The organism is Streptosporangium amethystogenes subsp. fukuiense (assembly GCF_042665875.1).
Classification (GTDB): domain Bacteria; phylum Actinomycetota; class Actinomycetes; order Streptosporangiales; family Streptosporangiaceae; genus Streptosporangium; species Streptosporangium fukuiense.
In genome coordinates this window covers 8,097,236-8,326,439 of the sequence record NZ_JBHTEE010000001.1, presented here as the reverse complement: position 1 = coordinate 8,326,439, position 229,204 = coordinate 8,097,236, and the positions used below count along the sequence as shown (strand labels likewise).

General features: G+C 68.1%; 212 protein-coding genes, 1 tRNA gene and 2 pseudogenes (1 of these 215 only partly in view). 104 read left to right on the top strand and 111 right to left on the bottom strand.

All coding sequences use genetic code 11. The features are described 5' to 3' along the window. The first annotated feature begins 847 nt into the window (after positions 1-847). Positions 848-920: transfer RNA gene (locus tag ACFQVD_RS37090), tRNA-Arg, on the top strand. A gap of 241 nt (positions 921-1,161) precedes the next feature. Here ACFQVD_RS37090 and ACFQVD_RS37085 read toward each other — a convergent pair. From ACFQVD_RS37085 to ACFQVD_RS37065, 5 genes are read right to left on the bottom strand one after another with little or no spacing between them, the layout of a single operon-like run. Next, on the bottom strand, positions 1,162-1,929 hold the full coding sequence (locus ACFQVD_RS37085) for a hypothetical protein (protein ID WP_343964737.1): 768 nt from the start codon (positions 1,927-1,929) through the stop codon (positions 1,162-1,164). Between the two features lie 40 nt (positions 1,930-1,969). Next, on the bottom strand, positions 1,970-2,953 hold the full coding sequence (locus ACFQVD_RS37080) for a tyrosine-type recombinase/integrase (RefSeq protein WP_343964739.1): 984 nt from the start codon (positions 2,951-2,953) through the stop codon (positions 1,970-1,972). A 22-nt stretch (positions 2,954-2,975) separates the two neighbouring features. Further along, on the bottom strand, positions 2,976-3,239 hold the full coding sequence (locus tag ACFQVD_RS37075; RefSeq protein ID WP_343964741.1) for a hypothetical protein: 264 nt from the start codon (positions 3,237-3,239) through the stop codon (positions 2,976-2,978). Further along, a complete protein-coding gene (locus ACFQVD_RS37070) occupies positions 3,236-3,412 on the bottom strand; it encodes a hypothetical protein (protein ID WP_343964743.1) in 177 nt (58 codons plus the stop codon). The genes ACFQVD_RS37075 and ACFQVD_RS37070 overlap by 4 nt, the downstream gene beginning before the upstream one ends. Further along, on the bottom strand, positions 3,409-3,624 hold the full coding sequence (locus ACFQVD_RS37065) for a hypothetical protein (RefSeq protein WP_343964745.1): 216 nt from the start codon (positions 3,622-3,624) through the stop codon (positions 3,409-3,411). Before ACFQVD_RS37065 ends, ACFQVD_RS37070 begins: the two co-directional genes overlap by 4 nt. A 154-nt stretch (positions 3,625-3,778) precedes the next feature. Between ACFQVD_RS37065 and ACFQVD_RS37060 the strand changes: the two genes are divergently transcribed. Then, positions 3,779-4,519: a DUF5919 domain-containing protein gene (locus tag ACFQVD_RS37060; protein ID WP_343964747.1), complete on the top strand. Its 741-nt coding sequence runs from the start codon at positions 3,779-3,781 to the stop codon at positions 4,517-4,519. A 3-nt stretch (positions 4,520-4,522) separates the two neighbouring features. After that, entirely contained in the window at positions 4,523-4,999 is a 477-nt protein-coding gene (locus ACFQVD_RS37055; protein ID WP_343964749.1) for an NUDIX hydrolase, read from the top strand. Here ACFQVD_RS37055 and ACFQVD_RS37050 read toward each other — a convergent pair. The 3 genes from ACFQVD_RS37050 to ACFQVD_RS37040 all read right to left on the bottom strand — a co-directional run bounded on the left by ACFQVD_RS37050 (position 4,967) and on the right by ACFQVD_RS37040 (position 6,423). After that, positions 4,967-5,533 carry an HD domain-containing protein gene (locus tag ACFQVD_RS37050; protein WP_343964751.1) on the bottom strand — a complete coding sequence of 189 codons (567 nt, stop codon included), beginning with the start codon at positions 5,531-5,533 and terminating at the stop codon, positions 4,967-4,969. The genes ACFQVD_RS37055 and ACFQVD_RS37050 overlap by 33 nt on opposite strands. A 67-nt stretch (positions 5,534-5,600) precedes the next feature. Next, on the bottom strand, positions 5,601-6,074 hold the full coding sequence (locus tag ACFQVD_RS37045; protein WP_343964753.1) for a GntR family transcriptional regulator: 474 nt from the start codon (positions 6,072-6,074) through the stop codon (positions 5,601-5,603). Positions 6,075-6,078: 4 nt separating this feature from the next. Continuing rightward, entirely contained in the window at positions 6,079-6,423 is a 345-nt protein-coding gene (locus ACFQVD_RS37040; RefSeq protein ID WP_343964755.1) for a hypothetical protein, read from the bottom strand. A gap of 164 nt (positions 6,424-6,587) precedes the next feature. Here ACFQVD_RS37040 and ACFQVD_RS37035 point away from each other — a divergent pair, with 164 nt between their 5' ends. Further along, positions 6,588-7,322, top strand: coding sequence for a helix-turn-helix transcriptional regulator (locus tag ACFQVD_RS37035; protein WP_343964757.1), 735 nt, complete (start codon positions 6,588-6,590; stop codon positions 7,320-7,322). Positions 7,323-7,809: 487 nt separating this feature from the next. Here the strand turns inward: ACFQVD_RS37035 and ACFQVD_RS37030 are convergent, their stop codons facing one another. From ACFQVD_RS37030 to ACFQVD_RS37005, 6 genes are all read right to left on the bottom strand, one after another. After that, the gene (locus ACFQVD_RS37030; RefSeq protein WP_343964759.1) at positions 7,810-9,948 is read right to left on the bottom strand and encodes an AIPR family protein; all 2,139 of its coding nucleotides are present in this window, start codon (positions 9,946-9,948) and stop codon (positions 7,810-7,812) included. A gap of 318 nt (positions 9,949-10,266) precedes the next feature. Continuing rightward, positions 10,267-10,914: a hypothetical protein gene (locus ACFQVD_RS37025; protein WP_343964761.1), complete on the bottom strand. Its 648-nt coding sequence runs from the start codon at positions 10,912-10,914 to the stop codon at positions 10,267-10,269. Further along, the gene (locus tag ACFQVD_RS37020; RefSeq protein ID WP_386273338.1) at positions 10,911-12,350 is read right to left on the bottom strand and encodes an HsdM family class I SAM-dependent methyltransferase; all 1,440 of its coding nucleotides are present in this window, start codon (positions 12,348-12,350) and stop codon (positions 10,911-10,913) included. The genes ACFQVD_RS37025 and ACFQVD_RS37020 overlap by 4 nt, the downstream gene beginning before the upstream one ends. 54 nt (positions 12,351-12,404) lie before the next feature. Next, positions 12,405-13,892 (bottom strand): class I SAM-dependent DNA methyltransferase, encoded by a 1,488-nt coding sequence (locus ACFQVD_RS37015; RefSeq protein ID WP_386273336.1) that lies wholly within the window; start codon positions 13,890-13,892, stop codon positions 12,405-12,407. After that, entirely contained in the window at positions 13,889-15,346 is a 1,458-nt protein-coding gene (locus ACFQVD_RS37010; protein ID WP_343983822.1) for a restriction endonuclease subunit S, read from the bottom strand. Before ACFQVD_RS37010 ends, ACFQVD_RS37015 begins: the two co-directional genes overlap by 4 nt. Next, positions 15,343-18,876, bottom strand: coding sequence for a type I restriction endonuclease subunit R (locus tag ACFQVD_RS37005; protein ID WP_386273334.1), 3,534 nt, complete (start codon positions 18,874-18,876; stop codon positions 15,343-15,345). Before ACFQVD_RS37005 ends, ACFQVD_RS37010 begins: the two co-directional genes overlap by 4 nt. 811 nt (positions 18,877-19,687) lie before the next feature. Between ACFQVD_RS37005 and ACFQVD_RS37000 the strand changes: the two genes are divergently transcribed. Then, positions 19,688-20,542 carry an ankyrin repeat domain-containing protein gene (locus ACFQVD_RS37000; protein ID WP_343965902.1) on the top strand — a complete coding sequence of 285 codons (855 nt, stop codon included), beginning with the start codon at positions 19,688-19,690 and terminating at the stop codon, positions 20,540-20,542. 75 nt (positions 20,543-20,617) lie between these two features. Here ACFQVD_RS37000 and ACFQVD_RS36995 read toward each other — a convergent pair whose 3' ends face one another. The 3 genes from ACFQVD_RS36995 to ACFQVD_RS36985 all read right to left on the bottom strand — a co-directional run bounded on the left by ACFQVD_RS36995 (position 20,618) and on the right by ACFQVD_RS36985 (position 23,247). Continuing rightward, complete coding sequence (locus tag ACFQVD_RS36995) at positions 20,618-20,749, bottom strand: LuxR C-terminal-related transcriptional regulator (RefSeq protein ID WP_343965899.1); 132 nt, start codon at positions 20,747-20,749, stop codon at positions 20,618-20,620. Then, positions 20,746-20,883, bottom strand: a complete 138-nt coding sequence (locus ACFQVD_RS36990; protein ID WP_343965896.1) for a hypothetical protein — start codon at positions 20,881-20,883, stop codon at positions 20,746-20,748. The genes ACFQVD_RS36995 and ACFQVD_RS36990 overlap by 4 nt, the downstream gene beginning before the upstream one ends. A 75-nt stretch (positions 20,884-20,958) precedes the next feature. Then, positions 20,959-23,247, bottom strand: coding sequence for a polysaccharide lyase 8 family protein (locus ACFQVD_RS36985; RefSeq protein WP_343965894.1), 2,289 nt, complete (start codon positions 23,245-23,247; stop codon positions 20,959-20,961). Between the two features lie 347 nt (positions 23,248-23,594). On the opposite strand from ACFQVD_RS36985, the gene ACFQVD_RS36980 reads away from it, so the two are divergent. The 3 genes from ACFQVD_RS36980 to ACFQVD_RS36970 are packed head-to-tail and all read left to right on the top strand — an operon-like array spanning position 23,595 to position 27,321. Then, the gene (locus ACFQVD_RS36980; RefSeq protein ID WP_343965892.1) at positions 23,595-25,058 is read left to right on the top strand and encodes a serine hydrolase domain-containing protein; all 1,464 of its coding nucleotides are present in this window, start codon (positions 23,595-23,597) and stop codon (positions 25,056-25,058) included. Positions 25,059-25,097: 39 nt separating this feature from the next. Then, entirely contained in the window at positions 25,098-25,787 is a 690-nt protein-coding gene (locus ACFQVD_RS36975; protein WP_343965890.1) for a response regulator transcription factor, read from the top strand. 4 nt (positions 25,788-25,791) lie between these two features. After that, positions 25,792-27,321: a sensor histidine kinase gene (locus ACFQVD_RS36970; RefSeq protein ID WP_343965887.1), complete on the top strand. Its 1,530-nt coding sequence runs from the start codon at positions 25,792-25,794 to the stop codon at positions 27,319-27,321. 134 nt (positions 27,322-27,455) lie between these two features. On the opposite strand, the gene ACFQVD_RS36965 is transcribed toward ACFQVD_RS36970, so the two are convergent. After that, positions 27,456-27,929 carry a helix-turn-helix transcriptional regulator gene (locus ACFQVD_RS36965; protein WP_343965885.1) on the bottom strand — a complete coding sequence of 158 codons (474 nt, stop codon included), beginning with the start codon at positions 27,927-27,929 and terminating at the stop codon, positions 27,456-27,458. 112 nt (positions 27,930-28,041) lie between these two features. Further along, positions 28,042-28,452 (bottom strand): VOC family protein, encoded by a 411-nt coding sequence (locus ACFQVD_RS36960; protein WP_343965882.1) that lies wholly within the window; start codon positions 28,450-28,452, stop codon positions 28,042-28,044. A 628-nt stretch (positions 28,453-29,080) separates the two neighbouring features. On the opposite strand from ACFQVD_RS36960, the gene ACFQVD_RS36955 reads away from it, so the two are divergent. Continuing rightward, the gene (locus ACFQVD_RS36955; protein ID WP_343965880.1) at positions 29,081-29,956 is read left to right on the top strand and encodes a hypothetical protein; all 876 of its coding nucleotides are present in this window, start codon (positions 29,081-29,083) and stop codon (positions 29,954-29,956) included. Positions 29,957-30,089: 133 nt separating this feature from the next. Here the strand turns inward: ACFQVD_RS36955 and ACFQVD_RS36950 are convergent, their stop codons facing one another. From ACFQVD_RS36950 to ACFQVD_RS36940, 3 genes are all read right to left on the bottom strand, one after another. Continuing rightward, on the bottom strand, positions 30,090-30,917 hold the full coding sequence (locus ACFQVD_RS36950; RefSeq protein WP_343965878.1) for a hypothetical protein: 828 nt from the start codon (positions 30,915-30,917) through the stop codon (positions 30,090-30,092). Positions 30,918-31,488: 571 nt separating this feature from the next. Next, positions 31,489-32,460 (bottom strand): hypothetical protein, encoded by a 972-nt coding sequence (locus tag ACFQVD_RS36945; RefSeq protein WP_343965876.1) that lies wholly within the window; start codon positions 32,458-32,460, stop codon positions 31,489-31,491. A gap of 161 nt (positions 32,461-32,621) precedes the next feature. After that, complete coding sequence (locus ACFQVD_RS36940) at positions 32,622-33,521, bottom strand: helix-turn-helix domain-containing protein (protein ID WP_343965873.1); 900 nt, start codon at positions 33,519-33,521, stop codon at positions 32,622-32,624. A 93-nt stretch (positions 33,522-33,614) separates the two neighbouring features. On the opposite strand from ACFQVD_RS36940, the gene ACFQVD_RS36935 reads away from it, so the two are divergent. From ACFQVD_RS36935 to ACFQVD_RS36910, 6 genes are all read left to right on the top strand, one after another. Beyond that, positions 33,615-33,854 (top strand): hypothetical protein, encoded by a 240-nt coding sequence (locus ACFQVD_RS36935; RefSeq protein ID WP_343965871.1) that lies wholly within the window; start codon positions 33,615-33,617, stop codon positions 33,852-33,854. 141 nt (positions 33,855-33,995) lie between these two features. Next, positions 33,996-34,520 carry an ArsR/SmtB family transcription factor gene (locus ACFQVD_RS36930; protein WP_343965869.1) on the top strand — a complete coding sequence of 175 codons (525 nt, stop codon included), beginning with the start codon at positions 33,996-33,998 and terminating at the stop codon, positions 34,518-34,520. Continuing rightward, the gene (locus ACFQVD_RS36925; RefSeq protein WP_343965866.1) at positions 34,517-35,674 is read left to right on the top strand and encodes an MFS transporter; all 1,158 of its coding nucleotides are present in this window, start codon (positions 34,517-34,519) and stop codon (positions 35,672-35,674) included. Before ACFQVD_RS36930 ends, ACFQVD_RS36925 begins: the two co-directional genes overlap by 4 nt. Further along, on the top strand, positions 35,655-36,872 hold the full coding sequence (locus tag ACFQVD_RS36920) for an aminopeptidase (RefSeq protein WP_343965864.1): 1,218 nt from the start codon (positions 35,655-35,657) through the stop codon (positions 36,870-36,872). Before ACFQVD_RS36925 ends, ACFQVD_RS36920 begins: the two co-directional genes overlap by 20 nt. A 32-nt stretch (positions 36,873-36,904) precedes the next feature. Then, positions 36,905-37,906, top strand: a complete 1,002-nt coding sequence (locus ACFQVD_RS36915) for a sigma-70 family RNA polymerase sigma factor (RefSeq protein WP_343965862.1) — start codon at positions 36,905-36,907, stop codon at positions 37,904-37,906. 62 nt (positions 37,907-37,968) lie between these two features. Continuing rightward, entirely contained in the window at positions 37,969-38,343 is a 375-nt protein-coding gene (locus ACFQVD_RS36910; RefSeq protein ID WP_343965860.1) for a VOC family protein, read from the top strand. A gap of 245 nt (positions 38,344-38,588) precedes the next feature. Here the strand turns inward: ACFQVD_RS36910 and ACFQVD_RS36905 are convergent, their stop codons facing one another. The 4 genes from ACFQVD_RS36905 to ACFQVD_RS36890 all read right to left on the bottom strand — a co-directional run bounded on the left by ACFQVD_RS36905 (position 38,589) and on the right by ACFQVD_RS36890 (position 43,040). Then, entirely contained in the window at positions 38,589-39,311 is a 723-nt protein-coding gene (locus ACFQVD_RS36905) for a GntR family transcriptional regulator (protein ID WP_343965858.1), read from the bottom strand. 127 nt (positions 39,312-39,438) lie between these two features. Continuing rightward, complete coding sequence (locus ACFQVD_RS36900; protein WP_343965856.1) at positions 39,439-41,133, bottom strand: dihydroxy-acid dehydratase; 1,695 nt, start codon at positions 41,131-41,133, stop codon at positions 39,439-39,441. A 50-nt stretch (positions 41,134-41,183) separates the two neighbouring features. Further along, positions 41,184-42,158, bottom strand: a complete 975-nt coding sequence (locus ACFQVD_RS36895; RefSeq protein WP_343965854.1) for a cyclase family protein — start codon at positions 42,156-42,158, stop codon at positions 41,184-41,186. Between the two features lie 18 nt (positions 42,159-42,176). Beyond that, complete coding sequence (locus tag ACFQVD_RS36890; protein WP_343965852.1) at positions 42,177-43,040, bottom strand: carbon-nitrogen hydrolase family protein; 864 nt, start codon at positions 43,038-43,040, stop codon at positions 42,177-42,179. Between the two features lie 153 nt (positions 43,041-43,193). Between ACFQVD_RS36890 and ACFQVD_RS36885 the strand changes: the two genes are divergently transcribed. From ACFQVD_RS36885 to ACFQVD_RS36870, 4 genes are all read left to right on the top strand, one after another. After that, the gene (locus tag ACFQVD_RS36885; protein WP_343965850.1) at positions 43,194-43,949 is read left to right on the top strand and encodes an SDR family NAD(P)-dependent oxidoreductase; all 756 of its coding nucleotides are present in this window, start codon (positions 43,194-43,196) and stop codon (positions 43,947-43,949) included. Between the two features lie 28 nt (positions 43,950-43,977). Beyond that, the gene (locus ACFQVD_RS36880) at positions 43,978-45,024 is read left to right on the top strand and encodes an ABC transporter permease (protein WP_343965847.1); all 1,047 of its coding nucleotides are present in this window, start codon (positions 43,978-43,980) and stop codon (positions 45,022-45,024) included. Positions 45,025-45,049: 25 nt separating this feature from the next. After that, a complete protein-coding gene (locus ACFQVD_RS36875; protein WP_343965845.1) occupies positions 45,050-46,219 on the top strand; it encodes a substrate-binding domain-containing protein in 1,170 nt (389 codons plus the stop codon). 71 nt (positions 46,220-46,290) lie between these two features. After that, the gene (locus tag ACFQVD_RS36870; RefSeq protein ID WP_343965843.1) at positions 46,291-48,783 is read left to right on the top strand and encodes an ATP-binding cassette domain-containing protein; all 2,493 of its coding nucleotides are present in this window, start codon (positions 46,291-46,293) and stop codon (positions 48,781-48,783) included. Between the two features lie 97 nt (positions 48,784-48,880). Here the strand turns inward: ACFQVD_RS36870 and ACFQVD_RS36865 are convergent, their stop codons facing one another. Continuing rightward, the gene (locus ACFQVD_RS36865) at positions 48,881-49,921 is read right to left on the bottom strand and encodes a metallophosphoesterase family protein (RefSeq protein ID WP_343965841.1); all 1,041 of its coding nucleotides are present in this window, start codon (positions 49,919-49,921) and stop codon (positions 48,881-48,883) included. 199 nt (positions 49,922-50,120) lie between these two features. On the opposite strand from ACFQVD_RS36865, the gene ACFQVD_RS36860 reads away from it, so the two are divergent. Next, positions 50,121-51,131, top strand: a complete 1,011-nt coding sequence (locus ACFQVD_RS36860) for a lytic transglycosylase domain-containing protein (protein WP_343965839.1) — start codon at positions 50,121-50,123, stop codon at positions 51,129-51,131. Positions 51,132-51,309: 178 nt separating this feature from the next. On the opposite strand, the gene ACFQVD_RS36855 is transcribed toward ACFQVD_RS36860, so the two are convergent. The 4 genes from ACFQVD_RS36855 to ACFQVD_RS36840 all read right to left on the bottom strand — a co-directional run bounded on the left by ACFQVD_RS36855 (position 51,310) and on the right by ACFQVD_RS36840 (position 55,772). After that, positions 51,310-51,942, bottom strand: coding sequence for a hypothetical protein (locus tag ACFQVD_RS36855; protein ID WP_343965838.1), 633 nt, complete (start codon positions 51,940-51,942; stop codon positions 51,310-51,312). A 517-nt stretch (positions 51,943-52,459) separates the two neighbouring features. Further along, complete coding sequence (locus ACFQVD_RS36850) at positions 52,460-54,025, bottom strand: GMC oxidoreductase (RefSeq protein WP_343965835.1); 1,566 nt, start codon at positions 54,023-54,025, stop codon at positions 52,460-52,462. Between the two features lie 164 nt (positions 54,026-54,189). Then, positions 54,190-54,684, bottom strand: coding sequence for a carboxymuconolactone decarboxylase family protein (locus ACFQVD_RS36845; protein ID WP_343965832.1), 495 nt, complete (start codon positions 54,682-54,684; stop codon positions 54,190-54,192). Continuing rightward, complete coding sequence (locus ACFQVD_RS36840) at positions 54,681-55,772, bottom strand: NAD(P)H-dependent amine dehydrogenase family protein (RefSeq protein WP_343965829.1); 1,092 nt, start codon at positions 55,770-55,772, stop codon at positions 54,681-54,683. The genes ACFQVD_RS36845 and ACFQVD_RS36840 overlap by 4 nt, the downstream gene beginning before the upstream one ends. 378 nt (positions 55,773-56,150) lie before the next feature. On the opposite strand from ACFQVD_RS36840, the gene ACFQVD_RS36835 reads away from it, so the two are divergent. Continuing rightward, positions 56,151-59,798 carry a CARDB domain-containing protein gene (locus tag ACFQVD_RS36835; RefSeq protein ID WP_343965827.1) on the top strand — a complete coding sequence of 1,216 codons (3,648 nt, stop codon included), beginning with the start codon at positions 56,151-56,153 and terminating at the stop codon, positions 59,796-59,798. Positions 59,799-59,898: 100 nt separating this feature from the next. On the opposite strand, the gene ACFQVD_RS36830 is transcribed toward ACFQVD_RS36835, so the two are convergent. The 6 genes from ACFQVD_RS36830 to ACFQVD_RS36805 all read right to left on the bottom strand — a co-directional run bounded on the left by ACFQVD_RS36830 (position 59,899) and on the right by ACFQVD_RS36805 (position 67,065). Then, complete coding sequence (locus tag ACFQVD_RS36830) at positions 59,899-60,576, bottom strand: response regulator transcription factor (RefSeq protein WP_343965912.1); 678 nt, start codon at positions 60,574-60,576, stop codon at positions 59,899-59,901. 2 nt (positions 60,577-60,578) lie between these two features. Beyond that, entirely contained in the window at positions 60,579-61,784 is a 1,206-nt protein-coding gene (locus tag ACFQVD_RS36825) for a sensor histidine kinase (protein ID WP_343965825.1), read from the bottom strand. 301 nt (positions 61,785-62,085) lie between these two features. Beyond that, positions 62,086-62,667, bottom strand: coding sequence for a sarcosine oxidase subunit gamma (locus tag ACFQVD_RS36820; RefSeq protein WP_343965823.1), 582 nt, complete (start codon positions 62,665-62,667; stop codon positions 62,086-62,088). Further along, positions 62,657-65,551, bottom strand: coding sequence for a sarcosine oxidase subunit alpha family protein (locus ACFQVD_RS36815; RefSeq protein WP_343965821.1), 2,895 nt, complete (start codon positions 65,549-65,551; stop codon positions 62,657-62,659). The genes ACFQVD_RS36820 and ACFQVD_RS36815 overlap by 11 nt, the downstream gene beginning before the upstream one ends. After that, positions 65,548-65,829, bottom strand: a complete 282-nt coding sequence (locus ACFQVD_RS36810; protein ID WP_343965819.1) for a sarcosine oxidase subunit delta — start codon at positions 65,827-65,829, stop codon at positions 65,548-65,550. The genes ACFQVD_RS36815 and ACFQVD_RS36810 overlap by 4 nt, the downstream gene beginning before the upstream one ends. Positions 65,830-65,844: 15 nt before the next feature. Next, entirely contained in the window at positions 65,845-67,065 is a 1,221-nt protein-coding gene (locus ACFQVD_RS36805; protein WP_343965817.1) for a sarcosine oxidase subunit beta family protein, read from the bottom strand. 73 nt (positions 67,066-67,138) lie between these two features. On the opposite strand from ACFQVD_RS36805, the gene ACFQVD_RS36800 reads away from it, so the two are divergent. Beyond that, a complete protein-coding gene (locus ACFQVD_RS36800; RefSeq protein ID WP_343965815.1) occupies positions 67,139-67,807 on the top strand; it encodes a GntR family transcriptional regulator in 669 nt (222 codons plus the stop codon). 279 nt (positions 67,808-68,086) lie between these two features. Here ACFQVD_RS36800 and ACFQVD_RS36795 read toward each other — a convergent pair whose 3' ends face one another. Further along, a complete protein-coding gene (locus ACFQVD_RS36795; protein WP_343965813.1) occupies positions 68,087-70,762 on the bottom strand; it encodes a hypothetical protein in 2,676 nt (891 codons plus the stop codon). 186 nt (positions 70,763-70,948) lie between these two features. Here ACFQVD_RS36795 and ACFQVD_RS36790 point away from each other — a divergent pair, with 186 nt between their 5' ends. Continuing rightward, positions 70,949-71,077 carry a hypothetical protein gene (locus ACFQVD_RS36790; RefSeq protein ID WP_343965811.1) on the top strand — a complete coding sequence of 43 codons (129 nt, stop codon included), beginning with the start codon at positions 70,949-70,951 and terminating at the stop codon, positions 71,075-71,077. 66 nt (positions 71,078-71,143) lie between these two features. On the opposite strand, the gene ACFQVD_RS36785 is transcribed toward ACFQVD_RS36790, so the two are convergent. The 7 genes from ACFQVD_RS36785 to ACFQVD_RS36755 all read right to left on the bottom strand — a co-directional run bounded on the left by ACFQVD_RS36785 (position 71,144) and on the right by ACFQVD_RS36755 (position 78,265). Then, on the bottom strand, positions 71,144-72,199 hold the full coding sequence (locus tag ACFQVD_RS36785; protein WP_343965809.1) for a TRM11 family SAM-dependent methyltransferase: 1,056 nt from the start codon (positions 72,197-72,199) through the stop codon (positions 71,144-71,146). Between the two features lie 388 nt (positions 72,200-72,587). Continuing rightward, positions 72,588-73,181 (bottom strand): GNAT family N-acetyltransferase, encoded by a 594-nt coding sequence (locus tag ACFQVD_RS36780; RefSeq protein WP_343965808.1) that lies wholly within the window; start codon positions 73,179-73,181, stop codon positions 72,588-72,590. Further along, the gene (locus ACFQVD_RS36775) at positions 73,178-74,650 is read right to left on the bottom strand and encodes an APC family permease (protein WP_343965806.1); all 1,473 of its coding nucleotides are present in this window, start codon (positions 74,648-74,650) and stop codon (positions 73,178-73,180) included. The genes ACFQVD_RS36780 and ACFQVD_RS36775 overlap by 4 nt, the downstream gene beginning before the upstream one ends. A gap of 28 nt (positions 74,651-74,678) precedes the next feature. Beyond that, positions 74,679-75,314, bottom strand: a complete 636-nt coding sequence (locus tag ACFQVD_RS36770) for a GOLPH3/VPS74 family protein (RefSeq protein ID WP_343965804.1) — start codon at positions 75,312-75,314, stop codon at positions 74,679-74,681. Positions 75,315-75,741: 427 nt separating this feature from the next. Beyond that, complete coding sequence (locus tag ACFQVD_RS36765) at positions 75,742-75,873, bottom strand: hypothetical protein (RefSeq protein ID WP_343965802.1); 132 nt, start codon at positions 75,871-75,873, stop codon at positions 75,742-75,744. An 82-nt stretch (positions 75,874-75,955) separates the two neighbouring features. Further along, entirely contained in the window at positions 75,956-76,729 is a 774-nt protein-coding gene (locus tag ACFQVD_RS36760; protein WP_343965800.1) for a MerR family transcriptional regulator, read from the bottom strand. Between the two features lie 342 nt (positions 76,730-77,071). After that, a complete protein-coding gene (locus ACFQVD_RS36755; protein WP_343965797.1) occupies positions 77,072-78,265 on the bottom strand; it encodes an esterase-like activity of phytase family protein in 1,194 nt (397 codons plus the stop codon). Between the two features lie 329 nt (positions 78,266-78,594). Between ACFQVD_RS36755 and ACFQVD_RS36750 the strand changes: the two genes are divergently transcribed. The 4 genes from ACFQVD_RS36750 to ACFQVD_RS36735 all read left to right on the top strand — a co-directional run bounded on the left by ACFQVD_RS36750 (position 78,595) and on the right by ACFQVD_RS36735 (position 82,751). Continuing rightward, positions 78,595-78,846, top strand: a complete 252-nt coding sequence (locus ACFQVD_RS36750; protein WP_343965794.1) for a hypothetical protein — start codon at positions 78,595-78,597, stop codon at positions 78,844-78,846. 407 nt (positions 78,847-79,253) lie between these two features. Continuing rightward, a complete protein-coding gene (locus ACFQVD_RS36745) occupies positions 79,254-79,811 on the top strand; it encodes a helix-turn-helix domain-containing protein (protein WP_343965792.1) in 558 nt (185 codons plus the stop codon). Next, entirely contained in the window at positions 79,804-80,685 is an 882-nt protein-coding gene (locus ACFQVD_RS36740; protein ID WP_343965790.1) for an SRPBCC family protein, read from the top strand. Before ACFQVD_RS36745 ends, ACFQVD_RS36740 begins: the two co-directional genes overlap by 8 nt. 98 nt (positions 80,686-80,783) lie before the next feature. After that, complete coding sequence (locus ACFQVD_RS36735; protein WP_343965788.1) at positions 80,784-82,751, top strand: LuxR C-terminal-related transcriptional regulator; 1,968 nt, start codon at positions 80,784-80,786, stop codon at positions 82,749-82,751. A gap of 19 nt (positions 82,752-82,770) precedes the next feature. Here the strand turns inward: ACFQVD_RS36735 and ACFQVD_RS36730 are convergent, their stop codons facing one another. Then, complete coding sequence (locus tag ACFQVD_RS36730; RefSeq protein ID WP_364150200.1) at positions 82,771-85,398, bottom strand: CHAT domain-containing protein; 2,628 nt, start codon at positions 85,396-85,398, stop codon at positions 82,771-82,773. A gap of 136 nt (positions 85,399-85,534) precedes the next feature. Between ACFQVD_RS36730 and ACFQVD_RS36725 the strand changes: the two genes are divergently transcribed. The 4 genes from ACFQVD_RS36725 to ACFQVD_RS36710 all read left to right on the top strand — a co-directional run bounded on the left by ACFQVD_RS36725 (position 85,535) and on the right by ACFQVD_RS36710 (position 88,755). Beyond that, positions 85,535-86,983 carry a S8/S53 family peptidase gene (locus tag ACFQVD_RS36725; protein WP_343965781.1) on the top strand — a complete coding sequence of 483 codons (1,449 nt, stop codon included), beginning with the start codon at positions 85,535-85,537 and terminating at the stop codon, positions 86,981-86,983. 66 nt (positions 86,984-87,049) lie between these two features. Continuing rightward, positions 87,050-87,625, top strand: coding sequence for an RNA polymerase sigma factor (locus ACFQVD_RS36720; RefSeq protein WP_343965779.1), 576 nt, complete (start codon positions 87,050-87,052; stop codon positions 87,623-87,625). Continuing rightward, complete coding sequence (locus ACFQVD_RS36715) at positions 87,622-88,053, top strand: hypothetical protein (protein WP_343965777.1); 432 nt, start codon at positions 87,622-87,624, stop codon at positions 88,051-88,053. Before ACFQVD_RS36720 ends, ACFQVD_RS36715 begins: the two co-directional genes overlap by 4 nt. A 117-nt stretch (positions 88,054-88,170) precedes the next feature. Next, positions 88,171-88,755 (top strand): hemerythrin domain-containing protein, encoded by a 585-nt coding sequence (locus ACFQVD_RS36710; RefSeq protein ID WP_343965775.1) that lies wholly within the window; start codon positions 88,171-88,173, stop codon positions 88,753-88,755. Between the two features lie 46 nt (positions 88,756-88,801). Here the strand turns inward: ACFQVD_RS36710 and ACFQVD_RS36705 are convergent, their stop codons facing one another. After that, positions 88,802-90,160 (bottom strand): iron-containing redox enzyme family protein, encoded by a 1,359-nt coding sequence (locus ACFQVD_RS36705; protein WP_343965772.1) that lies wholly within the window; start codon positions 90,158-90,160, stop codon positions 88,802-88,804. Positions 90,161-90,442: 282 nt separating this feature from the next. Between ACFQVD_RS36705 and ACFQVD_RS36700 the strand changes: the two genes are divergently transcribed. The 3 genes from ACFQVD_RS36700 to ACFQVD_RS36690 all read left to right on the top strand — a co-directional run bounded on the left by ACFQVD_RS36700 (position 90,443) and on the right by ACFQVD_RS36690 (position 92,567). Beyond that, positions 90,443-90,898 (top strand): hypothetical protein, encoded by a 456-nt coding sequence (locus tag ACFQVD_RS36700; protein ID WP_343965768.1) that lies wholly within the window; start codon positions 90,443-90,445, stop codon positions 90,896-90,898. Positions 90,899-91,071: 173 nt separating this feature from the next. Then, positions 91,072-91,542, top strand: coding sequence for a MarR family winged helix-turn-helix transcriptional regulator (locus tag ACFQVD_RS36695; protein ID WP_343965766.1), 471 nt, complete (start codon positions 91,072-91,074; stop codon positions 91,540-91,542). A gap of 50 nt (positions 91,543-91,592) precedes the next feature. After that, the gene (locus ACFQVD_RS36690) at positions 91,593-92,567 is read left to right on the top strand and encodes an NAD-dependent epimerase/dehydratase family protein (RefSeq protein WP_343965764.1); all 975 of its coding nucleotides are present in this window, start codon (positions 91,593-91,595) and stop codon (positions 92,565-92,567) included. A 2-nt stretch (positions 92,568-92,569) separates the two neighbouring features. On the opposite strand, the gene ACFQVD_RS36685 is transcribed toward ACFQVD_RS36690, so the two are convergent. After that, positions 92,570-92,923 carry a DUF3140 domain-containing protein gene (locus ACFQVD_RS36685; protein ID WP_343965761.1) on the bottom strand — a complete coding sequence of 118 codons (354 nt, stop codon included), beginning with the start codon at positions 92,921-92,923 and terminating at the stop codon, positions 92,570-92,572. 186 nt (positions 92,924-93,109) lie between these two features. Beyond that, a complete protein-coding gene (locus ACFQVD_RS36680) occupies positions 93,110-94,447 on the bottom strand; it encodes a serine hydroxymethyltransferase (protein ID WP_343965759.1) in 1,338 nt (445 codons plus the stop codon). A gap of 620 nt (positions 94,448-95,067) precedes the next feature. Between ACFQVD_RS36680 and ACFQVD_RS36675 the strand changes: the two genes are divergently transcribed. Together ACFQVD_RS36675 and ACFQVD_RS36670 are read left to right on the top strand one after the other, a co-directional pair. Beyond that, complete coding sequence (locus tag ACFQVD_RS36675) at positions 95,068-96,801, top strand: ABC transporter ATP-binding protein (protein ID WP_343965757.1); 1,734 nt, start codon at positions 95,068-95,070, stop codon at positions 96,799-96,801. Continuing rightward, positions 96,798-98,813 carry an ABC transporter ATP-binding protein gene (locus ACFQVD_RS36670; RefSeq protein ID WP_343965755.1) on the top strand — a complete coding sequence of 672 codons (2,016 nt, stop codon included), beginning with the start codon at positions 96,798-96,800 and terminating at the stop codon, positions 98,811-98,813. The genes ACFQVD_RS36675 and ACFQVD_RS36670 overlap by 4 nt, the downstream gene beginning before the upstream one ends. 139 nt (positions 98,814-98,952) lie before the next feature. Here ACFQVD_RS36670 and ACFQVD_RS36665 read toward each other — a convergent pair whose 3' ends face one another. Further along, entirely contained in the window at positions 98,953-100,011 is a 1,059-nt protein-coding gene (locus ACFQVD_RS36665; RefSeq protein WP_343965753.1) for an endonuclease/exonuclease/phosphatase family protein, read from the bottom strand. A gap of 79 nt (positions 100,012-100,090) precedes the next feature. Here ACFQVD_RS36665 and ACFQVD_RS36660 point away from each other — a divergent pair, with 79 nt between their 5' ends. Beyond that, positions 100,091-100,939: an NAD(P)H-binding protein gene (locus ACFQVD_RS36660; protein ID WP_343965751.1), complete on the top strand. Its 849-nt coding sequence runs from the start codon at positions 100,091-100,093 to the stop codon at positions 100,937-100,939. Between the two features lie 69 nt (positions 100,940-101,008). Further along, the gene (locus ACFQVD_RS36655) at positions 101,009-101,845 is read left to right on the top strand and encodes an NAD-dependent protein deacetylase (protein ID WP_343965749.1); all 837 of its coding nucleotides are present in this window, start codon (positions 101,009-101,011) and stop codon (positions 101,843-101,845) included. A gap of 33 nt (positions 101,846-101,878) precedes the next feature. On the opposite strand, the gene ACFQVD_RS36650 is transcribed toward ACFQVD_RS36655, so the two are convergent. The 4 genes from ACFQVD_RS36650 to ACFQVD_RS36635 all read right to left on the bottom strand — a co-directional run bounded on the left by ACFQVD_RS36650 (position 101,879) and on the right by ACFQVD_RS36635 (position 105,197). Further along, positions 101,879-102,589: an HAD family hydrolase gene (locus ACFQVD_RS36650; protein WP_343965747.1), complete on the bottom strand. Its 711-nt coding sequence runs from the start codon at positions 102,587-102,589 to the stop codon at positions 101,879-101,881. A gap of 82 nt (positions 102,590-102,671) precedes the next feature. Continuing rightward, positions 102,672-103,352 (bottom strand): SDR family NAD(P)-dependent oxidoreductase, encoded by a 681-nt coding sequence (locus tag ACFQVD_RS36645; protein ID WP_343965744.1) that lies wholly within the window; start codon positions 103,350-103,352, stop codon positions 102,672-102,674. Between the two features lie 12 nt (positions 103,353-103,364). Then, positions 103,365-104,150 (bottom strand): sugar phosphate isomerase/epimerase family protein, encoded by a 786-nt coding sequence (locus tag ACFQVD_RS36640; protein WP_343965742.1) that lies wholly within the window; start codon positions 104,148-104,150, stop codon positions 103,365-103,367. A gap of 102 nt (positions 104,151-104,252) precedes the next feature. Continuing rightward, a complete protein-coding gene (locus ACFQVD_RS36635) occupies positions 104,253-105,197 on the bottom strand; it encodes a ketopantoate reductase family protein (RefSeq protein ID WP_343965740.1) in 945 nt (314 codons plus the stop codon). Positions 105,198-105,373: 176 nt separating this feature from the next. Between ACFQVD_RS36635 and ACFQVD_RS36630 the strand changes: the two genes are divergently transcribed. From ACFQVD_RS36630 to ACFQVD_RS36590, 9 genes are all read left to right on the top strand, one after another. Beyond that, positions 105,374-106,132 (top strand): class II aldolase/adducin family protein, encoded by a 759-nt coding sequence (locus ACFQVD_RS36630; RefSeq protein ID WP_343965737.1) that lies wholly within the window; start codon positions 105,374-105,376, stop codon positions 106,130-106,132. Between the two features lie 81 nt (positions 106,133-106,213). Next, the gene (locus ACFQVD_RS36625; RefSeq protein ID WP_343965735.1) at positions 106,214-107,401 is read left to right on the top strand and encodes an alpha-hydroxy acid oxidase; all 1,188 of its coding nucleotides are present in this window, start codon (positions 106,214-106,216) and stop codon (positions 107,399-107,401) included. Positions 107,402-107,542: 141 nt separating this feature from the next. Continuing rightward, positions 107,543-108,739: an ABC transporter substrate-binding protein gene (locus tag ACFQVD_RS36620; protein ID WP_343965733.1), complete on the top strand. Its 1,197-nt coding sequence runs from the start codon at positions 107,543-107,545 to the stop codon at positions 108,737-108,739. Positions 108,740-108,813: 74 nt separating this feature from the next. Beyond that, positions 108,814-109,674 (top strand): branched-chain amino acid ABC transporter permease, encoded by an 861-nt coding sequence (locus tag ACFQVD_RS36615; RefSeq protein ID WP_343965731.1) that lies wholly within the window; start codon positions 108,814-108,816, stop codon positions 109,672-109,674. 46 nt (positions 109,675-109,720) lie between these two features. After that, positions 109,721-110,740: a branched-chain amino acid ABC transporter permease gene (locus ACFQVD_RS36610; protein ID WP_343965728.1), complete on the top strand. Its 1,020-nt coding sequence runs from the start codon at positions 109,721-109,723 to the stop codon at positions 110,738-110,740. A gap of 2 nt (positions 110,741-110,742) precedes the next feature. Next, positions 110,743-111,567, top strand: a complete 825-nt coding sequence (locus ACFQVD_RS36605) for an ABC transporter ATP-binding protein (RefSeq protein WP_343965725.1) — start codon at positions 110,743-110,745, stop codon at positions 111,565-111,567. After that, on the top strand, positions 111,551-112,255 hold the full coding sequence (locus tag ACFQVD_RS36600) for an ABC transporter ATP-binding protein (RefSeq protein WP_343965723.1): 705 nt from the start codon (positions 111,551-111,553) through the stop codon (positions 112,253-112,255). The genes ACFQVD_RS36605 and ACFQVD_RS36600 overlap by 17 nt, the downstream gene beginning before the upstream one ends. A gap of 12 nt (positions 112,256-112,267) precedes the next feature. After that, a complete protein-coding gene (locus ACFQVD_RS36595; RefSeq protein WP_343965721.1) occupies positions 112,268-112,843 on the top strand; it encodes a hypothetical protein in 576 nt (191 codons plus the stop codon). Positions 112,844-112,893: 50 nt separating this feature from the next. Further along, a complete protein-coding gene (locus ACFQVD_RS36590; RefSeq protein WP_343965719.1) occupies positions 112,894-114,039 on the top strand; it encodes an MFS transporter in 1,146 nt (381 codons plus the stop codon). Positions 114,040-114,438: 399 nt separating this feature from the next. On the opposite strand, the gene ACFQVD_RS36585 is transcribed toward ACFQVD_RS36590, so the two are convergent. Next, positions 114,439-115,464, bottom strand: a complete 1,026-nt coding sequence (locus tag ACFQVD_RS36585) for an amidohydrolase family protein (protein ID WP_343965717.1) — start codon at positions 115,462-115,464, stop codon at positions 114,439-114,441. A gap of 397 nt (positions 115,465-115,861) precedes the next feature. Here ACFQVD_RS36585 and ACFQVD_RS36580 point away from each other — a divergent pair, with 397 nt between their 5' ends. The 4 genes from ACFQVD_RS36580 (at position 115,862) to ACFQVD_RS36565 (ending at position 119,633) form a co-directional block, all read left to right on the top strand. Beyond that, on the top strand, positions 115,862-116,629 hold the full coding sequence (locus tag ACFQVD_RS36580) for an SDR family NAD(P)-dependent oxidoreductase (protein WP_343965715.1): 768 nt from the start codon (positions 115,862-115,864) through the stop codon (positions 116,627-116,629). Then, positions 116,629-117,390 carry an SDR family NAD(P)-dependent oxidoreductase gene (locus tag ACFQVD_RS36575; protein ID WP_343965713.1) on the top strand — a complete coding sequence of 254 codons (762 nt, stop codon included), beginning with the start codon at positions 116,629-116,631 and terminating at the stop codon, positions 117,388-117,390. The genes ACFQVD_RS36580 and ACFQVD_RS36575 overlap by 1 nt, the downstream gene beginning before the upstream one ends. 16 nt (positions 117,391-117,406) lie before the next feature. Continuing rightward, on the top strand, positions 117,407-117,871 hold the full coding sequence (locus tag ACFQVD_RS36570) for a VOC family protein (RefSeq protein WP_343965711.1): 465 nt from the start codon (positions 117,407-117,409) through the stop codon (positions 117,869-117,871). Between the two features lie 283 nt (positions 117,872-118,154). Further along, positions 118,155-119,633 carry an FAD-dependent oxidoreductase gene (locus ACFQVD_RS36565; RefSeq protein ID WP_343965709.1) on the top strand — a complete coding sequence of 493 codons (1,479 nt, stop codon included), beginning with the start codon at positions 118,155-118,157 and terminating at the stop codon, positions 119,631-119,633. A gap of 4 nt (positions 119,634-119,637) precedes the next feature. Here ACFQVD_RS36565 and ACFQVD_RS36560 read toward each other — a convergent pair whose 3' ends face one another. After that, on the bottom strand, positions 119,638-120,342 hold the full coding sequence (locus ACFQVD_RS36560; protein ID WP_343965707.1) for a ThuA domain-containing protein: 705 nt from the start codon (positions 120,340-120,342) through the stop codon (positions 119,638-119,640). A 147-nt stretch (positions 120,343-120,489) separates the two neighbouring features. Between ACFQVD_RS36560 and ACFQVD_RS36555 the strand changes: the two genes are divergently transcribed. From ACFQVD_RS36555 to ACFQVD_RS36535, 5 genes are all read left to right on the top strand, one after another. Beyond that, a complete protein-coding gene (locus ACFQVD_RS36555) occupies positions 120,490-121,713 on the top strand; it encodes an NAD(P)/FAD-dependent oxidoreductase (protein ID WP_343965705.1) in 1,224 nt (407 codons plus the stop codon). Next, positions 121,698-122,444 carry an SDR family oxidoreductase gene (locus ACFQVD_RS36550; RefSeq protein ID WP_343965703.1) on the top strand — a complete coding sequence of 249 codons (747 nt, stop codon included), beginning with the start codon at positions 121,698-121,700 and terminating at the stop codon, positions 122,442-122,444. The genes ACFQVD_RS36555 and ACFQVD_RS36550 overlap by 16 nt, the downstream gene beginning before the upstream one ends. A 28-nt stretch (positions 122,445-122,472) precedes the next feature. Then, positions 122,473-123,690 (top strand): cytochrome P450, encoded by a 1,218-nt coding sequence (locus ACFQVD_RS36545; RefSeq protein ID WP_343965700.1) that lies wholly within the window; start codon positions 122,473-122,475, stop codon positions 123,688-123,690. Positions 123,691-123,858: 168 nt separating this feature from the next. Then, on the top strand, positions 123,859-125,259 hold the full coding sequence (locus ACFQVD_RS36540) for an amidohydrolase family protein (RefSeq protein ID WP_343965698.1): 1,401 nt from the start codon (positions 123,859-123,861) through the stop codon (positions 125,257-125,259). A 154-nt stretch (positions 125,260-125,413) separates the two neighbouring features. Next, positions 125,414-126,340 (top strand): TrmB family transcriptional regulator, encoded by a 927-nt coding sequence (locus tag ACFQVD_RS36535; protein WP_343965696.1) that lies wholly within the window; start codon positions 125,414-125,416, stop codon positions 126,338-126,340. A 164-nt stretch (positions 126,341-126,504) separates the two neighbouring features. Here the strand turns inward: ACFQVD_RS36535 and ACFQVD_RS36530 are convergent, their stop codons facing one another. Both ACFQVD_RS36530 and ACFQVD_RS36525 read right to left on the bottom strand, forming a co-directional pair. Then, positions 126,505-126,735 carry a ferredoxin gene (locus tag ACFQVD_RS36530; RefSeq protein ID WP_343965694.1) on the bottom strand — a complete coding sequence of 77 codons (231 nt, stop codon included), beginning with the start codon at positions 126,733-126,735 and terminating at the stop codon, positions 126,505-126,507. A gap of 25 nt (positions 126,736-126,760) precedes the next feature. Further along, on the bottom strand, positions 126,761-127,981 hold the full coding sequence (locus tag ACFQVD_RS36525) for a cytochrome P450 (RefSeq protein ID WP_343965692.1): 1,221 nt from the start codon (positions 127,979-127,981) through the stop codon (positions 126,761-126,763). 575 nt (positions 127,982-128,556) lie between these two features. Between ACFQVD_RS36525 and ACFQVD_RS36520 the strand changes: the two genes are divergently transcribed. After that, positions 128,557-129,576, top strand: a complete 1,020-nt coding sequence (locus ACFQVD_RS36520) for a peptidase (protein WP_343965690.1) — start codon at positions 128,557-128,559, stop codon at positions 129,574-129,576. 128 nt (positions 129,577-129,704) lie between these two features. On the opposite strand, the gene ACFQVD_RS36515 is transcribed toward ACFQVD_RS36520, so the two are convergent. Further along, on the bottom strand, positions 129,705-133,181 hold the full coding sequence (locus tag ACFQVD_RS36515; RefSeq protein WP_343965688.1) for an indolepyruvate ferredoxin oxidoreductase family protein: 3,477 nt from the start codon (positions 133,179-133,181) through the stop codon (positions 129,705-129,707). 135 nt (positions 133,182-133,316) lie between these two features. On the opposite strand from ACFQVD_RS36515, the gene ACFQVD_RS36510 reads away from it, so the two are divergent. Further along, positions 133,317-133,820: an Lrp/AsnC family transcriptional regulator gene (locus ACFQVD_RS36510; RefSeq protein WP_343965685.1), complete on the top strand. Its 504-nt coding sequence runs from the start codon at positions 133,317-133,319 to the stop codon at positions 133,818-133,820. 87 nt (positions 133,821-133,907) lie between these two features. Here ACFQVD_RS36510 and ACFQVD_RS36505 read toward each other — a convergent pair whose 3' ends face one another. Together ACFQVD_RS36505 and ACFQVD_RS36500 are read right to left on the bottom strand one after the other, a co-directional pair. Further along, on the bottom strand, positions 133,908-134,528 hold the full coding sequence (locus ACFQVD_RS36505) for a DinB family protein (protein ID WP_343965683.1): 621 nt from the start codon (positions 134,526-134,528) through the stop codon (positions 133,908-133,910). A gap of 32 nt (positions 134,529-134,560) precedes the next feature. Next, positions 134,561-134,914, bottom strand: a complete 354-nt coding sequence (locus ACFQVD_RS36500) for a VOC family protein (protein ID WP_343965681.1) — start codon at positions 134,912-134,914, stop codon at positions 134,561-134,563. A 62-nt stretch (positions 134,915-134,976) separates the two neighbouring features. Here ACFQVD_RS36500 and ACFQVD_RS36495 point away from each other — a divergent pair, with 62 nt between their 5' ends. Further along, positions 134,977-136,026, top strand: a complete 1,050-nt coding sequence (locus ACFQVD_RS36495; RefSeq protein WP_343965679.1) for a sigma-70 family RNA polymerase sigma factor — start codon at positions 134,977-134,979, stop codon at positions 136,024-136,026. Here the strand turns inward: ACFQVD_RS36495 and ACFQVD_RS36490 are convergent. After that, positions 136,007-136,495: a GNAT family N-acetyltransferase gene (locus tag ACFQVD_RS36490; RefSeq protein WP_343965677.1), complete on the bottom strand. Its 489-nt coding sequence runs from the start codon at positions 136,493-136,495 to the stop codon at positions 136,007-136,009. The genes ACFQVD_RS36495 and ACFQVD_RS36490 overlap by 20 nt on opposite strands. A 141-nt stretch (positions 136,496-136,636) precedes the next feature. Here ACFQVD_RS36490 and ACFQVD_RS36485 point away from each other — a divergent pair, with 141 nt between their 5' ends. Together ACFQVD_RS36485 and ACFQVD_RS36480 are read left to right on the top strand one after the other, a co-directional pair. Then, positions 136,637-137,182 carry an RNA polymerase sigma factor gene (locus ACFQVD_RS36485; protein ID WP_343965675.1) on the top strand — a complete coding sequence of 182 codons (546 nt, stop codon included), beginning with the start codon at positions 136,637-136,639 and terminating at the stop codon, positions 137,180-137,182. After that, positions 137,179-137,856, top strand: a complete 678-nt coding sequence (locus tag ACFQVD_RS36480; protein ID WP_343965673.1) for a hypothetical protein — start codon at positions 137,179-137,181, stop codon at positions 137,854-137,856. Before ACFQVD_RS36485 ends, ACFQVD_RS36480 begins: the two co-directional genes overlap by 4 nt. Before the next feature lie 111 nt (positions 137,857-137,967). On the opposite strand, the gene ACFQVD_RS36475 is transcribed toward ACFQVD_RS36480, so the two are convergent. Further along, complete coding sequence (locus tag ACFQVD_RS36475) at positions 137,968-139,116, bottom strand: epoxide hydrolase family protein (RefSeq protein WP_343965671.1); 1,149 nt, start codon at positions 139,114-139,116, stop codon at positions 137,968-137,970. 62 nt (positions 139,117-139,178) lie between these two features. On the opposite strand from ACFQVD_RS36475, the gene ACFQVD_RS36470 reads away from it, so the two are divergent. Beyond that, entirely contained in the window at positions 139,179-140,117 is a 939-nt protein-coding gene (locus ACFQVD_RS36470) for a helix-turn-helix transcriptional regulator (RefSeq protein ID WP_343965669.1), read from the top strand. Positions 140,118-140,143: 26 nt separating this feature from the next. On the opposite strand, the gene ACFQVD_RS36465 is transcribed toward ACFQVD_RS36470, so the two are convergent. Both ACFQVD_RS36465 and ACFQVD_RS36460 read right to left on the bottom strand, forming a co-directional pair. Further along, entirely contained in the window at positions 140,144-140,911 is a 768-nt protein-coding gene (locus ACFQVD_RS36465; RefSeq protein WP_343965667.1) for a hypothetical protein, read from the bottom strand. Then, positions 140,908-141,297: a hypothetical protein gene (locus tag ACFQVD_RS36460; RefSeq protein ID WP_343965665.1), complete on the bottom strand. Its 390-nt coding sequence runs from the start codon at positions 141,295-141,297 to the stop codon at positions 140,908-140,910. The genes ACFQVD_RS36465 and ACFQVD_RS36460 overlap by 4 nt, the downstream gene beginning before the upstream one ends. Positions 141,298-141,462: 165 nt before the next feature. Here ACFQVD_RS36460 and ACFQVD_RS36455 point away from each other — a divergent pair, with 165 nt between their 5' ends. Together ACFQVD_RS36455 and ACFQVD_RS36450 are read left to right on the top strand one after the other, a co-directional pair. Beyond that, a complete protein-coding gene (locus ACFQVD_RS36455; RefSeq protein ID WP_343965663.1) occupies positions 141,463-142,239 on the top strand; it encodes a CAP domain-containing protein in 777 nt (258 codons plus the stop codon). Positions 142,240-142,417: 178 nt separating this feature from the next. After that, positions 142,418-142,921: a DinB family protein gene (locus ACFQVD_RS36450; protein ID WP_343965661.1), complete on the top strand. Its 504-nt coding sequence runs from the start codon at positions 142,418-142,420 to the stop codon at positions 142,919-142,921. A gap of 176 nt (positions 142,922-143,097) precedes the next feature. Here ACFQVD_RS36450 and ACFQVD_RS36445 read toward each other — a convergent pair whose 3' ends face one another. From ACFQVD_RS36445 to ACFQVD_RS36425, 5 genes are all read right to left on the bottom strand, one after another. After that, positions 143,098-144,789, bottom strand: a complete 1,692-nt coding sequence (locus tag ACFQVD_RS36445) for a serine/threonine-protein kinase (RefSeq protein ID WP_343965659.1) — start codon at positions 144,787-144,789, stop codon at positions 143,098-143,100. Between the two features lie 310 nt (positions 144,790-145,099). Continuing rightward, entirely contained in the window at positions 145,100-145,828 is a 729-nt protein-coding gene (locus ACFQVD_RS36440) for a glyoxalase (protein ID WP_343965657.1), read from the bottom strand. 236 nt (positions 145,829-146,064) lie between these two features. Next, positions 146,065-146,736: a hypothetical protein gene (locus ACFQVD_RS36435; RefSeq protein WP_343965655.1), complete on the bottom strand. Its 672-nt coding sequence runs from the start codon at positions 146,734-146,736 to the stop codon at positions 146,065-146,067. A gap of 191 nt (positions 146,737-146,927) precedes the next feature. Further along, positions 146,928-148,772 carry a caspase, EACC1-associated type gene (locus ACFQVD_RS36430; protein ID WP_343965653.1) on the bottom strand — a complete coding sequence of 615 codons (1,845 nt, stop codon included), beginning with the start codon at positions 148,770-148,772 and terminating at the stop codon, positions 146,928-146,930. A 2-nt stretch (positions 148,773-148,774) separates the two neighbouring features. Beyond that, positions 148,775-149,134 carry an effector-associated constant component EACC1 gene (locus ACFQVD_RS36425; protein ID WP_343965651.1) on the bottom strand — a complete coding sequence of 120 codons (360 nt, stop codon included), beginning with the start codon at positions 149,132-149,134 and terminating at the stop codon, positions 148,775-148,777. A 467-nt stretch (positions 149,135-149,601) separates the two neighbouring features. Here ACFQVD_RS36425 and ACFQVD_RS36420 point away from each other — a divergent pair, with 467 nt between their 5' ends. Together ACFQVD_RS36420 and ACFQVD_RS36415 are read left to right on the top strand one after the other, a co-directional pair. Further along, positions 149,602-150,450 carry a hypothetical protein gene (locus ACFQVD_RS36420; RefSeq protein WP_343965649.1) on the top strand — a complete coding sequence of 283 codons (849 nt, stop codon included), beginning with the start codon at positions 149,602-149,604 and terminating at the stop codon, positions 150,448-150,450. 8 nt (positions 150,451-150,458) lie between these two features. Continuing rightward, positions 150,459-151,151, top strand: a complete 693-nt coding sequence (locus ACFQVD_RS36415; RefSeq protein WP_343965647.1) for a hypothetical protein — start codon at positions 150,459-150,461, stop codon at positions 151,149-151,151. A gap of 423 nt (positions 151,152-151,574) precedes the next feature. On the opposite strand, the gene ACFQVD_RS36410 is transcribed toward ACFQVD_RS36415, so the two are convergent. Beyond that, positions 151,575-152,276, bottom strand: coding sequence for a dihydrofolate reductase family protein (locus ACFQVD_RS36410; protein ID WP_343965645.1), 702 nt, complete (start codon positions 152,274-152,276; stop codon positions 151,575-151,577). 217 nt (positions 152,277-152,493) lie between these two features. Here ACFQVD_RS36410 and ACFQVD_RS36405 point away from each other — a divergent pair, with 217 nt between their 5' ends. The 5 genes from ACFQVD_RS36405 to ACFQVD_RS36385 all read left to right on the top strand — a co-directional run bounded on the left by ACFQVD_RS36405 (position 152,494) and on the right by ACFQVD_RS36385 (position 157,682). After that, on the top strand, positions 152,494-154,665 hold the full coding sequence (locus tag ACFQVD_RS36405) for a peptidase domain-containing ABC transporter (protein WP_343965643.1): 2,172 nt from the start codon (positions 152,494-152,496) through the stop codon (positions 154,663-154,665). A 114-nt stretch (positions 154,666-154,779) separates the two neighbouring features. Next, complete coding sequence (locus ACFQVD_RS36400; protein ID WP_343965641.1) at positions 154,780-154,935, top strand: hypothetical protein; 156 nt, start codon at positions 154,780-154,782, stop codon at positions 154,933-154,935. Positions 154,936-155,367: 432 nt separating this feature from the next. After that, positions 155,368-155,520: a hypothetical protein gene (locus ACFQVD_RS36395; RefSeq protein WP_343965638.1), complete on the top strand. Its 153-nt coding sequence runs from the start codon at positions 155,368-155,370 to the stop codon at positions 155,518-155,520. Between the two features lie 118 nt (positions 155,521-155,638). After that, entirely contained in the window at positions 155,639-156,625 is a 987-nt protein-coding gene (locus ACFQVD_RS36390) for an MvdC/MvdD family ATP grasp protein (protein WP_343965636.1), read from the top strand. Between the two features lie 10 nt (positions 156,626-156,635). Beyond that, the gene (locus ACFQVD_RS36385; protein WP_343965910.1) at positions 156,636-157,682 is read left to right on the top strand and encodes a TIGR04500 family putative peptide maturation system protein; all 1,047 of its coding nucleotides are present in this window, start codon (positions 156,636-156,638) and stop codon (positions 157,680-157,682) included. Between the two features lie 178 nt (positions 157,683-157,860). Here the strand turns inward: ACFQVD_RS36385 and ACFQVD_RS36380 are convergent, their stop codons facing one another. Together ACFQVD_RS36380 and ACFQVD_RS36375 are read right to left on the bottom strand one after the other, a co-directional pair. Further along, positions 157,861-158,016, bottom strand: a complete 156-nt coding sequence (locus tag ACFQVD_RS36380; RefSeq protein ID WP_343965634.1) for a hypothetical protein — start codon at positions 158,014-158,016, stop codon at positions 157,861-157,863. Between the two features lie 156 nt (positions 158,017-158,172). Further along, positions 158,173-159,018, bottom strand: coding sequence for a DUF6596 domain-containing protein (locus tag ACFQVD_RS36375; RefSeq protein ID WP_343965632.1), 846 nt, complete (start codon positions 159,016-159,018; stop codon positions 158,173-158,175). A 650-nt stretch (positions 159,019-159,668) separates the two neighbouring features. Here ACFQVD_RS36375 and ACFQVD_RS36370 point away from each other — a divergent pair. From ACFQVD_RS36370 to ACFQVD_RS36340, 7 genes are all read left to right on the top strand, one after another. Then, positions 159,669-160,625, top strand: coding sequence for an AraC-like ligand-binding domain-containing protein (locus ACFQVD_RS36370; protein ID WP_364150058.1), 957 nt, complete (start codon positions 159,669-159,671; stop codon positions 160,623-160,625). 327 nt (positions 160,626-160,952) lie between these two features. Further along, positions 160,953-161,339: a hypothetical protein gene (locus ACFQVD_RS36365; RefSeq protein ID WP_343965628.1), complete on the top strand. Its 387-nt coding sequence runs from the start codon at positions 160,953-160,955 to the stop codon at positions 161,337-161,339. Between the two features lie 986 nt (positions 161,340-162,325). Continuing rightward, the gene (locus ACFQVD_RS36360; protein WP_343965626.1) at positions 162,326-164,116 is read left to right on the top strand and encodes an asparagine synthase-related protein; all 1,791 of its coding nucleotides are present in this window, start codon (positions 162,326-162,328) and stop codon (positions 164,114-164,116) included. A gap of 12 nt (positions 164,117-164,128) precedes the next feature. Continuing rightward, complete coding sequence (locus ACFQVD_RS36355) at positions 164,129-164,623, top strand: hypothetical protein (RefSeq protein ID WP_343965623.1); 495 nt, start codon at positions 164,129-164,131, stop codon at positions 164,621-164,623. A gap of 48 nt (positions 164,624-164,671) precedes the next feature. Next, positions 164,672-166,429: an ABC transporter ATP-binding protein gene (locus ACFQVD_RS36350; protein WP_343965621.1), complete on the top strand. Its 1,758-nt coding sequence runs from the start codon at positions 164,672-164,674 to the stop codon at positions 166,427-166,429. Next, positions 166,426-166,845, top strand: coding sequence for a S26 family signal peptidase (locus tag ACFQVD_RS36345; protein WP_343965619.1), 420 nt, complete (start codon positions 166,426-166,428; stop codon positions 166,843-166,845). Before ACFQVD_RS36350 ends, ACFQVD_RS36345 begins: the two co-directional genes overlap by 4 nt. Continuing rightward, positions 166,845-167,360: a MauE/DoxX family redox-associated membrane protein gene (locus ACFQVD_RS36340; protein WP_343965617.1), complete on the top strand. Its 516-nt coding sequence runs from the start codon at positions 166,845-166,847 to the stop codon at positions 167,358-167,360. Before ACFQVD_RS36345 ends, ACFQVD_RS36340 begins: the two co-directional genes overlap by 1 nt. A 26-nt stretch (positions 167,361-167,386) precedes the next feature. Here ACFQVD_RS36340 and ACFQVD_RS36335 read toward each other — a convergent pair whose 3' ends face one another. After that, positions 167,387-168,301 carry a hypothetical protein gene (locus ACFQVD_RS36335; protein ID WP_343965615.1) on the bottom strand — a complete coding sequence of 305 codons (915 nt, stop codon included), beginning with the start codon at positions 168,299-168,301 and terminating at the stop codon, positions 167,387-167,389. A gap of 183 nt (positions 168,302-168,484) precedes the next feature. Then, positions 168,485-169,000 carry a DoxX family protein gene (locus ACFQVD_RS44865; RefSeq protein ID WP_343965613.1) on the bottom strand — a complete coding sequence of 172 codons (516 nt, stop codon included), beginning with the start codon at positions 168,998-169,000 and terminating at the stop codon, positions 168,485-168,487. A gap of 176 nt (positions 169,001-169,176) precedes the next feature. Between ACFQVD_RS44865 and ACFQVD_RS36325 the strand changes: the two genes are divergently transcribed. After that, complete coding sequence (locus ACFQVD_RS36325) at positions 169,177-169,746, top strand: TetR/AcrR family transcriptional regulator (protein ID WP_343965611.1); 570 nt, start codon at positions 169,177-169,179, stop codon at positions 169,744-169,746. A gap of 11 nt (positions 169,747-169,757) precedes the next feature. On the opposite strand, the gene ACFQVD_RS36320 is transcribed toward ACFQVD_RS36325, so the two are convergent. Further along, positions 169,758-170,276, bottom strand: a complete 519-nt coding sequence (locus tag ACFQVD_RS36320) for a hypothetical protein (RefSeq protein WP_343965609.1) — start codon at positions 170,274-170,276, stop codon at positions 169,758-169,760. A gap of 223 nt (positions 170,277-170,499) precedes the next feature. On the opposite strand from ACFQVD_RS36320, the gene ACFQVD_RS36315 reads away from it, so the two are divergent. Next, positions 170,500-171,015, top strand: coding sequence for an SRPBCC domain-containing protein (locus ACFQVD_RS36315; RefSeq protein WP_343965607.1), 516 nt, complete (start codon positions 170,500-170,502; stop codon positions 171,013-171,015). A 128-nt stretch (positions 171,016-171,143) separates the two neighbouring features. Here the strand turns inward: ACFQVD_RS36315 and ACFQVD_RS36310 are convergent, their stop codons facing one another. Continuing rightward, positions 171,144-172,127, bottom strand: a complete 984-nt coding sequence (locus ACFQVD_RS36310; protein ID WP_343965605.1) for an LCP family protein — start codon at positions 172,125-172,127, stop codon at positions 171,144-171,146. 2 nt (positions 172,128-172,129) lie between these two features. After that, complete coding sequence (locus tag ACFQVD_RS36305; protein ID WP_343965603.1) at positions 172,130-172,711, bottom strand: RNA polymerase sigma factor; 582 nt, start codon at positions 172,709-172,711, stop codon at positions 172,130-172,132. Between the two features lie 359 nt (positions 172,712-173,070). Here ACFQVD_RS36305 and ACFQVD_RS36300 point away from each other — a divergent pair, with 359 nt between their 5' ends. From ACFQVD_RS36300 to ACFQVD_RS36280, 5 genes and pseudogenes are all read left to right on the top strand, one after another. Continuing rightward, positions 173,071-173,889 (top strand): sugar nucleotide-binding protein, encoded by an 819-nt coding sequence (locus tag ACFQVD_RS36300; RefSeq protein WP_343965601.1) that lies wholly within the window; start codon positions 173,071-173,073, stop codon positions 173,887-173,889. A gap of 166 nt (positions 173,890-174,055) precedes the next feature. Continuing rightward, the gene (locus tag ACFQVD_RS36295; RefSeq protein ID WP_343965599.1) at positions 174,056-174,499 is read left to right on the top strand and encodes a GNAT family N-acetyltransferase; all 444 of its coding nucleotides are present in this window, start codon (positions 174,056-174,058) and stop codon (positions 174,497-174,499) included. Between the two features lie 237 nt (positions 174,500-174,736). Beyond that, entirely contained in the window at positions 174,737-175,210 is a 474-nt protein-coding gene (locus ACFQVD_RS36290) for a hypothetical protein (RefSeq protein ID WP_343965596.1), read from the top strand. Positions 175,211-175,694: 484 nt separating this feature from the next. Then, positions 175,695-176,246, top strand: coding sequence for a hypothetical protein (locus ACFQVD_RS36285; protein WP_343965594.1), 552 nt, complete (start codon positions 175,695-175,697; stop codon positions 176,244-176,246). 206 nt (positions 176,247-176,452) lie between these two features. Beyond that, positions 176,453-176,770: pseudogene (locus ACFQVD_RS36280) on the top strand (class I SAM-dependent methyltransferase); the annotation flags it as partial. On the opposite strand, the gene ACFQVD_RS36275 reads toward ACFQVD_RS36280, so the two are convergent. The 6 genes and pseudogenes from ACFQVD_RS36275 to ACFQVD_RS36250 all read right to left on the bottom strand — a co-directional run bounded on the left by ACFQVD_RS36275 (position 176,675) and on the right by ACFQVD_RS36250 (position 180,058). Then, positions 176,675-177,028: a hypothetical protein gene (locus ACFQVD_RS36275; RefSeq protein ID WP_343965592.1), complete on the bottom strand. Its 354-nt coding sequence runs from the start codon at positions 177,026-177,028 to the stop codon at positions 176,675-176,677. The pseudogene ACFQVD_RS36280 and the gene ACFQVD_RS36275 overlap by 96 nt on opposite strands. A gap of 114 nt (positions 177,029-177,142) precedes the next feature. Then, positions 177,143-177,331: pseudogene (locus ACFQVD_RS36270) on the bottom strand (DUF6879 family protein); the annotation flags it as partial. A 27-nt stretch (positions 177,332-177,358) separates the two neighbouring features. Next, positions 177,359-178,087: a class I SAM-dependent methyltransferase gene (locus tag ACFQVD_RS36265; RefSeq protein ID WP_343965590.1), complete on the bottom strand. Its 729-nt coding sequence runs from the start codon at positions 178,085-178,087 to the stop codon at positions 177,359-177,361. A gap of 175 nt (positions 178,088-178,262) precedes the next feature. Continuing rightward, entirely contained in the window at positions 178,263-178,658 is a 396-nt protein-coding gene (locus tag ACFQVD_RS36260; protein ID WP_364150326.1) for a DUF429 domain-containing protein, read from the bottom strand. A gap of 55 nt (positions 178,659-178,713) precedes the next feature. Next, the gene (locus ACFQVD_RS36255) at positions 178,714-179,718 is read right to left on the bottom strand and encodes a hypothetical protein (protein ID WP_343965588.1); all 1,005 of its coding nucleotides are present in this window, start codon (positions 179,716-179,718) and stop codon (positions 178,714-178,716) included. Between the two features lie 169 nt (positions 179,719-179,887). Beyond that, the gene (locus ACFQVD_RS36250; protein WP_343965586.1) at positions 179,888-180,058 is read right to left on the bottom strand and encodes a hypothetical protein; all 171 of its coding nucleotides are present in this window, start codon (positions 180,056-180,058) and stop codon (positions 179,888-179,890) included. A 246-nt stretch (positions 180,059-180,304) separates the two neighbouring features. Between ACFQVD_RS36250 and ACFQVD_RS36245 the strand changes: the two genes are divergently transcribed. From ACFQVD_RS36245 to ACFQVD_RS36215, 7 genes are read left to right on the top strand one after another with little or no spacing between them, the layout of a single operon-like run. Further along, the gene (locus ACFQVD_RS36245; RefSeq protein WP_343965583.1) at positions 180,305-181,162 is read left to right on the top strand and encodes a sugar phosphate isomerase/epimerase family protein; all 858 of its coding nucleotides are present in this window, start codon (positions 180,305-180,307) and stop codon (positions 181,160-181,162) included. Beyond that, a complete protein-coding gene (locus tag ACFQVD_RS36240; RefSeq protein ID WP_343965580.1) occupies positions 181,159-182,091 on the top strand; it encodes a Gfo/Idh/MocA family protein in 933 nt (310 codons plus the stop codon). The genes ACFQVD_RS36245 and ACFQVD_RS36240 overlap by 4 nt, the downstream gene beginning before the upstream one ends. Then, positions 182,048-183,265 carry a methionine adenosyltransferase gene (locus ACFQVD_RS36235; RefSeq protein WP_343965578.1) on the top strand — a complete coding sequence of 406 codons (1,218 nt, stop codon included), beginning with the start codon at positions 182,048-182,050 and terminating at the stop codon, positions 183,263-183,265. Before ACFQVD_RS36240 ends, ACFQVD_RS36235 begins: the two co-directional genes overlap by 44 nt. A gap of 12 nt (positions 183,266-183,277) precedes the next feature. Then, the gene (locus tag ACFQVD_RS36230; RefSeq protein ID WP_343965576.1) at positions 183,278-183,817 is read left to right on the top strand and encodes a hypothetical protein; all 540 of its coding nucleotides are present in this window, start codon (positions 183,278-183,280) and stop codon (positions 183,815-183,817) included. Next, the gene (locus ACFQVD_RS36225; protein WP_343965574.1) at positions 183,814-184,863 is read left to right on the top strand and encodes a hypothetical protein; all 1,050 of its coding nucleotides are present in this window, start codon (positions 183,814-183,816) and stop codon (positions 184,861-184,863) included. The genes ACFQVD_RS36230 and ACFQVD_RS36225 overlap by 4 nt, the downstream gene beginning before the upstream one ends. Further along, positions 184,860-185,582, top strand: coding sequence for a coenzyme F420-0:L-glutamate ligase (locus tag ACFQVD_RS36220; RefSeq protein WP_386273258.1), 723 nt, complete (start codon positions 184,860-184,862; stop codon positions 185,580-185,582). The genes ACFQVD_RS36225 and ACFQVD_RS36220 overlap by 4 nt, the downstream gene beginning before the upstream one ends. Beyond that, entirely contained in the window at positions 185,579-186,346 is a 768-nt protein-coding gene (locus tag ACFQVD_RS36215) for an NAD-dependent epimerase/dehydratase family protein (protein WP_343965570.1), read from the top strand. The genes ACFQVD_RS36220 and ACFQVD_RS36215 overlap by 4 nt, the downstream gene beginning before the upstream one ends. Positions 186,347-186,545: 199 nt before the next feature. Here the strand turns inward: ACFQVD_RS36215 and ACFQVD_RS36210 are convergent, their stop codons facing one another. From ACFQVD_RS36210 to ACFQVD_RS36140, 15 genes are all read right to left on the bottom strand, one after another. Continuing rightward, on the bottom strand, positions 186,546-187,262 hold the full coding sequence (locus ACFQVD_RS36210; protein WP_343965568.1) for a DUF6882 domain-containing protein: 717 nt from the start codon (positions 187,260-187,262) through the stop codon (positions 186,546-186,548). A gap of 139 nt (positions 187,263-187,401) precedes the next feature. Next, complete coding sequence (locus tag ACFQVD_RS36205) at positions 187,402-187,665, bottom strand: hypothetical protein (RefSeq protein WP_343965566.1); 264 nt, start codon at positions 187,663-187,665, stop codon at positions 187,402-187,404. Then, positions 187,662-188,036, bottom strand: coding sequence for a hypothetical protein (locus ACFQVD_RS36200; protein WP_343965564.1), 375 nt, complete (start codon positions 188,034-188,036; stop codon positions 187,662-187,664). Before ACFQVD_RS36200 ends, ACFQVD_RS36205 begins: the two co-directional genes overlap by 4 nt. Further along, a complete protein-coding gene (locus tag ACFQVD_RS36195) occupies positions 188,020-188,559 on the bottom strand; it encodes a hypothetical protein (protein WP_343965562.1) in 540 nt (179 codons plus the stop codon). Before ACFQVD_RS36195 ends, ACFQVD_RS36200 begins: the two co-directional genes overlap by 17 nt. Positions 188,560-188,631: 72 nt before the next feature. Further along, the gene (locus ACFQVD_RS36190; RefSeq protein ID WP_343965560.1) at positions 188,632-189,507 is read right to left on the bottom strand and encodes a phosphotransferase family protein; all 876 of its coding nucleotides are present in this window, start codon (positions 189,505-189,507) and stop codon (positions 188,632-188,634) included. 2 nt (positions 189,508-189,509) lie between these two features. Further along, positions 189,510-189,968 (bottom strand): glycine-rich domain-containing protein, encoded by a 459-nt coding sequence (locus tag ACFQVD_RS36185; protein ID WP_343965559.1) that lies wholly within the window; start codon positions 189,966-189,968, stop codon positions 189,510-189,512. An 88-nt stretch (positions 189,969-190,056) separates the two neighbouring features. After that, positions 190,057-190,908: a helix-turn-helix domain-containing protein gene (locus tag ACFQVD_RS36180; protein ID WP_343965557.1), complete on the bottom strand. Its 852-nt coding sequence runs from the start codon at positions 190,906-190,908 to the stop codon at positions 190,057-190,059. A gap of 15 nt (positions 190,909-190,923) precedes the next feature. Continuing rightward, positions 190,924-191,424 carry a DUF6879 family protein gene (locus ACFQVD_RS36175; RefSeq protein WP_343965555.1) on the bottom strand — a complete coding sequence of 167 codons (501 nt, stop codon included), beginning with the start codon at positions 191,422-191,424 and terminating at the stop codon, positions 190,924-190,926. Next, positions 191,414-191,635 carry a hypothetical protein gene (locus ACFQVD_RS36170; RefSeq protein ID WP_343965553.1) on the bottom strand — a complete coding sequence of 74 codons (222 nt, stop codon included), beginning with the start codon at positions 191,633-191,635 and terminating at the stop codon, positions 191,414-191,416. Before ACFQVD_RS36170 ends, ACFQVD_RS36175 begins: the two co-directional genes overlap by 11 nt. 139 nt (positions 191,636-191,774) lie before the next feature. Then, positions 191,775-192,233, bottom strand: coding sequence for a very short patch repair endonuclease (locus ACFQVD_RS36165; protein WP_386273255.1), 459 nt, complete (start codon positions 192,231-192,233; stop codon positions 191,775-191,777). A gap of 8 nt (positions 192,234-192,241) precedes the next feature. After that, on the bottom strand, positions 192,242-194,122 hold the full coding sequence (locus ACFQVD_RS36160) for a DUF1998 domain-containing protein (protein ID WP_343965551.1): 1,881 nt from the start codon (positions 194,120-194,122) through the stop codon (positions 192,242-192,244). A gap of 1 nt (position 194,123) precedes the next feature. Beyond that, positions 194,124-197,324 (bottom strand): helicase-related protein, encoded by a 3,201-nt coding sequence (locus ACFQVD_RS36155; RefSeq protein ID WP_343965549.1) that lies wholly within the window; start codon positions 197,322-197,324, stop codon positions 194,124-194,126. Beyond that, entirely contained in the window at positions 197,317-199,209 is a 1,893-nt protein-coding gene (locus ACFQVD_RS36150; protein WP_343965547.1) for an ATP-dependent helicase, read from the bottom strand. The genes ACFQVD_RS36155 and ACFQVD_RS36150 overlap by 8 nt, the downstream gene beginning before the upstream one ends. Further along, the gene (locus ACFQVD_RS36145) at positions 199,202-203,845 is read right to left on the bottom strand and encodes a DEAD/DEAH box helicase (RefSeq protein ID WP_386273251.1); all 4,644 of its coding nucleotides are present in this window, start codon (positions 203,843-203,845) and stop codon (positions 199,202-199,204) included. The genes ACFQVD_RS36150 and ACFQVD_RS36145 overlap by 8 nt, the downstream gene beginning before the upstream one ends. A 225-nt stretch (positions 203,846-204,070) precedes the next feature. Continuing rightward, positions 204,071-204,352: a hypothetical protein gene (locus ACFQVD_RS36140; RefSeq protein WP_343983768.1), complete on the bottom strand. Its 282-nt coding sequence runs from the start codon at positions 204,350-204,352 to the stop codon at positions 204,071-204,073. Between the two features lie 754 nt (positions 204,353-205,106). On the opposite strand from ACFQVD_RS36140, the gene ACFQVD_RS36135 reads away from it, so the two are divergent. The 3 genes from ACFQVD_RS36135 (at position 205,107) to ACFQVD_RS36125 (ending at position 209,019) form a co-directional block, all read left to right on the top strand. Then, complete coding sequence (locus tag ACFQVD_RS36135; RefSeq protein ID WP_343983766.1) at positions 205,107-207,191, top strand: helix-turn-helix domain-containing protein; 2,085 nt, start codon at positions 205,107-205,109, stop codon at positions 207,189-207,191. Continuing rightward, entirely contained in the window at positions 207,188-208,168 is a 981-nt protein-coding gene (locus ACFQVD_RS36130; protein WP_343983763.1) for a hypothetical protein, read from the top strand. Before ACFQVD_RS36135 ends, ACFQVD_RS36130 begins: the two co-directional genes overlap by 4 nt. Positions 208,169-208,287: 119 nt before the next feature. Continuing rightward, a complete protein-coding gene (locus ACFQVD_RS36125; protein ID WP_386273248.1) occupies positions 208,288-209,019 on the top strand; it encodes a DUF6339 family protein in 732 nt (243 codons plus the stop codon). 7 nt (positions 209,020-209,026) lie between these two features. Here ACFQVD_RS36125 and ACFQVD_RS36120 read toward each other — a convergent pair whose 3' ends face one another. Together ACFQVD_RS36120 and ACFQVD_RS36115 are read right to left on the bottom strand one after the other, a co-directional pair. Further along, the gene (locus tag ACFQVD_RS36120; protein ID WP_343983882.1) at positions 209,027-210,196 is read right to left on the bottom strand and encodes a DNA cytosine methyltransferase; all 1,170 of its coding nucleotides are present in this window, start codon (positions 210,194-210,196) and stop codon (positions 209,027-209,029) included. Between the two features lie 34 nt (positions 210,197-210,230). Beyond that, a complete protein-coding gene (locus ACFQVD_RS36115) occupies positions 210,231-211,244 on the bottom strand; it encodes a DNA cytosine methyltransferase (protein WP_343983879.1) in 1,014 nt (337 codons plus the stop codon). A gap of 315 nt (positions 211,245-211,559) precedes the next feature. Here ACFQVD_RS36115 and ACFQVD_RS36110 point away from each other — a divergent pair, with 315 nt between their 5' ends. Then, positions 211,560-212,552, top strand: coding sequence for a protein NO VEIN domain-containing protein (locus tag ACFQVD_RS36110; RefSeq protein WP_343983875.1), 993 nt, complete (start codon positions 211,560-211,562; stop codon positions 212,550-212,552). A 30-nt stretch (positions 212,553-212,582) separates the two neighbouring features. On the opposite strand, the gene ACFQVD_RS36105 is transcribed toward ACFQVD_RS36110, so the two are convergent. From ACFQVD_RS36105 to ACFQVD_RS36085, 5 genes are all read right to left on the bottom strand, one after another. Then, positions 212,583-212,795, bottom strand: a complete 213-nt coding sequence (locus tag ACFQVD_RS36105) for a DUF397 domain-containing protein (protein WP_343983873.1) — start codon at positions 212,793-212,795, stop codon at positions 212,583-212,585. 44 nt (positions 212,796-212,839) lie between these two features. Then, positions 212,840-213,022 carry a hypothetical protein gene (locus tag ACFQVD_RS36100; protein WP_343983871.1) on the bottom strand — a complete coding sequence of 61 codons (183 nt, stop codon included), beginning with the start codon at positions 213,020-213,022 and terminating at the stop codon, positions 212,840-212,842. A 24-nt stretch (positions 213,023-213,046) separates the two neighbouring features. Further along, on the bottom strand, positions 213,047-214,129 hold the full coding sequence (locus tag ACFQVD_RS36095) for an SIS domain-containing protein (protein ID WP_343983868.1): 1,083 nt from the start codon (positions 214,127-214,129) through the stop codon (positions 213,047-213,049). A 75-nt stretch (positions 214,130-214,204) separates the two neighbouring features. Next, positions 214,205-215,029 carry a BtpA/SgcQ family protein gene (locus tag ACFQVD_RS36090; RefSeq protein WP_343983865.1) on the bottom strand — a complete coding sequence of 275 codons (825 nt, stop codon included), beginning with the start codon at positions 215,027-215,029 and terminating at the stop codon, positions 214,205-214,207. 143 nt (positions 215,030-215,172) lie between these two features. After that, complete coding sequence (locus ACFQVD_RS36085) at positions 215,173-216,396, bottom strand: helix-turn-helix domain-containing protein (RefSeq protein ID WP_343983862.1); 1,224 nt, start codon at positions 216,394-216,396, stop codon at positions 215,173-215,175. Between the two features lie 570 nt (positions 216,397-216,966). Between ACFQVD_RS36085 and ACFQVD_RS36080 the strand changes: the two genes are divergently transcribed. From ACFQVD_RS36080 to ACFQVD_RS36070, 3 genes are read left to right on the top strand one after another with little or no spacing between them, the layout of a single operon-like run. After that, a complete protein-coding gene (locus ACFQVD_RS36080; RefSeq protein ID WP_386273243.1) occupies positions 216,967-217,359 on the top strand; it encodes a hypothetical protein in 393 nt (130 codons plus the stop codon). Further along, positions 217,356-217,709 (top strand): hypothetical protein, encoded by a 354-nt coding sequence (locus ACFQVD_RS36075; protein ID WP_343969079.1) that lies wholly within the window; start codon positions 217,356-217,358, stop codon positions 217,707-217,709. Before ACFQVD_RS36080 ends, ACFQVD_RS36075 begins: the two co-directional genes overlap by 4 nt. After that, complete coding sequence (locus tag ACFQVD_RS36070) at positions 217,666-218,283, top strand: ATP-binding protein (RefSeq protein WP_343969081.1); 618 nt, start codon at positions 217,666-217,668, stop codon at positions 218,281-218,283. Before ACFQVD_RS36075 ends, ACFQVD_RS36070 begins: the two co-directional genes overlap by 44 nt. Before the next feature lie 68 nt (positions 218,284-218,351). Here the strand turns inward: ACFQVD_RS36070 and ACFQVD_RS36065 are convergent, their stop codons facing one another. Continuing rightward, the gene (locus ACFQVD_RS36065) at positions 218,352-218,975 is read right to left on the bottom strand and encodes a DUF4352 domain-containing protein (protein WP_343969083.1); all 624 of its coding nucleotides are present in this window, start codon (positions 218,973-218,975) and stop codon (positions 218,352-218,354) included. 211 nt (positions 218,976-219,186) lie between these two features. On the opposite strand from ACFQVD_RS36065, the gene ACFQVD_RS36060 reads away from it, so the two are divergent. The 3 genes from ACFQVD_RS36060 (at position 219,187) to ACFQVD_RS36050 (ending at position 222,958) form a co-directional block, all read left to right on the top strand. Further along, on the top strand, positions 219,187-219,333 hold the full coding sequence (locus ACFQVD_RS36060) for a hypothetical protein (protein WP_343969085.1): 147 nt from the start codon (positions 219,187-219,189) through the stop codon (positions 219,331-219,333). A gap of 101 nt (positions 219,334-219,434) precedes the next feature. Then, positions 219,435-222,071 carry a hypothetical protein gene (locus tag ACFQVD_RS36055; RefSeq protein WP_343969087.1) on the top strand — a complete coding sequence of 879 codons (2,637 nt, stop codon included), beginning with the start codon at positions 219,435-219,437 and terminating at the stop codon, positions 222,069-222,071. Next, positions 222,068-222,958 (top strand): phosphotransferase enzyme family protein, encoded by an 891-nt coding sequence (locus ACFQVD_RS36050; protein ID WP_343969089.1) that lies wholly within the window; start codon positions 222,068-222,070, stop codon positions 222,956-222,958. Before ACFQVD_RS36055 ends, ACFQVD_RS36050 begins: the two co-directional genes overlap by 4 nt. Here the strand turns inward: ACFQVD_RS36050 and ACFQVD_RS36045 are convergent, their stop codons facing one another. After that, complete coding sequence (locus tag ACFQVD_RS36045) at positions 222,959-224,662, bottom strand: S9 family peptidase (RefSeq protein ID WP_343969091.1); 1,704 nt, start codon at positions 224,660-224,662, stop codon at positions 222,959-222,961. It lies immediately after the preceding gene. A 38-nt stretch (positions 224,663-224,700) separates the two neighbouring features. Next, a complete protein-coding gene (locus ACFQVD_RS36040) occupies positions 224,701-225,978 on the bottom strand; it encodes a helix-turn-helix domain-containing protein (RefSeq protein WP_343969093.1) in 1,278 nt (425 codons plus the stop codon). A 370-nt stretch (positions 225,979-226,348) separates the two neighbouring features. Here ACFQVD_RS36040 and ACFQVD_RS36035 point away from each other — a divergent pair, with 370 nt between their 5' ends. Further along, complete coding sequence (locus ACFQVD_RS36035; RefSeq protein ID WP_343969095.1) at positions 226,349-226,732, top strand: hypothetical protein; 384 nt, start codon at positions 226,349-226,351, stop codon at positions 226,730-226,732. Then, positions 226,729-227,577: an ATP-binding protein gene (locus ACFQVD_RS36030; protein ID WP_386368773.1), complete on the top strand. Its 849-nt coding sequence runs from the start codon at positions 226,729-226,731 to the stop codon at positions 227,575-227,577. The genes ACFQVD_RS36035 and ACFQVD_RS36030 overlap by 4 nt, the downstream gene beginning before the upstream one ends. Positions 227,578-227,728: 151 nt before the next feature. Here the strand turns inward: ACFQVD_RS36030 and ACFQVD_RS36025 are convergent, their stop codons facing one another. Both ACFQVD_RS36025 and ACFQVD_RS36020 read right to left on the bottom strand, forming a co-directional pair. Continuing rightward, positions 227,729-228,520: a MerR family transcriptional regulator gene (locus ACFQVD_RS36025; RefSeq protein WP_343969101.1), complete on the bottom strand. Its 792-nt coding sequence runs from the start codon at positions 228,518-228,520 to the stop codon at positions 227,729-227,731. Continuing rightward, positions 228,517-229,204: the 3' portion of an alpha/beta fold hydrolase gene (locus tag ACFQVD_RS36020; RefSeq protein ID WP_343969103.1), read on the bottom strand. The gene runs 104 nt beyond the window's last position; the window shows 688 of its 792 coding nt (coding positions 105-792); its start codon lies off the right edge, out of view; its stop codon occupies positions 228,517-228,519. The genes ACFQVD_RS36025 and ACFQVD_RS36020 overlap by 4 nt, the downstream gene beginning before the upstream one ends.

Below are 229,204 nucleotides of genomic sequence, written 5' to 3'. Positions count from 1 at the left end.
CGCGACCGGCACCACGGCCACCGCATCCCCCGTCGCCCCCTCATCCCGCAGCCCCGTCCTCTCCCTCACCACTCCCGCCCCCGGTTCCCCTCCGCCCAGAAGCCCAGCGCCTTCCCTCACCGCTCCCGCATCCAGCAGCCCCGCTCCCCGCACTTCGCTGTCCGACAGCTCCGCTCCCCCACCCAGCGGTCCCGCCCCCTCTCCCGCCACTCCCACGCCTAACAGCTCCGCATCCTCTCCCGCCGCTCCCCCAGCCAACAGCCCCGCATCCGCCTCCAAGGCTCCCTCGTTCAGTAGCCCCGCGTCCGCCTCAGAGACTTCCCCGTTCAGTGACCCCGCGTCCTCCCCCGTCCGGAGCCCCGAATCATCCCCAGTCCTCATCCGAGGCTCCGTACCGCTTCCCGCTCCCACCCGAGACGCCCCAGCACCACCGTCTCCCACCCGGGACATCGCGCCGTTCCAGGCACCCTCCCGGGGTCCCTGCCGCCCCCCGCGCCCCTCCCCGCCTCCCGCTTCCCCGTCCGCCCCGGGCCCCGTACCGGCGTCGGCCATCCGGATGGCCGCCTCGTAGCCGGTGAGTTCGGCCACCAGCAACCCCCCGGCCAGAAGCGCGGGCGCCAGCATCGCGCCACACAGCACCGCCGGCCGCAGCGCCCGGCGCCCACGGATACGCTTCCGTCTCCTGTCAATCACGGAGCGTGACGCTAACCCCGCCCAACCTCGCACACCCGCCCACTTGCCGCCCTTTTACTCCAGCTCAGCGAACCGATAACCCGCTGTCCGCCCCGAACTCCCCCTCCAAGCGCGCAACCACTCGCCACTTTCGCTACTCTTACTAGGAGCCCCTGCCTCCGTAGCTCAGGGGATAGAGCACCGCTCTCCTAAAGCGGGTGTCGCATGTTCGAATCATGCCGGGGGCACTCTTTTGACCTTGTCATCTACTGCTTGACCTGGGAATTCTCCTCGGTACGGCGTGCGCCCCTGTGCAGCCGTAGGCCACCGCGAGCGGCCCTGAGTCGCCATTCACGGAATATGCACGAGATGATCTTGGAGCCGTTCTGTCCGGTTCAGCGACTGATCCGGCGGTCCGCCCCCTCTCCCCTTCCTGACATTCGCCCCGACGATGAAGCATCACTTAGCTGTCACAGGCACACCAACGGCTCAGGAAGCGCAGTCACTGATCGACTCCTCGACGGTCCCTATCTTCGAGAATCTGATCTCTTCTCTCCCATCCTTCGTCGACGCCCCATAGGTCTGGAAGAGAAAGTCCTGCGACGCAGGTGTCGGATCAGACCCAGGAGTCCAGTCCAGGCCGCCCTTACGGACAACCACGGACCATACTTTGGAGGGCAACATGAGGAAGACGCCCTCGCTGCAAGGTGCAACGAGCACCTCAGCGTTCTGCATTGCGTCCTTATCAGCTACGCGAGACAGAACAAGGACGCTGGCGGCAGCCGGATTAGCGTTGCGAATCTTCATCTTCATCCCTGCGGGATCGGGATACGCCAGCACAGCAACACGCCTGACGAAAGAAGCATGCTCACGCATCCGCTCCTCTTCCTGCTGCTCCTTCTCCCGCTGTGCTCGCTGCTCCTCCCGCTGCGCCTCCTCACGTGACTGTTGCTCCTGCTGTTGCACCTCCTGCTCCCACTGCGTTCGCCCCATCCATGTGCTCACGACGAGGGCGAGTGCCGCGACGATAACGCCCGCGACTTGCCCACGCCCTCCCAGCAGACTCCCACGTGCAGCTATCTCGGCATGGTCATGCTTGCGACTGCCTGCTTTGCCGTCCACCGACTCCTTCGACATCGCCCCGAGAACTACGACTACGCCAGAGACCACCATGAAGAGCAGGAACCAGAACGGCAGCGAGCCCCATCCGAACGGTAGGGGGATGGGAGTGGTCAAAAACTCGCCAAAGTCAGGCACTGAGCGCCCCCGCCGAGATGCATGTTTCTTATAAGGATCTTTAAGCGTAACGGTCCGATACGCCCCCTAGTTCCGGCGCTAAGGCACCCATCATGAGTTCTGGGACATCACCCGACCATGTGTCCAGCGCCCTGGAGATTTGACCGTTGGCGTGAGCTCGTTGTCCTTCGATGCACTTGGCGTGGACGCGGAGGAGCACGTCCATCCCGTGGCCAGCTCGTTGTGCTACCTCAGTCGGTGGAACTCCTGCATTGAGCCACAAGGAGACCGCCGCATGCCGAAGGTCGTAAGGCAGGGCCGCCAGCGGAGAGGCGATCTGTTCGACGGTGAACGCCAGCCGCCGGGTTTCCTGCCAGACGGTGGAGTAGGCCGAGGAGGAGAAAGTCCTGCCTTTGCTCGTGCGGAAGAGCCTGCCGCCCCTTTCGGCACCGTGCTTCTCGATGTGCTCACGGAGGATCGTGACGAGGATGGGAGGGATCGGAATCTCCCTCGTGTTGTCCCTGGCCCGGTGCTTGAGACCGCGTTCGTCGTGGGTCTCCCTTGAGTTCGTCCACCGCTTGTTCACCTGCGGACGTGCCTTCTCCAAAGTGAGCCGTCCCCACCCCTGCTCGGGCAGCTCACAGTTCTGACGGCAGATTGCCGGGGCTTTCTCAGGCCGGAGCTCGGCGTAGTACATGCAGGCGAACATGGCCGCCGTCCAAGGGCCACGCGTCCATCCGATGGACGACAGAACCGCCAACAGCGTTCGGGCTTGTGCCGAATTGACCACTGTTCGAGGGTCGACCGCGTCTGTTGCCTTGGGCGGCTTCCACTTGATCGTGTCCAACAGGTTGGAGGGCAGTTCCCTCAGCTCAACCGCGGTTTCGATCAGGTGATGCAGGACGGAACGCTTACGCCGTACCGAGTTGACCGACGCCACCTTGCCATCGAAGGTGAGCGTCACTGCGTCGAGGGCCGTCCTAACGATGCGGGGCTCTTGCAGAGCAGCCAGAGACAGTGAAGCTGCCTCCATCCAGCGCAGCACGGGCAGACGATCCGCCGCCAGGTCACACACGCCGCCCCTCAGGAAGGAGCGCGTAATCCCGGAGGACGGCCCGCAGCTCCTCGTTAGTGGGCTTGCCGGGCAGATCCTTGGCAAGGGCGGGAATCAGGGAGAGAAGGGCATAGGTGTCGGTCTCTCGTGTCCGCGCCGCCGAGTGGAGCCACCGGCCTCCGATGACCTCACCGAGATTCGCGCCACGATCCGGGACCTGTCGGAGCGGCTCGCACGAGTCGAGTCGACGCTGGCCGACCGTCAGTAGCGGGATCATCCCCGAACGTGGCAGCCGGTCACCCGCCGAGCCAGACCCGCGGCGCAGCTCGGCGGGGCATCGCCCAGGTGCATCCTCCGATCCTCCTGGCGCATCCCGATCAGGACGAACACGTAGCCGACGAACACGGCCACGCCGAGCACGAGGCCGATGATCAGCGGGATCGTGGTCACGTCCAGCTCACCCCCGCCCGGGTGATGTCGCGCGGACGGTTGGCCGGACGCCGGGTTTCCTCGCGCCGCTTGGTCGTCGTGCGCCTGGCTCCCTGACGCCGGATCCAACACTCTCGCGCCCGGCACTTGCGGCACAGGAACTGTCCCTCCTCCAAGAGTGCGCCGCACCCGCAGGTGGGGGTCTCGTCGATCGGCCGGGTGTAGTTGATCACTGTCGTCTCTCCTCTCGGTCGCTGTCGGTGGTGCTGTGCGATACCGAGAGTGCGACAGAGAGTCAGGACGAGATCACTATAGGATGGGACATGTTCAGGACGTCCGGTCTACGATTGCCGGGTCCCTGAACGTCCCCTCCTACGGGCAGGTGAGATGGCGAACGAGCGGTTACGGGTGGCCCTTCTCGAACACGGCACCACGGTCGACGCGCTGGCCGAGGCCGTCGGAGTCGACGCCAAAACAGTGGAACGGTGGATCACCCAGGGCCGCGTACCGTACCGAAAGCATCGATTCGCGGTCGCCAAACTCCTCGGCCTGGAGGAGGCGTACCTGTGGCCGGGCGCACTGACCTCCCAGCAGACCGCAGCGGTGTCCGAGAGCGAGATTGTCACCGTCTATCCGCACCGCTGGGCCGTTCCCAAGGACACTTGGGGACGTCTGTTCTCGGCGGCCGAACGGGAGATCGGTGTGCTGGTCTACAGCGGCATCTTCATCGCCCAGGACACCGGCCTCATGCGCCTGTTCGCCGAGAAAGCGGAGGCCGGCGTACGGGTGCGAATCCTGCTCGGAGATCCTGCTTGCCAGGAGGTCGCACAGCGCGGTGCGGACGAAGGTCTCAACGACGGCATGGCCGCTCAGATCAGGACCGCTCTCCTCCTCTACCGGTCACTGCGGCAGCGCGACGGGGTGGAGATCCGGCTGCACGACACCATCTTGTACAACTCCATCTACCGCGGCGACGACCAGCTTCTGGTCAACACCCACGTCTACGGCAGGTTCGCCGCGGACGCGCCGGTCATGCACCTACGGAAGGTCACCGGCGGCGACATGGTCTCGACCTACCTCGACAGTTTCGAAGCCGTCTGGAACCGGGCCGCCCCGGTAGAGTCCTGAGCCATGGCCCGCCGGCTGGACTTCTACGACGACCCCTCAGCGCCCGCGCCCAACAGCCTGGTTCCCTCGGTGAACGTCGTGGTCGTCAACGACGCCGGGGACATCCTGATGATCCACCGCACCGACAACGACAACTGGGCCGTCCCCGGCGGAGCGATCGACCTGGGCGAGTCCCTGCCTCAGGCGGCGATCCGGGAGACGCTGGAGGAGACCGGCATCCGGTGTGAGATCACCGGTCTGGTCGGTACCTACACCGACCCCAGGCACGTCATCCTCTACACCTCCAACGGCGAAGCCCGCCAGGAGTTCTCTATCGTGCTGTGTGGCCGGCCGATCAGCGGCGAGCCCACCCCGAGCGACGAGTCCCGCGAAGTGCGGTGGGTGCCCCGCGACCAGGTCGAGTCACTGACCATGGATCGGTCGATGCGGCTGCGCCTCAGCCACTATCTAGCCGGCGCCGCCGGACCGTACATCGGTTAGCGCGGCCTGGATCGCTCGCACGGCCGAGGTGATGCACGGGGTCGCGTTGGTGATGGACCGGCTGACCAGGTGCTCGGGGCCGTACCGGGAGTGGATCTCCGCCAGGCGAGCATCGACGTCCAGGACGAGGCCGTCCGGGCTGGTGGTCATGTCGCAGTAGGTCAGCGCCTCCACCAGCTCCGGACGTTCCCGATCGAACTCGGTGTTCAGCACATCCAGCAGGCCGCGCTCGGTCGCCTCGTAGACCGCGCACGAGTGATGCGCGACCAGCCGGGCCAGCTGGTCATCGGCCTGATGCACATCGCGTAGGTAGCGGGCACCATCCAGCGGATGAAAGCCGGTGTCGACCAGCTCGGGCGCATATCCGATGTCGTGCAGCCAGGCCGAGGCGGTCAGCAGATCGGCTTCCTCACCCAGGATCGGTGCCAGCGTCTCAGCCCGCGCGGCCACTCCCTGGGTGTGTGCCCACCGGCGCGGCAACGGCTTCTCCAGCAGTTGCCTGGCCAAGTCACGCGCCCACTCAGCTTGTCCCATGCGGCCCACGATAGACGCCGGTCCCCGAGGTGAATCCAGAGCGCGCAACGAGACGTCCCAAGACGTCTCAATCCCGCACGGCCTGGACGAAATGGCCTTTGCCGTGCCGGGTCACGATCAGTCCCTCGCATTTCAGCTCGTCAAGAGCCTGACGGACGGTGTTGCGCGACGCCCCGTGCTGCTTGCACAGTGCCAGCTCGCTCGGCAGCTTGGCGCCGGCCGCGAGCGTCCCTGTCCCGATCTGCGCACGCAGCTCGTTGGCGATCATTTGATACCGGTAGGCCGCACCGGTCTCCCCCTCGGGGCCGTTGACCACGCGGCCCTTACCGGGCAACGTGATGATCAGCTCCTCGTCCGCCAGGATGGCCAAGCCCCGGCGGACGGTGGAGCGGGCCAGCCGGTAGTAGTCGGCCAGCGCGGACTCAGAGGGCAGCGCGCTGCCCGGCGGGTACTCACCCGCACTGATCTGGGCGCGGATGCGATCGGCGAGTCGGCGATGAACCCGCCCGCCGGTCAGCCAGTTGCTCGTCTCAGGAGTCATCGGATCAGCAGCGGTACGCGTCTGCGATCTTGCTCAGGTCAACGCTGAGCGTTCCCTGCTCTCCCTCACGCCAGCCCTCGCCCGCGGCCTCAACGATCCGCTCGGTGGCCTTCAGCAGATGCAGCGACGAGATCCGCTCGTCGTGCTGGTCGCCCCAGTAGAACCAGCGGAATGCCGTCTGCACGTACACACGCCGCGTACGGAAGTGCAGGTCGAGGACCTCCAGGCAGGGGTGCCCGTTGCCGTCCACGATCAGGACGGTGGTGATCTCGCGCGCTCTGAGTTCGCCGTCCAGGGCGGTGAGAAGGTCTTGCTGATATGCGCGCTGTCGCTCTCGTGCGGTGGTCATGAACTCAAGCTCCCATCGACGTGAAAGGGCAGAGCCTGGGTGCCTGGCTCTGTGCGGATGAGCTTCGTCTCCGAGGGTTCTTCTTCAACACCGCAACTCGGGGACGTCTAGGGACGTCTCGTGTTAGCGTCGCAGGCAGTGACCGTGTCACGGAAGGGAACCCCATGAACGAGAACCTCCGCCATGCCCTCATCCGGGCACGACTGCAACCCCTCGACGTCGCCACCCACCTGACCGTCGACCCCAAAACCGTCGGCCGCTGGCTGAACGGCCGCATCCCCCACCCCCGTCACCGCCTGGCGGTCGCCGACCTCCTCCACGTCAACGAAGACGACCTGTGGCCCGAAAACATGCGCCAGCGCCGAGGACTCTCCAACGAGATCAAAGCCGTCTACCCGCACCGGTGGAGCGTGCTGGCCGACACCTGGCGCGCCTTCTTCGAGTCCGCCCGCACGGAGATCGGCATCCTCGTCTACAGCGGACTCTTCCTCGCCGAGGACGCCGGACTGCTCCGCATCCTCACCGAGCGGGCCACCGCCGGGGTGAGGGTACGCATCCTGCTCGGCGACCCCAACAGCCCTCATGTGACAGCTCGCGGAGACGAGGAAGGCACCGGCGGCGACGTCATGGCCGCCCGCGTCAAGAACGCACTCACCCTCTACCAGCCACTGCAAGGCATCGACGGAGTCGAGATCCGACTCCATCGCACCGTCCTCTACAACTCCATCTACCAAGCAGACGACGAGCTGCTGGTCAACCTGCACGCCTACGGCACCCGAGCCCCCGAGGCACCCGTCATCTACCTGACACACACCGAGACAGACAGCACCGCGACGACCTACCTCGACAGCTTCGAACGCGTCTGGATCAGCGCCGAACCCGCAGCTCAGATGACCTGATGATCAGCCTTGTTCAAGATCGAACGTAACTTATCTGTTCGTCTTTAAAGGCGAGCCGCCTGCGGCGTCTCGCCGCGCGTCGGGCGGTCGCTGGCCGCGCTGCGGCTCTTCGGCCGGTCGCAGCCAGCGCCGCCCACGCGCTAACGGTTACCGAGGCAGACGTACCGCGGAGGGGAGAAGGGCACTTGCGATATATAACGCTTGGCGTGTGAAGCTATACCGCTGCGAAACACTGCCCCGTAACCCTAGAGATCTGGGTACGGGCGATAGGCACCCGCAGGGACAAACTCTGTACCGCCATGAATGGGTGGCGGCCTTAGGAGTTGCGTCCTCAGCCTCGCTCCGGCGAGCACCGATCGGAGTGCTAGCCAGCTTTTTACGAGGAAGTTGACAGCTAGCCTAGAGTCGCGGAGTTCATGCAGTCTGCACCAAGGAGAGCTCTCGATGGCTCACCTGAAGCAGGCAACTAAAAACAAATAGGACTGAGTTAACCTTGTTCAATCTTGTCATCGAACAGTTGGAGTGCCAGGTCCCAAAGCGAATGCTTGCCATCTAGCATCCAGCGGCCTGGACCCTGCACAGAGACGGGGGAGTCGTCGTAACCTGCGAGCTCCCAGATCCGGGTGACGAGGCCGCTGGCCGAGTACCTCTTCTCGTCATATGCCCACAAAAGGCACTTGACCCGGTCGTTCACCCATGTAGCCCGTACCCGTCGGGGATCCTTCGCAAGCCAGTCCTTCACGGCCGCCGTCTCGGCATCGCTCCCTGATCGGAAGGTCAGCGGGGTGCCGTCGGCGAGGCGGCCCGCACTGACGATCGTGGGCACCGCATTGGGGCGGCGCGGCTTGCGTGGTTTCCCCGCCGGGAGCCGGTAGTCCTCCGCCAGCACGGGGATCGTTCCACCGCGCCGCACGTCTTCGAGTACCAGCTTCGCCAGGTGCTTGCAGCGGGTTTCGTCGCTGAAGGTGCTGGTAAGGAAGGAACTCCTGCCGTATTCAGCATCCAAGTGGTGGATCAGCCAGGACAGAACCGAGGCCGTCAATTCCGAAACGCGATCCAGCGTCGGCTGCCAGTCCAAGCCCGGCTCATCAATCTCGTCCTGGTCAAGAAGCTGGAAGACGAGGTGAGTAATGAGCATTTCCCCACGCCGTGCCATGTCGGCAGCACGTCCATGCAACTGCTTGCGCTGGATCGTCAGGGCTGCCCCCACCACTCGGCGAGCCTGCACCAAACGCCAGATCCGGTGAGCGGCAGGGACCTCCCCGAACAATCGCGGGTACGCCCCACTGGTGCCGCGTTCCCAGAGCAGATCTGTGTCTTGGCCAGCACGCACAGCAAGCTCCGGACTCCGGTGAGCACAAGCCAAAGCGATCGCGGCATGCACGACGGAGCAGCCTGCTTCGGGCGCCGGGTCGGGCTCACCCCGCTTGTAGACGTAAGTCTTGCCCAGCGACAGTAGGAAGTCCTCCCGGATCTCGGCCTGTGCCGGCTCCAGGGCAATGAAGTCTCGCTGTGACACGTCGTTCTGGGTGTTGGTCGTCTCAGTTATCCGCTTGGCGTAGGCTGACCGATCCACTCCGAGTGAGAAGGCACGGACAGTGACGTCGGCGTTATCAGCACTGTCCGAGTTCTGTGACATCGCCTCATAGATGGCCGTGACGGTTTGCGCACCATTGACGACGCTGACGCCCTCCAATCTCAATTTGACTGGTTCATTCGGCAGACGGCGCCCTGGCCAATGAGGCTCGATACTGTCGCACAACACGGTAATACCGTTGTTGAAGTACCAAAAGTTTTCCGGCTCTTCGAGAAGGGTCTCCTTGATGCCGGAGTTGATTCGGGTGAGGCCGAGGGAGTTCCGAACGTTCTGTTCGTACAACGTGTTGCCATGCTCGGCGTACCAATGGGCCACATCGCGGACTGCAACGGTCCCCTGCCATGCCTCGAAAGGGGTGTCTCGGCGGATCCAGCCTGTCATCGTGGCCGTGACGTTCACTGGGTCGGGTGCCAATTCTTGGCGCAACTGCTGGTGAAAGTCGTCCGCGTTCAGGACCCGATAGCTGAGCATCGGCCCCAGGCTGGGGTGGAGTTCGGAGCGTGCTCTGTCCAAAACTTCGGTGACCGCATCGGAGAGAGTGCCCTCCCCCATGAGCGCGATGACGAGGGTGATGTGCAGCCGAGGATCAGCCATCGCGGCATCGAGCTGAGCGGCGAACGGGGTTAGCCTTTCGTTAAAGCAAGTGAAGTCGCGCTGGTCGATCAGCCGGAGCCCGTCGATGAACTTGAGTGCCTCGCCCTTGTCCAGCCTCGCTCTACCCGAGTCGCTCCACTTGGCCTGAACAAGCCAGACGTCCCTCGAACTTTCACCCACCGCAACGCCATCGATACCTTCATCTTTATCGCCGTCTATCACAGCCCGGCCGGCCTTGTCATGGTCGCAGCCAGTCACTACTCGGACGGCGGCGGCCGCCAGGGCACGAGAGAGGAAGCGCTGTTCCCGGCTCGGTTGGTCGTAGCCCTTCAAATCGTCGTCATAGATCAACCCTGCGTAGTCGCGCAACAGCGCTTGGCGTACGTGCTGCACTCGGGTAGGCAGCTTTGATCCGTCCGGCTTTTTCGCGTTCATCCCTACCTCAGAATTACCTCGTATGCGTGATCTGCCACACACCCGTAGCATAACTCTCCGCTGTTTATCGCAATTCCCCCAAATTCACTTCCGCCCAGATCTATGAGAGCGAGGAGCTGCAGAAATTTTACATATCTTCTGATCATAAGGCACGCAGATACAAGTCGCGATCCTGCCATTAGCCCCACGCCACGAGGTAAAACCAAAGATCAAGCACCCTATGACGAGGTTTAAAGCGGGCACACATTCCTCTCCAGCAAGCCCCAGTCCCGTCGAATAGGTGCCATCCCTGAGTTAGGCGACGCCGAAGCTTCCAGATCAATCGAGAAGCTTCGCGATCGCGGTGGCCAAGTCAGAGATCCACTCGAGCGTCTCTTGCGCCTCTCTTGCTGTCATCGGCGTCGGGTCGCCACGGGGATCGCGGTCAGATCGATGGGCGATGTCGTTCCTCCGCTTGATCACTTCCTTGTCATGACGTCTTTTGACGTCCACTGGTGTCATCATCAAATGTCTTCCGATCTGCGTCCAGATGACATCAGCGTTCCCAAGCAGGAGGAGCCGGAGCCCCTTCGCGATCTGCTCGGTCGTGTGGTAAGTCTCGCGCTGTAGTTCCTCCGCAAGGAACTTTTTGAAAACCTCATGCTCTTCTTTATTGCGCATCTCCTCGACTACAGCGAACGGTATTCGTAGCCGGTTCAAGGTATCCGTACGCGTATTACCAAGATCATCTATGAGATGCGCAGCACGATTGATGATCTCTCGGCGCAGCCAGTAATCAAACGTGGAGACGGCCTGTGTCCAGGCAGCCCGGTAAAGATCCTCGGGGTGGGCCGCTGTTAAGTTCCCGTAGTCGGCGCCGCTGGCTTTTGCGGCGGCCTTCAGGCCCTGGATCGCGTTACCACCCGTGATCAGACCATTCGCGTACTCGATGCTCTTCGTGAACTCCTGAAACTCTGGAGTCGTCACGGTTCTTCGCTTCCTTCGTATGGCGTGTCGTCGGGTAATGCCGCCGCCAGGGCGGCGAACTCCGAAGCGGCGACACGCAGTTCGTCAGCGATCTCCTGAGCGATCAACTTGGGAGAGAGCCATTGATCCTCGGTCGTATCTGTATCCGGCCAGATATCCAGATGAAGGTTGCGGGCATGAAGCTCGGCATAGGTGAACGCCCTGAACCTCTGCGTCGCCACTCGCTCCTCACGTGGCTTGTCTGGCCCGTAGCAGTCCAGAAAAGTGCCGAAGTCCGATTGTCGCAGTCGGTTCTGTGTAGGCGAGAACTCCATGCCACGCCGGAAGTCATAGACCCACAAGCGCTCTGTTGCAACGCCACCGTCCGAGCGAGGGCGTACACGGTCGAAGAAAAGCACGTTGGTCTTCGTGTTCGCGCCTTTGAAGACGCCTTCCGGCAGCCTGAGCAGGGTATGGACATCACAGTGGTCAAAGAGCCATTGCCGCACAGCCGGCTCACCACCGGAACCGAAGAGCACATTGTCCGGAACGAAAACCGCCGCTCTTCCCCCTATGGGCAGCGCACGAGCAATGTGTTGGACGAAGTTGAGCTGGATGCTCCTGGTTACCGTGAGGAAGTCCTGCCGCCCCTCCGGGCTGGGGGTCTCACTCCGGAACGGAGGATTACACACCACGATGGTCGGGCTCACTGTGCTTGGGGCCGCCAGCGCGTCCATAACTGTGACGGGTGCCGGGCCGAGAAAGGTACCCCAGGTATGCAAGAGCAGGTTCATCGTGGCCAGCCGACACATGCGCTCGTCCATGTCGACGCCGATGACCGACATTGACGGGATCTTCACCCCCTCGGACGCCATCGCCGAGTACGCCCCAACGAGAAGCGATCCCGTCCCGCAGGCCGGATCGAGCACCAGATCGGATGAAGTAGGCCGGAGAGCCTCGACCACAGCGGATACGAAGACTGTGGGGGTGAGGATCTGCCCAGATTTCTTCTGGAAGTTATCGCCCGCCTTGTCAAGCAGCAGCGCATACATGCCGGGCAGCACTTCCCGAAGACCGCTCCAAGTATGAGGAGCGATCTGATCCTGGATCAGCGCGTGCAGTTGGGCAGCGTTCCGCACCGGGAGCTTCGCTTTGTCGAAGATCGCACGCATGATCCCGCGATCCGGATCGGCGGTGTTCTTCCCGCACTCCCGCAGGATGTGACGGAACTGTTGCTCCAACTCGGTCCCAGACTTGCCAACCAGCGAGGCCCAGCCTATCCCCCTGCGGATTACCCGTTCGGGGTTGAGCCCCCGTTCACCCCGTTCATGATCGAGCTTCAGGAAGAGTAGATACGTCACCAGCTCAGCAAAGTCGAGGTGATTCACCCCCTCGTTGCTGAGGTTCTGCTGATAGAACTTCCAAAGCCCGTCAAAGAGCGAGCGCGCGTCGTTCACGGTCTTGCCGCCCTAAGCACACCAGGGCACACAAGAGTTCGCGATCCACGGATATCATGACATGTCCGTATCCTCACGAGAGGACTTTAGCGCCTTTAGTGACTCGGTGATCGCGGAAAATTCGGCGAGCGCAGCCTCCAGTTCGTCCATGATCTCCTGTGCGATGACGTCCGGCTCTTCCAGCACGTCAGCGGAACTGTCCCGCATGAACGTCAGATCGAGGTTGACCTTGTCACGAGCGATCAGCTCGGTGTAGTCGTACGCTTTGAAGCGCTCGGTCTCCATCCGATCGTCCCGGCGATCTCCGGGCCGGTAGCACTTGATGAAGTCGTCGAAGTGTTCCCGCTTGAGCGGACGCTGCTTCATCGTGAAGTGCTGGTCGGTACGGAAGTCGTAGACCCAGAGCTGCTTAGTGGCGGGCGAGCTGTCCGGGCGCGGCGGCTTCTTATCGAAGAAGAGCACGTTGGCCTTGACGCCACCCGCGTAGAAGATGCCCGTCGGCAGGCGGAGCAGCGTGTGCACGTCGCAGCGCTTCAGGAGCTCCCGGCGGATCGTCTCACCAGACCCGGCCTCGAAAAGCACGTTGTCAGGGAGAACCGCCGCGGCCTTCCCATGCATCTTCATCGAGGTGTAGATGTGCTGGACGAAGTTAAGCTGCTTGTTGGTGGTCTCCGTCCACAGGTCCTGCCGGAATTTCGCGTAGTTCTCCCCGGTGACGGTCCCGACCCCGAACGGCGGATTGGCCAGGACTATGTCGGCGAACCGCGTTGGCGACTTAGCTAGAGAGTCTCGGACCTCGATCAGTTCTTCACCGTTCGCCAGGCCAACTCCGTGCAACAGCATGTTCATCGATGCGAGCCGCGCCGTCTCACGGACGAGTTCCACACCCCAGATGCCACCGGTCATCAGCTTCCGCCGTTGAGCGTCATTGAGCTGGGAAGCGTACTTCTTGACGACGTAGTCATGCGCCGCGATGAGGAAGCCGCCGGTGCCACAGGCCGGGTCGAAAACCGTGTCGCCAGGCCCGGGCTGCACACACTCCACCATCACATCGATCACCGATCGTGGTGTGAAGTACTGTCCTGCACCTGTCTTCCGATCCTCCGCGCCCCGCTGGAGCAGCCCTTCATAGGCGTCGCCCTTGACGTCTGTATTCTCGCTCGACCAGTTGTGCTGATTGATCAGATCCTTGACAAGTCGTTCCAGTACGGCAGGCTCTTGGATCTTGTTCTTGGCCCCCTTGAAGATGGCGCCCAGCATGCCCTTCTCCCTGGCTAGCTGGCTGAGGACGTATTCGTACTGCTCGTGCAGGGAATCAGCCGACTTGTTGACCAGGCTCGACCAGTCGAGACCCTCAGGCACGATCCGCTCAGGATTAAGTCGCCGGTTGGCCCGCTCGTGCGCCATCTTCAGAAAAAGCAAGTACGTGAGCTGCTCCACGTAATCCAGGGTCGAGACCCCGCTGTGCCGCAACAGCTCGCAGTAGCTCCACAGCCGGTTGACCAGCCCTCGTGGATCGAGTTCATCGGCAACGACACTCACGACAGCAGATCCCCTTGAATTCCGGCAGTTTTCTTCGTACGACTCCCGCGCCCTGCCCTAGCTTTGGTCCCCCGCCCCACTTGGATCCGCTCTAGGAGCATCGATGCCGACTCATCAGTGAAGTCCTGCGGCGCAAGCTCCCCTTCAAAGGCTTTCTTGAAAAGCAGGGAGCGCAGGACATCTGCCCTTCCAACTGCGGCTTGCGCAGACGCCCGCCCCGCATGCGAGATAGACAACACCTCAGCAACGCGAGTCACGATTAAGCGCTGCTCATCAATCGGAGGAACCGGAATTGGCAATTCTCGACACGTTGATAGCGCGATATTAAACTGTCCAGCAGTTGCTCGCGCAGTTGCCTGAAGCTTGTTAAGAATGAAAGGAGATTGGAGTACAAGCGCCAGCCATTCTGGCGTCAATTCCAACCCTGCACGAAAGGCAACAATGGCTTGATTGATGTTCCATTCTTCATGTAGGTCTGGGACAATGGCCGTCTTCCCCAGAGGGGGGCCAACGATATTTGTCAACACATCTCTTGGGCGAACTCTGGATCTGGCAAGCTTGCCCACATGAGTTGAATGATCGATAAAGGTTGGTCGAATAGAGAAGTCGATCATCCCATCCCGGGTGATATTGTATACTTTCAAGAAGGGGATATCGCCTTGATCAGCATGCATGAGACGGGCCTCAGGTGTAGCGCCCGACGTGATCAGATCGCACACATCCGAAGCGACTCGCCATTTCCAGGTAGGAGGCAACGGCTCCAGTGCTTGGTAATTAATTTTTCGAAAGGCATGGTCTTTGATTAGCTCAAAACTCGAATTATCATTGACTGGAGCCGCATGTGACAGAAGACGTCCGCTAGCTGCAGCGCTAAGGACTGTGGTTCGGAGCAGCTTGCAGCGATCATCCACTGCATTAACCGAAGAACGCGCCGAATTAAGACGAGCAAGATGTTCTTCGAGAGCTGCGACGATCCGCCTCTGTTCGTTCACTGGGGCGACAATTATCGGAGTTTCCAAGAGCTTCTTAGATGCGACGCTCGCTTGATTGACATGGTTATTAAGAACCGTCTTGAAATATCCCTGCATCCACAGCCAATGCAACTGGATAGCGAGAAAGTCAGACCGAATCCCTTCTGGCGGCCTCAACCTGGTCATATGATTAGAGAACGCCAGCGGTTCGACGCTGGTAACGAGCGCAGTCTTACCTACCAGTTCAGGACTATTCGTGTTATTGAACAATACATCGCCTGCAATAACACGCCGATCAGACGCGTCGGCAACGTAACGCACGTCGTTGAGATCGATCCTGCCGTCCCGAGTTATGTTCATTGGCCGCAGATGAACAACACCATCACCATCACGATTGTGCTTTCCGCTGGCGAACCCAGGTTGGGCATCCACACCAAATTCATCGAGTGTCGCTCGAATCCACCCGTTGGGAAGTTCACTCATGCGGTCAGGTCCTGGTCCAGGTCGTTGAGGATGGATACGGCACGGTCGTCACCGAAGGCGGCAAGGAAGCCATCGGTACCACCACGACTGCTGAAGGGCACGTGGTCCAGGTCAGCCGTGTCGAATCGTACCGTCATGGCGGTGGTCTCAGCGATGTGTTCCAACCACCAGAGCTGCGCATCGGTGAATCGGACCCCGGCCTGTTCTTGGCGCATAAGCCAGTTCCAGAACCGGTCCTCGATCACTGATGCATACGGGCGGGGCTCTTCTTCCAGACCGAGTTCGAAGCGGATCAGGGAGACCAGATCGGCCACACCGTGCCGCACACCGCTACGGGAGGCAGCGAGACCCGCGCGCTCATACGCCTTCCACAGCGCGTCGTGGGTCCAGCGGCGCGGTGGGCGGGCGATCCGTTCGGCGATGACCTTGAGATCGGCGAACACCTCTCGCGGCTCTTTGGAACGCTGGGCGTAGGCGGCGTGCCAGGCGACGATCTCGTCCTGATTCTCAGCGAGGTACTCACGCCAGCTGGTGACCGTAGACTTAGCCTCCTCCGTGTTCACAACCGCGCCCGCGTGGACAACCCGGTCGGAGTTGACCTCGTCGAAGACGATGTCCATCGCGCGCCGGATCTCCAGGAGCCGCTTTCGCAGCTCGGCGTTGCTCTCCAGTGGTTCGATGGCCTTCCTGAGAAGCTCCACGACCGCCTGCTCTCCACCGCGGACTTTTGCTGCTTCCTGAGCATCGATCGAAATAGCGTCTACCATTCTCCTGACGATCGCGCGGAGTGGCTGGCCAGCGATACGCTCAATCTCAGCCTTGTCCTGGGGACGATTGTTGAGGTCCTTGTCTAGCCGGGAAAGGCGTGATGCGAGGGTTGAGACCTCCTTCTCATCGCATTCGCCGTTGGCGGCTTTGCGGAGCAGTTTCTCCAGGCTTTCTCGTTTGGTCTCGTCGCGGTCGAGCGGTGCGGCGTCCACCTTGGGATTCTCGGTGACTCCGATGGCGTCTACGATGACGAAACGGGTCTTTTCCCCGATGTCGGGAGTGACGGCCTGAAACTCGGCGAGCGGGATGGTCCGCGCTCCCCGGCCTTTCATCTGCTCGAAGTAGGCCCAGCTCCTCACATCGCGCATGAAGATCAAGCACTCCAGCGCCTTGACGTCCGTCCCTGTGGCGATCATGTCGACAGTGACAGCGATTCGGAGCTGCGCGGAGTTGCGGAAGGCGGCCAGGAGTTCGTGTGGCTTCTTGGCCTTGTGCGTGATCTTTGCGCAGAAGTCGTTGCCGCGGCCGAAGGCGTCACGAACGGTCTGAACGATCTCTTCGGCGTGCTCGTCGTTCTTGGCGAAGATCAGCGTTTTAGGCACCATTCGTTTGTCTTTCGGGATATCCCGGCGCTCAGGGAAGATCTCCGTGTAGAGCCGGTCGCGGAAGGTCTCGATGACGGTTTTGAGCTGGCCCTTGCTCATGACCCGGACGCCGACGTCACGCCCGCCGTACTGGAAGTCGTCATCGAGGTCCATGTAGCGCTGCTTACGTGTTCTACGGTCGCGGACCGGCACCGTAGTGCCCGCGTCGATCAGCGCGCCCAACTCGGAGATCTCGGTCTTGATCCGGTAGACCTCGAAATCGACGTTGACGTTGTCGGCGACAGCCTGTTCATAGGTGTACTCGCTGACCAGGTTCTGATGGAAGAAACCGAAGGTCTGCGCTACCGGAGTGGCAGTCAGGCCAACCAGCGGGGCATCGAAGTAGGTGAGGACCTTGCGCCACTGGCCATAGATCGAACGGTGGCACTCATCCACGATGATCAGATCAAACGACTCCGGCGGGAAGTCTGCTTTATAGCGGACATCGATCTCTCCTTCCACCTCGTAGGAAAGGTCGTCGTCAGTGATCGGCTTCCCGGTGAGCACTTGGAAGAGCCTCTGGATAGTGGAGACCACCACCTTCGATGAGGCGAGCATGTCACTGCCGGTGAGCTGCTGCACGTTGTAGAGCTCAGTGAACTTCCGACCATCGTCGGGTGTGTTGTAGTTCTCAAACTCGGTCCGGGCCTGAGTGCCGAGGTTGTTCCGGTCAACGAGGAAGAGGATCCGCTCGGCCTTGGCGTGCTTGAGCAGCCGGTAGGAGAAAGTGGCTGCGGTGTAGGTCTTACCCGCGCCGGTGGCCATCTGGATCAGCGCACGCGGCCGGTTAGCGGCGAGTGAATCCTCCAGGCCATGAATCGCCTCGATCTGCGCGGGACGTAGCCCCTCAATGATCAGCTCGGGCAGCCGGAGCCGGAGTTTGGCTCGGTAGGTAGGGGCTTGCGGGTCCTGCTCAGCATCGTGAATCCACCGGGCGAAGGTCTCGGGGCGATGAAAATAGGAGACGTCGCGGGAGCGGGAGTCCGGGTCCAAGATATTACGGAAACGAGTGGTACCGCCGTCAGTCGCGTAGCGGAACGGCAGTTCGTTCCTCCACGCTACCCGTCGCTGACCAGAGGTAAGGCTGACGGCGTACCGATCGGCCTGCTCCTCCGCGGCGGTCAGGTCTGCGCCCTCACGTTTGGCCTCGATGACCCCGACCAGCTTTCGGTTCACGTACAGGACGTAGTCGGCGCGACCCGCCGCAGTGGTGACCTCTCGGGCTGCGACCCCCTGCTTCGCCCAAAGGTCCAGCCCGACCCCGGCGTCCTGCACCGACCAGCCCGCGTCTTTGAGCATCTGGTCGAGCTGGATTCGGACCTGCGCCTCGCTGAGTGGCTCGCGGGCGGCCGTCTCGGCGTTGGTAAGAAGCGTCTCGCGCTCTTCCAGGGTGGTGGTCCGCTTGCTTTCGTCGAACTGGCGGCGGAAGCCGGCGAGTTCGTCGCGCATCGCCGCGACTATCGTGGCCAGTTCGCTCTGCGCGGCGTACGCGCGGGCCAGCTCGGCCTCGGCGGCGCGATTGGCGTCCTGCTTGGCTTGCTTCTCGGAGGCCTTATTCTCGAAGGTTAACCTGGCTTCGGCGAGGGCGCGCTGCGCGCGTTCGAGATCGGCGCGGAGCGCAGCAATCTCACCGGTGTCCGCGTCGGCTGCCGATCCGGGTACCAGGGGCTGGGGCGGAACAAAAGGAAGCTGATCGCGGCTGCCGGTCAGGAGCCGGTGGAACCAAACGCCGAGCCGGAAGCAAGTCTGGACAGCCTCCAGTGCCGTGCGCTGCGCGGCGGGGGTGTTCTCGCTGGCGAGGTTTTGGTGGACCGCGCGGTTGCCTAGTCCCCGGATCTGGTCGAATGCTTTCTCGACGTCGCCGTGGAGGTAACCCTCGCGGGCCAAAGCGTGAAGCCGGTCGACCTGCCGGTCTCCCTCGACCCGCACCCGGCCGCGCCGTACGAGATCGGTGGCGAGCACCTCACCGAACTGGCGAGCCTTGAAGAGTGCGACATTGGGGTCAGTGAAGACAACCGTCTCCGCGCCCGCGCCGTACAGCACCAGGAGCGGCTCATGCGGCAGCAGGAACCCGAAATTCGACGACTTGCCCGCCAACTCCTGGATCCGCGCGTCCATTCGTCTCCGTTCACCGTGTCGATTATCTCAAGGTCAGTATGGGCTACCAGCCCAATCGATCTGTCCGATAGATCCTTTTCATCGTGAACGTATATCCTCGGTACGACATGTTCTTTGGAGGACCGTGCAGGGCTTCCCTCCGATAGCACGGACAACAAGCACATGATCTGGCGTACTGCAAGGGATCCGCCTAAACATTTAGACGACACTGCGGTGCCAAGACAGCAACGTGTCCGGCATCACGACCCGATGCAGCCGAAGGCATGTGGGGCCAGTCGTGCCAACACGGCGAGCAGCGCTCGGTCGGCTCAGTGAATCGCCCCGGCTTCGGCCGAGACTCAGGTGTGTCCCGAGAACCGCTGAGCCCTCAAGTGGCCGTCTCGGAGGGTGCGGGACATGCGCGGGATGATCATACAAACGGCGAGTGCCGCGCAGGGTATTTTTGCAGGTCATCCCTAGTGAGCAAGCAGTACCGCCCGCGCTCTCCTAAAGCGGGTGTCGCATGTTCGAATCATGCCGGGGGCACTCTTCTGACCAGCCATTAAGCCCTTGATCAGGGGCTTAGTGCGGCCCTCTCTAGTGATCACATGCAGCCGGATGCCGTCATGTGCAGCCGTAGGTCAATGACCGGGGGACATATGGGGGACGATCTTGAAGGCGTTTCCCCAGGTCGGTCATGATTCTCGTCCCCCTGAACACAGCTTCGAGGGCACTGGGCCTCGATCCGCTCCGCTCCTATGGATCTTCGCTGGCACCATTTTGTCGGTGCCGCAGTGTGTTCTTCATGTCACCTTCGGAAGGAGTCAGAGGCATGTATGACGACGAGTCGGCGTTGCACGATGCGGCCGAGAACGGTTCACCCGAGGAGGTCGCGGAGCTGGCCGGTCGGGTGGAGGACGTCGACGCCGTGCACGAGGGCCGCACCGCCCTCTGGGTCGCCGTGTACGAGGAGCGCCACGACAACGCCCGTGCCCTGGTGGCCGCCGGGGCCGCCCCGTGGAGGCCGATGATGAGCGGCTGGTCGCCCGGGCGCCTCAGCCTGGCCGGCCCGGAACCCGGCCTGTTCGACCGCCCCTCCGGGGTGAACGGCCTGACAGATGACGAGGCCGCCGCGGTAGTGGAGGCCGAACGTCTGAGAGCGGTGCTGGGCGACCTCTACTGCGACGGCACGGGACTGGCGTGCGTGGCCGGGATCGACGCGGCCGAGGCGGTGCGACGGCTGGAGGCCACGGTCGAGATCATCGATCCCGAGGAGTTCCTCGACGAGATAGACCCCTTCAGCGAGGAGTCGATGGCCTTCGTCGGCGTTACCGACGTACCCGGCGGCTGCGTTGTCACCCAGCCGTGGGGGTACATGCCGCAGACGCCCGGCGCCAGCAAGCGATTGTCCGCAGGTACCGTCTGCTACGGCCTGTACGCCAATCCCAAGAGCGGCAACCAGGGCAGCATTGTCCGCGACGGCGAGATCGTCGGCTGGGACCTGCATCCCGGTGGAGCTCCCTGGGAGGACGACGGGCCCCTGGAGGTCCTGTTCTCCTACCTCTACCGGTACAACGCGGTTGCCTACTCCTGCGCCTATGCGGGCCTGCGGCTGACTGACGTGCGCGCGGTCACCGGCCCACCTGACGTGTGGCTGCGTCTGCCGGAACGCGACCACTGGCGCTGATCTCACCTTTCCCGCGGAACAAGGGCGATGTCTCGACGCAGTGGCAGCTCTCCTTCGACCAGCTGTACGGCCTGCTCAGGTGAGCCCGGCCGGCTCCGCCCGCGAGGTGATCCCTAGCTTGGGGAAAGCCTTGTACAGGTGGTAGCCGACGGTTCTGGGACTGAGGTCCAGCCGGGCCTCGACGTTCCGGTTCGAGGAACTGGTCACGGTCGGCCGTACCACCTGGTGCTCTTGGGGAGCATGCTGAGCAGGTCGTCCGCCTGGCGCGGGGTGGCGGGCAGGTCGCCGGCGAGCCGCAGTTCGGCGTGCACCCGCCCGGCCCACACTGGTTCAAGCGGCATATGAGTACTCCGCCGAGCTCATCGGGGTGCTCTTTGTCGTGATCTCGTATCCCATCGGCTTCGAGCGCCTCGGAGTCAGACGCGTACCTCCGCGGTGTGGGCGTGCCCGCGACTCCCCCCCACCTCCACCTTGAGCGCGCCCCTGGCCTTGTGCACACTACGATCGCCCTCCCTGACCGACTTCACCCGCCAGGGCAACGTCACCTTCACCTCGTCGACGGTCCTGGACGGGTCGGCCACCGCGAGCCGTACCCGCTCGCCCGCGCGCCGGACCAGCAGTGTGCAGGGGCCGTCCACGCTGAGCGGCCCATCCTGGGTCTCGACGGTCCCCCCACGCCAGAAGACGGCGGCGGTCACCCCGTCGCGCGAGATGGCCTGCACCGCTCCGGAGTTGGCGAGGATCTCGACCCGCCCCTCATAGGCTTCCAGCTGCGTGATGGAGGCGTCGGGCAACACGGCGTAGGCGTAGCGTGCCCTGCGGGGGTCGACGCCGTGGTCGATGAGGATCGTCGTGTAGTGCCTGGTGACAGGGGATGTGTCGCCCCCGGTGGTGGCGCCCTTGTCGATGTCGCGCCAGCGGCCGGTGCGCTCGGCGCGGATCACCTTCGCGTCGGCGCCGTCGAGCAGCACGTAGCCGGCCACGCCGGGCAGGTGGATCCAGCCGTCGCCCCGGGTCAGCGGTGGGTGCCGGTCGTGGGTGTTGCGGTTCTCCACGATGGTCTCGATACGGCGGCCGTCGGAGGCGGTGATGCCGGCGCCGAGGGCGATCACCGCGTCGTCGAGCAGGAACCACGCCTTCTTGGCCCGCAGCGAGGAGCCGCCGGCGATCAGCTTCATGGCGGCCACGCCGTACTCGCCGTCGAGTGCCACGCCGCCCGCCCACGGGGTGGGCGGCAGGCGACGGTGGTCGTGCGGGAGATCGGCGCGTCTACGGGTGTCGACCGTCGTGCCCGGCAGCCGGTACGGGTCGATCGTGGGCCACAGGTCGTCGTTCCAGTGGGTGAGGTCGCCGGTGTAGAGGTAGGTCATGCCGTCGCCGGTGTACCAGCCGTGCAGATTCTCCCGGTTCATGGCCTCGGCCGCGCCGATGCGCTGCGAGCTCATCGCGATCGCGTACCCCCAGGTGGGACGGCGGTGCACGACCCGGTCCATGTCGGCGAAGACGTACGTGCCCGTCGTGCGCGGGCCGACCGGCACCGACGGGTCCTCCAGCAGGGCCGTGGCCCTCGCGATGCTCGCCGGCGGTGCGAGCGTGCCGTAGGGGATGGCCTGGTTGCGGGTGAGCCAGCCTTTGACCAGCGGTCGCCAACGCCGGGCATGGCGCTCGGGTGCCGTCTCCAGCAGGGTGAGGACGGCCTCGACCGTCTTCTGTCCCGAGTGGTGGTCGCGGTGGCCCTGCACCGAGATCTGCCGGCCGCGTACGCAGTCCATCATCAGCCCGTCGAAGACGAACGGCACGAACGAGCGATCCACGATGTCGTAGACGTTGCCGATTCCGGTGATCTCCCACGGTGATCTGGAGAGCATGGCGATCAGCTTGGCCACGCTCTCCAGGTAGTCCACGCCGTAGCTGCCGGTGTAGGGGTACACGTCGTGCTGGATGAACGATCCGTCACGGTAGAAGCCGTCGCCTGGGCCCCTTGTCGGCCGCAGCAGGTCGGAGACCGCGTTTCTGGCCCGCTTGACGAGGCGCGCGTCGTGGGTGAGCAGTCCGCGCATCGCCACCGCCATGGCCTTGCCCGCGCGGTTGGCACCGGTCTCGACGACACCGGGGTGGCTGACGCGGCGCTCCGGGTCGGGGCACCAGCGGCGCAGGGGGCGCAACCAGCGCTCAAGGCGGTTCTTGGGCAGGCCGTCGTACAGCAGGGCGCAGGTGTCGGTCAGCGCGCGGGGGACGCCGATCTCCCACCAGAACCAGTTGCTGCCCCGCCGGTCGAGCCTCTCGTGGTACGCGTGCTCGTACAGGAAGTCCAGCGCCCTGACAGCGGTCTCGGCGACCTGGCCGTCCCGGTGCATGGCGGTGCCCGGCGTGGCCCAGGCCAGCGCCAGTGTGCGCATGCGGTTGTAGGCGCGGTTGAAGTTGCCCGTCCTGGGGTCGGACAGCGGCAGGTCGGGCCACAGGCTCGGGCGGTCGGGAGCGGGCTTCAGCTTGCGCAGCACCGCGTTGGCCGAGCCTTCGAGCGCCCGCGTCCTGTCGGTATGAGCGGAGTTGTCCGACCCGCCGGCCAGCAGGCTCACCCACCGCTCACGCGCGGCGTCGAACGCGGCGGTGCCGGCCGCCTCGGCCGGTCTGTGCCACAGGGCGAGACCGGCCACTGTCGCGGCGCCCAGCAGGGCGGACCGCCGACTGAGGGGGTGGGTCATGGAGGCTCTTCCAGCACTGGTGCAAATATCAGGCGAAAAGATCATAAGTCGACATGCGGGTGGATCATTCGGCTCCTCTGGCGGTGAGCGGGCGTACGAACGTCGTCGGGAGCGTGCGCTACCCGGCTCGGGCGGTGACATGCCGGACCGTTCAGCCGACGGCGTCTCACCCGCTGGAGTATCCCAAGCCGCCGGCCCACCTCGCCGAACAACAGGGCCTCGATCCGGAGCCGTCCTGGTGGACCTGACGAAAGTCAGGTGAGGTCCGGCCGATCGTGCGCTGTGTGACCCTCGGCCCCGCTCCTAGCGTTCGTCCCATGTGGACGAAGACCTCAAAAAGGCCCCTGATGACGATGGGAAAAGTCGCGGCGATCGTCGGTGTGCTGCTCACGATGGGGATGACGACGGCGGAAGCGGCGGAGACCGACGGGCTGAGCGCGACCGCGATCGACCGCCACCTGCGCGACTACATCGAGCGGACCCGGCTGCCCGGTGCCCTGATCGCGGTCACCAAGGGCGACCAGGTCGTGTACGCCGCGGGTTACGGCCGCACGGCCGGTGGCGAGGCGATCACGAAGGACACGCCGATGCCGCTCGCCTCGGTCTCCAAGTCGTTCACGGCCTTGGCGGTGCTGCACCTCGCCGACCAGGGCAGGCTCAGCCTGGACGACCCCGTTCGGAAGCATCTGCCCGAGTTCACCATGGCCGATCCCCGCGCCGGGAAGATCACCGTGCGGGAGCTGCTCCAGCAGACCTCGGGGATGAGCGACCGGACCTTCCCCGAGCTGACGCTCCCCGCGGCGGACACTCTCAAGGACGCCGTCGCGATGCTGCGGACCGCCCCACTCGCCGCCGACCCGGGCACCAGGAAGATCTACCACAACCCCAACTACTCTCTCGCGGCGCGGCTCGTCGAGGTGGTGGCCGGGGTGCCGTTCGGCGACCACATGGCCGCCACCGTCTTCGCCCCACTCGGCATGACGTCTACCAAAACGGTGAACACCACCGTGGACCTCCCCGGCGCGGGCGAGGGTTACGTCCGCGCCTACGGCCGGGTCGTCAGGCGTTCCCATCCGAAGTGGTTCGTCAACGGCGCCTACGGCGTCGTCAGCACCGCCGACGACATGGCCAAGTGGCTGATCACGCAGAACGGCGCCGGCCGGGTCTTCCCCAGGGAGACCGTCAAGATCGCCCAGACCGCGTCCGGGGTGGGCGGCAGCGGCTACGGCATGGGATGGGACACCGGGAGGACCACAGGGGGAGCGCCCAAGCTCCAGCACACCGGCTGGCTGCTCACCCACAACTCCGCGCAGACCCTGCTGCCCGCGAGCGGATACGGCATCGCCGTCGTCACCAACACCGGGATGATCTCCGGTGACGACGCGGTCATCATCACCGACGGCCTGGTCGACATCATCGAGGGCCGCCCCGACGCGGGCACCGTACCCTTCACCATGACCGCGGACCCCTGGCTGGGCGGCCTGGCGCTGCTCAACCTCGTGCTCGGCTTCCTGGGGGTCTACCGCGCCCGCGGTTGGGCCCGCCGCCGTGCGGGCCGCCCCGGGTGGCGCCTGGTCGTACGGCTGGTCCCCTACGCGCTGCCGATCGCACTCTTCGCCGGCCTCGCCGATCTGATCGGCTTCGTGATGAATCGGGTGGGCACGCTGGATCAGATCACCTACGTCTGGCTCGCGCTGTACATCTGGGCCGGCACCGGCGCGCTGGCCGCCGCCGCCGTCGTCGCCTCCCGTCTCGTCCACACCGTCCTCGCCCGCCGCGCGGGCGCCTCCGCCCCTCTCCCCGTGGGATAGCGTGACCTGGCGATTACCGAAGGACAGAGGCGGGGGCCGATGATCCGAGTGCTGCTGGCGGACGACGAGGCGATGATCCGGGCCGGCATACGAGCGATCCTCGCCACGGCCGACGGCATCGAGGTCGTCGCCGAGGCGGCCGACGGGCACCAGGCCGTCGACCTGGCCCTGAGACACCGCCCGGACATCTGCCTGCTCGACATCCGGATGCCGCGGCTCGACGGGCTCCAAACGGCGGCCGAGCTGCGCCGGGTCCTCCCCGAGGTCGCCGTCGTGATGCTCACGACCTTCTCCGAGGACGAGTACGTCGCGAGCGCGCTCGGCTCCGGCGCGGCCGGTTTTCTCCTCAAGTCGGGCGACCCACGCGAGCTGATCGCCGGCGTCCAGGCCGTCGCCGAAGGCGGCGCGTACCTCTCCCCCACCGTCGCGCGGCGGGTCATCACCCGCCTCGGTACGCGGCGGTTCGGCAGGCAGGCCGTCGCCCACGCCCACGTACAGGAGCTGACCGCCCGCGAGCGCGAGGTCCTCGCCCTGGTCGGGGCCGGCCTGTCCAACGCCGAGATCGCCCGGCGTCTGCATGTCGTCGAAGGCACGGTCAAGGGGTACGTCAGCCAGATCCTCGCCCGTCTCGACCTCAAGAACCGAGTACAGGCGGCGATCCTCGCCTACGAGGCAGGTCTCGTACCCGAGGAGGAATCCCCGCTTTCGTCAGAGCATCGGCGATCCTGAGCCCATGCGCAGCGTGCCCGGCCGGCTTTCCCGTCTCTTCGACCTTGGACTGTGGCTGGTGGTGTGCGTGCCGCCGGTCACGGCGGCCACCTCCCTGCATGGGCCGGACGTGCTGACGGCTGCCGTGGGCGTCCCGCTGCTGGGGGCCGCGGTGGCACTGAGCCGGAGGTGGCCGCTGGCGGCGCTGGCCGTGCCGGTGGCGCTGAGCCTGGCCCTGGATGTGCAGATGTCGACGCCCCTGTACTGGACGGCGCTGGTGCTCTTCGGCTACCTGGCCGGGCGGCGGATGGCGACCGCCCGTCCGGCGCTGTGGTTCTTCGGGGCCGTCGCCACCGCCGGGCTGCCACTGTGCGCGTTCGTCCTGCGGGACCTGTGGGGCTGGCCCATGCAACTGCTGACGCTGCTGCTCACCGTGGTGTTGCCGTGGTTGGTGGGCCGCTACCGCCGCCAGTACGCCGAACTGGTCGGTACGGGCTGGCGGCTCGCCGATCGGCTGGAGCGCGAGCAGCAGGCCGTCGCCGACCGCGCCCGTATCCGGGAGCGGGCCCGCATCGCGGGCGACATGCACGACTCCCTCGGCCACGACCTGACACTGATCGCGGTACGGGCCGGCGCCCTGGAGCTCGACCCCGGGCTGGACGCCCGGCAGCAGGCGGCCATCGGTGAACTGCGGGAGGCCGCCGGGGCCGCGACCGAACGACTCCGGGAGATCATCGGTGTGTTGCGCGCGGACGACGAGCAGCCGCCCAGAGTCCCGGCCGCGGAGAACACCGAGGCTCTGGTCGAACGCGTGCGGAACTCCGGGGTCACGGTCACGCTGGAACGCCTGGGCGATACGGACGACCTGCCGCCCATGGTCGGCCTCGCCGTCCACCGCGTGCTCCAGGAAGCCCTGACGAACGCCGCCAAACACGCACCGGGCACGGCCGTACAGGTCCGGCTCGTACGGGACGGGGCGCTCCTCGGCCTCAGCGTGGTCAATGACCCGGCCACGGTGGCCCCGCTGCCGGGCGTGGCCTCGGGCGGCTCCGGGCTGGTGGGGCTTGACGAGCGGGTACGTCTCGCGGGCGGCACGCTGCGCACCGGTTCGACCCCCGAGGGCGGCTTCGAGGTCGTCGCCGAACTGCCGGTCACCGGCGGCACGGCCGCACGCGCCGCCACCGCCGCCCGGCCCACCGTCTCCGCCGGGGAACTGGCTCGTGCCCGGCGGCAGGTGCGGCGCCGGCTGGTGCAGGCCGTCGTGGTACCTCTGGCGGTGCTGGCCGGGATCCTGCTGCTCATGATCCCCATCAGCTTCGTCAGCTCCTCCTTCTCGGTCCTGGGCCGGGACCGGTACGAGCAGCTGGAGGTGGGCGATGTGCGGTCTCGGCTGCCCGCGTTCACCAGGGACGGCCCGCCGGACGACGCCCCGCCCACGCCCAGGGGTGCGGACTGCGTGTACTACAACACGAGAACGGCCTCGGCCGACGCCTACCGGTTGTGCTTCGCCCACGACCGTCTCGTTTCCAAGGCGATCGTCGGAGGTTCGCGGTGATCAGGAAGTACCGGTAGGGCTCGTCGAGCTCGCGCGGGTCGAAACCGGTCCTGGCCGCGAACGCGTCGCCCGTCCCAGAGGCGCGGTCCACCGGCTCGGCGGTGCCGTTTCGAGGGTGCGGGATTCGATGGAGGTCATGGCCGCAACGCCGGTCGCGGCTCGCCGACCGGCGCTTCTCGGTTCCTGACCGGTCTGGTCACCTGTTTCGCCAGGCACGACGGCATCCCCGCCGCGGCACCCGCCACGCGGCGCTGGTAGACGCTGGGCGGCATGCCGACCAGTTCGGTGAAGCGGGTGCTGAAGGTGCCCAGCGACGAGCAGCCGACCGCGAAGCAGACCTCGGTGACGCTGAGGTCGCCACGACGCAGCAGCGCCATCGCGCGCTCGATGCGACGCGTCATCAGGTACGAGTACGGCGACTCGCCGTAGGCGAGCTTGAACTGGCGGCTGAGGTGCCCGGCGGACATGTGCACGCCGTGGGCGAGCGCCTCGACGTTCAGCGGCTGCGCGTACTCCCGGTCGATCCGGTCGCGGACGCGGCGCAGTCGCGCGAGGTCTTTCAGGCCCTGTGCCGCGGTGAGTGCGCGCCCCCATCCGGGATGACACATGAGAGAACTCCTTTCGTCGATGTCCGCGAGCACCTGGGCTGCCTGGCGAGACGCTCGCCGACGAGGGTGGGGCCGGCGGCGGCCATCGTGGCCGCATCGATCACCTGACGGTTCAGCGAACCTCCTGGATGCGGACCAGGTTGCCCGCGGGGTCGCGGAAGGCGCAGTCGCGGATGCCGTACGGCTGCTCGGTCGGCTCCTGGACGACCTCGGCGTCGCCGGCCTGCAGCTTCTCGAAGGTGCCGTCGAGGTCGGGGGTGGCCAGCAGGATCCAGCCGTAGGTGCCCTTGGCCATCATCTCGGCGATGGTGCGGCGCTCGTCGTCGGTGACGCCGGGGTCGGCGGCCGGCGGGGCCAGGAGGATGGACGTGCCGGGCTGCCCGGCGGGGCCGACCGTGATCCAGCGCATCTTGCCCTGTCCGACGTCGTTGCGTACCTCGAAGCCGAGGGTGTCACGGTAGAAGGTCAGGGAGGCGTCCGGGTCGTCGTGCGGGAGGAAGCTCGTGTGAATGGTGATGTCCATGTCTGTCACGTTATCTGCGGTTCGGTGGCCGGTGCTTCTCGAATCCTGATCGGTTCGGCCACCTGTTCACCCGGGATCTCCAGGACCGCCTCCCAGGTGATCGCCGGTTCGGCTTCGCGATCTTCCGGCGGAGGGCTCCTCCCACAGTGAGCCCGTCTCCCCCTGACGGCAGAAAACGGCCCGAACCGGCTCGGCTTCTGGCAGGGTCGAGCGAGACAGGACCGTTGACGGATGACGATCGTTCAAGTTGGCAGTGGTGCTTCTAAAAGCGCGATCGGCGGTGTGCGCGATGGCCTCTGGACGGCAGGCGGGTCACGGTGCCGACGGCGGTGTCCTCCGGGACCGCGATCGGGAGTCCCCCGTCCCGGCACGGACGCGGGTGAAGTGCCGTTTCCGCATGATGGCGGCCGTACTGCTGATGGGAGCCTGCGCCTGCGGGCCCTCCGTACCGCCGTCGGCCACCGACGGGCAGGCTCCGAGCGTCCCTTTCGAAGAAGATAATTCACCGGCGTGGCTCGCCCCGTCGGAGACACCCCCACCCGTGCCCCCTCCCGTTCGGAAGGCCGAAACCCCTTTCGCGCGGGCCTATCCCCGGGCCAGGATCCTGTGGATCCCCGCCAAGGACACGATGTCCCGTTCCGTCGTCGGTGCCCTGCCCGACGGGCGGCTCATCGTCCGCAGGTTCTCCCGGTACCTCCCGTACCTCGACCACGTCGACATCCTCGACCCTGTCACCGGCCGCAGCACGCTGTTGCAACGCGAGGACAGGGAGTCGTACACCGCCGTCGCGGCGGCGCACGGCACGCGCGTGGTGAAGCTCCTCGGAAACAGCGAGCCGGGTGGGTGGATTCTCGAGGTCACCGACATGCGCACCGGCCTGACCCGGCAGGTGATGAACACCTGGGGCGTTCCCGGCGGGCACTGCGGGACCGACTGGCAGTACCCCATCGACCTGCAGTTCCATCGGGGTGAGCTCTACTTCTCCGGGTGCGTCAGCAACGCCACCGGAGACGTGGGCGTCTACCGCATGGGCCCCGGCGACAGGGCTCCCCTGCTGTGGCTGCGGGGACTGTACGACATCGTCTGGGAGGGCGGCACCTTCCTCGCGAGGTCCCCCGTAGTGGCGGATTCGTCGGATCCCGGTGAGTTCACCGGCTCGCCGCCGGCCCGCTACGGCCCGGACGGAGCCAGGCGCGGCGTTCCCGATCAGGCCTCGTACATCGCCGGGGTGGGCAGGAACCGGGATCTCCTGGAGTACGGCGACGGCACCGTCGCCGGACTGAGCCCACATGCCAGGAACATCGGCATCTCGCGTCACGGGCGTTTCGCGGCGTGGCGCGAGGGCGGGGCCGGATGGCTGCTCGACGCGCGGACGCGTACCGCGGTGCGCCTGCCGGGCCGGGAGACGGACAAGGTGAGCCTCTCCAACGCCCGGTACCTCCATTGGAGAACGGCGGACGGCTACCACGTCCTGGACCTGGCGGCCCTGAGCGACCGGGGTTGAGCGTCCTCGTCTCCGGCGAGGACCGGAGCAGGAACGCTCCTCCCGGTTCGAGAAGCCCTATGACAGAGCGGCATGGGACCGCCGACGGCCGGGCCCCTCCACCGGCACGGGTGGAGGGGCCCGGGTCAGCGGATCAGCCCGGGGGGAAGTTGCCGTTCTTGGCGACCGGCAGGGCCAGCTGGCTGGCGCCGCTGAGGGTGGCCTGCTCGACCGGGAGACCGGCGAGGACGGGGTTAATGTGCCGCAGGGTCAGCGAGACCGTGGGCAGGGCGGCCGGGGTGACGATGTCGAACTTCTCCAGGTCGATCCACCGGACGATGTTGAACACTTCGCCCGGGATGTCGTCGCCGGCCTTCTGCACCGGGACGCACAGCTGGCGGGCATAGAGGACCTGCGCGCCGTGCGTGGGGATCACCGGGGTCAGGACGGGGTTGAGCTGGCGCAGGGACACCTGCTGGTTCAGCGGGTTGTTGGGGGTGATGCCGTAGCACTTGAGGTCGATGTGGCGGACGAGCGACAGCACCTCGGCGGGTGGGGCCACGTTGTTCTTGATGACCGGCACGCACAGCTGCTGCGGGGTGTTCATGGAGATCTGCGTACGTGGCAGGCCCTGGAACAGCGGGTTGAGGTGGCTGAGCACCAGGCCCGTGTTCACCGTGGTGCCGGAGATCTTGTAGCAGGCCAGGTCGATGAACCTGATGAAGTCGAGCGCGGGCGACGGCGGCGCCTGGTTGTTCTTGGCGACCGGGACGCACAGCTGCTCACGCTGGCCGAGGGTGACGGTCTCGATCGGCAGGTTGCCGAGCACGGGGTTGATGTGCCGCAGCGTGAGCGTGGTGGCGGGTGGCTGGTACGGGTTGGTCTTGAAGCATTCGAGGTCGAGGAAGGCGGTCAGATCCTTTGGCGTCGGCAGCGCGAGGGCGGCGGCGGGCGGCACGCAGAGGAATGCCACGGCGAGCATCGCGACGATGGCGGATGTGAGGCGCCGGAGCGTCGATTTTCTACGCCCGTGAATTCCGATTACGGCTCGGTTCATTGCGGCTCCAAAAATCTGGGATGGCCTTCTCAACGCCGAGTGTGTGCCTCCATGACCGGACTTTCAATATTGCTACCACTTTTTGTTATACGCAGAATTCGGACCGGCGGGCCAGGGAGTTATCATCAGACATAAAAGCGTTGTCAGCTCGCCGACAATCGGAACACGGCATCTTTATCGAGGCTCTGGCAACCCGATGGAGCAGGACATCAAAAATACGCACCGGGGTGGGTTGACATGAGAACAGGCTCCCGGTAAGGCTGTCATTCGTTATATCGAGGGATTCCATAATCGGCGTCGACTTCATTCGTCCGTTGGCCACCGGACGCCATTCGAAGCCCTCGGCGAGTATGCGGCTTCAGCCGGTTGCGTAGTGCACGGCCGCAGATTCCGGCCGCCTGTGCGGTTGGTCCAAGATTTTGGCCGTGTAGTTCGCCGGTTGTGCCCTCATCTGCTCGGCGGTCATGCCGCCGAGCAGATGAGGGCGATGCGGGTCTTACCGGTGGTCGCGCAGGCGTGCGCGCAGCAGGTTGGGATCGGTGGCCGTGGTGTAGGCGGCGCTGAGCACGTACACGTCGTTGCCGCGCAGCGCGACCGAGGTGGGGTTCTGAAGTCCGTCGGCGGCATCCAGCACGGTGGTGCTGGTGCCGTCGGACCGGATGTGCACGACCGTGTTGGGGGCGTTGAGGGCGGCGAGGATCTCGTCGCCCCGGCCGGTGAAGGTGAAATCGTCGATACCGACCATGCCTGACGCCTTGACCTGCGGTGCTCCCGCACGGTTTCCGGAGCGGATCGGAATGCGCAGGAGGGTGCCCTGGTCGAGGTTGGTCACCCACAGCGCGCCACGGTGTACTTTCGCACCGTTGGCTCCGAGGAAGCCGGTCGAGGCGAGTTCGGGGGCGGTGGACCACGCGGTGGGAGTGCCGCCGGTGACGGGGACGGTCCACACGGTGCCGAGCACCGAGTCGGTGATGTAGAGCCGTTCACCGTGCTCACCCAGTGCCAGCCCGTTGGGCAGGCCGTTTGCGGGCAGCGCGGCGATGCGCTGCGGGACCCGCCCGGGGCGCAGCCGCCACAGCCCTGTCAGATCGGCCGTGCCGGTCGCGTACAGCACGTACACGGTGCCGTCCGAGGTACGGGCGATGCCGGTGGCCAGAGGGAAACCGAGGATCGGTGTGTTGACCCCGCCGTCGGCGGGTGCGGGCAGCGTCGCCAGGATGCGCGTCGTACCCCGGGGGGTGATCTGAGCCACCTGGCGGCTGGCGGCGAAGGTGATGTTCGCCGTGCCGTCGGGCAGCAGGGTGATGTTCTCCGGCATCTGGCCCGCGGACAGGTCGAAGTGGGTGGCGATCCGCACGTCCGTCAGCGGCCCCTTGGGGGGCGTCGCGTTGGCCGGCGCGGCCGTCGTCAGGGTGGCCGCGGCCATCAGAAGGGCCGACATGGTGATCTTGATGCTTCGCTTGGACATGGTTCCTTCACTGTTTTCGGGCATGCGGCAGCCGCGGTGCGGCGCCGTGGTCGAGGGGGCGCCTCGGAGGGAAGGTCGCGATCGTGCTGCCGACCGGCAGGCGTGGGAGCGGTCGGCGACAGGGCGGCCCGGCAGGGACGCCGCGGACGGAGGGGCTCAGGTCAGGTGGCGCGGATTTCGGCTCCGTGGCGCGGCTGGGCCGCTTCCTGCGATGCGGTGACGTGGGCGAGCAGGGTCAGGGCTGTCGCAGAGGGGGAGCCGGGATCGGCTGTGGCCACCACCAGGGCCGGGCCGTTTCCCTGCGGGCTCTGCAGCGTCTGCTGGGTGACCGTCAATGTCCCGACCAGGGGGTGGCGCATCTCGTAGTCGGCGACATCGCAGGGTAGAACCCGGTGATCGGCCCACATCGCGGCGAACTCCGGACTCCGCATGGTCAGCTCGCCGATCAGTCCGGCCAGCAATGGATCGTCCGGGTATCGCCCAGCCGTCAGGCGCAGGTTGCCCACCACGGCCCTGGCCTTGGCGAGCCAGTCGGTGTACAGGTCACGGGTGTGCGCGTCAAGGAACACCAGCCTGGCCATGTTCGGCCGCCGGCCTGGGTCGTTGGGGCCGTCCGGGTCGAGATGGCCGGCGAACAGCCCGTGACCTTGGCGGTTCCAGGCCAGGACATCGCTGCGGCGGCCGATCACGATGGCGGGTGTGCGCTCGAAGGCTGCCAGCAGAGCGCTGGTCGCCGGGGTGACGCGTTCGGCACGCGGCCGGCCCGCGGGTCCGCCCCGTCCCGGTGCGCGGGCCAGGGTGTGCAGATGGGCACGCTCGGACTCATCCAGTCGCAGGGCACCCGCTATGGCGTCGAGCACCTCGCGCGAGGCGTTGCGTGACTGGCCCTGCTCCAGGCGGGTGTAGTAGGGCGCGCTGATGCCTGCGAGCATCGCGAGCTCCTCCCGCCGCAGCCCAGGCACCCGGCGCCGCTCGCCGTAGGTCTGCAGCCCGACGTCTTCCGGCCGCAGCTGGCCCCGGCGTGTCTGGAGGAAGTCGGCGAGATGCCCGTGCTCGTTCATGGAACCGAGTATGCGTGCCACCGACGATCCGCGCCTCACCCCGCTGGGGTAGGGATCCGCAGGGTCTGGCTCACCCGAGCCCCTGCCTCCAGGATGAGCGCGTTCGCCTTCGTCGTCGGCGGCGCCGACCACGGCATCGTGCGCTGGGGCTGGCACTTTCGCGAGCAGGGCAGGGGCAGCATCGTCCAGCAGTCCTGGCGGCTGTCACGCGCCGATGCGGTCCTGGGCGAGACCCGCGAGGACGTCCAGGCGTTGCGCGACCACATGGCCGACAGCGCGGAGTCCACTCTGCTCGCCCTGGCGGAGTGGATCGCCGGCCATCGTACCCGCTGATCATTCGGGCCCGTCTCCGGTACGCCGCTGCCGCCGGGAGCGCCGGTCGAGAGGCGACCGCATTCGAGGAAATCGGTGGGATGCCGAGACGGTGCCCGCCACCCCTTTCCCAAGACATGTTGGAAATGTCATAATCCCAACATGTCTTGGGAAAACGATGACGGCCTGGTGCCGCTGCGCGCGCTGGCGAACCCGCTCCGGATCCGCATCGTGTCGCTGCTCACCGGCACGTCCATGTCGGCCACCGAGGTCGCGGAGGAACTGGGCATCGCCCACGCCTCCGCCAGCTACCACCTGCGCCAGCTGGCCGAGGCCGGCTTCCTGCAACAGGTGGACGAGCGGCCGTCACCGGGCGGCAAGGGCAGACCCCGCCGGCTCTACCGTTACGACCCCTCCAGCGGCGCGCGGCTGGACCGCGCGAACGGCCGGCAGCTCGTGCACGAGGCGCTCAGCACCGACCTGGCACGACGCCTCGCCCAGACAAGGCTGCAGCGCATGTCCATGGACGCCGAGGTATGGCTGGATCGCACCGTGTGGGAGGAGATCGTCGGGCTGGTCGAGCAGGCGGTCGCGCTGGCCCACGACAAGGCCGGACCGCCCCGCTCCGGCGACCGGGTCAAGGTCAGCATGACCGCGATCCTGCTGGAACTCGACGACGTGCGATGACCCGCCCGCTGATGGCGTGCGCGGGAGCGTGCTTCCTGTCGCTCGGGCTGCTCATCCCCACGATCCCCAAGTACGTCACCGGCCCGCTGAACCAGGGGCCGGGCCTGGTCGGCGGTTGCTTGGCGATCACCGCCGTGTGCGCCGTGCTCTTCCGCCCGCCGGCCGGTCGGCTGGCCGACCGGCGCGGCCGCAGGGCGGCGGCCTGCACCGGCGCCGCGCTGCTGACGATCACCTCCTTCGCCGTGCTCATGGTCGAGTCACTGCCGCTGTTCCTGGCGTGCCGGGCCGTCGCGGGAGCAGGGGAGGCCCTGACCTACGTCGGCCTGGCCACCGCGGCCAGCGATCACGACCGTCCGGGCGCCGCGATCAACCGTTTCTCCATCGCGGTCAACGCCGGCCTGCTCGCCGGACCGGCGCTCGCCGAGGTCGGCCACTCCGTCGCCGGCCTGCGGGCCGTATGGGCGCTGTCCGGAGCCGTGGCCCTCGCGGCCTTCGTGGCCTGCCTGTTCCTGCCCGCGGGCCCGGTCGTCGCCGGCGATCCGGCCGGTACGAGGAAGGCCGGGCCGCTCGTGCATCGCGCGGGACTGCGTCCCGGGCTGGCGTACTGGGCGTCGGTGTGGGGATACACCGCCTTCAGCGCCTTCCTCCCGCTGCACGTCGCCGCGCTGGGCGGGAGCGGCAGCGGCCCGCACTTCCTCGTCTACGGCGGCGTGCTGCTCGCCGTGCGGCTCGGCGGCCAACGATGGACGAACCGGATGGACCCGCGTGGGACGGCGACCGCGGCGCTGCTGGTCACCGCGGCCGGGCTGGCCCTGCTCGTCGCCTGGCCGTCCGTGACCGGGGCGCTGGCCGCCGCGGCGGTGATCGGCGCCGGGCAGGCGCTGGGGCTTCCCGCGTTCCTCACGATGGCGGTGGCCGGTCTGCCCGCCGCGCAGCGCGGCTCGGCGGTGGCCACCACGACGGCGTTCTTCGATCTCGGGTTCATGACGGCCGCGCTCGCGCTGGGCGCCATCGTGCAGTCGTCCGGCCTGACCTACGGCTTCGCCGTCGCGGGCTGCGTGCCGGCCCTGGCGCCGCTGCTGTTCCTCTCCCGCTCTCGCAAGACCCGCAGGACATCACCCCAAGGAGACAGCCGTGACCATTCCCACCGCTGAGCTGGCCGGCTACGCCGACGTCGTCTTCGACGTCGCCGTACCGGTCGTCGCCGGCGACCGGGTGCTGATCAACGCCGAGATCGAGCACGCCCCGCTCGCCCGCGCCCTGGCCGAGGCGGCATACGCCCGAGGTGCCCGCTATGCCGACATCTGGTATTTCGACCCCTACGCGAAGCGATCCCGGGTCCAGCACGCGGACGCGGCCACGCTGAGCGAGGTCCCGGCCTGGCTGGACGCGCGCAACGAGGAACTGGCCCGCCACTGCGGCATCCTGCTCAACATCCGCGGCGCCGCGGCACCGGATCTCCTCGCCGGGCAGGACCCGGTACGGGCGGGCCTGGACCGCATGCCGTACCTCACGTCGAGGCAGCGGCTGCAGCTCGGCAACCTCGTCCGCTGGGCGATGGTCCCCTGCCCGACCGCGGAATGGGCGCGCGCGATCTTCGGGGAGCCGGACGAAATCCGCCTCTGGCAGCACCTGCGCCCGATACTGCGCCTGGACCGGCCCGATCCCCGTGCCGCCTGGGAGCAGCGGATCGCCGAGTTGCTGGGCCGCGCGGAGGTGCTGAACGGGATGCGGCTCGACGCCGTCCGGTTCGAAGGGCCGGGCACCGACCTGACCGTCGGCCTGCTCCCGGACGCGCACTGGACCGCGGCGCGCCTGGAATCCGTGCGGGGGCACCGCTTCCAGGCCAACCTCCCCACCGAGGAGGTGTTCACCACGCCTGACCACCGCCGGGTGGAGGGCACCGTCCGTTCGACACGGCCACTCGCGCTCAACGGGAACGTCATTCGCGACCTGGAGCTGACCTTCACCGCCGGGGTGGTGACGGAGGTGAGGGCGAGCGCCGGCGCCGACGTGGTCCGCACCCACCAGGCGACCGACGCGGGCGCGGCCCGTCTGGGCGAGCTGGCCCTGGTCGACGGTTCGTCGCCGGTCGGGCGATCGGGCCTCACCTTTCTCGAGACCCTGCTGGACGAGAACGCCACCTGCCATCTGGCCTGGGGCGCCGGCCTGCCTCCGGGCGTGCCCGAGCACCTGCGCGAACGGGACGCCGCCGGGCTTGAGGCGGCCGGGGTCAACATCTCCGGTGTGCACGTCGACTTCATGGTGGGCGGTCCCGACGTCACCGTCACGGGGATCGGGCACGACGGCGGCGCGATCGAGTTGCTCCGCGGCGACGAGTGGCAGGTCTGAGAGGTGTCGGTGACGGCGCATATGGTCAGGGGATGGCAGAGACGCTGACCGGTGAGGGTTCCCGGCTGGAGCCGTTCCGGGGCGAACTGACCGGTTACTGCTACCGGTTGCTCGGCTCCGGCTTCGAGGCCGAGGACGCGGTGCAGGAGACGCTGCTACGTGCCTGGCGGGCGTTCGACCGCTACGACGAGCAACGGGCGTCGCTGCGTACCTGGCTCTACAGCATCGCCACCAACGTCTGCCTCGACATGCTGCGCAGCACGCAGCGCCGAGCCTTGGCCATGGATCTCAGCGGGGCCGCGGACGGCGGGCCGAGCATCGGTGAGCCGCTGTCGGAGCGGATCTGGGTCCAGCCGGTTCCAGACGGTCTCGTGCTGCCGGCGGACGGCGATCCGGAAGAGCTGGCCGTGCTGCGGGAGACGATCCGGCTGGCGTTCGTCGCCGCGCTGCAGCACCTGCCGCCCCGGCAGCGGGTGGTGCTGATCCTGCGCGACGTGTTGCGGTGGAGGGCCGGGGAGGTCGCGGCCCTCCTGGAGACCACCGTCGCGTCGGTGACCAGCGCGTTGCAGCGGGCAAGGTCGACCCTCCAAGCGGTCGACGTCATGCCCGGTGAGCCGTTCCGGCCGTCCGACCCGGGCCAGCGCGAACTGCTCGCCCGTTATTGCACCGCGTTCGAGCGTCACGACATCACCGCGCTCGTCGCCCTGCTGCACGAGGACGCGACGATGTCGATGCCTCCCTTCGCCTGGTGGCTTCGCGGCCGTGACCGGATCGAGCAGGCGCTGCTGGACCCGAACGCGTCCTGCGCGGGCGCGCGCCTCGTCCCGGTCGCGGCGAACGGCTCGCCGGCGTTCTGGCAGACCAGACCCGGTCCCGACGGCGTTCACGTGCCCTTCGGGCTGGTTCTCCTGGACGTGTCCGAGGGTCTGATCAGCGACATCACCACGTACCTGGACGCCGACCGGCTGATCCCGCTTTTCGGCGCTCCGGCCGACTCCTCCCGGCCGTCGCGAATGATTCCCGCACACCGATGAGTTTCGTGACGCCCCGGCGTATCACCGTGGACGGCCACGCACAGCAGACCTGAGGAGCGGACATGACGACCGTCCAGCCCATCATCACCACATCCGACCTGGCTCGGATGCGAACCTTCTACGAACGCCTGCTCGGAGCGGTGGAGACGAGCCGCTTCCCCGATGACGGTCCCACCTTCTTCGTGAACCTGAAGCTGGGTGACTCGGAAGTAGGACTGGTCAACGAGGCGGCGACCGACCTGTCCGCCCCGCAGCGGATCCTGCTGAGCGTGCGGGTCGACGACGTCGACGGTCTGCTGGAGCAGGTCGGGGCGGCCGGCGGCCGGGTGCTCGGCCCGTCGAACGACATGCCCTGGGGAGAGCGCGTGGCCCACATCCACGATCCTGACGGAAACATGGTCAACCTGACCCAGCAGCTCCAGGGGCACACCGGTTGAGAGACGGCTGAGGACCGGTGCGAGCCGCGCGACCGCTCACCGAGGCGTCCGGACGCCGGTTCCGCCCGCCTGCGGCGGTGGTGATCGCGTCGTACGGCTCGCCGGTCAGCCGCCGTCGCCCGCGGTCACGGGGGCGTGCAGCGGGAGCAGTGCGGTCCCGACCAGCAGCAGTTCGTCCGCTGGTCGCTGTTGGCCGGCATCACCTTCGGCAGGCCGGCGTCTCGCGTTCCCCGGTCAGAACCCGGCTACGGGCGGTCCTCTCGGTGCGGGAAGGTGGGGAGGGTCGGGGGTTCGAAGTCGGCGCCGGTCCGCGGGTCGCCGGTCGACTGGGTCAGCAACAGGCGGGTGGTCTCCAGCAGGTGGTCGTGCATGGCCTGCGCGGCGCCCTGGTTGTCGCGGGCCCGGATGTTGTCGAGGATGCGCTCGTGGACCCGCCAGATGTCGGAGAGGGTCCGCGTCTGGGTGGTGGACAGGCCCCGCGCGGACATCTGGGCGCGGGTCGTCGCGACCGACTGGGTCACCCGTTCGTTGCCCGCCGATTCCAGGATGAGCTGGTGGAACTTCACGTCCTCCTCCTGGAAGAGGCGTTCGTCCCCGGCCTCGCCCGCCTGGCGCATCTTCTCCAGGGCCTCGGAGACCAGTGCCATCTGGGCGTCGCCCATCATGGTCGCCGCGCGGTACACCGAGGGGACCTCCAGCAGGAAGCGGAGCGAGTAGATCTCCTCGATGTCGCGCGTGGTCATCTGGAGGATCCGGACACCGCGGCTGCGCTCGAATCTGACGACTCCGTGCGTGGCCAGCTGGAGCAGGGCCTCCCTGACGGGGGTCCTGGACACACCGAGCTGGGCCGCTATCCCCACCACGGAGTGCAGCGTCCCGGGAGCCAGTTCGCCGGTGATGATGGCGCGGCGGACCACCTCGAAGGTCCGGGCCGTCAGCGATGCCTGGTCCACCGCAATCTGTTCCATCCGACAAGACTCCCGGGGGGATCGGTCCGGCGCCCGACCGAATGATCAGGCGCCCCTATTTGGGGAAAAACGGTACCACGCGTGCGGTAGTGCAGCATGCAACATGCAGCATTACCACTCCGCGGGGTCAGAGGAACGACAGGTCGGCACCCTCACCCGCGGGGAGGACCGTCTGCGCGTACAGTCGCCGCCAGCCTCGCTCGGGCAGCTCGGGCGGGGTGAAGTCCGCCCGGCGGCGCTCAAGCTCGTCCTCGTCCACCAGCAGATCGAGCCGTCGCGCCTCGACGTCCAGCCTGATGAGATCGCCGTTGCGGACCAGCGCGATCGGCCCCCCGGCGGCGGCCTCAGGGTCGCAGTGCAGCACTACGGTGCCGTAGGAGGTGCCGCTCATCCGCGCGTCGGAGACCCGCACCATGTCCCGGATCCCGGCGCGGGCCAGCTTGGCCGGGATGGGCAGGGCACCGGCCTCGGGCATGCCCGCGGCGATCGGGCCCGCGTTGCGCAGCACCAGTACGTGGTCCGGGGTGACGTCCAGATCCGGGTCGTCCAGGATCCGCTGCGCCTCCTGCGCCGAGTCGACGACCAGCGCGGGGCCGGTGTGGTTCATCAGGTGGGCACTCGCGGCGGCGGTCTTGATGACCGCTCCGCCCGGGGCCAGCGTGCCTCGGAGCACGGCCAGGCTTCCCGCGGGTCCGAGCGGGTCCTCCAGGGGGCGGATCGTCGTCTGCCAGTCCTCCCGAGCGGGGGTCTCGGCGAGCAGCGATTTCAGGCTGTCTCCGGAGACCCCGACGGTCTCCGGTTCGAGCAGCGGTTCGAGGACCTTCAGCAGCGCGGGAAGCCCTCCGGAACGGTGGAAGTCCTCCAGGTACCCCGAGCCGGCGGGCTTGCAGTCGACCAGGAACGGCACCTCGGCACCGATCACGTCGAAGTCCCTGAGTTCGAGCTCCACGCCGGCCCGCCGGGCCACGGCGAGCAGGTGGATCAGCGCGTTCGTCGAGCCGCTCATCGCCGAGAGCACCCGGATGGCGTTGCGGAACGCCGCGGGGGTCATGACCTCCTTGGGCACCGGGCCACCGGAGCGGGCGAGCTCGACGGCGCGGCGGCCGGTCTCGGCGCCGTGCCTGAGCCGGGCGCCGGTGGCCGCCGGGGGCGTCGCACCGCCCGGCAGCATCATGCCGAGGGTCTCGGTGACGCAGGCCATGGTGGAGGCGGTGCCCATCACCGCGCAGGTGCCCGCGGTCGTCACGAGCTCGTTGCGCACGCTGGTGATCTCTTCCTGGTCGAGTTCCCCGCCCCGGTGCCTGCCCCAGAAACGACGGCAGTCGGTGCAGGCGCCGAGCCGCTCGCCCCGCCAGCTGCCGGTCATCATCGGCCCGACGACCTCTAGCAGTACCGGCTTGTCCGAGGAGGCCGCGGCCATGAGCTGGGCCGGCACGGTCTTGTCACACCCGCCGAGCAGCACCGCGGCGTCCATCGGGAGGGCGCGGATCATCTCCTCGGTGTCCATCGCGAGCAGGTTGCGGAACAGCATCGTCGTCGGGGAGGTCAGGATCTCCCCGAGCGAGATGGTGGGGAACTCCATGGGAAGGCCGCCGGCCTCCAGCACCCCGCGCCTGACCGCCGCCAGCAGCGCGGGCATGTCGCGGTGGCAGGTGTTGTAGTCGGAGTTGGTCACCGCGATGCCGATGATCGGCCGGTCCAGCGCCTCGTCGTCGTACCCGCTGGAGGCCAGGAAAGCACGCCGGAGATATTTACTGAAACCGTCGTCACCGTAGGACGTACGACTCCGGTCGATGACCGATTCAGTGGGTTTGGCGTGCATGGTGGTAATGCCTCCGGGGGTCAATCCGATCAGGGAAGAATGGGGCCGCGTCAGGGGCGGAACGGCATGGCCAGCGGGCGCATCGGGGCGCCGGTCGCGCCGCGCAGTTTCATGGCGGCGGCCACGAAGGCGAACTCGTGGAGCCGCTCGGCCGAGATCTGCTCGCAGTCGACCACCTCCATGATGGGGATGCCCGCCTCCCCCAGCAGATAGGTGTGGACGACCTGCCAGTTCTCCTCGTCCGCGGCGGGCATCTGCTCCAGGGCGAGGGTGTCGCCGCCGATGACCGACGCGCCCAGGTGGGCGAGGAACCGCGCCCCTTCCAGGTTCAGGCCGGGGCTGTTGTCGATGTAGGCGTCGATCTTCGGCCACGCGCGCATCCGGCCGGTGCGCACCAGCGCCACGTCACCCGGCCGGAACTCGACGTTCTGGCGTCGCATGGCCTCGCGCAGATCGTCCTCGCCGATCCCGTGGTTGTCCGGGAGCACATCGACGCCGTGCAGCGCGGCGATGTCGAACAGGACCCCGCGGGCGATGATGGGCGGGATCTTGTCGGCGCCGCACTTGGTCCAGTGCCGGGAGGTGATGTGCTCCTCCGCGGAGAACCCGTTCCAGATCTGGCCGTTGTACCCGAAGTGGTTGAGGGTGTCGATGTGCGTCCCGCAGTGGGTGTACATCGAGATCGCGTCGCCCGAGTAGGAGACCAGTTCGTTCTGCGCGCGGCCCATTCCGGTGATGTCGTCCAGGACGGTGCCGGCGGGCGTGTGCGTCATCCACTGCTGGAAGCCCGGGTCGCCGGCCTTGGTCCACGAGGGCATCCCGACGAAGTAGTCGACCGACAGGTCGATGACGCTGCCGCCGTCCGCCCGCCGCAGCACCTCGCGTGACGCCTCGGGGGTGAGCAGGTTCAGCATGCCGATCTCGTCGTCGGGACCGAATGGGCTACGGGTGACCTCGCGGAACTTCGCGCAGTACGCCGCGATCCTGTTCCTGGTCGCCTCACTGATGAGTGCCGGCCCGCACATGTGGTGTCCGCCTTCCTGTTACCGGTCCGGGGTCACCGGACGGGTGATCTCGCCGTACATCTCGGGGCGCCGCCCGGAGAACACCGGGAGCTCGAACTCGCCCGGCCTGATGACCAGCCTCTTCGTCCGGGAATCCCGGAGGTCGATCGCCGCCCCGAACAGCCCTTCCTGCTCCCCCGCGTCCACCAGCACCGCCCCGGAGGGGGCGATGATCTGGCTCCTGCCGATGAAGCGGGTTCCGGACTCGGAGTCGGCGCGGTCCGCGACCGCGAGATGGACCAGGTTCTCCAGGGCGCGTACCCGGACCATGTGGTCGGCGAGGATGTCCGCCCCCTCCGGCCAGTTGGTGGGCATCGCGATGACGTCGGCGCCCTGCAGCCCGAGCTCGCGGGCGGATTCGGGGAAGCGCAGGTCGAAGCAGATCATCACGCCGACCCGGCCGAAGGGGGTGTCGACCACCCGTGGCGCCGCGTCGGCGCCCGGGTCGACGAAGCGGTCCGCGCCCAGGTAGGGCAGGTGCTGCTTGCGGTACCTGCCGATGATCCCGGTGGGTCCGAGCACCAGGGCGGTGTTGTGGACGCGTCCGTCCGCCTCCTCCAGCAGGCCCACCACCGCGTGGATGGAGTGCTCGCGGCAGGCGTCCACGATGCGGCCGATCCTCGGGTCCCCCGCGCTGATCGCGGCGGCGTGCGTCTCGGCCCGGGAGCCGAGCAGGTACCCGGTGAGCACGCATTCCGGGAAGACCACCAGTCGCTGCCCGGCCGCGGCGCCCTCTCGCAGGGTGTCGACGACCCGATCGACGTTCGCCGCCACATCGGTTCGGTCGACGCCGACCTGAGCCACGCCGATCCGGATGCCGGTTTCGGTATCTGCGCCGGGCAAAGTGCCACCCCTTGGGTCCGCCGTGAGTTGAATACGCCCCAGAGTGGCATGCAACATGTTGCACGTCAACGCAGTACTCGTCATTGACATGCAGCGTGCTGCATGCCAGTCTGGCCGACCAAATCGGACATTGTGCTTGAGAGGGATTGAGTCGTGCCGGAAGTAGTGATCCTCAGTGGTGCCGGAGGCGGGATCGGCGCCGCGACGGCGCGCGAATGCGCGGCAGCCGGCGCGTCCGTCCTGCTCACGGATCAGCGGGTCGATCTGGTCGAGCGGCTCGCGGCCGAACTCCGCGCCGACGGGGCCGACGCCGTGGCACACGGGCTGGACGTCACCGACGAGGAGGCGGTCGCCGATGCGGTACGGGCCGCCGTCGACCGGTGGGGCCGGGTCGACGGGCTGGTGAACTGCGCCGCCACGATCGTGGCGAAACCGCTGGTCGACACCACTCTCGACGACTGGAACCGGGTCATGACCATCAACGCGACCGGGACCTTCCTGCTGTGCAAGCACGTGGTGACCGCGATGCTCGCCCAGCGGACCCCCGGGTCGATCGTCAACCTCTCCTCGATCTCCGGGACGGTCGGCCTGCCCAACCAGCCCGCGTACTGCGCCTCCAAGGGAGCGGTGCTGCAGCTTTCCCGCCAGATCGCCGTCGACTACGCCGCCTCGGGGATCAGGTGCAACGTGGTCAGCCCCGGCTCGGTGGCCACCGAGCAGCTGGCCACCTACCTGCGGTCCCAGCCCGACCCCGAAGCCGCCCGGCAGAGCCTCATCGCCGGCCATCCGATCGCGCGCCTGGCGGATCCGCACGAGGTGGCCAAGGTGGTCACCTTCCTGCTGAGCTCCGCCGCCGGCTTCATGACCGGCGCGGACGTGGCCGTCGACGGCGGCTACACCGCCATCTGAGCACGGATTCCCAGGAAGGGACTCGGAAATGTCTCGGCATACGACCTTGCCTCCGGCCAAGCGCGCCGGTCCTGGTGGGCTGCTCGACCTGCGCCGCCTCCGGGGCGGCCGGTTCTCCTCGATCTGGCTGATCACGCTGCTGCTCTTCGCCGTCAGCCCGCTGATCTCACCCGGCAGCCTCTCCGGATCCGCCGTACTGTCGATGCTGCCGTTCGCGGCGGTGATGGCGATCGCCGCGCTCGGGCAGACCCTCGTCGTCTCGCACGGCGGCATCGATCTGTCGGTGCCCGGCGGAATGGCGCTGGCCGCCGTGCTGGCCACCAAGCTGCCCGCGGTGTCGGGCGTCCCGATCTGGGCGGCCGTCGCGCTCGGGCTGGTCGCGGGCGCGCTGGGCGGACTGGTCATCGGCATCGCCGTGGTCCGGCTCTCCATCGCGGCGTTCGTGGCCTCGCTCGCGGTGAACTCGATCCTCATCGGTGTGGTCCTGCAGGTCTCCAAGGGTTTCCCCGCGTCGGCCGGCCCCGCGCTGAGCGCGTTCGCGGTCGGCTCGGTGGCCGGCGTCCCCAACCTGCTGCTGGTCGCGGTCGTGGTGATCGGCCTCGCGCACTGGGGCATCCGGCACACGGTGCTCGGCCGGCGCTTCATCGCGGTCGGCGCCGGACGGCCCGCGGCGCGGCTGCTCGGCCTGCCCACCGGCTCCTACGAGGTGGGCGCCTACGTGGTGGCCGGAATCTGCTACTCGCTGGCCGGAATCCTGCTGGCCGGTTACCTGCGCACCCCGGACATCCTGCTCGGCGACACCTACCTGCTCCCCACCATCGCGGCCGTCGTCCTCGGCGGCAGCCTGCTGTCCGGCGGCATCACCAACCTGGCCGCCACCGCCGTCGCCGCGCTGTTCCTCACCCAGCTGAACCAGGTGGTCCTCGCCGCCGGCGCCTCCACCGCCACCCAGCTCCTGGTCCAGGCCGGCGTGCTGGCGCTCAGCGTGGTGGCCCGCGGGGTGCCCTGGAACTCCGTCCGCGCGCGGCTGCGAGGCCGCTCCCTCAAACCCGCTTCCACCCTGTCCTCGCCCTAGAGGCCTCCCCCAACAGGAGATCGCAATGTCCCTCACCAAAACCCGCCTGCGGGCCCGTCAGTCGGTCGCCGTCCTGGCCCTCGCCGCCCTCGGCGCGGCGGGCTGCGCCGGCGGCCCCGGTGAACCGGCCGCCGCCAACGGCGGTGTCGAGGCCGTCTACAACGACGCGGCCCGGACCGGAGACGTCTCCGCCCTCCGTCCCATGACGGACTTCTGCGGCACCAAGCCGGTGAAGGTCGCCCTGGCCGACGGCACCGGCGACAACGCCTTCCGCAAGACGGCCCGTGCCGAGTTCGAGGACGAGGCGAGCAAGTGTCCCAACATCACACTGCTGCCGTACGCCGACGGCCAGAACAACCCGCAGAAGGCGATCAGCGACGTCAAGGCCCTGGTCGCCCAGGGCGTGGAGGCGCTGGTGGTCTTCCCCGACGCCGGTGAGGCGCTGCTGCCCACCCTGCGTGAGGCGTACAAGGCGGGCGTGCAGGTGGTGCCGTGGACGGCCAACCCCGGCGGCAAGCCGGGTACGGACTACACCACGTTCGTCGGCCACAACACGGTCAACGACGGCGTGACCTGGACCCGCTGGATGTGCGAGGCGCTCGGCGCCAAGGGCGGCAACGTGGTCTTCCTCGGCGGTACGCCGGGCAACACCCAGAGCCTCACCGAGATGGTCGGCATCGAGAAGGAGCTCAAGGAGAACGCCGGCTGCTCGGCCGTCAAGCTGCTGAACGACCCGGGCAAGCCGATCGACACCAACTGGAACCCCGCCCAGATGCAGAAGGTCGTCTCCGGGTTGCTCACCAAGTACCCCACCATCGACGGCGTGATCACCGACTCCGGTGACGCCTCCCTCGGCGGCATTCGCGCCTTCCTGCAGGCAGGCCGGCCGCTGCCGCTGTGGACCGCCAACGACCTCAACGGCTTCGCCTGCGCCTGGAAGGACAACTCGGACAAGCAGCCGAACTTCCAGACCGTGACCGTGTCCTCGCGTACCTGGATCATCCGTCTCGCGCTGCGCAAGGCCGTCGCCGCGCACCAGGGGATCAAGAACGACGAGCCGGAGATCATCAACATCCCGATCTTCGAGAACACGCTCGACACGTCGAAGGCCCCCAAGTGTGACCCCTCCCTTCCCGCCAGCGCGATCCTGTCCTCCGAGCTCACGCCGGAGCAGCTCAAGCGGGCCTACAGCTGATCACTCGTTGTCTTCCGCCGGGCACGCGCCCGGCGGAACGCACTGAGCCGGAGTAAGGAGTGATCCTTCGCATGGTCGAATCGACCGCTGGACTGGTTCTCCGTGGAGTGACCAAACGCTTCCCCGGCGTCGTCGCGCTCGACGGGGTCGACTTTCAGGCGCACCCGGGCGAGGTGCACGCCCTGGTCGGCGGGAACGGCGCCGGAAAGTCCACGCTCATGGCGGTGGCCTCCGGTGCGCTGGCACCCGACGCGGGCACCGTCGAGATCTCGGGCTCGCCGATGCGGCAGTCGTCCCCGATCGCCGCCCGGGAGCAGGGCCTGGCCATCGCCTTCCAGCATCCGGCGCTTCTGCCCGATCTCACGGTCACCGAGAACCTCCTGCTGAGCGTGCCGAAACGGCTCCGCCCGTCCTTCGGCGACGCCCAGGACTGGGCCAGGGAGAAACTGCTGCCCATGGGGATGGACATCGACCCGGCCGCCGCGGCCGGCCGGTTGACCCTCGCGGAGAAGCAGGCCGTCGAGATCTGCGGAGCCCTCGCCTGTGAGCCCAGCGTCCTGATCCTCGACGAGCCCACCGAGCCGTTCATGGTGGCCGAGATCGAGAGGCTGTTCGAGCAGATCAGAAAACTCGCCGCCGACGGGATGGCGGTGGTCTACATCAGCCACCGGCTGCCCGACGTGATGGCACTGTCCGACCGTCTCACCGTGCTGCGCGACGGGCAGATCCGCGGCACCTTCCTGGCCTCGGAGGTGACCGAGGAGGAGATCGTCACCCGCATCGCGGGACGGGAGATCGACGCGCTGTTCCCGCCGCGCCCCTCCTCGGTCGGCGACGTCGTGATGGAGGTCCGTGACCTGCGCTCGGACCGGCTCCACGGGATCACCACCACGCTGGCCCGCAACGAGGTCCTCGGCCTCGCCGGGGTGGAGGGCAACGGGCAGCGCGAGTTCATCCGCGCGCTGGGCGGAGCCGACCCGGTCACCGGCGGCACCGTCACCGTCGACGGCCGGGCCGTCGAACTCGGCAGCCCCCGCCGCACCCGGCGGGCCGGGGTGGTGCTCATGCCCCAGGAACGGCATGTCGAGGGCGTCGCCACCGTACTGTCGGTCAGGGAGAACCTGGGCGTCGCCGCCACCGGCAGGACCGCGGTCGCCGGAGTGGTGCGAGGCTCGGCGGAGAACGCGATCGTGGCCGAGGAGATCAGAGAACTCGGCATCAAGGTGGCCTCACCCGACTCCGCCGTCGATCACCTGTCCGGCGGCAACCAGCAGAAGGTGGTGCTCGGCCGGTCGCTGCTCTCCGCGCCCAAGGTGCTGCTCTGCGACGAGCCCACCCAGGGCATCGACGTCGGCGTCCGCTCCGACATCTACCACCGGCTCCGCTCCACCGCCGACTCCGGGACACCGGTGGTGGTGCTCAGCTCCGACAACGTCGAGCTCGCCGGACTCTGCGACCGGGTGCTGGTCTTCTCCCGGGGGGAGGTCGTCCGCGAGCTGACCGGGGACCGGATCTCCGAGCACGCCATCACCGAGGCGTCCCTCACCGCCGCGACCTCGGCACGGAGCGCCGAGGCCACCGGACGGGCACGGGGCACCGGCCTGCTCGGCGGGTTCCGCAGGCTGCTCTCCAGCGAGCAGGCGCCCAGCGCGTTCCTCGCCGTCGCGATCGTGCTGCTGGCCGCGGTGAGCGCGACCCGGAGCGACCGCTTCCTGTCCGAGTTCAACATCGCCAGCATGCTGGGGCTGCTGGCCCCCGTGCTCTTCCTCGCCGCGGGCCAGCTCATCGTCATGCTCACCGGAGGCATCGACCTGTCGGTCGGCCCGCTGAGCGGGACCCTCGTGGTCATCGCGTCGTTCTACGTCCTCGACGGGTACGGCACCGGATGGTGGATCCTGGGCTTCCTGCTGATGATCCTCGCGGCGACCGGCGTGGGACTGACCAACGGCATGCTGGTGAGATTCGCCCGGGTGACACCGGTGGTCGCGACGCTGGTGACCTACACCGCGCTGCAGGGACTCTCCCTGGTCATGCGGGACTCGCCCGGAGGCTCGATCTCCACCGCCGTCACCGAGGCGCTCGGCGCGCGCATCGGCCCCATCCCGTACGCGGTGATCGTCGGCGCCGGTGTCCTGGTCGCGCTGGAGGTGATGTCCAGGCGCTCCATGACGGGGCTCCGGCTGCGCGGGGCTGGCTCGTCCGAGCAGGCGGCGCGCAAGCGCGGAATCCCGGTGGCCCGCGTGCACCTCGTGGTCTACCTGGCCAGCGCGCTGTTCACCGTGGTCGGCGCCCTGCTGCTGATGGCACAGATCGGCGTGGGCGACCCGACCGCGGGCGTCAGCTACACGATGGCCAGCATCACCGCGGTCGTGCTCGGCGGCGCCTCGATCTTCGGGGGCCGGGGCAGCTTCGTCGGCGTCCTGTTCGGCGTCGTCCTGCTGCAGGTCATCCAGAACGCCACGGTGTTCCTCGGCCTCTCGCAGTCATGGCAGTACTGGATGCTCGGCCTGATGGCCCTGGGCGCGACGGCGGTGTACTCGCAGGTCCGCACATCGCGGGCCTAGGCACCGTCCGAATGAGGCGGGCCGGGTCGCGGCGCTCGCGGAGACCCGCGTCGCGACCCGGCGGACGGCCGTCCCTCCGCTCGGGGACTACGCGACCTCAGGTGGGCGGTTCGGGCAGGACCAGCCCCAACGCGGCTGCCAGGTCGATCGTTCTGCCGGGTGTCGAGCACCGCCTGGCCAGGCCTGCCTGGTCGAGCCGGCCGTCACGGGCTTGGAACAGGTACTTCGCGGCGGGATGCCGGCGCAGTTCGTCCATGGTGAGCTCGCCGGCGACATGATGCGCCGCGGCCACCAGGGCGGGAAGCGACGACCGCAGATCCGCGGCCCACTTCTCGACCGTCTCCAGCCAGCCGCGTACGGCGGCGTCGGGCACCGAGCCGGCCACCGGGTCGGCCACCGGGTCGGCCACCGGGGAGAATCGCACGATCGCCTCGGCCAGCTCCTGCCAGGTGAGGTCACGCCAGGGCTTGGTCTTCAGGACGGGCAACTGCCACTGGCGCTTGGCGATCGACCAGTGATCCGCGTGCGCCCGCACCGAGTGGACCGTGAATCCCGGCACGCACAGCGCGGTCAGGTTCCAGCCGTGGCAGGCACCGGTGTCCAGGCCGAAGATCCTGCCGTCGCGGATCATCGGCTCACGCCCGGTCACGTGATGGCCGAACACGACCGGCTTGGCGTCGGTGTAGTGGTCGTGCCAGTGACCGTCCGGGAAGAGCTCGGTGAGCTCTCGCCGGCCGCCGGTCGAGCCGCAGAGGATCTCCTCCTTCTGGTCGGCCGGCGGAACCCCGGGCAGCATCGCGGCGTGCACGACCCGGACATGCTCGTTCTCGAAGTAGTAGGGCAGCGTCCGCATCCAGTGCACCGTTTCGGCGTAGCCGTCGCCCAGCTGCAAGCGCGTGATCTCCTGCGCGTAGGAGAAGATGCCGCGCACGTGCTTCCTCTCGTGGTTGCCCATGACCACGACCGAGTTCGGGCGCTCGCGGAAGAACCTGACCACCTCACCGGGCGCCGGGCCGCGGTCGACCAGATCGCCGACGCTGACCAGCAGGTCGTCCGGGCGGAGGTCGACTTTCTCCAGCAGTTCGAGCAGTTCGTCGAAGCAGCCGTGGATGTCGCCGACGATGACGGTACGTCGCACCCCGGCGATCCTAGGCAGGCGGCGGTCCGGCGTGCAAAGGGTTTCCTCCGCCGGCCGGTGTGATCACCGGTCCTCACCTGCGACACCGGCCCCAACGCCGACCGACCGGGCGCGTCCCGGATCCCGATCTCAAGCGCTCGTACCCCCAACGGCGAACATGTCCTCCCGGACGGATCGCCGCTCGGGTACGTTGAGGCCGATGAGAGATCAGCGCGCGGTGGTCGCACGGTCCCGGCCGAACGAGGAGACGGTGCCCGCGACGAGCCTGTGGACAGGCCGGTGGCGCGGGAGGCCGGTGGCCGCGGCGCTCGTGGGGCTGGCCGTCGCGCTCTCCGGCTGCGCCGGCTCGTCGGGTGCCGCCTCCTCGGTCGCTCCCCGGCGGACAGCCCCGAGCGAGACGGTTCCGAGCGAGGCCGCTCCGGAGCCGTCGGCGACGCCACGGCCCGCCCTGCCCGATCCGAAGGCGGCGATTCCCAAGGACCCCGCGAAGCTGGCCCGTTCCCTGACCGGCACCGTCGCGGAGCTTCGACGCGCCACCGACGACTGGATCCGCGACGGGGACCCCGGCAAGGGGCTGCCCCCCGAGCCGGTGGTGCTGCTGGCCCTGCAGCAGCAGCGCCTCTACCGCCATCTCGCCCGCAACCCGGAGGTCGCGTCCCGCACCTACGCCAAGCTGTCGAAGTCCCTGGCCGCGCAGGCGAAGGACAACGTGACGGCCATCCGGAACCTGCTCTCCCTGGTCCACCCCATCAGCGGGTCGGCGAAGTTCCGCGTCCAGCCGGCCAAGCCCGCCGATGTCCTGCTCGGTCACTTCAAGTACGCCGAGCGCCGGTTCGGCGTCGACTGGGAGATCCTGGCGGCGGTGATGTTCGTCGAGACCAAGTTCGGCCGGGTACGGTCACCGAGCCACACCGGGGCCAAGGGGCCCATGCAGTTCATGCCGGGCACCTGGGCCGCCTACGGGATGGGCGGCGACATCCAGGACACCCGGGACGCCCTGCTCGCCGCGGCCAACTACCTGCGTGCCTCGGGGGCACCGCGCGACTACCGGCGCGCGCTGTACGCCTACAACCACTCCTGGGCGTACGTCGACGCGGTGCAACTGCACGCCCGCCAGATCAAGCGCGACATCAGGAACTACTACGCGTACTACAACTGGCAGGTCTACGTGGTGACCACCAACGGCGACCGCCGCCTCACCGGCCCCTGACCGGCGCACGAGTTCAAGCGTGTCCGTGCTCTGTCTGCGGTGACCGCGTGTTGGCAGGTTCGGCGACGGCCGACCGAGCCCAGATAACGACGCTCCCCTGCCCTGCCGCCGTCCGGGACCTTGCCGGGAAAACACGTAGCCAATGGCTGTGCCCTGATGTGGGTCTGCCGCCCAACCTCTACCGGTCATACGATCGCCGGTCGCGTACCTTGACGAAGTCTGTACCGTTCAGAGCGGTGTGCCACAGAGAACGCCCTGCCGGCCGCAAGCGCCTCGACCCTTGCCAGCCCGCAGTCTCGATCTTGACACGCCCGACACCGGCCGCCATCTCCAGGGCAGGCTCCATGTCGGTGTCATGAGAAGCCAAGATGACTATGTCGTACTGACCGAATTGAGCAAGCTGGACCAACTCCAGGGCAACCATGACATCGATGCCCTTCTCCCGCGCCCGTTCGATACAGGTGGGGTGTCCCCAGTTGGACGGATACCGCAGCGGGCGATAGGTCACGTGCACGCGCGCGTCCCGGGTCCACTCAGCTCTCTGCCTCTGGGTCACACTGTAGAGAACCGGCTCCTTGGCGTTGCTGGGAGAACCTCTGAAGACATGAACCTTAGCCAGCGACACAGACTTTGGGGCGGGATGGGTCTGGAGTCCGGCTCGCACCTCAAGAACCCGCTCGGCGAAGGCCAGAGGGCTCACGAGGGTGTCTCTGGCAGGTGTCCCATGCGGGGCGAACAGGCCCCCGGCCGTGAGATGGATGTTCTGATAATCGATCACCATGCACGCCGAGAGGGTCGCTTCGCTCGCCATCGAGCACCTCACACAAAAAAGGCCCGCCAGTTCCGGAGAACGGCGGGCAGCAACGGAATGAGCATAAGCCGCTTCAGCACGTGACCGCAACACGTCCGCGCCAAGTGTAAGTCAAGCCTCACCAATGCGTAGCGTTACCAGCCATCATCTTTTTGTCATGCTTCGCAGCTCCGAAGAGACCCATGTCGGGATTCTGGGAGCTCACGCTTTCTCCTCCACCGCCCCGCCCCGGCAGCTTCGAACACATCCGAACCAGCCCCAACGCCGCCCTCTGCTTAAAGGTGCTCCACGGGAAACCCTTGATGCGGGAGTCACCGCACCGGGAGGTCCCCATCTCATCGCGCCGCCACCGGGCCCGATGACCACTACGGCAGGCTGTCCTTGCCCTCAAGCTTGACGGTCCCGAAACAGGTCGGCAGCGGGGCGGATTCCTCGGAGGCGGGGGGCGACTGTGCGCGTCCCGCAGGGGAAGGGTCGGCCACACGCGCCCGTGGCCAACCGCATCATCAAATCATCCCTACAGGTCGGTAGCGATGATCTTCTCGATGTTCCGTTCGGCGAGGGCCGTGATGGTGACGAACGGGTTGACGCTGGTGTTGCCCGGGATCAGTGAGCCGTCGATGACGTACAGGCCCGGGTAGGCGGTGAGACGACCGTAGTTGTCCGTGGCCTTGTTCAACACCGCGCCACCGAGGGGGTGATACGTCAAAGTGTCGTTCCAGACCTTGTAGACGCCGAAGAGGTCGGTCCGATAGATCGTCCCCTCCTTGGAGTTGATCTTGTCGAAGATGGTCTTGGCCATGTCGATCGACGGCTGCTTCCAGGCGAGCTGCCAGTTCAGGTCGACCTTGCCGGTGGCGGCGTTCCAGGTGAACTGGGCCCGGTTCGGGTTCTTGGTGATCGACAGGTACAGCGAGGCGTAGGTCTCGATCCCGGTGGGTATCGGGGCGACCTCGGCGAACGCGCCGCCGGCGTCCCAGTTGTCGATGCCGGAGCAGGGGATGGTCGACTGGAGGCTGCCGGTCGGGTCCCACAGGTGGTTGGCCCGGCCGCACATGACGTTGCCGTTGTCGCCCCAGCCCTTGCCGATCTCGTTGTTCAGGTTGGGCAGCGCGCCGGTGGCCTTCAGCCTGACCAGCAGCTTGCTGGTGCCCACGCTGCCCGCGGCGAAGAACACCCGGTCCGCGGTCACGGTCTTGGTGGTCGCGACGCCACCGGTGGTGTTGAGCTGGTCGATGACCACCGTGTAGCCGCCACCGGCCGCCGGGGAGACCGAGGTGACCTGGTGCAGCGCCGAGACGGTGACCCTGCCGGTGGCCTTGGCCTGGGCGATGTAGGTCTTCTGCAGTGACTTCTTGCCGTGGTTGTTGCCGTAGAGGATCTCGCCGGCCAGTGCCGACTTGGTGACGGTTCCGGCCGCCTCCTGCTTCATGTAGTCCCAGTCGTACACGTCGGGCACGAAGACGAACGGGAAGCCGGAACGCTGGGCCTGCTTGCGGCCGACTCGGGAGTACTGGTAGCAGGCGGTGGAGTCGAACCAGGCCGGGTCGATGGTGCCGACGCCGAGCCCGGCGTTGGCGCGCGGGTAGTAGGTGTTGTACATCTCGTCGGCGTTCACCGACGGCAGGATCGCGGCGAAGTTCTCCCGCTTGGGGGTGACCGCCATGCCGCCGTTGACCAGCGAGCCGCCGCCGACGCCGCGACCCTGGTAGACGGTGATGCCGCCGAACTCCTCGGCGTCCAGGATGCCGGTGTAGCGGGAGATGTCCCGGTCGATCGGGAAGCCGAGGAAGAAGTTGAGGGGTGCCTTGGTCCTGGTGCGGAGCCAGTAGGAGCGCTGGTCGGGCGAGGTCGTGTTGCAGAAGATCTTTCCGTCGGAGCCGGGGGTGTCCCAGGCCATGCCCATCTCGATCATGTGCACGTCGACGCCCGCCTGGGCGAGGCGCAGGGCGGCGACGGAGCCGCCGTAGCCGGTGCCGACCACCAGGGCCGGGACACGGGCCCCGTCGGCGATCGGAGCGGCTGCGCGTGCGGCTTTTAGCTGGGCTGCTGCGGCGGGAGTCGCGAGGGCCGCGACTCCCAAGATAGAACCGGTTCCAGCGATGAATCCACGGCGCGAGATGCCTTCGGAACCTGTTCTACGCGAGGCTTTGTCACTCATGTGATTTTCCTCACTCTTGACGTATTAGAACAAGTTCTACATGTTTCCCGGATGTTAATCCACCGCGTACCAGCAAGTAACTTGTGTCAGGTCGAGGGCGACCTGCCGCTGGGCAGCACGCACACGGTGTCGAGGCCGAGCACGTGGTTGAGCCGGCCGAACGCCAGCCAGGAACCGATGCTCATGCTCAGCTCCACGATCTCCAGTTGGCTGTAGTGCGCGGTCATCCGGGTCCAGAACTCGTCGTCTAGGCCGTGGTGGTCCAGGGCGTACCGCTCGGCGTACTCGGCGGCCAGCCGGGTGCGGTCGTCGAAGGCGTCGGTGGTACGCCACTCGGTCACCGCGTCGGCGAACTCCTCCTCGACCTTCTGCCCGTCCCGTTCGGTCCGCCAGTCGAGGCAGAAGACGCACCCGTTGATCTGCGCGATCCGCAGCCGGGCGGCCTCGAACTCACGGAGTCCGAGGGTCGTGTGGGCGTACACCGCCATCGAGAACTTCGAGGCGGCGACCCCGATGCCGGGGACCATCTCCCCCCACACGTAGCCGATCGCGTCCTTGCCCTCGGGGATGTCGATGTTCACGGTTCTCTCCTTCCGAGCTTGCCGACGAGTTTGCCGACCGCCGGGCGCAGCGGGACGTCGAGCGCGTCGTAGAGTCCGGGTGCCGCGTCCACCAGCCAGTCGATGGCGCTCACCAGCCGGCCGACCGCGGTGGCGTTCCCGCCCGCCGACCGGTTGCCGCCCTCGTCGGTGGCCTCGACCGTGACCTCGATGCGCGGCCGGCCCTCGATGACGACCCGGTGGGCTCCGACGCCGTCGGGCGGCATCGGCCAGTCCTGGGCGCAGGAGGCGTGGATGCGGGTGACGTGCTCGATGACGATGCGGGGTTCGCCCTCGACGATGCCCTGCACCTCGAACCGGACCGCGCCCTGGGTGCCGGCCTCGAACTCGCCCATCGTCGCGGTGCTCACCGTGGCGTCGAGCGCGCGCCGGTCCAGGGTCTCACGGATCTCGTCGAGCTCGACGCCCAGCGCCCTGGCCATCAGCCGTATCTGCCCGCCCCAGACCATGGTCGGGACCGTCGGCGCGGTCATCGGCGGTTCGTAGTCCATCGGCTGGCCCATGCCGACCAGGTAGCGGACCGAGTCGGGCTGGTCGTAGGTGGAGTAGTCGAAGATCTCCTGGCAGCGGATCACGTCCACGACGGTGCCGAGTCCGCTGATCAGCAGGGGCAGTACGTCGTTGCCCCAGCCGGGGTCGACGCCGGAGACGAAGAGCGAGCCGCCGCCGTCCGCGATGGCGGCCAGCACCGGCTCGCGCAGCTCCGGCGGGGCGCCCCGCTGGTCGTAGAGCGCGTACAGCGAGGGGGTGACGACCACCGCTCCGGCCCGGATCGCCCTGATGATGTCGGCGAGGGCCTCGTCGGGGCGGATGTCGCCGGACGCCGCGTACACCACGGCGTGCGGGCCGCCGGCCAGCACCGCGTCGATGTCGTCGGTGGCGGCGATTCCCAGCTTGTGGCCGAGGTCGCCGAGGTCGCCCGCGTCGCGGCCGACCTTGTCGGGGTTGTGGACGAGCACTGCCGCGAGTTTCAGCGCCGGATGGGCCTCGACGGCTCGAATGGCCGCGCGGCCGACGTTGCCGGTGCCCCAGACAATCGTGGAGAGCATGCGCGGAGAGTAGCAAGCGCTTGGTTAGGTGTATAGTGCCGCCGCCCTCTCCACAGCCGGCCGCCGCACGGCCGCGACGCGGGCGAGATCCCGGCGATCCCCCGGCCGGGCGTCAACCGGCCGTCCCGACCTTCTTCACACCCGCCGTCGGGCCAGTACGGAGAGCCGTTTTTCGCCCGTTGACGTGGTCGTAGCGCGTATGTAACCTTTGGCCAACACTACGCAAGAATCTTGCAAAGAAAAGTTCTTTTTCTCGCGGCTCTTCGCAACTTCAGGAATGCGCTGCGCCCATGCACCTGCCCCCCATCCGTGTGCGGTGAAGGCGCATGCCTTCACGCCTCGGCCCTGTCGTGCTCGACGAGAGATGGAAGAACGCGCATGAGAAAACCGTACGGACCGTTACGGCTGGTGGCGGCCATGCTGGCGACCACGGTCACCGCCGGCCTGCTCGTCGCGGGGTCGGTCGTGCCGGCCTCCGCCGCGGGCGGACCCAACCTGTCGCCGGGCAAGGCGACCCAGGCAGGCACTTCCATCGCCGAGTACCCGGTGTCCGCCATCAACGACGGCGATCAGAACACCTACTGGGAGAGCGCGAACAACAGCTTCCCGCAGTGGGCGCGGATCGACCTCGGCACCGCCACGAGCGTCGACCAGATCGTGCTGAAGGTGCCCGCCCCGGCCGCCTGGCAGACCCGCACCCAGACCCTCTCGATCCAGGGCAGCACCGACGGCATCGGCTACAGCACGGTGGTGGCCTCGGCGAACCACACGTTCGACCCGGCGACCGGTAACAAGGTCACGATCGACTTCAACGCCGCGACCTACCGGTACTGGCGCGTCAACGTCACCGCCAACACCGGCTGGCCCGCCGCGCAGATCTCCGAGTTCGAGATCTACGCCGCCGCCGGCGGCGGCGACACCGAGAAGCCGTCGGCCCCCGGAAACCTCGCCTTCACCCAGCCGGTCCCCGGCCAGATCAAGCTGACCTGGAACGCCTCGACCGACAACGTGGGCGTCACCGGGTACGACATCTACGCGGGCGGCCAGCTCCGGGGCAGCGTCGGCAACGTGCTGACCTACACCGACGACCAACCGGCATCGGCGACCGTGACGTACTTCGTGCGAGCCAGGGACGCGGCGGGCAACGTCTCGGTGAACAGCAACACGGTGACCCGCAACGGCACCGGCGATCCCGGTTCGAACCTGGCCGTCGGCAAGGAGATGGTCGAGTCCGGCCATGTGCACACGTTCGTCGCGGCCAACGCCAACGACAACAGCACGGCCACCTACTGGGAGGGCAACGCCGGTTACCCGAACACGCTGGCGGTCAAGCTCGGCGCCAACGCGAGCGTCGGCTCGGTCGTGCTGAAGCTGAACCCGGACGCCGCGTGGGGCACCCGTACCCAGAACATCCAGGTCCTGGGCCGGGAGCAGAACGCCACGGGCTACACCAACCTGGTGTCGGCGCAGAACTACACGTTCAACCCGGCCTCCGGTGGCAACACGGTGACGATCGGCGTCAACGCCACCGTCGCCGACGTCCAGTTGAGGTTCAACGGCAACACCGGCGCACCGGCCGGACAGGTCGCCGAGTTCCAGGTCATCGGCGTCCCCGCGCCGAACCCCGACCTGACGGTCTCGGCTCTCGGCTGGTCCCCGAACGCGCCGATCGAGACCAACGCGATCACGCTGACCGGCACGGTGCGCAACATCGGCACCGCCGCCTCCGGCGCGACCAATGTCAACTTCTACCTCGGCGGCACGCTGGCCGGCACCGCTCCGGTCGCCGCTCTCGCGGCCGGCGCCCAGGCCACGGTGACCGCGAACATCGGCACCCGCGGCGCGGCGACCTATCAGGTCAGTGCCAGGGTGGACGAGCCGAACACGGTCTTCGAGCAGAACGAGGGCAACAACGCCTTCACCGCGGCGTCCCCGCTGGTGGTCACCGAGGCTCCCGGGCCCGACCTGCAGGTCCTCGGCATCGGCTCCAACCCGCCGAACCCGGCGGTCGGCGCGGCGGTCACCTTCACCGTGTCGGTGAAGAACCGCGGGAACACCGCGACGGGTGCGACCACGGTCACCCGGCTGACGGTGGGCGGCACCACGCTCAACACCAACACCCCGTCGATCGCCGCGGGCGCGACGGTCAACGTGGCCGTCGGCGGCGGCTGGACCGCCACCGCCGGCGGTGCCACCATCACCGCCACCGCCGACGCGACCAACGTCGTCGCCGAGACCAACGAGACCAACAACGCGTTCTCCCAGGCGATCGTGGTCGGGCGCGGGGCGGCGGTTCCGTGGGTCGAGTACGAGGCCGAGGCCGCCAGGTACCAGGGCACCCTGCTGACGGCCGACCCGCTGCGCACCTTCGGGCACACCAACTTCGCCACCGAGTCCTCGGGGCGGCAGTCGGTACGGCTGAACAGCACGGGACAGTTCGTCGAGTTCACCTCGACCAACTCCGCCAACTCGATCGTGGTACGCAACTCCATCCCCGACGCGCCGAACGGCGGTGGCATCGAGGCCACCATCAGCCTGTACGTCAACGACACCTTCGCCCGGAAGCTGACCCTCTCGTCGCGGCACAGCTGGCTGTACGGGAACAGCGACGGCCCGGAATCCCTGACGAACACCCCGCAGGCCGACGCCCGGCGGTTGTTCGACGAGTCGCACGCGCTGCTGTCGTCGACCTACCCGGCAGGCACCAGGTTCCGGTTGCAGCGCGACGCGACCGACACGGCCTCGTTCTACATCATCGACCTGATCGACCTGGAGCAGGTGGCACCGGCGGCGAGCCGACCGGCCGGTTGCACCTCGATCACGGCGTACGGCGCGGTGCCCAACGACGGGCTCGACGACACGGCCGCCATCCAGCGGGCGGTGACGGACGACCAGAACGGGGTCATCGACTGCGTGTGGATCCCGGAGGGACAGTGGCGGCAGGAGAAGAAGATCCTCACCGACGACCCGCTGAACCGGGGTCAGTTCAACCAGGTGGGCATCAGCGACGTCACGATCCGCGGAGCGGGGATGTGGCACTCCCAGCTGTACACCCTGACCGAGCCGCACCTGGCGACCGGCGGCATCAACCACCCGCACGAGGGCAACTTCGGCTTCGACATCGACGACAACGTCCAGATCTCCGACATCGCCATCTTCGGCTCGGGCCGCATTCGCGGCGGCGACGGCAACGCCGAGGGCGGGGTGGGGCTGAACGGGCGGTTCGGCAAGAACACCAAGATCTCCAACGTGTGGATCGAGCACGCCAACGTGGGCGTCTGGGTCGGCCGTGACTACGACAACATCCCGGATCTGTGGGGGCCCGCCGACGGGCTGGACTTCAGCGGCATGCGCATCCGCAACACCTACGCCGACGGCATCAACTTCAGCAACGGCACGCGGAACTCGCGGGTGTTCAACTCGTCGTTCCGCACCACCGGCGACGACTCCCTGGCGGTCTGGGCCAACCGGTACGTCAAGGACCCGGCGGTGGACATCGCACACGACAACCGGTTCGTCAACAACACCATCCAGCTGCCCTGGCGGGCGACCGGCATCGCGATCTACGGCGGCTACGGCAACAAGATCGAGAACAACCTGGTCTACGACACCATGAACTACCCGGGCATCATGCTGGCGACCGACCACGACCCGCTGCCCTTCTCCGGGCAGACCCTGGTGGCCAACAACGCGCTCTACCGGTGCGGCGGCGTCTTCTGGAACGAGGACCAGGAGTTCGGGGCCATCACGCTCTTCGCGGCGAACCGGGACATCACCGGTGTCACCATCCGGGACACCGACATCCACGACTCGACCTACGACGGCATCCAGTTCAAGACGGGGGGCGGCAACATGCCGGGCGTCGCGGTCACCAACGTGCGGATCGACAGGTCCAACAACGGCGCCGGCATCCTGGCGATGAGTGGCGCCCGCGGCAGCGCGACGCTGACGAACGTCACCATCACCAACTCGGCCAAGGGCGACATCGTGAAGGAACCGGGGTCGAGCTTCGTGATCACCCCCTAGTCCTCCCGCGCCTGAGAACGACCGGCCATGCTGGACACCCGCATGGCCGGTCGTACCGGTTCCAGGCCGAGGTACGGCGCCGGAACGGCACCGCCGCGATTCAGCCCGCGGGCCGGCGCGAGGTGACCAGGCCGCAGTCGTAGGCGGTGGCGACGACATGGGCGCGGCTGGACAGGCCGAGCTTGCTCATCGCGCGGTTGAGGTGGGTTTTCACGGTGGCCTGGCTCAGGCACAGCTTCTGGGCGATGTCATGGTTGGACAGCGTCTGGCCGACCAGGGTGAAGATCTCAAGCTCGCGGGCGGTCAGCGCGAAAAGCTGGGACACGTCACGATCGGGCACCGCGGGCGGGGCGGGTGTGAACGCCTCGATCAATCGCTGGGTACTGGTGGGCGACAGCAGGACGTCCCCGGCCGCGACGGTGTGAATGGCGGACAGGAGGCGCTTGGCCGGGGTCTGCTTGAGCAGGAAACCGGAGGCTCCGGCGCGCAGCGCTTGGTAGACGTACTCATCGATGTCGAAAGTGGTCAGAATGAGTATCTGCGGGGTACTGGACGCGCTGCCGTCGGCCAGGATGCGCTTGGTCGCGGCGATGCCGTCCATGCCGGGCATGCGGATGTCCATCAGGATCACATCCGGGTGGGTGGCGGCGGCGCACTGGACGGCCTCGTGACCGTCCGAGGCCTCACCGACTACTTCAAGGTCCGGGGCGGCGCGCAGGAGGGCGGTCAGTCCGGCCCGGATGAGTTCCTGATCGTCGGCTACCAGCACCTTGATCATCGTCACCTCTCGCTGGTTGGAGTGGCGGGCTCCCGACCGGGACGGGTGAGCAGGGGAAGGGTCACCACGACCTGGAATCCGCCCGTGGGGCGAGGACCGGTGGTGATCGTGCCCTGGTACAGCTTGACTCGCTCGGTCATGCCGATCAATCCCTGGCCTGGTGTGTTATGGATCACTTCGACCGGTTGGTCGATACCGAGACGGCCGTCGTCGCACACCTGTAGCGTCAGGACGCCCGCACCATAGGTGAAGGTCACCCGCACCCGGGTGGGGGCGGCGTGCTTGACGACGTTTGTCAGGCATTCCTGGATGATCCGATAGACGCACAGATCCAGCCTCTGCAGCAGGGGCTTCTCCTCGCCGATCACGACCACCTCCACCGTCACGCCGGCCGTGCGCACCCGCTCGATCAGCGTTCCCAGGTCCCCCAGTCCGGGCGTCACGCCGTAGTGCGCCTCCCGTTCGTCGTCGGCCCCGATTCGCAGGATCAACAGCAGCAGTCGCATCTCGTCCAGGGCCTCACGGGTGGTGTCCGCGATGGTGGCCAGTGCCGTGCCGGCGGTGGCCCGATCGGTCGACAGCACGTACTGGCCCAGCTCGGCCTGGACCGCGACCACCGACAGATGATGGGCGACCACGTCGTGCAGTTCGCGGGCGATCCGCGTTCGCTCCTGAGCCACCGCCAGCCGGGCCTTGTTCTCCTGCTCGTCACGCAACTGCCTGGTCAGTTCGGTGAGCCGCCGGTTGCTCTCGATGACCATTCGGGTGGCGCTGCCGAAAGCCCAGGTGAAGCCGACGGCCATCAGCGGCCACACGACGGCCATCCAGAACTTGGTGCCCGGGAACGCCATCGAGGAGCACCACCACAGGCCGAAGGTGAGCACCGCCCCCGCCAATGACACCGCCACCGGCCGCTGGACGGCCACGGTGTACAGCACCAGCAGCGTTCCCATCTTGTTCACCTGGGAGTGGTAGCCGAGTACCAGATGAATCAGGGACATCGCACACGAGAACACCAGCACCGTGCACGGCATCCGCCGTCGCAGGGCCAACGGCAGGTTCACCGCGAGGGTCAGTGCGAGCGACAGGCCGTCCGGCGGGCGCGTCCCATACCTGGTGTCGCTGAGTTCCCACATCCACATGACGGCGGACAACACCACCGCGATCACAGTGTCGACGAGCAGTGGATGCGCTGTGAGAAGTCTCAACCAAGATGTCCTCGCATAGCTGTACATCAGCGCATGCTAGTCATGTTCCCGCTACCTGACACCCCCCTTTCCTGTCATATACCGCAGGAGGTGTACAAGGCATAACGCGGCAGGTGTAGCAGCGAATAAACCTTGCGCGGTATGTGGCGGATATGCAACTCGGGTAGCTTTTCAGGGAGAGTTTCACTCCGCCGAAAATTACGGCGATCCTCTCTTTACGGAGGCAGAGAGGATCGCCGCCGAAATCCATTCATGACCATAATCAAGACCACTGCGGAGCGGAGCCGATGCCTTTGCCGTCTCAGCGCACCTCGGGGGAGGCGAACTCGGTCATCGCGTCGAGCAGCCACCGGGCGACGTAGTCGGCGAAGGAGGAGCGGGGCAGGATCAGGTACGTCGAGGGACCGGACTGCCAGAGCAGCACGGGCACCGGTCCGAGCGTGGTCGTCACCGCGTCGCCGGGGCCGAACGACCGGGGATGCAGGTCGGCGGGGCAGCCCTTCTCCAGCACCTGACGCGCCGCGGCCCCGCTGAGCTCAAGGATCGTCCGGTTCGCCGACACGTCGACCACCGTGCCGGAATCACCCGCCAGTGCCAGGGCGAGGTCCGCCACCAGCGGGCCGGGGTCGGCCGACGAGACCACGAGCCATTCGTCCGGGCCCAGCCATAGGGCGGTGTGCGCTCCCGCCCGAGTGGTGTCCGCGACCCGCTCCGGCAGGCCGCCCCCCAGGGCCGCCCCGATCCGGTCGAAGGCCGCGGATCCGGGTACCACCCGGACGGAGATCATGGTCAGGAACGGCAGCTCCCGCAGTGACCCGCCCCGGGCGGCGCGCATCCGGTCCTCCAGATGCGCCAGCGGGCTCCGCCGCAGTTCAGCCGTCACGCCTGCTCCCCTCCGGGTCGTACAGCACGGGTCCGGTGACCTCGACCTCGACCGGGGAGTCGCCCACGCAGGCGATGAGGGTCTCCCCGATCCGATCCCGGCCGCCGGCGACGAGAGCGAGGGCGAACGGCCGGCCGAGCGCCTCGCTGTGGTAGCTGGAGGTGACGTGCCCGAGCATCGGGACGGGTCCCTGCTCCGGGGTGACCGGCGTGTCCGGCGCGATGATCTGCGTGCCCTCGGGCAGCCGGGTCACCCGGTCGGCCGGCAGCAGGCCGACCAGGTGCCTGCGGTCGGCCCGCGCGGTGTCCGCCCTGGTGTAGGAGCGGTTGCCGATGAAGTCCTTGCGTTTCGAGACCACCCAGTCCAGGCCGGCGTCCTGCGGCGTGACGGTCCCGTCGGTGTCCTGCCCGACGATGGGGTAACCCTTCTCCGCGCGGAGCACGTGCATCGTCTCGGTGCCGTAGGGCGTGATGTCGAGGTCCGCTCCGGCGGCGTACACCTGCTCCCAGACGGCGAGGCCGTACCAGCCCGACACGTTGATCTCGTAGGCGAGCTCGCCGGAGAAGGAGATCCGGCAGATCCTGGCGGGCACGCCGGAGGCCAGCGTGGTCTCGCGGAAGGTCATGAACGGGAACGCCTCGGCCGAGACGTCCAGGTCCGGGGCCACCCGCGCGACCACCTGCCGCGATCTCGGGCCCACCACCGCGATCGTCGTCCACTGCTCGGTCACCGAGGTGCAGTACACGTCCAGTTCGGGCCACTCGGTCTGCAACCACTCCTCAAGCCAGTCGAGGACACCGGCCGCACCGCCGGTGGTGGTGGTGAGCAGGAAGCGGTTCTCGTCGAGGCGCAGGTTCACACCGTCGTCCAGGATCATGCCGTCGGGCCTGCACATGACCCCGTACCTGGCGGAGCCGACCGGCAGTCTCCGGTGGGCGTTGGTGTAGACGCGGTCCAGGAACTCGCCCGCGTCGGCGCCGCAGACCTCGATCTTGCCCAGCGTGGAGGCGTCCATCATGGCGACGCCCCGCCGGGCGGCCCGGCTCTCGCGGGCGACCGCCGCGTCGATGTCCTCACCGTCCCTCGGGAAGTACCGGGGGCGCAGCCACTGCCCGACGATCTCGAACCTGGCGCCGTGCGCGACGTGCCAGGGGTGGATCGGGGTGGTCCGTTCGGGGTCGAGGAGGTCGCCCCGCTCGCGCCCGGCGAGGGCCGCGAAGGAGACCGGGGTGTACGGCGCCCGGTAGGACGTCGTGCCGATCTCTCCGGGGGTCGCGCCGAGGGCGGTGGCGATCACGCCGATCGCGTTGACGGCGGAGGTCCTGCCCTGGTCGTGCGCGGTGCCGATCGAGGTGTAGCGCTTCACGTGCTCGATGCCGCGCAGGCCCGCGCCGGTCGCCCGCCAGACGTCGGCGACGGTCTGGTCGCGCTGCAGGTCGACGAAGTGCTCGTGCCAGTCGGCCGGCCCGCCGGTCCGCCCCGGCACCAGCCAGAGCTGCCGGACCGGCCCGTACTCGCCGGTGGCCGCCCGCCCCACCGGGGCCTCGGCCTCGATCGGGAACCCGGCGGCCACGGCGGCCGCGACCCCGGCCTCGGTGCCCTCCTCAAGGCAGCCGCCGAGGTCGAAGGTGCCCCGGGCCGAACCGGCCACCTGCTGGTCGCGGACGGTCCCCTCGGGTACGAAGGCCGCGAGCACGTCGTCCCAGCGCAGCCCGCCCTGCCGCTGACTGTGCAGGTGTACGACCGGGCTCCAGCCGCCGGAGACGGCGAGCAGGTCACACGCGATGGCCTCGACATCGGCCTCGACGTCGCCGCCGAGCAGTCCGTCCTCGTCCAGCGCGCCGACCAGGACGCCGCCGACCCGCGGGGCGCCGGTCGTCTCGACGACCGCGCTGCCCGGCACGACACGCACTCCGGTCCCGGCGACCTCGGCCGCGCGCGGCGACAGGGCGGGACGGGCGTCGATCACGGCCGCCACCTCGACACCGGCCGCGACCAGGTCGGTCACCGTGTCGTACGCGCTGTCGTTGGTGGTGCTCACCACGGCGCGGGAGCAGGGCGCCACCGCGTACCGGTTGAGGTAGCCGCGCACGGCCGAGGCCAGGAGGACCCCGGGGCGGTCGTTGCCCGCGAAGACCAGCGGGCGCTCGTGCGCACCGGTGGCGATCACGACCCGCGCCGCCCGGATGTGCCAGACCCGCTGGCGGGACACGCCCTCGGGAGCCGGGTGACCGAGATGGTCGGTGCGGTGCTGGACCGCGACCACGTAGTTGTCGTCGTAGCTGCCGAAGGCGGTGGTACGGCTGAGCACCCTCGCCTCGGGGGCGGATTCGAGTTCGGCCACCACCTCGCGCACCCAGTCCAGCGCGGGCGAGCCGTTCACCGTCTCCTGGCGGCAGGAGAGCAGCGATCCCCCCGGCTCGGACTGCTCGTCGAGCAGGATCACCCGGGCGCCCGACCTGGCGGCGGCGGAGGCCGCGGCGAGCCCCGCCGGGCCGGCACCGATGACCAGGACGTCGGTGTGCGCGAACCTCTTGTCGTAGACGGCCTCGTCACCGGTGGGGTCGAGCCGGCCCAGGCCGGACAGCGTCCGCACGGCCAGCCCGTCGACGAGGGAGACCGTGGTGGCCGGGAGCATCGACTCCGAGCACCGCCCGAGGACCTCAAGCAGCGCGTTCGGCTCCTCGACACCGGCCGCCACGATGCCGCGCGGGCGCCCCCGGTAGATCGAGGGGGCGACGTCGAGCCTGCCCGCGGCCAGCATCGCCGAGGCGACGGTGTCACCTGGGTGGCCGGTCAGCTCCTGGCCGTCGACGGTGAGGCGGAGCACCGTGTCGCGGTCGATCCGGCCGCCGGACGGGAGCCGGTGGGGCTGGGCGCTCATCGCGATCCTTCCGGGCGGGGGTCGGTGGGCCGGTAGACGGCGAGCACCCGGTAGCTGGTGGTGTCCCGCACGACGTTGAACCAGCGGCGGCAGCCGGTGCTGTGCACCCAGCGTTCGGCGAAGGGGCCCTCGGGGTTGTCGCGGAAGAAGAGGTACTCGGCCCATTCCCGGTCGGTCAGGTCGGCCGGGGCCTGCGGGTAGCGGACGTGGGCCTGCCCGCCGTAGTGGTACTCGGTCTCGTCCCGCGGCCCGCACCAGGGACAGTTCAGCAGCAGCATGCGGCTCCTTCTGGGTCAGTGGGCCACGGCCGCGGCGCCGTGCTCGTCGATGAGGGCGCCGGTGGTGAACCGCTCCAGGGAGAACGGCGCGTTCAGCGGGTGCGGCTCCCCGGTCGCCATGGTGTGGGCCATGGTCCATCCGGCCGACGGGGTGGCCTTGAAACCGCCGGTCCCCCAGCCGCAGTTGACGTAGAGGTTCTCCACGGGCGTCCTGCCGATGATGGGCGAGGCGTCGGGGGAGACGTCGACGATGCCGCCCCAGGTACGGAGCACGTGCGCGCGGGCGAAGATCGGGAACAGTTCGATCGCCGCCGCCATCTGCTTCTCGATGACGTGGAAGGAGCCGCGCCGGCCGTAGCCGTTGTAGGAGTCCACCCCGGCGCCCATGACCAGCTCGCCCTTGTGCGCCTGCGAGACGTAGACGTGCACGTGGTTCGACATGACCACGGTGGGGTGGACCGGCTCGTACAGCTCGGAGACCAGTGCCTGCAGCGGTTGCGACCGGACCGGCAGCCGGAAGCCGGCCTGCTCCGCCAGGACGCCGCTGTGACCGGCGGCGGCCAGGCCGACCACCCCGGCGTTCACGGTGCCCCGGGTGGTGCGCACGCCGACGACCCGGTCGCCGTCCTTGACGAAGCCGGTGACCGCGCAGTTCTGGATGAGGTCCACGCCCAGCGCGTCCGCGGCGCGAGCGAAGGCCCAGGCCACGTGGTCGTGCTTGGCGATGCCGGCCCGGGGCTGGAACGTCGCGCCCAGCACCGGGTAGCGGACGTCCGGGGAGATGTCGACGATCGGGCACACCTCGGCCACCTCCTCGGCCTCCAGCCACTCCGCGTCGACGCCGTTGAGCCGGTTGGCGTCGACCCGGCGGCGGGCCTCGCGGACGTCCTGGAGGGTGTGGGCGAGGTTGAGCACGCCCCGCTGGCTGAACAGGAAGTCGTAGTCCAGTTCCTCGGGCAGCCGCTCCCACTGCTTCAGCGCGAACTCGTAGATTCCGGCGCTCTCGTCCCACAGGTAGTTGGAGCGGATGATCGTGGTGTTGCGGGCCATGTTGCCACCGGCCAGCCAGCCCTTCTCCAGCACCGCCACGTTGCCGATGCCGTGGTTCCTGGCCAGGTAGTAGGCGGTGGCGAGCCCGTGCCCGCCGCCGCCCACGACGATCGCGTCGTACGACGGCTTCGGCTCCGGGTTGCGCCAGAGCAGGTCGGGGTGTTCGGGGAGCGGGTTCGTGGTCACGCCGAGGCTCCGTTCGGGTCGAGGCCACCTAGTAAACTATTGATATATCAGTTGATGGGGTAATCTACGTCAGGTGCGAGCGACGGTCAACGCAGGGGGCGACGGGGCACCGCTCTCGCTCTCCGAGCAGGCGTACCGAGCCATCCGCGACAGGCTCGTCATGCTCGACATCCGCCCCGGGATGCCGATCAAGGAGGACCAGCTCGCCGCCTCGCTCGACATGGGCAGGACACCCGTCCGCGAGGCACTGAAGCGGCTGGAGGGCGAGCGGCTCGTGGTCGCCTACCCGCGCCGCGGCACCTTCGCCACCGAGGTCAACATCACCGACCTCGCCCACATCTCCGAGGTCCGGCAGCAACTGGAGCCGGTGGCCGCGGCCAAGGCGGCCCTGCGCGCCACGCCGGCGGACCGGATCGCACTCGGCGAGCTCGGCGCGGAACTGGCCCCCGAGCGCATCTCCACCCTGTCGCCGGAGCAGTTGATGCGTCTCGACCTGCGCGTGCACCGCGCCCTGTACGCCGCCACCCGAAACCCCTACCTTGAGGACACCCTGGTCCGCTACGACAACCTGGCCACCCGGATCTGGTGCCTGTTCGTCGACCGGCTCCCCGGCATGGCGGGCCACGTCGGAGAGCACGGCCCGCTGCTGCGCGCCGTCGTCGACGGCGAGGAGGAGCGGGCCGCCCGGCTCGCCGCCGAACACGTCGCGGGCTTCGAACGCGAGGTCCGCGCCCTGCTCTGACCCCCCGGCCGCCCTCATACCCGCGTCCTCGTGACTGAGGATGTGGCAGTGCGGGACCGTCTTGCCGGTGTGGTCGGTGAAGTGGATCCGGTGACGGGCCACCGGCGAAGCCACTCACCACCGAGGTCATCCGTACCAACGGCACTCGGGCCCGGTTCGTCACTCGTTTCGAGGACGTGAGGCACGTGCTGAGCGACCGTAGACTGTTCGACCAAGCTCCCGGTGGAGCGGAGCTGACATTCGTCGGCCTGTGTCTCCGGCTCTACCGGCCCGGTTCGGTCACCAGGGGTCTGACGTACGGCCGCCGACCTCGATGCCGAAACGTTGGAGCCGTTGTGCCTCCTGAGCGCGTCCGAGGTGCTGGAGCAGGAACCACAGTCGGCGGTCGGATTTGGGGACTCCCGCCTCGATGCTGTGACGCAGCCACCGTTCGGACTCCGTGTGGCGCCCGGCCCGCTCCAGTTGGAGGGTCAGGTCCTTCATGGCGGATGTGCCGCCGGCTTCGGCGACCTCGCGCAACCACCGCTCGGTCACAGGCCCGAACGCGACCCTGCTGAGCAGGGAAATTCTGCTGTCACCGGTTTCGACGACGGTCCGCAACGCCTCCCTGGCGTCCTGACGGTGCTCCCCGCCGGCGATCCACATGGGACCCAGGGTCACCGCGGTGTCGTTGTCCGCCTCGGCCGCGCGGCGAAGCCAGTGTTCGACGTTCTCGTCGTCCCCGGCGCGCGCCAGCAGACCCGCCCAGACGCACATCGCGTCACCGTCACCGGCGCGGGCGGCGCGACACAGCCACCGTTCGGCGCCGTCGTTCTCGCCGGCGTGCAGCAGCCTTGCCCCGAGGACGCGCATCGCGTAGGCGCTGCCCCCGCGCGCCGCGCCGGTCCACATCTGGTTCACCTCCGGCTCACGTCCCTTACCGACGAGCAGGCGGTGGAGCATTCTCAGCGCTGTTCCGTCGCCACGATCGGCCGCCTGGCGGAGGACCGACTCGACCGCGGGATCGTCGCGGGTCCACATCTTTCTGTCGGACATGGAGACGATCGCCTCGCGGATACCGGCTTCGGCGCCACGCAGGAGCCAGTTCTCGTACTCGGGGTGATCCGACCACCGAAGCGTCGCCGTCCACCACAGCATCGCCTCACGGTCGCCGGCCTCGGCTGCCTGACGCAGCCTCTTCAGCCAGTCGTCCGCTTCGTGGGAACGACCGGTGTCCCTCAGCCGGGAGGCGAGTGCGGCGATCGACTGCGCGTGGCCCCTTTCCGCGGCACCACGCACCACCGGCTCCATCTCGTCCTCGCGCCCGGCCTGCTTCAGCCAGGTGACGAGCCTGCCCACCGCCCAACCATTGCCGGCTTCGACGGCCTGCCGGAGCCGGCGCTCGCCCGCTTCCCGGTGCCCGGCTTCGTACAGCAGGGCCCCCAGCCGGCACATGGCCGAGATGTTTCCCGCCTCGGCCGCCGGCTGGGCCAGGCGCACAGCGTACTGGAAGAGGTAGCGTAGCTCGGCCGCCGCCGCCAGCAGGTCCCGATCATCGGCGCCGACGGCGTGGTCGGCCAGGGCATCCCATGCCTCGGTGGGCAGGCGTGCGTTCCCGCGTGCGCCCCGGGCATATTGATCAAGGTAGTCGTGCAGGCCGTAGGAGTCCGGCGGCCCCATTCCCGGCGCGATGCGATTCGGCTCCAAAGCGTGAATCCCCCGGACGGTCTCGGTCGCGTCCGCCAGCGCGGAGGCGAACCAGCCGCCGCCCACGGCCCGCTGCGCGGGTGTCAGGTATCCGGAGACGGCCTGTTCCAACAGCGTCGCGGGAAGCGGTTCACGGTGACCGAGGCGGCGGGCGTCCATCGCCGCTGTGATCAGGGCTCGGCCGTGGGGCCCGAAGATGTGCTCGTACCGATCGACCAGCATCTCGCCACCGGCCAGAACCTGGATGATCCTCATGCTCGGCCCCGCGGTCCGCAACGCGGTGGCCAGCCGTGGATCCACAACGGACAGGGAGTCCAGCTCGGCTCGCTCGGCATCGGTCGCCAGGGAGAAGTCGTCCGGGACGTCGACCTTGTGGACCCGGCTGATCTTGAGCAGTTCCCGTATCTGGGCGTGCCGGTCCGGCGCTCCCTCCTCCGGCTGCGCGGTGAAGGTCTGCCAGTACTTCGGCCACATGCTGCCGAGCACCACGACAAGCCTGCGGTCGTCGGTGAGCAGCCGCCGCAGGCGCGAGGCGATCGACGGGCCGTGCTCGCCTTCGAGATACAGCCGCGTCTCGTTCAGCCAGAGCAGCGACCGGGACGCCACGTTCCCCGCGAGCAACTCGTCGAGTTCCCCGCCGTCGGCCGGATGAACGATCTGCCAGCCGGAAAGATACCGAATGTTCTTGACGGCTTCGTAGCAGGCGCGGGTCTTGCCGGTCGAGGATCCGCCGACCAGCACCGCCATCACACTGCCGCGGCAGGGGTCCAGCAGATCGCGCAGCTCGGCGTCGTGACCACGACGGACATACCTCGGCAACGCGGCGAGAGGTGGCGGCTGCGGATTCTCACCGTGCTCGATCGCACGGTGCACGCCCAGATCGAACGGATCCCACCGGCTTATCGGCCTGCCCCGGGCCGGCCCTTTCCCCGTCGTCTCACCGGGCAGGCGCGCCGGCTGGGCGGCGTCGATCAGGTTGTTCCAGTAGCGCCGGTCTGGGGGCGGTTCACCTGCCCACACGCTCCACAGCCGCACGATCGCCAGCACCTTGTCGCTGTCGGCCGCCATGGGCACGTGAGCCCTGGCCGGGTCGTCCGGCAGCCAGTCACTGAACCGCTGGGCGTGCACGGTCACCATGTAGGGGGCTCTGGCCAGGGCTTTCGCCGCCTCTCGCCGCGAACTCACGGCACCCGCCGCCCGGCGGGCGGCTCTGGCACGACGTTCCAGGGCTCGTAACTCGTCGTACAGCCTGCGAGCCGCCTCAGACACCGTCCACTCCTCGCTGCCGCCCGGACAGGCGGTGCCCGCTGCGGGCGGCGGCGGGCAGATCCGTGATCAGGAGCCTAGAACCGAATCGCCCGCGGCGCCCGCGATCCACGACTTACCAGCCACTACCGGCGCACTCTTCTCCCAACACCCGGCCAGACAGGGCCGGACCGCACAGGGAGACCCGTTATGAACCTCCAGAATCGGACCGTTCACCGCCTGATCCGAGCCGTCGGGCTCGCGTTCGTCTGCGGCATCGCGACCGCTGCCGGCTCGGCCGTGGTCACCGGCGTCATCTGGTGGATCCAGGCACGCTGAGTCTCAGCGATCCGGCACCGCTCGCCCTCCGCCACTCGGAAGCCGGCGGGGTCGCCCCCGCCGCGCTCATCCTCCCTGTGTTCGACGCCGGGACGGCTGTCGTGGACGCCGCTCCCCCGCCGTGAGCCGGACGATGTACGAACTGGCGCCGGAGAGCCGGACCTGCTGGACGTGGACGGGGACCAGCCGGTGCCGGATGGCGGTGCCGAGGTCGTCGGTGTCGGGGATCAGCACCACCGCCATTCCGTCGGGAGCGAGGACCCGCCGCAGCTCCGTCCACCACCGGGAGAAAGCCCCGTCGAGCAGGCCGTGCGCGGCGACCTGCGTACCCCAGGGCGGGTTGCACACGACGCGGTCGACGCTGCCATCGGCCAGCGGCAGGTCACCGGCGTCGGCCTGGCGGACGGTGACGGCCCGCAGATCCGCCGCGTTCGCACGCGCCGCCCGCAGCGCGTCCGGGTCCAGGTCGAAGCCGCAGAAGCGGGCGTCCGGCCGCAGCCGCCCGGCCTCGATGAGCAGGGTTCCGGCACCGCAGCAGGGGTCGAGCACCCGGTGGTCGGACCGGATGTCGGCCATCCGGGCCATCGCCGCGGCCAACGGAGGATGCAGGGTGCCCGGGATCGTGCACCGCTTGTAGGTACGGCGGTGCAGCGGCCGGTCGGTGATCCTCAGCAGAAGCGTCGCCCGGGTGCCGTCCAGGATCAGCCGCCACGCGCTGTGGGTCGGCGGGGGCGCGGCGCCCCCGCGCCGCGAGTGGTAGCCGGCTCCCAGCCGCCACGCCAGGGCCCGGCCGACGGCGTCCTCGACGTCGTACCGGTTGAAGTTCCGCCTTCCCAGGAAGGACGCCGACACCTCGACACCGGTGAGCTCACCGGAGCCTCCACAGCCCAGCCGGTGCCGGAGCAGCGTGTCCACATCGGTGACGGCCGCGAGCTCGGCGAGCGCGTCGACGCCCGTTCTGGCCGCTCCGATGTCCGGCACTTGGGCGGCGAGCAGGAACACGTCGTCCGCGGTGCGCAGCCGGACCACCCCGGGCTCCGGCCGGGGCGCACGGAAGTGCACCTCACGGTGGCCCAGACGGGTGATCGGACCGAGTCCGAGCTGGAGGATCTCGGAGGCCACGACGGGCTCCAGTCCTCGGACGCACCGCGCCACCAGGCGCGCCGCCGTCACGAGACGGCGAGGGCGCTGGGACGCGGGGCGGTGAGAAAACGCGCGCGAGTGCGCATGATGATCGTTCTTCTCCCACGTCAAGGTTCGGGACGGCGCCACGCCGCCCCGCCTCGTCGACGACGGGGGTTCCTCGCCTCGCCGACGGTCCCTTAACGCAGGTGGAAGAAGAAGATCATGGAACGAATGCTAGCAGCCCGATCAGTGCCGTATCCGCCCAAGGGGAGCACATCACACTCGTGCGACACCGGCCGGACCGGCCCGGACGCGACGGCCCGCACGGTTCGGCCCGCCCGCGCCTCGGGTCCGGTCGCGACACCGTGACCGGCGGGAGGCCCGGTCAGAGGTTCGGCGGGCGCCACATCGGGAACATCGGCGGGCCGTCGGGCATGAACATCGGGTCGCCGAGGTCCTGATAGCCGTGGCGCAGGTAGAGCCTGCGGCTGCGGGTGCTGCTGGCCTCCAGGTACGCGGGTATGCCCGCCTCGTCAAGCCCGCGGTGGTACTCCCCGAGCAGCCGGGTCCCCGTCCTCCGTCCCTGGTGCCCGGGGAGTACGGCGAGGAACGCCAGGTAGTGGTGCGGGTCGTGGGGGTGGCGCTTGTCCATCTCCTCCCCCATCTGCCCGATGCGCTCCGCGTGGGGACCGGCGAACGCCTCCACCCGGGCGTCCCGGTCGGGGATCTCGGGAAGCGGCTCGGCGCCTTTGTGAAACCAGACGGCCACGGCGGACATGTCGGCCGTCGCGTGGACCTCGCCGTGGACGAGGGCGCTCTCGGTGACCATGGAGAAGAAGGGGGGCATCACCCGGCGGCGGTCGTCGTCCGGCGGGATCATCCAGGCCGAGATCTCCTGCTCGTGGAAGGAGGTGGCGATGATCGCACCAATGGTCTCGGCGGCTCCGGGAGTGTTCCGAACGCGAATGATCTCTGTCATTCGGTCCCTCCCACGGCCGCCTGGGCGCCCCGCCCGATGTTCGCGTACACCTTCGGCCGGTTGGCCCGCAGGGCGAGTCCCCACATGACGCCGAGCCCCACGGCGACGAAGTAGACGGCGGGCATGATCCAGCGCAGCGGAGAGTCGGGGGCCACGCCGAGCACGGTGTCGAAGTTGACCATGACGAGCACGATGACCACGATCAGCAGGACCGAGGAGACACCCGGGGCGATCCTGGTCCGCCAGGCGTTCTCCTCCTTGGGATTCTTGCTGAAGAAGACCAGCACGGAGATCGAGGTGGCCGCCAGCATCATGAGCAGTCCCAGGCCACCGAACGATCCGACGGTGAAGAACAGCTGGACGACCGGATCCAGGCCGAAGAGCGCGTATATGACGATCGTGACCAGCCCGATGACACTCTGCGCCACCGAGCCGTTGACCGGGGCACCGGTCCGGGGGGAGGTACGGCCGAAGGTCTCGGGCAGCACCCTCTCCCTGCCGAGGGCGAAGACGTAGCGGGAGATCGTGTTGTGGAAGGCGATCAGCGCGGCGAAGAGACTCGTCACGAAGAGGAGGGAACCGATGGTGGCGACGGTCGCCCCCAGGTGCTGCCCGGCCAGGTTGAACAGGAGGGCCGAACTCTGCTCGCGCGTGGCCTCGACGATCTTGTCCGAGCCGATCGGCACGGTCATCGCCCAGGACGACAGCGCATAGAGGCCGGAGATGACGGCGAGTGCGATGTAGGTCGCGATCGGCACCGTGCGCCTCGGGTCCTTGGTCTCCTCGGAGAACACCACCGACGACTCGAAGCCCGCGAAGGACGCGATGCAGATCGCGACCACCGCTCCGATCCCGGGGACGAAGAGGTTCGACGGGTCGAAGACGTCGAGGCTGTAGCCCGAGGCCGCCGGGTTGATCAGGTCCGCGATGTCGAACACGACGACGACGGCTATCTCCGTCAGCAGCAGGACCGAAAGGACCTTCCCGTTCACGTCGACCCGCATGAGGCCGAGCACCCCGGTCAGCACCCAGGCGACCAGCCCGATCACCCACCAGGGCGGAGAGCTTCCGAACCAGTCGGCGATCAGCGGCTGGGCGGCCGCACCGATCATGCCGTAGAGACCCACCTGGAGCGCGTTGTAGGCCAGCAACGCGACCCACGCGGTCGCCACACCCACCGGCCTGCCGAGCCCTTTCGCGGTGTACGCGTAGAACGCCCCGGCGTTGACGACGTAACGGGCCATCGTCACGTAGCCGACGGCGAACAGGCCCAGGATGGCTCCGAGCAGGATGAAGGCGAGCGGCACGCCGATCACGCCGGTCGCGGCGTAGGCGGCGGTCACCGAGCCACCGATGACGGTCAGCGGCGCCGCCGCCGAGATGACGAAGAACACCACCGACGGCACACCGAGGCGGTCCTGGGCGAGCGCGGCGGAAACGGCGCTGGCCCTTCGTTCTGTCACGGACATTGGGATCCTTGAAATGAGGGGGGTGGGTTCACCGGCGGCTGATGACGGAGTCACCTACGGCAGCCTCGGTCTGGGCGATCAGTTCCTGGAGCGGCGCCGGGAGGGCGGCGATCGAATCGGAGAGGTATCTCGGGTTCTGCTCCCACAGGACGAGCTGGTTGCCGCCGGTCGCGACGAGCAGCCCCAGCAGGACGCCGTCCTGGACGCTGAGTGGCTCACGGCGTTGGATCGCCAGGTTGACGCGTCCGCCGGGCCACGCCGCGATGTTCACGTCGACCGGCACCTGCCTCCGCGACGGGCGTCTGCCGGGCGGGCGCAGCAGCCCGCCGGCGGTCATCCGGGCCGCCACGTCGGCGCGTGCCGTACGGGCGAGGAACTGCAACCAGGTACGGAAACGGTGTGCGGGTTCGGCGACGACGTGGCCCAGGGCGGTCCTGGTGAGCGCGTCCTCGGGCGGCGCCGCGTCGAGAACGACGAGCCCGATCTGCCCCGCCGCCAATCCCACGGTTATCCGCCCGGCGAGCATCAGTTCTCCCAGGATGGCGGCGGCCAGCCCCAGACCGGTCAGGCGGGCATGAAGCCTCATCCGGCCGGTCGCATTGTCATGCATGACAAAGAACAGGTCGTCAGCCAGTCGGGATCCTGAAAGATCAACTTCAGCCACGAACGGCGATCGTATAGGTAAATTGTTAAATCTGCCATTGCGCGAATAAAGTTCTGCCGCGTAGCGGATGGCTCCGAGCGGGAATCGGAGAAAAGGAAGTCGCCCGCCCACGACCGAGGCGGCAATGGCCGGAACCCCGGGCCGGAAAGCTCCCGGCAGGGTGCGGACGCCCCCTACCGGAGACCGGCGATCACCTGGATGACCTGGTACGCGAAGAAGAAAACCCGCCTCACGCCGGCAGCGCGAAGCGGGCCTTCGAAGGTTTTTCCCCGCCGGGAAAATCCAGCCGAGCGAGCCGCGCGGAGCGGGAATCAGCGGGACCCGGGCAATTAGTGTCGGTCTTTAATGCGGAAAGTTACACCGGCCAGGGACCGGAATGGCGCGGTAACGGCTTCCGCACACCCGGTGTCGAATCACGGCCACGGCTTCAGGCGGCGCGAACGGGCTGCCGGAGTACGGTCAGCATCTTCTCCGGGTCGGTCTCCCCCGTGTCGGACAGGTAGGTCTCGTGGTACAGGCCGTTCCGGACCAGCCCCTCGCTCCGCATCAGCACGTCCATCCTGGCGAGGGTCTTCGGACCGAGAGGCCGCGCACGGGACCGAACTCCACCACTTCGGGATCGTCCGCGGCCGAATACCAGTTCATTCCGGGTCCTCCAGTTTGATCATCAGATGGGTCACCAGCCGGTTCTGCGGCGTGGTGACGGGATTGGAGACGTACACCTCGCGCAGCGGGCCTTCGGGCGTGTGCCCGCGCTCGCCCACCCAGGCGAGCAGCGCGTGCGCGGTGAGCGGGATCTGGTCGTAAGGACCGACGTGCGTCACCGAGGCGTACAGGCCGCCGGGCAGCACGTCCGGGGACGTCCCCGGCACGTCCTCGGACGTCTCCACGGTGACGGCCACGGCGAGTTCCCGCGTGAGATCCAGCGGGAACAGCCCGATCAGCAGCCCCTTCGGGGTGCCCACGGCGGCGAGCAGCCGGGCCACGCACGCCGAGGTGACGACGCCGATCCGGTCCGGCGTCGCGATGTCCCTGACGACGGCCACCCGCCGGGCGGGCTCACGGACCACCGTCACCTCCGGCCGGGGCAGACCGTCTGCGAGGATGCGTTCGAGCGCGGCGAAGTTGCGCTCGCGGCGCGCCAGATCGGCCTCCATCCGGTCGCGTACGCCACCGAGCGCACCCGTGTCGCCGGCCAGCACCCGCCCGATCGAGGTAAGGGGTACGTCGATGGAGCGGAGCAGGCCGATCAGCATCGCGGCGCGCGCCTGGTCCGGCCGGTAGTAGCGGTAGCCGGTGTCCGGATCGACGTGGTCCGGGGGCAGCAGGCCCAGCTCGTCATAGTGACGCAACTGCTTGACGCTGAGCCGGCAGAGCCTCGCGAACCGCCCGATCGGCAGGTATGCCTCGTTCACGCCATCAGCTCCAACGAGGGGACTGCCGGATTCGCCTGGCAGGGGAATCGCCTCCTTGACACGGTTTCCGGGTTCGAAACGGGCAGGGCTTGTCCGTCGCCTACCTCAGCCGAGGGAAGCGAGAAGCCGTTCCTCTCGGGAGCGGAGGAGTCACCAGCATGGAGGCTCCCACAGTGGGAGAGTTCAACCGGGCGAGAAGCGGGCGAGCCGGAGATCGCATCCGGGCGCGCAGTGGCCTCACGCGGCCGCTCATGGAGCGGCGCGGCCGGGACCCGTGTCACGGGTCCCGGCCGCGCCTGGGTCTTTCAGAGCCCGGGTCCGGGCGGCCTCACCTCGCGGCGGTCAGCAACCCCTGGCCGCGAAGGCCAGGAACTGGGTGACCTCCTGCTCGCTGAAGTTGTCGTCGGAACCGATCACCAGCGTGCACTCGCCGTTGCGCAGGCGCGGTCCCCAGGCGAGGCTCTCCAGGTTCTGCACCGGTGTCCGCACCGTGCTGAGGTCGGAGACCAGGCGCTTGGAGACCGGGCGGTACGGGCGGCCGGTCGACAGGCTGTCCCTGCTCAGCACGTTCGTGGCACCGCGCAGGTCGATCTCGTACAGCTTGACCTTGTAGTTGACGCCCTCGATCCAGGAGCGTTCGAGGGCGAGGTAGCGGTAGTCGTCGATCGCCAGGATCTCCGAGACGCCGCTGTCGGACTGGCCGGTCGGCGGGATCGGCGCCGCCGGCAGCGGGTCGATCGGGTAGACGTACTGCCCGCGCGGCCTGCCGTCGCGGCTCCACACGGTGATGCGGGCCGGGGCGCCCTTGGTGGCGGTCGGCGGCTCGCCGTCCTCGTACCTGGGCCCCTCGGTGACCGCCGTGATGGTGCGCGCCGTGGAGGTCAGGCCCTCGAAGCCGAAGTTGCGCCGGGGGCCGCTGTCGGTGGCGGTCATCTTCATGTTGCGGGGGGTCGTCAGCTCTCCGAGGTGGCGGCCCCGGGTGTTGGTCCAGCGGACGAACAGGTCGGAGACCGGGATCTCGGGATGCGTCGCGTCCGGCCGGTCGCCCTCGTGACCCCAGAGCAGCCGGTTGCTCCACCTGTCGTAGCGGATCGTCTCGGGATCGGCGGACCCGGCCCGGCCGTAGGCGGGATAGGGGGTCCCGTCGGGCCGCCGCAGGGTGGTGACCCCGGTGAGGTTCACCCCGGTGAAGGCTCCGGTGACCGGGTTGATGTCAAAGCGGCCGGTGTAGAAGCGGGCCGGGTTGTAGCGCCACCGGTCGTCGGAGATGAGGTACCAGGTGCCGGTACGCGGGTCACGGTCGATGCCGGAGATGCCGCCGACCGTGGTCCCCCGGAACCGCATCTTGTTCGGCAGGCGCTGCTCACCGAGGAAACGGGTGATCCGGACCCCCCTCGTGGGCGCCGCGGCCTCCGACCGGGCGTCCGCCGTCGACCGTCGGGCGTCCGCCGTCGACGCCTGCGCGCCGACGGCCCCGAGGCTGACCGCCGTCGCGATCGCGGCCGTGATCGCCGCGATTCTTCGCGAATTGGCCATATGACTCTCCTCATCCCAGAAAAGATCCCGAAGGACTGGCGGGAATATGAGATCGCGGATTGCTGAAAATATCCACGAGAATCAGCACTTGAATGCTCATTGGCCGCTCAATGACAAGGAAGAATCAGCCATTTTTCCTGTATTTTCAGTTTTGAAGTAAAGGATTACGACAATGCACTTGAAAGCACGCGAGAAGGGCATCTCATCACCGCCGATCAGGATGACCCGCCATCCGCCGGACACGGGTTCGGGGGCGCGCGCACGGCGGGAGTACGCTCGAAGGGACACCGACAACCCCGCCGGGTCTATTCCACATCGGACGGCGAACCATGGCGGATATCGAACCCACGTGCGAACTACACCTGCGGATATTCGGCCAGCCTCACGACCTGATGCTGCGCCTGCACGGCCACGAGCCCACCGAGGACGACGTGGCGGGCTGGATGCGGGCCGGCTCCGTGATCAGGCTCCAGGTCACCGAGACGGCGGGCCGGGTCCCGCACACCATGCTGGTGAATTTCAGCAGCGTGGTCTTTGCCTGGATCTGCCCTTACCAGTCCGGCCGGGGGATGAATCCGTGAAGCCGGACCGCCACCCCCAGGCCTCACACAGGTTCGGACAGACGCGATGATGACCGACTAATTAAGCATCTATCGCGATATATACGGGAATGGGCTCCCAATACCGCTGAAATGGCGCAGAGTCCGCGATCCATTCCGGTGCCGAGCCCCGATGAGGACGACCCTCGGCGCCGGATTCCCGCCCATCCGCCGCCGTGACCGCCGGTGGCGGCTTTCACCATCCGGAGCGACCGGCGCCCCGGCCCACGACCGGGCCGATGACCGGAAGGCGAGGCGGCCGGCCCGCACGGGTGGCCCTCTCGACACCCGCCCGTCCGCGCGATGCGGGCTCGCGACTCCGCCCCGCCGAGGGCGATGCGCCCGATTCATTGACAAAACAAAATTTTACGTACAGGATCGATTTTGCGATGAGGGATGTCCTGTATCTGGAGCAGATCGATCAGGCCGAGGCGCTGCTCAAGCCGCAGCGTATCGAGGTGCTGCGGCGGCTCGCCGAGCCGCGCTCGTGCACCGAGGTGGCGGCCCTGCTCGACCAGACCCCGCAGCGGGTCTACTACCACGTGAAACGCCTGGTGGAGGCGGGCCTGGTGACCCAGGTGTCCGAGCGCAGGGTGCGCGGCATCCACGAGGGCGTCTACCAGGCGAGCGCCCGCTCCTACTGGCTCTCGCCCCGTCTCGTCGGCCGGATCGGCCTGCGCGGAACCCGGGACGAGCTGGGCCTGGGCTACCTGCTCGACCTCATGGAGGAGGTCCAGGCCGATATCGGCGCGCTGGACAGGACCGCGCCCGAGCTGCCGTCCGTCGGCGTGTCCGGCGAGATCCGGGTGCCGCCGGAACGGCGCCAGGAGTTCCTGAGCGACCTCCGGTCCACCCTCCAGGACCTTTTCACCCGCTACGGCGGCACCGAAGGTGACGCTTTCAAGCTCGCCGTGGCCTGCTACCCCAAGGGAGAACCCCGTGAGTGAGCCGATGAGGCTGAACGCACGCATGGCCGCACCGCTCAAGGCCGTCCACCACGCCCTGACCGACCCGGCCGAGCTACGCGTCTGGCTGGCCGAGCACGCCGAGGTCGAACTGCCGCAACGGTACGAGTTCTGGGGACGCCACACCCCCGAGGGCCACGCGCCCCACCAGCGCCCGCTGCACGTCGACGACCACACGCTGCGCCTGTCGTGGCTGCTCGACGGCGAGGAGACGACGGTCGAGATCCGGCTGGAGGAGGAGAGCGCGGAGTCGACCGCCCTGTCGCTCTCCCAGACCCATTTCGACTACCGGGAGGCGATCTCCGGCAACGGCGGCGTCCTGGGCATGCTGCAGACGTTCTGGTGCCTGTCGATCGCGAACCTGGTCGACCACCTGGAGGGCCGCGAGCTCACCCCGAAGTGCGACTTCACCTCCCCGCGCATGCGGGAGCGGCTCCTCATCGGCGCCTCGCCCCAGGAGGTGTACGACTCGCTCGTCGACTCGGAGAAGTTCAGCCGGTGGTTCGGCTACCGGATCGACATCGAGCCGTATGTCGGCGGGCGCTTCGCCATGGGTGGCTTCGAGGCGGACAGCTCACCTGCGAAGGTCGTCGAGGCGGAGCCGGGGCGCAGGTTCTCCCTGGAGTGGCCGGGTCTCGGCGTCACCACCTGGGAGCTGGAGGGCTCGGACGGCGCGACGCGGCTCACCTTCATGCAGAGCGGCTTCGACGAGGGCAACCCCCCGTACGCCGGGTGGATGGGCTGGCTCAGCGGCGTCGCCGAGCTGCGCCGCTTCCACGAGCTGAGCGACTGGCAGCCGATCTGGTTCGATTTCGAGCCTCCCACCCTGCCCGAGGAGACCACCGCGACCAGGTGACCGCGCGCCCTTGGGCCCGCGTACCGGCGAAAGGGCCGGCATCCTCGGTTCACTCGGCTCCGCGTGTATCACCGGCGGGCGGCGCGCCTCATATCGCTGTGAGAAACCCACGGTCCCCCTGGCCGTTCACGGCCAGAGCTGAGGAGCTTGATCTCGTACGGCGAAACCTCTCCGCCGGCCGCCGGGGGATCGTCGTGACCGGTGCGGCGGGCAGCGGCCGGAGCCGCCTGACCGCCGAGGCCGTACCCGAGGCGATGCGTGACTCGGTGCTCGTCGTGGACGACGCCCATCTGCTCGACGACGCCTCGGCCGCGCTCGTCCACGAGCTGGCACTCGGCGGGCGCACCCGCCTGCTCGTCACGGTCAGGGAGGGCGAGCCCGCGCCGGAGGGCGTCTCCAGGCTCTGGACGGAGAATCTGCTGCCGCGCCTGACACTGGCCCCCCTGACGGAGCGTGCCTGCGCCGAACTGCTGGCGCGGGCGGTGGGCGGCTACGTGGACGCCCTCACCGTCCGGCGCCTGTACCGGGCGAGCCGCGGCGACCTGCGGCTGCTGCGCGAGCTGGTCGTCGCCGTGCACGCCGGCGGAGACCTGAGCCACGTGTCGGGCACCTGGACCTGGCGGGGCACGCCGCCGATCACCGCGCGCGTCCGGGAACTGGTGGAGGAGACGATCCGCGACCTCGACACCGAGGAGCGGGAGGCGCTGGAGTTCATCGCGTCCGGCGAGCCGTCGGGCACGGGTGCGCCGAGCGCGGGTGCGGATGTGCCGGGTGCCCTCCTGGCCCCCGCCGTCCTCGAACGCCTGCGGGCGAGGGGGCTCGTCACCGTGGACGACCGGCTCGTCCACCCGCTGCACGGCCCGGTGCTGCGGGCCGCGGCGGCGGAGCCCTGCCACTCGGGCGGGCCTTCCGGCGGGCGAAGGGCCCCGCGGGCCTCCGCGCTGGCGGCCGAGTGCGAGGAACTGGCCGCACGCGCGTACGCGGGACGGCTCGCGGAGATACCCCGGGGCATCGGCGAGCGGATGGCCGAGGACGACACCGGCTGGGACGAGCCCGCGATGCCGGAGTTCTGCGCGCGGCGCGCCCGCGTCGCCCGGCTCCGCGGGGAGACCCGCGAGGCCATGGCCTGGAGCCGCGAGGGACTGCGCCGCTCTCCCCACCACCACGCCTGCCTGGCCGAACTCGCCCACGCCGCCGCCTACGTCGGCGACCTGACGACGGCCTGGCAGGCCCTCTCGCGCGGTCCCGCCCCCGCCGGGGAGGCCCGGACGCGCCCGTGGCCGGTGACCGGCGCACGGCCTCCGGCGCCCGCGGAGAACACCCGGTCGCCCGCGCCCGGCACGGACACCTGGCGGCGGGCACCCACCGGGGGCACCCGGTCGCAGGCGCCCGCCCAGGACCACCGGCCGTGGGCATCCGCCGCCGTACCGGCACGGACCTGGGCACTCGCCGCCGAGGGGGACCTCGACGGCGCCCTGCGGTCCGCGCTCGGCCTCGCCGGAGACGGCCTGTTCGGAGACGACCTGTTCGCCCTGCACGACGTGGTGCGACTCGGCTCCCCAGAGCTGGTCGCCGACCGGCTCGGGGAACTGGCCGACCGCGCGGAGGGGGACCTCGCTCCCCTGCTGGCGAGGCACGCCCGCGCGCTGGCCCGGCGCGACGGGGACGCCCTGGACAAGGTGGCACGGGGGCTCGCCGACCTCGGCCTGATGCTCCACGCCGCGGAGGCGTCCGCGCACGCCGCCCTCGTCCACCCCGACCGGCGCGCCTCGCAGGCGTCCAGGGACCGGGCCTCGGCGCTGGCGGGCGCCTGCCAGGGGGCGCGCAGCTCCGCGCTGGTCAACCTCGCGCTGCCGAGGCTGACCGCCCGCCAGCGGCAGATCGTCAGCCTCGCCGCGGCGGGCCTGACCAACCGGCAGATCGCCGAGCAGCTCACGGTGTCGATCCGCACGGTCGCCAACCACCTGTGCGACGCCTACGCGCGGCTCGGCAGCAGCGACCGCGCCGGCCTGGAAGGGCTCTTCACCGTCGGCCGGCGCGGCGACCGGGCGGGCGGGCACCGGTGAGACGATCCGGCCGAGCGGGTCAGGCCGCTCCGATGGCGGAGAAGGACCAGCCCGTCGCACGGTGGAGCGCGTCGCCGGGCATCGACGACCTGGCGTCGCGCAGGGCCTCGGCCATGCTCAGACCGCGCCGCAGCCCCTCGTGCAGGGCGAGCATCAGCGGCACCACGGCCTCGTCGTCGACCGGCACCGAGCTCGCCACGATCCCGGCCGTGCCCAGCGGCAGCAGCGCCGTGGCGAGGCCGAGCAACTCGTTCGCGCCGACCGGCTGCAGCCTGCCGGAGTCGCAGCTGGACAGGAGGATCCGGTACGGGGCGCTGCGGAGCCGTTCGAGGTCGTGCACGGTGAGCGGGCCGTCGTCCATCCCCAGGGAGGAGAACATCGGGCTGTCGGAGCGGAAGGTGCCGTGCGCGGCGATGTGCGCGAGCCTGCTGCCGTCCAGCGCCGCGAGCACGGCCGAGGTGACCGCGGTGCCGTTCTCCAGCACCGTCGCCTCGCCGTACCCGGCGGCCAGGGGCGGGATCTCGGCACCGCCCGTCGCCAGCCCCGGGCCTCTGACCAGCACGACCCGATCCCGTGACGGCGGCGGCTCGATCCGCCGGGCGCGGAGCCAGGCGCTCGCCGACGGCGACACGCTCAGCACCCGCGTCCCCAGCGCGGGCAGCAGCGCCCAGGGCACGCCGTGCAGCCTGCCCGGCGGTACGACGACCACCGGCCCTTCCCCGAGGTGGCGCACCGCGGGGCCGAGCAGCGACTCCTGGAGGCGGTGCCCGCCGGCTTCGAGGATGGGCAGCCTGGCCGCGGAGCCCCCGTACGCGATCCTGCTGAGGCCCGCGCGGGCGTGGTCGGCGTCGATCGCCGCGTCGGCCAGCCGTCCCGCGGCGAACCTGCGCACCCGGCCCCGGCCGCAGAGCAGGACGTGCAGGTCGCCGTCGACGGCGACGATCTCGATCAGCCACCCGTCACCGAGCTCGTCGAGCAGCAGGTCCACGTCGAAGCGGTGCCCGTCGGTGCCGCCCGCACCGCGCATCCGGAGCGTCCGGTCGCGGATCCCCTTCTCCAGCCGCCGCTGCTCGCGCTCCAACGCGGGGGCGGGGCTGCCTTTCTGCCTCGCCGCCTCGATCCGGCTGCTGATCTCCCGGAAGGCCGTCACGTCGCGCAGCAGCTCGGGATCGTCCGGCGGCCGGGTGGGCGGGATCGCCAGCGCCGTGGCGCGCCAGCGCTCGCTCCAGCCGAGGAACCGGCGGGGGCTCCCTCCGGCGAGGGTCGCCCGCTGCGCGAGCAGGGCCAGCTCCGCCCCCTGCGCGGTGGCCCGCGCCCGCAGCTCCGAGGCGCCCAGCGTCATCCGGTACTCGTCCAGCAGGTCGAGCCCCCGTCGGCAGGCGTCCAGCACGCCGCGGGTCCGCCCCGCCGCCGCCGCCCGCAGTGCCTGCGCCACCCAGCCGTCCACCCGGGCGAAGGCGGGACCGCGTGCCCTGCCCCTGGCCGCGGCGGCCAGGTGCCGTTCGGCCTCGGCGTCGGCGCCGAGGGCGAGGGCGGTGCGACCGGCCAGCAACGACGCCTGGACCGCCTCGGGGGCGCGCAGCTCCGCCAGCCGCAGCGCGACCGCGGCGGCGTCGCGTACCGAACGGCCGGAGATCTCGCCCGCCGCGAACCTGGCCTGGACCAGCACCAGCCGAGCGTGGGCCTGCCACCAGTCGCGGCGCTGACTGGAGAAGAGCCGGACGGCCGTGCCCGCGCGGACGATCGCCGCGTGCGGCTCGCCCACCGCGATCGCGGCCCGCGCGGCGATCAGGAGGAGTTCGGCGCCGCGGGTCGTCTGCCCTCCCGTACGGTTCAGCAGCTCCGTGGCGGCGTCGGCCTCCTCCAGCGCCTCGCGCGCCAGCCCGGCCGCCAGGAGCACCCCGCACCGCCGGATGTGCAGCACGAACATGGGCGTGCCGAGTGCCCGGTAACGGCTCGCCGCCTCGTCGAAGTGGTGCAGCGCCGCGGGGAGGTCGCCGGACCTGAACGCCGCCAGCCCCCTGCTCTCCACCGCGTCGGCCTTGTCGTGCTCCTGGTCGGTGGTGTCCCACAGCCGCTCGGCGGCGACGAAGTCGGCCTCGGCCCGTTCCACGGCCCCCATGGCCAGGTGGACCGTGGCCCTGAGGGTGAGCGCGCGGGCGGTCCAGATCGTGTCCTGTGCCCGGCGCAGGGCGGGGATGGCCCGGCGCAGGTCGTCGAGCGCCTCCCGGTGCCCGCCGAGGACCCACCAGGTGTAGCCGCGCCGGAACAGCGCGCGGGCGCCGGTGAGCCCGCTGCCCCGCTCGACCGCCGTCTCCAGCGCCGCCATCCCCTGCCGGGTACGGCCCGCGTGGACGAGGGCGGCCCCCAGGGTCGACAGCACGTCCGTCTCGCGGTCCGCGGAACCGGACCTGGCCGCCAGGGCGCGGGCCCGCCGGAGATGGCCGATCGCCGTCGTGAGGTCACCGAAGTCGCGCTGCCAGATGCCGATCACCTGGTGGGCGACGGAGGCGTCATGAGAGGAGGGGGCGCCCGCCAGCACGGCCCGCGCTCCGGCCAGCGCGTCGGCGGGACGGGCGAACACCAGGGGCAACAGGTCGAGAGCGTCTCCCGCGGAAGGCGGGATCCGCGGGCTTCCCCCGGTCACGGATCGATGTTAGACGTGATGTGTTCGGAGCGTCCATGCCGCTGTGCTCGTACGCAGGGCTGTATCAACCGGGCGCCCCGCGGCTCATAACCCATGGCGACGTGAGGAATCTCCGACCGAGACAGGAACAGTGAACATGGCACCAGACAGGTTCCAGGAACAGTTCGACCAGATCCAGGCCGCCATGGGAGAGGAGGTCGTGCTCGCGGCGGGCCCGGACGACTCGCCCAGGTTCCTCTATGAGAAGGGCTGTGTTCTCGCCAGGCGGGAGGAGGCCGCCGAGGTCACCCAGGCCATCCGGAGCGCGTTCCGCCGGGATCGTGGCAGTGACCGTGGCGTGGAGCTGCAGGAGGAGGAGAGCCCGAGCGGCGTGTTCAGGATCCGGGTCGGGCCGCTGGACCGTGCGGAGCGCTGGAGCGACCGGGACGTGTCGGACGCGTTGCGGGCCGTCGACGAGCTGGAGCGTGCCAACGGCCGCCGGATGGTGTCCAGGAACCACATCGTGTCCATCGCGGTGAACTGCTGCCCCGGCGACGAGCCGGTACCCGTGGCCCGATGCGGGCCGCCCAACCCGGCGGTGGTCAAGCGGGTCGCGGGCGCGGCGGCCGGCCCGGTGTCCGTCCTGGTGATCGACACGGGACTGGTGGAGAACTACAGGTCGCACCCGTGGATGAGCCTCGTCGAGGGCGAGGGCAAGGAGATCGAGCTGGACTCCGAGGGGATACTCAAGCAGTACGTCGGTCACGGCACCTTCATCGCCGGGCTGATCAGCGCCGTCGCGCCCAGCGCCGCCATCACGGTGAAGGGGGCGCTCGTCAACGCGGGCGCCATCTCCGAGAAGGACCTGGGCGACCTCCTGCTCGGGGAGATGCGGCCGTTGCACAGGTGGCCGGACATCATCAACCTGTCCGCGGGGACCCTGAGCACGGACCACAGGACGCTCATGGGGCTTGAGGGCTTCATGCGGGAGCTGGTGACCGACCACCCGGAGACACTGCTGGTGGCCGCGGCGGGGAACAACGGCAGCGACGAGCGGTTCCATCCCGCGGCCTACGCCGACGACCCCGACTACGCCGGTGCCGTCGTGTCGGTGGGCGCGCTGCGGAAGGACGGCCAGGACCGGGCCTGCTTCAGCGGTCACGGGCCGTGGGTGACGGCGTACGCTCCCGGGGAGCACCTGGTGAGCGCCTTCACCGCGGTGGACGACACCCCGGTGCCCTACGACTACCAGCATTCGACCTACGACCACTGCCGGTACGGCTCCGCCTACGACTGCACCTGCCAGTTCCCTCCGCACCGGGGCGAGCTCAGCGAGAAGATGGCGGCGTCGCCGAACGCGATCCGCGAACGCGTCAGGTTCGACGGGCTGGCGCAGTGGAGCGGCACCTCCTTCTCCGCGCCCCTGGTCGTCGGCATGATCGTCAATCACATGGTGCGGAACAACGTGACCGGCTCCCGGCAGGCCGCCGCCGAGCTCCTGAGCACCCCCCTGTCCGGCAGGGGGGTGCAGGGCCTGCCCGCCCCCACCCTCATCCCCTCCACCTGGACGCCGTCGAGCGTGCAAAGTGTCCCGGTCGTGCTCTGAAAACCGGTGCGGCCGAATCGGCCCTCCGTCGTACGATGACAGTCCCGAAGGCAAGGGGACGTCACCGTGGATCGAGACTCGACCGGCATCCTCTTCCGCGCCGCGGTGGACGGGGAGACCGCGGCGTGGAAATCCCTGGTGGAGGGCCTCAGCCCGCTCGTGTGGTCCGTCGTGCGCGCCCACGGACTGAGAGACGCGGACGCACAGGAGGTCTACCAGACGACCTGGTTCCGGCTCGCGCAGAACCTCGCGCGGATCCGCGAGCCGGACAGGGTCGGGGCCTGGCTGGCCAGCACGGCGCGGAACGAGTGCGTCAAGGTGATCAGGACCGCTCGGCGGGTCTCGCCGAGCGACGACCCCGAGGTGTTCGACCGCGCCGCCGACGGTCGTACGCCAGAGCAGGCGGTGGTCGACGCCGAGGAGGCGTCGATGGAGCGGGAGCGGATGCGGGCCATGTGGCAGGCGTTCCAGGAACTGGGAGAGAACTGCCGGCGGCTGCTGCGGCTGCTCATGGCCTCGCCGCCGGTCAGCTACCAGGAGGTGTCGGCGACGCTCGGCATCGCCGTCGGGAGCATCGGGCCGATCAGGCAGCGCTGCCTGCGGCGGCTGCGCGTCCTCCTCGCGGAACGGGGCTTCCGATGAGCGACGACGCGCTTGAGGCGGAGCTGCGCCGCGCCGTCGAGCTGTTCGACCCCGTTCCCTCCGAGCTCCTGCAGGTCGCCGTCGAGGCCTACACGCTCCGCGCTCTCGACGCCGAGCTGGCCGAGCTGGTCTTCGACTCCCTGAGCGGGCCCGCACGGGTGCGGGGCGACAGGGCGCCGCGGATTCTGACCTTCCAGGGTGCGGAGCTGACCGTCGACCTGGAGGTCACCGTGACCGCCGACGGCGGGCGCGTGGTGGGCCAGCTGATGCCGCCGGGGCCCGCGGAGGTCGAGGTCCTCGGGCACCGTCCGGCCACGCTGGCCACCGACGAGCTGGGCAGGTTCGTCCACGACGTCCCGGCCGGGCCCTTCAGCCTCCGCTGCCACCTCGCGGGCGCGACCGTCGTCACCGAGTGGATCACCGTCTGACCGCGGCTTCGCGCGGGCGTCTCCGGGTACGCGGTCACCGGCGCGCGGCCCGTGCCGGGGCGCCTCGGGTTTCGACGCCCGGATGGGGGTAAGCGTTTTGTTGACAAGGGGGGACCTATGAGTGACCACGGGAACGTGCCCGAGCTGATGGACGAGAACGACGTGGTGGACCTGCTGGTACGCCAGCACGTGATGATCAGGGATCTGTTCGACGAGGTGGAGAACGCTCCCGCGGGGAACCGGCGTGCCGAGGCTTTCCAGCGCCTGGTGCGGTTGCTGGCCGTGCACGAGACCGCCGAGGAGGAGGTCGTGCACCCCTACGCGCGCCTCAAGATCGAGGACGGGGACAGCGTGGTCGACGAGCGCCTCACCGAGGAGCGGGAGGCCAAGCAGATGCTCTCCGACCTGGAGAGGCTGGGCGCCGACCATCCCGATTTCCCCGGGCACCTGCAGGTCCTGCGGGCGGCGGTGCTGGCCCACGCCCATGCCGAGGAGAGCCACGAGTTTCCCCGGTTCCGCGCCCAGACGAGCGAGGCCGAGCGCCGGGCCCTGGCCGCCGGGGTGAAGGCGGCCGAGGCGCTGGCGCCGACCCACCCGCATCCGGGCACCGAATCGGCGGTCAAGAACCTGCTGCTCGGGACGCCGCTGGCGCTCGTGGACCGGACCCGCGACGTGATCCGCCAGGCCATGGGCGGGCACTGAGACCGAGGTACGGGCCTCCCCCCGCCGGTACCACCTGGTTCGGTCGTCACGGCCTCGCCGCGCCCACCTCCCGCAGTGACGAGACGCCGCGCCGCCACCGGCTCATGACATGCTCGGCGAAAAGCCGATCCAGGGTCAGCGCGCAGGCCGCCCCGTACAGGATGTCACCGACCCGCGAGGGGTGCTGCCGTACGAACCCGCCGCACATGTCGTGCGCGGCGGTCCGCTCGTGGACGGCGTCGGCCCGCACCTGCTCGTCGTAGAAACGGCTCGCCGCCTCGCCCGCCCCCAGCCTCCGCAGGCCCCTGGAGTAGCGGCGGTTGGGGACCGAGGAGGTCATCTCGGTGGCCGCCAGGTGGCCGAGCAGCGCTCCGAGGTGGCGCCGGTGGAGCCCGAACAGCGACATCGCGTTGGAGACGGCCAGCGTGATCGCCGGGACCTGGTCGAGGTAGGCACCGTAGGAGTCGTCCATGCCCAGCCGGCGCATGGTGGTCCGGAAGAGCTCGGAGTGCGTCCGCTCGACGTGCCCGCCGCCGTACCGGCCCGCCTGGATCTCCACCAGCGCCGCCTTGGGGCGTCCGCTCAGCCGGGGGATCGCCCAGGTGTGCGGGTCGGCTCCCTTCAGGTGGTGGATCGACCGGTGCGCGACGAACTCGCGGAACTGTGCGAGGTCGGCCTGCCGCTGGAGGAACCCCGGCAGGTCGGGGCCGTCGACGGCGGCGGCCACCAGATCGGTCAGGGCCTGGCTCAGGTGCTCGGGCCGCTGGGCGGGCGGGCACGACACGGCCCGCGCCAGCCCCTCCTCGAACCGTGCCTCCAGGATCTCCCGCACCTCCAGCAGCGAGGGGTTCCACTCCCATCGCTCGTCCACGCCCTCGAAGCCCCGGTGGTGCAGCTCGTAGCAGACGAAGAGGGCCAGCTGCACGTCCTCGTCCGCGAGGACCGGGCCCGCGAAACGGGCGGGGAACGACAGCAGCGGGAGCGACAGGAGGCCGAAGCGGTGCGGTGGGTGTACCAGCCGTTCGAAGAGCAGGGCGCTGATCGGGCCCCGCGCGGCGGGCAGCGCCGGCCGGTCCGGCGGGTCCGTGCGCTCGGCGGGCTTCGAGCGCCCCGGAGGCTTCGCGGGCTTCAGGGATCTCGGGGACCTCTGGGGCCCCGAGGGTCCCGGGGGCTTCGCGGCGCGTGACGGTCCAGACCCGGGAGAGCCCAGCAGTTCGGGGAGACGCGGCTGCCCAGGAGACCTCGGCGTCTCCGGAGCCGCCGAGAGATCCGGGTTCGCCGGGAACCCGGAAGCCGTCAGGGGCCTGCACGCGCCCCCGGGTGAGTCGTTCACCGTGATGCCGCCGTCGTGAACGTCGGCGATGCGCCGCCCGTAGTGAGCGGACGCGTCAAACCCACGCGCCATGCGTCCCCCGTTCGATGCCCCCGATCGGTCCGATGCCCACACCGAAGCCCTCGAAACGCCCCCAAGATCACTCCTTCCTCTCGATGACCTGCAGAAACCACGAAATATATGGATATTTCGCGGGCGCACTCGCGGGAGCGGGCGAGTACCGGGGCCGGAAACGGGCAGGCGACAACAACCGAGACAGCACGACGCCGGGGTCATCCGACGGAAAACCCGATGCCCCGGCGCGGGGGGACGGCGAAACGCCGGTCTCTCCGTACGGGAAGGTACGGTCAGCTCATGTCCGAGCGCAGCATGCCGCACGACCTCGCCGCCTGGGCGTGCCCCCACGGGCAGGACGCTCGCCGGGGTTGCGCGACCTGCTACGAGGAATCGACCGACGGCGACCAGACCCAGCCCTCCTGGGAGGTCGCCGCGTGGTTCACCACCTCGCGGCCGATCCCGATAAGAACGCTCCAGGACGCGCACCACCACGACCGCCATTTCGCCCTCGACCAGCCGTCCACGCCGCTGGTCTACCTCCTGACCGGCCACGCCCGTGCGGGGGGCAGCGTGCAGGCGATCGCGGGCGTCGTCGGCTTCCTGCTGCACAACCGGCACGTGGTGGCCGACTTCACCGTGACCGAGACCCGCGCCACCCGCCGCTCGCCCGGCACCCCCGGCGCGCCCAACGCGACCCGCCAGACCGACAAGTGGCTCCAGGACCCGCGCCGCCCCGACGGGCGCCCGCGGTGAAGACGACCCTTCACCGAGCCGGTGCGCCCGGCCTGGCGATGCCGTCGGCGCGCGTGGGGCCGGTGCCCGTCCGAACGCCCACTCGGGGTGTGTGCCACCCCGTGGATGACAGCCACGGCGGGAGTCCCTAAGCTCGACAACACCATTGTCGAAATAGTGAGGCGGAGACGATCGTGCCGGCCGACCCTCCGGGCTTCGAACTTCCGCTCAGGCTCTTCCTCGGCTTCCGGATGCTCATCGACGAGCTCCACGTGGAGCTCGCCCGCCAGGGACACCCCGACATGCGTCCGATGCATGGGTTCGTCCTGCAGGCGATCGGCCCCGAGGGCACCACCGCCGTGGAACTCGGCCGGCGGCTGGGCGTCTCCAAGCAGGCGGCGGGCAAGACCGTGGACACCCTGGAGCACCTGGGCTACGTCGAGCGGCGCTCCGACCCCGGCGACGCCCGCCGCAAGATCGTGCGGCTCACCGAGCGGGGCTTCGACAGCCTCGCCCGGTCCGCGCGCATCTTCGAGGACCTGCGCGCCGGCTGGGCGAGGACCCTCGGCGAGGACCGCCTGCGCGCCCTGGAGTCCGACCTGCGCGCCGTGACCTCGGGGGACGTCTTCCGGCTCGACGTCCCCGGCTGGTTCGGCGGCTACTGACCGCGAAACGCTCTGCGGGTCACCTCGGCCGATTCGCCACAATGTGAGGTATGCGAATCCTGATCATCGGCGGCACCCGGTTCGTCGGCCGGCACATCACCGCGGCCGCGATCGCGGCCGGGCACCGGGTCTCCCTGCTGCACCGGGGCATGACGGGCCCCGAACTGTTCCCCGAGGCCGAGCACCTGCTCACCGACCGCAATGCCGACCTGTCCGTGCTGCGCGACCGGCACTGGGACGCGACGGTCGACGTCAGCGCCTACCATCCGGCGCAGGTCACCTCGCTCGCCGGCGCGCTCTCCACCGGCCAGTACGTCTTCGTCTCCAGCACCGCGGTCTACCAGGCGCCCGAACGGCCGGGCTTCACCGAGGACTCCCCGCTGGCGGAACTCGACGGGCCGATCCCCGAGACGGTGACCGGCGAGGTGTACGGGCCGATGAAGGTGCTGTGCGAGCGGGCCTCGGTGGACGCGTTCGGGCCCGCGACGCTGGTCGTACGGCCCACGTACGTCATCGGCCCGCATGACCACACCGGCCGCTTCACCTACTGGGTCAACCGGATCGCGCGCGGCGGAGAGGTCCTCGCGCCCGGCGACCCCGGCGACCCCATCCAGGTGATCGACGCCCGCGACCTGGCCTCCTGGGTCGTCTCCATGGTCGAGGGGAGGCATCCGGGCACCTTCCACGCGGTCAGCCCTCCCCCGCCGTTCTCCTTCGGCGACCTGCTGGAGGCGATCGTGGCCGAGGTCGGGCCGCCGGAGACCACCCTGACCTGGGTCGGGCAGGACTTCCTGCTCGCCGAGGGGGAGAACGGCCTGTCGCTACCCCTGTGGTCAGAAGGCGACCCGCAAAAATCGATCAACGCCGCCGACCCCGCCGCCGCCCGCGCCGCGGGACTCGGCCCGCGCCCCCTGGGGCGGTCGATCCGCGAGATCCGCGAGGCGGAGTCGTCCTTCGACACGGCCGACACCATCACCCCCGACCGGGAGGCCGACTTGCTGGCCCGCTGGTCGGCGCGCGCCTGAGGTCAGCCCCGGAGCCGGGACGGCCGGAGCGGGTTGTGCCCGACCTCCAGCAGCGCCCGCCGCCGGTCGTCGTCGTCATCGCCGACCCTCCCCTCGGCCAGCGTGTCCTCGACGCGGTCGACGGCCTGCCGCATCGTCTCGATGTCGTCCGCGGTCAGGTCGTCCTTCCGCTTGCCGAGGACCCCGAGCACCTGGCGTCCGAGCGGCGGCATGGCCGACTCGGGGCTCCTGGCGACGCCCCCGTCCGCCGAGGCCGACGCCAGCAGGAAGGCGCGCAGCTCCTCAGACGTCATGTTCACCACCTCGTGGAACTCCTGCCACACCAGGTCGAGGATCAGATCCGATTGGTCGGCCACCGTGCTCTCCTCTCACGCCGGGCCCCTGCGGCCACGCCCCGGACAAGGACCGGCCGCCGGATGATCGGATCTCCCCTGGCGGGGTGCGCGACGGCGGGCGCACGGCCGCCCTACCCCGGCTTCCACGCCGCTAACACGGGAGCCGGGATACGGGCGGATTTCAGCACAGCGCGGCGTATGCCCTCCTCAGGAGGGGTTGTCCACCGTGAAGCGCACGCCGGAGAAGCGGCTCCGCCACTCGGTGACCTCCGGCGCCACGGTGCCCGGGTCGACGTTCTCGTCCAGGCCGCGGGCGATGAACGAGGCCAGCTCCGGCATGTCCGCCTCGGTCATCCCGAGCCTGACGATCTCCGGCGTACCGATCCGCAGGCCGTTCACGTCCCCTTCGACCGCCTCCATCGGCAGGCCGATGCCGCTGCTGAGCAGGTTCGCCTCGCGCAGCCGCCGGGCGGCCCGCTGCCCGCCGCCGTAGCGGTGGGCCGGCACGGAGAACTGGTGGGAGCGGGTGCACCCCCGGTCGGCGGCGAAGATCGGGACGCCGAGGGCGAGCAGTTCGTCCGCCAGCCGCCGCGCGGTCGCGATCATCTCCTGCGCGTAGGCGGGCCCCGCCGCCTTCCAGTCGAGCATGGTCATGGCGAGCGCGGCGGTCTTGCCCGCGTCGAAGTTGGCGGTCAGTCCCGGGTAGGCGATCGCGTCGAGCCGCTCGGCCAGTTCGGCGTCGTCGGTCACGATGAGCCCGCCCGCCGGCCCGCCCAGGCTCTTGTACGTGCTCATGGTGATCAGGTGGGCGCCCTCCGCCAGCGGCTGCGGCCACGCCTTTCCGGCGATCATGCCGCAGAGGTGGGCGGCGTCGAAGAGCACGCGGGCGCCGACCGCGTCGGCGATCTCGCGGATGCGCGCCACCGGGTGGTGGAACAGGTTGAGACTGCCGCCGATGGTGATCAGCTTCGGCCGGACCCGCTCGGCGAGCTCGCGCAGGGCGTCGACGTCCACCGTGTAGCCGTCCGGCGTGACGGGGGCGGGAACGATGTTCAGCCCGTACAGGCCGGCCGCGCCGGGCTCGTGGTGCGTGACGTGGCCGCCGATGCTCGCCGGCGGGGCGATGATCGTGTCACCGGGTTCGCAGGTGGCCATGAAGGTGTAGAGGTTCGCCAGCGCTCCCGAGCCGACGCGTACCTCGGCGTAGCCGGCGCCGAAGACCTCGGCGGCCAGCTCGGCGGCGATGATCTCGATCTGCTCGATCGCCTCCAGACCCATCTCGTACTTCTCACCCGGGTACCCCAGTGACGGCCGCGACCCGAGACCGGCCGAGAGCAGCGCCTCGGCCCGGGGGTTCATGATGTTCGTGGCCGGGTTCAGGTTGACCGACTCGACGTCGTGGATGCGGTGGTTGCCGGCCACCAGCCGTTCGATCTCGTTCTGGATCGAGGAGGCGGTCTGGTCCGTCACGGCCTTCAGTACGGACTGGACGCGATCCTCGGTGACGGTGGGCACCCACGGACGGTGGGCGAGGGCACGGGGCATCAGGTGATCTCCTGGCCGACAGGCAGACGGCTGTCGTGGTGATGTCAGGTTGTCTGCCACACGACGTTAGATCGCAGATGAGGCCCGCCGCATCGGGTGAAAGATGGGGTTTTTCGCGCCGTTTTCCTACATTTGCCGGAAAAAGATTCCGCGCTCCGCCGGAAACGATCACTCCTTTCACCGGGGCCCCTCCGGTCCCCCGAACACCACATGCGGCTGAACCGCAATAAATGGGTGAGCGACCTGTCCACTTGCTTTGTAGGATGACCGACGTGCCAGGGCTCCCTCATCCGGCAGGTGCTCACCGGCCCGATCGAGCCCCCACGACCGGCTGCGCCAAGGCCGCCGCCTGTCGCGCGCGACCATCGGGAGTTCGTCGAAAGCGACCCGCTGCCGCTCTCGGAGATCGTTTCCAGGCCACCGGTCGGGCTCCGCACCTCTCCCCATCTCGGCCCGCCCCCTTGACCTCAACCGAAGTTCAGGTCGCAGGCTGAGCCCGACACTCCCCCGCTGGAGGAAATCCTCATGATCCCGGCTACCGGGACGACGGACGAGACCGGCCGACGGCCGGCCCCCCGGTACGACGCCCCTCTCCCGGCCACCCCACCTAAAGAGACCCCATGCTGACCCGTCTGCTCCGCACCTACCTGCGCCCCTACTCGGCGGCGCTGACCGCCGTGGTGGTACTGCAGCTGGTCGGCACCATCGCCTCGCTCTATCTGCCCAGCCTGAACGCCGACATCATCGACCAGGGCGTGGCCACCGGCGACACCGGCTACATCCTCACCGCGGGAGGCTGGATGCTGGCCGTCTCCCTCGTGCAGATCGCCTGCTCGATCGCGGCGGTCTACTACGGCTCCCACGCGGCCATGGGCTTCGGGCGCGACGTCCGCTCGGCGATCTTCCACCAGGTCGGCGGCTTCTCCGCCAGGGAGGTCTCCCACTTCGGCGCCCCCTCCCTGATCACCCGCGGGACCAACGACGTGCAGCAGGTCCAGATGCTCGTCGTGATGACCTGCACGATGCTGGTCGCGGCCCCCATCATGGGCGCCGGCGGCATCATCATGGCGCTGCGCCAGGACCTCGGCCTGTCCTGGCTCATGCTGGTCTGCGTCCCCGCGCTGCTGGTCTCGATCGGCCTGATCATCGTCCGCATGGTCCCCCAGTTCCGCGCGATGCAGGAGCGCATCGACCGGGTGAACCAGGTGCTGCGCGAGCAGCTCACCGGCATCCGCGTGGTGCGCGCCTTCGTCCGCGAGCGTGAGGAGACCCGCCGGTTCGCCGAGGCCAACGACGAGCTGACCGACACCGCGCTGCGGGTGGGACGGCTGACCGCGCTCATCTTCCCCACCGTGATGCTGATCCTCAACGTCTCCAGCATCGCCGTGCTCTGGTTCGGCGCCGGGCGGGTGGACAGCGGCGAGATGCAGATCGGCGCCCTGACCGCGTTCCTGATGTACCTGATGCAGATCCTCATGTCGGTGATGATGGCCAGCTTCATCTCGATGATGATCCCGCGCGCCGCGGTCTGCGCCGAGCGCATCACCGAGGTGCTCGACACCGAGTCGTCGGTGACGCCGCCCAGCGACCCGGTACGGCAGGTGAGCGGCCGCGCCGAACTGGAGATGCGCGACGTCGAGTTCCGCTACCCGGGCGCGGAGGCGCCCGTGCTGTCCGGCATCTCCTTCCGGGTGGCGGCGGGACAGACCACCGCCGTGATCGGCAGCACCGGCTCCGGCAAGACGACGCTGGTCTCGCTGGTGCCCAGGCTGTTCGACGCCACCTCGGGCACGGTCTCGGTCAACGGCGTCGACGTCCGCGACCTCGACCCCCAGGTGCTCTGGTCGCGCATCGGCCTGGTGCCGCAGAAGCCGTACCTGTTCAGCGGCACCGTCGCCAGCAACCTGCGCTACGGCAACCCGGACGCCGGCGACGAGGAGCTGTGGGAGGCGCTGGAGGTGGCCCAGGCTCGCGACTTCGTCGAGGCGATGCCCGAGGGCCTGGAGGCGCCCATCACCCAGGGCGGCACGAACGTGTCCGGCGGGCAGCGACAGCGGCTGTCCATCGCCAGGGCACTGGTCAGCAAGCCCGAGATCTACCTGTTCGACGACTCGTTCTCGGCCCTGGACCTGGCCACCGACGCGCGGCTGCGCGCCGCCCTGCGCCCGCACACCGCCGAGGCCGCCGTCATCATCGTCGGCCAGCGGGTCTCCACCATCGCCGACGCCGATCAGATCATCGTCCTGGACGACGGCGTGATCGTCGGCCTGGGAACCCATGACGAGCTGCTGGATTCCTGCCCGACGTACATCGAGATCGTCGAGTCCCAACTAGCCGCGGAGACCGCAGCATGAGTGACAGTTCCACGACGACCGCGCGACCGCGGCCACCCGTCGGAGGCGGCGGCTTCGGCCGGGGCCCCATGGGAGGGGCCGGGATGCCCGCGGAGAAGTCGATGAACTTCGGGCCCTCCGCGCGGCGGCTGGCCCGGCGGATGAACCCCGATCGCCCGAAGCTGCTGGCCGTGATCGGCCTCGCCGTGATCAGCGTGGTGTTCTCCGTCGTCGGGCCGAAGATCCTCGGGTACGCGACGGACCTGATCTTCACCGGGGTGATCGGCAAGCAGTTGCCCGCCGGGACGAGCACGCAGCAGGCGATCGAGGCGGCCCGCGCCTCCGGCAACGACAACTTCGCCGACCTGCTCGCCGGGATGGACGTCGTACCCGGTCAGGGCATCGACTTCGGCGCGCTGGGCACGGTCCTGCTCTGGGTGCTGGCGCTCTACGTCGCCTCTTCGGTCTTCGCCTGGTACCAGGGTTACCTGCTCAACGACGTGGTGCAGCGCACCGTCTACCGGCTGCGGGAGGAGGTCGAGGAGAAGCTGAACCGGCTTCCGCTCAGGTTCTTCGACGGCCAGCCGCGCGGCGAGCTGCTCAGCCGGGTCACCAACGACATCGACAACGTCTCGCAGACCCTGCAGCAGACCATGAGCCAGCTGCTGAACTCGCTGCTGCTGGTGATCGGCGTGCTCGCGATGATGTTCGTGATCTCACCGCTGCTCGCGCTGATCGCCCTGGTGACCATCCCGCTGACGATGGTCGCCACCGGGATGATCGCCAAGCGCTCACAGCGGCACTTCGTCGCGCAGTGGAAGCACACCGGCACCCTGAACGCCCACATCGAGGAGGCGTTCACCGGCCACGAGCTGGTGAAGGTGTTCGGCCGCCGCCCCGAGGTCGAGGAGGTGTTCAGGGAGCGGAACGAGGAGCTGTTCAAGGCCAGCTTCGGCGCCCAGTTCATCTCCGGGATCATCATGCCGATGATGATGTTCATCGGGAACCTCAACTACGTCGCCATCGCCGTCGTCGGTGGCCTGCGGGTCGCCACCGGGGCGATGAGCCTGGGTGACGTGCAGGCGTTCATCCAGTACTCCCGGCAGTTCACCCAGCCGCTGACCCAGGTCGCCTCGATGGCCAACCTGCTGCAGTCGGGGGTGGCCTCGGCCGAGCGGGTCTTCGAGCTGCTCGACGCCGCGGAGCAGGAGCCCGACCCGGCCGATCCGGTGGTGCCCACCGCCAGACGGGGCCGTGTCGAGTTCGAGCACGTGTCCTTCAGCTACGACCCGGAGCAGCCCCTCATCGAGGACCTGTCCCTGGTGGCCGACCCCGGGCACACCGTCGCGATCGTCGGCCCGACCGGCGCGGGCAAGACCACCCTGGTCAACCTCGTCATGCGCTTCTACGAGCTGAACTCGGGCCGGATCACCCTCGACGGCATCGACATCACCGCGATGCGCCGCGACGACCTGCGCTCGCACATCGGCATGGTGCTCCAGGACACCTGGCTGTTCGGCGGCACCATCCGCGAGAACATCGCCTACGGCAACCCCCGGGCCACCGAGGAGCAGATCCTCGCCGCCGCGCGGGCCACCTTCGTCGACCGTTTCGTGCGCACCCTGCCGGACGGCTACGACACGGTGATCGACGAGGAGGGGAGCAATGTCAGCGCCGGCGAGAAGCAGCTGCTGACCATCGCCCGCGCCTTCCTCGCCGACCCGTCGCTGCTCATCCTCGACGAGGCCACCAGCTCGGTCGACACCCGCACCGAGGTCCTGGTGCAGCACGCCATGGCCGCGCTGCGCTCGGACCGCACCAGCTTCGTCATCGCCCACCGGCTGTCGACCATCCGCGACGCCGACCTCATCCTGGTGATGGAGGAGGGAAGCATCGTCGAGCACGGCACCCACGACGAGCTGCTCGCCACCCGCGGCGCCTACCACCGCCTGTACTCGGCGCAGTTCAGCGGCGCGGTGATCGAGGACGACGAGACGACCGCGGAGGGGGTGCCCACGCCGGTCTCACCGTGATCCGTCCGGCTCGGTGGCGGATCGGCACCGCCGTGGGGATCGACGCCGCCACCGTCGCCACGCTGCGGGGCGTCCTGCGTAGGGTCACCACCTCCGGCCACCGCGGAGAACGCGACGCGCCGACCGGCTCTCGCGGGGATCAGAACCTGACGCGGGCCATGACCGGCAGGTGGTCGCTGCCGGTGGCGGGCAGGGTCCAGGTGCTGACGGGGATCATCGCGCGGGTCATGACATGGTCGATCCTGGCGACGGGGAGGGCGACGGGCCAGCTGAAGTCGAAGCCCTCCCGCGCCGGGGTCAGCCGTGTGGTGAGGGGGGCCAGGCCCCGGTCGTCAAGGGTGCCGTTGAGATCGCCCAGCAGGATGACCCGCTCCAGCCTCTCCGCGGCGAGGGCCGCGCCCAGCGCGACGGCGCTCTCGTCCCTCCGGCCGGAGCCGAAGCCCTCCGGCAGCCGGACGCGGAGCGAGGGAAGGTGGGCGACGTAGACGGCCACGTCGCCGTACGGAGTCCGCACCGTGGTCCGCAGCCCCCGGCTCCAGTCGCCCTCGATGCCCTTCGGCCTGATGTCCACCGGCCGGGAGTCCGTGAGGGGATAGGCGGACCAGAGCCCGACGGTGCCCACGACGGCGCGGTGGGGGTGGTCCGGCGCGAGGGCGGCCCCGTAGGCGGGCAGCGCCTCGGGGGTCACCTCCTCCAGCGCGACAAGATCCGCACCGGCCGCCGCCAGGGCCCGCGCGGTCCCGGCCGGATCGGGGTTGTCGTCCGCGACGTTGTGCTGGAGCACCGTCAATTGAGACACCGTCAATTGAGACACCGTCAATTGAGACACCGTCAATCGAGACACCGTCAATTGGGGCACCGCCGGGTCTGCCGCCCCCCGCCCGGCGGACGGCAGCCGGTCGCCGAAGAGAGCGGCCCAGACCGTCACCGGGAGCAGCAGGGCCACCGCCGCGAGGGCCGAACGCCGCAGCAGCGCCAGAACCGCCAGCGGGGGGACCGCCAGGCCGACCCAGGGCAGGAACGTCTCCAGCAGGCTGCCGAGGTTGCCCACGGCGTTCGGCACGGCGTCATGGAACACCAGTAGCCCGGCGACCAGCACGGCGAGCGACGCGAGAACCCGCCCGCGCGTCCACGGCGTCCCGGCCTTCCCGCCCTCGCCTCCGGAGAACGGCTGGCGCTCGGTGGACAACGGCCTCATCCTCCCTGACTCCGTTGACCTCAACCAAGGTTGAGGATGAAGACTGATCGCGACGTTCCCACTGACAAAGGAGATCATCATGATTCTGGTTACCGGGGCGACCGGCAAGGTCGGCGGTCAGGTCGTGGCCCGGCTCCTCGGCGCGGGCGCCACCGTGCGCGCGCTGGCCCGCGATCCCTCCTCCGCCAGGCTCCCGGAGGGCGCCGAGGTGGTACGCGGCGACCTGGCCGACCCCGGCGGCCTGGACGCCGCCCTGGACGGGGTCGACTCGGTGTTCCTCGTCTGGCCGACCCTCGCGGCCGACCACGCGGCGCCCGCGACCATCGAGAGGATCACCAAGCACGCCCGCCGCGTCGTCTACCTCTCCGCGCGCGGCACCTCCGACGCCCCCGACCAGGAGCCGAACTCGATCCTCGGCTCGCATGCCCTCGTCGAGGGGCTGATCGAGCGGTCCGGAGCGGAGTGGACGTTCCTGCGGCCCGGCGGATTCGCCGCCAACACCCTGATGTGGGCCGACCAGATCCGCCGGACCGGCGTCGTCCGCTGGGTGCACGGCGCGGCCACCAGGACACTGATCCACGAGCGCGACATCGCCGCCGCGGGGGTGAGCGTGCTCACCGGCACCGGCCACGCCGGAGCGAGATACGTGCTGACCGGCCCGGAGGCGCTGACCCAGGTGGAGCAGGTGACCGCCATCGGCGAGGCGATCGGCCGGCCGACGCGCTGGGAGGAGATCGCACCGGAGATCGCGCTGCGCGAGCTGCTCGACCAGGGCTGGCCGCCCGCCGCGGCGGAGGGGATCATCGACGCGCACGCGCGGATGGTGGCCTCCCCGGAGACGACCACCTCCGTCGTGGCGGAACTCACCGGAGCACCGGCCACCCCGTTCCGCCGGTGGGCGGCCGACCACGCCGACGACTTCCGCTGACCTCGGAAGGCATCCGGAGAGGACGTGCCCGAGTCCGGCCGGGTAGGCGGGGTGGGTCAGTATGGGAGGGTGAGCGAGGATACGAGGGCGCTGGCGAAGCTGGTGGCCGCGGGCGGTGTCGTGGTGCTGAGCGGGGCCGGGATATCGACGGAGTCGGGGATTCCCGACTACCGGGGGCCGCGCGGCTCCCTGGTTCGGCACACCCCGATGACCTACCAGACGTTCACCGGCGACCCGGCCGCCAGACGGCGCTACTGGGCGCGGAGCTACCTCGGGTGGCGGGCGATGACCGGGGCGAGGCCGAACAGCGGCCACCACGCGGTCGCGCGGCTCCAGCGGCGCGGCCTGGTGGCCGGCATCGTGACCCAGAACGTGGACGGCCTGCACCAGGCGGGCGGCGCCGAGGCGGTCGTCGAGCTGCACGGCAGCCTGCATCAGGTGATCTGCCTGGACTGCGGTGATTCGAGCTCGCGTGAGGAACTGGATCACCGCCTGACGCTGGCGAATCCCCGGTTCGGTGCCCGAGCGGGCGCGATCAACCCGGACGGCGACGTGGAGCTGGCGGACGAGGAGGTCGACGGGTTCCAGCTGGTCGGCTGCCGGGCGTGTGACCGGGGGGTGCTCAAGCCCGACGTCGTCTTCTTCGGGGAGACCGTCCCGCCGGAGCGGGTCCGCGAGTGCTACGCCCTGGTGGAGCGAGCACGCCTGCTGCTGGTGCTCGGATCGTCGCTGACGGTGATGTCCGGCCGCCGGTTCGTGCTGCGCGCCGCGAAGCTCGGCATCCCCGTGGCGATCGTCAACCAGGGCCCGACCCGCGGCGACGGCTACGCGACGCTCGCCGTCGACGCCCCGCTGGGCACGGTCCTCCCGGAACTGGTCAGGCTCGTCGACGTACCGGCCTGCTGACGTACCCGCTTCCCCGCGGCCCACGGAGGCGGCCTACAGATCCGACGGTCCCAGGAGGGCCCGTACCACGGCGGCGGTGTCGGCGAGATCCTCCAGCACCAGCTCCGCGCCGGCCTCCTTCAGAGCCTGGACGTCGCTGGAGCCGGTGGCGACGGCGACCACCCGCGCCCCGCCCTCAAGCCCGGCCAGGACATCGTTCGGCGTGTCCCCGACCAGCACCGTGTTCCGCACGGTGAAGGACTCCTCGTACTTCCGCGCGGCACGCCGCTGCGCCAGGCCCACCAGCACCGCGCGGTCCTCGTGGTCCATCCCGTAGGCACCCACCTCGAAGTCCACGAAACCCTCCAGCTCGAACGCCCTGAGCTTGCCGACCGCCAGCGGCTCCATGTTCCCGGTGAGCAGCGACTGGATCACGTCGGCCCGGCCCGCCAGCACGTCGAGCACCTCGCGCACCCCCGCCAGGACCCTGCCCCGCTGTGAGATCTCCGCCTCGTAGACGACGAACGCCTCGGCGAGGGCCGCGACGAAGGAACCCAGCAGTTCCTCCGACACCTCGACGTCGTGCATCCGGAGCGTCTCCGCCGTGATCGCCCAGTCGGTCCGCCCCGCCATGGCAGCGACCCGCCGCATCGGTTGCCCGGTCACCACCTGGAACGCCTCGGCGTAGATGTCCCTGCCGACCCCGTCGATGCTGACCAGCGTGTGATCGATATCCCACAGCACAAGTGTTCTAGGAGAGCCCATCATCCGAGCCTAGCGAAACGGACACCTCCCCCTCCGGGGGCCTCTCCCGCCGGAGACCCGCCGGAGACCCATCGGAAGCCGGTCAGCTCGCCATCCACCCGCCGTCGACCGGCAGCAGGGCGCCGTTCACGTACGACGCGGCGTCGGAGAGCAGGAACGCGACCGCGGTGGCGATCTCCTCCGGCTCCCCCGGCCTGCCCGCCGGGACGCGTGACATCAGCCAGGCGGTCTGGTCGGGGTCGGTCAGCCGGTCGGCGGTCATCGGCGTCCGGATGATCCCGGGGGCGATGGCGTTCACCCGCGCGCCGACCGGAGCCAGCTCCACGGCGGCCGCCCGGGTCATGGCGGCGATCGCCCCCTTGGCCGCCACGTAGTGGATCTGACCGGCGACGGCGTGCGTGGCCACGACGGAGGCGATGTTCACCACCGCGCCGGTCCTCCCCTGCGCCGACCAGCGCCGCGCCATCCCCCGGATGCCGAGGAAGGTGCCGATGACGTGCACGTCGAGCATCTTCTGGAAGTCGGCCAGGTCCAGCTCGGTGATGCCGGACCGGCTGCGGATCCCGGCGCAGTTCACCAGGCCGTCCAGCGGACCGGCCGCGTCGAGCGCCGACTCCCAGGCGGCCTCGTCCCTCGTGTCGAGGGCCAGACCTCCCTCGGGAGCGTGCAGGTCGGCTGGGACGGCCGTCCAGCCGATGCCGTCCAGATGCCGGCAGACCGCCGCACCGATCCCCGACGCACCACCCGTCACCAGAATTCTCAATCGGGTCACTCCTCAGATCGTCGTGCCGCCGGCGGCCAGCAGCCGCCGGGTGCTTGCGAGCAGATGTCCGGCCCTGGACGCGGGATCCCATCGGGCGGCGAGCCGGTCGGACTGGACCTCGACGCTGAGCGGGACCTCGGGGTGCACCCTGGCCAGCAGCTCGGCCAGGGGCAGGTCCCCCTCCCCCGGGGCCAGGCGATCGTGTCTCGCCTCCCAGGACAGCGCCTGGAGTCCCTGCGGCGCGCGCGCCGGCGCGTCGCAGAGTTGCACGTAGCCGATCCGTCCCGCCGGGACTCCGGCGAGATCCTCGGGGAGCTCTCCGGCACGGTGCAGGTGCAGCGCGTCCACGAGCACGACGGCGTCGACCGCGCCGGTCAGCTCCAGCACCTCCAGCGCGGCGGCCAGCGTCGGCACGCCGGTGAACCGCATGAACTCCAGGGCGATCCGGACGGTGTGGTTCCTCGACGCCTCGTAGAGCCGGGACAGGTCGGATGCCGTGGCGGAGTCGTCCCGGTGCTCGCTCACGGTCAGCAGGAACCGTGCCCCGAGCGCGTCGGCCAGGTCGAGCAGCCGTCGCTGGTGGTCCGGGTCGCGATCCGGGCCCAGCCGCACCACTTCGAGGTCGAGCAGCCGGAGTCCAAGATCGTCCGCCTGGCGGCGTAGCCGCTCCGCTTCGGCGAGGCCGACGGAGCCCGGGTCGAGGCGCAGGCCGGCCGCGTCGTAGCCGGCCGCGCTCGCCGCCTCAAGGATCCGCGCGGGAGCGGCGTCAAGCACGGTTCCTGCCGCGAGTGAGATCACCGTCGTGCCACCCTTCGGCCGGGGAGCCGCGGACCCGCAGCCTGCCGACCACTAGTCGCTAGAAGCATTACCACGTAACTGCCTGGAGGGTCGGCACGGCGCTCACCTGACCCCGAGCGCGCCGAGCATCTCCAGCACGACGCCGTGCGTCGGCACCGGGACGCCCTGCTCACGGCCGATTCGATGGACGGCGCCGGCCATGCTCGACAGCTCGGTCCTGCGGCCGTTCATGACGTCGGCGCACATGGACGTGTAGTGCTCGCCGGTGCCCTCGAACACCTGGCTCGCGTGGGCCCAGGCGCGCTCCGGGTCCAGCCGCACCTGCTGCGTGAGCGCGACCGCCACCACCTCGTCGAACATCCGCCGCACCAGGGACCTGCCCTCGTCGCTGGCCCACACCTGGCCCACGGTCAGCCGCAGGACCGAGCTGACCGGGCTCATGACGGCCAGGGCGAGCTTGCGCCAGATCTCCTCGCCCACCTGCGGGAGGTACGCCGAGGGAATGCCGGCGGCGCTCAGCGCGGCGACGACGCCGGCGGCGCGCGCGCCGCCGCGAGCCTCCCCCATCTCGCCCAGGTAGGTGAAGGACTCGCCCGCGGCGGTGGCCCCGGAGACGGAGATCCGGCCGGGGCCCTGCAGCGCGGCACCGACGGTCGTGGTGCCGACCAGCGAGCGCTCGCCGCCGAAGACGGCGTCGAGCCGGGCCGCCAGCCCGAGCCCGTTCTGCAGGCTGACCGCGACCCCGCCCGGCGTGAGCGCGGGCGCTACGGAACGCGCCGCCGCCGAGAGGTCGTACGCCTTCGTCAGGATGACGACCGCGTCCAGCGATCCGGGGGGCAGGTCCTCGGCGTGCGGGCTGACGTCGAGGGCGACGGTCCACGGCCGCCCGTCGGGCGGCAGCACTGCGAGACCCCGTGCCGCGACCGCCCGTACATGCTCACTGCCACGGCCGATGAGGACGACGTCGTGGCCGGACCTGGCGAGAAGTGCCGCGAAGGCGGACCCCATGCCTCCGGCTCCGAGGATCCCGATGCGTCCCGCCTTCATCAGTCCTCCATCTGGACGTCGCGCCGCCGCCGTCGCCTCGGCCCGGGGCGCCCGCGGGTACGGACAGTGACTCGAACCAAGCGTCACTAGAACCCTAGCGCCGGAATAGTCGCACGGCTAGCCTTCCTCGGACAGGCGGTGCCGCCGTCCGAGCGGCAGCCGAATCGGAGGATCACATGACTCTCACCGCGAACGTGAGTGCCGCTCCCTCCCGCCGCGTGAGCGAGAGCGACCCCCGCTTCCAGATCTCAGCCGCCCGGCGGATCCTGCACCGAGAGGGTCTCGACAGCCAGGTCGGGGGCCACGTAAGCCTCAGGGTGCCCGGCGAGGACGCGTTCCTCGTCACCCCGTTCCAGTACTTCGACGAGACGCTTCCCGAGCACGTGAGCAAGGTCGGATTCGACCTTGAGGTCATCGAGCCCGCCACGCTGCCCGCGTCGGTCGGGATCAACTTCCACGCGTCCATCTACCGGGCCCGCCCCGACGTGAACTGTGTCATCCACACCCACGCCAAGAACATGTCGGTGCTGAGCACGACGGACGAGCCCTACGGCGTGTACTACGACTACGCGGCGCTGCTGCTCGACGAGGTGGTGCCGTGGGTGGACGACCCGAACCTGGTGCCGTCCGAGGAGGGCGAGCTCATGGTCGCGGCGCTGGGCGGGCGCAAGGCCCTGCTCATGGGCCACCACGGATCGCTGCACGTCGGGGACACCCTTGAGCATGTGACCGTGGAGGCGCTGCTGATGGAGCTCTGCGCGGGCTACCAGCTGGCCGCGATGGCGGTCGGCGGCAGGCCGCTGGACCGCACGACCGCCGAGAGCTACCGCTCGGCGTACCTCAGGAGCAGCTTCCGCGAGCAGATGTGGGCGGCCAACTACCGGCGGCTGCGGCGCAGCGACCCCGATCTGTTCGCGGTCCTCGACCTGGGCTGACCCCGTCACAGCCACCCCCTGACGCGGGTCCCGCCGGCGCGCGGCCCGCGTCGGGAACGTTCCCGTACCAGGAGGAAGCAAGTGCACAGGCGGCAGTACCGGCGGGCGATCACGCTGCGGGACCTGCGGGAGGCGGCTCGGCGCCGGTTGCCGAGGATGGTGTTCGACTTCGTCGACGGCGGTGCCGAGGACGAGTTCACCGTCGGGGAGAACCGGCGCGCGTTCTCCGACATCACGTTCCGGCCGCGCGTGCTGGTCGACGTCGGCTCACGTCCCCAGGCGGTCACGGTGCTGGGCCGGCGGTTGGAGACGCCGGTCATACTCGGACCCACCGGGCTGGCCCGGATGGTGGGCCGCGCCGGCGAGGTCGCGGCGGCCGTCGCCGCCGAGCGGTCCGGCACGGTGTCGGTGGTCAGCTCGGGTTCCAGCGTGTCGTTCGAGGACGTGGCGCGCTCCGTCACCTCGCCGCAGTGGTTCCAGCTCTATCCCTGGGGAGACCGCGGCACGATCCAGGCGCTCATCTCGCGCGCCAGGGACTGCGGGTTCGGCGCCATGGTGGTGACCGTCGACGTCCCGGTCGTGGGAGCTCGGGAGAAGGACCTGCGCAACGGCCTGACCGTCCCGCCCCAGGTCAACCCGCGCACCGGCTGGGACGTGCTGAGCCATCCCCGCTGGCTGGCCGAGCTGCTCACCGGCCCCAAGGTCACCTTCGCGAACTTCACCGGGCTCATGCCGGAGCAGCGCAGCACCAGCGGTCTCGCCGCCGCGACCGCGGGCCTGCTGAACCCCGGCCACACCTGGGCGGACCTGGAGTGGATGATCGCCGCCTGGGGCGGCCCCGTGCTGCTCAAGGGCGTGATGACGGGCGAGGACGCCCGGCGGGCGGTGGAGGTGGGCTGCCAGGGCGTCGCGGTCTCCAACCACGGAGGCCGCCAGGCCGACTCGCTGCCCGCGGCGCTCGACGTGCTGCCGGAGATCGTGGCGGAGGTCGGCGACGAGGTGGACGTCGTCCTCGACGGCGGGGTGCGCCGGGGCGGCGACGTCGTCAAGGCACTGGCACTCGGGGCGCGGGCGTGCCTCGTCGGCCGCCCCTGGCTCTACGGCCTGGCCGCCGGCGGCCAGGCCGGTGTCGGCCGGGTCCTGGAGATCCTGCGTGAGGAGATCGACCGCACCCTCGCACTGATCGGACAGCCGGGTGTGGCGGGCCTGGACGAGTCGGCGATCCGCGTCCGGCCCGGGCACGGCCGGGCGCATCCCCCCGCTGACTAGCGAAGATCACTCTGGAGCGTTCGTCGTTAGACTCTTGACGACGTATCGACCGCTTCGTAGATTAACGGGACGTTACACACCCCGTACTCCCCATTCCCCCCACGGCTCCTTCGGAGGACCCGGATGGCTCGCAAGCCACACATGGTCACAGCGGCATTCTTGGTCGCCGCGCTCGCAACCGCCTGCGGAAACGTCTCAAGCGACACCGGCACCTCCGCCAGTTCGGTGGAGGCGCCCCCAGGGATCACCAAGGACGAGATCACACTAGGCGCTACCCTGCCACTTACGGGTACGGCGGCGATAGCCGGCCAGGGCCTCGAAGCCGGCATGCGGATCGCCGCCGACGAGATCAACGCCGCCGGGGGGATCAACGGCCGCAAGATCAAGCTGGTCCTGCTCGACGACGGGTTCACCGCGGACCGTGTCGTCACCAACGTGCGCCGGCTGGTCTCCCAGGAGAAGGTGTACGCGCTGGTCGCCCCCTCCGGGTCCCAGGGCCTGCCCGGCACCTGGTCCTTCATCGCCGAGAACGGCACCCCGGTCTGGGGTCCGGTCTCTCCCGCGGACCCCAAGCAGCAGGAGGTCTACCTGCTGAGCGCGACGCGGGCGAGCCAGCAGCAGGTCGCGATCGACTACTTCGCCAAGCAGAAGTTCACGAAGCTGGCCGTCATCAAGCAGGACAACGACCTCGGCGTCTCCATGAAGCAGGCTCTCGACCTGCAGATGCCCAAGCACCCCGATGTGAAGATCGTGGCCGAGGAGGACGTGCAGCCCGGCTCGACCGACGTGAGCTCGGTGGTGAACAAGGTCATCGCCGCCAAGCCCGAGGCGGTGCTCCTCGCGACCGACAACAACCAGGTCGCCCTGATCCTGCAGCACCTGCGCCAGCGCAACGTCACCATCCCGGTCTTCGCCGACCAGGGCGGGGCCGGCACCGGTGGCACCAGCGCGGTGGGCCCCGCCGGCGCGGCGGCCGAGGGCTTCATCGGCGGCATGCAGGCCGATGTCGTCTCCACCGACAACCCGAGCGTGGAGCACTGGCGGTCCCTCGCCAAGCAGTACTCGGGCCAGCAGGGGGAGAGCGGGTTCTCGCTCCAGACGTACAGCTTCCTGAAGGCGTTCGCCGAGCTGGTCAAGCGGATGGGTGACGACGTCTCCTACGCCAACTTCAACAAGACGGCCGAGGGCCTGGCCGAGAACCCGATCTCGCTGGGCTCGATCCCGGACATCGCGTGCGGCAAGCTCCCCGAGGGCCACACGTGCGTGCAGCAGGCCGGTCTGGCGGAGTTCAAGGACGGCAAGTGGTCGGTCCTGCAGAAGTTCACCGCACCTGAATGAGCCGCGACCGACCGGCCGGGCACTCTCCCGGCCGGTCGGAGAGGCGAGAACGTACCGGACCGAAGCGGAGAGACATGTTGCAGACAGTGCTCAGCGGACTGGAGTCCGGGAGCTGGTTCGCGCTGCTGGGCCTGGCCATCGTGGTGGTGATGAAGGCGGCCGACGTCCCGAACTTCGCGATGGCGGAGATCGGGCTGGTGGCCACGTACGTGGGTACGGCGCTGAACGCCCTCGGCGGCTCGTTCTGGCCGGCCGTGGTGGTCACCCTCCTCGTCGGCACCCTGCTCGCGATCGTCATCGACCTGGCGCTGATGCGCAAGCTGGCGAAGTACGGCCACTTCCCGCTGCTCCTCATGACCATCGGCCTGTCCCTGGCGTTGAACGCCCTCATCGGGCTGATCTGGGGTCATGAGCCCCGCAGCTTCACGGCACCCTGGTCCGGCAAGTACGTCGAGATCGCCGGTCTCGTCGTCAGCTGGGCGCAGGTGGTCACCATCGTGGTCGGCGCCCTCGGAGCGATCGGCATCACCGCCTTCTTCCGCTCCCCGACGGGTGCCCAGATGCGGGCCGTGGCCGAGAACCGGGCGACCGCACGGCTGGTCGGGGTCAACGCCGGCCGTCTGTCCGCGATCGCCTGGGGTATGGGCGGCCTGATCGCGACCATGGCCGTCATGCTGCAGGCGCAGTCGACGCTGGTCTCGACCCACTCGGCGGCGTCGCTCATCCTCTACGGGTTCGTCGCGGCCACCATGGGCGGATTCGTCTCGCTGTTCGGCACCTTCGTCGGCGGCCTCGCGCTGGGCATCATCCAGCAACTGGTAGGCACCTACATCTCGACGTCGGCGCAGTTCGCCGTCGCGTTGCTGGCCGTGTTCCTGGTGCTCATGCTCCGCCCCGACGGGTTCACCAAGGGTCTGAGGTTGCGGGATGTCTGAGACGGGACAGGTCACAGCGACGACCACGTACACAAAGGATCCGAGCATGGGCATCGCCGGTGTCGAGGCGGCCGCCGGGCCGCAGGAGCACAAGGTCCGGTACACCAAGGCCGCGGTGGCGGTGGCGGCGCTGCTGCTGCTGTTCGCGGCACCCTTCGTCGTCAACAGCTACCTCCTCTTCGTACTGAACCTCACCCTCGTCTACGCGGTGGCCACCCTCGGCTTCAACCTGCTGGTGGGCTGGTCGGGCCAGATCGGCCTGGCGCATGCCGCGCTGTTCGCGATCGGCGCGTACGGCAGCGCGATCGCCATGGCGCAGGGGGTGCCGTTCCTCGTCACGATTCCGCTCGTCGGGCTCCTGGCAGGCGGCCTGGCCGTGCTCATCGGGTTCCCGGCCATCCGGCTCACCGGCTTCTTCCTGGCCATCGCCACACTGGCGCTGGGCATGGCGATCGTGGAGCTGTTCAAGAGCGCACGCTCGCTGACCGGCGGCGGAGGCGGTCTGAGCGTCCAGGTGTTCACGCTGCCGGGCATCACCGGCAGCGCCTCGACGTACTTCGTCACCCTCGCCGTCGCCGCGATCGGCTTCTTCCTGGTCCGCAGGTCGTTGATGGGGCGCTTCGGGCGTACCCTGCAGGCCGTCCGGCACCTGGGGCAGCTGTCCGGATCGCTCGGCGTCTCGGCACTGCGTTACCGGCTGATCGCCTTCGGCCTGTCCGGGTTCATCGCCGCCGTCGCGGGGTCGTTGTACGGCCAGTTGCAGACGTTCATCTTCCCCGCCATGTTCGAGATGAATCTCCTGGTGCCGATGCTCGTCATGGTGTTCGTCGGCGGAGCGGGCTCGCACTGGGGTCCGCTCATCGGCGCGGCGTTCGCGGTGGTGCTGATCGAGCTCTTCCAGGACCTGGGAGACCTGCAGGCCATCGCCTACGGGGCGGTCCTCATGATCGCCATCGCCGTCCTGCCCGGCGGCCTGGTCTCCCTGTTCGCCACATTCAGGGACTCACGGTCGATCGGGCGGTTTTTCGCACGAGGGACCGCGTCAGACCGGTCGGAGGTGAGTTGACGATGTCGATCGACACTTCAACGGGCTCGGCGATGCCGAACTCCGTTGCCGGTGAGGCGGTCGCCGAACTGGACGGGATCAGGATGTCGTTCGGGGGCAACGTCGTCCTCGACGATGTCAGGCTGCCGGTGCACCCCGGCTTCACCGGGCTGATCGGCCCCAACGGCGCCGGCAAGACGACCTGCCTCAACGTGATCTCGGGATACCTGCGCCCCGACCAGGGGGACGTGCGGATCGGGGGTCGGAGCGTCGTGGGCAGGTCCGCGCACCAGATCGCGAAGCTCGGCGTGTCCCGCACCTTCCAGACCCCCCGGCTGATCCCCGACCTGTCCGCCGTCGAGAACGTGATGGTGGGCGCCGGGCGTCATTTCCGCGGCGGGCACCTCGCCGAGCTGTTCGGTCTGCCGACCGCGCGGCATGACGAGAGGCGGCTGCGCGGCCTGGCCCGCGAGCTGCTGACGACGTTCGGGCTGGGAGAGCATCCGGAACGCGCGGCGAGCCAGTTCCCGATCGGCAGCCAGAAGATCATCGAGGTCGCGCGGGGCCTGCTGAACGAGCCGCGGCTGCTGCTGCTCGACGAGCCCGCGGCCGGTCTGGGCGCCGAGGACGTCGACCGGCTGGTCACCGGTCTGACCAGCTGGGCGACGGGTCGCGACGCGGCGGTCCTGATCATCGAGCACGACCTGGAACTGATCACCCGGCTCTGTCCGAACGTCGCCGTCCTGCACTTCGGGCGCATCATCCAGTCCGGTGCCCCGCGGGACGTGCTGCGCGACCCCGTCGTTGTCGAGGCCTACCTGGGAGCCGACTTTGCTACTGGAGATTGAGGACGCGCGCACCGGCTACGGGCGGCTGGAGGTCCTGCACGACGTCTCGCTGAAGGTGGCGGAGGGGGAGATCATCACCGTCCTCGGGCCCAACGGCACCGGCAAGACGACGCTGATGCGCCTGCTCTCGGGCGTACTGCCGCTCTGGTCCGGCCAGGTGCGCTTCGACGGTGCCGACCTGGGCAGGACGACGCCGGAGAAGCGCGCCGCGCTCGGCCTGTGCCAGCTGCCCGAAGGCCGGGGGATCTTCCAGACCCTGACCGTGGGCGAGAACCTCCACCTCGGAACGGCGAGCCGCAAGGCGTCCGCCGCGCAGATCCGGAGTGACCGTGACCGCGTCCTGGGCATCTTCCCCGAGCTCGCGGGACGGCTGGCGGCCTCGGCCTCCTCGCTCTCCGGCGGCCAGCAGCAGATGCTCGCCCTGGCCAGGGCGATGATGGGCCGGCCCCGGCTGCTGCTGATCGACGAGCTCTCGTTCGGCCTGGCGCCCAGGATCGTGCACGACCTGTTCGAGGTGGTGCGCGAACTGCGCGACGACGGTGTCACCTTCCTCATCGTCGAGCAGCAGGCGTCCGCGCTGCGGGTCTCCGACCGCACGTACGTCATGCGCAACGGTCGCAACGAGCTCGACCGGGCCTCCGACGAGCTGCTGGCCTCCAACGATCTGGTCGCCTCCTACCTGCGCTGACAAGGAGAGCCCGTGACCGCAGAGTCCCTCCACCTGATCCCGCTCCCCGAACGGTTGCGGTCGCTGGATCCACCGCCCGCCGAGCACGTCCTCGCCCTGGTCGAGGAGGAACACGCGCGGTGGCGGCAGCTGCACGACCGGCTGATCTCCCTCATCGCCGGTCTGCTGGACATAGCGGCCACCGGCCTCCCGCTGAACGACGTCATCGACACGCTCATCGGTGAGGCCACCGTCGGGCTCGACGAGCTGGTCGGCACCCGGATCGAGGCCGGCGAGGTGGCGGCGCTGCTGCGCGCGCACGGCTCGGTCGGCACGGTGGAGACGCGCGGCGACACGACCACGTTCCGCCACGCCTGCGGCAGCGGGCAGCGGTACTGGCGCGACAACCCCGGAACGGCGACGGTCGCCGAGGGCGAGGTGCCGGGAGTCCCCGAAGGGCGCCCGCGATACTGCGCCCGGTGCGTGCGCAGCATCGCGACCCATGGCGGGAGCGCCTGGACGGTGACGCCTCCCCCCGGTCCGGACGTGCCGTGTGTCTGGACGGTCTCGGCGGGTGCCGTCTCCGGCCCGAACGACGAGTCACCCTGACCCGCCCCGAGCGGGCCGCGCTCGCGTCGCGCGGCACCGGGATGTGGCCGGTGATCATCACGTGCGGCCTGGCCATCGGGCTCGGCGCCGGTCCCGGCTTCCTGTTCGGTTTCGTCGGCCCGGCGCTCCAGGACGAGCTGGGGATCAGCCGCGCGGGCCTGGGGCTGCTCATCGGGCTGTTCTTCGGGTTCACCGGCCTGGCGTCGCTCCTCGCGGCTCGCGTCGGGGCGAGGTTCGGCGCCCGCCGCTGCGTGGCCCTGAACATGATCACTGTGGCGGTGGGCGGGACGGCCGCGGCGCTCGGGGGGAGCTATCCGGTCCTGGTGCTCGTGGCCGTGACGGGCGGTGTCGCGTACGCGTTCGGCAACGTGGGCACCAACCTGGCGGTCATGGCGGTCGCCCGCCCCGGCGCGGGTGGCTTCGCCCTGACCCTCAAGACGGCGGGCGTGCCGGTGATCGCGAGCCTGCTGGCCCTGGGCGGCGGGTGGGTCGACACCGTCGGATGGCGTGCGGTGGCATGGAGCCTGGCGGTCGCGGGCTGCCTGGCGGCGGCCGCCGTGCTGGTCATGCTGCCCCGCACCGGCGGATCCTCGGTCACCGCCCGGCCGGAGCCGCCCCTGCGGCCGGGTTTCCGGGCGCTGCCCCTCGCGGCCTTCCTGTTCATCTGCGGCTCCCAGCCGCTGCAGTCCTGGCTGGTCACGTACGTGCACGACGAGGTGGGGCTGCCGCTCACGCAGGCCGGGCCCCTGACGGCCGCCGGAACGGTGCTCGCCCTGGGGGGCATGCTCGGCGCGGCGCGGTGGGCCGACCGGCTGGGAGCCCGGCGGCGAGCGGTGTTCGTCGCGCTGATCTGTCTCTCCACCGCGGCGGGTGTCGTCGCGCTGCTCGCCGGGGCCCGCTGGTGGCCGCCGCTCGTCGCGGCCGGAGCGGTGCTGGGACTGGCGGCGAATCTCGCGGGCTCGGGGCTGACCCACGCGGTCGTCGTCGACCGGGCCCCGGAGTCCGTGGGCCGGGCGTCCGGGGTCACCATGGCCGGCTACTACACGGGCGCGCTCGTCGCGCCGTGGGGCTTCGGCGCCGTGGCCGACGCCACCGACGGCTACGAGGCGTCCTGGGCGATGTGCGTGGTGCTGCTGCTGCTCGCGGCGGTCGCCTACTGGTGGACGCATCGGACACTGCCCGTGCGGTCCGGCTAGGGGCGGGTGCCCGACATCGACATCGGCGCGCCCGCCCGCCCACCTCACCCCAGACGCAGAAGCCTGGCGGCGTTGGTGGAGAGCTTCGGCACATCGACCAACCCGCCCGCCCACCTCACCCCAGACGCAGAAGCCTGGCGGCGTTGGTGGAGAGCTTCGGCACATCGACCAACCCGCCCGCCCACCTCACCCCAGACGCAGAAGCCTGGCGGCGTTGGTGGAGAGCTTCGGCACATCGACCAACCCGCCCGCCCACCTCACCCCAGACGCAGAAGCCTGGCGGCGTTGGTGGAGAGCTTCGGCACATCGACCAACCCGCCCGCCCACCTCACCCCAGACGCAGAAGCCTGGCGGCGTTGGTGGAGAGCTTCGGCACATCGACCAACCCGCCCGCCCACCTCACCCCAGACGCAGAAGCCTGGCGGCGTTGGTGGAGAGCTTCGGCATGAGGCCGCCCACCTCCTCCACCGCCCTGGCTCCTCCGGCGTCCCAACCGGCGAAGTTGGTGCCGAAGACCAGCCTGTCGGTGCCGGCCACCTCGACGAGGAGATCCAGTGAACGCTCGCTGTGCACATGCGTGTCGAGCCAGAGCCGGCGCAGGTACGGCTCGACGCCGTTCTCCCGCAGAAAGTCCGGCACCCAGGCTCGCGGCACCTGCGCCGCCCGGGCGAACCGGCCTGCGACGTACGCCATCGTGCCGCCACCGTGCGAGACGCAGACATCCAGCCGAGGATGCCGATGGAGCACCCCGCCGAAGACGAGCGCGGCCACCGCGAGGGTCTCGTCGGCGGCGAATCCGAACAGCAGGTCGAGGTCGAACCTGCGCATCCGGGGATCGTCGGGGGGACCGCCGGCACCGATGGGGGTCGGGTGGACGAAGACCGGTACGTCCAGGCCCACCGCCGCCTCGTACAGGGCGTCCATCGCCGGATCGTCCAGCCGGCGCCCCGGGTCGGTGCCGATGTAGGCGGCCGACAGCCCCAGCTCCCGTACGGAACGTTCCAGCTCGGCGACCGCGGCTCCGATGTCCTGCATGGGGAGCTGTGCCGCGCCCAGCAGCCGGTCCGGGTGGGTGCGGACGAGCTCGGCCATGGCGTCGTTGTGGGCCCGGCAGTAGCCGGCCGCCGTCCGCGCGTCGAGGTCGTGGAAATAGGTCAGGGGGTTGGGAGAGAGCAACTGCCGGTGGATGCCCGCCGCGTCCATGGCCTCGATCCGGACGCCGACGTCCATGAACGGACTGCCCTCGTACCGGACACCGTGCAGCACGTAGTCGCCGACGCGGTAGAAAGGCCGGCCGTCGGGAGAGGTACCGAGCTCGGGACCGGCGGCGCCCGCGGCTCCCAGGGACATGGGGAGCACCGCGTGGGCGTGAACGTCGATCACGTCCGGGCCCGCCTCACGGGTGACTCTGTGCTGATCGGTCACGATGGCTCCTTTGACGGCCCGCGAGTAAGAAATCGCGGGGCGCGGTGTGGACGAACCTTCTGACGACAGCTTATAGTCGTTGGTGCTATAGCGACGTATTTTCCACGGACGAACCGCACGGAGCGGAAGCCCGTACGAGCCGGCGGGGATCCGCGGACGACGCGTCGTCCAGAACTCGAAGGAGCGCTAGATGAGCTTGGCGGTTGTCACTCGAAGCGCCCGACCCGGCGGCGCTCGCCGCCCCGCAGAGGAGCGCTAGATGAGCTTGGCCGTTGTCACCCGGAGAGCCCAGCCCGGCGGCGCTCGCCGCCCCGCGAAGGAGCGCTAGATGAGCTTGGCCGTTGTCACCCGGAGAGCCCAGCCCGGCGGCGCTCGCCGCCCCGCGAAGGAGCGCTAGATGAGCTTGGCCGTTGTCACGGGGGCCGGGAGCGGCATCGGAGCGGTCATCGCCCGGCACGCCGCCAAGGCGGGTTACCGGGTCGCGCTCTGGGACGTCGACGAGGCGGCGGCGCGGGAGGTCGCGTCCGGCATCGGGGAGTCGGCCCAGGCCGGCAAGGTGGACGTCACGTCCGAACCGTCGGTCGCCGCCGCGTTCGCCGCACTCGACGAGGCGCCCGCGCTGGTGGTGAACAACGCCGGGCGGGTGCGGTTCGGCCCGTTGCGCACCCTGAGCCTGGACGACTGGGATGCCGTGCTCAAGGTCAACCTCACCGGAACGTTCCTGGTCTCCCGGCACGCGGCGGGGCTGATGGAACCGGCGGGAGGGGGCGCGATCGTGAACATCGCCTCGATCAACGGCATCGCCGCCGCGCCCAACGCCGGCGCCTACACCGCCACCAAGGCCGCCGTCATCCGGCTGACCGAGCAGATGTCGCTGGAATGGGGGCCGGCCGGGATCCGGGTGAACACCGTGGCTCCCGGGCTCATCCTCGCCGGCATGTCGGATGCCATCTACGCCGACGAGGAGGTCCGCGAGATGCGCCAGGCGCAGGTGCCGCTCGGCCGGCTCGGTACCGCCGAGCAGGTCGCGGACTGCGTGCTGTTCCTGGGGTCGGCCGGCGCGGCGTACATCACCGGGCAGACGGTCGCCGTCGACGGCGGTCTGACGAAGGCCGCCCTGCGGAACCTGGCCCGCCCGAAGACCGTCGACTCGGTGGGGGCCTGATGAAGGACATCGCGGGCACGTCGATCCTGGTGACCGGAGGGGGTTCCGGGATCGGCGCCGGGGTGGCGCGCACCCTGGTCGAGCGCGGGGCGCGGGTCACCGTCTCCGGCCGGCGCGAACACCGGCTCAAAGAGGTGGCCGGCGAGCTGGGTCCCGCCTGCCTGGCGGTGGCGGGCGACGTCACCGTCGCGGCGGACCGCGAGCGGCTGCTGGCGGCCGCCCTGGAGCACGGCGGCGGCCTCGACACGCTGGTCAACGCCGCGGGCAACATGTACCGCGGAACGCTGGACGAGCTCGACGAGCGGCAGATGCTCGATCTCTACCACTCGAACGTCGTCGGCCCGACGCAGCTGTCGGGGCTCGCCCTGCCGGCCCTGCGCGAGAGCAGGGGGTCGATCGTCTTCTTCGGCTCCGTGCACACCCAGCGGGCCTTTCCCGGGGCCTCGCCCTACGCGGCCACCAAGGGCGCGCTGGAGACCCTCACCGGGGTGCTCGCGTCCGAGCTCGGGCCCCAGGGCGTCCGGGTCAACTGCGTCCGGCCCGGCGCGGTCTTCACCGAGATCAACGAGCGCGCGGGGCTGGGCACCGCCGAGGAGGCCCACGCGCGCCTGCGGGGACTCGCGGGAGCACACGCGCTCGGCCGGATCGGGACCGCCGAGGAGGTGGCCGAGGCGGTCGTCTACCTCGCCTGCGCCGAGTGGGTGACCGGCAGCATCCTCACCGTCGACGGCGGGCTGGCGCTCGGGGTCACGCAGGCCTGAGGAGGAGGGCGTCGGCATGGAGCACTTCCACTACGGCCTCGTCGTGGACGACATCGAGCGCGCCATGGCCGAATATGCTGCCGCCCTGGGCCTGACCTGGGCGGACGTCGCCACCCGCGCGGTACGCGTGGCCGGGGCCGACGGCGGCGAGCCGGTGGACGCGGTTCTGCTCGCCACCTACTCCCGCCAGGGTCCGCCGTACGTCGAGCTGATCCAGGACGTGCGCGGAGGGGTCTGGTCGGGCGCGTCCAGGCTCGATCACATCGGCTACTGGGTGCCCGACCTCGCGGAGGGGCTCGCCGGCCTTGAGGCCTCCGGGTTCACCGCGAGCGTCCAGGCGGTCGACGGCGACGGCCGCCCGACCCGCTTCGGCTACCGGCGCCCGCCCTCGGGTACCGGGCCCTGGATCGAACTCGTCGATCTGGCCGTACGCCCCCAGTTGCTCGCCTGGATCGAGGGCGGCGGCTACGACGTCCGCTGAAGGCCCGGCAGCACCCGCTCCCCCGGCCGGTCGGTCCGCGCCGGCCGGGGGCCGGGTCGGGCTCGGGGACGAGTGCGCGGATCACGACACGGACGTCGGCCGTGCGCCGGCTCGGGCGCCCGCCGGTACAGCGGGCGGCCGCCGCCCGGGTGCCGGCCGGTGGACAGCCCGAGCCCGAACGTCGTACGACCGGCCCGACCCGCGCGCACTCTGGCCAATCCGCTCACCCCTCACCACAATAGACGTTAGTTACACCACTACGGAATTGGCGGAGGTTGTCCGGATGACATCCCAGGCGGCGATCGATCTCGGAACGGGCGACGCGGAGTCGGCCGCGGACGTGGTGGTGCTGGGCACCGGCCCCGCCGGCATGGCCGCGGTGGCCTCGGCGGCGGCCGAGGGGGTCGAGGTGGTGGCCGTCGAGGCCCTGGGGGAGATCGGCGGCAACTGCGTCTGGTCCACGGGGTACCTGGCGTTCGTCGGATCGGCCATGCAGGCGGACCAGGGCATCGAGGACGATGTGGAGACGTTCGTCCGTGACGCCGGACGGATGGTCGAGGCGGCCGCGGAGGAGTACGGCGTGACCTGGGACGAGGACCTTGTCCGCCTCTTCGCCCAGGAGAGCGCCGAGACCTGTCGCATCCTGACCGACCGGGGCGTGCGGTTCAGCCGGTTCATCCCTCGGCCGCGACAGCACTCGATCGACCGGATGGCCGCGGTGGTCGACCCGTGGATGTTCCAGCGGGCCTTCCAGCCCGACTTCGAACTTCCCAACGTGCGGACGTTCTTCCGGACGACGGCCCGGCGGCTGGTGACCGACGGCGAGGGCAGGGTGACCGGCGTGGTGGTGCGGCAGGCCGACGGGCGGACCGTCACGATCACCGCGCGCCGCGGGGTCGTCCTCGCCACCGGCGGCTACCAGGCCAATCCCCTGCTGCGGCAGCGGTTCCAGCCGAGGTTCCTCGCGGAGGGGCCGTACCTGGGCGTCGACACCTGCCGGGGCGACGGGCACCTGATGGGACAGGCGGTCGGCGGAGACCTGATCAACATGACCCATGTGCCGCCGCTGGTGATCGTGTCCTCCTCGCTGGTCGAGGACGCGATCGCGGTCAACAGCGAGGGCGTCAGGTTCGCGGACGAGGCGGGACCGTACGAGGAGCGCGTGGCCCGTCTGCTGGCGCAGCCGGGCCGCCGCGGCTGGTACGTCTTCGACTCCGTCGTCGCCGAGGAGAAGGCCGCGCTCATCGAGCAGATGCCCCAGCCCGCCGTTTCGGCGCCGTCGCTGGAGGCCCTCGCCGGGGAGATCGGCGTCCCCGCCGACGCCCTCGACCGGACGGTGCGGGAGTGGAACGCCTTCCTCGACGGCGGCCGGAGCAGGGATCCGCTGACCGGACGGGTGGTGATGCCTCCGGGGCGCCGGACGGCGAGCACGCCGCCGTTCACCGCGATACCGATGGTGATCGGGGTGAACTTCGTCTCCGGCGGGTTCCGCGTCACCCAGCGGTTGCAGGTGCTGGACGTCTTCGGCATGCCCATCGGCGGCCTGTTCGCGGCGGGCGACTGCCTCGGGGGTCTGAGCGCGACGGCCGACCTGGGCGGCACCCGCATCTCCGGCGGATTCACCCTGGGACGGCTCGCCGGCCGGGCCGCGGCCTCAGGCGTGGACGACACCGCCGGTCGCGGCGGCGTCCAGGGCGCCTTCCTGCCCAGCCGGCTCGGCGCGAGGATCGCGCTGGTACACCTCGGCGCGCACGAGTCCTGACATATCAGGAAAGCGGGTGGCCCGAGGCCCACAGGGCGGAGCGCTGGACGACGCGGCGGTGCTCGGGCACCTGGTAGGAGCGGCCGTCGTGCCCCAGCGCGTCGTAGACCACGCGGCCGGCCCCGACCTCGCGCGCCCAGAGCAGGGGATGGTCGGTGCCGCCGTGTGGCGAGCTCATCAGCCCGCGGACGTCCGGCGTGCTGTCGAGGAAGCCGTACACCTCGTCGACGACGTCGAAGTCGCCGATCCCGTCGACGATCGGATGGCTCCCGGTGGCCACGGTGACGCGCACGGGACCGTCGAGCGGCGGGTGCGAGGACCGGTCCCAGCGCCAGACCCCGCCCAGCAGGTCACGCCAGCCGGGCCAGTCGTCGAAACAGATGCTGGCGCCGTGCATCGCGAGTATCCCGCCACCGTGCCGCACGTGGCCGGCCAGCGCCTCCCGCGCGGGCGGGCTCAGCGAGATCGACCAGTCGGCACGCAGGTGGGCGTAGCGCTCGACCCGCATCGTCCACCTGAGCATGTTGAACACCAGCAGCGCCGGCCGCTCACCGGTCAGGCCACGGCATGCCCCTTCGACGTCCGTGGTCACGGCGGTCTCGAACCCCGCCTCGCCCAGCACCTCGGCCAGGATCGCGGAACTCGTCGGGAAGTCATGCGCCACGCCCCCGGAGAGGATCAGTGCCGATCGCGCTGCGACCTCAGGCATTGGCTTGTCCTTCTTGACGTGAGGAATCTAACGACTACATTCTGACCCAACGGGATCGTAGCTGGAAAGCCTCCCGCCCCACGACCCCGTCCAGACCGGTACCCGGAAGGGAGAGCCCATGTTCCGCCACGTGGTGCGGCACGAACCGTGACGGCGCGCGGCCCGGCGGTCATCGTCGGCGCGAGCCTGGCCGGCGCCACGGCCGCCCTGGCGCTGCGGCGCCACGGCTGGGACGAGCCCATCGTGCTGATCGGCGAGGAGGCGGCGCTCCCCTACGAGCGGCCCCAGCTGTCCAAGGCCTACCTGGCGGGGCAGCGCGAGGCGCGCCACCTGCTGGTCGCGCCGGAGCAGCGGTTCGCGGACAACGACATCGAACTGGTGCTGGGGCACCCGGTGACGGAGCTGCACCCGGCCGAACACCGGATCACGGTCGGCGGACGCGAACGGCCGTACGGTGTCCTGGTGCTGTGCACCGGGGCGGCGGCCAGGCGCCCCGGCTTCCCCGGCGCCACGTTGCCCGGTGTGCACCTGCTGCGGACCCTCGCCGACGCCGACCGGCTGCGGGCCGAGGTCTCGCCGGGAACCCGGGTCGTGGTCGTGGGGACGGGACTGGTCGGTTCGGAGGTCGCCGCCACGCTGAACCGGCTCGGCGCCGACGTCGTCGCGGTCGACCCGTTTCCCACCCCCCTGTACCGGCTGGTGCCGACCGCGGTCGGCGAGATGCTGGCCGGCCTGCACGGCGACCGCGGCGTGCGGCTGCGCCCCGGCCGGACGGTACGCGAGATCGTGGGCGGCCGGCGGGTGGAGGCCGTCGTCCTGGACGACGGCGAGCGGCTGCCCGCCCAGGTGGTGGTGGCCGGCCTCGGCGCCGTGCCCAACGCCGGACTGGCCGTCTCGGCGGGCCTGGAGGTGGGCGCGGGCATCCGCACCGACGAGTTCGGCCGCACCGGTGCCGCCGACGTGTACGCCGCGGGCGACGTGGTGGAGCAGTTCGTCCCGCACCGGGGGCGCCATGAGCGGGTGGAGCACTGGAAGTACGCGATCCAGCAGGCCGGAGCCGTCGCGGCGACCATCGCGGGCACCCCGACCCCGCTGGACGAGTCGCCGTGGTTCTGGACCGACCAGTACGACGTCCACCTGGAGGTCGCGGGATGGCCGGACGCGGGCGCGCCGACGGTCGTGGACGGCGCCGTCGGACGTGCGGGAGAGCCGGGCGAGTTCCTGGCCAGGACCGTGACGGCCGGGCGGGTGCGGGCGGTGACCGGCGTCGGGAGGGGCCGTGAGCTGCGCGCCCTCGGCCGCCGGCTCGCGGGCGGGGTGTTCCACGAGGAGACCGACGAGATGAGGGGATCAGCATGGATCTCGGACTGAGCGGACGGCGGGCGGCGATCGGCGCCTCAAGCGGCGGGCTGGGCTTCGCGGCCGCGGCCGCCCTGGCGGCGGAGGGCGCGCGGGTCACGATCTGCGGCACCGACGCGGACCGGGCCCGCGCCGCGGCCGAGCGCATCGGATCGAACGCCTCGTGGGTGGTGGCCGACCTGTCCGACCCCGAGGGCGGCGAGCGGTTCGTGCGCGAGGCGCAGCGCGTGATGGGCGGCGTCGACATCCTGGTGACGAACGCGCCCGGCCCGCCGCCGGGCGACTTCGCCCATGCCAGGGCCGAGGACTATCCCCGCGCGCTGGACCTCAACCTGATGTCCGTGGTCCGGATGTGCCTCGCCGCGGTGCCCGCCATGCGCGAGAACGGCTGGGGACGGGTCGTCGCGATCACCTCCATCACCGTCCGGCAGCCGATCGCCAACCTGATCCTGTCGACCACGGCGCGGGCCGGAGCCACCGGCTTCCTCAAGACCCTCGCCCGTGAGGTCGCCGCCGACGGGGTGACCGTGAACTCGGTGCAGCCCGGCCTGCACGCCACCGAGCGGGTCGGCGCCGTCTACGGCGGGAACCTGGACGCCGAGATCGCCCAGATCCCGGCGAGGGCGCTCGGCGAGCCGCGAGACTTCGGCGCCGTCGTGGCCTTCCTCTGCTCGGAGCAGGCACGGTACGTCACCGGCACGGCGATCCCGGTGGACGGCGGGGTCCACCAGGGTCTCCAGTAGCAGACACCGACTGACAGCAGGAGCGACAATGACCGGCACGAACATCCTCGACGATTCGACCGTGACCCTGACGAGGTACCAGGAGCTCTGGGACGCCTTCCGGCAGCGCGAGCTGCGCCAGGGCCTGTACACCGCGGGCGGCGTGGTCATGCGGGACACCCTGCTCGATCTGCACGGGTCCGACCACCAGCTCCGCCGCCGCGTCGAGAACCGGCTCTTCCGCCGGGGCACCTTCAGGACCTGGGAGGCCGACCTCGTCCCCGAGATCATCGACGAGGCCTTCACCCCCGTCATCGCGCGGGGGGCCGCCGACCTGGTGCTGCTGGGCACCCGGACCGTGATGAACCTGACCGCCAAGGTCGCCGGCGTCGACCGGGTGACCGGCTCGGTGCGGGAGACCGACGCGCTGCAGGAGTTCGCGACCAAGTTCTCCGAGGGCGCGACGCTGATCCACACCACCCGCGATCCCGACGTGGTGCGGGCGGAGGTGTCCGAGGCGCTCGGCCGGTTCGACGAGATGTTCTTCACGCCGTCGTACGAGCGGCGCACGGCCCTGCTCGCGGACCCGGCGGTCGCCGAGGAGGAGTACCCGAAGGACGTGCTGACGGCCCTGATCCGCAACCGGGAGGAGCTGCGGATCGACCGGGACGTCATGCTGCGCGAGGTCGCCTTCTACCTGCAGGCGGGATCGCACAGCACCGCGAACGCCTTCACCCACTCCGTCGACGAGATCCTGCGCTGGGCGGAGCGGCACCCGGACCGGGCGCACCGCCTCGACGACGACCTGTTCGTCCAGCGCTGCGTGCACGAGGTCCTGCGGCTGCATCCGGCGAGCCCCGAGGCCAGGCGCCAGGCCGTCACCGAGGTGACCCTGCGGGACGGGCGGTCGATCCCCGCCGGGACGTTCGTACGGATGGACATCAAGGCCGCCAACGCCGATCCGGAGGTGTTCGGGGCGGACGCCGCGGCCTTCGACCCCGACCGGACGGTGCCCTCCGGGGTGCAGCCCTGGGGCCACACCTTCGGCGGCGGCATGCACGCCTGCATCGGCATGGAACTGGACGGCGGCACCGTGCCCAAGGAGGGCGAGGCGGAGCATGTCCTCGGCACGGTGCCGCTGATGGTGCGCGAGCTGCTCCGCCACGGCGTGCGGCTCGATCCCGCCAACCCCCCGGTGAAGGAGTCGCACTCCAGCCGGGACCACTTCGGCAGCTACCCGGTCCTGTTCGGGCGGGAGGTGTCGTGACGAGGCGGGTCCGACCGGCGCGGACCGCCCCCGATTCCCGGTCACGAGCGGACGGGCATTGGTCGTTATACGCCTTGACACTAGCCATGTCGCGGCGCAGGATCAGCAGTGGTCGGGACTGCCCGATTCCGGGCCGACCCGGCCGTACCCCAGCGTGAGGAGAGTCGAATGTCGCAGATGATCGCCATCGAGGGCGGAACCGTCATCGACGGGACCGGGGCTCCCGCGCGCGCCGGTGAGACCGTGCTGATCCACGAGGGCAGGATCGCGGCGGTCGGCGTCTCCGCCGACGAGATCGTGGCGCGCACGCCCGACGCGCTGCGGATCGACGCCTCCGGCAAGACCGTCATGCCGGGCCTGATCGACGCGCACACCCACCTGTCCTTCGGCGAGCCGACCGGCAACGACGAGCTGTTCTTCCACCGCACCGAGGCGTACAGCTCCATGCTGTCCGCGCACAACTCGGGCAAGGTCCTGCGGGCCGGCGTCACCAGCGTCATGGACGCCGACTGCCTGTGGAACATCGGGGTCGAGCTCCGGGACGCGATCGAGGCGGGGATCGTGGAGGGCCCGCGGATGCGGGCGGGCGGCAACGCGCTGATGACTATGCTCGGCGGCACCGCCGGTCGGCTGATCAGGGACGAGGGCACGACGGGCTACGCGACGGTGGTCCACAATCTCGACGGGATCACCCGCGAGGTGCGGCGTCAGGTGAAGCACGGCGTCGACTGGATCAAGATCATGGTCACCGGGCTCATCCCCTCGGTGAAGGGCCCGGAGGTCAAGGTCTGGTCCCAGCGCGAGATCAGGGCGGTCGTCGAGGCGGCCCACGAGCTGAACACGCCGGTGGTCGGGCACTGCCGCAACTCGATCAGCACGAAGGAGTCCGCCGAGGCCGGCGTCGACATGATCTACCACTCCAGCTACATGGACGACGCCGCGCTGGAGGCGGTGCTGGAGAACGGGACCACGCTCTGCCCGACGTTGACGCTGCTCGGCAACCTCGTCGACTACGGCGAGAAGGTGGGGACGGCCCCGGCGCTGCTCGACGTCTTCAAGGCCGAGCTGGAGGTGACCGGAGAGATGATCGGCAAGGCGCACCGGGCCGGGGTGCGGGTCATCACGGGATCGGAGACGGGCTTCGCGGTCACCCCCTGCGGGGAGTGGCACGCGCGCGAACTCGACATGCTCGTGCGCTACGCGGGCTTCTCCCCCATGGAGGCGATCGTGGCGGCCACCTCCAAGGCCGCGTGGGCGATGAAGATGGAGGGGCAGGTCGGGGCGCTCGTCGAGGGCTACGTCGCCGACGTGATCGTGGTCGACGGCGACCCGCTGAAGGACGTCACCGTACTGGTCCGCGAGGGGGCGATCCACGAGGTGATCAAGGACGGCGTCCGCGTCGACCTGACCCGGCCGATCCCCGAGCGCCGTCCGCGGGCCGGGGAGAAGGTGGCCTTCCTCGCGGCGTGCCCGCTGACGCGGGCGTTCGCGTTCGAGGACACCGCCCTCGCGGCCTCGGGCGTCGAGCCGCTGACCGACGAGCAGATACTGGACCTGTCACGCGCATGAACGAAGATCCACAAGCTGTCCCGGCCGGAGGGCACGGAGCTGTAGTGTGGGGGCGCACCCGACTTCTCGACTGGCTGTTGCGACCAGGCTCACGGACCTCCGGTCGACGCCAGCGGCTAGGCCCCACGCGACAGCAGGAAAGGTCAGGCTCGCGATGAGTACCGAGGGCATCATCGAGCGTCTTCAGGAGCTCGGCATGTCAGGCTACGAGGCGAAGGCCTACATCGCTCTGGTGGCGGCCGGCGAGCCGCTGAACGGCTACGAGGTGGCCAAGCGGTCGGGCGTCCCGCGCAGCACGGTCTACGAGACCCTCGGTAAGCTGACCGCGACCGGCGTGACCTACGAGGTGCGGACCCCCGAGGACACGGTCAGTTATCTGCCGCTGCCCCCCAAGTCGCTGCTCGACCGGCTCAGCCGGCACTACGAGTCGACGCTCGGCTCGCTGCGCGAGTCGCTGCCCGGCATCGCGGCGCCCTCCCGGCTACACCTGATCCACAACCTCACCGGGCGCGAGGCCCTGCTGGAGCGCGCGAGCGACGTCATCGTCAGCGCCCAGCGCGACCTCTTCCTGTCGGTGTGGCCCGAGGAGGTGGACCCGCTCGACGAGCTGGTGCGGGACGCGCAGGACCAGGGCGTCTCCGTGACGGTCATGTCGTTCGGCGAGGACACCAAACCGGTGCCGCACACGTACATCCACCGGCTCTCGCCGCCCGCCGTCGTACTGGAGAACCTGGGCTGCCGCCTGTTCGTCGCGGTGGGCGACCGGCAGGAGTGCGTCATCGGCGGCTTCCTCAACGGCGACGCCTGGGGCATCTACTCCGACAACCCGGCGGTGGTGATGGTCGCGGTGGAGTACGTCCGCCACGACATCGCGATCCAGCTGATGGCGGCGAACTTCCCCGAGCAGGACGTGCTGAGCTTCTGGAACAACGACCCGGACCTCACCAGGCTGCGGTCGGATCACGGTTTCGCCGCCACGGCGCTGCGGGCCGGGCGCACCGGCGCGAGCGGCGGCGGCGCGAACTCGGGCGCGCCGGTGCGCAAGCGCGCTCCCGGGCGCCAGGGCACCCGCCGGCGCTGAGCCTTTCGTACGATTCGGGCCCCGTGCGGAACACGCCTCTCCACGGGGCCCTGCCGGGTCCGCGCCGCGGCCGTGAGAACCCCGGAGCCGCGCCCGGAGCCGGGGACCGTCCGGTTGCCCGGACGGCGCCCCGCGGCATGGACGAGGCCCCGCGCGAACCCGCCCTAGTCGACCGCGACCTCGACCCCCTGCTCGAAGAGCCGGATGGCGCCGGAAGGGCAGTTCCTGACGATCTCGACGAGGAGGTCACCGCTCAGTGTGCTCACGCCGGTCGTGGGCTCGGCTATCTCGTCGTCGTCGAACCTGAACGCCGCCGGCGCGTCCGCGACGCACTTGCCCGAGCTGATGCAGACATCCTTGTCGACCCGTACCTGGTAACCCATCTGCTCCCTCACCTGATCCGTTGCGAAATCGACGCCGTCACCCCAGCAGGGCCGGATACGTCCCCCAGTACGGGCGCTGCGTCTGGGCGTCGCGCCGCGGGGGGTCGGCCGGGTCGCGGCGTACCCCCTGGTTGAACATGTACCGCACCGCGCCGGGCACCAGGCCGAAGAGGTGCTCCTCAGGCGCGGTGTCCGCCCTCGGGACCACCCCGGCCGCCAGGTCCTGTCCGATGCACACGTGGATACCCGCGGCGAACGACAGGCCGAAGGGGCCGACCCCGGCCGGCAGCTCGCGATACGGGTTGAACTCCGCGGCGTCGGGACCGAACACCTCGGGGTCGCGATTCACGGCGTGCAGGTCGATGACGACCTTGGACCCCTGGGGTATCTCCGTCCCGGACTTCAGCGACACGGGGGCCAGCGCCCATCGCATGCCGACGGGGCTCGACGGGTTGAGCCGGACGGTCTCGTGCACGCAGCGCTGCACGAACATCGGGTCACCCGTGACGCGCTCGGCGTCCTCGGGGTGGTCGGCCAGCCAGCCGAGGATGTGGTCGATGGACCGTACGAAGGCGGTGGCGCTGGTGTGCGCGCTGGCCAGCAGGAAGAAGGCGATCTCACGCCGCAGCGCGAAGGCGGGCAGGGCCAGCTCGTCGTTACTGCGCAGCAGCGTCGTGAGGATGTCCCTCGGCAGGTCGTTCTCGGTGATCTCTCCCGCTTCCAGCGCCGCCAGGGCCGTCTTCCTGCGGGCGACGGAGGGCTTGAGGAACTCCTCGTCCCATTCTTCGAGGGCCTGCTGGATCCTCGCGGCGAGGGCCGGCTTGTCCTCGGTGGAGTGCGCGAGCGTCGCCCCCTTGATGAACCACTGCATGTAGTCGTACAGCCGCCGGGTCTCCTCGGCGGTTCCCTCCGGCCGGTCGATCCCGGCGGTCAGCGCGGCGAGGTTGAGCATCAGCTCGTGACCGAGCTGCACCAGGTCGACGCCGCCCGCGGCCACGTACGGCGCCACGGTCACCTCGGTGACCTGGGGGAACAGGTCACGCTCGTAGTGGTCGAAGGTCTCGCGCCGGAAGATGCGGTTCTCCACCCGCCGCCGTTTCCGGTGCTCGTCGCCGTGCAGGTTGACCAGGACGTCACCCATGACCACCTCCCCCTCGTCGTAGAGCGCCTGTCGCAAATCCTTCTGGCGATAGACCTCCTTGGCCGCCTCGAAGCTACTGATCGTGAAGGTGGCGACGGTCGGATCTGTGGTGGTCATTGCGGGATGCCCTCCGGCTCGGTCCTGGCGTCCAGCATGTAGTCGGTAGAACACTCACGTCAAGGTTTCGGCGAGGTTAAGCAGCGATCATCGGTAACCACGTCACCGTATGGGATCAGCAGTGGTTATGTCTCTTGACACTACACGCGACCCTTTGCAGGATGGACCTTCTGGAGGGACGTGAGAACACCCGGCCCGGCCTGCTGCTCGCCCCGGCCGCTCGACCCGCACCGAGCAAAGGTGCACGGTCGCCGGAGTCCGCGCCTTTGGCATTTCATCGCCATGAAACGGTATTGCGGCGATCGCACGCGTCGCGTCTTTGATCTTGCGCAAACCGCGAAGAGTTATCGTCCGACACGAGGCGTGACGAAATGTCTGCGGGCTTGATCCCTCGGGTTGGGCGTTCGAGCTGTGCGCCGCCTCTCACATCCGTTTGAACATTGGATCAGAAGATGCGTAAACCGCTTTTGGCGATCGCCGCAGCTGTCGGCCTCAGCCTTGTCGCAGCGACCGCTCTGCCCGCCCTGGCCGTGGACACCGTCACGTCGGTCGCCTGACCGCGGCCGGCGACAATCGTGCGTCTTCGTACCGTCGTCGCGGGGCTGCTGACGGCCGTGGCTCTCACCCCGGCCGTCGGCACGCTCGACAGGCCCGCGTCGGCGACGAGCCGATCGTCCGCGGGCGGCATCGGGATCCGCCTGCTCGAAGCACCGGTCGCCGCCCGAGCCGACGCGCGAGCCTGGACCTACATCATCGATCACCTCGCCCCGGGGTCCGTCATTCACCGGCGGGTCGAGGTTTCCAACACGACCGGCTCGCCCAAGCGGCTTTCGCTCTACACGGCCGCGGCACAGGTACGTGACCGGAGATTCCAGTTCGCCGCCGATCGCACTGCCAATGAGCTGTCCACCTGGACCAGCACGGACCGGCATGAGGTGACCCTGGCCCCGCACACCCGCTCGGCGGTCACCGCGACCATCGCCGTACCGGACGATGCCGCCCCCGGAGAGCGCTACGCCGTGATCTGGGCCCAGGCGGCCAAGGCCGCACCGCCCGGTGGAGGTGTCTCCGAGGTCAACCGCGTCGGCATCCGGATCTACCTTTCCGTCGGTCGCGGCAACCCGCCGGCATCGGACTTCACCATCGACTCGCTGACGGCCCAACGGTCACCCGCCGGTCAGCAGATCATCCTGGCGCAGGTGCACAACACCGGAGGCCGCGCACTCGACCTGAGCGGCGACCTGAGGCTGACCAACGACTCCGGAAATCTGAGCGCGGGCCCGTTCAAGGTCCGAACGGGCACGACGCTCGCTCCCGGCGACGCCGGATCCGTCGCCTCCGTCCTCAACGAGCAGGTTCCCGACGGACCATGGCGCGCCCGTATCCGATTGGAAAGCGGGCTGACGAGGCGTACCGCCGAAGCGACCGTCCAGTTCCCCGCCGCGGGGACGGCACAGGCGGTCAGGGCGGAAATGGACACGAGCCACTACCCCATGCCGGCGCTGGTCGGCGCCGTCCTCGCCGCACTCGCGGCGATCACGTTCCTGCTGATCCAGCGGAGACGCCGTTCGCGCCGGGAGCCGAGCGACGCCTGAGATATCGGCGGATCGGCCGGGAACGCCGGCCACACCGCAACCGGCGCCGCACCCGCCCTCCGCGCCGTCGCGGCCGTGACCGCCGCGACGGCCGCGGACCGGCCGCCTGCTCCCCCGCGAGGTCGTGGTCAGCGCAGGAGCCGCAGCACCTCGGCGCCGAGCGGGACGCCGAGCTCGTCGCGCCGCTCGCGGTAGCGCTCGACACCGGCCAGCTTGACCCCCTCGTAGCCGCGTACCAGCTCCGCGGCCTCGGCGGCCCGCACCGCGCGGTCGTAGCCGCCCGCGTCGAGGGTCCGGGCCAGCTCGACGACCATGTCCCGGTAGTCGGCCGCCAGCGCGCGCTCAAGCCGGCGGACGTGCGCGAACCCGAACGGGTCCAGCGGGGTACCTCTCAGCACCCGCCCCCTGGCGAGCCCGCGCAGCACCGGCCGGAACCAGGGACCGAGCTTGAGCTTCCCGCTCATTCCCATCGACCGCAGCATCGGCGGGTGCAGGTTGTAGGTGACCTTCGCGGCCCCGGGGACCTGCCCGGCGACCGGGTCGGCGGTGGGGTCGGTGAGCAGGCGGGCCACCTCGTACTCGTCCTTGTAGGCCCACAGTCGGTGCGTGCCGCGGGCCACCGCCTCGCTGAAGGCCGTCGCCTCCCCCACGGCCCGCTCAGCGGTCCACGCGGTCTCGACGAGGTCGACGTAGCGCCGGGCCAGGTCCGCACTCGAGTGCGCCCGCAGCTGCACGGCCCGCAGGCCCGCCAGCCGGGCGGTCTCGCCCTCCATGGACCGGCCGGCCAGGAACTCGGAGCCGTCGGGAGCGGCGGGGCGCACCCGGTCGCCCGAGACGGCGCGGGCGAACGCGGCCGGGTCGGCGACGCTCACCCGGCCCCAGCGGAAGGCGGCGGTGTTGAGGTCGACCTTCACCCCGTTGAGCGCTATCGCCCGCTCGATGGCCCGCGCGGTGAGCGGCAGCGCACCGGCCTGGAACGCGGCCCCCACGACCAGCAGGTTCGCCACGTCCGTGGAGCCGAACAGCGCCTCGGCGGCGCCGAGCGCGTCCAGCTCGTGCAGCCTGGACGTCGAGTTCCGCAGGCGCGCGAGCATCGGCTCGGCGTCCGGGTAGGTGAGACCGGCGTCGTAGACCATCTCCCCGGTCGGTGTCCGGCTCGTCGAGGCGATCGCGACGGTGCGCTCGGGGCTCGCCAGGGCCAGGTGCCTGGCGTCGGTGCCCACGAGCAGGTCGAACGCCAGCACGGTGTCGGCGCCGGCGGTGCTGACCCGGTTGGCCGGCTCGCCGCCGTCGACCGAGATCCGCAGGTGCGACGTCACCGGGCCGGCCTTCTGCGACAGGCCGGTCTGGTCGAGGCCGGCGCTGCGCAGGCCGTCGTGCAGGGCGGCGGTGGCCAGCACCGCGTTGACCGTCACGATGCCCGTGCCGCCGATCCCGGCCAGGAACACGTCGTACGTCGGGCTCGCCACCGGGATGACCGGATCCGCCACCGAGGGGGGCTCGGGTCGCGACGTGGCCGCGGGCTTGCGGGAGGGGTCGACCCGCACCGTGACGAACGACGGGCAGTCCCCCTTCAGGCAGGTGTAGTCGGTGTTGCAGGAGGTCTGGTCGATCCTGGTCTTGCGGCCGAGCTCGGTCTCCACGGGCTGCACCGACAGGCAGTTGCTCTGCACCCCGCAGTCGCCGCACCCCTCGCAGACGCTCTCGTTGATGACGACCCGTTCGGTCCGCTCGGCGAGCCGGCCGCGCTTGCGGAGCCGCCTGGCCTCGGCCGCGCACTGCTGGTCGTAGATGAGCACGGTGACGCCCGGCACGTCGCGAAGGAGTCGCTGCGCCTCGTCGAGCCGGTCACGGTGCCAGACAAGCGTCCCCGGCGCGAACCGGGCCCGCCTGCCGTAGCCGCGGGGCGTCTCGGCGCAGACGATGATCCTGGCCACGCCCTCGGCGTGCAGCTTGCGGGTCAGCGCCGGAACGCTCAGGGCACCCTGGGGGTCCTGCGCACCGGTCATCGCGACGACCTGGTTGTAGAGGATCTTGTAGGTGATGTTCACCCCGGCCGCCACGCACGCCTGCAGCGCCAGCTGGCCGGAGTGGAAGAAGGTGCCGTCGCCGACGTTCTGGAAGATGTGCGGCACGTCGGTGAACTGCGACTGTCCCAGCCACTGCGTCCCCTCGCCGCCCATCTGGGTCAGCGACGTGACCCGCGCGCTTTGGCGGTCGGCGATCGTCACCATGGTGTGGCACCCGATGCCGCCGGCCCCCAGGGACCCTTCGGGCAGCACGGTCGACCGGTTGTGCGGGCAGCCGCTGCAGAAGTACGGGGTGCGGCTCGCCACCGGTGTCAGGGTGAGTGCCATCCGGGGTTTCCTCGGCGGCGGGGCGAGCTCGACCCGGCCGGAGAGCAGCCCGCGCAGCGGCCCGGTCAGCCGGTCGGCGTTCAGCAGTCCCCCGGCGGGCACCAGCGGCCGACCGTCCGCGTCCCGCTTGCCCAGCACCGCCGGAGCGTCGGCCGAGCCGTACAGCAGGTCGCGCACCTGGCTCTCGACGAAGGAGGTCTTCTCCTCCACGACCAGGATCTGGCGGAGCCCGCGCGCGAACCGCCGCAGGGTGCCGGCCCCGAGCGGGTAGGGCATCCCGATCCGCATCAGCCGGATCCCGGCCCGCTCAAGGTCCCGCTGGTCGAGGCCCAGGTCGAGCAGGGCCTGGCGCACCGCGTCGTACGTCGCGCCGGGCGCCGCGATCCCGAGCCAGGCGTCGGCGGGGTCGACCTCGACGACGTCCAGCGGGTTGGCGGCTCCGAACGCCTCGACCATCGCCCACCGGGGACCGAACAGGTCGGCCTCGGCGAGCAGGCTGTCGGTCGGGGAGAGCAGGGTGCGCTGCCGGTAGGTCCACGGCCGCCCCTCCCACTCGATCCCGGGAACCTCTATGTGCATGTCGGCGAAGTCGCGGTCGACCGTGAAGAGCCCGTCGGCCACCGCGGTGACCACCTTGACGCCGACCCAGCAGCCGGATGCCCGGGACAGGGCGATGCCGTACAGCCCGAGGGCGACCATCTCCTCGGCGTCGCGCGGGTAGAGCACGGGCAGCCCCATCGCGGCCAGCGCTCGCTCGCTGACGCACGGCAGCGTGGACGACGACGAGCCGGGGTCGTCACCGGCGAGGGCCAGCACCCCGCCGCGCGGGTCGACGCCGTACGTGGACGCGTGCCGGATCGCGTCGCCCGACCTGTCGACGCCGGGCCCCTTGCCGTACCAGAGACCCACCACGCCGTCGTGGGTCCGCCGCCCGCCGGGCAGGGCGGTCTGGCTGCCCCAGACGGCGGTGGCGCCGAGTTCCTCGTTGAGCCCGGGCAGCAGGCGCAGGTCGTCGGACCTCAGACCGGCGAGCGTCTTGTCGAGACCGGCCAGCGGGCTGCCCTGGTATCCCGACACGAACGTGGCGGTGCGCAGACCGGCCCGCTCGTCGCGCGCGCGCTGCTCGGCGACCAACCGGCCGACGGCCTGGACTCCCGTCAGCAGCACCGGGCCGGAACCCGGCCGGTAGCGATCGGCGAGGTCGATACGGGCACCCGCCCCGGCCACGGGCTCGGCGGTCTGGGTCATGTGTGCCTCCTTCACCGAAACTGACGCATATGTCGGTAAATCTGGAGTTAGAGTGGCTGGTACGTCAAGGTTCTGCAGGAATATTGAGCGTCCTGCTCAGTTGACCCCCACGGCAAACGACGACAGGTGCGCACAGTGACCAGCATTGACCGGCTCGACGCGGAACTTCTGACCGCCCTTTCCGAGGACCCCCGGGCCGGGACCAGCGAGCTCGCGGCCCGGCTGGGGGTCGCGCGGAACACGGTTCAGGCGCGCTACCAGCGGCTCGTCGAGTCGGGGGTGCTGACGGGCTTCAGCGCCCGGGTCGACCTGGAACGCCTCGGCCTGCCGGTGACCGCGTTCCTGCACCTGCAGCTGACCCAGGGCACCCTGGGCGAGGTCACCGGCGCGCTCGGGCGGCTGAGCCGGGTCCTTGAGGTCTGCACCACCACCGGCACCAGCGACGTCATGGTCCGGGTGGCCTGCCGCAGCCACGCCGAACTGCAGTCGCTGATCCAGGAGGTCCTGACGATCCGCGGCGTCGTCCGGTCCACCACCGAGATCGCCCTGACGACCCCGGTGGAGTACCGCCTCGGCCCGCTGCTCGCGACCCTGACCAGCGACCGGGGCCGCGGCCGCAGCGGCGACCAGCGCCGCTGACCCGGCCCCGCGCCGACCCTGCCCCGGGGCTCGGGTGCGGGGACGCGCCGGCCGGGCAGCGCATCCCCGCGCGGCGGACCGACGGGCTCAGCCCTGGCCGGCCTCCCGGGCCACCCGCTCCAGCCGGTTCCGGTACTCCTCCCACCACGCCCGGTCGCCCGGTGCCAGGTTGTCGTTGTCCTCCCGCACCCCGGCGGCCCCGTCGATGAGCTCCCGGACGATGTCGGCGTGCCCGGCGTGCCGCTGGATCTCGGCGATCAGGTGGGCCAGGACCCGGTGCAGCGTCGGCTTGTTCTGTCCCTCGGCCCACCACGGCACGTGGCCGGTCTCGTCCAGCCCCAGCGCCTCGACGGTGGCGTCCGCGTGCTGCCACACCCGCCGGTACAGCCCGACGACGTACTCGCGGGACTCCTCGGCGGTGGCCCACATGTCGGCGTTGGGGACCTCGTCCGCGGGGTCCACGTCCTCCAGGCGGCCGGTGGGGCCGAACCAGGGCACCTTTTCCTCGAAGTGCCGCCCGAACACGTACCCCAGGTACGCCAACTCGACGCCGATCAGGTGTTTGACCAGCCCCAGCAGGTTGGTGCCGGTCGGCGTCATCGGGCGGCGGACGTCGTACTCCGAGAGCCCGTCGAGCTTCCACAGCAGCGCCTCACGGGCCTGCTGCAGATAACGGTGCAGATCGGCTTTCAGCTCTGTTTCGGTCATGTCGACCTGTCCTCCTTGGTCGGTGGTGGATGTCAGGGGCTCAGCAGGCCGACGGCGTTGCCGTCGGGGTCGACGAACACGGCTATCCGCCCCATCCCGGGCACGCTCTGCGGCTCCAGCCTCCGGCCGCCACCGAGCCTCTCCGCCCGCTCAAGGGCGGTGTCCACGTCGTCGACCGGGAAATAGACGACGATCCCGGTGTAGGGGCTGTCCGGACCGGCCTGGCCGATCCCGCCCGCCGGCCGGCCGTCCTCCCCTCCCACCAGCGCATAGGTCTCGTCCAGTACGTTCATCGGCCAGCCGAACATCTCCCGGTAGAAGTGCCGCGCTCGCGGCGCGTCGGGGGTGGAGATGTCGAACCATCCGGGCACGGGATGGTGGGTCATGGGAATCCTCCTGGTGTTCTCGTCAGAGAGGAGACCGCCACCGTGCGGCAGAATCATCGCCTGTGAGCGATTTTTCTTCCGCACGGACCGAGGACTCCGACCTGGCCCTGGCGCGCGACGGCGACGACGCCGCCTTCACCCGCCTGGTGGAGCCACTCCGCCGGGAGCTGCACGCCCACTGCTATCGCATGCTCGGCTCCACCCACGACGCCGACGACGCCCTGCAGGACGCCCTGCTGCGGGCGTGGCGAGGGCTCGTGCGCTTCGAGGGCCGTAGCTCGCTGCGCTCGTGGCTCTACACCGTGGCCACCCACACCTGCCTGGACACCGTCGAGCGCCGTGGCAGGCGGGCGATGCCCGTCGACCTCGGCCCGTCCAGCGACCGCGCCGTGGTCGGCGAGGCCCCGCTCGCCGACGTCGCCTGGCTGGGCCCCTACCCCGACGCCGGCCTCGCCGAGGGGCCGGCCGCCCCGGACGCGCGCTACGAGCAGCGCGAAGCCGTCGAACTGGCCTTCGTCGCCGCCCTGCAGCATCTGCCGGGCAACCAGCGGGCGGCGCTGCTGCTCTTCGAGGTCCTCGGCTTCTCCGCCGCCGAGATCGCCACCACGATGGACACCAGCGTCGCGTCGGTGAACAGTGCCCTGCAGCGGGCCCGCCGGATCGTCGCGGAGAAGGTCCCCTCCCGCAGCCAGCAGCGGACCCTGCGGAAGGTCGGCGACGCGCGCCTGCGGGAGATCGTCGCCGGGTACTCCTCCGCGTTGGAGAGCGGCGACGCCGAAACCCTGGTCGCGCTGCTGACCGAGGACGTCACCTGGTCGATGCCGCCGCTGACACACTGGTACCACGGCCTGGCGGCCGTCACCGACTTCGCCGTACGGGTCCCGCTGACCGACTGTCCCGGCTGGCGGAACCTTCCGACCAGCGCGAACGGCCAGCCCACGGTGGCCTCCTACATCTGGCACGAGGGCCTCGGCGGGTACCTTCCCTGGGCGCTCAACGTGCTGACCCTGCGCGGCGACCGCGTCTGTGAGATCACCTCGTTCATCGGCCCCGACCACTTCGTCCCCTTCGGCCTGCCCGCCTCGCTGCCCCTCAGAGAGCGCGATACATGACGTGCAACCCGACGTAGCCCTTCGCCGGGTGCAGAAAACCCTCCGGCACCGTGCCCAGCACCTCGAAGCCGAGTGACTCGTACAGCCGCACCGCGTGCGCGTTGGTCTCCACGACCGCGTTGAACTGCATCGCGCGGAAACCCGCCGCCCGCGCCCACTCCAGCGTGTACGCGCAGAGCGCCCGGCCGACGCCCTGACCGGAATGCCGTGGATCGACCATGTAACTGGCGCTCGCGACATGCGAGCCGTTGCCCGCCTGGTTGTTGTTCATCTTCGCCGTGCCCAGGACCCTCCCCGCGTCGTCGACGGCGACGACCGTACGGTTCGGCGACGGCAACAGCCACCAGCCGCGCCCGGCGTCCCGCCCGAGGTCGGTCGGATAGGTGAAGGTCTCACCGGCGGCGACGATCTCCTGGAAGAACGGCCAGATGGCGGGCCAGTCCTCAGCGGTGGCTTCTCTGATCACCATCCGCCCATGATGCCGGTGGCGACGACGAGTCCACCAATCCTTTTCGCCGGCCACCGTCGTCAGCCGGATCCGACCGGAAACGCTTCGCGTCGCCCGGCCCAAGTAGAGGTGTAAGGGCGAACGACGAAGGGAGCGAGGCCAGTGCGCCTCAGTGAGGATCCCGTGGCCTTCGAGGCCTTCTACCGCCGCCACGTCGACGCTGTCATGCGGTTCGTCGTACGCCGGGTGAGCGACCCCCACCTGGCCGCCGACCTGACCGCTGACACCTTCCTGGCGGCCCTGGACTCGGCGAACACCTACCGGCCAGGCCGGGGCAGCGAGATCGGGTGGCTGTACGGCGTGGCGCGCAACGTCGTGTCGGCACACCATCGCAGGGCGGCGCGCGAGATGCGGGCGAACGGCCGCGTCGCGGGCAGGCGAATGATGGACGACAACGATCTCGTCCGGATGGAGGAGCGGATCGACGCCGAACGCCAGACGCGGCGCGCTCTGGAGGCGATGGCCGGCCTGTCCGAGGGCGAGCGGGCCGTGCTGGAGCTCGTGGCGATCGACCAGCTCACCGTCACGGAAGCCGCCGCCGCCCTGGGCATCGGCAAGGTCACCGCACGAGTCCGGTTACACCGGGCCAGACGCGCCCTGGAAAACGTCGCTTCGCCGTCGGCCGTGTACGTGAAGGGAGAAGCGTGAACGGCAACTTTGAAGAGCGCCTGCTCAGTGCGCTCAAGGAAGAGATCACCACAAGGAGGGCGGAGGAGAACATGACCGTTCGGACACCGGTGCGCCACGTCCCGAACCGCCGCTTCCTGGGGCTGTCCGCCGCGGTCGCGGGGGTCGCGGCGGCCACCACGGGGGCGCTCATCCTGTTCGGCGGAGCCGGTACGCCGGCCTACGCGGTGGACAGGGGCGCGGACGGGTCGGTCGAGGTGCGGATCAACGAGTTCCGCGACCCCGGCGAGTTGCAGGCCGAGCTCGCCGACGCGGGCGTCAGGGCGGTGGTCGACTACCTGCCCGACGGCCAGACCTGCCGGCCCTCCCGGGGTGAGCCGGCGGGTGCGGGCGGGCAGATGCGGGTCGGCGTCGGCGAGGACGGCAAGGGGATCGCGTTCAAGATCGAAAAGGAGCAGGTCGGTGCGGACCGGACGCTGGTCCTGGCGATCACCGTCGACCGGGCCGGAGCGGACAGGCCCCCCGTGGCGACCTCGCTGCAGGTGGTCAAGGGGACGGTCGCGCCCTGCGAGGCGACCTCCCTGCCCCTTCCCGCCGACTCGTCCACCGACTCGTCCACCGGCGAGGGCCCCGCTCACCACACCGAGAGCGGCGGCCAGGACGACGGTCCCAGCCTGAACACCGGCACCGGCTGACGCCGTTGGACCAGGCCCGGCGGCCTCCCCGAGCAGCCAGGCCGCCGGGCCGACGTCATGCGCGGGACAGATTCCTCCCCTGCCCCGCCCTGCGTGGAAGGCGGACCGCCGCTACCGGGGTCGCACTGTCCGGAAGAACTCGCGGATGTCCGAGACCAGCAGGTCCGGGGCCTGGAGTGAGGCGAAGTGGCCGCCGCGGGGGTGCCGCGACCAGTGGGTGATCGTGTTCGACAGCTCCGCCAGCCCGCGGATCGCCCGGTCACCGGGGAAGTTCGCCACACCCGTCGGAACCGGTGCGGGCTCGGGACGTGGGCCCCACGACTCCGGTCCGGCCTCACGGTAGAGCCGGGCGGCCGATCCCGCGGTCGCGGTCAGCCAGAAGATCGTGACATTGGTCAGGATGACGTCGCGGTCGATCGGGGTCTGCTCGGTCCGGGCGGGGTCCCAGTCCACGAACCACTCCAGGTTCCACGCGAGCTGACCGGCCGGGGAGTCGTTGAGCGCGTACGCCAGGGTCTGCGGCCGGTTGGCCATCTGGGTGGCGTAGCCGGAGCGGCCGTACCACCACCTCTGGTTCTGCCCGGCCTGCTCCCGGTCCGCCTCGGAGAGCGCGCCCAGCTCGCTGGGATCGACCGCTGTCGCGGCGTTGGCCAGCGCGTTCACATGGACGCCGACGACGTGCTCCGGGTCCACCCGGCCGATCGCCGGGGAGACGATGCTGCCCCAGTCGCCGCCCTGAGTGCCGTAGCGGTGGTACCCCAGCCGTCGCATCAGCTCGGCCCAGGCCCGCGCGGTGCGGTCGACCCCCCAGCCGGTCTCCCGGGTCGGCCCGGAGAACGCGAAGCCCGGCAGCGAGGGAACGACGACGTGGAAGGCGTCCGCCGGGTCCCCGCCGTGTGACCGCGGGTCGGTCAGCGGCCCGAGGATGTCCAGGAAGTCGTACACCGTGCTCGGCCACCCGTGACTGATGATCAGTGGAGTGGCGTCCGGCTCGGGCGAGCGTACGTGCAGGAAGTGGATGTTCTGCCCGTCGATCTCCGTGGTGAACTGCGGGACCTTGTTGAGGCGGGCCTCGTGCTCCCGCCAGTCGTAGCCGGTGCGCCAGTACTCGACCAGCTCGACGAGGTGGCCCCTGTTCACCCCGTAGGACCAGCCGACGCCGGGCAGTTCGTCCGGCCAGCGGGTACGGACCAGCCGGTCCCGCAGGTCGTCGAGTTCTGCCTGCGGAATATCGATGCGGAAGGGCGTTTCTGTGCTCATGCCGCCAAGAATGCGCCGTGTGTAGGACAGCTCCGTTCCTACACAGCGGCGATAGTGGAGGAATGTTGGAAACACCCGCTCGGCTGCTGCGACTGCTGTCGTTGCTGCAGACGCACCGCGACTGGTCCGGCACGGAACTCGCCGAGCGGTTGGAGGTCACCACCAGGACGGTACGCCGCGATGTCGACAGGCTCCGTGAGCTGGGGTATTCGATCCACGCCTCGATGGGCCCGGCCGGCGGTTACCGGCTCGGAGCCGGTACCTCACTGCCCCCGCTGCTACTGGACGACGAGGAGGCGGTGGCGGTCACGGTCGGGCTGCACAGTGTGGCGGGGATCGAGGAGGCCTCGCTGCGCGCCCTGACCAAGGTCGAGCAGATGCTGCCGTCCCGGTTGCGACACCGGGTCACCGCGCTGAGAGGCGCGATGGTCGCGATGCCGTCCAAGGGCGGGCCGACCGTGCGGGCGGCGGTGCTCACCGCGATCTCGGCCGCGATCCGAGCCGCCGAGACGCTGCGTTTCGACTACGTCAGCCATCACGGGGCCGAGTCCCGCCGCGACGTCGAGCCACATCGCCTCGTCTGCTGGGGGCGGAAGTGGTACCTGGTCGGCTGGGACGTCGAACGGACCGACTGGCGCACCTTCCGGGTCGACCGGATGTCCCCGCGCACGCCCAACGGCCCCCGGTTCGCCCATCGTGAACCACCCGACGGTGACGTGGCGGCCTACCTGTGCAGAACGATGGGCTTCGAGATGTGGCCGCTCCGCGCCCGGCTGCGGGTGCACGCCTCCGCGACGGACGTCGCCGGACGCGTCAGCGGACTCGTGACCCCCGTCGACGACCACACCTGCCTGCTGGAGATCGCCTCGGACTCGTTCGACCTCGTGGCGTTCACGGTGGGCGTGCTCGGCGTCGACTTCGAGGTCGAGTCACCGCCGGAACTCGCCCGGCACCTGCGTGAACTGTCCGTCCGCCTCGCAGGCGCGGCCGTCCGGACGTGACGGCGGATCGAGCCGGGCGTCCGCCGTCAGGAGCGGAATCTGTGCCTCAGCCGGAAGACGAGGTCGAAGTCGAGTCCCCTGTCGTCCCAGAACAGGCGGGCCGTGCAGGGGCGGTCGTCGAGCCTGCGGAGGGTGAACGTCAATCGGGCCGGGTCCGTGGGCATCCCCCTGGCGAGCTCCCTGAGCGGGGTGTCGTCGAAGCGGGAACCGGTGACCGAGGTGGATCCGGCGCCCGCGAGCGCGAGCCCGACCGTCGCCCCCTCGCACTCCTCGACCGCGACGGCGCCCAGGAAACCGGTGACGGGCTGTTCGGTGAGACCTGGGGAGACCTTGAACGTGGTGGTGGCGACGGCGCCGGGCGGCAACTCCCAGACGAACGCCGCCCCGCAGCCCAGGGACCTCCAGCCCAGCGGGCAGTGCGGGTTGTCCAGCGGCGTCAGGTGGCGTGGCCGGACCCCGGAGTGGTGGTCGAGGCCGGGCGCTTCCGGGATCACCAGAAGAATGAGCGGTGGGAACAGGAACGCCATGGCCAGCCCGGACAGACGCATCCAGAACCCCAGTGGCTCACCCGGGACGGCATCGGGTCGCCGCGTGTCCGGCCGGACGGGGGCGAGCCGATCCTGAAGCCGGGCGTGCCGAAACTGGTAGACCGTCCCGACCTGCCGGAGGACACCGCGCCGGTGCGCGTTGTCGATGAACCGGGGGAACCGTAGCGGGAGCCGTCCCGTCGCCGCCAGCCAGAGACGCGAGAGCAGGAACACCCCCCACGGGGTGTTCACCGCGGACGCGATCATGAAGGCCGAGCCGAAGATGGCCGCGTAGAGTCCGACCGAACGCCCGTCCCCCGCCAGCCGAGAACGGCCATCGGCGGGGCCTGCACCGGGCGCTTGGTGCTGGCCCAGCGAACCGGCAGTGGAGCCGGCCGGGACAGCGACCTGACCACGGCCCCGGCCGACCACTGGGCGTAGACACTCTCGGCGAGATCGCGCGCCGCCGCGTCGAGCCCCTGGGCGCCCCGAGTCGCGCGCCACTGCACGACCGCCAGGCTCAGACCGATCAGGCCGATGAAGGCGCCGAGGACACTGGCGAACTGGTCCGCGCTTTCCAGGCCGAGCAAGAAGAAGAGCACGCCAAGCGCCAGGAGCGCCAGAACGCCGCCGATTCCCCTGCCCCACCGCACCGAACCAACCTACGATCACGCCGGGTGCGATGTGAGGGAAATTTCGACCCCCGATAGGGGGTGAATACCCAAAAAAAGCGATCTAAAGGTCTTTAAGGGCATCGCAAGGCATTTGTAAGGCCCCCGGCCTATCACTGGAGGACACCGACGCCGAGGAGTCCCCCGATGAGCAGCCTCCTACAGCTCTCCCGCGAACAGCGGCGACCCGTGCCCGACAGTCCCGTGTCACGCCACCGGCAGGCCGCCGTCGTGACCGGCACCCTCCTGCTGGGCCTGACCGGCATCGTCTCGGCGGCACAGCCGGCGGCCGCCGCGACAGCGCCGTTGAAAGGCGCCGGAACCTGCGCGAACATCGACCTCGTCTACCGGCCCCAGTCCGCGTTCCCCGCCACCAGCCGGGGACGCTTCGACTTCAGGGCGCAGGCGACCACCATCGAGACAGCGGTCCTGTGTCTCGTCAACGCCGAACGGACCGGCCTGAAACCGCTGAAGAGATACCTCTCGCTGGGCAAATCGGGGGCTGCGACGCTCGGCACCGCCGCGGCCAGGCACGCCGCGGACGCCGTCGGACTGCGCTGGTGGGGAAAGGTGGAGCCGGGCAAGAACTGCCGCCCCGTGCAGGGCAACCCCGGCCAGTGCGACCCGCACATCAACCCGCGGACCGGCTCGACCCCGCTGAGCCGCGCCCAGGCGGTGGGCTACGATCGCCGCTGCGCCCCGTTCTCCATCAGCGAGAACACCTACGCGGGGTGGGGAACCTCTTCCGTCACACCGCGGGCGGCCGTCACCTGGTGGATGAACAGCAAGCCGCACCGCGACACCATCCTCAACCCGGCCTACACCGAGCTGCACACCAAAGTGGCCTGGGGAAGCGCGGACCCGGCCGCCGGGTCCATCACCCCGGCCATCACCTACGTACAGATGTTCGGACGCTGCGGCTGACGCCGTCGCCCTTCATGCCGAGCCGCCCGGCAACGGACCTTGAGAGTCGGCGGCCAACAGCGGGGCCGAATCGCACGCTGTACCGAGCCTGAGAGCCGGGCGTCACAGCAGGTCGTATCGTGTCGTTCCGCGGCCACGAATCCAAGACGGCACTTCGCGGGCAGGAGAATTGTGAGCGATGACTGACGACCGTGTTCCCCCTCCCTTTCTCGGCGACGAGCGCACCATGCTGAACAACTGGCTCGACTGGCATCGCGAGACCCTGGCCGTCAAGTGCGCGGGGCTCTCGGAGGAGCGACTTCGCCAACGCTCCGCACCGCCGTCGACGCTGTCGCTGCTCGGCCTGGTCCGCCACATGGCATACGTGGAGCGCGCCTGGTTCCGCCACGTGCTGAACGACGAGGACGTCCCTCGCCTTTACCAGACCGACGACCCCGACGCCGAGTTCAACGACGTGGACACCGCCTCCGCCGAGGAGGCTTTCGCCACCTGGCGGGCCGAGATCGAGCACGCCCGCAGGCTCTCGGCCGAGGTGCCGCTGGACGCCGTCGGAAAGCGGCAGCGCCACGGGCAGGACTGCTCCCACCGCTGGATCCTCGTCCACATGATCGAGGAGTATGCCCGGCACAACGGCCACGCCGACCTGCTGCGCGAGCGGATCGACGGCGTCACCGGCGAATAACCCGATCCCCCGCCACGACCACGCAAAGGCTCCCGTCCGGACGACGAGCACGAGATCACCCTGCGGCTCGACTCCGGGCAGGCCGGCCACCGCTACGCCGCGACCGGCACGGCACCGGGATCTCCACCGGCAGGGGGCCGGGGTTCAGGCGGCCGGAGCCGTCCGGCGCTCCGGAACTACCAGAACACCCAGGGACTCTCGCTGCCCCCGCCGAAGGCGGAGGTGCCGCTCCTGCGCCAGCGTTGCCGGACGTTGAGTTTCGCCCCCACGCGCTGAGCGGTGACGGTGAACGGGCCGCAGGTGGCGACCGCGCCGTCGGCGGCCGGTGACAGACCGGTGCAGATCATGGGCTGGGCCACGTTGCTGTCGGCGTCGGTGTTGTACAGCTGGACATGTACGTCCGAGCGCACATCGGCGGCGCCCCGGATACGGCCGAGGAGATGGAAGACGTCACCGACCAGGGCCATGCAGGGTGACATCTGCGTGCCGGTGCCGTCTCCGGTGGAGATCCACGACCTGCACCGCCACTGGGGTTGCGGCTGTTCGGAGGCGGGGGTGTCCGCCGGTCCCTCGTCTTCCGGGGTGACCTCCGTCTTCGGCCGGGTGGATTTCGGCGACGGTCTGGCGGTGGCCTCGTCCTTCTCGGCGGGCTCGGCGGCGGTGATCGGCGGGGTGCTGGATATCGGCTTGGGCTTGGGCTTGGGCTTGGGGAGCGGGGACTCCTTCGAGGAGGTGGCGTCGGCTTGCGGGCTCGGCGGTGTGTTCCGGGCCGTCGTCGGAGCCAGGGCGGCCGCGGCCGTGGCAGGCTCTGCCGACGGGGTGAGAGCGGCCTCGCCGGAGGAGTTCACCACCAGGGCCACCGCGGCTGAGGCGGCCAGCGCGGTCGTGACCGCCGCCGCGCCGATCAGGCGCCGCCTGGGCCGTGATCGTGACTCGGGCCGGGGACGAGGCGATGTGACGACCATGTCGGGGGCCACGTCGGGGGCCAGGGGTTCGCGGGTGATCGCGGGGTCGGCCGTCCGGCTGATCGGGGGAAGCGCGGGCAGGCCGGCCAGGGCCGGCACCAGGGCGTGTGCGGTCGCGGCCACGTGGTCGATGGAGGGCCGCCGCGCCGGATCTTTCGCGACACAGGTGGTGATCATCGACCAGACGGCATCGGGCATCCCGGCCAGTCTGCGTGGGGCCGAGATCGCGTGCTGGCGCAACACGGCCATCGGATGGTCGCCGACGAAGGGCGGGCGTCCGGCCAGCAACTCGTACAGCACCAGGCCTATCGCGTAGACGTCCACGGCGGGGGTGGCAGAGTGCCCATCGGCCACTTCGGGCGCCAGGTAGGAAGGAGTACCGAGGATCAAGCTGGTCTGGGTCAGGCTGGGGCCGTGCGCGAGACGCGCCACGCCGAAGTCGGTCAGCCGTGCCTGTCCGGCGGCATCGACCAGGACGTTCTCCGGTTTGACGTCACGGTGAACCACGCCGTGGGCATGAGCGTGCGTCAGCGCGTCGGCGATCTGGCCGACCAGGCGTACGGCCTCGGCGGGAGGTAGTGAGCCACGCTCACGCAGCAGCGCCCGTAGATCCTTGCCGTCGACGAGATCCATCACCAGGGCGAGCTGGTCGCCGCCCATGACGAAGTCGCGCATCGTGACAATGTGGGAATGGCGCAGCGCGCGCAGCACATTGCGCTCCTGCACGAACCGCAGCACCAAGCCGTCGTCGGCGCTGAGGTTCTTGTGCAGGACCTTCACCGCCACCGGCTCGCCGGTGACCACCGAACGGGCTCTCCACACCGTGCCCATTCCCCCGGTGCCGATCTCTCCCAGCAGCTCGTACCGGCCGGCGAGTAGCGCCTCGATACCGTCAGCCGTCACGCGTGCCCCCTTCGCCCCACCAGGCGAGCTATCAAATTAACGAATCACTCGAAAATAGGAAAAATGGCGATTTATTGCTGGATCACCCCGCAGGACCAGCTCACCGGACCGATCGATCCATTCATGATGAACGGCAGCCCAGGCGGCGGACAAGCTCTGCGAGAGGACACACTCCGCCGAGTCAAGATCATAGAACGCGATGGCGCGTAAATGAACACCGACTTTCGTCTCTCGACCGGTCAACCACAGCGTCCGTCCGGACGGCCGAACCCCGCGTCGATGCCGGTGCTGTTGGGCGGTTCGATCCTCTTCAGGGAAGCCATTCCCGCAGTCCGGGGAGATGCCCGAGTTCCGACTCGATGCGCTGCCGGTCGTCGGCGGTGAACTCCAGGCCGCGCAGATCGGCGGCCCACGGATCGGTGGGCTCGCCGAGGACCGTGGCCAGGTCGATGAGGTGGCACAGGGCGATGCCCCGCTCGACCACCGGAGCCTCCGCGCCGTGTTTGCGCACCGCGGACTTGAGCGCGCGGAAAGCCTGCAGATCGTCGTTCTTGAACTCACGCAGGATCCGGGCGTTGTCGAGCGCCCTGGCCAGGCCCGTCAGCTTCTTCGAGCCGCCGTACTCCACTTCGGCCGGCTCGTCGCGCTGGATGAATATGATCGAGTTCCCGGACGGGTCCATCAGTGTGAACCGGGACGCGCCCGGCCGGTAGCGGGTGATCCGGGGAAGGCCGGAACTCAGCACCTTCCCGTAGACCCGGCGCATCGCCGCGACGAACGCCGCGTGGTACGGCGCCACGGCGTCGACCATGACCAGGCAGGCCCCGGACTCCTCCCGGGCCGGATCCAGCCCCTTGGGTGCCGGGCCGAAGTGCAGTTGGAATCCGCTCAACCGCAACGCCAGATAGACATAGGGCTTGCCCTGTTTGTAGGTGACTTCGAACCCCAGCGTCTCGTAGAACGCCAGGGTGTCCTCCACCGACGCGCACGGCATCAGCGGCACCGTCGTCTCATTCGGCTGAAGCGCGGCCTCACTCATGTCATATACCCCTCCAGATCGTCCGGCGACACTGACATTTTTCGGCGAAGCTCGCACATGGATCGTTCCAATCGCCATCGCCGGGCGCCTGATCCACGGCGGCGACGACTCCGGCTCCGCATCGCCGCCCGATGGCCCTGGGCCACGCAGCTCATCACCACCGGCCGTCAGGCTCTGCTCACGCTCGCCCATGGGTGTTCCTCGACCGCTGAACCGGTGGTGCTCACCACGCCGAGCTAAGGGACCTCTTCTCGCAAGAGAGTCAGAAGCTCTTCACGCTTGTAGGCCCAGAGGCGTGCAACCTCGCCTGGATTCCGCAGATCGTCGATCAGCGCCAAATGCCTGGCCAGCTGGCTTTCGACCCCGGCCTGATGGGCCTCGCCCTTCCCCGAGGAGATCCACTCGGACAGCTCTGCGATGTTCTCGGCCAAGTTGTCACTCGCACCTGTCGTGAGCTTCCACCGCAGCCAACCTGTCCCTTTGAGGAGGACGCGAGCACGGTCGGTGGCGTAGGAGAGCCCCGGTGTGGCGGATCGGAGGAGCTCTGCGGACTCGAGTGCCAACAGGGCCCTCACCAAGCCCACGTCCTCCTCGGACCAGTCGGCCGGCTTGAGCGCGGGGACGTCGTCACCGGCCTGGGCCCGCTTGACGTCCCTCGCCGCGTTGATCCATTTCGAAGCAGCATCGGCGTCTATGTTGGCCCGTGCCGCGAGTCTGCTCGCACCCAGTTCGAGAATGTGGTCGGCGGTGGCCACACCTGCGCCAAGCAGCGCCATGGGGTTCACGTTGGCATGCTTGCGCAGGAGGCCGGTCACCGGAGTGTTGCTCAGCCTGTCCTGAATACTTCGCTTCTTCTTGGCATTCCGCGCCTTGAAGGCGTTCAACTGCGCACCCTTGTACAAGGCCATGATCTGTTTGAGGATCGGGGGTTCTTTAGCGATTTGAAGCTTCAGCCACTGACGGGCCGCATTACGATCCAAGTTCTGTCCGGGTACCGATGTAGGATCCGGCCGCGCACCAGCACTCACAGGCCCTCCAAGTAGGTCACAGTCAAAGGTCACCCCCAACGACCGGCCGGGGCTGCCGATCAGCGGCTGGTTCAGGCCGATCCCGCAGCCCGAACCTGGTCCTGCCAGTACTTGGCTTCGTCCGAGCGGCCACGTCTTTCGAGGACGAGTCCCAGCACGGTCATCGCCGGGATCCGACCTGCCTCGGCTAACGGCCGGCACAGTTGCTCGATCTCGTCCCATTCGCCTCGCGTGACGAGTAGTCCGGCCAGAGCCAGCACCCCTTGGTCGAAACCGGCCCGGATACTTCTCCGGTAGCAGTCCTCTGCGGCGGCCGTGTCACCGGCCTCCTCATACAGCTTGCCCATGGCGACCATGCCCCGGCCATTGCCCTGTTCAGACGCGCGAAGGAACCAACGCGCGGCATCGTCCACGTTGCCGGCCCTCTGAAGTTCGTCTCCCAGGCGAACCATCCCATCATCACTTCCAGCCTCCGCAGCCTTGCGGAACCACTGGATCGCCTCCGCCCGCTCGTCTCTCTCAAGAGCCTGAGACCCCAGGTTGATCATTGCGCTTGGCTCGCCGGCAGCCGCTGCCCTGTAGTACCAAGCGTCGGCTTCACTCTGCCGACCTCGATCAGCACTCATCAGTCCCAGGCACGTCCAACCGACCGCGTCCCCCGTACCCGCCGCGCGCAGGTACCACGAGGTGGCCCCGATTTCGTCGTCTCGCCGGTCGAACAAGGCGCCCAAAGCGATCATCGCTCCCGTGCGGCCGGCTTCGGCGGACTTCCGATACCACCGCTCGGCCTCGTTGACATCTCCGCGCTTCTCTGCGAGGCGGCCTATGCCTTCCATCGCGATCGGCTGGTCGAACTCGGCCGCTTCGCGGTACCACGAATCTGCTTCGCGTAACTTTCCCTGTCTTTCAAGCCACGCCCCCAGGGCGATCATCCCCGTTGCGTTACCTTTTTCGGCCGACTCGCGGTACCACCGCTCGGCACGCGCCCAGTCACCTCGATCCGCACAGAGAGAGCCCAACATGAGCATCGCGCCGGTGTTGCCCGCCGAGACCGATCGCCGATAAAGGCGTTCCGCCTCGTCAGGCCTGCCGTTTTCCTCCAGGCGGGAGCCCATCCGGTAGACCTCGTTCGGATCGGTGAGGTCGACCGGGTCCTCGGCGCCTACCGGGCGCCAGGAGGCATTGCGTACCAGCGACAGCCGACCAATGGTGTCGCTGCTGCTGACTCTCGGTTCCGGCAGACCCGCACTGCGCAGTCGGAGCTGCAGCTGCTCGTGCAGTGTCGCGATGTCGATCAGTTCAGGGCCGCCGGCCACACCGCTCCTGAGCACGTCAACAAGGTTCCCGGTGTATGCGGTGAATGCCGCACCGGCCGGAGCCTTCGCAAGCTCGTTATTCTTCGTAGCGGTCAGCACGCAGGTACCACGGATGTCGAGCTGGCCGGCGACGTGCGCGACACCCCCGCTCATGAATCCGTGGGCAAGCCCGCTAAAGCAGCAGTCGAGCACGACAACCTTGCGACGCGCACCGGAGGACAACATGGCCCGCCGCAAATCATCGTAGGCGAGCGAGGTGAAGTGCGGCCGGTGCTGCAGCGTATGCGACGTTGCCAGGTAGAGACGTCCATCAAAATTTGGATCAATAAGCCCATGCCCGGCAAAGTAAACAAACAGCATGTCGGTCGCTCTGATAGCGATATCCTCGACCTGGAGCGCCAACTCTTGAGCGTTCGTCGGATCCTGGATAACCACACAGTGATCATCCAAGAGGCCTCCGACGAGGGGGTCGGTGAGAATTTCATGGAGCGCGTCGAGGTTGTTCGGCACCGCAGGAAAATCCCCGAGCCCGTCATCCTTGGGATAAGTACTCACTCCGATGAGGCACGCCCAGCTCCTGTCCGGATCCGGCATCACCATCGCTACTCTCCTGCAGCCTTGTGCAGCGCCTCAATGATTGCGAGCGGGTCCTTGATCCGTTTTCCGTCCAACTGGACGGTTCCCTCTTTGCCGCGGATTGTAAGCTTCAGGTCTGATGTGCGGTGCTGGATCCACACGCTCAACGACCTAGCCAGCACAGCACCCGCGCCGCCCGCACCACCGGCACCCAGTGCTACAAAGAGCACATCGCTCACGACGCCCATCTCGTCCGGCGCCGGCGGTGCCGGCGCCAACCGCACAGTGGTGCTCGGTAAGTCGTCGTCGCGTTGAAGCCAGCGGTACAACGACCGGATCTCGGCTCCAATGTCCGGAGCACCTAACACACTGATGGCGATGTCCACGAGACCTCCGGCGACAGACGCATTCCAATTACTCTAACTTTACGCCAGAGTCAGCGGCTTCCGTGGCAGAAGTACATAAAGGCACTACAATCGCGCCAGGCCGATCGGAGAACAGCGGGGAATCACGGTGAACCCATCAGCCCCGATACAGCTGTTCGCCCAGCTCCCCCAAAGGTCAGCCCACAACACCCCGACTTCCCAAGCCGATGGCTCTTGCACAGCAGGGCAGGGTGCGGTCACCAGGCGATCCGTCGACGGCGGAGGGGGCCATTGAGACATGATCACAAGCCAGGATGTGACAGGGACCGAGGTTCAGGAGGCGAGAATCGGCCCGACCTCGTGTGATCCGCGGTAAACGGCTGGACAGAGTCACAGCCCATGGCTGTAATGAAGGCGATACTTTTGGCGATGTCGGTGCGGGGACGCACTAGAGACTTCATCCACAGGCCCCTCCAGCGAGAGCAGCGATGCCGAAATCCAAGAAGAAGAGCGCTGCTCGCCCACAAGTGCGACAAGTCCGCCAGGACACGCAAACCGCGGACGGCCCGTCCGACGACCCTCCGCCGAAAAGCCTGGTTGAGAAAATACTCTCCGGCCCTCGCTTCATTCTTGCCACCGCACTGACCGTGGCAATCGGCGCAGCCATTCCCAAGATAGTGGAGATATCCTCGGAGCGATTTCTCCCTGAAATCCATGCCGTGGCCAAAGAGGATGACACCAACATCAACGACTGGTCTCAATCGACTGCGGACGCCATCGACTTCAAGACGGCACGGCAACTGTCCGGCGATGGTGACGTCTTCAACGACCCCGCCATCAAAGCACGCCTGGTCAAAACCAACCTTCAGGGGGTGAAGCTGATCATCGAAGGATCTCGAACGGAGGCCGTCAGAATTGTCGGCATGCGGGCCAGAGTCCTGAAGGTCGCACCGGTTGTATCGGGAACACTGTTCCAGTACGGCCCCCAGGGAGGGGAGAAGAGCTTGCGGGTGGCCTTCGACCTGAAGTCGCCGAATCCCATCGCACGGGAAGTGCTGAATTCCTCCTTTCGGGGCCTCAGGCTCGGCGCGTATTACTTCGCCACACAGAGCGAACTGCTCAAAAAGGGTGAATCCAAGGTGTTCGAGATAACCACCGTCGCAGGCCCGCATACGTACGAGTGGGACATCCAGATAGACCTGGCGGCACAGGGCAGAACCTGGTCGATATACCGCCCGGAAAAACCTTTTCGCGTTTCAGGGTTGTCCCAGCGGTACGTCAACAAGTACGAGTTCAACCTGGGACCCAACCGCTGGGATCGCACTAAAAATAAGTGAGGCGGGACATGAAGGTGAGCACCGGCCTCCGCGTGGCCGTACTTGCGCTCTCCGGGCTGATCTCCTTCGCCCTGTCGCAGTATGTGCTGCGCGAAGCGACGCCGGAAATCTCGGAGAGCGGCGCAGGCGTCAACATACATTCAAAATCCGAGCTGCTGCAGCTGCTCCCCGGACTGGGGGACGTCGCCGGGCTGGCGGGAACGTCGGAAACCAGTTGGATGGACGTTTTCGGCGACTCAAGCCTGTACGACTGCATCCCAAGTCTGAACGAAAGTGCCGTCGACGTTGCTCCACCGTCCATCGAGACGATATTCACGATGGAGCAAAGAAGCGTGGTGTCCGTTGAATTCGGCCGCATCGCGCCGTCCGACGTTCAAAAGGCTCAGGACTCGCTCCGCGAGCCGAAAGAACTCTGCTCCGAAAGAGGTTCGCGCTTCGGAGAGTACGGAACCGAAGGCCTCTGGACGTTCACCCGGCACTCTTCCCCGCCTTTGGGTAACGCTTCGCTCGCGTACGAATACAGCTACCGGCCGGACTCGGAGGGGGTTGAGAGCAGCGCGGGAAGAGTGGTGTACGCGATCTCCAACGGCTGGGGCATAACCGCTGTTACCGATGAGGCATCGGGCGAGGCACTGAATTTACTGCTGCCTCGAATACTGGCCGGCCTGGACAGGGCGGTCGGCACAAAGTTCTTGCGCTGAACGGCTTCGGCCGTTCCGGAGAGACCGCTCACCCCGAAGGCTTCTCCCCCTGCCCCGCGGTCGATCGCGAACGACGCCCAGCCCATGATCTCGGCGGTCAGGGAGTGCGGCGCTCCTCAGGAAAGCCACTCCTGCGGTCCGGGAAGATGCCCGAGTTCCGACTCGATTGGATCGCACCGGTCCCGAAGCACGCCTGAGACATCACGGAGGCTGCTTCGGGGCTCGTCGCCCAGAGTGGTGGACCGCCGGGCCAGGTCATCGGCGCAGCCGACGTAGCACCGGCCGCGTTCACCGGCGGGGATCCACAGCCTGGGGGCGCCCGGCAGGCCGTCGACCCGGCCTCCGCCCCCATGGTGGGGGCCGGGTCGACGGGAACCGCCCGGCGACTCTCGTACAGAACGCGACTGAAGGCGATTCGGTGGGTTACCGGGCCTCCACTCCGCTGCCGCTGCCGCGGTCGTCGAGGACGAGGGCGGCCCGCCCGTTGACGGTGTAGCGGATGTGCGTGACCTCGGGGGTGTGGATCACCCTGGTAGGGGTGAGCTCGATCGCCTCCTTCTCGGCGAGATCGAGATCGGCGTCGAGCAGGCGCATCCCCGTACCGAGCACGGTCGGGACGATGTGCAGTTCCAGCTCGTCCAGCAGACCGGCCCGGAGCACCTGGCGCAGCAGGGTTCCCCCTCCGGCGACCGCCACGTTCTTGCCTCGCGCGGCGGCGCGTGCCTGTTCCACGGCACTGGCGATGCCGTCGGTCACGTAGGTGAAGCTCGTCCCGCCCTGACGCACCAGGGTCTCGCGGGGGCGGCGGGTCACCACGAACACCGGAGCCCGGAACGGCGGCTCGTCACCCCAGGGAACCTCACCGCCGTCCGCCATGTTCCGCCCCATCACGTAGGCCCCGGCAGCCTCGAACGACTCGGCGACGACCCTGGAGCTGACGCTCTGCTCGCCACCCGCGAAGCCCTGCCGCTCGCGCCAGGCCATCGCGTCGGTCACCCACCGGGTGACCCGGAAGAAGCCCGCGGCCTCCGCCGACTCCATCCAGTCCGCCGCCTCACCGCTGTGCCGCGGACCGGCGTAGAAGCCGTCGAGTGACACCGACATCTGTGCCGTCACCTTTGTCATATCGCTTCGCTCCCGTTCCGGCGGCCCCCCGATGGGGCCCGCTCAGGAGAGAGTCGGAGCCGCGGACCGGATTTCTACCTGCCCGCACAGATTTCTTGACGCCACCGGACAGCCCGGCCTCGCGACCGGCCGGTTCAACTCGTGCCAAGCGACGTCACCAACCTGCTTGGCAGTACAACCAGCCGCTCACAACCGGGTTGGCGGAGACTTCCGCTCCATGCGAGTTCCAGTCATCCTCCAACACAGCACGGTCGAATGCGGGGCGGCCTGCCTCGCGATGGTCCTCGGCGCGCACGGGCACCACACCGACGTGTCCGCCCTCGCCAGGGAGATGGGCATAGGCCGGGACGGCGTCAGCGCGCTCACCCTGGTACGCGTCGCGCGGGCACGCGGACTGACCACCCGCGCGTTCTCCCTGCCCGCAGCGCAGGTGTCCACGCTCCCCCTGCCAGCCATCGCCCACTGGAAGACCCGGCACTTCGTGGTGGTCGAGCGGATCGCCGAGGAGACGATCACGATCGTCGACCCGGCGGCCGGCCGGATCCGGCTCACCCGGGAGGAGTTCACCCGCGACTACAGCGGCGTGGCCTTCACCTTCGCCCCCGGCCTGGACTTTCAACGGGGACGCTTCGGTGCGCGGCGTTCCTGGTGGTCGCGCTACATCCGGTTCAGTGTGCTGAACCATCGGGGCATCCTGGCCACCCTGGTGCTGCTCAGCCTCTTCCTGCAGGCGCTCGGGCTCGTGCTGCCCGCCGCCACAGAAAGCGTCGTGGACAGCGTGCTGGGACGCGGCGAGATCGACCTGCTGCTCCTGCTCGGCCTGGCCGCGGCCACGGCGGCGCTCGCCCATCTCGCGGCAGGAGGCCTGCGAGCCTGGGCGCTGGTCGTGCTGCGGGCCCGGGCCGACACCACTCTCCTCGACGATCTGGCCAGGCGGCTGCTCGCCCTGCCGTTCCGCTTCTTCGCCCACCGGGGTTCCGCCGACCTGGTCGCGCGGATCGCCGGGGCCGGGCTGCTCCGCGACATTCTCACCGGGCAGGTGTTGTCGGCGCTGCTCGACGCGCCCCTCGCCGTCTTCTACCTGATCGTGATCACCGTACGGTCGCCCCTGCTCGGCGGGGTGCTCGCCGTCATGGCGGCGGCCCAGTTCCTCGTGCTCCTCCTCACCCGGCAGCGAATCCGCGACCTGGTCCACCGCGAGCAGGAGGCGCGCAACGACGCCCAGGGACAACTCATCGAGTCCGTCAAGGGCATTGAGACGATCAAGTCGTCCGGCGCGGAGTCCCAGGTGCTGGACCGCTGGACGCGCCTGCTGAACATCCAGACCCAGCGAGCGCGGCGCAGCTCCTTCGCCCAGGGCATGCAGGACAACGTGCTGGCCGCGCTGCGGTTCGCCGCCCCGCTGGCGCTGCTGTGGGCCGGCGCGTGGCAGGTGGTGGACGATCGGCTCACCCCGGGCGCGATGCTCGGCGTGCTGGCCCTTGCCGCCGCCGCCCTGGCGCCGATGGCCTCGCTGACCGTCAGCCTGCGGGGCCTTCAGACCGCCCGCGCCCAGGCGGAACGGCTCGCCGACATCTGGGACACCGCCCCTGAGACCACCGGCGGAACCGAGCAGAGCCGGGCCGAACCGATGGTCGCCGAGCCGAAGGGAGATGGGCCGAGCGGGGTCGAACTGAGCGGGGTCGGCTTCCGGTACGCGCCGGAGAGCCCATGGATCATCCGCGGGATCGACCTGCACATCTCTCCCGGGCAGAAGGTCGCGCTGGTCGGCAGGTCCGGGTCCGGCAAGACCACTCTCGCACGGCTCCTGCTGGGACTGTTCCCACCGGTCGAGGGCGAGATCCGCTACGACGGAACCCCGGTGTCCAGCCTGGATCCGCGATGGCTGCGGCGCCGTTTCGGGGTGGTCACGCAGGAGCCCGCCCTGTTCACCGGCTCGATCGCGGACAACATCGCGCTGGGCGATCCCGGCGCGACGCTGTCCGAGGTGGAGGAGGCGGCCCGGCTGGCCTGCGTCCACGACGACATCGTCGCCATGCCCATGGGGTACCACACCCTGCTCACCGAGGGCGGGGGCCTGTCCGGCGGCCAGCGCCAGCGCGTCGCCCTGGCCAGGGCGATCCTGAGCCGGCCGGAGATCCTGCTGCTGGACGAGGCCACCAGCCATCTCGACACCGACACCGAGGCGGCGCTGAGCGCGAATCTCGGCACCCTGCCGCAGACGCGGATCGTGATCGCCCACCGGCTGAGCACGATCAGGGACGCCGATCTGATCCTGGTGCTCGACCGCGGCCGGATCGTCGAGCGCGGCGTGCACGAGACGCTGATCGGCGCGGGCGGCCTGTACGCGAGCCTCATCCGGGCGCAGCTCCCGGCGCACCACGGATGAGCCACCGCGAAGACCATGCCGCAAGTGCTCACAAGTCCCTTCAAGTAGCTCCCAAGTCAAGATCAGCAGCATTGGCCGCGAGATGGTTTCTCACAACGGAAGGAGGAACGTTCCATGAGCGCGACACCGCGTACCGAACTGGGTGACATCACCTCGGCGGGCATGGAGCTGGACGAGAGCGCGCTGAGCAGCCTCAACGGCGGCTGGCGGCCCGTGATCGTCACGGGTGAGTACTTCGACCCGCCGGGCATCTGCTGCCCGGACGCGTAGCCGGTTGTCGCCGCCGTTCCCGTGTGGGGCGGCGGCGACGACCCACCTTCACCGGCGGGCCCCCGCCCCGTGCGCGGGCCCGCTCTGCGAGAAGAACCGTGTCACCCCCGCATGTCCTCGTCCTCACCCGCGACCACGACCCGCCCGCCGAGCACCATGCCGGCCACGACAGTGCCAAAGCGCGGCGCGCGTTCCAGGTGTTGACCGCCGCCCTGCCCCACAGCACCTCCAGGCCTTCGCCGATCTCGCCGTCGGCGAGCTATCAACCGTTCACCGGGGACAACGAGGGCTTAGCGCCAGTTTTCATTCCGATGTTCCTCAACCCCCAACCCAGTGCCACAAGCGCTCACAAGTCATTTCAAACGGCTCACAAGGAAGATAAGCAGAATTGGCCGCGAGATGGTTTTCTCACAACGGAAGGAGGAACGTTCCATGAACGCGACACCGCGTACCGAACTGGGTGACATCACCCCGGCCGGCATGGAGCTGGACGAGAGCGCGCTGAGCAGCCTCAGCGGCGGCCAGAAGATCGTGATCACCACGGCGGAGTACTTCGACCCGCCGGGCGTCTGCTACCCGGACTAACGGGCATTCGCTTGCGTAGCCGGCCGTCGCCGCCGTTCCCCGTGTGGGGCGGCGGCGACGGCCCACCTTCACCGGCGACCCGCCGCCCCGCGCGCGGGCCCGCTCTGCAAGGAGAACCGTGTCACCCCCGCATGTCCTCGTCCTCACCCGCGACCACGACCCGCACGCCGACCACCTCAGGCAGCTGCTGGCCCGGCGCGGTGCTCGTACGACCGTCTTCGACAACCGCGACTACCTCGTACGGGCGCACGTCGAGCTGGCCTACACCGCGCACGGTCTGGCCCGGCGGCTGCTGCACACCGAATCCGGCACGCTCGACCTGGACTCGCTGACCGCGCTGTGGTGGCGGCGGCCCCAGCCGCCGGAGGCCCATCCGGAGATCACCGACCCCTCGGTGGCGGCCTACACCGCCCTGGAGAGCGTGAACCTGATCGGCGACCTGTGGGAGCACCTGCCGTGCCGGGTCGTGCCCGCGCGCGAGTCGGTGTTCCGGCGGGCCGGTCACAAGGCGTCGCAGCTCATGCTGGCCGCCGAGCTGGGGTTCGAGATCCCCGAGACGCTGATCGCGACCCAGCCGGACGCGCTGTGGGACTTCCACAACCGTCATGACGGGCAGATCGTCACCAAACCCATGGGCATGCCGTGGGTGGAGAACCTCGCCGCCGGTCACACGGTCATCCGCAAGTGCGAGCTCGTCTCGCCCCGCGATGTCGGTTACGCGGACGCGCTGCGGTTCTCCCCGGTCATCGTGCAGCAGTACGTGCCCAAGCGGCTGGAGCTGCGGGTCACCGTCGTCGGCCGGCAAGTGTTCGCGGCCGAGATCCACTCCCAGACCAGCAACCGGGCGAGAGTGGACTGGCGCTGGTACGACCTCGGGGTGACCCCGCATCACGTGCATCGGCTGCCTGACGAGATCGCCGATCGGTGCCTGGCGATGACCGAGCGGCTCGGCCTGGCCTACGGAGCCTTGGACCTGGTCCTGACCCCGGACGGCCGCTACGTGTTTCTGGAGATCAACCCCAACGGGCAGTGGCTGTGGATCGAGGAGCTGACCGGTCTGCCGATCAGCGAGGCGCTCTGCGACCTACTGCTGGAAGGAGCCTGACGTGTCCCCGATGGTGCCCTCCGAGCTTCTCGGCGACGCCCTGGAATGGCTGCGCGGGCTCGACGACGCCTCGCCCGAGTCCGCCCGCGACCGGCTGTCGGATCTACGCGCCCGCCACCCGCGAGTACCCATGCGGCTGCTGTGGCAGCGGGAGGCCGCCACCGACGAATACCACTACGACCTGCTGTTCCCCTCGACCGAGGGGACCGTCTCGCTGGCCTACGCCCCGAACCGGACGATCCCCTGGCCGCTGCGCGGCGGCCAGCGTTCCGGCGAGCAGCTCGTCGTACGCGTGAACGGCGTCGACATGACCATGGAACGGACCGTCACGACCCTGGACGTGCTGTTGGAGGACACCGGCCTGGCCCGGCAGCTGGTGAACGCCGCCCTGGTCGAGCAGGCCCTGGCCACCCGGCAGACGGATCTGTCCGACGAAAGGCTCCAGCAGGCCATGGACGCCTTCCGCCGGGCGCGAGGACTGCTGACCACAGAAGTGATGCGACGGTGGATGACCGGGCGCGGCCTGAGCCACGCCCGCCTCGAGGAGATCGTGACGAACGAGGCCGCGGTCGCGGACCTGCGCCGAGAGGTGGTCGAAGGGCGGGCCGAGGAGTTCTTCGCCGCCCACCGCGGGGAGTTCGACCGGCTGCGCGTGATCAGACTGCGGTACGCCGACCCCGAACGAGCCGACGCCGCCGCCGCGCTCCTGCGGGACGGCGACCCGGTCACGCTGGCGGCACAGGAGGTACTGGTCGGCCTGGCCACCTGCCGGATGGAGGCCAACAGCAGGGACGACCTGGTCGCGCTTTTCGGCGCACCGGCCGCCGACGCGCGGGAAGGCCAGGTGCTCGGACCCGCTCGACTGCCGGACGGCGGCCTCTGCGTCGCACGCGTACTGGCCGTCGAGCCCGCGGTGCTCGACGAGCTGACCCGCGAGTTCGTCGAAAGGCGGATCTTCGACGACTGGCTGGGGGAGCAACGGCGCGACGCCCACGTGGAGTGGTTCTGGGGCAGCCGGGCCCGCACCGACGAGCTCACCGCCGCCCTGCGCGGCTGACCGCGCCGAAGCTTCGGACGAAGAACACAGGGGCCGACATTCGAGGAATGTCGGCCCCTGTCGATCTCTGCCGGCTTCCTGTCGGCGCCTGCCGGATGGCAGGGGGAACAGTGTCCGGTTCGGCGTGCGGGCCTCCGGCGGTCGTGGGTCGGTGCGCTCATACGCGCTTCCTACGCCCCTACCGGCTTGAGGCGGTGCTCACCCATGCTCGCCCGGCCTCGGCGGCGCGGGCACGGAAATCGCGTCCTTCCACCGGGCCGAACCGCGCCTTGTACTGGTGGAACAGCATCCACAGCGCGGCCAGGGGTGAAGCTCGTCCCGCTGACACCGACATCTGTGCCGTCACCTTTGTCATATCGCTTCGCTCCCGTTCCGGCGGCCCCCCGATGGGGCCCGCTCAGGAGAGAGTCGGAGCCGCGGACCGGATTTCTACCTGCCCGCACAGATGTTTTTCCGCGACTCGGTTCACCTCACGCGGCGGGCGGCGCGGCTACCGCTCAGGCCGACTACCGGACGCGGTCGCGCAGCGGGCCGCGCGCTGCAGGAGAAACCGCTGCTCAGGCCGGCTGCCGGCCAGACGTGCGGCCTCCCGGTAGGCCGAGGCCGCGGCGGCGGTCTCCCCAGCCTGGTCGAGCAGGTGGGCGCGGACGGCCAGCAGTCGATGATGGCCGGCGAGCACCCCGGATTCCAGCTCGTCCAACAGCGCCAGTCCGGCGTGCGGTCCGTGCGCCATCGCCAGCGCGACCGCCCGGTTGAGGGTGGTGACGGGGTTGGGAAGCAGGCGCTCCAGGATCTCGTACAGCGCCAGGATCTGCCGCCAGTCGGTGGCCTCGGCCGACGGCGCCTCGTCGTGTACCGCCGCGATGGCGGCCTGAACCTGGTACGGGCCGAGCGGGCGAGTCGCCAACGTACGGGTGATGATGCCGGTTCCCTCCGCGATGGCCGCGGTGTCCCAGCGGGACCGGTCCTGCTCCGCCAGCGGCACGAGCGCGCCGTCGGGGCCGGTACGCGCCGCGCCGCGCGCCTCGGTCAGCAGCATCAACGCCAGCAGGCCCGCCGTTCGCCCGGGCGGGGAAGCACTGCTCGCCGAACGATTTAAAGCGTGGTGGACACGCTGCTCGCGGAGGCCGTACGGCCTGAAAGTCCCCTGATGACTCCCGCCGTCCAGGATCAGGTGGGCGAGGCCCTCGTCGGCGGCGCGCCGCAGGGCTTGGTACAGGTCGGTTGCCTGGTCGGTCAGGACGTCGATGACCTTGTCGAGATGGCAGTAGGCGGTGGCGCGGGAGATGCCGCGGTCATGGCCGAGAACGGCCCGGTGCGGTCGTGAAACCAACATAATCCCATCACCGCCTGCTCGAACAGGTAAGAGCCTTGGACCCCTTTCTGCTGCCCGGTCGGCGGCGTTCGGTCGACAGCAGCAGAGAGGTGGCGAACCCGTTCCCAAGGGGCACCGAGCATGGCACGACAGGTGATCATATGAGGCTTTCCTGACTGGAGAAGACCTGTGCCGAGACCTCTTCCATCGGAAGCTCCATACCTATTTCAGGGACATCGCGATCCATCTCGATTCATGTCTGTCGGCGTCGCTTTGAAAGCATCGAATCACAACCGTCCTATTGATCTTGCCGAGATCATCCCAATGGAGGGCAAGCGCCGACACCTGTCTCGGTCCAGGCGGGTCGAACTCTACTCTGAAATTTTCTTAACACAAATTCATGTAAGATCAAAGCGTCACCCATGGTGGCCTCGGGGTAACCCGTGGCGACTTATCGCTGGTAAATGCTTACGCCTATCCGCTCCAGCGGCAAAAAACATCAGGCATACTTTCAGGAATGTTTCCCCATCTGCTGGACAAGCACCATGACTGCGGTCAACCATACTTGGCGATATTGGTGGTCCTGGATTACAGGAGGCACACGGATGGTAGTCACGGAATTGCGGACAGATAATCTGGCTCCAGAAGACCGCTTTTCCTGCTGGTTCGAGGTGGCATCGCAGACTCACATTCCTTCCTGGGTTCGCATCGACGGCGGAGTCGATTTCCAGGCTTCGGTGCGGGTGCTGAACCTCGGCGAGGCGCAGGTGTCGACGCTGACCCACCCGGCGCTGTGGTCGGAGCGGACCGCCAAGCTCGTCCGGCAGTGCGATCCGGAGTCGTACCAGCTCCATCTCATCGTCAGGGGCGGCGGCACGCTGGCGCAGGGCGGCCGGGAAGCCGTGTTCGATGCCGGGCAGTTCATTCTCGTCGACTCCTCTCACCCCTACCTGGGACGGCGATCGGCGCAGGACGGCAGGAGCGAGACCGTGGTCATCCAGTTCCCCCGGGCTTCGCTGGGCCTGCGCTCCAGCACCGTCGGCCGGCTCGCCACGGTGCCGTTCTCCGCCCGCGGCGGGATCGGCGCCGTACTGGCCGGCCACCTGTTCGAGCTGATGAGAAACGCCGAAGACTACACCGAGGCCGACACCACCGCCCTGGGCGGCATCACGCTGGACCTGATCGCGGCCGGCTGCGCCCACCAGCTCGACGCCACCGCCTGCCTGTCGCCCGAGGCGCGGCAGCGGGCCCTGCTGGCCCAGGTCCATCGTTTCATCCGCGACCGCCTCGGCGACCCGGCCCTGACCGCGGATCTCATCGCGGCCGCTCACCAGATCTCCACCCGGCACCTGTACAAGCTGTTCCAGGACCACGGCATGACCGTCGCGGCCTGGATCCGCCGGTGCCGTCTGGAGCAGTGCCGCCGCGACCTGGCCGATCCCGCCCTGGGCTCTCGTCCGATTCAGACCATCGCCACCCGCTGGGGCTTCATCGACGGCGCGCACTTCAGCAAGGTCTTTCGCGCCGCGTACGACACATCCCCCCGCGACTACCGGCACCTGACCCGGCACGACGACGCCGTGCGCAAATTGACAAGAACCGCGCAAGAAACGCCAACGACATCCTAACCGGTTCCCGGCATGCTCATAGAACAAGCACAAAGGGCCCGGCCGGGCGATCCAGAGCCACACGCATCTCATTCACGGCCTGACCGGCGACTACCGAAAGGACACGCACTGGCAGACCCCGGCTATGACGGCACCGGCATTCTCACCGCAGTCAAACAACCGGCCGGCGGTCCGTCGATCCGACATCCACAATGCGCTCCGCGCCCAGCGCCGCCGGGTCGTCCTGCTCACGCACAGCAAATGAAGGTTTCGCGATCAAGGCAACGCGGTTCGCCGAACTCCCGGACCGGGGCGAACCTGAATCCTCCCATACTGAAGGGAATTGCCATGGCTTCTCATCTGTCACACATGGCCATCCGACGCACCGTGATCGGCATCCTCACTGTAGGGGCTGTCGTCACGGCGACAACCGGCGCCGCCTCCGCGGATCTTGTACAGACTTTAGGGACCAACGGCCAGCAGGTCCGCGCTTGCGATGATCAGGCCTTCTACACCGCCGTAAAAATCACCGGGACAAGCCAGTCGGGCACGACTGCAAGCACAACGGGATACCTCGACCCGGTCGATAGTTGCCACAGCTTCACCGGATGGTGGTTCCATGGAACCGTCACCTTGAAATGGTTCCGGGACGGCAGCTCCAAGACGAAGACAACTTACTGCAACGTACCGAAGGTACTCCCCGAGAACTGGGTGCTGTGCGTCAATCCCGCCTAGAGACCGGATGTGATCCACAGCTCTTGACCCCAGGATCGGGGACCTGAAGCTACTGGAGGGTGAGGGCCTGCTGGATCGGTGCGTCCATTCTGGGCGCCACGAAGGCCCTCACCTCACTCCGTCCTGGTCGACACCGGTCAATCATGAGAATTCCAATCTTTCTCGTTGATCGACTCGGCCAACGCCCATCGGTAAGTCATCGGCAAGGAGTCCAATGACTTCAGCGAGCAACTGTCCAAGGATCGAGGAGCCGAGGACGGTTAGAGAATTCGTGTTGAGAATGCGCCAGCTCAAAGCGTGGTCCGGATCCACGCTACGACAACTCGAACGTCGGGCACAGAGTATCGGTGAAACCCTTCCACGAAGCACACTGGCCGCCGCGCTAACCTACCTTCGCCTGCCGAAGGAGCCGCTCGTCATTGCATTCGTTAAGGCATGTGGATGCAGCTCGGAAGATGTCAGAGACTGGGTCGAGGCTCGTAAGACGGTCGCCATGAAGGCCACCAGGATAACTGATCAGTAAATTGTCCGGGACGGTCCCGGACAAAAACAAGAAACCAACGATCTATGATTGTCCGCATTTCCGAGTAATCTCCATTTTGCGAAGCCGTCCCACCCTGGGACAGCTGATCAGAGATGGAGAAGATGTGATGCTACAGAAATTGGCCGACAAGGCGTTGGCGCTGTTCGTGCCGCATACGCGAGCGGCTGCCACCTACACTCGGACGCAGTTCCAGTACATTCAGGGTCCCGCGGGCTCTGGTTGCGACTCGTACGGTAACCGGTGGCGGCAGGTACGTACCTGCACCTATATGGACAGCGGCAAGCTGATCAGCTGTACCAGTTGGGCCTATTACGCCTGCGGCTGGTAGCACAACCCGGCGGATGACCGGCCTGGGATCTCCTCATACCCTTGAAAATGAGGAGATCCACGCCGCCGGGCGAAACATATTCCGCTCCTGATTGGAACAACTTTGCGCGTCTTTATGGCACTGATCTCGAAGAATCCGAAGTCGCCCGTTGCCACCGCGATCTCCATTGCACGGTCCGTGATCGGTGATGTGTTTCCCGCTCCACTCGACACGGTTACCGCTGACGAGTGGCGGGATGCAGAAACGACTTTGTTGGCGTGGTCCAACGAAGAATCAGTCGCCGGACGTCTACCCCTGATCTCCAAGGGACCGGATCATGCCGTGGGAATCAGCGGCCATCTGGCTGCGGCCAAGGATGTCGCCAGGCTCGCGGCGGCCGCTTCCCTGGGAGGAGCGGCGGCCTCGCTGGGGGGATGCTTCTCCGCCTTCCGAGTGGCGCCGGGAGAAATCCAGGCAGTGACGGTGAGCACTCGTGCCTGCCCTGTCTTCTATGCGGAGACACCACAACTGCACATCGTGGGTAACCGCGCACTGCATGTTCATCTCGTCGCGACGGGAGGAACGATTCTCTGGAATGAGCTCGCCCTACAGTCCATGATTCGCCAGGGGTACTTTCTCTCCGACGAGACTCCCTACCGTGGCGTTGAGGCCCTAGGCCCCTCTTCGTCAATCGTCGTCCGTGGCGGCACCCGAACGATCGCCGGTACACCACTGCCGCAAGCGCGACCTGCGCCAGGCTCACCCCGAGCCAAGCGTGCGGCCGTCGCCCAGCTCGGCGAGGCCCTTGTGGCAGCCGTCGCCCCACTGCGCTCGGCTTCGGAGCCGGTGAACTTGGCGCTCACCGGCGGCCGCGACAGCCGGCTGATGGCAGCGCTCCTCCATGCAGCGAAGATCCCCTTCCGGGCTACGACAAACGGCCTCGACGATCACCCTGACGTCGTGATCGCTCGCCAGATTGCCGCGAAGTTGGGCATCGACCATACCGTCATCGCGCCAACGCAAACAGTCGCGAAGGACGCGGTCGTCATTCCGCATCCTCAACAACGCACGTATGACGTTCTCAAGACGTGCGAGGGCATGACCTCTGCCTACGAAAGCATTGTCGAGTACCTTCCGTACAGCGCGAAACTTACTATGTCTGGACAGAGTGGAGAGATCCTCAGAGGCGGGTTCCTCTACAGCCAGAACAACACGAGCGAAAAGGCGATGCTGCGCCGCATCAAGGACTTCTTCCTCAAGAATGACAAGCTGTTCACTGACGAAGTGAACGAGCACGCCCGATCCCTTGCCACACCATGGATGGCAAGGGCACAGGAAAATCCTTGGGAAGTCCTCGATCACATGTACATCACCTACCGGGTGGGTAGATGGCATGCCGGCGCACGGGTGGGATCGTTACGCCGAGGTAATCCCATCCAGCCGTTCCTGGACAACCGGGTGGTACCCGAGGCCCTGGCACTCGAACAGCAGTGGCGATATTCAGAGGAGGTCGTTTACGGCCTCATACGTGAATTCGCCCCGGTGCTACGGAGCGTCCCACTCGAAGGCACCCCGTGGCGGTTCGCCGCCGACCGTCCACCATCGCTCTTGTCACGGTTCCGACCGACTGCGAAGGCAGCACCCGCAGCGGTCTCCAGCAAAAAGAAGAGCAGTGGATGGAACTGGCGAACAAGCCCGGGTCCCACGTTGTCGGCAATACTCGGCGAATACGTAATGGAACGGGCCGACGCACTCACCGATCTCATCCGTCCGGATGAATTAAAACTCCTTTTCGCAGGTCCCACGGTCACGCAGCCCGCTCTGGCCTGGAACCTCTACACTGTCACAAGCATGCTGACCAATACCTTCCCGGGAGAGCCGCCCGCCGAGCTCGATTCGGTCCACATCTCCATCCCCCGCCCCTAAGGTGCCTGGTCTATGGTGTTCCTGGTCGCATTGATTGTATTAACTTTCGCACTTGCCCTGCTGAACCTCCTGCTCACCTACGGAATCATTCGCAGGTTAAATTTGTCACATCCGGCGTTGGCCGACGTCAAACCGCTCTTGCCGGACGAGGACATAGGAGATTTCGAAACCGCGACCACGAGAGGGAAGTCGCTGTCCGGCGCGCAGCTACGCGGAACCACGACAGTCGGTTTCTTCACACCGGGCTGCCAGCCGTGCGAGGAGAAATTGCCCGCCTTTGTGGAGTTCGCTCAGGCGAACATCGGAAATGCCTTGGCCGTGATAGTGGCGAACAGCAGTGCCGAGGCCGACCCCATGGTCGCGCGCACGGAGAAGTTCGCCGATGTCGTGGTCGAGCCGTACGGCGGGCCGGTGTGCAGTGCGTTCGCAATCACCGGCACACCCGTGGTCATGACGCTCAACGAGCGCAGGGTCGTGCAGATCGGACTTCCAGCGAAGGCTGCGTGAGGCATGAGGCGATCATCTTCATGGGTCGGACTGCTTCCAGCGTTGCGGATGGCGTGGAACGCCGGACCCGCCTGGGCGGCCACCATCGTCGTACTGAGCCTGTTCGCCGCCGCTATTCCGGTGGTGACCACCTGGATCACCAAGCTTACGCTGGACGGGCTGGCCGCGAAGGACACGACAACGACCGTGATCGCCCTGGCCTTCGCTCTCGCCGTCCTGGGGCTCGCGGCAAGCCTGACCCCCCTCATCCGCGGGTACGCCGGAACCGAACTGGACCGGCAGATCAGCCTGCGGGCACAGGACCGGCTCTACGGCGTGATCGGCCGGTTACCAGGACTGGCGAGGTTCGAAGACCCCACCTTTCTGGATCACCTCAGGCTCGCCGTTCAGTCGGGCGGTATGACGCCCGGGCAGGTCGGTGAGGCGGTCCTAGGGATGGTGGGAGGACTCATCACGGCCGGCGGATTCCTGGGGGCACTGCTGTCCATCAGCCCCCTGATGGCCGCGCTGACATTACTGGGCTCGCTTCCCGCGCTACTCGCCGAAATCCTTATGGCGAAACGGCTGGCAGCGATGATGTGGACTCTAGGGCCCGTAGAACGTCGCGAGTTCTTCTATAGTCAACTGTTGTCCAGCACCGAAGCTGCCAAAGAGGTTCGCCTGTACGGTCTCAGCGAATTTCTTCACAAACGCATGCTCGGGGAACGCCGGACGGCGAATGCAGAGAAACGCCGCCTGGAACAGCGCCAGACGCTGACGCAGGGCGCTCTGCGAGCCGTCGCCGCGATGATTTCGGGGGCCGGACTGGTCTGGGCCATGATGCAGGCTCGCGCAGGAATGCTAACGATCGGCGATGTGTTGATGTTCGTCGCCGCCATGGCCGGTGTGCAGGGTGCGATCGGCGGCCTTGTCGCCCAACTCGGCTTGGCTCATCAGCATCTACTGTTGTTTTCACATTATCGACATGTGGTTGGCGCAGAACCGGACCTCCCTCTTCGGGCGGACCAACAACTTCCCCCACTGTCCGCCCAAATCGAACTCAAAGACGTCTGGTTTCGTTACGGTCCCGATCACCCTTGGATCCTGCGCGGGGTTAACCTCACCATTCCGCGCGGCGTCAGTATCGGGCTGGTCGGCTTGAACGGGTCCGGTAAGAGCACACTGGTCAAACTTCTGTGCCGTTTCTACGACCCAGTGCGGGGCACGATCACCTGGGACGGTGTAGATCTGCGGAATGTCGACGTGGCAGATCTACGAAACCGGATCTCCGTAGTATTCCAAGATTTTATGCAATACGACCTCTCCGTGGCCGAGAACATCGGTGTGGGTGACCTCGCCCGAATTGGAGATCGGCACGCTATCAAGGACGCCGCCGAGCGGGCCGGCGTGAACGACGCGGTGCAGGCCCTGCCCAGTGGCTACGACACCCTCATGACAAGGAGCTTCTTTCAAGAGGACGAGCAATCAGAAGGCGTGTACCTGTCCGGGGGGCAGGGGCAGCGCATCGCGATAGCCCGCGCCCTGCTTCGCGACGAACGCGATTTGTTGATCCTCGACGAGCCGAGTTCGGGCCTGGACGCCGAGGCCGAATACGAGCTACATATGCGACTCAAGAAGCACCGTGCAGGCAAGACGAGCCTTTTGATCTCTCATCGTCTCAACACGGTCAGGGAAGCTGACATCCTTGTCGTTCTCGACGACGGAGTCGTAGCGGAACTCGGCAGCCACGATGACTTGATACAGCTCGACGGCCACTATTCCCGGCTGTTCACCATGCAGGCAGTCGGCTATCAGGACGATCTATGATCGGCGTTCCCTTGCTGGCCTCCTTCGGAGTCATCATCGTTCTTCTCCTTCGGAGGAAGCTTTTGATAGTTGCCGTAACAGGGCCGAGCATGGAACCGAACTACATAGAAGGCGACCGGCTACTCGCTTGGCGACGCTCTCCTCGACACCTCCATCCCGGCCAGGTGGTGGTCATCGACACTGCCCCTCCCAGTGAAAATCCAGGACCACCGATGAACATTATCAAAAGAGTCGTCGCGGTCCCTGGACAACTGGTTCCTGGGGTCATGAGGGGGAACGACCAAGGCACGCTGGTCCCTCCGAACCATGTCGTCGTTCTCGGGGACAACAGACGCCAAAGCGTGGATTCCCGGCACCTCGGTTTCATCTCGGCCGACAGGGTCGTCGCTACGGTAATACGGAAGATGAACGTCTGATGGGTTATGTTTCCGCCAGCGCAATGACTCTACTGTCGACCATCTTCGCAGTCTCCTGCATGGGAAAGGCGAGGAATCTAAAGGAGTTCGCCGAGGCGTTGCGATCTTTCGCATCCGAGCGAACATCGATGCTGCTCGCAACCATGGTGACCGCCCTTGAAGGGCTGACCCTCCTGGCTTTTGCCATATCCCTTGCCGGGGTACGATGGGCGGCCGTTCTCGGTTTCCTACTGGCGGGCTCCCTATTACTCGCCTTCACACTGGTAATGCGTCGGATCCAGGGCGCTCACTGCCACTGCTTCGGAAAGCACGGGACCCGCTACTCGGCCCGCCATGTAGTTCGCAATGTACTGCTCGCATCCGCGGCAATGGCGGGACTTGTCGAACACCATGGAGCCGCCGGACCGGAACCGGAAGGCATCATCGTGGCCATGGCATTTGGCTTGGTAATTGGCCTGTTCGTCGTGATGATGGACGATCTCGTGGAGGTGCTGAGACCAGCCGGATCCAGGTGATCGCGATGCCCGAAAACAGCATCAACTCACCATGCGACGCGCATCCAGTGCTCCTCATCGCAACGTGTCAGCACACGACAGGTACCGTTAGAGATATCAAGCCAGCAGATGTCCCCATGGCCTACCAGTAGATGTTCGCCGGTGCCGTCGAAAGAAAGGTCCACCTCAACAGGATCGGCCCAGGAAACAGGTCGCTGATATAGCTCGCGGGGGGTTCCTCCGCCCACCGGCATGACCAACACCGCAAACGTGCCACCACCGTCCCGAGTACCTGCCACGGCCAGCAGGGTCCCATCGGGGGACAGGTCCACAGCATAGATCTGGTAGATGCCGTGGTCACCATCCTCGATGAGAACAGTGCCAGGGGATGTCGAAGCCGTACCGCCGAGATCATGGTGCAGAATTCGCCGGTGCTGCGGAGCACCTGGAGCGCCCGCCACAGCGAGCACGACTTCACTCTTCGGCCCAACCGATACATCGAACACATGCGACATGATTTCCGGGGCCGGCAATATTCGCACGGGTCCGTGACCGGTGAGTGGAACCGCGAAGCACTCCTCACGACCGCTCTGGTCTGTATCGACGACCAGAACAGCGAGAGCGCCGTCCCGTGAGACCGCCCTCACGTAGATCAAAGATGACCGCATCGATGGGAGCGGCACCCGATGGATTTGAGATTCGGCGTCGACTTCGCTGGTCAGCGGAAATTTGTAGAGACGCGGCACGAAATCCGGGTCACCAGGAACGTGGGTGGTAGCGGCCACTACTCCATCACCGACGGCGAACGACCCCGTCCATTGTTCACCACCGGGCGCAGGGACGTCTGTGAAATGTCGACCGGAGGCGGTGGGACGGATGGTCAACGCCGGTGCCGCAAGCCCATCGCAGGCGCCGCGAACCGCAACGTACATAGATGGGGCATTAGCCGAAGTCGTGATCATGGCCACTCCAGGAAACGTCGTGCACCAAAGATACTTTTTGTTGACCTGCTTGATACAAGCAGGCCGGAATCCTCATAATCTCTTATCTTTCCGCCTTCCTCCCAGCCAACCATATTCAGGTCTTGGCCGCATGCCGCCTTGCCCGTCCTATCGCGCCGGTCCGCGCGCCCGGCTCGCCCCGCTTCAAGACCCGGTGGACGCGCTGCTCGCGGAGGTCGTACGGCCTGAGAGTCCCCCCATGACTCCCGCCGCCCAGAGCGCCACGCCGATGTAGAGAACCTGCTCGGGGATGCGCTGCCACAGCGGCGACGCCGCCTCTCCCGCAAAGGTCACCCCGGCCAGCGCGGCGTGGATGTTGGCCGGGAGCATGAGCACGAACAGCAGGGCCAGGCAGATCCCGGCCGCCCGCCGGGTGGCCGGAAGCACGAGGCCCACCGCCCCGGCCAGCTCCAGGATGCCGGTCAGGTAGACCATGAGGGCGGGAAACGGGACGAACGGGGGGACCATGGCCACCATGTCGGCGTGATTCGGCATGAAGGTCACGCCTGGCGGGACGAAGTGAGCAGCGGCCGTCATCACGAGCATGACGGCCAGGCCGTGCGCGGCGCTCACCCGCCAAGTGGCGAAGCGGGCCGGCCCGAGCAGCATGCCCAACAGGCGGAAACCCAGTGTGGCCACGACGAGAACGATCACGGTCATAGAACTCACCTTCGGTCGGTCGATGATCATTTGGCGGTGGTCGTGGCACCGCCCGCCTTCCGGTGGCAGTGGCTTGGCCCGCCAATCTTGTCATCGGCAAGATTGAGGGAGATTCGCCATCTTGTCAACGTCAAGATAAGGTGGGCCCGTTACCGGGAGACGATCGAAGTGCGGAGGTGAGGCAGATCAACCAGCCGGTCTACCACCACGGCAATCTGCGGCGCGCCATCATCGACGCCGCCCTTGAGGCCATCGGCGAGTCCGGGCCGGCCGGATGGAGCCTGCGCGAGCTGGCCCGCCGCGCGGGGGTCTCGCACGCCGCCCCCGCTCACCACTTCGGCGACAAGACGGGGCTGCTGACCGCCGTAGCCGCCGAAGGTTTCGAGGTGTTCGCCGACGTACTGGAGCGAACGGCCGGCGACATCCTGGAGGCCGGCGTCGCCTACATCCGCTTCGCCATCGACCACCGGCCCTACTTCGAGGTGATGTTCCGCCCCGAGCTCTACCGCACCGATGACCCCGGCGTGAGATCCGCACGCGAGCGCGCCTTCCATGTGCTCGTCACCGGCGCCGGCACGATCTCGCCGAACCCGGAACAGGACCGGTTGACCACGATCGCCGCCTGGTCGCTCGCCCACGGCTTCGCCGCCCTGTGGATGAGCGGGGCTCTCCCGGAAAGCGCCCACGACGATCCGGAGATCGTCGCCCGCTCGCTGGTCCGGCTCGTCTTCGGCACAGCGCGGTAGGCGTCGATCTACTACGACGCGGCGCGGGGAGGCCCGGAATGGCGGGCGGTCCTGGCGAGGAAGATCAGGATCGCCCCCGCGAGATAGAGGAGCGCGGCCGCGGCCGCCGGCCACGGGACCATGTCCGAGTACCGGCCCACCTGCTCCTGGCGTGCCGGCAGGCCGGTTTCCGGTGCCAGCAGGCCGAAGAGAAGATAGAGCACCGCGTACGGCCCGAGGCCCAGCACCACGACGGCCCGCACTCCCGCGCTTCCGGCCCGCCACCACACCAGGGCCGCCATGGCCAGCGTGATCACACCGGCCACGGCGTAGCTCCACATGTACCACTGGAGAGTGCTCACCGTTGTCTCCAGGGAGTCGTCCAAGCCGTAGCCGGGCCGGTAGCCGGCCACCAGCTCCCGCTGAAGGGGAGGCAGCAGAACGAGGGCGACCGCCGCGATCACCAGCTCGCACCCGGATGCCGCCAGCAGGCACATGACGGCACGCGCCTTCCATCCCCTCACCGCCACCACCCCTCTCAGAGCGATCATGGAAGAGCCCTCTTGGAAGACGCTTGCGAACCGCTGCCTCAGCCGCCGGCGTAGGTGTCGCCGCCCAGGTCGATCGCGGCGCGCACCGCCTCCGCATGGCTGGAAGCGGTACGCAGCCCGCATGTCCAGATCACCGCTCATTAACGAGAGCAACGCTCTTGACTCACACACAGCCAAGCGAGAGCATTGCTCTCACAAAGGAACACTGCTCCGAGGGAGTGTCATGAAGATTCTCTACGCCGGCCCGCCGATCGAGCGCCTGCACGAGGAGTACGCCAAGAAGGGGCGGCTCGACGAGAACGCGCCCGTCAAGTCCTCGACCTCGATCGTCATCGACGCCCCCGCCGAAAAGGTGTGGAAGCTGCTCGCCGACATGAACGGCTGGCCGGAGTGGCGCTCGGACGCGTACGTCGTCGAGCTCGGCGAGATGAAGCCGGACGCGACCTTCCGCTGGAACATCCGGGGATCGGCGATCAGGTCGACCTTCGCCGTGGTGGAGCCGGAGCGGGAACTCACCTGGACCGGTGTCGCGATGGGCTACATCAAGGCCATCGACCGGATGCGGCTGGACGCGACCGAGAACGGGCGAACTCGCGTGACCATCGAGGAGTCCATGTCCGGCCCCCTGCTGACGCTCTTCTACAGCAGCGCCAAGCTCCGCGAGGGCCACGAGGACATGCTCCGCATGCTGAAGACGGCGGCCGAAGGCCGGCGCATCGCGGATGCCCGCCCTCGGTGACCTCCCGCGAACCGCCGCCCAGCCGCCGGTCCTGCTCCGGTTGTGGACTCCTTCTCCGGGGAGCCCGAGTTCCTCGGAGATCAGGTGCCCACCAACCGGGGCAGGAGCGCCCCAGGTTGAAGATCAAGTTAGCGCAGGTCGCCGAAGAGCTCGCTCGCCTCGGGCTGCTTCCAGACGATCTTGTTGGGATCGTCCGGAGCCGGCAGCCAAGGCACCATGAGGAACGCCGCCTGGCTCTCACGTGCGCTTTCGGCGATGACGGCCATCGTGCCCAGGCCCATGTCGCTCTTTATGCTCCTGGTCGCCGCGGAGAGGAAGGATTGGAGCCGGGCAGGGTCGATGATCCCCTGCCTGGCCTTTTTCAGCATCGCCCGCATGAGCGCGGCCTGGCGCTTGATCCGCTGGATGTCCGAGCCGTCGCCGTAGTTGCGCAGCCGCATGTAGGCGAGCGCCTGCTCGCCGCTGAGCATGCTCTTGCCGGCGGGGAGCGTCAGCTTGGCCTTGGGATCGTTCACGGGTTTGGGCAGCCTGACCTCGACGCCGCCGAGAGCGTCGACCACCTCCTTGAACGCCTGGAAGTCGAACTCCATCGCGTGGTCGATCCGCAGGTCGGTCAGCGTCTCGACCGTCTTGACGGTGCAGGTGAGCCCACCCTTGTTGAACGCCGAGTTGATCATGTCCCTCCGGGCAGGCACCGTTCCACAGGCGGGGATCTGGACGATCGAGTCGCGTGGCAGGTTGACGAACGTGATCCGCTTCCGGTCCGCCGGCAGGTGCGCCAGCAGGATGGTGTCACTGCGCGCACCCCCCGTACGGAAGCGGGGGCTACCGGCCTGGCTGTCGGTGCCGACGACAAGGATGTTCAGCGCGCCGGTCACCTTGACCGGTCTGCCCCCGGCCGGAGTGACGCTCTCCCCGGAGTTCAACACCAGCGTGGGCACGGTCACGGCGACCACGGTGGCCGCGGCGGCCAGGCCCATGGTCGGCCAGCCCACCCGCAGGCGACGGCGGGACCGGGCGGTCAGCAGGCGGTCGCGCCGGCGGGTCAGCGTCGCCGGCGGCCGGTGCTCCAGCTCGGCGCCGAGGTCGCGCAGCATCTTCAGGTCGTCCATCGTCACGCCTCCTCATCGAGCATCGGATTGGTGTCGCCCAGCGCCGCCCGTACCTTCCGCCTGCCCCTGTTGAGGCGGGAGCGCACGGTGCCGACCGGGATGTCGAGCGCCCGCGCGACCTCCTCGTACGTCAGATCGCCCCAGGCGATCAGCAGCAGCACGTCGCGATCCTTGGCGGGCAGCACCGCGAGCGCGCTGATCAGGGCGGGGCGGGCGGCCTGCGCGCTCACCCCGTCGGCCACCCGGTCGGCGGGCGAGTCCTCGTGGTCGTTCACAGGCGCCCGTAACAGCGCCCGGTAGCGGGCCGCCTCGGTGCGGTGCCGACGGGATATGAGCTTGGTGAGAATGCCGAAGAGCCAGGGCCGGGCGTCCGAATAGGCCAGGTCGTAGCTCCTGCGCCGGGAGAAGGCGACCAGGAACGTCTCTCCGACGAGGTCCTCGGCCGGTTCCGGGCCGAGCCGTTTGGAGACGTACCGGTAGAGCATGCCGGAGTAGCGGTCGAACAGCTCGGCGAACACTTCCGGCTGGGTCCAGGAGGCGCTGACGAGGTCGGCGTCGCCCCGGGTGGCGGGCTGTGTGATCATCTCCGCCCTTCGGTAGGGAAGTCGGTCAGGATGTATCGCCACAACCCGCCACCCGGGTTCACGGCGGCGAGGTTCGCGGTGGCCGAGCATGCCACCCGTTCCCGTTCCGCGCCCTGGCGGCCTCCGTGACGACCTCGTATCCGGCCGGTAGGCCGAACGCAACCGAGACCTCGTCGATCTCGACGCGGCAGAGCTCGGCCTTCACCTGCTGATCGCCTGAACCCCCGCCGCAGTGCTGCGTGTCGAGCTCAGGCGGGACACGCGGGCATCTGGTCCTCGGCACCGCGGACACGACACCGGCTATGAGTGCATGATGAGCCGGTGGGCACTTCCTGCAGCACATCCGGCTCGGACCGGCCATGAGATTCCTTGTCGTCGGCGGCAGTGGGTTTCTCGGCGGCGAACTCGTCCGGCAGTGTCTGGTGGCCGGGCATGAGGTGGCCGCGACCTACCTGACCCGACCAGGAGAGACCGCGGGTGTCGAGTGGTCGCCGCTCGATGTGCGCCGACGAGAGGACGTCGACGCGCTGATCGACGCGTTCCAGCCGGAGGTGGTCGTCAACGCCGCGTACCGGCAGACAGACTGGGCGACCACGGCGACCGGAGCCGTGAACGTGGCTCTCGCCGTCGCCGCGGCAGGTGGGCGCCTGGTCCATGTGTCCAGCGACACGGTCTTCTCCGGTGCCGCGATTCGCTACGACGAGACGTGCCTCCCCGACCCGATCTCCCCGTACGGTGCGGCCAAGGCCGCCGCCGAGACAGCGGTGAACGCGATCGCGCCGACCTCGGTGACAGCCCGGACATCCCTGATCATCGGTGACGGTGGTTCCCCGCACGAGGCGCTGGTGCATGCACTGGCCACCGGCAGGGCGAAAGGAATGCTGTTCACCGACGACGTGCGATGTCCCGTGCATGTCGTCGATCTCGCCGCGGCGCTCCTCGAACTCGCCGTATCCGAGTATCACGGGATCCACCATGTCGCCGGAACCGATGCGATCAGCCGATACGAGCTGGGGCTGCTCATCGCCCGACGCGATGGACTCGACGCCGACCGACTGCCTTCAGGCCTGAAAGCGGACACCAACGTGCCCGGCCCGCTGGATGTGCGCTTGGAGTGCGGCATGACTCAGCGGCGACTTCGGACCAGGCTGCGTGGCGCGCGGCGGTTTCTGGGGTGACGTTTCCATCACCGACGTCCGGCGTCGCGGAGTGCGCCGGCCCCGTTTTTCACACGTGACCGATCTTCAGCGGAGATCTGGCGCCACCGGCCGACTGGTCGCCGCTCAAGGGCCGAATAGGCTCGGGCGCGTCACTCTACGCCGAGCACATCAGGGAGCCCCATAAGTGGTGATCATCGCTCAGGAGACGTCGTTCGACGAGGCCGAGATGTTCGAGCTCTACGACTCGGTCGGCTGGCACCCGTGGACGCGCGACGTCACCCGGGTATGCCGGAGCCTGGCCAACTCGCACCTGGTCATCACCGCCAGGGACGAGTCGGGCAAGCTGCTCGGCCTGGCGCGGACGGTATCCGACGACGAGATCGTCTGCTACGTGCAGGAGTTGCTGGTCAATGCCCAACACCACGGCAAGGGCATCGGCCGCCGACTGCTGGAGCACCTCAAGGGCCGATACGCGCATTGCCGCTACTTCGTCCTCACCACCGACCACGAATCCACCCCGGAAGGCCCCGCGAACCACGCCTTCTACCGCCGCCTCGACCTGATCGAGCACCATGAGCAGGGCCTGTCGGCCTTCGGCCTGCGGGTGCGCGACCCGCGGAGCCTCTAGAGCACGTCGGTACGACCACCCTGGTGCTCCTCCGCCACCCGCCGCACGGCGGAGGAGGCCCCCTGGGGAAGAGGAGCGAAAAGCACGGTGAGCTCTCACCGTGCCGGCCGTCAACACGACCTTGCCGAGGCCCGGCTCCCTGGAACCTTACAGATGGTCAAGGTCGCGACTTCCGATTTTAGATGAGCGAGGTACGGGGGAACGGTCAGAGATCCTCCAGCGTCGAGAGGAAACCAGATGAAGATGCGGAAGACCGCGATCGCGTTCGCTGCCGGTCTTGCGGTCGCCGGCACGCTGTGGACGGGCGGCGCCGCCGGCGCACAGACAACGGCCCCGGCCCGGGCGCTCGGCCCGTCATGCTCGGTCCTGGGGTGCTCATCGGTGGTGAACGACAGCAACACAGTGGCGACGGCTCTTCGGAACTGGTGCCTCAGTACCGGCAGTACGGGCACCTTGACGACCACCAGACCGGCATGCGGAACCCAGTCGACCTACCTTCTCGGCTCGAAGGGCTCGCACACTCCGTGGGACCAGGACTGGGACGTCCTTCAGGTGGACGCGGGCTGGTGTTACTACGTGAAATTCACCTTGCCTGGCCAACCCGACAACTACACCCGGTACGACCGGAGGGGTAAGTCGGCCGGTTGGGTCAAGGTCGAGGACTTCTCGGACGCCCACGTGCTGGGCCAGTCGCAGACTTCTTGCCCATGATCATTCGGGCATGAGACGCGTCTGTTTCTCGCAGTCGGGATAGGTCCCTCCCCGTCTCTCGGCGGCCTGGGCCAGGTCGCGGTAGATCGGCCCTCTCCACACGCCCGCACCGGCGTGTGGAGCACCGAGGACGGCGGCGTCCGGCGTGGCCGCACCTGCGGAAGGTGCCCGCGCCGGTCGCCGGGACGAAACCCCACCGGTGCGACCCTGGTGCCCACAGAGGACTCCAGCCGACGCTCGGCCATGGCGACCCGCTGGGCGGCGAACAAGCCGCCGTCTCCACGGCGGTCGGTCCCGTTCTCGCCTGCTGATCAGGGAGTGCGTCCGGGCGCAAGTGATCTCCAAGGGGGCGCGCCCATCCTGCGGGGCATGTACAACACACGCGGGGCCCTGAAGCATGACCGACGAGGCTAGGCCCGGCAAAGAGGCGTGGTGGCATGTCCCGCTGGCTGTGCTGGTCGGCGTCGGAACTCCGATCCTCTTGGTGACGAACTTGGTCCTGGTCGTGGTGGATGCGTCCCAACCGTGCGTGTCACCGCCCAAGGGCACCTGGCCGCCGCCCGCCGCCCGCACCGAGACCTTCATCGATTTACCGCCCACCGCGGCTGACATGCCTCGGATCTTCCCCCACTCGGATGAAAAGTCCGTCATCGTCGCGGTCTACCAGACGCCCAGCGAGAAAAAGGTCCAGGTGTGGCGGCGCTCCCCGGAACACACAGACCCGGTCGCCTCGCTCGACGAGGAACTGCAGCAGTCCGGCAGCACGATAGTCAAGGCCAACCCGGGCGCCAGAGGCATCGATGCCTGCGCCGAGGGAATCGTGGCGGTGCCGACCGCCCCGCCCGGTGGCGCGGCGGCCTGCTACCTGTCCCAGTTCGACGATGCGAAGACCCACACCTACGAGTCGGGGGCGGTGTGTCTTTTCTTCGACCGGTGGTCCGGGGCGAAACTGGAGGGACCGGACATGACCGTGAGCGAGCTGGCCAAGCTGATGTTTCGCCTGCGACCCGCCATCCAGGTCCCGCGCACCCTGTGAGCCGTCGCACAGAGCACCGATCCCCACCGAAGCCTCCTGGAGGACTTTCTCCCACCGTGAGCCCGGCATCGCGAGACACCTGGCATCGCACACCACTCCTGGCCGGAGGTACGGCCGCTCACCGATCAATATGGTGAAATAGCGATCGAGCGGCATCCCGTGCGGCGACACGCCACCCAGGCCGCGGGCACGGTGCCGGAGCGACGATGACGACGGCCGGAAAGGCGGTGTCAATGTCCGGCGAGCAGTTGTACGACACCATCGGAAGCACCTACACCGTGACACGGCGCACCGAACCGCGCATCGCCGCGCAGATCTGGGCCGCGCTCGGCGATGCCCGGACCATACTGAACGTCGGGGCGGGCACCGGCTCCTACGAGCCCCCCGACCGCCACGTCCTCGCGGTGGAACCGTCGGCACTCATGCGTTCACAGCGCCCTCCGGACGCGGCGCCGTGCCTGATCGGATCCGCCGAGAGCCTGCCGTTCGACGACGGGTCCTTCGACGCCGCGATGGCGGTTTCCTCCATTCATCACTGGCAGGACCCGATCGCCGGCCTGCGCGAGATGCGGCGGGTCGCTCGCTGCGTGGTGGTGTTCACGCACGACACCGGTGACATCGGATGGCGTCATCGGTTCTGGCTCACTCGCGACTACCTGCCCGAGGTCGCGAACCTCCTTGTCGGCCGACCTTCGGTGACCGAGCAGGCCGATGCGATCGGAGCCCGGATGGAACCGGTGCTCATCCCGTGGGACTGCGCCGACGGTTTCCTTGAGGCCCACTGGCGTCGACCGGAGGCCTACCTCGACGAGAACGTCCGTCGCGGGGGGATCGGTCCTGCCTCCAGCCCGACCTCTCGCCGCTTGAAGCCCAGTGATTCACGTGCCCGGCGGATGTCACTCGACACGCTTCACGAATTCCTCACGGGAGACCGACAGCTTCCGGGCGAGATCGAACCATCCGCGATGCTCGGCCACGACGTCGGGATCATCGATCAGCTCGGCGCCCAGCATCGATCCGTCCTCGTCCTCGAAGTGCAGGACCGCGGACAGGGAGCGGTCGAAGCACCACACATCGAGCCGAGGGACACCCGCCCTGAGCGTCGCCTGTTCTCAGGTCGTGGACTGGGCGATGAACACGAACTCGCGACCTGGGCGATCAGGGGCTTCTCGCACATCGAGCACCCGATAGCCGTGGGTGACCAGGCTCGATTCGACCTCGTCGCGGCTGCGGAACCGAAGGGTCGAGTCGGAGATGACCATCGCACCGTCCACCAGAAACCTGTAGGTGTAACGGAAGGAGACAAACGGCAGGCTTACTTCGGTGACCTCACGACGCCGCTCCACCTGTCCTTTCCCGGGGATATCAAGGATCAGGCGATCATCGTCGGCGGCCCATTCCTCCCAGGCCCGATGCTCGGATCGCCTGGTCTCGAACACGAGGTACCCGCCTGGACGAAGAACGACGTGGACACCCCGCAGAGTTTCCGCCCAGTCGTCGTCGGTGACGAAGACCTGCGCCACATTTCCCGTCATCACCGCAAGATCGGCGCCGAACGGCGGCACCGTCCTGATATCGCCATGGACCCAGGTGACCGTTGCGGCCTCGTCCTTCGACCTCGCGACCTCAAGCGATGCCTCCGCCGGATCGACCCCCACGACGGTACGGCCGGTCCCAGCGAGCAGGACCGCCAGGGATCCCGTCCCGCAGCCGACGTCGAGTACCCGGTCCGCCCCCAACTCATCGGCGATGTCGAGATAAGCGGTCAGGTCATCGCGATCGCCGTCAAAGGCGTCATAGACGGGTGCGAGACGAGGGTGTGCAAAAATCGCATCAGGCACCCGGCGACCGTATCCACGTTCAAGCATCCCGGCCACAGATTTAACGAACCGGCTGGCGACTCGCGGGTACATGTCAGGAAAGCGCGCCAACCGATGTCCACCTGTTTGAAGGAGGACAGACGTGCGTCCGGATTCAGCGCGCACGCGACCAGACGTGTCCAGCTACACGTTCTACTCAGCCAGCTGGGCGAAGCTCGCTCAAAGGGCTGGTGGGGAGCGCGATCCATTCCTCGGAGCGCGCCGAGTGAGCTTGGTCCTGTGTCGGAACGGTCACGAGACCCTGAGATGCGGCGCGGGCGGTGAGCGCGGCGACGACGGCGTCCGTCGCGTGGTCGGACGTCCGACAGATCTGTTCGTGTTCCCCCAGGTCCAGCCATGGCGCCGCTTCCCGGAGTTCATCGACCGACCGCGCGAGTCCGCCACGATTCGCCGGGCGTTTATAGCGGTTGTGGGACAGGCCCCAGCATCTGAGCGAGGCCGCTGGGTAAACCTCCGCCACGACGCCGGTACCGCTACGGTCGACCGGCTGACCCTGCCGGGCAAGCTCGGCGAGCAGGGCCGCGCAACGCAGGGCCCTGCTGCCGATGAGAAGGGGGGAAGCTCACCTCGGTGACGGTAGAGGGCGGTTACCTGCGCTGGCCGGCCTCCAGGTAGTCCGCGACGACAGCGGAGCCGCTGTACGGCACGATCCGGTCAGTGAGTTCTTTCAGTCTCAGATTCAGCCGGTTGGACTTGATGCCCGCCACCTGGACTGGCGAGGCCGTCTCCACCGCGCCGTCCACGTCGCCGCGCTGGAGCAGAACGCTGGCGTGCAACACGGTGTGCAGCCCGCGGGTGCGGACGTTGCCCGCGGGCAGATTCAGTGCGGTAGTCGCCTGTCGTTCGGCGGCGGCGGTGTCCCCGAGGTCGCGCAGGGCATGCATCACCGATCCGGCGTAGTGCGCAGGGCCGAACACTCCCAGCCAGTCAGGGTCTCGAGCAGGGTCGGAGTGCTCCATGGCCTGATCGGCGATGCGTAGGACGCGGCGGGTCTCGTGGGAGTCGCCGATCAGCGCGTGGGCTCGCGCCTCGGTGACGGCGATCCGGGCCGTCAGTGTGTGCGGGATGGCTCGGCCGCCGGTGTCGCGAGCCGACCGGGCCAGTCGCACCGCGGTGCGGGTCTCACCCAGAAAAAGCGCCTGGGTCGACATGTTGCCCAGAACATAGGCGCCATAGGCGGTATCTCCGGAATGCTTGGCCAAGGCTGCGGCTTGGATGTAGTAGCGCTGAGCGAGCCCTTGGTGGCCGGCGTCCATCGCCATCCATCCCGCCATGTCCGTGAGGGTGGCGGACACATTGAACAGTTCGCGGCCCACCGAGTCGCTGTAGCGTCCTTGAAGCAGCGGATCGACCTCGGTGGTGAGGTACTGCTCCAGCCAGGCCAGTGCGTACCCGCCGCCATGGGCGTGGTCGAGCTGTCTGAATTCCTGCCCGGCTTGGCGCAGGCGATCAATATCCGCGTCGGTGACAGCGCGGGCACCTTCTCGGTGAAGCGACGCCTGCGCTGGAGCGTCCCTCCAGTCAAGAGCTGCTTCGATCGCCGCCGCGGCGATGAATACGACACCGTTATGCATGAATGCGCGGCGCTCCACTGCACTCCTCCATAGTTCAGTGACCGCGGTTACGGTAGCGGCCGGACACGCGGAGATACTCAGGCTGTGTCGGATCTTGTCGCCATGATGGAACCCGAGCTGGTGAACAGTGAGAGCGCGGCCCAGCGCCCTTGACAACACCTGAGCGAGCAGCACAGGGCTCGGAGGGTCAGGCCACCGCACCCCTGAGCCAGCGGCCGACAGATCGGTAGTCGTAGGCCAGCCGCAGGCCGTGCTCGGTCGCGCCCAAATGCACGACCTGACGAGCGAGCGCGGCGTGAGACAGACCGCATTCGACGATGAGCGCGTCGAGCTCGTGGTTCGTGATCGAACGAGGCATGGTCGCCACTCCCTGCGTCGGCGCGGCCGTGGCGCGCTCTCGCGCATGACGGTACGCGCCTTGCGTGAGCTGCGCAGGCCCACACGGAACTGCACACGGGGAGTGCACCCTCACACGGGTGCGACACCGACGCGACCCCCTGTCATCCGTCGTAGCTGTCAGTGATCAGGTGCAGCGTATTCAACGAGAGCCCTACCCCGACGGGAGCCCCATGGCGACTCCCCCATCTCAAAAAGGAGAGGGACTGTGACAGTACCTCTGACCAGCATGCTCGTACTCAACCCCGATGAGCTCGGCCCCGATCCAACGCTGGGCATGGACCTGGCGGTGAAGCTGGGAATCGGGCACTTGGAGATTCGCTCGGCCGAAGGCGCCAACGCGGTGACGTTGCCCAAGGAGAGACTGGAGCACATCCGCTCCCTGGCCGACGAGCGTGGCCTGAAGGTCGCGGCGTTGGCCTCGCCGCTGTGGAAATGGTGTCGGCCCGAGGCTCGGCCGGGCCGGGTGGACACCTTCGGATTTCCCACCCAGGTCGCGCTCGAGCATCGACTGGGGTGGGTGGAACGCGCCATGAAGGCCGCCGCCATCCTCGGCGCCCCAACGATACGAATCTTCTCCCACCTGCGCGTCGAGCCGGAGTTGACCGAGCAGTTCACCGGTGACCCGCTGCTGCCCCGAGCCCTAGAGGTGGCGAACCGGTCCGGGGTGCGACTGCTGCTGGAGAACGAGCCGGTCTGCACCGTCGCCCACGCGGAGCCGCTGTTGGAAGTCCTGCGCCGTTACCACGGGCAGGGCCTGGGATTGTGGCTGGACGTGGCGAACCTTCACGAGGTCGGCCAGGCCACCGGCGAGGTCGTGGAGTACCTGGCGCCGTACGTGGGCTATGTGCACGTCAAGGACTACGAGTCGAACGCCGACGGCAGTCGGACCTTCTGCCCGGCCGGCGAGGGGTGCGTGCCGTACGACGAGGTGCTGCCGCTACTGCACGCCGCCTGCCCTACGCTGCCCTACGCGCTGGAGACCCACGTGCGCGACAGCCCCGCTGATGCTTTGCGCGCCGGAGCCGCGTTCCTGCGCTCGATGGTGCCCGGGGGCCTGGAGTGAGCCGGGTGCTGCTGGTCGGCGCCGGAGAGGTCGGGGCCAAGCACCTGGCCGCACTCACCGGTGCCGACGGGTTGACGGTGGCCGGGGTCGCTGATCCCTGCCCGCGCGCCGCGCTGCCGCCGGATACCCCGGTGTTCGCCTCCTGGCGCGCGGCTCTGACCGCGCTGAACCCGCAGCTGGTGGTGGTGGCCGCACCGCCCGGGATCGCACTCGTGGCTGCCCGGGACGCAGCGGCGACCGGGGCCGCGGTGCTCGTGGAGAAGCCGACCACGCTCGATCCTGCCGACCTGGTGCCGCAGGCGGGCGACGAGCGGGTTTTCGTGGGATTCCAGCCCCACTTCGCACCTGGCCTGAACATGCTGCTCGCCCAGCCCCCGGCCATCGAGCGAGCAGAAGTGGTGCTGGCGGTACGGCGCGATCCGGGCTACTTCCGTGACTGGCGCCGCACCTACGCCACCGCCGGCGGGGTGCTGCACCAGCAGGCCATCCACGGACTTGCCCTGGCCCTGCGGCTACTGCCCGGAACGGTCGAGACAGTGGACGCCGAGGTGGCCCACCTGCGGGGCCTGGCCGAAAGCGAGGACCGTGTCACCGCTGACATCACCCTGGCCAGTGGTCGCACGATACACATCGACGCCTACATCGACCACCCCGGCCCGCCCCGTCACGAACTCCTTCTTCGCCTCGCGGACGGGCAGCACCTGTCGGTGCGCGGGCGAAACCTCGAAGCCGGGCTCGGCGAGATCGCTGCCGCACCCACGCACGAGCAATTGCGGCGCCGGATGTACGCAGCCGTGCTCGACGCCGCCCAAGAGCCCGCTCACCCCTGCCTGTTCCCGATCTCGGCGCTGCGGCGCACACTGGAGGTAATCGACCGTGTCTACCGTGACGCACGCCGTATCCGGGCAGCGGACGCCGTTGCCGCATGAACTGGCCGTCGAGGTCGTCGAACGCAAGGGCGTCGGCCACCCCGACACCCTCTCCGACGGTATCGCCGAAATGGCTTCCATCCGCTACAGCCTGCACTGCTTGAAGGAAGTCGGCGCGGTCCTGCACCACAACCTGGACAAGGTCGCCGTCCTCGGCGGCCGGGCCGCCTTCACCGAGAGCGGAGGCGTCTACGACCGGCCGCTACGGGTCGTCTTCGGCGGCCGGATCTCCACCAGCTTCGCCGGGCGAGAGCTTCCGGTGCGCGAGATCCTCCACCAGGCCGCCGTCGACCACCTGCGCGTCGCGCTACCAGGCTTCGACCGCGTACAGCTTCAGGTCCTGCATGAGACGACCGACTCGTCCAAATTTCCCCACTGGTTCGCCCCTCGCGGTCTGGAGGACCTGCCCGAGCGGCCGATGGCGCACTCCAACGACACCGCCTATCTCGTAGGATCGGCGCCGCGCACGAAAACCGAAACAGTCGCGCTGCTGGCCGAAGCCTGGTTCCGTTCTTGTGCGTGGGCGGGCAGCGACATCAAGGCGCTCGTCGTGCGGCGGCACGACATGTGGACGATCACCGTGTGCGTGCCTGCCCTAGCCGGCTACTTGACCAGCTCTGAGGAGTTCGATGACGCGGTCGCCACTGCGGCCGACGAGCTGACCGAGGTTCTTCGGCAACGGTTGCCGGGGCGCGTCGCGGTGGTGTGCAACACGCGCGACAACCGCACCGGCCCCTTGTCCGGGCAGTACTTCACGCTGTCCGGCTCAGCCGTCGACTACGGAGAGGACGGCTTGGTCGGCCGCGGCAACGCCCGTTCCGGGCTGATCAGCGGCGCCCATTTGGCGGGCAACGAAGCCGCCTTCGGCAAGAACCCGGCTTACCACGTCGGTAAGGTCGGCGGCTGGCTGGCCGACCAGGCTGCTCAGGCGGTGGCCACCCGGTTCGGGCCCTGCCGAGTCGGGTTGTTGTGGCGCAACGGTGCCCGCTACGACCAGCCCGCCTCCATCGAGATCACCACTGCTTCGCGAATGCCCGATTCACAGGTCGAAGCCGTGGTACGCGCCGAACTGGCCCGTACCGACTGGCTGACTGACCTGCTCGACGGCCGCTACCTGCCTCGCGTCTTGCCTGTCCAGCAGCTGCTCGCCGAGCTCGACCACGTAGCCGGTTGAGGTAGGCGTGCGGTGCTGCTGCTGGGCGCCAAGGGATCCGGTAAAACCACCACGGCGCTTGCTCTGGCTGAACGCGGTTGGCTCCACGCCGGAGACGACCTGGTGGTCCTCGCCGAGTCGGACAACGGCGATCTGATGGTGTGGCCAGGCAAGCCCACCGCGGCCATCCGCGATCCCCTTAGAGCGCTCGCGCCTAAACCCCTACGCGACCTGGAGCCGTTCGCGGCCGCCCCGGCCCCACTGAGATGGATCGTGCGTCTGGCCGTTCACCCCAGCGGAGGCGAGGCTTCGCTGACATCGGCGGTGCCGCTGTCAGTGAACGAGCGTCTACGACTGCACGAAGGGCTGGCCCGTTACATCTCAGGCTTGCCCACCCCGCTGACCGGCGTCGCCTCAGCGCCGTACGGCCCGGTGTGGCCGCTGGACACACCGGCGTGCGCACAGTGGCGCGCCAACCTCATCGGCGCGCTGAACAACCACCGGTTCGACTACCTGTACGCCCCCACCGCCTGTGCTGCCGCTGACCTGCTCACCAAGGAAGCCGATCGATGAACGCCGTGATCCTGCCGAGCCGCAACGAGCCGACCACCATCGCCGCCGTCACCGCTGCAGTGGACGCCGCCATGGACCACTCGCGAGCCGTGATCGTCCACGCTGACTCCTCCGACACGCCACAGACCGCCGAGCATTTCACCGCCACCGGCACCCGCGCGGCGAAGGTATCGCTGATCAACCTGAAGCGAGGCAAGGGTGCCCAGATCCTGGCCGCCGCCCGCTGTCCGGAAATCAGCGACGCCGAGACGGTACTGATCGCCGATACCGACACTCTCAACCCCGACCCGGCTGTCTATCGGGCGCTGCTGAACCAGGTGCGAAGCGGGTACGGCCTCGCGATCGCCGACTACCCGCGCCACTGGGATGAGGCCAACCTCACCAACCATCTCGCCCGGCCGCTGATCGCAGCAGCCACCGGGCATGATGTGTCTCAGCCGCTGGCCGGCGACCTCGCCCTGTCCCACGACGTGCTAACCGCCGTCCGACAGGCCGCCGGCGCCCTGCCCGAACCATTGTCCGGGTGCGTGGACGGCTACGGCATCGACGCCTTCATGCTCCTCACCGCCATACACGGCCCCGTGACATCCGTACGGTTCGGCCGGCCCAAACGGCACGCCGGCTCCTTCCCTCACCTGTCGGCCATCTACCACGAGGCCGTCCCCGTCTTGCTGCATATGACCGCCGCCCGAAACCCGGCACTCGCGCCGCCAAGAGGAGGCGCGGCGCCGTACCGAGTCGCTGATCGCGCCCTGCCGCCAGGCCGCTTGAAGAGCATGCTGAACACGCTGGAGAACCTCTGCCCGTTTTCCCCGAGCGGATACGATGAACACCTTTGGCCGCTGCCCGCCGCGGACGCCTGGCGCGCCGTCGCCTCCGGCACACCGGCAGCCGATGCGGCCCGCCGGTTGTGGCCGCACTACACCCAACGCGTCCGCAGCTGGCTCACCAGCAGCCAGTACGCCACCGCCCGGCAGCGTGCCCAAGAGCTCGCTGCCGCCCACGCCCGCCTGTACACCGCTCTCACCTCACCAGGAACTCCATGATGACCACTGCCTCCACCTCCGGCTTCTCGGCCTTCGCCCTGGAACCCTTCCCCGAGCTTCGGCTCGGCGACGACCTGGCCGCCACCATCACCGGCGTCATCACCCGCACCGGCGCCCAGCTGCGCGACGGTGACATCGTGGTGGTCGCCTCCAAGGTCGTGTCCATCGCGGAGCGGCGCTACGTCGATCTCGCCGGCGTCACCCCCTCGTCCAAGGCGATCGAGCTGTCGGCCCGTACCGGCAAGCCCGCCGAGATCGTCCAGCTCATCCTGGACAACTCGACCGAGCACTTCCTGGCCACCGAGCGCGGCCCGATCATCGCCCGGCACACCCTCGGTTACCAGCTGACCTCCGCTGGGATCGATCGTGCCGGAACAAATGGCGCCTGGCTGCTGCCCGCGGACCCGGACGCCTCCGCCCGTGCCCTGCGCCACGCGCTGATCGCCTTCACCCACGCCGATGTCGCCGTCGTCATCGCCGACTCCGACGGTCGCGCCGACCGGCGCGGAGCGACCGTCATCTCGATCGGCGCCGCCGGCATCACCCCCTTGCGGGCCACCGAGCACGACGGCAAACGACAGGAGGAGACCCTCACCGACCTGATCGCCGCCGCCGCCGGGATCATCCTCGGGCAGCGCGGACGCGGCGCCCCCGTCGTCGTCGTGCGCGGTATCGCCTATACCCCGAGCAACGACGGCGTGGCGTCGATACTCCAATGAGCGGCCTCATCCTGATCACCGGGGTCGGCGGAACCATCGGCACCCGCCTCGCCGCCGACCTGGCCAAGGAGGGCGTTCGCCTGCGGTTGCTTGACCACCGCCCGCAGGTCGGCGGACCGCCCGCGGGCGCCGAGTTCGTCCAGGTCGATCTGCGCGACCAAGACGCGGTTTCGCAGGCAGCCGCCGGGATGTCCGCGATCATCCACCTCGCGGGCATCACCCAGGAAGGGCAGTTCTCCGAGATGGTGGAGCACAACATCACCGGTACCCACCACGTCCTGGAAGCGGCCCGTCGGCAGCGGGTACCGCGCGTGGTGCTGGCCGGCAGCCACCATGTCACCGGTATGAATCTCGTTGGCGACCGGCCCGAGCAGGCGTCGTCGGCTCCGGACAGTTTCTACGCCGTCAGCAAGGTCACCATGGAGGCGCTCGGAAGCCTCTACGCGCACAAGGGTGGCGTCGAGGTCGTCGTCGTACGGATCGGCAGCTACCGAACCAAGCCGAGCGAACCTCGACACCGGGCGACCTGGCTCAGCCCGCGGGACGCCACCGCCCTGCTGTACGCGGCGGCCACCCAGCCGCTGCCGAGCCCGTTTCTCACCCTGTACGGCACTTCCGACACCGCCGAACGCTGGTGGCCCCGGACCGGCTGGGACACCATCGGCTACCAACCCGCCGACACCGTCGACCAGCAGCCCGGGACGGGGCCTCTCGTCGACCGCTTCACCGGCGGCGCCTTCGCCGATGCCGAACTCCCCACATGAGCCCCCTGTGTGTCGCGCTCAGGCGGGGCACACGGGGAGCTGGTCCTCGGCTCTGCGGACACGACACCGGCTGAGGCGCGCGGCGGTTTCTGGGGTGACGTTCCCATCACCGACGTCTGGCGTCGCGGAGTGCGCCAGACCCGCCAACCCTGTTCTCCACACGCGACCGATCTTCAGCGGAGATCGTCCCGCAGAGCCTCTAGTGCTGCGACATCGAGGCGTCGATGTTGGCGACGCGGTCGTACCGGTCGAAATCCACAACCGCCTCGAAGCCCGGCCCCGACAAGGTGAGCCTCGCGAAGTCAGGGCTGAACACGGGATTGAGCTGCCGCCGCAGACCATAGCTGTGCAGCGCGCGCCGGTGGTCCGTCACCCACGTTTCGGTGAGCGCCTGCGTGATGACGCGCACCGTGCGGGGCGGGTTGGGCGGCGGCAGCCGGAAGTCCGGATGCTCGATAAGAAACGCGGCCCGAGTGCCGCCTCCGGCGTCGCCGTTGTAGGAGGTCCAGCGGCCCGTCACAGCCTTGGCGGCGTCCATGAGAAGGCCGACGACCGTGGCCGGTTCGGTGGGTGAGCCGGGCAGCACGTCGAACGGGACCTCCGCGGAGGCGAGTTCGGCGATGCCGTGCCGTTCCCCGAAGTCGCGCAGAGTCGCGGACGCAGCCACCAGCGACTCGGGAAACCCGGACGGGTTCGCCCACGCCCACAGCCACGATCGCGGGCCGGGAGCGGCTGATCCGAGCAGCTGGAAGCCGGTGCAGGTGGTCGCGCGGGGGCCGATGAAGTCGAACCGCTGCCGATGCATGTCGACGTTCCAGCTGTGGTCACCGACCAGTTCCTGAAGGTGGAGCTGGTGTTCGAGCGAGAGTATCGCCGCGTCGTCGAGAAGGTTCAGCAAAGTAATCGATTCTGGCACGCGGGCACCCTAACAGTCCTTCGCGGCCGACCCCGATCCGTGACCACTGACCTTAGTGCCGGTGAGATGGGTGGCGAGCGGGAACACGCTGCCCCGCCGGCCCTGAGTCGACCCTGCGTGTCCGCTCATGGTCGGGAGCTCAGACGGGCAGGTCCCAGCCCGGCCCGCCAGGGTCTCCCAGCCAGACACGTTGACGCTCCCCGCTCACGGTGAGCCCGTACGCCGACTGGTGCGGAGATCCCGCCTCCTGCCAGGCCAGGACGGCATCCTCGACCGCGTCCCACAACCGCAGCGGCCCGTGCTGGCGAACCGTCCACCCACCCGCCGCCTCCGGCCGGGTAGTGGCCTGCGAACCGGTCGCCACGTCCAGCAGGGCGACCTCCTCACCGCCACCCAGCTTCACAGCCGACGGCGCGGCCAGCTGTCCCGCGAACAGCCCGGCCGGATCGTCCAGGACGCGCGGATCCACCCGGCTCGCCCTGCCGTCCCCGATCCCGAGAAGGGGAGACGACATCGGGGGTGGGCTGTGAGGGCGGTCATGAAGTAGACGTCGTCCTCCAGGAACCGTCCACTCGCCGTACCGTCCTCGGCAACGGTGAGGTGCGCGAACGCCACCCCGCCCATCCATCCGGAGAGAGGAGCGGTGATCGCGCCTCCGTCGCGGACCTGCCACAGCCAGGGGATCGGGATGTAGCGGACCGAACAGGTGGCGATCAGCCGGTCGTACTCGGCGTTCCCCTCGTACCCGGCGAGACCGTCACCGACCACGAGCATGGGCGTGTACCCGACGTCGGCGAGTGCGTCGCGAGCACGCCCCGGCCACGACCCGGTCGTACTCGACCGAGGTCACGGCCCCGTCGCCGAGCCGGTGACACATCAGCGCCGTGGAGTAGCCGGTTCCGGTCCCGATCTCCAGCACCTTCTCTCCGTCGGAGATCCTCGCGGCCTCCAGCATCCGTACGACCAGGCCGGGCATCGTCGACGACGACGTGGGCGCCCCGCAGGCGAGACCGCGCGCCTCCTCGACCAGCACACCGTCGACCTGCGTCACCCACGTCTCGTCGCGATAGACCAGCTCCAGCCATTCGTCCCCGGTCATCTCCTCGCGGCGCGCCACCTCCCACCGGTCGCCGTACTCGGTGGCCCTGGCGATCGCCGAGCCGAGAAACGGCTCGCGCGCCACGGACTCGACCGCCTTCCGCCACGCCGGGTCGCGCAGACATCCGGTCCGGGCGAGCCGGTCGGCAAGGTCACGGCGGAGCCGCGCGGCCAGGTCGGGCGTGCCACGAACGGTCACGGTCGTTCCTCCAGGAGCAGATCGGCGAGGGCGACCGATCCGGTGGCGTCCTCGATTGACGTGGTCAGCCGGTCAGGCAGAGCGATACCGCACCCATGCTCGCCCGGCCTCGGCGGCCCGCGCACGGAAATCGCGTCCTTCCAGCGGGCCGAACCGCGCCTTGTACAGGCGGAACATCGTCCACAGCGCGGCCAGGCCGGTCACCGCGTCCGCGGGCGCGGACCGCCAGGCCGGCACCCGGGCCAGCAGCACCTCGGCCTGCTCCGGAGTATGACCCGCCTCGATGAGACGGGGAGCGAGCATGACCGCGTCCACCCACGCGGCACCGCGCACCGCGAACGCCCAGTCGATGACGTACGTTCGCCCGTCGTCGATCCGGAAGTTCCCGGGGTGCAGGTCGTAGTGGAGCAGGGTGTCACCCTCCAGCGCATCGAGGTCGAATCTGCCGAGCGCCGTCTCGTACATGGCCCGGTCCGGCAACTCCCCGGCGAGCAGGCTCGTAGCCTTGGCCTGAAGTCCCGCGATGTTCACCGCCACCTCCGGAACCTCGCCGGGGCACGGGGTGAGCGCCTCGTTCAGAACGGCCAGGGTGTCCAGCACCAGCGGCACGTCCGGCGAACCGGGCGACAGGTCGGCGTCCCGGCCGTCGACGTACTCATGCAGCAGCACGATCCACCCGTCCACTTCGCCACTCCAGCGCAGGCGGGGCGCGGGCAGGTCAGATGGCAGTACGGCACCGGCTCGTCGTTCCCGCTCGTAGAGGGGCGCGGCCGGGCTGGCGGTGGAGACAGCTTTGAGGAAGACGGTTCCGCTGTTCTCGGTGTGCAGCCGGGCGGCGAGGCCTGGCATGAGGCCCTTGGTCACCGGTTCGGCTTTGAGGACCTGGCCGATCTGCTCCTCGACGGTGCGGCGCACGTTGGTGGGGAGGTCGTCCCACTGAGGTTTCACGGTCAGCTCTCCCTCGGGTCGTCGGCACAGCCCGCGTAGCACTGGCTGCATTCACTGGCGGGGATCCACAGCTCGGGGATGACCGACAGGCCGGCGACCCGCATCGCCTCTACGGTGGCACCGATCGCGGCCACGGGATCGGGAATCGTTTCGGCGGGCGCGTGGTGGATGAACCGACCGGCGACCCTCATGCAGAAGTCCTGGTACTCGCGGGTGTACGCCAGAAAGGCGTGCCAGCCGACGTCCACCTGCTTGGAAGGGGACAGACGTGCGTCCGGGTTGAGCGCGCACGCGACCAGGAACGCCAGGGCCTGCTCCACGACTCGCATGGCGTCCTCCGCTGGAAGGTTCTCTTCGCGGGCGATGCGGTCGGTCAGGAATCCGAACAACTTCTCGGGGATGAGGATCCGAGGGTTCGCCAACTCGTCGTCGGCGAACCGGACCGTTGTGGCAGCAGCCATTACAGCCTCCCTGCGGGTAGCGGACCGCTCTGAAGCGGATCTGCTTCGACGCTAAGGACGGCATGCCGTACGGCTCAACGGAATGTCTTCAGATTTCTTCAATCTCGCGCAGGGCACGGTCAATCAGCTCGTGCGCGCGCTCCCCATACACGGCGAGACGGTCCAAACCGGCGAAGTGCCGCTCGTACAGCGCGATCTCGCGAGGTTGGGTCACGTTCAGCGCGGCCGTGACGGTCTCCGTCATGACGATCCGCGAGTCAAAGATCCAGTACCCAGCGTGCGGGCCGAGCTCGATGTCGGCGTGCCGAGGAATGACGCCGATGTGCAGGCGCAGTGGAAGTGCCTCCATCTCGGCACGGATGTGCGCGAGCTGACCGCGCATCACCTCCGGACCGCCCACCCACGTGTCGAGAGCCTGTTGCGCCATGACGATGTGGAAACGCCGATCCCCCATTCGCAGGATCGCCTGCCGACCGAGTCTGGCGCCGACCGCGGCCTCCAGGTCGTCGTGGACGAGTTCGTAGAAAGCCGCTGACCTGGCCATGATGACCCGGGCGTAGTCACGAGTCTGCAGGAAGCCGGGGATGTGGAAGGGCTCGAAGATCCGGAACAGTCGCGTGTTCAGGTCCTCGTTCCTGATGGCGTTCTGGACGCGCCGCTGACCGCCGCGCATCTGCCGTTTCCACTCGACGTACTGGGCGTCGATCGTACGAACAGTGGCGATCAGTTCAGGGATCTGATCCTCGGCGCCGCAGACACGACACCAGGTACGGATGTCCGCCTCGGTGGCGTTCTGCCGACCCAACTCCAGTTTGGAGATCTTCGGGGGGCGCCAACCGGCCCGCTCCGCCAGATCGCGGCCGGACAGCTCCGCGTCACGGCGAAGTTCCCGCAGGCGTGCGCCCAGGGCTTCGCGGGCCTGGTCGGTGGGAGGGAGCACGAGACGTGACAGGAATCAGACGTAGTCGGCGTGCGGAACACCGCGCGACCAGGTGAGGTCCCGGGCCGCGCGGTAACGCTCGATCAGCTGCGGATCGGTCTCGACGACGAAGGCGCCGGTACGGCCGTCGCCGGGGAAGACGCTGAGGACGAGTCGGTCGTCGTCGAACAGCCAGCAGTCCTCGGCTGGGAAGTCCACATCGGTCGCGAGATGGCGCGGCAGATACCGGATGTCCTCGCCCGCCTTCACGTTGTCACCGGCGATCGCCAACAGCCACCGGGTGTAGTCCGTGTGCGGCACGGTGACGACGCGGAGCCGCTGAACCTCGCAGCCGGCCGACGTCACCTCCCGGATGAACCGCTGCCAGGGTCGCCGCCAGGCCAGGTCGTCGTGCTCTCCGGCCAGCCACTTCCGCAGCGGCTCGTCCTCCTGGGCGACCCGGTAGGTGTCCTTCAGCTCCAAGTGCCACGCCCGCTTCGCATCGTGGAAGCAGGTCTGGAACTTCTCATACGTCATCAGGTCCACGAGCCTCCTTGGGCAGATGATCCATCAGCCTGCGGGGAACCCGCAAGACGAGCTCGTCGTCGGGGATGGCTCCGATCACGGTCAGCGCGTCGGGGTCGGTCACCGTGAACCCCTGGATGACGTACTCGTCGGTCGCCTCGTCCACCCACAGGGTCGGAGAGTTACCCCCGTCAGTCTCCTTACCAAGCCAAACCAGGGCCATGAACTCGCTCCCGCCTGACGGTTTCTTTGGATTTCCCGAATGATCCGTCGAGACAGCACTGCCGTCAATAGTTCATCGACCACTCGCCCCGCTTGGCATCTTGCCCGAGCTCGCTGGCTCGACTTGTAGGTAGATCGGGTTATTTTCCTTCAGCAGCCAGAGCGTCCCGACGGGTGGCCACCACACCGGCGACGTGCACAGCCGCCTGCACGGGATCTTGATGTTCCCAAACCCGGATAACCAGCCAGCCTTCCTCCTCCAGAAGGCGGTCGGTCTCCGCGTCGCGTTCCTTCGTCCTCCGGACCTTTTCCGCCCAGAAGCTTGCGTTGGTCGTTGCCACGGTGTGATGTTGCGGACAGCCGTGCCAGAAGCAGCCGTCCATGAACACCGCGACTTTTGCCCTGGTGAACACTAGGTCTGCGGTCCGGCGCACTGCCTTGAGCGGGCGGTATGAGACGCGATAGCGCAGCCCGAGCGCGTGCGCGGCACGACGAAGAGCGAGTTCCGGTTTGGTGTCACGGCCCTTGTTGGCCCGCATACTTGCCCGAACCGCGTCGCTGGACGCCCACGTCTCAGATCTCCCGCTCATGACAACCATCGAAGCACTCAATGTTCGTTTCGGAAAAATCCTTTGGTTCGGCCGTCAGGTGTTCCGATCAGCATGGCCCGATCCAAGAAGCTGTTGTTGGTCTCGCAACTCGTCTCCGGGATCAGCATGCAGGCGTGACAGGCTGCCATGTTGAGGCTGTCCGCGCCGTTCGCCTCCGCCTCCATGCACAGCGGATCGGCCGAACACCACGAGATGCGTTCCAGGGCCGATTCCAGGGTCTTCTTGAAGTAACGCGGTTCACCCTGACCAACCAGTCCGCCAAGGCTGCCCGCCGAGTCGCTGGTCGCGGTGTAGACGAGAATCCCCGCCATGTCGTCTGACACGTACAACCGCTCCCGCAGGGAAGATGCCGGGTACCCTGCGTCGAGGCTCCACTCGTTGATCAGCGCATGAGCCAGAGTATGGATCATTACGAATCGCGCGGTGACCTTCGACTTCGGAATCGGCACGCGGTTACCGGCCCGACGTTCCAACACGGCGTCGTGGTGCTCTCGAATCTGCTGTGCCCGTTGCACCTGTTCGGCTGGAGGTTCAGCGGACTCCCACGCCTTGAGCCTGTCCTGGTCCAGATGCAGGAAGACCCCCTCGCCAACCACCTCGACCGCCGGCAGCCATTTGACCTCCCCCACACTCAGGTCGGCGTATCGATCTTTCTGATCGCCCTCCATCGGTGCTTCGACTCGGGTGAAGGTCTGCAACGCCCGGACCTCCCGAAGTCGTTTGATCAACATCGTCTCTGCGATCCCTGCGAGAACAGGTGCCTGCGGATCGGGAACCGGACGTTCACTCTCGAAGTCCTCTGTGCGAGAAGGACGAATAAGCTGTTTATACTCCTCAACCCTGAGGACGTCAGAGGCTTCAAAACCCGTGATCGTCGATGGGTCCGGCCGCTCGCCTGCCGCGTAGGCTTCGTAATCTCGTACGGCCCGCACCACGTCTGCCGGCTCGTAACGATCCTTCAGCTCCGTCTTTCCGACCAGCCGCATAATCGTTTCGTCGTTCTCACCACTCAATATTTTGTAGTGCTTGCGGACCTGCTTGTGCAGCTCCTGCGAGAAAGGTGGGATTGACAAAGCAGACCGCACCACAGGGAACCATGCGGCCGAGGAACCACGCTGAAGCGCTCGGGGAAACAGACCGCACCCCTGTTCACGAGCGTCGCGCCCCAGCCACGGTCGTGCACCTGTACAGCTGACTCCGATCTCTTTCATGGCCCACCGGCCAAAAGCACCCTCCATGGACACCGGCGGCTTGCCACAGGTGCAGCTGATGATGATGGAGCTCAACGACGCCGTCCGCCCGGTCGTCCGCAAGCTCAGCTGATGTCCACCGCTGGTGGACGACTCCGTCGATGCGGTCCTGTTGTGAACCCACGCCCAGTAGGGGAAGTCATCCAGATGGCCGTTCTCGCAGGCGACAACGAATCTTGACGGTGTGAGGTCACCTCCGCATGCGGCGCACTCGCTTTTCCCTCGCGGCGAGTTGAAGTGCCGGAATGGACGAATGTTTTCCTCACAACATGGACCACACTTGCTCTTGTCCGGAGAGGGGCCATGAGTGCACCCAGGGCAGGCATACATTTCCGGGAAACGCCTGATTCGCACGCCGTCCCCAGCTGGGGGATCCGATGCGGGGGGAAGATGAAAACCATCTACACCTAGCCACTGTTCAAGGCGGAACTCGAACAGGTCCAGCTGATCGGGAACCTTCCAGCTGTCCAATCCACTCACGACGAACGACTGGTCCTCAAAAGCTACCAGCGAACCGACTCCGTATGTGGTAATCAGTTGCGACCGACGAACGGCACCGAGAGGAGTACGTTTCACCTCCCGCTCAGGGCTCTTTTTCTTACGGCTGTTACCAGCACGCAGTCCCATATCACTTCTCCAGGTAGAGATCGGATTCCACATCGACGTCCCGTAGACTCCACATCGTCTCGATGGCGTCTAGTAGATCTTCGTCTGATCCGTAGGAGCTGAGCAGCGCGGTATCTCCATGCCGGATCTGGCCTGCCCATTGCCTTCGGGGAGCCTCATAGAGAAGGCCTGGGTTGTCCTCAGCCAACTGCTGCCAGTGTTCGATGAAGTCGTCGAGTTCCTCAGCGGTGCTGTCGTGCTCCTCCTCGGAGATCTTCTGAACCCGCTTCAAAATGTCGTTCCTGAGTTTCAGGACCTCATCCAGGAAGGTTCCGATCTGACTCGCGTCGGCGTTCATCCGCGCCGCAGGCACGCACATACGTGCCAGCCCGATGAGCACCGCGTGTAGGGCTCGGTCTCGTGCACGAGCTGCGAAGGGCGTGACGCTGGTGGACTCGACCTGCCGGTAGAGCGCCGAATGGTAGGTCGTGAAGTTCTCGTAGTGGGAACGGTCGCGGGACCGCGCTGAGTTCAACAGCGCCACCACAAGGCCGGGGTGTTGCCGACCGACCCGGCTGGTCGCCTGGATGTACTCCGCGGTGGTCTGCGGTTGGCCGGTAACGGCCATGAGCCCAAGGCGGTTCACATCCACACCGACAGAGATCATGTTCGTGGCAAGCACCGCGTCGGTCACCCCCTCCTGTGGCCAGGCGATGGAGAGAACTTCGAGGTTCTTTGGGATTTCGCTGGAGTCCACACGGCTGGTCAGCTCTCCAAGCACCTTGACCATACGCCCGGCCGTTTCGTCCCTGTTGGCGAGCTGCTTGAGCCGCTCGTCCACGTCGGCATGGATCTGCAGCTCAGCGGCAGCCAGCAGCCTCAGACTGTTGAAATAACCCACCAAGGTCCAATAGGCGTCTCGGACTGTTTCGTCACCCTCGATAAACGCGGCATGGTGCAACAACGCTGCGTACGCGCGGATCAACAGGGTCGCCTGGCTGGTGCTGGCGGTGAGCAGCCCGATGTACATCCGAGATGCCTTCCGATCCGGCGGTGCCTCAACCGCGAACCATGAGTCGCGGGCGTCTAGTCCAGCCGGTGGGAACTGACTGACATCCCGGTCGAACAACCGCGCGCCCTGTTCCCTCGCGCGGCGGATGGTCGCGGTCGAGGCGATCACCTTGGGAAAGTCTGACGCGATGTCAATCGCCGTCTCGTAGAGCCCTGCAAGGGTGCCCAGCGGTCCAGAGATCAGATGCAGCTCGTCCTGGATGATGAGCTCCGGTGGAGGAGTCCCCTCTGGTGCGTCCTCGCGGTTGAACAATTTGGCGACATCCGAGCGCCAGGTGATCTGAGCGAATTTGTCTGCCGTCGCGATGATGAGCGTCGGCCGAGCCTTGTAGATCGCCTGATCCACCACGTGTACGGGAAGCCCACCATGGAAGTCGCAATCCGCATTGCGGCATTGGATCGACATCGTCTCGGAGTCGGGATAAGCGTGATAGTCGAAGGCGTCCATCACTGTTCCGCACCACGGGCAGGACCGCAGCTGCACCGGGTTCATCTCCGACAGTTTCTTACCGCCGCGTAGCCTTTCGATACTCTCTTCTGCGTCTTTCAGCGTGTTCGGAGTGGCAGCCTTCCCGACCCACATCCCCAAAGAGATCGTCTCCTCACCCAGGCGGGTTCGGTCTTTCCCTCGTATCAACTCCATCGCACACATGAGAGTCGCCGCACGCTCGAACTGCTGCAAGGTGAGCAACCTCAGTGTGTAACGCATCAGGACGGTTACCCCGCCCCCCTGCATGCCGCCGCGGATCCGCCGCAGAAAGACTGTGAAGGCAATGAGCCCAAGGTATGCCTCGGTCTTGCCACCACCGGTCGGGAACCACAGCAGGTCGGCGATCCGGCGATCGTCGTGGCCGGGGTTGGCGATCCCTTCCAGACAGAGCAGTACGAAGCCGATCTGGAATGGATACCATCGGCCGATCTTTGGATTGGGCTCACCCGCCCTGCCCTCTTTGATCCAGGCGGTTCGAGCACGCTGCCTCGCCATCGCCTGGTTCGCGAGTTGGAACGCCCTCAGCGCATCGGAATCCCGTTCCAACAGGGCAATTCCACGTTCTATTCGGGCACAGACAGCCTCGCATGCCTCGATTTGCCGCTGAGCGACCTGGCCAAGGTCGGTCTCCCCCAGCCACCCGGCTTCCTCGGCTCGTGCATCAATCCAGGAACGGTACCCACTCGTCAGGCGCCGCAGACTCTGGAACACCTCGCTGTCATCGGCATCGGCCAGCCACTGCATCCCAAGTTCTTCGATGTCAGGGTTGGAGCTCGTGAGCAACACCTCAGCCATGGGAACGACCGCCGTCCAAATGGCATCAGTAGCGGCGGGCGCGAGAGATCTCGGCCCTCGCGGATGGGGCGGCTCCCACTCCCAGTCGGCAGCACATCCGTGGCCCGTCGCGAACATAGGCGCATGCCGGTGGAGCAGCCGGCTCACTAGAACTTCCTCGTCGCTACTCCCACTCATCACCTGGCGCTCAACGAACGCTGCTCGCCCTCCCTCGGCGGTCACCTTCAACACCGGCTGAAAGAAACAGTGGGCGTCCTTGATGTCGGCCGGACCGACCTTGTTCAGATTGATGAGCGTGGCGGTGACAGCCACGACACCCCGCTCGTCAATCTCACGTACGCGCAGTCGAACTTGAAGCCCTGGCACGAGCTCGCGCTCAGGATTGTCTGGCTTCGTAACCTTCACCGGGAACGGTTCGATGGTTAGCGGACGCCGCCGCCACCGGATCTTGTCATCCTGAGTGGCTCGCCGCTCGGCGCGCTGAGCCTTGACGACGCGGCCCTCCTCGTTGATCGCGTCGTAGACGGCGACACTCACCGCCAGAATGATCGTCGAACATTGGGTCGTGTCCACAGCGAAGGTGAGCCCCATAGCGGAGGGCATCTGCCGGTTCGCCAAGGCCGCCCCTGCATCGGGCTTTTCATCCACGGCCATCGCGGTCGGGGCTAGGTCAAGCTCCTGTTCGGTGCTCTCAGCGGTGGAGCGCTCCTCGTCTGCGTCTCGCGGATAGAGCACGCCGGCGATGTACGCCGTCGCCGGAGCGTCGATCAGTATTTCCTCGTCGCCTCCAACCGGGCCGAGGATGTCCTTCTGCAACCGGTCAGCCAGCTCCCGGCGAAATCGGTAGTGCGCTTCCGAGTCAGTCATCCTTAGCCTCCCGGCCATCGTCCTTGGCGTCGTAGCCGAACCAGCTCAGTCCCGTCAGACGTGGGACCAACCAGACTCCGTGCGCTCCGAGACCGACCAGCGAACCCGCGGCCTCGCTTCCCGTGACCGTCTCGACGGCGTCCAGGTAGACCCCTCTAATCACCCTGGGATAGACCCGTGGCACGTAATCGCGGCTCAACCGCAGAAAACCGTAGAGATCGCGTTGGAAGGATCGAGAGGTGGTTCCAAGGGGACAACCTGCATGCCGTACGAGATAGGGCGGGCTCTGCCCCTCTTCGAGGGAGTCTTCGTACATCCGCTCCAGGACCAACTCATCTCCGACAGAGATCTCCGTACGCAGGTAGTCCTGGATTTCCACAGGGTTCCCAGAGAGAACGCTCGTCCCTGCGGGCTCGTCCCGGTGAACGTCCTCACCGAGAAACTCCAATCCCATCCGCTGCCAACGCTGCCATCCATAACGACCCCAGCGAGCGGCATGGCCCTTACGAACAAGACGGGTGTCCGGCGTGTTGAGCCACATCAGCTCATCACGCGGACGGGTCATCGCCACATAGAGCATGCGAGCCTCCTCGTCTGGATCGCTCTCCCGGCCGTCGAGCAACGGTCCGGGATCGACAACGATCACCCGGTCGAACTCCAACCCTTTGGCACGGTGGAAAGAGGAGACGACGAGCGGCGACGACGGTTGTGCGGTGATCTCATCGGGGAGACGACCTGCGGCAAGCACCGATCGCAACTCAATGAGGTCGATCGAGTGGCGGTTACCTCGGCGCATGGTTGACCGCAACAGCAGCCCCCACAGCACGTCCGGATCACCTCCGGGAGAAAGACTGAGATTTGGAACAAGTTCGTCGAAGCGGTCCCTCGTCAGCACCGACCCGGCGGAGGAACGGAACAGTGTCGCCATCCACGAGGGGACGGCCCGGTCTTGAGCAGCTCTCTGCAACCGATGAGGGACCTGGCCCGCATGCAACTGTCCGGAGACCAACAACGCCTGTCCATTGGTCCGGCTCAGGATCGCGGTGCTCCCCACCGGATCGCGAAGTGCGGCGAGCACGAACTCGTCATCCAACTCTCCGATGTTCAGGGTTCCGAGCAGAGCGGTTCGCAGCTCGTTGAACGTCTTCGGGCCGAGATGTGGCGCATCCCGCGCCTCGGCGCCGGCCTGGAGAACGGGTCCAATGGGAAGCGCGGTACGCGACTCCTCCGTTCGAGCGCGGAAATTCTCCGTAAGACGTAGCTCTAAAAGATCATCACCAAAGGTAATGCGGAGCCAGTCGAAGAACCGGTTGGTCTCTCCCGCTCGTTCCTCGGGATCCTCAACCTGAAAGCCGTAGATCGCCTGAGCGGGATCGCCAACCACGGTAAATCCGCAGTCATACCGTTCCAACAGCGTCTCAACCAGTTCCCGCCGGCTACCCACGAGATCCTGCACCTCGTCGATCACCACGTGACGCAGTTCTTCGTACAGATGATCCGCGCGGCCATCAGCGATCGCGTCAGTGGCTCCAACGATCCGGTCCTCGAAACTCCTGCTTCGCCACTCCTCATCCGCTGCGACCTGTACGAGCACATCGAGTGCCCAGGAATCGAAGGTCTGCGCCCGAACATGTCGGGCGGCCTCGCCGTGGCGAGCCAGCCTGGTCCGCAGTTCCCGTACCGCAGCTCGGGAGAAACTGAGCACCAGGATTTCGCCCGCGCCCAGTTCCTCCTGAGCGACCAGTACATCCAGTCGCCGAACCAGCGTGTGCGTCTTACCCGATCCCGCTCCTGCGGTGACCAGCAGAAGGGCATCGGCCGACTGACGGACCACCGCCTCCTGCTCGGCGGTCAGGAGATGACCGCCCTGGTAGGGCTCACTCACCGTTGCTCCACAGGTGCTCGAACTGAGTGAAGGCCAGGCTCTCGTCGAAGTTCACGATGTTGTCGCGAACGTCAAGGATCAAGCAGCGTTCCTTTCCGCCGTTCTTAGGTCCACGCAGACCACGGCCGATCATCTGTTGGTAGACGTTGGGACTGTACGTCGGTCGCGCTACAACCACGGCGCGCGTTGCCGGGGCATCGAACCCCTGGTGAAGGACTCCGAAGTTAGTAAGCACACGGATGCGGCCGGAACGAAAGTCGTCGATCCTGCTGCGACGTTCCGAGATCGGCGTGGCCGCGTCAATGGCCGCGGCTGTGACGTTCCGACCATTCAGTTTGGCCGCCAGCACCTTGGCGTGGTTGACCGAGGTGGCAAAGACTAGAATCGGCCAGTCCTTGGGCAGCCCGACGATCTCATCAATCAGCATGCGGGTTCGCTCTTCGTTACCCGCGAGTCTCTGCTCGGCGGAAGCGGGAAGGCCACGGAAATCAGCAATCCGCAGTTCTTCCGCGTCCAGGCTGATGGTCGCGCCGGGCAACTCTCGATGATCGACACGAGCCAACATCTCGAACTCTTGTAGCGCGGTGTAGGGGTCTCCCGGGAATACCCCATCGTCCAGGCGTGCTCGGCCGAAGCGGTCAACAAGCCGCTTGGTCTCCTCCTCGTTGTTGCTTCGGTACGGCGTGGCGGTCAGTCCGATGAGTGGGCGTTCCGTTCGGCTGAAGGTGAGCCCCAGCGAGCGCAGAATCTGGGTGTAACGAGGGGAGGTCGAGGTGTGTGCTTCGTCGACGATCACGACTGCGGCCCTCCGCAACCATGCGTACTCCTCGCCATCCAGACATTGGGCCAACTTGGCATCTGTGGCCACCACCAGGTGGGCGTTGTCCTGCACAGCGGACGCCGCGTTGCTCGACCAGAGTCTGCTGATCGTGAGCTTTTTGTCGGGTCCCACCTTCGACCAGACAAACCGCCAGCTTTGCACAGCTTGCTCACAAAGCTCTTCTGTGGGTGCGATCCAGAGAACGGGTCCGGTAAGCCCACGCTCCTTGATAACCCGAATCACGCCCTCCGCTGCCACGCGCGTCTTGCCCGCTCCGGTTGGGAGGCTGAGCATGGCCCGGCCCGGCGCCGGGCGTGTCAGGAGCCGGAACATGTTGTCGGCCAACTGTTCTTGGTAGGCATGCAATCTCGGGAAACTGGTTGGCCCGTCAACCTCCTCCTCTGGAGGTCTGCTGACCGTCTTCGCACCCGCGTATGCCTCGGGAAGTCCAAGTTCGCTGATGAATCGTCGGGAGACGGTGTCTCCCCGGAAGCTGCTGGGTGCCTCCGGAATGCGTGCTGCTAGGTCCTTGCTGTGGTGACGGAGAATGCCGGCCCCGTGAGCGTTGATTGCCAGCTGAGCAACGCGCTGAGCATCGATCACTTTCCCTGTCTCTGTTTGCTCACTCTCCAGGAGCCCTTCGGGAAGACCTCGCTTCAGCTGTTCCTCGCCGACCAGCTCCAGGATCTTCTCCACCGGACTTACGGCCTTGCGTGCTCGCTGAACACGCTCGTGGTCACGCTGCTGTTGACGCCTGGCCAGAATCGACGCACATCCGGCCGCTCCCAGACCGAGCTTGAGAGTCCGGTCTACCTGAACGAGCGCAGCCAGGTCGTCTTCCGGGTTCAGGATCAGAACGGAGCGATCCTGGGCAGCGCTCGGTACGGTCTCTGCCCGCATGCCGTGAGGCGTTCGAGTGATCTCCTCAAGCTCACTGCACCGCACTATCGACCAGCCCGTGACCTTTTGTCGGTAATTGACTTTGAGGTGTGGAAACTCATCCGTCAACAGTGTGGGATCCGACTGGGGGACGTATCTGATCTCCTTCGCGATGACGTCGGCTACCCTGCGCATGCCCCAGGTCTCGACCAACGACTCGACGACCTGGGCGTTGGGCACCAGCAGAGCTGGGACAAGTTCGCGCTTGAGGTCCTCGTACTCCGACCGGATCGCCGTCACAGCGATCTCCGCATCCGGTCGTGTTGTCCACGTGTCACCGATCCGACAGCGTGTGGGCACTCCTTCGGGCCAGTCAACCGCCGCTTCGAGGACCAACGCATAAACCTGGCCAGGGAACTCGTCATCCTCGCTCCTAGCAGCCTCTCGGGCGAGCCGCTCCCAGATCCGAGCAGACACATCGCCCAAGGCCGCAGGCAGATTCAATGCCGTCGCCAGGGAGGTAGATATACGTGCCACTGGCAGAAGTTCCTGGTAGGAGCTCAACCCCGACCCCACGGATGCGTGCACCGGCATGATTCCCCGCGAGGTTTTCACCCGTCCGTACTTACGGATCGCCCACACCAATGGAGAGTTGATGGTTCGGCGCGTCGATTGGTGCGCTCCAACCTGGATGGTCCAGCTCCTGACCACGCCTCGGTCGGGTAGGTGCTGCAGAAAGGCCGCACGCCCTTCCTCGGAAAGCTTCAGCAGCAGGTGGAGCGGACCTGCTGGATTCGCGCCCTCCAGTTTCATCGAGGTCTGTCGCGGTCGAGAGGCGTTGGTTGGAAGGGTCGCGCAGTAGGTTTTCCACGCCGACTCCTCGTACTCGTCGTACCAAGAGTCTCCTCGTGGATCCTGGTTGATCAGCGGTGTCTCTGTCAGCCCGAGATCTGGAAACACCACGCGATCATCGGCATGGAACCCCATGTCGACAGCGATCTCCTGATCCCGACTCCCGTCACCGGGCACGACGACTCCCGGAAGCAAACAGTCATGGATCAATCGGAAGTGACCGCTCATCGTGCGAACTCGTAGCGTTCGGGCCGGGTCTGCCACCTTCTCCCTCAGGAGGGTAACGGCCCTGGTCGGGTCCACTCGGCGAGCCGACTGCCAGAAGTCGGCCCACTGTGATTCGCCATAACCGTGGAACCCCTGGGCCACAACGGCGGCGAACCGGCCAGCACCGTCGGCCTCGTGAATCCCCAGCGCCCCAAGCGCCTGAAGAGCGTGAGTGTCCCGAGCCACCTGCTCCGCCACGTAGACCAGGTCATCGTGAAGAGCATCGGTCGTGCTCCGACGGAACACCCGACCTTCGACGGGAGCGACCAACCCGTGCGACTCGGTGAGGACGATCTTGGCCCTGAGTGCCTCCTCGGCGAGTTTCGGCTCATCCCGCTTGATCCCCGCAACGATCCGAACCGCCCTGATGGATGCCTCCGCACTGCCATCCGCCACCAGCGCCTCAAGCCATTCGCGAAGCGACGCGACCGATACGTTCGCTGCGGCAAGAATGTATCCGACCCTTGCTCGGCGATCTCTTTGCTCGACGGAACGGTGACACCAGTTTCTAGGAGCTCCCCGGTGCTCCGCCCACAGCTGAAGCCACTCCTCCCGCAACCCCTCAGGATGAAGTCTGATCTCCTTAGGAGTGCGAAACTCTCCTCGCTGATCAGGGAGAGACGGCTTGGTTGCCGTTGCGCCCCATACCGCAGCCGTTAGTCGACGATCAGCCCACTGAGATGCCTCCCGACCTCGCGCGGGTAGAAAGTCAAGGTAAGAACCGGGGTCCTCAGAGGAGGACAGTTCGGGAATGGAGTCGACCACAAGGTCAGCCGCGACTGTGAGAAGCTCGTCGTTGAACGCGTTGTGATCGAAGAGGTTCTGCCGATCCTCACTCGTTTTCCACGGCGCGTTGAGGATACCCTTCAATGTGGTGTCGTAGTTCGTCGGAAAATAGGCCCAGAAGGTTCCGCGCTCCGCACGTCTCTGATCAGGAACTGCCCAGGAGATGTCTATTTCAGGACGATCGTGCAGCTCGCCGGCCGCCCCCAGTGCGGTGGAGCTGGGAGCATGCGTCCTGGTGAACACCTGCCACTTTTCGGTGACGTCCTTTCCGTTGGCGTTCTCCTCCTGGACCGTGCATTTTTTTCCCGAGAAATTATGGAAAATCTTTCGTTGAACCCGCCGACCGGTACGGCGGTCTTCAAGAATTACCGCGCCGACGTGGGCGGAGAACAGACCGAACTCTTTCGGGAAATTCTTTATGTCTTCCCCGAGCCGGTTAACGGCTTCAGGCTTGAGCGGCAGGCGGACCACCGTTGATGCCCACTTCATCAGTTCAGCCAGTACCGGATCGACAGCGACCGTCTGATTGAGGTCGAGCGGTTTAGCTGTACGAAGTACAGGAGTTTCAAGAGCGTTTGAATAAACTGCTCTTATCTGTTCGGCAGACCATTCCTTGTCAAAGCCAAAACTGCCGCTGACACTGAAGAACTGAGGCGTGTCCGAAACGCTGAGGACAGACTTCACCCCCACGCCGAAACGGCCGATCTGTCCACCGCGCTTGCGGGAGACACTCATCCGGAGAATCGTCTCCGCACCGGCAGGGGTAACCGGGTTACCCATGTTCGCGCAGTACAGGTGAGTGTCGGTCAGCACGACCTGGATGTCGCCGCCGGGATCATCGCGGAGCTCGTCCGCACCGTTCTGCACCAGCTCATAGAGCTGCCGCTCACCGTAGCCACCCTGAGTGATCCGACGCTCACTATTGGCGTGCTCCTGGATAAGGCCGGGGTCGACCCTGTAGGTCTCCAGAACACGACGGGACTGATCGAGCACGACTTGCAGGACGAGGGAATCAGATGTCTCAAAGCTCATGGCTTGATCAGCTCCTGCGCGAACACCAGGGATACTTCAGGGGATGGCCGGCATGGTTCCGCCGGCGAACCTCGATCATGGGATCACAACCCAAGTCGGGGGAAACGGGCGGAGGCAGGCAGCATAACGGGTACCCGGAAAAATGGATACGTTCCAATGCGTCACCTGCCCCCGCCCAACTGTGGGGCCGCGGGGTCCAGCCCCTTCCCGCTTACCTAAAAAGGATCAGTCGAGCCAACGCAGGAGGCGTGCGAGAACCGTGATGAAAAGCTGTGCCTCGTCATGCTGGTTAGGCTTGGCGTGACGAGGGGCCCGACTCATCCGGTCGGCACGGGTATAACGCACGGACCTCGACGATGCGCTGCTCGAACTCGACCCGTGGCCGAGCTCAAGGCTCTTGATGATGCCCTTGCGCCACTTGCTAATGGCAGACGCATCCAGGTCTTCCTGGTACCGGATCTCAGCCCGCTCCTCCTGGGAGGCGATCTCGTACTTCAGGACGACCATCGCCTTGTAAAGACGCGTGAACCGCCGCGGGCGGGAACACAACGGGCAGCTTTCCATAACACGAACCCCTTTCGGAGGGCATAGTGATCCACATTTGTGGATAGCGGAATACGGCGATGCTGGAAACCGTAAAGAAGCCCATGCCCCCGCATGAGGCCTTACATGGATGGTGACCGAATCGGAAACCACACCTAAAGATGATCCCCCGACCTTCGGAGGACATCACCCGGACGAACATTTCAATAAGAACACGATCACAGAGCGGCGAGCAGGTTCACATCCGGTGAATCTGCTCGGCACTTCGTCCGGCTTCTTCAGGCTGCCCTATTTTTTTTACTTTGGCAACATCTTGGGGGGACATGTGAGCCCCCAAATCCATACCCGTAAGTAACTTGAAAGACTCCACAAAAGTAACTCAAGCAGCAATAAAGGACGAAAAGCACAAAACCGGGCCAGTTGCAGTTCATGCAGCAAGGCCCCGACCTGGTGTTTTGTTGCCGACTTACACGGAGGCACCCAGCAGCCCCACCCGTGCCACTTCGTAGAGAAGTCCAACACAGCACCTCTCACCCCCGCAGGGCAGGCGCGACTGCAAGCACACCTCCCACGAAGAAGTGGATCTTGTAAAGAGGGTCGAGCGGACTGCCGGAACGCCACCAGGTCAGTAGACAAAAAAATTTGACGCACCTTGCTTCGTCAAAAATGACCTCATAGGCTGACCTACTCAGTGGTCGAGCAAGAAGAAGGAGGCCGAGTGGTTGAGGACAGATACACCTTCGGAGAGTGGCTGAGTAGGCAGTTACGTCGGCAGAACATGAGCCAGGCTGATCTGGCCATAAGGCTCGACGTCACCCGTGCAGCGGTGTCCGCCTGGGTAACGGGACGAGCCGAACCCCGTATGGACAAGATCGAGGCCATCGCCGAAGTGCTCGGTGTCGACCCCGGCGCCGTAATGAATCGGGAAGACTCTCCCAGTTCAGCCGGGAGCCTGGCCTGGTATCACCGTCCCGCCCATGTCGACGGTGGTCGCGAGCTCGGTAACGCCGCCACCTTCGCCTTCGATGCAGACCTGTCGGTTCTCGCACGCGAGGCCACGCAGAACAGCCTCGACGAACAACATGACCCGAACCAGCCCGTCCGGGTTCGCTATCTCCTGCATGAGATCTCCGGCGAACGCCGTCGACGCTTCCTCGACGCACTGCATTGGAACGAGCTAGAGCCTCACTTCGAGGCCGCGGCTGACCCCTCGCAGCGCCAGAAGGTCGGTCGCGTGCTGGCCAACGGCATCCACGAGATGCGGGAGAACGACACGCTGCTGCTTCTGCGGGTCGACGACTACAACGCCAACGGCCTCACCGGGCCGGACTACGACGACGGTCGTTTCGCGGCCGTCGTCCGGCGCCTGCTCGACAGCCACAAGGCTGGTACGGCGGGCGGATCGTACGGACTCGGCAAGGCCACACTCTGGGCATCCAGCCAACTGGGGCTGGTGATGATCAACAGTGTGCTCTCCGAACCATATGAAGGTCGCAGAGAGTCCCGAATGATCGGAAGACTCGATCTCCCTTGGCACCACCTGGACGGCGTCGACTACGCGGGACCCGCCTGGTTCGGTGAGGCAGATCCGCAACGCGATGAAGTCGCACGGTCTTGGTGGGCCGATCCGAAGACCGTCGAAGACCTCTACCTGACGCGGGAGAGCCCTGACCCCGGCACGTCATTCCTTATTGTCGGCGCCCACGACGCGACCGGGGACGCGACCGATCTCGACGGAATGCACAGCAAGCTCGTTACGCACCTAGCTCGAAACTTCTGGGCCGCCATGATCTCGACCACGGACAGCCAGCCCTTGCTGGAGGCATCAGTCACCTCGATGCGTAACGGTGTCGTCGTCATCGAAGAGGAGCGGGTGGATCCTCACATCCATGAACCGGCACGTTCGCGTGCCGTGCGTGCCTTCCTGGAGGGGACCACCGTCTCCCAGCCCACCCGGACCGACCACGTGGTGCAGAGTTCCGTGGTCCTGGGTGTACCACCGTTGAAAGAGAACGCCCGGAAGGGTGAGAAGCAGTTCGCCGAGCACAACGCGGTGCTCTTGGTGACCCAGACGGACGACAACGACGAGAAGCTCAATCAACTGGTCTGCATGCGAGGAAACCGGATGGTGGTGACGAGGCGAACCGTCACAGATGTTCCCCTCGGCTCGTTTCCGTTTCAAGCGGTGCTCCTGGCGGGAAAGGCCACCGGTTCAGATCTCCCGGACGCCCTGGCCGCGGAGGAGTTCCTTCGCGCCTCCGAGCCCCCGGAACATGATGCGTGGAAGACGACCGACGACCTCATCGCCACCTACACTCGCGGGGCAGCCAGTCGTCTCGCCGAGTTCCGCAGGGACACGCACGAGGAGATCCGCCGAATCGTGCGTCGACCCGAGGGCGACGACAACGGTCCGGATCCGCTTGACGACCTACTACGGGTTGATCCTCCAGCTCTGCCGCGCAACCCTGGATTTCCCACGGTTAAGCATGTTCAAGGATCACTCACTGAGGATGGGGCCTGGCAGGTGCGCGTCGAGGTCAGGCTTCCCGTCCGCGTCGATCCCTGGCTTATGACGCCCATGCTCAGATTTGTGACCAGATCAGGCCCACATCCCAGCGCGGACTGGCAGAGGCTAACCGCTGAGCTCAACTGCGAGGTGACCTCGGCAGGAAATCTGGCATTCAAGACGGGTGCTCGATCCGCAGTGTTTCACGGTGTCAGTGACGTAACGAGTCACCCGGTGGCCGCTCAGATGTCCGCCGTGGAGATCAGCCTGACCAGGGCAAAGGAGAACGCGACGTGACAAGGCTGATCCCCTACCCAACGCTTGCGGGCGAGGTGTCCTTGGAGATCCGGGAGGCCCATCTGGACAGCGTGCCGCTGTCGCTGGCACTGATCTCCACCGGAGAACGTGTCATCGCGCTGCATCAGGTCGAGAGGGAGAACTGGGAACACGCCCGGCTCTCTCTCCGAATGCGGGTACCTCTGCAGGAGCTCACCTCGGGCCCATGGTCAGAGGTGAGTTGCGCAGCCGTACTCAACGAGAAGAAGACCAACACACGGGTGGTCACACCGCTTCGACACGAGGCTGACGGAGTGTGGGTGGGGAATATCGAGCTCCATCACGACGATCATCTCAACACCGCGATGCTGACCGGTCATGTGGTGGCAACCGTTGACGGTATCCCCGGCAGGATGATCGGTTCCACGGTCCCGTCCTGGACGGTGGACCTGCAGAGTCGTGTTCCCACCACGCAGAAGAGTATTAAACAGAGATGGGTCGACTTCTCCGACGAGGACAACCCTCATCTGAACGCTTACAAGTCCGATCCCTGGGCCGTGGACGCTGTCGGCGATGAGCCCGTCGTTTATCTCAACTCAAGCTTTGAAGGTCTGGGCTTGCTTCTCGGCAAAACCTCGGGGGTCGATCCGCAGTTACGGGATCTGATGCGCGCCCAGCTGGCTGTGGAAATGTGGATAACTCTCTTCAACGCGGCAGCTTATGCCATCCGGCTCGAAAGCGGCCGGCCGGAGTGGCCTGGGGGGTGGTACGACTCGGTGCTTCGACGAATGCTGCCGGATATGTATCCGGATCGCTCCCCTGACGATGGCCTGTTTGAGCTCATGGAAATCCGCCGGCGAGGAGACGGGGGTGGAGATCTTCAGATGCGTGTGTTGCATGCAGCTTCGAAACAATCCAAGTTTCCTCGATCCCTTGGAGGCATGTTCCGTACAATTCACCGCACCACGGCTGCTGCCAGTGAGGAGGGAACCCGGTGACTTTCCCCCAACGCATCGCCCTTCTTCCAGACTCGGAGGCCCTCAGGTTCCTGACCAGTGGCGTCCTTGACGGGAAGGAACAGCTCCCCCAGGCCCTCATAAGCAAGGCGTGCCGACCTTTGGACGACTCTCCCCGATGGGAGACGAGGCTCCTTCGAGATTTCATCGACGAGGCGATGCGGCGGTTCGGTGATGGTCCGCCCACTGCTGCGGACGCCTGGCTGGCTCCTCGCCTACACGCCATCCTGCGGATCACCCGCAGAGAGGCTGCCGACGCCGGCCTCTGGAACTTCCTAAGTATGGGACTGGCGCCGGATTACGTCTTCTGGCGACACATCGGGCGTGCGAAAAAAAGTGACGATCCCCAGACGGTCAATTCACATCGATTCTGTGGCCCGTTCCACACCCAGGCATTTGCTCGACTGTGGTGGGCAGCTGAGCTTTTCCGCGACGGCGACGATTACAGTCCGGTAGAGCTGGCCAGTAGAAATCAGGACGTGTTCAACACGGTCCTACGGATGGAGATCATCCACCATCGACCGACCGCGCAAGCACTGATCCAGCTCATGGAACAGGGGACTATCAAGGGCGGACGCGAGGTGAACGCAGCGGCTGCCGCCGTGAACGCCGCCGCGAGCACGCTGCTCTTTGAGGTCCTGGCCCCGGACGATCAGTTGGACAGCGATGCTCGACGAGCCTGGATGGACGACGGGGAGACCGCAGTGATCTCATACGATCGTCTACCGGATGGCCCCGATGACGGCGCGATATCCGGGCAGGCGGTGAACGCACTGCTGCCACTCTTCGAAAAGCTCTTCTCCGAAGCACCCGTACGAGACCGCAGTAGTTAAGCAGGCGTCACCACTCGCGGGAGTGCCGGTAAACCTGTCCGGCGATGGCCTTCGCAAGCCCGACAGGTACGGCGTTGCCGATCTGTCGGGCGATCTGTGTCTTACTTCCACACCAGAGGAAGTCATCGGGGAAGTCCTGAATCAGCGCAGCCTCATAGTGCGTGAGCGGACGATCGGCGAAGGGGTGAAGATAACGCCCCTTCTCCGGCTTGAAGAACTCAGTGCGAATGGTGACGGATGGCTTGTCCCATACCAGCCTGCCCATGACGTCACCCGAACCTGTGCGGTGCTTTATCCAGTTAGGAGTGGAAAGATCAGGAGGTAAATCATGGCGATTTCCACCCGGCGGAATAGCCCGATATCGCTTCAATGATGTTTGGGTTGGCTCACGTCCAATATGAAGCTCACGAGAACGGAATGCCCCAGGCAGTCGGTGGTCATCGAGTTGAATACAGTCACGCGCGGGAAGCTCTGTCGTGGCAGTCGCCTCCGAGGTCTTCTTGAAAACGGCTGCCACCGCGACCCAATCTGGAAGGTCGTCAACTCCTGGAATGGAGTCAACTCCATTCTGCCTCCTCTTATGCGTGGGCGTCGGATGACGCAAAGGAGGGAGGTCCCGATGGGAGGCCATCACGATGGCCCGACGCCGGCTTTGTGGAACCCCATAATCAGCGGAGTTGAGAGTCGCGGACTCTAGACGGTATTCACGTAATTCGCCGTCAGGCTTCTCCGTGGCAGCGTAAAGCGCTTCATACTCCATGGACCGAAAGAAGCGTTCCACGTTTTCAATGATGAAAACCTTGGGCTTGACAGCTTTGACGACGCGCATGTACTGACGCCATAGCTTGTTCCGCGGATCGTCGACGTCCTCTTTCCCTAGGCCGGAGAACCCTTGGCAGGGGGGGCCACCGAGGATCACGTCGACGTCGTGTCCGACGCTCCCTGGATCCCAGTCCTTGATATCTCCTGGGAAGACATGATCCGCCCCACCTGCCCACTTCCCAAAGTTGGCAGCGTAGGTGGAAGCTGCCGCGAGATCAAACTCCACTGCCGCAACGGACCGATACGGTGACGAAGTCTCTGCATCCGGACGAAAGGAGCGAAACCCCTCAGTGAAACCACCACAGCCCGCGAAGAGGTCGATCACATTGATGGGGCTAGCGTCGCGGGCGGTCATGACTCGCAAGAGTACCGTTGCCCCTATTCGATCTTCACGCCACTGGCGGGACCGATGCGGGATCGTTCAGGACTGCCGCGATCTGCCTGCCGACAGCCTTGGCCAGAGGTGGGGGAAACGCCTGGGCGACCTGTCGATAGCGCGCGGTCTTGCCCCCCTCGAAGTGCCACTCCTCCGGGAAGCCTTGAAGTGTGGCGACCTGCGGAATCGTCAGTTTGGGGAGGCCGTCCCTGCCGTGCTTGCCAAGGTCAAACTCCATGACGAAGTCCGGGCCGGGAATGTCGTCTCCTAGGCTGTGACCGTTGACTCCCAGCCTGGCCCATGCCGCCTTCGTCCGTGTAGGGCCCAAGTCTGCCCCACCGTGTGTGGAAGATCCACCAACGATGGCCGGCGCCACCTGGTCCGCCAACCGAACCCACTCGGGAACACCTGCCCAACCGCGGCTTCCCATCGACTCCCGAAGCGCGGCGGCAACGGTCACCGAGAAGCCTTGCGCTTCAGGCCATTGGAACCGCCCAAGGTCATCGGGTTTCATGGCCACCAGGATGCTGCTGCGACGAGCCTGCGGTACGCCGAAGTCTTGAGCGTCGAGAACCCGCCAGCCGATGGCATAACCGAGGTGTGTGAGCTCTTCGATGACGAACCTCCGATTGGCCTCGAATTTCGCATCGGTAAGCAAGGTTGGGACGTTCTCGATCATGATCGCTCGAGGACGAACCTCGGTGGCCAGCCAGACCACCGCCGACAACATGTCCCGCGAGTCTTTGAAACCTTGCTGATGCCCGGCTACGGAGTACGGCGTACGCGGCACACCGGCGGAGAGCAGATCCACGTCATAGACCTGCGAGTGCTCGCCTGCCACGAAATCACGAAGGTCCATCTGCCTTACGTCCCAGGCTGGCCGGTTCCATCTCAGCGTCGCGCAGGCGTGCTTGTCGTTGTCGATGAGCATGACCGGCGCGAACCCGGCCATCTCCAGGCCAAGTGCCTGACCTCCTGCCCCCGCACAGGCCTCCAAGCTTGTGAGCCAACGGCCAACCTGCCCCACGACGTGCCCTCCTGCCCTTGGATGAGTGAACGGTAAGGCATGAGCGCCACTCTGGAACGACAAAATTGTTGATGACGAGTTGACCAGGTGTCGGCATGTCACTTACATGCTGGCAGGTCATCGACCTTCGATTGCGCTCGCCGGACCGGCATCAGCTGACCCATACACCGAGTGGCACCAAGGACCTGCCTCGTTGCGCATCGCGCTCTTTTCGACGCAACGGCGCTGCCAAACGTATCGACCCAGCGCAAGCCTGCCGCAGTTTCGAAAAAGTCCCGTAGACCACCGTTGGAACCATCTGTCATGATTTACACCATGCAGCCCACCACCGACGACGGCCGACAGATGAACGCCAACTTCTCCATCGAAGGCAACGACGGGCGCCTTTCTCTTGTGATGAACAGTTCTGGTGGAAAATCTCCTAGTGGCGCACGGAATGGCGAATACAATCCTGCTCTAGAGTTGCTTCTTGACAGACTTAGGAATCGAGGCGCCACTCTGATCTCAGGATTTGTAGAGTCCAGCAAAATAGCCGACCTCCCAGAAGGCGAACGAAGGCTTTTTGATCAAAAAATCCACCTCCCGCAACATGAAGACATGGAACGTGTCCGCTTCATGCTAACCACACCCCAAGGAAAGATAGGAAAAGATCCAAACGCTAAGAAGGACGGAAACAACCGCAAGCGAATAAGGCTCTACCTTGATGTACCAGGCTATGCCCCGGAAGATCACAAGCGTTTAGCCAATGACATCGCGAACCCAGACCTCAACAATGTTGAAGTCGCTCCTCAAGAACTGCGTCCGGTGAGCCCAGCCGTCCCGGTGATGCTCGTGGAAACCGAAGGTACCCCGACAAGGTCGGCGTCCCTTTCAAGAGGGGGCGCCGGCCGCGTTATGAGCGCTGCTCGGCGTCTGGCCATTGAGCAGCATGCCGTCGGTATGGCCACCGAACTCTACGAGAGCCAGGGATATCAGATCACCGACGTCGGAACCACCGAATCCTATGATCTTCATGCAGTCAGAGAATCCGGCGACAGACACGAAGAACTGCACATTGAGGTAAAGGGATCTATCAACCCGGCGGATGCCGTCGAGTTGACGAAAGGTGAGGTCCGGAATGCGCGTGAGCACCACACTCACCTAGTCGTCGTAGATTGCATCGAAGTAAGCAGTCAGCCAGACGGCAAGGTCGAGACAAGCGGGGGACGGCTACGCCAGTGGGAAACTTGGGTGCCGGCTGAGGAGGATTTGCAGGCGACTCGGTATCGATATCGCCTACCGGGCGACGGGCAAGCTCCTCATTCTTGAGGGTTACCGCCCTACCCTGTCATCTGTCGGTCAGCGATTCAGGTCATCGAACGCCCCGTTTTTGACGGCGGTGATGAACGTCTGCCATTCACTACCGCTGAAGCGCAGCACCGGACCGTTCAGGTCCTTGTTGTCCCGTACGGCCCGGCTTCCGTTTGGAAGGTTTGCCGTCTCCACACAGTTGTCCTGCTGGGCACTCCGGCTGCTCTTGCGCCAGACGAGCACAGGAGTAATCAGGTCCATAACCCTCTCCTCATACTGCAGTTGATGAACCGAAATCGAATGTCTCAAAGGATGTGCATGCGCGCGCTGAGGCGGCGGATGCGTTCGCGGTAGCCGTAGCGCTCCAGGTCGAGCAGGGTACGTACGGCCTGTTGTGCCATGGGGTGGTTGCGGATGAGTAGGGGAGCCGCCTTCTCGGCGTGCTCCAGTTCGGTCAGGGCGTCGTCACTTACTCCTCTCCAGATCACTCCTTACGCACTTGATCGGAATGGTCAGGGGCGGTTGGTCGTGAACGGCAGGCGGTTCAGGCGTCCGGCCACGAAGCAGGCCAGCGGGCCGGCGAACAGGTGAGACAACAGTGCGGAGAACTCCTCACGGACCGTGCCGTGCAGCGGCAACACCACGTGGGCAGTCTCGGCCAGGTCGTGGTCGTCGTCGTCGGCCACAGCGATGACGGTGCGCCCGTAGCCGCGGGCGCGGGTGGCCACCTGCAGGGCACGGCTGCGGCTACGGCCCGGCGTGGCGATCACCATGGTCGGCATATCGCGGGGGCGTGCCAGGACCTCGACGTGCTCCCACTCCTCCAGGTCCTGCCCGGCGGCGAACACTCCGGCGGCTTCGATGAGTTTCGCGGCGGCGAACAGAGCGGTGCCGTAGCCGGGACCGCTGCCGAGGACCATCGTCACCGGTGCGCCGGCGATCCGGTCGGCGAGTCGCTCGCACCGCGAACGCAGTGCCATGGTGGTGGCCTCGACCGCGTCGGCCGCGGCCAGCACCTCCCGGTTGAGCACATCGGCGTACGCCGAGCGGTGGCCGCGTTGTCGGCCCAGCTCGATGGCGGTCAGCAACAGGCCGAGCAGGCTGGCCTGGTAGGTGCGGATCCCGGGGCAGGGCCGCAATCCCGCCAGCGGAAGTGTCAAAGTGTGGTCGGCCACCTGGGTGAGCGGGCTGTGCGCGGTGGCGGTGATGGCCAGGGTGCGAGCGCCGTGCTCACCGGCTCGCTCCAGCGCCTCGATGAGGCGCCGATTACCGCCGGAGGCGGAGATCCCGATCACCAGTGCACCCGAGAGCAGCGCGTCGTCCTGCTCCCAGGCGGCACCATATTCCAGCATGCGCAACGCGCTCAACGGCTCACACGACACCCCCGCCAGCCGATGAAAGGCCATCTGCGCGGCCAGGGCGGCATGGTAGGAGTCGCCGCTGCCCACCAGGTACACCCGTGAGATCACCGACCGATCCTGACCGACCGGCACGCCGCGGACCTGTTCCAGAGTCTGGCCGTGCAGGGTGCGCAGGTCCTCTGCCAGAGCGTCTGCCTGGCGCAGCATCTCCGCGAGGGTGTAGGAGGGGGTCATCGTGCTCCTCCTCGTCTTCGGCCACAGTCAGCACCGAAGCTCACCTTCTGCCGGTGTCATCGCCCAAGGCCGAACTCACCGCGCTCCCGCATGCACGATGTCCATGTACGCCTTGACCTTGTCGGCGACAATGGCGCTGCCCCAGCCGTCACCTTCCAGGCACGTACCGACGAACGCGCCGTCGGCACCCTCGGGCGAAGCCAGCAGCCGAGCGGCGTTGTCGTGATTGGTGTGACCGGCCAGGATGATCGGCAGGCCCGGCGCGGCGGCGCGCACCGAAGCGATCATCTTCAGCACGCGCGCCTCATCGGGGTGGCACAGCGACACCGCGTCCGCGCCGACTTGCCGGGCCGCCCTGGCGACGTCGGCTACCGTCTTGCCGCCGCCGAACCAGGTGTAGTGCATCGACTCAACTTCGGCGATGATCTTCACATTCCAGGCGTCGATCTTCTTGCGGTACTCCATCACCGCCAGCGGATCGGCTTCGACCATGCCGTGCGTGGTGAGCGTCGCGCCAACGATCGCGCCTGCCCGTACGAAAACACCGCCGGCGACCTTGGCGACAGCCAGCGACGCCTGCACCGCGTTGCGCATCAGCTGCACGCCCACCCGGAAGTCGGGGCCGACAACATCGGTGACCGCACGGGTGATGAGACTGAGCGCGGCGATCCGCGCGGGATCACTCTCCTCACCGGGGGCATAGACCCGATCCACCGTCTGGATCAGACCTCCATCCGCGCCGCCGTCGTACAAGGCGCGCGCCGACTTCACCGCCGTTCGCAAGATCTGCGGGAAGCTGCCCTCGCGGTGAAACGGGGTGCCCGGCAGCGGCTGCAGGTGGATCATGCCCAGCACGACGGGTTTGCGGCCCAGCCACTGCGCATCGTCCCTGTCCAGCACACGGACCTCCCTGGGATGCGAGCGATCGCCCACGTCGCCTGACCTGCGTCAAGATCGATGAAGCGCTTCCACGTTCTCACCTTCTCGCCGATCGCGACAGAGCACGGCTATGACGATGTCCACAACCGGCCATCCCGGATATGTCAGAGAATATGCATCCGAACACCCAGCCGACGGATCCGCTCCCGGTAGCTGTACCGCTCCAGATCCAGCAAGGTCCGTACAGCCTGCTGGGCCATCGGATGGTTGCGGACAAGCTGGGGAGCCACCTTCTCCGCGTGCTCCATCTCGGCCAGGGCGTCGTCGCGTTTGCCACACCAGAGCAGGCCTCGGGCGTGGTCGAGATGGTGGTGCCCGACGCGATTGGCCTGCATACCCTTCGGGAGGCGGACCGTCTTTCCGAGGGTCACGGCTCGGGGGCCGTCACCGAGCTCGACGGCGACGGCGACGCCGTGAATGTCGATGTTGTGTTGGTTACTGCACAACTCGTAGTAGTTGGTGCGCTGGCGAGCACCGAGCCGGGTGACCGCCTCGGCCGCGAGACGGTGCCGCGACCACGCTTCGTCGGCGTCGTTCTTGCGGGCCGCGGTGATCGCGGCCCGTAGTTGCAGGCCGCCCCAGACGGCCAGGGCCTCGGGCTTACCCGCGGCGTACTCGTCCTCGATGCTCGCGCAGGCCGAGTCAAGTACGGCGAGCGCGTCGTTCCATGAAGTGCTGGCCCATAGGTTTCGTATCCGCAGGTAAGCGGATACGGCACCGTGGTACGGGTCTCCCGAGCGTTCCGCAGCCCAGCGGACTCGGCTGGTGGCGATCAGGGAGAGGTCCGCGTACCCGAGGTTGTGGGCGATCGAGTTCGCCGTCTGGTAAGCGAAAGCGAGCAGTCCGAACGCCGCGCTCCGGTCAGGCTCGACGTACAGATGGGTGGCCGCCTGAAGTTCGGAGAGGAGGGGTGGCAACGCATCGGCCAGTTCCCCGTAGCGGGCTTCCAGACGCAACCAGCAGGCATGCTCGGTCGCGGCCCGAAGGTCGGGCAGTGACCGTACTTCACCGACCCATTCGGGGTCGAGGTCGTAGCGCTCCAGATGGCGGCGGATCTCGGGGATCGCAGAGTGTCCCCGATCCTCGGCGGGGGTGTCGCCTCGGTAGGGGCGTGCGGTGAGTTCGTTCGGATGCACGCGCAACACTCGGGCAACGGTGTTGATCAACGCAATGGAGTCAAGAGGGATGCTGTCGTTCTCGACGCCGGACACCCAGGACTGCGCCCGGCTGACGCGCCGGGCGAGTTCGGTCTGGGTGATGCCCAGGCGCTTACGAGCACGCCGTACGCGCTTTCCCACACTCTCTGCCGCCGGGTCTGAGTAGGTCATGGCCTCACGGTAACCCGCCTTGACTCTCTTGACTCCCTTCCCCGTCAAAGTATCAAGGACACTGATCTCCATATCTCTCCGCACTCATAGCTTCACTTTCCGTGAGGAGAAATGAGTGTGGGAGTGACAGCCGATACTCCCGTCACCTGGTGGTCGGAACGGCCGTCGAACGGCTCCAGCAGAAGCTCGCGGTGGGCACCCCTACGGACGCGCATCAACACGACGGGCCGGCGCTCGTGTTCGTACGGTGCGAACTCGTCGTGTGGCGCGACGGTTGGAACCGCTGGGTGGCAGATCGGCTGGGGCGCCCGTCGCGAGCGTGCCGTCTATGCGCGGCACCCGGCCGGGGCGCCCGGCATACCGCGTTCCGATACGCCGAACTCCGCGAAGCACATCAGGCGCCGGAACAGGCGACCAGACCCACCTGACGAATGCGCCGATCCCCACATGGAAACCCCTGATCACCGGCCAAGACACAGACGCGGCCGGTGACACCGCCAAAGAAGACGGCTCTGCCAGTCGAGTGGCTTCGCCTGGCAGAGCCTCGCCCGCACACTGGAGGTGCGAACTGTGCTCCACAGTAGTAGAACCCCGAAGATCATCCGGATCCGCTGGCATGCCGAGCAGCCGCCGACTCCCCTCGGGTGCCGCTGGTGCGGTCATCCCCCGTACGCGCACGACGCCGCCAGCCTGCCGCATCGGCCCACTCACCTGTGGGAGCAGCCCACCCCGGCCCAGGTCCGTGCCCGGATGACGGCCCGGCGTCGCCTTGGCCTGTGCGGCCGGCTGCCCGCGCCCGCCATGTCGACCACCATGGCTCCGCGCCCGACGAGCCGTTCCCTCGCGGGTTCTCCCACCGGCCGGGGACGCCACTCGCGACCGGCCCCGTCGTACGGGCGGGAGTCGCCGCCAGGGGTACGGCCCGGCAGGCGCGAGGCGTACCGGAAGGGGGTGACAGCATGAGCACACCTCTCGTCGAAACGGAGAACCTCCGACATGAACCCGGCGAGGACCCCCGCGCGCTGCGCACGCTGACGCTCCGCTTCCCCGAGTGGCGTCCCTGGTACGGCCCCGGACGCTGGTGGGCCCTCTCCCCCGCCCGCTACCGGCAGCGCGTCGGCCTCGTCGAGGCCGACACCCCCGCCGAACTCGCCGCCCGGATAGGGCACATCGAGGACTTCCACCCCCACCCCGAGGCCCCGGACAGGGACACCCAGGTCACGGTGAGCGACCAGAACAACGAGATCACCGGCAAGGGAGGTGACCGGGATGACCGTGCGACTGCTGTCCGTCCTCGTCGGCGTGCTCGCTGACCGATTCCGAACCAGCACCGGACCGGCCGCCGCGCTGTGGTCGCCGCATCTGGGCCGGATCCCCGGCTGGTCGACAACGCCGAACCACACCCCCGTCATCTCCCAGCGGTTCCCGGCCACCACCGACCAGGTCAGACCCGCGCGAAACTTCGTCGCCGAGATCCTCGGCGACGACCACCCGCTCCGCGACGACGCCATACTTCTCACCAGCGAACTCGCCACCAACGCCGTCGAACACACCACCAAACCGACCGACACCGAGCCGATCGATACCGAGCCAACCAACGCCGAACCAGCCGACACCCGACCAACCGACGCCAGAACGACCAGCACCAAAACTGCGGACCCCGAACCGAAGGGCCCGCCACGGGAGTTCGTCGTCACGGTGGCCTTCACCCTCAATGGCGTCATCATCACCGTCCAGGACCCCGGCTCCACACAGATCCCCCACGTCAAGAACTCCAGTCTGAACGCCACCGGCGGCCGAGGACTCCTCCTCGTCAATGAGCTCGCCACCCGCTGGGGCTTCCACCGCGACCCCACAGGAACCGTCATCTGGTTCGAACTCACCTAACAGACCGGCGTGACGACGCGAGGTTGAACAGGCACTGCCTATCCGAGAGAGAAGTGAACGCCTATCGATTACCGAAGGTCAACCCGGGCACCGGAGGAGAGGACCGAGTCGCGCAGCACCAGCGTGGTGAGCTTGGCACTCTTGGGTACGTCGTACAGCAGAATTCCCTTGACGCCGTTGCCGGGGTTGATCTGTTTGAGGTAGGCGTTGGAGTTCTTCAGGCGGATAACTGCAGTTCCGGAGTCGGCCTTGAACTCCTGGTACTTGCTGTCGAACAGCTTCTGGTTGTGGTCGGAGAACGTCGCGGCCTTATCCCCGACGTTCTTCACCGTCACATGGATCAGAACGAACTGCCCCTGAGCCTTCTTGGCGAGCAACCCCTGGCCCACCGCCGACCGCCTCTCCACCTTGGTCACCTTGAATGAGAACTTCCCGTCCCTGACCACATCACCGATTCCGGGCAACTTCGGCTTCGGAGACGGCTTCGGCGTCGACACCTCGGCGAGAACCTTCTCCGCTTTCTCCACGGGCATCCCCTGGGAGAAAGCGGGCGACGGAGTACCCATGGGCGTATACGCGAGACTCGACTCGTCCTTCGAACCGGTCCCGATGAGCACATACGCGAGCAGTGCCACGGGGGCCGCCACACCGACCAAGAGGAGCTTCAGGCATCCGCCTCCCGGCTTCTTCACAGGCTGCTGGTAGTTGTGGATGGTGATTCCTTCCCTCCTACTTCGGCGGTGAGGGAAGTTCCCGCATGCACGACCCCGGTTCGGGCGAGTCTACTCGGCCAGATCCGCTTCAGTTCAGAGAGATACCAGCACAGTTTCCCTCCGAGACACAGGCGGTCGTTGGAAGCATGGGGTGAGACAAGTACTGGCTAGTGGGACGGTGCGTGGACAGATGGTAAAGATCGATATCGAACCCCTTGAGCCCTTCCCCGAAGAGCCGGTGACACCCGCACCGGTCGAGGAACTGCTGGGGATCGCACCGGACTGGCTGGGCGGCCAGAGCGTCGACGACTACATCCGGGACGCGAGGCGCACTTAACCTCCCAGCGTGTATCACGACAACCCCCGCCCCGGTTTTGGGGACTACCGAAACCCCAGGTCAGCTTTACTTTCCCGGTCGCCGGATGATCCTCTGTCCGAGTGGACCTTGACCAGTTCTTTGCGTTCGGACCTGAGGTGCCGTTCACCGCGAAACGGGTGTTCACCGACCGGGAGGAGTACATCCGGGCGTTTCAGCAGCGGATTGCCGCACACCTGGCCGAGGAATGGCCCGTCGAGAGGCTGATGGATTTCCAACGGCCCGCCCGGAACGTGATGGGGCTGAGCGGGGAGGGCGGCATCGGGAAGTCCACGCTGATCCGTCATCTCGCAGACCTCGCCCAGAGCGGCGAATTCGACGGGCTCCCGGATGACCGCTCGGTCGCCGTCATCGACTTCGCGGACCTGTCGAGCCAGAGCTTCGAAACAGTACTGCTCCGGGTACGCGCCGCGCTGGGACGGCTGGGCAAGTCGTGGCCCGCCTTCGACATCGCGCTCTCGGCGTACTGGGAGCGCAAGCACCCCGGCGAGTCCCTGGTCCGCTTTCTGGGGAAGTCCTCCTCGGTCGGTGCCGTCTCCGATTCACTGCGCCTTTCCGAGCAGGTCGCGTCGAGCATCGACGGCCTGTTCGCGGGGCTCGGTGCCGTCACTACCGCCTACCGGGTGCTCGATCTGGTCGGCAGCTCCACACGGCAGTCGATCACCCTGCGACGACTCCGGCGTGACCTGCCGGCGTTCAGCCCGATCCTTCAGGAGGAGAGCCCGGACCGGATGCTCGGCTACCTGCCGATCCTGCTGAGCGCGGACCTGGAGCGGATCCGCCGGAAGAGCCCGGTACTGGCGCTCTGCGTACTCGACACGTTCGAGAACGTCCAGGTCCTGCCACCCGAGCGGGGCGGATTGGAGGATCTGGTCGTCCGGATGGCGTACCTGTTGCCCAACGTGTTCTTCACGGTCGGGAGCAGGCGCCCGCTGCGCTGGGATGACCCGGTACGCGGCGTCGGGCTGACGTACGGCGGGGCGCGACGATGGCCAGGGCTGGCCGATCTCACCGACCAGTTCCCGGTCGACGGCTTCGAGGCGGCGGACGCCGACCTGTTCCTGCGGGAGAGGCTGCTCGTCGACGACGAGCCGGCCATGGATGCCGAGGTGCGGGAGCGGATCGTGGCCGGTTCCGGAGGGTCTCCGCTCTATCTGGAGCTGTCGACGGGACTGTTCGAACAGCACCTGGCCCGGGGAGAGACTCCGGACCCCAAGGTGTTCGGCGAACCCTTTCCCGAGTTGGTCCTGCGGATGATGCGCGACCTGTCGCCCGAGGACCGGGACCTGCTCCGGGCCGCGGCGCTGCTGGAGGCGTTCGACGACCGGCTGCTGGCCGCGATCCTGCCCGAGGCGCGCGGCAGGCGGATCGAGGACTTCATCGCCCGACGCTTCGTACGGCACGATCCGACCGTGTGGCCGCCCTGCCGCCTGCACGAGAACCTGCGTCGCGGTGTCACCGACTGCGACGCGCACACCCCGGACGGATGGACCGCCCGGGAGCGGCGAGATCGGGCCTCGCAGGCTCTGGCGTATCTGACGGACTTCACGCTGTCGATCTGGGGTGACGACCCGCCGGACGAGCTGACCCCGGCCGACCACAGCCGCCGTACCGTCGCCGCCTTTCTCCTCGCCCTGCACGGCGCCGCCGAGCATGACGTCCTGCCACCGGGGCTGGGGCAGATGGCCTACACCCTGCGCTACCTGGGGCACTGGCAGGTGCTGACGTCACTGCCCAGGTTCAGCGCGTCTCCGCAGCTGGCCGCGCTCACAGAGGTGGCCAGGTTGACGGTCCAGGTGGACCAGGAGGCGACGGAGCGCCACACGGCCATGAAAGCGGCGGTCGAGAACGCCGGCGCGAGTCCGTACGCCGACTACTTTCATTTCGAACTCGGCAGCCTGGCCCAGTTCACCGGTGACCTGACCGACTCCGACCGCCATCTCGGCATGGTCGCCGACCAGCTCTCGCCGCTCGGCGTCGCTGCCCGGTTCGACCTGGCGGGCAACGCCTTCCGGCGCAGTCGTTACCCGGAGGTCGTACGGCAGATCGAGAGAAGGTCTGCAGGGACAAGGCTGGAACGGATCGGCACCGGTGACCTGATGGGTCATGTGTACCTGCACAACGCCCGGTTCCAGGAAGCGGCGGAGCTGTTCGCACAGGTCCTGGCCGAGGCACGGCAGGCGGACGTACCGCTCTGGGCGGCACGGGCCGCACGCCATCAGGCTCTCGCCTCCATGTGGTTCGATCCGGAGCTGACCCTCCGGACGGTTCCGGAGGCGCGTGAGCTCAACCAGTCGGTCGGGGAGGTTGTGGGGCTGGCCCAGTGCGACATGGCGGAGTCGATGGCCCACGCCATGCGAGGAGAGTGGGCCGTCGCCACCCGCCTGCTCGGCGAGGCTCGCCGGACCTTCGAGGCCGTCGGCGCCTCCGCCGAACTGCTGCCCATCGACGTGGTCGAGGTCCTGCAGCTCATCGCACGAGGCCAGGATGAGCAGGCCCTGGCCATCACGGTCCGCCTCGCGGAGGCGGCCGGATCCGAGGAGGCTTTCCTACCCGTGTGGTCGGCGGTCACCGCACTCTGGACCGGGCAGCCGGAACTGCACGACTTCACCCGGACAAGGTGGTTGGATCTTCCGGAGACGACACGGGAGCGGTGGGCACAACCGCTCCATCGACTGCGAGCGGGAGGCGGGTCATGAGGGTCTGCGGCCCGCTCGATGTCGGCGACAAACGAGGACTCATCCCGACCGGCCGCGTTCCAGCGGCCGAGATCGCCAAGGCGCGTGACGTGGCGCTCAAGAGTGCGGCGTTCGACGGCGTGGCCGGGCCGTACGATCCGGGGGCCACGGTGGTCTACGGTCGCCGGACGGCCGTCAAGGTTCAGCACCGCCTACACGAACGCCTTGGCACCGCGCTGCGGATGGAGTCGATGCGTAAGGCCGCGGGGCTCAGGGTTCCGGCCCTGCTGGACGCGGGCACCGTGCGGACCGCGTCCGGACCGCGATGGTGGCTCGTGCTGGAAAGGATCGGCGGCTCACCCGGCGAACGTCCGACTCCCGCCCAGCAACGCGGCCTGGGCGAGCAACTTCGCCGCTGGCACGGCGCCACGGACCAGGGCGGGCTGCGCCTGGACGAGCCCGGCGCGCTCGGGGTGCTGCTCGGCTCCGCGCGCAACCTCGCTGCCCGCGACTACCCGGCCATCTCGCACCTGTTCGACCAGGCGTGCGCGGGACAGCCGATGACGGCCATCCACGGGGACGCCGCCGTGGGACACAACGTCCTCTTCGAGGGCGACGACCTGCTCGCCGTCCTCGACCCGGGCGCGGTCGAGGTCGGGCCTCCCATGCTCGATCTCGCCTGGTGCCTCGCCGTCGACCTGCCACGCGGCGCTCATCCGCGATGGCTGCTGGAAGGGTACGGCACCGACGCGGTCGACCAGGAGGCACTTGATGCCTTGCTGCCGCTCATGATCCTGCGCAGGTTGATCGACACCCGGTTTGAGGGAAGCGCCGAGGACTCCCGATGGCTCGCAACCTGGCTGTCCGCGAACGCTCCCGGCCTACTGCCTCTGGCTTCGGCGCCGTGATCAGATTCCTGGTAGAAGAATGTGTTCCAATTCCACGCGGAGAACATGGCGAACATCAGCAGGTCTTCGCAGGGTGTGACCCGCTCCAGGGATGACGACCAGACGAGCATTGAGGCTCCTGGCCTGCTCCAGTGGGGTTACCCGATCCTCGTCTCCATGGATCAGAAGCAACGAACGCTGAATCGCGGCTTCTGATCCACCGGAAAACTCACCACGAAGCAACTCCGCATGATGGGCCTGGAACTTTGGTGCGGCTCTGCTCCAGCTCTCCAGATCGACCACGGCTGATCTGGCGATCCCAACCGCGAACACATCGGTGATCGCCAGGGCACGCAGAACGGTGTACCCGCCGGCACTGGCCCCCCAGATCGCCACCCGCCCGGGATCCGCCTGACCGGCGGAAACCAGGTGACGAGCCGCATCGGCGCAATCGGTGGCGTCGACCATCCCCCATCGATGATGAAGCCCTAACCGGTACGCGCGACCGTACCCAGTGCTCCCCCGGTAGTCGACATCAGCGACGGCGAAACCCCTGCTCGTGAAGTACTGCGCGTGCAGGTCCAGCCGTAGCGGCCAGTTCGCCGTCGGCCCCGGATGAGCCCGTACAAGCAGTGGCGGAGGCTCATCGCTTCCTCCCGAGGGCAGGTAGTAGAGGCCGTACGCCTCACCCCCGTCGCGGGTGCCGAAGGTGAAAGGCTCTGGCCGGACGAGCGATGCCTGGTCAAGAGTGACGTCGACCGGTGTGAGCTCATGAACGGCACCGCTGGTCTCGGCCAGCACCACCGTAGGCAACCGAGTAGGACTGGAGCCGATGAAGGTGACTTTCTCGTCTGCCGTCGCCAGGTAGGGCTTGATCGAGGTATACGGCAGCGCGAGCCGTTCCAGGTCACCGCCAGAGCGCCTTACCACCAAGGAATGCAACGGCCCCTGCTGGACGACCGCTATGACCTGGTCGCCCTGAAAAACATAAGTGCGATACCCGAACTCCCAGGGAGCCGCCGCGACCTCGAACTCCCCCGTGATGACCGGCTCGGCATGGCCGTCGCGCCAGGCGTACAGATTCCACCAGCCCGACCGGTCAGAGACGAAGTGCAACACCCCGTCGTCGCTCCACCGCGGCTGGCACACCGACTCCTCATCCCCGCCCGCGACCAGCCTCGTACCGGTAAGCACACCATCAGGCCCGATGTCAGCCAGCCAGAGCCGGGAACCGTCCCACGGCATGAGCGGCGCGTTCCATGAGACCCAGGCAAGCCGCTTCCCATCGGGACTGGGCTCCGGGGACATGTAGAAGTCCTCGCCGGAGGCGATGATCGACGGCTCAGCCGACAGAACGACCAGCTCGTTGTGGACGCCTGTCTCTTCATGACGTTCCCGTACGCAGACCAGCTCGCCGGTGCCCGGAAGAAGACGGAGATCGGCATAGCGCCAGGTTCCCGACGACGCGGAGGTCACCGGCACGGGATGTCCGCCGTCGCGTACGTGATAGACCCGCTGGTCATCCGCGTTGCAGAACCACAGGTCCCGCTCGGTGGCCAGGTAGGCGCCCCCGCCGTACTCATGCACGTAGGAGGCGACGTGGAACCCCTCCGGCAGCACGTCCTGCCGGCCCTCGGCAGCGGTCCAGCGCACGAGCACATCCCCGTCCGGCCGTCCCTCGATCCAGTAGACGGCCTCACCGACCGCTTGAACCGCGTCGTACAAGACGGTGGCGCAGGCGACGACCTCAGCGGGGATAGGGCTCACTCTTGCAATGATCGGACGAAGTCATCCAGTTCGCGAGCGACCTCGGGACGCCGGGGTGCCACCCGGTCGCGGAAGCGGTGGACCCGGGACATCCCGGCGACCGATCCTCTTCGGGCGAATACGGCGATCGCCTCTTGGGCCAGCCGTACGGCCTCGGCGGGTTCACCTTCTCCGAGGCGTGCCTGCGCCAGGTCCACGGTGAGTTCCGCCTTGCGGCGTACGCACGTGGTGGGAACCCCGCCGATGGCCTGCTCGAAGGAACGGGCGGCCTGGGCATAGTCACCGAGTTCGAGGAGGCAGTTGCCCTGGTAGCCGAGCAGTCGCTCGCGGTCGAAGTCGTACATCCATTCGTCCCGCTCGTCACCGGCCCGTTCCAGGGCTCTGTTCGCCCTGTTGAGTTCGGCCAGTGCCGCTCTGCCGTCGCCCGCGTGGACACGTGCGGTGGCACTCACGGCGTGCAGCCAGGACCTCGTCACGTGGGTGACAGAACGACCGGCCGTGTCCAGAGCCGTTGAGGCATGCCGAACGGCTTCATCGACCCGTCCGGCCGCATCCGCGGTGATGGAACGGTAAGCGCTGACGTAGGACCGAAGCCCTTTGTCGCCCGCTTCCCCAAGGGCGTCCAAGGCGGTGGCGTACCGATGTCCCATCGCGAAGTGGTCACCGAGATCGAACCAGATCCACGCCGCGAACCCGGCCGCCTCCCCCGCCGCATAGGCGATTCGCCGCCGCAGCTTGTCAGGGGCAGGAGCCTCCAGGAGAGAGCGTAGAAGGGCGAAGTGGCCGTCGACCGGAACGAGCATCTCGGCCGACGTCAGTTCGTGGTAGAGGCGGCGCTGACGCACGGTGATCATTTCGATGTCCTCCACCACGGTGGAGGTGATCGCCGAAGCGCGCTTGCCACACGTGCTGAGCCGTCCCCAGTCGACACCGGAATCCGGCGCCTCCGAACTGGGTCTCCGCGCGGCTTCGCTGCGGTGGCGGAGATGCGCCTGCTCGCGGATGACACCCGGGAGCATGCCGTTGAGCGTCCCGCCCGCGCCGAGCGCGGTGTCGCACGCGATGACCACGGACTCCGAGGGAGCGACCGAGGCCCGTTCCACGGCGCCGAGGTGTTGCCAGGAGTATCCGGTCAGCTCGCCGAGTTCCATCAGCGTGAGCGAGCGCGCCTTGCGGAGTTCGCGCATCCTGGACCCCAGCGCGGCGAGCAGTGACGAGCCCGGGTCGAGGGCCTTGGCCGGCCGCCCGCGACCCCCTTTCCTTTCGGTAGCCATTCGAACACTCCCTGCTGTTTTTGCTGTTCGTTGCGAGCAAATCAGGTCGTGCGGTCTGCTGTCAGCACCTTGAGCAAGCTGGATCGTGAGAGATGGACGCCCATGAGCACCGCCTCGATACATGCCCTCGATCGGCTGAAGAAACGCGCCCCCGAGCACGCGGGCGACGCCGCCCTGTCCGACGAAGCATGCCGAGGTATGGCGAAAACTCCCCCACGCGCCCCTACCGGCGGCGAGAACGAACGGCGACCCGATCCGACGGGGAACGGCGGACGCTCACGACCGGCGAGCCCAAGAACATCAAAAACGGCCCTGCCCGGCGAATGGCGTCGCCTGGCAGAGCCTCGCCCGCACACTGGAGGTGCGAACTGTGCTCCACAGTAGTAGAACCCCGAAGATCATCCGGATCCGCTGGCATGCCGAGCAGCCGCCGACTCCCCTCGGCTGTCGCTGGTGCGGCCATCCCCCCTACGCCCACGACGCCGCCAGCCTGCCGCACCGGCCCGATCACCTGTGGGAACAGCCCACCCCGGCCCAGGTCCGTACCCGCATGACGGCCCGGCGGCGTCTCGGGCTCTGCGGCCGGCTACCCGCGCCTCCCGTACCGACCATCGTGACCCCGCGTCCGACGAACCGTTCTCCCATCAGCCGGGGACGCCACGCGCGACCGGCCGCACCGTCGTACGGGCGGGAGTCGCCGCCAGGCCTGCGACCCAGCAGGCGCGAGGCGTACCGGAAGGGGGTGACAGCATGAGCACACCTCTCGTCGAATCGGAGAACCTCCGGCACGAACCCGGTGAGGACCTCCAGGCACTGCGCACGCTGACGCTCCGCTTCCCCGACTGGCGTCCCTGGTACGGCCACGCCACCGGACGCTGGTGGGCCCTCTCCCCCGCCCGCTACCGGCAGCGCGTCGGCCTGATCGAGGCCGACACCCCCGCCGAGCTGGCCGCACGGATGCAGCACATCGAGGACTTCGCCCTCAACCCGACCACCGGACAACCGTCGCGGTGCCGTACCCCGAAAACCCCGACGGGGACAACGAGATCACCGGCAAGGGAGGTGGCCGGGATGACCGTACGACTGCTGTCCGTCCTCGTCGGCGTGCTCGCTGACCGATTCCGAACCAGCACCGGACCGGCCGCCGCGCTGTGGTCGCCGCATCTGGGCCGGATCCCCGGCTGGTCGGCGACGCCGAACCACACCCCCGTCATCTCCCAGCGGTTCCCGGCCACCACCGACCAGGTCAGAGGCGCCCGTACCTTCGTCGCCGACATCCTCGGCGACGACCATCCGCTCCGCGACGACGCCATGCTCCTCACCAGCGAGCTGGCCACCAACGCCGTCGAACACTCGACCAGGCCGACCGGCATCACACCGGGCGACCGGCCACCGGAGTTCGTCGTCACGGTGGCCTTCACCCCGCACGGCGTCATCGTCACCGTCCAGGACCCCGGCTCCACCCGAATCCCCCGCGTCAGAAACTCCGATCTGGACGCCACCGGCGGCCGAGGACTCCTGCTCGTCAACGACCTCGCCACCCGCTGGGGCTTCCACCGCGACCCCACCGGAACCGTCCTCTGGTTCGAACTCACCTGACAGACCGGCGTGGCGGTGCGAGCAGCGCCGCCACGCCCTCGACCGACCAACCGTGACCAGGCGAAACCGTCGTACTCTCGCGCTCGCGTGTTTCACGAGGACGCCACTCCTGCTGGGGATACGGCCGCGGGGCTCAATCAGGTGGAGTCCGCTACGCGATGTCGATGCCGGCCGAACGCATTCTTGCCTCGAACAACGCCCTCAGTCGGATCCAGGCCGGCTTCTGCTCTTCTCCGTGGTGGGCGAGCAGCCCGTGCCGGATCGCGCCGTCGCTGCGGGCCCGGAGCCCGGCCGGGATGGGCAGCAGTGCGGGATGGGCGAGATAGTAGTCGGCCATGGCTGTGGCGAGTTCGTCGACCCGGGGGTCGTCCGGCTCCCACTCGGCGGCACACCACATGCGCTTGATCAGGGACATGTACCGAGGGTCGTCGAGGGCGCGCTCGACCTTGGTGACATAGTCGTCGAAGCCCTCCGGCACCAGGGCTCTGATCAGCACCAGGCCCTCCCGGGCCATCGTCACGTCGTCCGGGGTGAAGCCGAGATCGGCGGCCACCCTGTCCAGCTTCGCGAGAACGCGGTCGGGCAGCAGGGCCCGGTCGCCGGTGGCGAGCCGGTGCAGCGTGTCACGCCGCGCGATCAGATCGTCGATCCGGTCGGTGAGGCGCCGTTCGACGTCAACGAGTGCGGCGGCGAACCGGTCAGGGTCGGCGTCGAGTATGGCCCCGATCTCGGCCAGCGGTACTCCGGCGGCGGCCAGCGTCCGGATCTGGACCAGCCGCAGCAGGTCGGCCGATCCGTAGCGCCGGTAGCCGGAGTTGTCGCGTCGTGGTTCGTCGATCAGGCCGTGCCGGTGGTAGTGCCGTATGGTCTTCACCGTGACGCCGGCGAACGCCGCCGCCTGGCCGATCGTGACGCCGTCCGTCATCTGCTCTGCCGACCTCATGATCGTGAGGTGCCGGCGAGTTCGCGAACCGTGTCGGCGACGGCGCGGAAGTCCTTGCGCAGCAAGTTGCCGTGGTTGCCGGTGACCTTCGCGCTCATCGTGATGTTCGGGTTGCGGGCGAGCACGGGGGCGAGGGTGGCGCGCATCTGTTCCATCTCCTCCCGGCTGCCTCCGAGGTTGCCGCCCGTGGCGACCACGTACCGGACCGGGAAGGTCACATTGTCCAGGAGCGGGCCGAGGGCGGCGCAGACCTCGACGAGCTCGATGTTGCTCTGGGCATGCTCCTCGGCGGACATCTTCGCGCACAAGTGCAGTGGACGCAGCACCGGAAACAGCCAGCCCCACCGGCGAAACAGCCCTCTGATCCGTTCCGGGGTGACGGTGTCGGTCCAGCCGTGCGGGTACGAGCCGTCCACGGACACCACCCCCAGGACGCGGTCCGGATTCCGGCCGGCCCAGTGCAGCGCGATCGGCGCGCCGTAGGACCAGCCGACCAGAAGCGGCCGGTCCACGCCCCTCGCCGCAAGGACGGCGTCGACGTCACGGACGTGCGCCTCGAACGAAGCGGCCGCGGCCGAACGCTTCGATCGGCCGCGGGCCCGCATGTCGTAGGTGATGTGCCGGTAGTCGCTGCCGAGTTCGGCGATGACGCGCCGCCAGTACGACTGAGTGGCGAACTGGCCA

Coding starts and splice junctions, on each gene's coding strand:
- ACFQVD_RS37075 (WP_343964741.1), bottom strand. CDS start 3,239: ATGATCCCGCTACTGACGGTCGGCCAGCGTCGACTCGACTCGTGCGAG.
- ACFQVD_RS37060 (WP_343964747.1), top strand. CDS start 3,779: ATGGCGAACGAGCGGTTACGGGTGGCCCTTCTCGAACACGGCACCACG.
- ACFQVD_RS37055 (WP_343964749.1), top strand. CDS start 4,523: ATGGCCCGCCGGCTGGACTTCTACGACGACCCCTCAGCGCCCGCGCCC.
- ACFQVD_RS37050 (WP_343964751.1), bottom strand. CDS start 5,533: ATGGGACAAGCTGAGTGGGCGCGTGACTTGGCCAGGCAACTGCTGGAG.
- ACFQVD_RS37045 (WP_343964753.1), bottom strand. CDS start 6,074: ATGACTCCTGAGACGAGCAACTGGCTGACCGGCGGGCGGGTTCATCGC.
- ACFQVD_RS37040 (WP_343964755.1), bottom strand. CDS start 6,423: ATGACCACCGCACGAGAGCGACAGCGCGCATATCAGCAAGACCTTCTC.
- ACFQVD_RS37035 (WP_343964757.1), top strand. CDS start 6,588: ATGAACGAGAACCTCCGCCATGCCCTCATCCGGGCACGACTGCAACCC.
- ACFQVD_RS37030 (WP_343964759.1), bottom strand. CDS start 9,948: ATGAACGCGAAAAAGCCGGACGGATCAAAGCTGCCTACCCGAGTGCAG.
- ACFQVD_RS37010 (WP_343983822.1), bottom strand. CDS start 15,346: ATGAGTGAACTTCCCAACGGGTGGATTCGAGCGACACTCGATGAATTT.
- ACFQVD_RS37005 (WP_386273334.1), bottom strand. CDS start 18,876: ATGGACGCGCGGATCCAGGAGTTGGCGGGCAAGTCGTCGAATTTCGGG.
- ACFQVD_RS37000 (WP_343965902.1), top strand. CDS start 19,688: ATGTATGACGACGAGTCGGCGTTGCACGATGCGGCCGAGAACGGTTCA.
- ACFQVD_RS36990 (WP_343965896.1), bottom strand. CDS start 20,883: ATGCCGCTTGAACCAGTGTGGGCCGGGCGGGTGCACGCCGAACTGCGG.
- ACFQVD_RS36985 (WP_343965894.1), bottom strand. CDS start 23,247: ATGACCCACCCCCTCAGTCGGCGGTCCGCCCTGCTGGGCGCCGCGACA.
- ACFQVD_RS36980 (WP_343965892.1), top strand. CDS start 23,595: ATGACGATGGGAAAAGTCGCGGCGATCGTCGGTGTGCTGCTCACGATG.
- ACFQVD_RS36975 (WP_343965890.1), top strand. CDS start 25,098: ATGATCCGAGTGCTGCTGGCGGACGACGAGGCGATGATCCGGGCCGGC.
- ACFQVD_RS36970 (WP_343965887.1), top strand. CDS start 25,792: ATGCGCAGCGTGCCCGGCCGGCTTTCCCGTCTCTTCGACCTTGGACTG.
- ACFQVD_RS36965 (WP_343965885.1), bottom strand. CDS start 27,929: ATGTGTCATCCCGGATGGGGGCGCGCACTCACCGCGGCACAGGGCCTG.
- ACFQVD_RS36960 (WP_343965882.1), bottom strand. CDS start 28,452: ATGGACATCACCATTCACACGAGCTTCCTCCCGCACGACGACCCGGAC.
- ACFQVD_RS36955 (WP_343965880.1), top strand. CDS start 29,081: ATGTCCCGTTCCGTCGTCGGTGCCCTGCCCGACGGGCGGCTCATCGTC.
- ACFQVD_RS36950 (WP_343965878.1), bottom strand. CDS start 30,917: ATGCTCGCCGTGGCATTCCTCTGCGTGCCGCCCGCCGCCGCCCTCGCG.
- ACFQVD_RS36945 (WP_343965876.1), bottom strand. CDS start 32,460: ATGTCCAAGCGAAGCATCAAGATCACCATGTCGGCCCTTCTGATGGCC.
- ACFQVD_RS36940 (WP_343965873.1), bottom strand. CDS start 33,521: ATGAACGAGCACGGGCATCTCGCCGACTTCCTCCAGACACGCCGGGGC.
- ACFQVD_RS36935 (WP_343965871.1), top strand. CDS start 33,615: ATGAGCGCGTTCGCCTTCGTCGTCGGCGGCGCCGACCACGGCATCGTG.
- ACFQVD_RS36930 (WP_343965869.1), top strand. CDS start 33,996: ATGTCTTGGGAAAACGATGACGGCCTGGTGCCGCTGCGCGCGCTGGCG.
- ACFQVD_RS36925 (WP_343965866.1), top strand. CDS start 34,517: ATGACCCGCCCGCTGATGGCGTGCGCGGGAGCGTGCTTCCTGTCGCTC.
- ACFQVD_RS36915 (WP_343965862.1), top strand. CDS start 36,905: ATGGCAGAGACGCTGACCGGTGAGGGTTCCCGGCTGGAGCCGTTCCGG.
- ACFQVD_RS36910 (WP_343965860.1), top strand. CDS start 37,969: ATGACGACCGTCCAGCCCATCATCACCACATCCGACCTGGCTCGGATG.
- ACFQVD_RS36905 (WP_343965858.1), bottom strand. CDS start 39,311: ATGGAACAGATTGCGGTGGACCAGGCATCGCTGACGGCCCGGACCTTC.
- ACFQVD_RS36900 (WP_343965856.1), bottom strand. CDS start 41,133: ATGCACGCCAAACCCACTGAATCGGTCATCGACCGGAGTCGTACGTCC.
- ACFQVD_RS36895 (WP_343965854.1), bottom strand. CDS start 42,158: ATGTGCGGGCCGGCACTCATCAGTGAGGCGACCAGGAACAGGATCGCG.
- ACFQVD_RS36880 (WP_343965847.1), top strand. CDS start 43,978: ATGTCTCGGCATACGACCTTGCCTCCGGCCAAGCGCGCCGGTCCTGGT.
- ACFQVD_RS36875 (WP_343965845.1), top strand. CDS start 45,050: ATGTCCCTCACCAAAACCCGCCTGCGGGCCCGTCAGTCGGTCGCCGTC.
- ACFQVD_RS36870 (WP_343965843.1), top strand. CDS start 46,291: ATGGTCGAATCGACCGCTGGACTGGTTCTCCGTGGAGTGACCAAACGC.
- ACFQVD_RS36860 (WP_343965839.1), top strand. CDS start 50,121: ATGAGAGATCAGCGCGCGGTGGTCGCACGGTCCCGGCCGAACGAGGAG.
- ACFQVD_RS36855 (WP_343965838.1), bottom strand. CDS start 51,942: ATGGCGAGCGAAGCGACCCTCTCGGCGTGCATGGTGATCGATTATCAG.
- ACFQVD_RS36840 (WP_343965829.1), bottom strand. CDS start 55,772: ATGCTCTCCACGATTGTCTGGGGCACCGGCAACGTCGGCCGCGCGGCC.
- ACFQVD_RS36835 (WP_343965827.1), top strand. CDS start 56,151: ATGAGAAAACCGTACGGACCGTTACGGCTGGTGGCGGCCATGCTGGCG.
- ACFQVD_RS36830 (WP_343965912.1), bottom strand. CDS start 60,576: ATGATCAAGGTGCTGGTAGCCGACGATCAGGAACTCATCCGGGCCGGA.
- ACFQVD_RS36815 (WP_343965821.1), bottom strand. CDS start 65,551: ATGAGCGCCCAGCCCCACCGGCTCCCGTCCGGCGGCCGGATCGACCGC.
- ACFQVD_RS36810 (WP_343965819.1), bottom strand. CDS start 65,829: ATGCTGCTGCTGAACTGTCCCTGGTGCGGGCCGCGGGACGAGACCGAG.
- ACFQVD_RS36790 (WP_343965811.1), top strand. CDS start 70,949: ATGAACCTCCAGAATCGGACCGTTCACCGCCTGATCCGAGCCGTCGGG.
- ACFQVD_RS36780 (WP_343965808.1), bottom strand. CDS start 73,181: ATGACAGAGATCATTCGCGTTCGGAACACTCCCGGAGCCGCCGAGACC.
- ACFQVD_RS36775 (WP_343965806.1), bottom strand. CDS start 74,650: ATGTCCGTGACAGAACGAAGGGCCAGCGCCGTTTCCGCCGCGCTCGCC.
- ACFQVD_RS36765 (WP_343965802.1), bottom strand. CDS start 75,873: ATGGACGTGCTGATGCGGAGCGAGGGGCTGGTCCGGAACGGCCTGTAC.
- ACFQVD_RS36755 (WP_343965797.1), bottom strand. CDS start 78,265: ATGGCCAATTCGCGAAGAATCGCGGCGATCACGGCCGCGATCGCGACG.
- ACFQVD_RS36750 (WP_343965794.1), top strand. CDS start 78,595: ATGGCGGATATCGAACCCACGTGCGAACTACACCTGCGGATATTCGGC.
- ACFQVD_RS36745 (WP_343965792.1), top strand. CDS start 79,254: ATGAGGGATGTCCTGTATCTGGAGCAGATCGATCAGGCCGAGGCGCTG.
- ACFQVD_RS36725 (WP_343965781.1), top strand. CDS start 85,535: ATGGCACCAGACAGGTTCCAGGAACAGTTCGACCAGATCCAGGCCGCC.
- ACFQVD_RS36715 (WP_343965777.1), top strand. CDS start 87,622: ATGAGCGACGACGCGCTTGAGGCGGAGCTGCGCCGCGCCGTCGAGCTG.
- ACFQVD_RS36710 (WP_343965775.1), top strand. CDS start 88,171: ATGAGTGACCACGGGAACGTGCCCGAGCTGATGGACGAGAACGACGTG.
- ACFQVD_RS36705 (WP_343965772.1), bottom strand. CDS start 90,160: ATGGCGCGTGGGTTTGACGCGTCCGCTCACTACGGGCGGCGCATCGCC.
- ACFQVD_RS36700 (WP_343965768.1), top strand. CDS start 90,443: ATGTCCGAGCGCAGCATGCCGCACGACCTCGCCGCCTGGGCGTGCCCC.
- ACFQVD_RS36690 (WP_343965764.1), top strand. CDS start 91,593: ATGCGAATCCTGATCATCGGCGGCACCCGGTTCGTCGGCCGGCACATC.
- ACFQVD_RS36680 (WP_343965759.1), bottom strand. CDS start 94,447: ATGCCCCGTGCCCTCGCCCACCGTCCGTGGGTGCCCACCGTCACCGAG.
- ACFQVD_RS36675 (WP_343965757.1), top strand. CDS start 95,068: ATGCTGACCCGTCTGCTCCGCACCTACCTGCGCCCCTACTCGGCGGCG.
- ACFQVD_RS36670 (WP_343965755.1), top strand. CDS start 96,798: ATGAGTGACAGTTCCACGACGACCGCGCGACCGCGGCCACCCGTCGGA.
- ACFQVD_RS36665 (WP_343965753.1), bottom strand. CDS start 100,011: ATGAGGCCGTTGTCCACCGAGCGCCAGCCGTTCTCCGGAGGCGAGGGC.
- ACFQVD_RS36660 (WP_343965751.1), top strand. CDS start 100,091: ATGATTCTGGTTACCGGGGCGACCGGCAAGGTCGGCGGTCAGGTCGTG.
- ACFQVD_RS36650 (WP_343965747.1), bottom strand. CDS start 102,589: ATGGGCTCTCCTAGAACACTTGTGCTGTGGGATATCGATCACACGCTG.
- ACFQVD_RS36635 (WP_343965740.1), bottom strand. CDS start 105,197: ATGAAGGCGGGACGCATCGGGATCCTCGGAGCCGGAGGCATGGGGTCC.
- ACFQVD_RS36630 (WP_343965737.1), top strand. CDS start 105,374: ATGACTCTCACCGCGAACGTGAGTGCCGCTCCCTCCCGCCGCGTGAGC.
- ACFQVD_RS36620 (WP_343965733.1), top strand. CDS start 107,543: ATGGTCACAGCGGCATTCTTGGTCGCCGCGCTCGCAACCGCCTGCGGA.
- ACFQVD_RS36615 (WP_343965731.1), top strand. CDS start 108,814: ATGTTGCAGACAGTGCTCAGCGGACTGGAGTCCGGGAGCTGGTTCGCG.
- ACFQVD_RS36610 (WP_343965728.1), top strand. CDS start 109,721: ATGGGCATCGCCGGTGTCGAGGCGGCCGCCGGGCCGCAGGAGCACAAG.
- ACFQVD_RS36605 (WP_343965725.1), top strand. CDS start 110,743: ATGTCGATCGACACTTCAACGGGCTCGGCGATGCCGAACTCCGTTGCC.
- ACFQVD_RS36580 (WP_343965715.1), top strand. CDS start 115,862: ATGAGCTTGGCCGTTGTCACGGGGGCCGGGAGCGGCATCGGAGCGGTC.
- ACFQVD_RS36575 (WP_343965713.1), top strand. CDS start 116,629: ATGAAGGACATCGCGGGCACGTCGATCCTGGTGACCGGAGGGGGTTCC.
- ACFQVD_RS36570 (WP_343965711.1), top strand. CDS start 117,407: ATGGAGCACTTCCACTACGGCCTCGTCGTGGACGACATCGAGCGCGCC.
- ACFQVD_RS36565 (WP_343965709.1), top strand. CDS start 118,155: ATGACATCCCAGGCGGCGATCGATCTCGGAACGGGCGACGCGGAGTCG.
- ACFQVD_RS36560 (WP_343965707.1), bottom strand. CDS start 120,342: ATGCCTGAGGTCGCAGCGCGATCGGCACTGATCCTCTCCGGGGGCGTG.
- ACFQVD_RS36550 (WP_343965703.1), top strand. CDS start 121,698: ATGGATCTCGGACTGAGCGGACGGCGGGCGGCGATCGGCGCCTCAAGC.
- ACFQVD_RS36545 (WP_343965700.1), top strand. CDS start 122,473: ATGACCGGCACGAACATCCTCGACGATTCGACCGTGACCCTGACGAGG.
- ACFQVD_RS36540 (WP_343965698.1), top strand. CDS start 123,859: ATGTCGCAGATGATCGCCATCGAGGGCGGAACCGTCATCGACGGGACC.
- ACFQVD_RS36535 (WP_343965696.1), top strand. CDS start 125,414: ATGAGTACCGAGGGCATCATCGAGCGTCTTCAGGAGCTCGGCATGTCA.
- ACFQVD_RS36525 (WP_343965692.1), bottom strand. CDS start 127,981: ATGACCACCACAGATCCGACCGTCGCCACCTTCACGATCAGTAGCTTC.
- ACFQVD_RS36515 (WP_343965688.1), bottom strand. CDS start 133,181: ATGACCCAGACCGCCGAGCCCGTGGCCGGGGCGGGTGCCCGTATCGAC.
- ACFQVD_RS36505 (WP_343965683.1), bottom strand. CDS start 134,528: ATGACCGAAACAGAGCTGAAAGCCGATCTGCACCGTTATCTGCAGCAG.
- ACFQVD_RS36500 (WP_343965681.1), bottom strand. CDS start 134,914: ATGACCCACCATCCCGTGCCCGGATGGTTCGACATCTCCACCCCCGAC.
- ACFQVD_RS36490 (WP_343965677.1), bottom strand. CDS start 136,495: ATGGTGATCAGAGAAGCCACCGCTGAGGACTGGCCCGCCATCTGGCCG.
- ACFQVD_RS36475 (WP_343965671.1), bottom strand. CDS start 139,116: ATGAGCACAGAAACGCCCTTCCGCATCGATATTCCGCAGGCAGAACTC.
- ACFQVD_RS36470 (WP_343965669.1), top strand. CDS start 139,179: ATGTTGGAAACACCCGCTCGGCTGCTGCGACTGCTGTCGTTGCTGCAG.
- ACFQVD_RS36465 (WP_343965667.1), bottom strand. CDS start 140,911: ATGATCGCGTCCGCGGTGAACACCCCGTGGGGGGTGTTCCTGCTCTCG.
- ACFQVD_RS36455 (WP_343965663.1), top strand. CDS start 141,463: ATGAGCAGCCTCCTACAGCTCTCCCGCGAACAGCGGCGACCCGTGCCC.
- ACFQVD_RS36450 (WP_343965661.1), top strand. CDS start 142,418: ATGACTGACGACCGTGTTCCCCCTCCCTTTCTCGGCGACGAGCGCACC.
- ACFQVD_RS36440 (WP_343965657.1), bottom strand. CDS start 145,828: ATGAGTGAGGCCGCGCTTCAGCCGAATGAGACGACGGTGCCGCTGATG.
- ACFQVD_RS36435 (WP_343965655.1), bottom strand. CDS start 146,736: ATGGCCTTGTACAAGGGTGCGCAGTTGAACGCCTTCAAGGCGCGGAAT.
- ACFQVD_RS36430 (WP_343965653.1), bottom strand. CDS start 148,772: ATGGTGATGCCGGATCCGGACAGGAGCTGGGCGTGCCTCATCGGAGTG.
- ACFQVD_RS36420 (WP_343965649.1), top strand. CDS start 149,602: ATGCCGAAATCCAAGAAGAAGAGCGCTGCTCGCCCACAAGTGCGACAA.
- ACFQVD_RS36415 (WP_343965647.1), top strand. CDS start 150,459: ATGAAGGTGAGCACCGGCCTCCGCGTGGCCGTACTTGCGCTCTCCGGG.
- ACFQVD_RS36410 (WP_343965645.1), bottom strand. CDS start 152,276: ATGACAAAGGTGACGGCACAGATGTCGGTGTCACTCGACGGCTTCTAC.
- ACFQVD_RS36405 (WP_343965643.1), top strand. CDS start 152,494: ATGCGAGTTCCAGTCATCCTCCAACACAGCACGGTCGAATGCGGGGCG.
- ACFQVD_RS36400 (WP_343965641.1), top strand. CDS start 154,780: ATGAGCGCGACACCGCGTACCGAACTGGGTGACATCACCTCGGCGGGC.
- ACFQVD_RS36395 (WP_343965638.1), top strand. CDS start 155,368: ATGAACGCGACACCGCGTACCGAACTGGGTGACATCACCCCGGCCGGC.
- ACFQVD_RS36385 (WP_343965910.1), top strand. CDS start 156,636: ATGGTGCCCTCCGAGCTTCTCGGCGACGCCCTGGAATGGCTGCGCGGG.
- ACFQVD_RS36380 (WP_343965634.1), bottom strand. CDS start 158,016: ATGTCGGTGTCAGCGGGACGAGCTTCACCCCTGGCCGCGCTGTGGATG.
- ACFQVD_RS36375 (WP_343965632.1), bottom strand. CDS start 159,018: ATGTTGGTTTCACGACCGCACCGGGCCGTTCTCGGCCATGACCGCGGC.
- ACFQVD_RS36365 (WP_343965628.1), top strand. CDS start 160,953: ATGGCTTCTCATCTGTCACACATGGCCATCCGACGCACCGTGATCGGC.
- ACFQVD_RS36360 (WP_343965626.1), top strand. CDS start 162,326: ATGGCACTGATCTCGAAGAATCCGAAGTCGCCCGTTGCCACCGCGATC.
- ACFQVD_RS36355 (WP_343965623.1), top strand. CDS start 164,129: ATGGTGTTCCTGGTCGCATTGATTGTATTAACTTTCGCACTTGCCCTG.
- ACFQVD_RS36350 (WP_343965621.1), top strand. CDS start 164,672: ATGGCGTGGAACGCCGGACCCGCCTGGGCGGCCACCATCGTCGTACTG.
- ACFQVD_RS36345 (WP_343965619.1), top strand. CDS start 166,426: ATGATCGGCGTTCCCTTGCTGGCCTCCTTCGGAGTCATCATCGTTCTT.
- ACFQVD_RS36340 (WP_343965617.1), top strand. CDS start 166,845: ATGGGTTATGTTTCCGCCAGCGCAATGACTCTACTGTCGACCATCTTC.
- ACFQVD_RS36335 (WP_343965615.1), bottom strand. CDS start 168,301: ATGATCACGACTTCGGCTAATGCCCCATCTATGTACGTTGCGGTTCGC.
- ACFQVD_RS44865 (WP_343965613.1), bottom strand. CDS start 169,000: ATGACCGTGATCGTTCTCGTCGTGGCCACACTGGGTTTCCGCCTGTTG.
- ACFQVD_RS36320 (WP_343965609.1), bottom strand. CDS start 170,276: ATGATCGCTCTGAGAGGGGTGGTGGCGGTGAGGGGATGGAAGGCGCGT.
- ACFQVD_RS36315 (WP_343965607.1), top strand. CDS start 170,500: ATGAAGATTCTCTACGCCGGCCCGCCGATCGAGCGCCTGCACGAGGAG.
- ACFQVD_RS36310 (WP_343965605.1), bottom strand. CDS start 172,127: ATGGACGACCTGAAGATGCTGCGCGACCTCGGCGCCGAGCTGGAGCAC.
- ACFQVD_RS36305 (WP_343965603.1), bottom strand. CDS start 172,711: ATGATCACACAGCCCGCCACCCGGGGCGACGCCGACCTCGTCAGCGCC.
- ACFQVD_RS36300 (WP_343965601.1), top strand. CDS start 173,071: ATGAGATTCCTTGTCGTCGGCGGCAGTGGGTTTCTCGGCGGCGAACTC.
- ACFQVD_RS36290 (WP_343965596.1), top strand. CDS start 174,737: ATGAAGATGCGGAAGACCGCGATCGCGTTCGCTGCCGGTCTTGCGGTC.
- ACFQVD_RS36250 (WP_343965586.1), bottom strand. CDS start 180,058: ATGCCTCGTTCGATCACGAACCACGAGCTCGACGCGCTCATCGTCGAA.
- ACFQVD_RS36225 (WP_343965574.1), top strand. CDS start 183,814: ATGAACGCCGTGATCCTGCCGAGCCGCAACGAGCCGACCACCATCGCC.
- ACFQVD_RS36220 (WP_386273258.1), top strand. CDS start 184,860: ATGATGACCACTGCCTCCACCTCCGGCTTCTCGGCCTTCGCCCTGGAA.
- ACFQVD_RS36215 (WP_343965570.1), top strand. CDS start 185,579: ATGAGCGGCCTCATCCTGATCACCGGGGTCGGCGGAACCATCGGCACC.
- ACFQVD_RS36200 (WP_343965564.1), bottom strand. CDS start 188,036: ATGCTCGTGGTCGGTGACGGTCTCGCCGGGTACGAGGGGAACGCCGAG.
- ACFQVD_RS36185 (WP_343965559.1), bottom strand. CDS start 189,968: ATGGCTGCTGCCACAACGGTCCGGTTCGCCGACGACGAGTTGGCGAAC.
- ACFQVD_RS36175 (WP_343965555.1), bottom strand. CDS start 191,424: ATGACGTATGAGAAGTTCCAGACCTGCTTCCACGATGCGAAGCGGGCG.
- ACFQVD_RS36170 (WP_343965553.1), bottom strand. CDS start 191,635: ATGGCCCTGGTTTGGCTTGGTAAGGAGACTGACGGGGGTAACTCTCCG.
- ACFQVD_RS36165 (WP_386273255.1), bottom strand. CDS start 192,233: ATGGTTGTCATGAGCGGGAGATCTGAGACGTGGGCGTCCAGCGACGCG.
- ACFQVD_RS36160 (WP_343965551.1), bottom strand. CDS start 194,122: ATGGGACTGCGTGCTGGTAACAGCCGTAAGAAAAAGAGCCCTGAGCGG.
- ACFQVD_RS36155 (WP_343965549.1), bottom strand. CDS start 197,324: ATGACTGACTCGGAAGCGCACTACCGATTTCGCCGGGAGCTGGCTGAC.
- ACFQVD_RS36145 (WP_386273251.1), bottom strand. CDS start 203,845: ATGAGCTTTGAGACATCTGATTCCCTCGTCCTGCAAGTCGTGCTCGAT.
- ACFQVD_RS36140 (WP_343983768.1), bottom strand. CDS start 204,352: ATGGTCGTCCTGAAGTACGAGATCGCCTCCCAGGAGGAGCGGGCTGAG.
- ACFQVD_RS36120 (WP_343983882.1), bottom strand. CDS start 210,196: ATGACCGCCCGCGACGCTAGCCCCATCAATGTGATCGACCTCTTCGCG.
- ACFQVD_RS36110 (WP_343983875.1), top strand. CDS start 211,560: ATGCAGCCCACCACCGACGACGGCCGACAGATGAACGCCAACTTCTCC.
- ACFQVD_RS36105 (WP_343983873.1), bottom strand. CDS start 212,795: ATGGACCTGATTACTCCTGTGCTCGTCTGGCGCAAGAGCAGCCGGAGT.
- ACFQVD_RS36095 (WP_343983868.1), bottom strand. CDS start 214,129: ATGACCCCCTCCTACACCCTCGCGGAGATGCTGCGCCAGGCAGACGCT.
- ACFQVD_RS36085 (WP_343983862.1), bottom strand. CDS start 216,396: ATGACCTACTCAGACCCGGCGGCAGAGAGTGTGGGAAAGCGCGTACGG.
- ACFQVD_RS36075 (WP_343969079.1), top strand. CDS start 217,356: ATGAGCACACCTCTCGTCGAAACGGAGAACCTCCGACATGAACCCGGC.
- ACFQVD_RS36070 (WP_343969081.1), top strand. CDS start 217,666: ATGACCGTGCGACTGCTGTCCGTCCTCGTCGGCGTGCTCGCTGACCGA.
- ACFQVD_RS36060 (WP_343969085.1), top strand. CDS start 219,187: ATGGTAAAGATCGATATCGAACCCCTTGAGCCCTTCCCCGAAGAGCCG.
- ACFQVD_RS36050 (WP_343969089.1), top strand. CDS start 222,068: ATGAGGGTCTGCGGCCCGCTCGATGTCGGCGACAAACGAGGACTCATC.
- ACFQVD_RS36040 (WP_343969093.1), bottom strand. CDS start 225,978: ATGGCTACCGAAAGGAAAGGGGGTCGCGGGCGGCCGGCCAAGGCCCTC.
- ACFQVD_RS36030 (WP_386368773.1), top strand. CDS start 226,729: ATGAGCACACCTCTCGTCGAATCGGAGAACCTCCGGCACGAACCCGGT.
- ACFQVD_RS36025 (WP_343969101.1), bottom strand. CDS start 228,520: ATGAGGTCGGCAGAGCAGATGACGGACGGCGTCACGATCGGCCAGGCG.